This window comes from Nocardia sp. NPDC052254, from assembly GCF_040679495.1.
GTDB lineage: Bacteria > Actinomycetota > Actinomycetes > Mycobacteriales > Mycobacteriaceae > Nocardia.
Genome location: NZ_JBFAUW010000006.1, coordinates 113482 through 344167, shown reverse-complemented (window position 1 = coordinate 344167; position 230686 = coordinate 113482). Strand labels below are relative to the sequence as shown.

At 67.9% G+C, this 230686-nt stretch carries 209 protein-coding genes and 1 riboswitch (2 of these 210 running past the window's edge); of the genes, 136 read left to right on the top strand and 73 right to left on the bottom strand.

What is annotated here, in order from left to right; all coding sequences use genetic code 11:
• From AB0L57_RS18375 to AB0L57_RS18365, 3 genes are all read right to left on the bottom strand, one after another.
• Positions 1-519: the 5' end (the start) of an ImmA/IrrE family metallo-endopeptidase gene (locus AB0L57_RS18375; protein WP_364963500.1), read on the bottom strand. 609 nt of this gene lie to the left of the window's left edge; 519 of the gene's 1128 nt are visible here — the first part of the coding sequence; its start codon is at positions 517-519; its stop codon lies beyond the left edge, outside the window.
• Between the two features lie 22 nt (positions 520-541).
• The gene (locus tag AB0L57_RS18370; protein ID WP_364963208.1) at positions 542-1129 is read right to left on the bottom strand and encodes a hypothetical protein; all 588 of its coding nucleotides are present in this window, start codon (positions 1127-1129) and stop codon (positions 542-544) included.
• Positions 1130-1649: 520 nt separating this feature from the next.
• Positions 1650-1946, bottom strand: a complete 297-nt coding sequence (locus AB0L57_RS18365) for a hypothetical protein (RefSeq protein ID WP_364963205.1) — start codon at positions 1944-1946, stop codon at positions 1650-1652.
• 133 nt (positions 1947-2079) lie between these two features.
• On the opposite strand from AB0L57_RS18365, the gene AB0L57_RS18360 reads away from it, so the two are divergent.
• The 3 genes from AB0L57_RS18360 (at position 2080) to AB0L57_RS18350 (ending at position 5436) form a co-directional block, all read left to right on the top strand.
• Entirely contained in the window at positions 2080-2526 is a 447-nt protein-coding gene (locus AB0L57_RS18360) for a hypothetical protein (RefSeq protein ID WP_364963203.1), read from the top strand.
• A 125-nt stretch (positions 2527-2651) separates the two neighbouring features.
• Complete coding sequence (locus AB0L57_RS18355; RefSeq protein ID WP_364963201.1) at positions 2652-3524, top strand: aminoglycoside phosphotransferase family protein; 873 nt, start codon at positions 2652-2654, stop codon at positions 3522-3524.
• Positions 3525-3990: 466 nt separating this feature from the next.
• Positions 3991-5436, top strand: a complete 1446-nt coding sequence (locus AB0L57_RS18350; RefSeq protein WP_364963200.1) for a hypothetical protein — start codon at positions 3991-3993, stop codon at positions 5434-5436.
• A gap of 93 nt (positions 5437-5529) precedes the next feature.
• On the opposite strand, the gene AB0L57_RS18345 is transcribed toward AB0L57_RS18350, so the two are convergent.
• Both AB0L57_RS18345 and AB0L57_RS18340 read right to left on the bottom strand, forming a co-directional pair.
• Complete coding sequence (locus AB0L57_RS18345) at positions 5530-5820, bottom strand: hypothetical protein (RefSeq protein WP_364963199.1); 291 nt, start codon at positions 5818-5820, stop codon at positions 5530-5532.
• A gap of 83 nt (positions 5821-5903) precedes the next feature.
• Positions 5904-6047: a hypothetical protein gene (locus AB0L57_RS18340; RefSeq protein ID WP_364963197.1), complete on the bottom strand. Its 144-nt coding sequence runs from the start codon at positions 6045-6047 to the stop codon at positions 5904-5906.
• 851 nt (positions 6048-6898) lie between these two features.
• Between AB0L57_RS18340 and AB0L57_RS18335 the strand changes: the two genes are divergently transcribed.
• Entirely contained in the window at positions 6899-8224 is a 1326-nt protein-coding gene (locus tag AB0L57_RS18335) for a helix-turn-helix transcriptional regulator (RefSeq protein ID WP_364963195.1), read from the top strand.
• Positions 8225-8227: 3 nt separating this feature from the next.
• Complete coding sequence (locus AB0L57_RS18330; protein WP_364963192.1) at positions 8228-9121, top strand: phosphotransferase; 894 nt, start codon at positions 8228-8230, stop codon at positions 9119-9121.
• A 106-nt stretch (positions 9122-9227) separates the two neighbouring features.
• Here AB0L57_RS18330 and AB0L57_RS18325 read toward each other — a convergent pair whose 3' ends face one another.
• The 6 genes from AB0L57_RS18325 to AB0L57_RS18300 form a co-directional block, all read right to left on the bottom strand.
• The gene (locus AB0L57_RS18325; protein ID WP_364963190.1) at positions 9228-15659 is read right to left on the bottom strand and encodes an AIPR family protein; all 6432 of its coding nucleotides are present in this window, start codon (positions 15657-15659) and stop codon (positions 9228-9230) included.
• Between the two features lie 2 nt (positions 15660-15661).
• The gene (locus AB0L57_RS18320; RefSeq protein WP_364963187.1) at positions 15662-18550 is read right to left on the bottom strand and encodes a helicase-related protein; all 2889 of its coding nucleotides are present in this window, start codon (positions 18548-18550) and stop codon (positions 15662-15664) included.
• 205 nt (positions 18551-18755) lie between these two features.
• Positions 18756-18962, bottom strand: a complete 207-nt coding sequence (locus tag AB0L57_RS18315) for a calcium-binding protein (protein WP_364963184.1) — start codon at positions 18960-18962, stop codon at positions 18756-18758.
• A 253-nt stretch (positions 18963-19215) separates the two neighbouring features.
• Positions 19216-19518, bottom strand: coding sequence for a hypothetical protein (locus AB0L57_RS18310; protein WP_364963181.1), 303 nt, complete (start codon positions 19516-19518; stop codon positions 19216-19218).
• A gap of 2 nt (positions 19519-19520) precedes the next feature.
• Entirely contained in the window at positions 19521-19883 is a 363-nt protein-coding gene (locus tag AB0L57_RS18305) for a DUF3761 domain-containing protein (RefSeq protein ID WP_364963178.1), read from the bottom strand.
• 257 nt (positions 19884-20140) lie between these two features.
• On the bottom strand, positions 20141-20512 hold the full coding sequence (locus tag AB0L57_RS18300) for a DUF732 domain-containing protein (RefSeq protein WP_364963175.1): 372 nt from the start codon (positions 20510-20512) through the stop codon (positions 20141-20143).
• Positions 20513-20742: 230 nt separating this feature from the next.
• Between AB0L57_RS18300 and AB0L57_RS18295 the strand changes: the two genes are divergently transcribed.
• From AB0L57_RS18295 to AB0L57_RS18285, 3 genes are read left to right on the top strand one after another with little or no spacing between them, the layout of a single operon-like run.
• Positions 20743-22716: an N-6 DNA methylase gene (locus tag AB0L57_RS18295; protein ID WP_364963172.1), complete on the top strand. Its 1974-nt coding sequence runs from the start codon at positions 20743-20745 to the stop codon at positions 22714-22716.
• On the top strand, positions 22713-23372 hold the full coding sequence (locus tag AB0L57_RS18290; RefSeq protein WP_364963169.1) for a hypothetical protein: 660 nt from the start codon (positions 22713-22715) through the stop codon (positions 23370-23372). Before AB0L57_RS18295 ends, AB0L57_RS18290 begins: the two co-directional genes overlap by 4 nt.
• Before the next feature lie 38 nt (positions 23373-23410).
• Entirely contained in the window at positions 23411-24844 is a 1434-nt protein-coding gene (locus tag AB0L57_RS18285; protein WP_364963166.1) for a protein kinase, read from the top strand.
• A 183-nt stretch (positions 24845-25027) separates the two neighbouring features.
• Here AB0L57_RS18285 and AB0L57_RS18280 read toward each other — a convergent pair whose 3' ends face one another.
• On the bottom strand, positions 25028-26074 hold the full coding sequence (locus AB0L57_RS18280) for an alpha/beta fold hydrolase (protein WP_364963164.1): 1047 nt from the start codon (positions 26072-26074) through the stop codon (positions 25028-25030).
• Between the two features lie 147 nt (positions 26075-26221).
• Between AB0L57_RS18280 and AB0L57_RS18275 the strand changes: the two genes are divergently transcribed.
• Positions 26222-26851, top strand: coding sequence for a methyltransferase domain-containing protein (locus tag AB0L57_RS18275; protein WP_364963162.1), 630 nt, complete (start codon positions 26222-26224; stop codon positions 26849-26851).
• A 76-nt stretch (positions 26852-26927) separates the two neighbouring features.
• Here the strand turns inward: AB0L57_RS18275 and AB0L57_RS18270 are convergent, their stop codons facing one another.
• Both AB0L57_RS18270 and AB0L57_RS18265 read right to left on the bottom strand, forming a co-directional pair.
• A complete protein-coding gene (locus tag AB0L57_RS18270; RefSeq protein ID WP_364963160.1) occupies positions 26928-27884 on the bottom strand; it encodes a DUF6585 family protein in 957 nt (318 codons plus the stop codon).
• 73 nt (positions 27885-27957) lie between these two features.
• Positions 27958-28353: a nitroreductase family deazaflavin-dependent oxidoreductase gene (locus tag AB0L57_RS18265; protein WP_364963157.1), complete on the bottom strand. Its 396-nt coding sequence runs from the start codon at positions 28351-28353 to the stop codon at positions 27958-27960.
• 293 nt (positions 28354-28646) lie between these two features.
• On the opposite strand from AB0L57_RS18265, the gene AB0L57_RS18260 reads away from it, so the two are divergent.
• The 3 genes from AB0L57_RS18260 (at position 28647) to AB0L57_RS18250 (ending at position 31261) form a co-directional block, all read left to right on the top strand.
• Positions 28647-29774 carry an acyl-CoA desaturase gene (locus AB0L57_RS18260; RefSeq protein ID WP_364963154.1) on the top strand — a complete coding sequence of 376 codons (1128 nt, stop codon included), beginning with the start codon at positions 28647-28649 and terminating at the stop codon, positions 29772-29774.
• 106 nt (positions 29775-29880) lie between these two features.
• Positions 29881-30321 (top strand): TIGR03618 family F420-dependent PPOX class oxidoreductase, encoded by a 441-nt coding sequence (locus AB0L57_RS18255; protein ID WP_364963151.1) that lies wholly within the window; start codon positions 29881-29883, stop codon positions 30319-30321.
• A gap of 25 nt (positions 30322-30346) precedes the next feature.
• Positions 30347-31261, top strand: a complete 915-nt coding sequence (locus AB0L57_RS18250; RefSeq protein ID WP_364963148.1) for a haloalkane dehalogenase — start codon at positions 30347-30349, stop codon at positions 31259-31261.
• A gap of 62 nt (positions 31262-31323) precedes the next feature.
• Here AB0L57_RS18250 and AB0L57_RS18245 read toward each other — a convergent pair whose 3' ends face one another.
• Positions 31324-32253 carry a zinc-binding dehydrogenase gene (locus AB0L57_RS18245; RefSeq protein ID WP_364963145.1) on the bottom strand — a complete coding sequence of 310 codons (930 nt, stop codon included), beginning with the start codon at positions 32251-32253 and terminating at the stop codon, positions 31324-31326.
• Positions 32254-32386: 133 nt separating this feature from the next.
• Here AB0L57_RS18245 and AB0L57_RS18240 point away from each other — a divergent pair, with 133 nt between their 5' ends.
• From AB0L57_RS18240 to AB0L57_RS18215, 6 genes are all read left to right on the top strand, one after another.
• Entirely contained in the window at positions 32387-33040 is a 654-nt protein-coding gene (locus AB0L57_RS18240; protein ID WP_364963143.1) for a TetR/AcrR family transcriptional regulator, read from the top strand.
• Positions 33041-33167: 127 nt separating this feature from the next.
• Positions 33168-33389 carry a helix-turn-helix transcriptional regulator gene (locus AB0L57_RS18235; RefSeq protein WP_364963140.1) on the top strand — a complete coding sequence of 74 codons (222 nt, stop codon included), beginning with the start codon at positions 33168-33170 and terminating at the stop codon, positions 33387-33389.
• A complete protein-coding gene (locus AB0L57_RS18230) occupies positions 33386-33886 on the top strand; it encodes a hypothetical protein (RefSeq protein ID WP_364963137.1) in 501 nt (166 codons plus the stop codon). Before AB0L57_RS18235 ends, AB0L57_RS18230 begins: the two co-directional genes overlap by 4 nt.
• Before the next feature lie 171 nt (positions 33887-34057).
• Positions 34058-34522: a hypothetical protein gene (locus tag AB0L57_RS18225; RefSeq protein WP_364963135.1), complete on the top strand. Its 465-nt coding sequence runs from the start codon at positions 34058-34060 to the stop codon at positions 34520-34522.
• 276 nt (positions 34523-34798) lie between these two features.
• The gene (locus AB0L57_RS18220; protein WP_364963133.1) at positions 34799-36058 is read left to right on the top strand and encodes an amidohydrolase; all 1260 of its coding nucleotides are present in this window, start codon (positions 34799-34801) and stop codon (positions 36056-36058) included.
• A 145-nt stretch (positions 36059-36203) separates the two neighbouring features.
• The gene (locus AB0L57_RS18215) at positions 36204-36581 is read left to right on the top strand and encodes a hypothetical protein (protein ID WP_364963130.1); all 378 of its coding nucleotides are present in this window, start codon (positions 36204-36206) and stop codon (positions 36579-36581) included.
• A gap of 3 nt (positions 36582-36584) precedes the next feature.
• On the opposite strand, the gene AB0L57_RS18210 is transcribed toward AB0L57_RS18215, so the two are convergent.
• Both AB0L57_RS18210 and AB0L57_RS18205 read right to left on the bottom strand, forming a co-directional pair.
• Positions 36585-38150, bottom strand: a complete 1566-nt coding sequence (locus AB0L57_RS18210) for a hypothetical protein (RefSeq protein ID WP_364963127.1) — start codon at positions 38148-38150, stop codon at positions 36585-36587.
• A gap of 308 nt (positions 38151-38458) precedes the next feature.
• Positions 38459-39424 carry a TauD/TfdA family dioxygenase gene (locus tag AB0L57_RS18205; protein WP_364963125.1) on the bottom strand — a complete coding sequence of 322 codons (966 nt, stop codon included), beginning with the start codon at positions 39422-39424 and terminating at the stop codon, positions 38459-38461.
• 208 nt (positions 39425-39632) lie between these two features.
• On the opposite strand from AB0L57_RS18205, the gene AB0L57_RS18200 reads away from it, so the two are divergent.
• Positions 39633-40289, top strand: coding sequence for a helix-turn-helix domain-containing protein (locus AB0L57_RS18200; protein WP_364963123.1), 657 nt, complete (start codon positions 39633-39635; stop codon positions 40287-40289).
• A 39-nt stretch (positions 40290-40328) separates the two neighbouring features.
• Here AB0L57_RS18200 and AB0L57_RS18195 read toward each other — a convergent pair whose 3' ends face one another.
• Positions 40329-40943, bottom strand: coding sequence for a DedA family protein (locus AB0L57_RS18195; RefSeq protein WP_364963497.1), 615 nt, complete (start codon positions 40941-40943; stop codon positions 40329-40331).
• A 222-nt stretch (positions 40944-41165) separates the two neighbouring features.
• On the opposite strand from AB0L57_RS18195, the gene AB0L57_RS18190 reads away from it, so the two are divergent.
• From AB0L57_RS18190 to AB0L57_RS18175, 4 genes are all read left to right on the top strand, one after another.
• A complete protein-coding gene (locus AB0L57_RS18190) occupies positions 41166-41834 on the top strand; it encodes a trimeric intracellular cation channel family protein (protein ID WP_364963121.1) in 669 nt (222 codons plus the stop codon).
• Positions 41835-41972: 138 nt separating this feature from the next.
• On the top strand, positions 41973-44663 hold the full coding sequence (locus AB0L57_RS18185) for an ATP-binding cassette domain-containing protein (protein WP_364963118.1): 2691 nt from the start codon (positions 41973-41975) through the stop codon (positions 44661-44663).
• Positions 44660-45484: an ABC transporter ATP-binding protein gene (locus tag AB0L57_RS18180; protein ID WP_364963115.1), complete on the top strand. Its 825-nt coding sequence runs from the start codon at positions 44660-44662 to the stop codon at positions 45482-45484. Before AB0L57_RS18185 ends, AB0L57_RS18180 begins: the two co-directional genes overlap by 4 nt.
• Positions 45471-46742 (top strand): ABC transporter substrate-binding protein, encoded by a 1272-nt coding sequence (locus AB0L57_RS18175; RefSeq protein WP_364963113.1) that lies wholly within the window; start codon positions 45471-45473, stop codon positions 46740-46742. The genes AB0L57_RS18180 and AB0L57_RS18175 overlap by 14 nt, the downstream gene beginning before the upstream one ends.
• Positions 46743-46948: 206 nt before the next feature.
• Here AB0L57_RS18175 and AB0L57_RS18170 read toward each other — a convergent pair whose 3' ends face one another.
• Together AB0L57_RS18170 and AB0L57_RS18165 are read right to left on the bottom strand one after the other, a co-directional pair.
• On the bottom strand, positions 46949-47374 hold the full coding sequence (locus AB0L57_RS18170) for a group 1 truncated hemoglobin (RefSeq protein WP_364963110.1): 426 nt from the start codon (positions 47372-47374) through the stop codon (positions 46949-46951).
• 145 nt (positions 47375-47519) lie between these two features.
• Positions 47520-48158 carry an NAD(P)-binding domain-containing protein gene (locus AB0L57_RS18165; RefSeq protein WP_364963108.1) on the bottom strand — a complete coding sequence of 213 codons (639 nt, stop codon included), beginning with the start codon at positions 48156-48158 and terminating at the stop codon, positions 47520-47522.
• Between the two features lie 238 nt (positions 48159-48396).
• Between AB0L57_RS18165 and AB0L57_RS18160 the strand changes: the two genes are divergently transcribed.
• From AB0L57_RS18160 to AB0L57_RS18145, 4 genes are all read left to right on the top strand, one after another.
• A complete protein-coding gene (locus AB0L57_RS18160; RefSeq protein ID WP_364963106.1) occupies positions 48397-48774 on the top strand; it encodes a helix-turn-helix domain-containing protein in 378 nt (125 codons plus the stop codon).
• A gap of 99 nt (positions 48775-48873) precedes the next feature.
• On the top strand, positions 48874-49974 hold the full coding sequence (gcvT, locus tag AB0L57_RS18155; protein ID WP_364963103.1) for a glycine cleavage system aminomethyltransferase GcvT: 1101 nt from the start codon (positions 48874-48876) through the stop codon (positions 49972-49974).
• Positions 49975-50204: 230 nt separating this feature from the next.
• Positions 50205-50744 (top strand): hypothetical protein, encoded by a 540-nt coding sequence (locus AB0L57_RS18150; protein WP_364963100.1) that lies wholly within the window; start codon positions 50205-50207, stop codon positions 50742-50744.
• 317 nt (positions 50745-51061) lie between these two features.
• On the top strand, positions 51062-52162 hold the full coding sequence (locus AB0L57_RS18145) for a branched-chain amino acid aminotransferase (protein WP_364963495.1): 1101 nt from the start codon (positions 51062-51064) through the stop codon (positions 52160-52162).
• Positions 52163-52225: 63 nt separating this feature from the next.
• Here the strand turns inward: AB0L57_RS18145 and AB0L57_RS18140 are convergent, their stop codons facing one another.
• On the bottom strand, positions 52226-54562 hold the full coding sequence (locus AB0L57_RS18140; RefSeq protein WP_364963098.1) for an arylsulfatase: 2337 nt from the start codon (positions 54560-54562) through the stop codon (positions 52226-52228).
• A 338-nt stretch (positions 54563-54900) separates the two neighbouring features.
• Here AB0L57_RS18140 and AB0L57_RS18135 point away from each other — a divergent pair, with 338 nt between their 5' ends.
• Both AB0L57_RS18135 and AB0L57_RS18130 read left to right on the top strand, forming a co-directional pair.
• Positions 54901-55746, top strand: a complete 846-nt coding sequence (locus tag AB0L57_RS18135) for a formylglycine-generating enzyme family protein (RefSeq protein ID WP_364963096.1) — start codon at positions 54901-54903, stop codon at positions 55744-55746.
• 97 nt (positions 55747-55843) lie between these two features.
• Entirely contained in the window at positions 55844-57517 is a 1674-nt protein-coding gene (locus AB0L57_RS18130) for a SulP family inorganic anion transporter (RefSeq protein WP_364963093.1), read from the top strand.
• A 24-nt stretch (positions 57518-57541) separates the two neighbouring features.
• Here the strand turns inward: AB0L57_RS18130 and AB0L57_RS18125 are convergent, their stop codons facing one another.
• The 6 genes from AB0L57_RS18125 to AB0L57_RS18100 all read right to left on the bottom strand — a co-directional run bounded on the left by AB0L57_RS18125 (position 57542) and on the right by AB0L57_RS18100 (position 63223).
• Positions 57542-58198: a GAP family protein gene (locus AB0L57_RS18125; RefSeq protein ID WP_364963091.1), complete on the bottom strand. Its 657-nt coding sequence runs from the start codon at positions 58196-58198 to the stop codon at positions 57542-57544.
• 116 nt (positions 58199-58314) lie between these two features.
• Entirely contained in the window at positions 58315-59943 is a 1629-nt protein-coding gene (locus AB0L57_RS18120; RefSeq protein WP_364963088.1) for a SulP family inorganic anion transporter, read from the bottom strand.
• Positions 59944-60009: 66 nt separating this feature from the next.
• A complete protein-coding gene (locus AB0L57_RS18115; protein WP_364963085.1) occupies positions 60010-60669 on the bottom strand; it encodes a GAP family protein in 660 nt (219 codons plus the stop codon).
• Between the two features lie 273 nt (positions 60670-60942).
• Positions 60943-61656, bottom strand: coding sequence for an MBL fold metallo-hydrolase (locus tag AB0L57_RS18110; RefSeq protein WP_364963082.1), 714 nt, complete (start codon positions 61654-61656; stop codon positions 60943-60945).
• A gap of 106 nt (positions 61657-61762) precedes the next feature.
• A complete protein-coding gene (locus AB0L57_RS18105; protein ID WP_364963080.1) occupies positions 61763-62734 on the bottom strand; it encodes a carbohydrate kinase family protein in 972 nt (323 codons plus the stop codon).
• Between the two features lie 138 nt (positions 62735-62872).
• Positions 62873-63223, bottom strand: coding sequence for an iron-sulfur cluster assembly accessory protein (locus tag AB0L57_RS18100; RefSeq protein WP_025348566.1), 351 nt, complete (start codon positions 63221-63223; stop codon positions 62873-62875).
• A gap of 291 nt (positions 63224-63514) precedes the next feature.
• Here AB0L57_RS18100 and AB0L57_RS18095 point away from each other — a divergent pair, with 291 nt between their 5' ends.
• The 6 genes from AB0L57_RS18095 (at position 63515) to AB0L57_RS18070 (ending at position 71382) form a co-directional block, all read left to right on the top strand.
• Positions 63515-64207 carry a DUF3043 domain-containing protein gene (locus tag AB0L57_RS18095; RefSeq protein ID WP_364963076.1) on the top strand — a complete coding sequence of 231 codons (693 nt, stop codon included), beginning with the start codon at positions 63515-63517 and terminating at the stop codon, positions 64205-64207.
• Between the two features lie 101 nt (positions 64208-64308).
• Positions 64309-66165, top strand: a complete 1857-nt coding sequence (gene cobT, locus AB0L57_RS18090; protein WP_364963074.1) for a nicotinate-nucleotide--dimethylbenzimidazole phosphoribosyltransferase — start codon at positions 64309-64311, stop codon at positions 66163-66165.
• A 43-nt stretch (positions 66166-66208) separates the two neighbouring features.
• On the top strand, positions 66209-66952 hold the full coding sequence (locus tag AB0L57_RS18085) for an adenosylcobinamide-GDP ribazoletransferase (RefSeq protein WP_364963072.1): 744 nt from the start codon (positions 66209-66211) through the stop codon (positions 66950-66952).
• 244 nt (positions 66953-67196) lie between these two features.
• Positions 67197-68444 carry a carboxylate--amine ligase gene (locus AB0L57_RS18080; RefSeq protein ID WP_364963070.1) on the top strand — a complete coding sequence of 416 codons (1248 nt, stop codon included), beginning with the start codon at positions 67197-67199 and terminating at the stop codon, positions 68442-68444.
• 35 nt (positions 68445-68479) lie between these two features.
• On the top strand, positions 68480-70486 hold the full coding sequence (locus tag AB0L57_RS18075; RefSeq protein ID WP_364963068.1) for a hypothetical protein: 2007 nt from the start codon (positions 68480-68482) through the stop codon (positions 70484-70486).
• A 158-nt stretch (positions 70487-70644) separates the two neighbouring features.
• Positions 70645-71382, top strand: a complete 738-nt coding sequence (locus AB0L57_RS18070; protein ID WP_364963065.1) for a maleylpyruvate isomerase family mycothiol-dependent enzyme — start codon at positions 70645-70647, stop codon at positions 71380-71382.
• 79 nt (positions 71383-71461) lie between these two features.
• Here AB0L57_RS18070 and AB0L57_RS18065 read toward each other — a convergent pair whose 3' ends face one another.
• From AB0L57_RS18065 to asnB, 4 genes are all read right to left on the bottom strand, one after another.
• A complete protein-coding gene (locus tag AB0L57_RS18065) occupies positions 71462-73234 on the bottom strand; it encodes a metallophosphoesterase family protein (protein WP_364963062.1) in 1773 nt (590 codons plus the stop codon).
• Positions 73235-73348: 114 nt separating this feature from the next.
• Positions 73349-73618, bottom strand: a complete 270-nt coding sequence (locus AB0L57_RS18060; RefSeq protein WP_364963060.1) for a DUF2277 domain-containing protein — start codon at positions 73616-73618, stop codon at positions 73349-73351.
• A 62-nt stretch (positions 73619-73680) separates the two neighbouring features.
• A complete protein-coding gene (locus tag AB0L57_RS18055) occupies positions 73681-74058 on the bottom strand; it encodes a hypothetical protein (protein WP_364963057.1) in 378 nt (125 codons plus the stop codon).
• Between the two features lie 174 nt (positions 74059-74232).
• The gene (gene asnB / locus AB0L57_RS18050; protein ID WP_364963054.1) at positions 74233-76158 is read right to left on the bottom strand and encodes an asparagine synthase (glutamine-hydrolyzing); all 1926 of its coding nucleotides are present in this window, start codon (positions 76156-76158) and stop codon (positions 74233-74235) included.
• Between the two features lie 462 nt (positions 76159-76620).
• Between asnB and AB0L57_RS18045 the strand changes: the two genes are divergently transcribed.
• Both AB0L57_RS18045 and AB0L57_RS18040 read left to right on the top strand, forming a co-directional pair.
• A complete protein-coding gene (locus AB0L57_RS18045; protein WP_364963051.1) occupies positions 76621-77619 on the top strand; it encodes a cytochrome c oxidase subunit II in 999 nt (332 codons plus the stop codon).
• Positions 77620-77637: 18 nt separating this feature from the next.
• Positions 77638-78054, top strand: coding sequence for a cytochrome c oxidase subunit 4 (locus tag AB0L57_RS18040; RefSeq protein ID WP_364963048.1), 417 nt, complete (start codon positions 77638-77640; stop codon positions 78052-78054).
• Positions 78055-78118: 64 nt separating this feature from the next.
• Here the strand turns inward: AB0L57_RS18040 and AB0L57_RS18035 are convergent, their stop codons facing one another.
• The gene (locus AB0L57_RS18035) at positions 78119-79393 is read right to left on the bottom strand and encodes an FAD-binding oxidoreductase (RefSeq protein WP_364963045.1); all 1275 of its coding nucleotides are present in this window, start codon (positions 79391-79393) and stop codon (positions 78119-78121) included.
• Positions 79394-79673: 280 nt separating this feature from the next.
• Here AB0L57_RS18035 and AB0L57_RS18030 point away from each other — a divergent pair, with 280 nt between their 5' ends.
• Positions 79674-80441: an NAD(P)H-binding protein gene (locus tag AB0L57_RS18030; protein ID WP_364963043.1), complete on the top strand. Its 768-nt coding sequence runs from the start codon at positions 79674-79676 to the stop codon at positions 80439-80441.
• Between the two features lie 13 nt (positions 80442-80454).
• Here AB0L57_RS18030 and AB0L57_RS18025 read toward each other — a convergent pair whose 3' ends face one another.
• Together AB0L57_RS18025 and AB0L57_RS18020 are read right to left on the bottom strand one after the other, a co-directional pair.
• Positions 80455-80859: a PASTA domain-containing protein gene (locus AB0L57_RS18025; protein ID WP_364963040.1), complete on the bottom strand. Its 405-nt coding sequence runs from the start codon at positions 80857-80859 to the stop codon at positions 80455-80457.
• A 62-nt stretch (positions 80860-80921) separates the two neighbouring features.
• Positions 80922-81818, bottom strand: a complete 897-nt coding sequence (locus AB0L57_RS18020; protein WP_364963037.1) for a helix-turn-helix domain-containing protein — start codon at positions 81816-81818, stop codon at positions 80922-80924.
• 211 nt (positions 81819-82029) lie between these two features.
• Here AB0L57_RS18020 and cysD point away from each other — a divergent pair, with 211 nt between their 5' ends.
• From cysD to AB0L57_RS17990, 6 genes are all read left to right on the top strand, one after another.
• Positions 82030-82935 carry a sulfate adenylyltransferase subunit CysD gene (gene cysD / locus AB0L57_RS18015; RefSeq protein WP_364963492.1) on the top strand — a complete coding sequence of 302 codons (906 nt, stop codon included), beginning with the start codon at positions 82030-82032 and terminating at the stop codon, positions 82933-82935.
• Complete coding sequence (cysC, locus tag AB0L57_RS18010) at positions 82935-84812, top strand: adenylyl-sulfate kinase (RefSeq protein ID WP_364963035.1); 1878 nt, start codon at positions 82935-82937, stop codon at positions 84810-84812. Before cysD ends, cysC begins: the two co-directional genes overlap by 1 nt.
• A gap of 55 nt (positions 84813-84867) precedes the next feature.
• A complete protein-coding gene (locus AB0L57_RS18005; protein ID WP_364963032.1) occupies positions 84868-86100 on the top strand; it encodes a hypothetical protein in 1233 nt (410 codons plus the stop codon).
• The gene (locus AB0L57_RS18000) at positions 86097-86888 is read left to right on the top strand and encodes an SDR family oxidoreductase (protein WP_364963029.1); all 792 of its coding nucleotides are present in this window, start codon (positions 86097-86099) and stop codon (positions 86886-86888) included. Before AB0L57_RS18005 ends, AB0L57_RS18000 begins: the two co-directional genes overlap by 4 nt.
• A 124-nt stretch (positions 86889-87012) precedes the next feature.
• A complete protein-coding gene (locus AB0L57_RS17995) occupies positions 87013-88149 on the top strand; it encodes a sulfotransferase (protein WP_364963026.1) in 1137 nt (378 codons plus the stop codon).
• Between the two features lie 132 nt (positions 88150-88281).
• A complete protein-coding gene (locus AB0L57_RS17990; protein ID WP_364963023.1) occupies positions 88282-88929 on the top strand; it encodes a hypothetical protein in 648 nt (215 codons plus the stop codon).
• 42 nt (positions 88930-88971) lie between these two features.
• Here the strand turns inward: AB0L57_RS17990 and AB0L57_RS17985 are convergent, their stop codons facing one another.
• Complete coding sequence (locus AB0L57_RS17985; RefSeq protein ID WP_364963020.1) at positions 88972-89637, bottom strand: TetR/AcrR family transcriptional regulator C-terminal domain-containing protein; 666 nt, start codon at positions 89635-89637, stop codon at positions 88972-88974.
• A 215-nt stretch (positions 89638-89852) separates the two neighbouring features.
• On the opposite strand from AB0L57_RS17985, the gene fabG reads away from it, so the two are divergent.
• The 3 genes from fabG to AB0L57_RS17970 are packed head-to-tail and all read left to right on the top strand — an operon-like array spanning position 89853 to position 92268.
• Complete coding sequence (gene fabG / locus AB0L57_RS17980) at positions 89853-90611, top strand: 3-oxoacyl-ACP reductase FabG (RefSeq protein ID WP_364963018.1); 759 nt, start codon at positions 89853-89855, stop codon at positions 90609-90611.
• Positions 90612-90635: 24 nt separating this feature from the next.
• Positions 90636-91793, top strand: coding sequence for an acyl-CoA dehydrogenase family protein (locus AB0L57_RS17975; RefSeq protein ID WP_364963015.1), 1158 nt, complete (start codon positions 90636-90638; stop codon positions 91791-91793).
• A 22-nt stretch (positions 91794-91815) separates the two neighbouring features.
• Positions 91816-92268, top strand: a complete 453-nt coding sequence (locus AB0L57_RS17970; RefSeq protein WP_364963013.1) for a MaoC family dehydratase — start codon at positions 91816-91818, stop codon at positions 92266-92268.
• A gap of 3 nt (positions 92269-92271) precedes the next feature.
• Here AB0L57_RS17970 and AB0L57_RS17965 read toward each other — a convergent pair whose 3' ends face one another.
• From AB0L57_RS17965 to AB0L57_RS17955, 3 genes are all read right to left on the bottom strand, one after another.
• Positions 92272-92739, bottom strand: coding sequence for a nitroreductase family deazaflavin-dependent oxidoreductase (locus AB0L57_RS17965; protein WP_364963010.1), 468 nt, complete (start codon positions 92737-92739; stop codon positions 92272-92274).
• Between the two features lie 117 nt (positions 92740-92856).
• Positions 92857-93909 (bottom strand): anthranilate phosphoribosyltransferase, encoded by a 1053-nt coding sequence (gene trpD, locus AB0L57_RS17960; protein WP_364963008.1) that lies wholly within the window; start codon positions 93907-93909, stop codon positions 92857-92859.
• 140 nt (positions 93910-94049) lie between these two features.
• Positions 94050-94511, bottom strand: a complete 462-nt coding sequence (locus tag AB0L57_RS17955; RefSeq protein ID WP_364963005.1) for a hypothetical protein — start codon at positions 94509-94511, stop codon at positions 94050-94052.
• Between the two features lie 209 nt (positions 94512-94720).
• Between AB0L57_RS17955 and AB0L57_RS17950 the strand changes: the two genes are divergently transcribed.
• The 5 genes from AB0L57_RS17950 to AB0L57_RS17930 all read left to right on the top strand — a co-directional run bounded on the left by AB0L57_RS17950 (position 94721) and on the right by AB0L57_RS17930 (position 99576).
• The gene (locus tag AB0L57_RS17950) at positions 94721-95332 is read left to right on the top strand and encodes a heme-copper oxidase subunit III (RefSeq protein ID WP_364963003.1); all 612 of its coding nucleotides are present in this window, start codon (positions 94721-94723) and stop codon (positions 95330-95332) included.
• 83 nt (positions 95333-95415) lie between these two features.
• The gene (locus AB0L57_RS17945; protein WP_364963000.1) at positions 95416-96297 is read left to right on the top strand and encodes a cytochrome c; all 882 of its coding nucleotides are present in this window, start codon (positions 95416-95418) and stop codon (positions 96295-96297) included.
• 103 nt (positions 96298-96400) lie between these two features.
• Positions 96401-97552, top strand: coding sequence for a ubiquinol-cytochrome c reductase iron-sulfur subunit (locus tag AB0L57_RS17940; protein ID WP_364963490.1), 1152 nt, complete (start codon positions 96401-96403; stop codon positions 97550-97552).
• Positions 97549-99177 (top strand): ubiquinol-cytochrome c reductase cytochrome b subunit, encoded by a 1629-nt coding sequence (locus AB0L57_RS17935; RefSeq protein ID WP_364962998.1) that lies wholly within the window; start codon positions 97549-97551, stop codon positions 99175-99177. Before AB0L57_RS17940 ends, AB0L57_RS17935 begins: the two co-directional genes overlap by 4 nt.
• Positions 99178-99300: 123 nt before the next feature.
• Positions 99301-99576 carry an Lrp/AsnC ligand binding domain-containing protein gene (locus tag AB0L57_RS17930; RefSeq protein ID WP_364962997.1) on the top strand — a complete coding sequence of 92 codons (276 nt, stop codon included), beginning with the start codon at positions 99301-99303 and terminating at the stop codon, positions 99574-99576.
• A gap of 12 nt (positions 99577-99588) precedes the next feature.
• Here the strand turns inward: AB0L57_RS17930 and AB0L57_RS17925 are convergent, their stop codons facing one another.
• Positions 99589-101385: a DEDD exonuclease domain-containing protein gene (locus AB0L57_RS17925; RefSeq protein ID WP_364963487.1), complete on the bottom strand. Its 1797-nt coding sequence runs from the start codon at positions 101383-101385 to the stop codon at positions 99589-99591.
• 578 nt (positions 101386-101963) lie between these two features.
• Here AB0L57_RS17925 and AB0L57_RS17920 point away from each other — a divergent pair.
• The 10 genes from AB0L57_RS17920 (at position 101964) to AB0L57_RS17875 (ending at position 110898) form a co-directional block, all read left to right on the top strand.
• Positions 101964-102509 carry a C40 family peptidase gene (locus tag AB0L57_RS17920; RefSeq protein ID WP_364962995.1) on the top strand — a complete coding sequence of 182 codons (546 nt, stop codon included), beginning with the start codon at positions 101964-101966 and terminating at the stop codon, positions 102507-102509.
• Between the two features lie 280 nt (positions 102510-102789).
• A complete protein-coding gene (locus tag AB0L57_RS17915) occupies positions 102790-103803 on the top strand; it encodes an NlpC/P60 family protein (RefSeq protein ID WP_364963485.1) in 1014 nt (337 codons plus the stop codon).
• 57 nt (positions 103804-103860) lie between these two features.
• Positions 103861-104865 carry a hypothetical protein gene (locus tag AB0L57_RS17910; RefSeq protein WP_364962993.1) on the top strand — a complete coding sequence of 335 codons (1005 nt, stop codon included), beginning with the start codon at positions 103861-103863 and terminating at the stop codon, positions 104863-104865.
• 38 nt (positions 104866-104903) lie between these two features.
• On the top strand, positions 104904-106085 hold the full coding sequence (locus AB0L57_RS17905) for a glycosyltransferase family 4 protein (protein WP_364962991.1): 1182 nt from the start codon (positions 104904-104906) through the stop codon (positions 106083-106085).
• A 145-nt stretch (positions 106086-106230) separates the two neighbouring features.
• On the top strand, positions 106231-106614 hold the full coding sequence (locus AB0L57_RS17900) for a polyketide cyclase / dehydrase and lipid transport (RefSeq protein ID WP_364962990.1): 384 nt from the start codon (positions 106231-106233) through the stop codon (positions 106612-106614).
• A 23-nt stretch (positions 106615-106637) separates the two neighbouring features.
• On the top strand, positions 106638-107075 hold the full coding sequence (locus AB0L57_RS17895; RefSeq protein WP_364962988.1) for an SRPBCC family protein: 438 nt from the start codon (positions 106638-106640) through the stop codon (positions 107073-107075).
• The gene (locus AB0L57_RS17890; protein ID WP_364963482.1) at positions 107072-108370 is read left to right on the top strand and encodes an ArsA family ATPase; all 1299 of its coding nucleotides are present in this window, start codon (positions 107072-107074) and stop codon (positions 108368-108370) included. Before AB0L57_RS17895 ends, AB0L57_RS17890 begins: the two co-directional genes overlap by 4 nt.
• On the top strand, positions 108367-108870 hold the full coding sequence (locus AB0L57_RS17885) for a hypothetical protein (protein ID WP_364962985.1): 504 nt from the start codon (positions 108367-108369) through the stop codon (positions 108868-108870). Before AB0L57_RS17890 ends, AB0L57_RS17885 begins: the two co-directional genes overlap by 4 nt.
• Positions 108867-109922 carry an ROK family protein gene (locus AB0L57_RS17880; protein ID WP_364962982.1) on the top strand — a complete coding sequence of 352 codons (1056 nt, stop codon included), beginning with the start codon at positions 108867-108869 and terminating at the stop codon, positions 109920-109922. The genes AB0L57_RS17885 and AB0L57_RS17880 overlap by 4 nt, the downstream gene beginning before the upstream one ends.
• Before the next feature lie 250 nt (positions 109923-110172).
• On the top strand, positions 110173-110898 hold the full coding sequence (locus AB0L57_RS17875) for a lysophospholipid acyltransferase family protein (RefSeq protein WP_364962979.1): 726 nt from the start codon (positions 110173-110175) through the stop codon (positions 110896-110898).
• A gap of 65 nt (positions 110899-110963) precedes the next feature.
• On the opposite strand, the gene AB0L57_RS17870 is transcribed toward AB0L57_RS17875, so the two are convergent.
• A complete protein-coding gene (locus AB0L57_RS17870) occupies positions 110964-111473 on the bottom strand; it encodes a polyadenylate-specific 3'-exoribonuclease AS (RefSeq protein WP_364962976.1) in 510 nt (169 codons plus the stop codon).
• A 166-nt stretch (positions 111474-111639) separates the two neighbouring features.
• Between AB0L57_RS17870 and AB0L57_RS17865 the strand changes: the two genes are divergently transcribed.
• The 3 genes from AB0L57_RS17865 to AB0L57_RS17855 all read left to right on the top strand — a co-directional run bounded on the left by AB0L57_RS17865 (position 111640) and on the right by AB0L57_RS17855 (position 113921).
• Positions 111640-113025: a class II 3-deoxy-7-phosphoheptulonate synthase gene (locus AB0L57_RS17865; protein ID WP_364962974.1), complete on the top strand. Its 1386-nt coding sequence runs from the start codon at positions 111640-111642 to the stop codon at positions 113023-113025.
• Positions 113026-113038: 13 nt separating this feature from the next.
• Positions 113039-113431, top strand: coding sequence for a hypothetical protein (locus AB0L57_RS17860; protein WP_364962971.1), 393 nt, complete (start codon positions 113039-113041; stop codon positions 113429-113431).
• 268 nt (positions 113432-113699) lie between these two features.
• Complete coding sequence (locus tag AB0L57_RS17855; protein ID WP_364962968.1) at positions 113700-113921, top strand: hypothetical protein; 222 nt, start codon at positions 113700-113702, stop codon at positions 113919-113921.
• A 13-nt stretch (positions 113922-113934) separates the two neighbouring features.
• On the opposite strand, the gene pknB is transcribed toward AB0L57_RS17855, so the two are convergent.
• The gene (gene pknB / locus AB0L57_RS17850; RefSeq protein ID WP_364962966.1) at positions 113935-115908 is read right to left on the bottom strand and encodes a Stk1 family PASTA domain-containing Ser/Thr kinase; all 1974 of its coding nucleotides are present in this window, start codon (positions 115906-115908) and stop codon (positions 113935-113937) included.
• A 136-nt stretch (positions 115909-116044) separates the two neighbouring features.
• Between pknB and AB0L57_RS17845 the strand changes: the two genes are divergently transcribed.
• Positions 116045-116413: an Rv2175c family DNA-binding protein gene (locus AB0L57_RS17845; protein WP_364962963.1), complete on the top strand. Its 369-nt coding sequence runs from the start codon at positions 116045-116047 to the stop codon at positions 116411-116413.
• 64 nt (positions 116414-116477) lie between these two features.
• Here AB0L57_RS17845 and AB0L57_RS17840 read toward each other — a convergent pair whose 3' ends face one another.
• From AB0L57_RS17840 to AB0L57_RS17825, 4 genes are all read right to left on the bottom strand, one after another.
• Positions 116478-117455: a phytoene/squalene synthase family protein gene (locus AB0L57_RS17840; protein WP_364962961.1), complete on the bottom strand. Its 978-nt coding sequence runs from the start codon at positions 117453-117455 to the stop codon at positions 116478-116480.
• Complete coding sequence (locus AB0L57_RS17835) at positions 117452-119077, bottom strand: alpha-(1->6)-mannopyranosyltransferase A (RefSeq protein ID WP_364963479.1); 1626 nt, start codon at positions 119075-119077, stop codon at positions 117452-117454. Before AB0L57_RS17835 ends, AB0L57_RS17840 begins: the two co-directional genes overlap by 4 nt.
• A gap of 82 nt (positions 119078-119159) precedes the next feature.
• Positions 119160-120737: a phytoene desaturase family protein gene (gene crtI, locus AB0L57_RS17830; RefSeq protein WP_364962958.1), complete on the bottom strand. Its 1578-nt coding sequence runs from the start codon at positions 120735-120737 to the stop codon at positions 119160-119162.
• Complete coding sequence (locus tag AB0L57_RS17825) at positions 120734-121846, bottom strand: polyprenyl synthetase family protein (protein ID WP_364962956.1); 1113 nt, start codon at positions 121844-121846, stop codon at positions 120734-120736. The genes crtI and AB0L57_RS17825 overlap by 4 nt, the downstream gene beginning before the upstream one ends.
• Positions 121847-122119: 273 nt before the next feature.
• Between AB0L57_RS17825 and AB0L57_RS17820 the strand changes: the two genes are divergently transcribed.
• Together AB0L57_RS17820 and AB0L57_RS17815 are read left to right on the top strand one after the other, a co-directional pair.
• Entirely contained in the window at positions 122120-123118 is a 999-nt protein-coding gene (locus AB0L57_RS17820) for a methylenetetrahydrofolate reductase (protein ID WP_364962953.1), read from the top strand.
• 216 nt (positions 123119-123334) lie between these two features.
• Positions 123335-124039, top strand: coding sequence for a hypothetical protein (locus tag AB0L57_RS17815; protein ID WP_364962951.1), 705 nt, complete (start codon positions 123335-123337; stop codon positions 124037-124039).
• Here the strand turns inward: AB0L57_RS17815 and AB0L57_RS17810 are convergent.
• The 5 genes from AB0L57_RS17810 to AB0L57_RS17790 form a co-directional block, all read right to left on the bottom strand.
• The gene (locus tag AB0L57_RS17810; protein WP_364963476.1) at positions 124023-125189 is read right to left on the bottom strand and encodes a glycosyltransferase family 2 protein; all 1167 of its coding nucleotides are present in this window, start codon (positions 125187-125189) and stop codon (positions 124023-124025) included. The two genes, AB0L57_RS17815 and AB0L57_RS17810, sit on opposite strands and share 17 nt — an antisense overlap.
• A gap of 32 nt (positions 125190-125221) precedes the next feature.
• Positions 125222-125926 carry a DUF3153 domain-containing protein gene (locus AB0L57_RS17805; protein WP_364962948.1) on the bottom strand — a complete coding sequence of 235 codons (705 nt, stop codon included), beginning with the start codon at positions 125924-125926 and terminating at the stop codon, positions 125222-125224.
• Between the two features lie 150 nt (positions 125927-126076).
• Positions 126077-126901, bottom strand: coding sequence for a carotenoid biosynthesis protein (locus tag AB0L57_RS17800; protein WP_364962945.1), 825 nt, complete (start codon positions 126899-126901; stop codon positions 126077-126079).
• 5 nt (positions 126902-126906) lie between these two features.
• A complete protein-coding gene (locus AB0L57_RS17795; RefSeq protein WP_364962942.1) occupies positions 126907-128469 on the bottom strand; it encodes an NAD(P)/FAD-dependent oxidoreductase in 1563 nt (520 codons plus the stop codon).
• The gene (locus AB0L57_RS17790) at positions 128466-129086 is read right to left on the bottom strand and encodes a GNAT family N-acetyltransferase (protein ID WP_364962939.1); all 621 of its coding nucleotides are present in this window, start codon (positions 129084-129086) and stop codon (positions 128466-128468) included. The genes AB0L57_RS17795 and AB0L57_RS17790 overlap by 4 nt, the downstream gene beginning before the upstream one ends.
• A 219-nt stretch (positions 129087-129305) precedes the next feature.
• Between AB0L57_RS17790 and AB0L57_RS17785 the strand changes: the two genes are divergently transcribed.
• The 24 genes from AB0L57_RS17785 to AB0L57_RS17670 all read left to right on the top strand — a co-directional run bounded on the left by AB0L57_RS17785 (position 129306) and on the right by AB0L57_RS17670 (position 157550).
• The gene (locus AB0L57_RS17785; protein ID WP_364962935.1) at positions 129306-129749 is read left to right on the top strand and encodes an SAV_6107 family HEPN domain-containing protein; all 444 of its coding nucleotides are present in this window, start codon (positions 129306-129308) and stop codon (positions 129747-129749) included.
• 124 nt (positions 129750-129873) lie between these two features.
• The gene (locus AB0L57_RS17780; RefSeq protein WP_364962932.1) at positions 129874-130302 is read left to right on the top strand and encodes a DUF3040 domain-containing protein; all 429 of its coding nucleotides are present in this window, start codon (positions 129874-129876) and stop codon (positions 130300-130302) included.
• Between the two features lie 484 nt (positions 130303-130786).
• Positions 130787-131218 carry a division/cell wall cluster transcriptional repressor MraZ gene (gene mraZ / locus AB0L57_RS17775; RefSeq protein ID WP_025348635.1) on the top strand — a complete coding sequence of 144 codons (432 nt, stop codon included), beginning with the start codon at positions 130787-130789 and terminating at the stop codon, positions 131216-131218.
• A 149-nt stretch (positions 131219-131367) separates the two neighbouring features.
• On the top strand, positions 131368-132339 hold the full coding sequence (gene rsmH / locus AB0L57_RS17770; protein ID WP_364962929.1) for a 16S rRNA (cytosine(1402)-N(4))-methyltransferase RsmH: 972 nt from the start codon (positions 131368-131370) through the stop codon (positions 132337-132339).
• Positions 132340-132400: 61 nt separating this feature from the next.
• Positions 132401-133273, top strand: a complete 873-nt coding sequence (locus AB0L57_RS17765; protein ID WP_364962926.1) for a hypothetical protein — start codon at positions 132401-132403, stop codon at positions 133271-133273.
• 125 nt (positions 133274-133398) lie between these two features.
• Positions 133399-135189: a penicillin-binding protein 2 gene (locus AB0L57_RS17760; RefSeq protein WP_364962923.1), complete on the top strand. Its 1791-nt coding sequence runs from the start codon at positions 133399-133401 to the stop codon at positions 135187-135189.
• 126 nt (positions 135190-135315) lie between these two features.
• Positions 135316-135597, top strand: coding sequence for a hypothetical protein (locus AB0L57_RS17755; protein WP_364962921.1), 282 nt, complete (start codon positions 135316-135318; stop codon positions 135595-135597).
• A 380-nt stretch (positions 135598-135977) separates the two neighbouring features.
• Positions 135978-137591 (top strand): UDP-N-acetylmuramoyl-L-alanyl-D-glutamate--2,6-diaminopimelate ligase, encoded by a 1614-nt coding sequence (locus tag AB0L57_RS17750; protein WP_364963473.1) that lies wholly within the window; start codon positions 135978-135980, stop codon positions 137589-137591.
• The gene (gene murF, locus AB0L57_RS17745) at positions 137588-139132 is read left to right on the top strand and encodes a UDP-N-acetylmuramoyl-tripeptide--D-alanyl-D-alanine ligase (RefSeq protein ID WP_364962919.1); all 1545 of its coding nucleotides are present in this window, start codon (positions 137588-137590) and stop codon (positions 139130-139132) included. The genes AB0L57_RS17750 and murF overlap by 4 nt, the downstream gene beginning before the upstream one ends.
• A complete protein-coding gene (gene mraY / locus AB0L57_RS17740; protein ID WP_364962916.1) occupies positions 139129-140205 on the top strand; it encodes a phospho-N-acetylmuramoyl-pentapeptide-transferase in 1077 nt (358 codons plus the stop codon). Before murF ends, mraY begins: the two co-directional genes overlap by 4 nt.
• A gap of 48 nt (positions 140206-140253) precedes the next feature.
• On the top strand, positions 140254-141717 hold the full coding sequence (murD, locus tag AB0L57_RS17735; protein WP_364962914.1) for a UDP-N-acetylmuramoyl-L-alanine--D-glutamate ligase: 1464 nt from the start codon (positions 140254-140256) through the stop codon (positions 141715-141717).
• On the top strand, positions 141714-143222 hold the full coding sequence (ftsW, locus tag AB0L57_RS17730) for a putative lipid II flippase FtsW (protein ID WP_364962912.1): 1509 nt from the start codon (positions 141714-141716) through the stop codon (positions 143220-143222). The genes murD and ftsW overlap by 4 nt, the downstream gene beginning before the upstream one ends.
• Positions 143219-144391 (top strand): undecaprenyldiphospho-muramoylpentapeptide beta-N-acetylglucosaminyltransferase, encoded by a 1173-nt coding sequence (gene murG / locus AB0L57_RS17725; protein WP_364962909.1) that lies wholly within the window; start codon positions 143219-143221, stop codon positions 144389-144391. The genes ftsW and murG overlap by 4 nt, the downstream gene beginning before the upstream one ends.
• A 95-nt stretch (positions 144392-144486) precedes the next feature.
• A complete protein-coding gene (murC, locus tag AB0L57_RS17720; protein ID WP_364963471.1) occupies positions 144487-145932 on the top strand; it encodes a UDP-N-acetylmuramate--L-alanine ligase in 1446 nt (481 codons plus the stop codon).
• Positions 145933-145987: 55 nt separating this feature from the next.
• Positions 145988-146773, top strand: coding sequence for an FtsQ-type POTRA domain-containing protein (locus AB0L57_RS17715; protein ID WP_364962906.1), 786 nt, complete (start codon positions 145988-145990; stop codon positions 146771-146773).
• Between the two features lie 421 nt (positions 146774-147194).
• A complete protein-coding gene (gene ftsZ / locus AB0L57_RS17710) occupies positions 147195-148421 on the top strand; it encodes a cell division protein FtsZ (RefSeq protein ID WP_364962902.1) in 1227 nt (408 codons plus the stop codon).
• 220 nt (positions 148422-148641) lie between these two features.
• Positions 148642-149367 carry a peptidoglycan editing factor PgeF gene (gene pgeF, locus AB0L57_RS17705; RefSeq protein ID WP_364962900.1) on the top strand — a complete coding sequence of 242 codons (726 nt, stop codon included), beginning with the start codon at positions 148642-148644 and terminating at the stop codon, positions 149365-149367.
• Between the two features lie 20 nt (positions 149368-149387).
• Positions 149388-150140: a YggS family pyridoxal phosphate-dependent enzyme gene (locus AB0L57_RS17700; RefSeq protein ID WP_364963469.1), complete on the top strand. Its 753-nt coding sequence runs from the start codon at positions 149388-149390 to the stop codon at positions 150138-150140.
• Positions 150141-150404: 264 nt separating this feature from the next.
• A complete protein-coding gene (sepF, locus tag AB0L57_RS17695; RefSeq protein ID WP_364962897.1) occupies positions 150405-151205 on the top strand; it encodes a cell division protein SepF in 801 nt (266 codons plus the stop codon).
• Positions 151206-151327: 122 nt separating this feature from the next.
• Positions 151328-151630, top strand: coding sequence for a YggT family protein (locus tag AB0L57_RS17690; protein ID WP_025348651.1), 303 nt, complete (start codon positions 151328-151330; stop codon positions 151628-151630).
• 75 nt (positions 151631-151705) lie between these two features.
• Complete coding sequence (locus AB0L57_RS17685) at positions 151706-152539, top strand: DivIVA domain-containing protein (protein ID WP_364962894.1); 834 nt, start codon at positions 151706-151708, stop codon at positions 152537-152539.
• A 134-nt stretch (positions 152540-152673) separates the two neighbouring features.
• Positions 152674-152874, top strand: a complete 201-nt coding sequence (locus AB0L57_RS17680) for a hypothetical protein (protein ID WP_364962891.1) — start codon at positions 152674-152676, stop codon at positions 152872-152874.
• A 285-nt stretch (positions 152875-153159) separates the two neighbouring features.
• Positions 153160-156483: an isoleucine--tRNA ligase gene (gene ileS, locus AB0L57_RS17675; protein WP_364962889.1), complete on the top strand. Its 3324-nt coding sequence runs from the start codon at positions 153160-153162 to the stop codon at positions 156481-156483.
• 578 nt (positions 156484-157061) lie between these two features.
• A complete protein-coding gene (locus AB0L57_RS17670; protein WP_364963466.1) occupies positions 157062-157550 on the top strand; it encodes an NlpC/P60 family protein in 489 nt (162 codons plus the stop codon).
• A 48-nt stretch (positions 157551-157598) separates the two neighbouring features.
• Here the strand turns inward: AB0L57_RS17670 and AB0L57_RS17665 are convergent, their stop codons facing one another.
• On the bottom strand, positions 157599-158477 hold the full coding sequence (locus AB0L57_RS17665) for a UTP--glucose-1-phosphate uridylyltransferase (protein WP_364962886.1): 879 nt from the start codon (positions 158475-158477) through the stop codon (positions 157599-157601).
• A gap of 259 nt (positions 158478-158736) precedes the next feature.
• Here AB0L57_RS17665 and AB0L57_RS17660 point away from each other — a divergent pair, with 259 nt between their 5' ends.
• The 3 genes from AB0L57_RS17660 to AB0L57_RS17650 all read left to right on the top strand — a co-directional run bounded on the left by AB0L57_RS17660 (position 158737) and on the right by AB0L57_RS17650 (position 164196).
• Positions 158737-160128: a DNA polymerase IV gene (locus AB0L57_RS17660; protein ID WP_364962883.1), complete on the top strand. Its 1392-nt coding sequence runs from the start codon at positions 158737-158739 to the stop codon at positions 160126-160128.
• 102 nt (positions 160129-160230) lie between these two features.
• Complete coding sequence (locus AB0L57_RS17655) at positions 160231-160743, top strand: hypothetical protein (protein ID WP_364962880.1); 513 nt, start codon at positions 160231-160233, stop codon at positions 160741-160743.
• A gap of 171 nt (positions 160744-160914) precedes the next feature.
• On the top strand, positions 160915-164196 hold the full coding sequence (locus tag AB0L57_RS17650) for an arabinosyltransferase domain-containing protein (RefSeq protein ID WP_364962877.1): 3282 nt from the start codon (positions 160915-160917) through the stop codon (positions 164194-164196).
• Positions 164197-164259: 63 nt separating this feature from the next.
• On the opposite strand, the gene AB0L57_RS17645 is transcribed toward AB0L57_RS17650, so the two are convergent.
• Positions 164260-164961, bottom strand: coding sequence for a hypothetical protein (locus AB0L57_RS17645; protein WP_364962874.1), 702 nt, complete (start codon positions 164959-164961; stop codon positions 164260-164262).
• Positions 164958-165875, bottom strand: a complete 918-nt coding sequence (locus AB0L57_RS17640; protein ID WP_364962871.1) for a hypothetical protein — start codon at positions 165873-165875, stop codon at positions 164958-164960. The genes AB0L57_RS17645 and AB0L57_RS17640 overlap by 4 nt, the downstream gene beginning before the upstream one ends.
• Positions 165876-166073: 198 nt before the next feature.
• Between AB0L57_RS17640 and lspA the strand changes: the two genes are divergently transcribed.
• The 7 genes from lspA (at position 166074) to rarD (ending at position 173952) form a co-directional block, all read left to right on the top strand.
• Positions 166074-166775, top strand: coding sequence for a signal peptidase II (lspA, locus tag AB0L57_RS17635; protein ID WP_364962869.1), 702 nt, complete (start codon positions 166074-166076; stop codon positions 166773-166775).
• Positions 166772-167698: an RluA family pseudouridine synthase gene (locus AB0L57_RS17630; protein ID WP_364962866.1), complete on the top strand. Its 927-nt coding sequence runs from the start codon at positions 166772-166774 to the stop codon at positions 167696-167698. Before lspA ends, AB0L57_RS17630 begins: the two co-directional genes overlap by 4 nt.
• A 19-nt stretch (positions 167699-167717) precedes the next feature.
• The gene (locus tag AB0L57_RS17625; RefSeq protein ID WP_364962864.1) at positions 167718-168377 is read left to right on the top strand and encodes a hypothetical protein; all 660 of its coding nucleotides are present in this window, start codon (positions 167718-167720) and stop codon (positions 168375-168377) included.
• A 70-nt stretch (positions 168378-168447) separates the two neighbouring features.
• Positions 168448-169359, top strand: a complete 912-nt coding sequence (locus AB0L57_RS17620) for an ADP-ribosylglycohydrolase family protein (protein ID WP_364962862.1) — start codon at positions 168448-168450, stop codon at positions 169357-169359.
• 96 nt (positions 169360-169455) lie between these two features.
• Positions 169456-171888: a cation-translocating P-type ATPase gene (locus AB0L57_RS17615; RefSeq protein WP_364962860.1), complete on the top strand. Its 2433-nt coding sequence runs from the start codon at positions 169456-169458 to the stop codon at positions 171886-171888.
• Positions 171889-171990: 102 nt separating this feature from the next.
• Complete coding sequence (locus AB0L57_RS17610; protein WP_364962858.1) at positions 171991-172830, top strand: PhzF family phenazine biosynthesis protein; 840 nt, start codon at positions 171991-171993, stop codon at positions 172828-172830.
• Between the two features lie 186 nt (positions 172831-173016).
• Positions 173017-173952, top strand: a complete 936-nt coding sequence (rarD, locus tag AB0L57_RS17605; RefSeq protein WP_364963464.1) for an EamA family transporter RarD — start codon at positions 173017-173019, stop codon at positions 173950-173952.
• Here rarD and AB0L57_RS17600 read toward each other — a convergent pair.
• The gene (locus AB0L57_RS17600) at positions 173889-174506 is read right to left on the bottom strand and encodes a class I SAM-dependent methyltransferase (protein WP_364962855.1); all 618 of its coding nucleotides are present in this window, start codon (positions 174504-174506) and stop codon (positions 173889-173891) included. The two genes, rarD and AB0L57_RS17600, sit on opposite strands and share 64 nt — an antisense overlap.
• Positions 174507-174556: 50 nt before the next feature.
• Positions 174557-176020, bottom strand: a complete 1464-nt coding sequence (locus AB0L57_RS17595) for an alpha/beta fold hydrolase (protein ID WP_364962852.1) — start codon at positions 176018-176020, stop codon at positions 174557-174559.
• A 190-nt stretch (positions 176021-176210) separates the two neighbouring features.
• Between AB0L57_RS17595 and AB0L57_RS17590 the strand changes: the two genes are divergently transcribed.
• The gene (locus tag AB0L57_RS17590; RefSeq protein WP_364962849.1) at positions 176211-177461 is read left to right on the top strand and encodes a serine hydrolase domain-containing protein; all 1251 of its coding nucleotides are present in this window, start codon (positions 176211-176213) and stop codon (positions 177459-177461) included.
• Positions 177462-177531: 70 nt separating this feature from the next.
• Here the strand turns inward: AB0L57_RS17590 and ilvA are convergent, their stop codons facing one another.
• Positions 177532-178887 (bottom strand): threonine ammonia-lyase IlvA, encoded by a 1356-nt coding sequence (gene ilvA / locus AB0L57_RS17585; protein ID WP_364962847.1) that lies wholly within the window; start codon positions 178885-178887, stop codon positions 177532-177534.
• 150 nt (positions 178888-179037) lie between these two features.
• Positions 179038-179481, bottom strand: a complete 444-nt coding sequence (locus AB0L57_RS17580; protein ID WP_364962845.1) for a nitroreductase family deazaflavin-dependent oxidoreductase — start codon at positions 179479-179481, stop codon at positions 179038-179040.
• Positions 179482-179578: 97 nt separating this feature from the next.
• On the opposite strand from AB0L57_RS17580, the gene AB0L57_RS17575 reads away from it, so the two are divergent.
• Complete coding sequence (locus AB0L57_RS17575; RefSeq protein WP_364962842.1) at positions 179579-179854, top strand: hypothetical protein; 276 nt, start codon at positions 179579-179581, stop codon at positions 179852-179854.
• 135 nt (positions 179855-179989) lie between these two features.
• Here the strand turns inward: AB0L57_RS17575 and dnaE are convergent, their stop codons facing one another.
• On the bottom strand, positions 179990-183535 hold the full coding sequence (gene dnaE, locus AB0L57_RS17570) for a DNA polymerase III subunit alpha (RefSeq protein ID WP_364962840.1): 3546 nt from the start codon (positions 183533-183535) through the stop codon (positions 179990-179992).
• 452 nt (positions 183536-183987) lie between these two features.
• Here dnaE and AB0L57_RS17565 point away from each other — a divergent pair, with 452 nt between their 5' ends.
• The 3 genes from AB0L57_RS17565 (at position 183988) to AB0L57_RS17555 (ending at position 186790) form a co-directional block, all read left to right on the top strand.
• Positions 183988-184437 carry a hypothetical protein gene (locus tag AB0L57_RS17565; RefSeq protein WP_364962837.1) on the top strand — a complete coding sequence of 150 codons (450 nt, stop codon included), beginning with the start codon at positions 183988-183990 and terminating at the stop codon, positions 184435-184437.
• A gap of 276 nt (positions 184438-184713) precedes the next feature.
• Positions 184714-185904, top strand: coding sequence for a DUF2235 domain-containing protein (locus AB0L57_RS17560; protein ID WP_364962834.1), 1191 nt, complete (start codon positions 184714-184716; stop codon positions 185902-185904).
• A gap of 328 nt (positions 185905-186232) precedes the next feature.
• Complete coding sequence (locus AB0L57_RS17555) at positions 186233-186790, top strand: transglycosylase SLT domain-containing protein (RefSeq protein ID WP_364962832.1); 558 nt, start codon at positions 186233-186235, stop codon at positions 186788-186790.
• Between the two features lie 5 nt (positions 186791-186795).
• Here AB0L57_RS17555 and treY read toward each other — a convergent pair whose 3' ends face one another.
• The 3 genes from treY to AB0L57_RS17540 all read right to left on the bottom strand — a co-directional run bounded on the left by treY (position 186796) and on the right by AB0L57_RS17540 (position 192365).
• The gene (gene treY / locus AB0L57_RS17550) at positions 186796-189222 is read right to left on the bottom strand and encodes a malto-oligosyltrehalose synthase (RefSeq protein ID WP_364962830.1); all 2427 of its coding nucleotides are present in this window, start codon (positions 189220-189222) and stop codon (positions 186796-186798) included.
• Positions 189219-191324: a glycogen debranching protein GlgX gene (glgX, locus tag AB0L57_RS17545; RefSeq protein WP_364963463.1), complete on the bottom strand. Its 2106-nt coding sequence runs from the start codon at positions 191322-191324 to the stop codon at positions 189219-189221. Before glgX ends, treY begins: the two co-directional genes overlap by 4 nt.
• A gap of 96 nt (positions 191325-191420) precedes the next feature.
• The gene (locus AB0L57_RS17540) at positions 191421-192365 is read right to left on the bottom strand and encodes a bifunctional helix-turn-helix transcriptional regulator/GNAT family N-acetyltransferase (protein ID WP_364962828.1); all 945 of its coding nucleotides are present in this window, start codon (positions 192363-192365) and stop codon (positions 191421-191423) included.
• Between the two features lie 122 nt (positions 192366-192487).
• On the opposite strand from AB0L57_RS17540, the gene AB0L57_RS17535 reads away from it, so the two are divergent.
• The 6 genes from AB0L57_RS17535 (at position 192488) to AB0L57_RS17510 (ending at position 198521) form a co-directional block, all read left to right on the top strand.
• On the top strand, positions 192488-193759 hold the full coding sequence (locus AB0L57_RS17535; RefSeq protein ID WP_364962826.1) for an adenosylmethionine--8-amino-7-oxononanoate transaminase: 1272 nt from the start codon (positions 192488-192490) through the stop codon (positions 193757-193759).
• Positions 193760-193814: 55 nt separating this feature from the next.
• Positions 193815-194954: an FAD-dependent monooxygenase gene (locus AB0L57_RS17530; protein ID WP_364962823.1), complete on the top strand. Its 1140-nt coding sequence runs from the start codon at positions 193815-193817 to the stop codon at positions 194952-194954.
• Between the two features lie 151 nt (positions 194955-195105).
• On the top strand, positions 195106-196239 hold the full coding sequence (locus AB0L57_RS17525; RefSeq protein ID WP_364963460.1) for an 8-amino-7-oxononanoate synthase: 1134 nt from the start codon (positions 195106-195108) through the stop codon (positions 196237-196239).
• Positions 196236-196916 (top strand): dethiobiotin synthase, encoded by a 681-nt coding sequence (gene bioD / locus AB0L57_RS17520; RefSeq protein WP_364962821.1) that lies wholly within the window; start codon positions 196236-196238, stop codon positions 196914-196916. The genes AB0L57_RS17525 and bioD overlap by 4 nt, the downstream gene beginning before the upstream one ends.
• 81 nt (positions 196917-196997) lie before the next feature.
• Positions 196998-197336, top strand: a complete 339-nt coding sequence (locus AB0L57_RS17515) for an MmcQ/YjbR family DNA-binding protein (protein ID WP_364962819.1) — start codon at positions 196998-197000, stop codon at positions 197334-197336.
• 36 nt (positions 197337-197372) lie between these two features.
• Positions 197373-198521 (top strand): alpha/beta fold hydrolase, encoded by a 1149-nt coding sequence (locus AB0L57_RS17510; protein WP_364962817.1) that lies wholly within the window; start codon positions 197373-197375, stop codon positions 198519-198521.
• Positions 198522-198527: 6 nt separating this feature from the next.
• On the opposite strand, the gene AB0L57_RS17505 is transcribed toward AB0L57_RS17510, so the two are convergent.
• The 4 genes from AB0L57_RS17505 to AB0L57_RS17490 all read right to left on the bottom strand — a co-directional run bounded on the left by AB0L57_RS17505 (position 198528) and on the right by AB0L57_RS17490 (position 202263).
• Positions 198528-199583: an ABC transporter substrate-binding protein gene (locus tag AB0L57_RS17505; protein ID WP_364962814.1), complete on the bottom strand. Its 1056-nt coding sequence runs from the start codon at positions 199581-199583 to the stop codon at positions 198528-198530.
• Positions 199580-200476, bottom strand: a complete 897-nt coding sequence (locus AB0L57_RS17500) for an ABC transporter ATP-binding protein (RefSeq protein WP_364962812.1) — start codon at positions 200474-200476, stop codon at positions 199580-199582. The genes AB0L57_RS17505 and AB0L57_RS17500 overlap by 4 nt, the downstream gene beginning before the upstream one ends.
• A complete protein-coding gene (locus AB0L57_RS17495) occupies positions 200473-201504 on the bottom strand; it encodes an iron ABC transporter permease (RefSeq protein WP_364962809.1) in 1032 nt (343 codons plus the stop codon). The genes AB0L57_RS17500 and AB0L57_RS17495 overlap by 4 nt, the downstream gene beginning before the upstream one ends.
• A 60-nt stretch (positions 201505-201564) precedes the next feature.
• A riboswitch (cobalamin riboswitch) is annotated at positions 201565-201630 on the bottom strand.
• A 48-nt stretch (positions 201631-201678) separates the two neighbouring features.
• A complete protein-coding gene (locus tag AB0L57_RS17490) occupies positions 201679-202263 on the bottom strand; it encodes a TetR/AcrR family transcriptional regulator C-terminal domain-containing protein (protein WP_364962806.1) in 585 nt (194 codons plus the stop codon).
• Between the two features lie 172 nt (positions 202264-202435).
• Between AB0L57_RS17490 and bioB the strand changes: the two genes are divergently transcribed.
• The 4 genes from bioB to AB0L57_RS17470 all read left to right on the top strand — a co-directional run bounded on the left by bioB (position 202436) and on the right by AB0L57_RS17470 (position 204722).
• Entirely contained in the window at positions 202436-203449 is a 1014-nt protein-coding gene (gene bioB / locus AB0L57_RS17485; protein ID WP_364962804.1) for a biotin synthase BioB, read from the top strand.
• 84 nt (positions 203450-203533) lie between these two features.
• Entirely contained in the window at positions 203534-203758 is a 225-nt protein-coding gene (locus tag AB0L57_RS17480) for a hypothetical protein (protein ID WP_364962801.1), read from the top strand.
• Positions 203758-204396: a DUF2567 domain-containing protein gene (locus AB0L57_RS17475; RefSeq protein ID WP_364962799.1), complete on the top strand. Its 639-nt coding sequence runs from the start codon at positions 203758-203760 to the stop codon at positions 204394-204396. The genes AB0L57_RS17480 and AB0L57_RS17475 overlap by 1 nt, the downstream gene beginning before the upstream one ends.
• Positions 204397-204554: 158 nt before the next feature.
• The gene (locus AB0L57_RS17470) at positions 204555-204722 is read left to right on the top strand and encodes a hypothetical protein (protein WP_364962796.1); all 168 of its coding nucleotides are present in this window, start codon (positions 204555-204557) and stop codon (positions 204720-204722) included.
• A gap of 19 nt (positions 204723-204741) precedes the next feature.
• On the opposite strand, the gene AB0L57_RS17465 is transcribed toward AB0L57_RS17470, so the two are convergent.
• Together AB0L57_RS17465 and AB0L57_RS17460 are read right to left on the bottom strand one after the other, a co-directional pair.
• Positions 204742-205404 (bottom strand): DedA family protein, encoded by a 663-nt coding sequence (locus AB0L57_RS17465; RefSeq protein ID WP_364962794.1) that lies wholly within the window; start codon positions 205402-205404, stop codon positions 204742-204744.
• A 55-nt stretch (positions 205405-205459) separates the two neighbouring features.
• The gene (locus AB0L57_RS17460) at positions 205460-206242 is read right to left on the bottom strand and encodes an NUDIX domain-containing protein (protein ID WP_364962791.1); all 783 of its coding nucleotides are present in this window, start codon (positions 206240-206242) and stop codon (positions 205460-205462) included.
• A gap of 95 nt (positions 206243-206337) precedes the next feature.
• Between AB0L57_RS17460 and nadA the strand changes: the two genes are divergently transcribed.
• From nadA to AB0L57_RS17440, 4 genes are all read left to right on the top strand, one after another.
• A complete protein-coding gene (nadA, locus tag AB0L57_RS17455) occupies positions 206338-207378 on the top strand; it encodes a quinolinate synthase NadA (RefSeq protein ID WP_364962789.1) in 1041 nt (346 codons plus the stop codon).
• Between the two features lie 44 nt (positions 207379-207422).
• Positions 207423-209141, top strand: coding sequence for an L-aspartate oxidase (locus tag AB0L57_RS17450; protein WP_364963457.1), 1719 nt, complete (start codon positions 207423-207425; stop codon positions 209139-209141).
• Positions 209142-209181: 40 nt separating this feature from the next.
• A complete protein-coding gene (nadC, locus tag AB0L57_RS17445) occupies positions 209182-210042 on the top strand; it encodes a carboxylating nicotinate-nucleotide diphosphorylase (protein ID WP_364962787.1) in 861 nt (286 codons plus the stop codon).
• A 78-nt stretch (positions 210043-210120) separates the two neighbouring features.
• Positions 210121-210999: a TIGR03854 family LLM class F420-dependent oxidoreductase gene (locus AB0L57_RS17440; RefSeq protein WP_364962784.1), complete on the top strand. Its 879-nt coding sequence runs from the start codon at positions 210121-210123 to the stop codon at positions 210997-210999.
• A gap of 30 nt (positions 211000-211029) precedes the next feature.
• On the opposite strand, the gene AB0L57_RS17435 is transcribed toward AB0L57_RS17440, so the two are convergent.
• Both AB0L57_RS17435 and AB0L57_RS17430 read right to left on the bottom strand, forming a co-directional pair.
• Positions 211030-212199, bottom strand: a complete 1170-nt coding sequence (locus AB0L57_RS17435; protein WP_364962783.1) for a winged helix DNA-binding domain-containing protein — start codon at positions 212197-212199, stop codon at positions 211030-211032.
• Positions 212200-212208: 9 nt separating this feature from the next.
• Positions 212209-213117 carry an alpha/beta hydrolase gene (locus tag AB0L57_RS17430; protein WP_364962781.1) on the bottom strand — a complete coding sequence of 303 codons (909 nt, stop codon included), beginning with the start codon at positions 213115-213117 and terminating at the stop codon, positions 212209-212211.
• Positions 213118-213158: 41 nt separating this feature from the next.
• Between AB0L57_RS17430 and AB0L57_RS17425 the strand changes: the two genes are divergently transcribed.
• The 9 genes from AB0L57_RS17425 to hisH all read left to right on the top strand — a co-directional run bounded on the left by AB0L57_RS17425 (position 213159) and on the right by hisH (position 223118).
• Complete coding sequence (locus AB0L57_RS17425) at positions 213159-213632, top strand: MarR family transcriptional regulator (RefSeq protein ID WP_364962778.1); 474 nt, start codon at positions 213159-213161, stop codon at positions 213630-213632.
• A 115-nt stretch (positions 213633-213747) separates the two neighbouring features.
• Positions 213748-214617 carry an arylamine N-acetyltransferase gene (locus AB0L57_RS17420; RefSeq protein WP_364962775.1) on the top strand — a complete coding sequence of 290 codons (870 nt, stop codon included), beginning with the start codon at positions 213748-213750 and terminating at the stop codon, positions 214615-214617.
• Positions 214618-214688: 71 nt separating this feature from the next.
• Entirely contained in the window at positions 214689-216455 is a 1767-nt protein-coding gene (locus AB0L57_RS17415) for a penicillin-binding transpeptidase domain-containing protein (RefSeq protein WP_364962772.1), read from the top strand.
• A 234-nt stretch (positions 216456-216689) separates the two neighbouring features.
• The gene (locus tag AB0L57_RS17410) at positions 216690-218240 is read left to right on the top strand and encodes a serine/threonine-protein kinase (protein WP_364962769.1); all 1551 of its coding nucleotides are present in this window, start codon (positions 216690-216692) and stop codon (positions 218238-218240) included.
• Between the two features lie 285 nt (positions 218241-218525).
• Positions 218526-219131: a maleylpyruvate isomerase family mycothiol-dependent enzyme gene (locus tag AB0L57_RS17405; RefSeq protein WP_364962767.1), complete on the top strand. Its 606-nt coding sequence runs from the start codon at positions 218526-218528 to the stop codon at positions 219129-219131.
• Positions 219132-219392: 261 nt separating this feature from the next.
• Positions 219393-220730: a histidinol dehydrogenase gene (hisD, locus tag AB0L57_RS17400; RefSeq protein ID WP_364962764.1), complete on the top strand. Its 1338-nt coding sequence runs from the start codon at positions 219393-219395 to the stop codon at positions 220728-220730.
• A complete protein-coding gene (locus AB0L57_RS17395) occupies positions 220730-221860 on the top strand; it encodes a histidinol-phosphate transaminase (RefSeq protein WP_364963455.1) in 1131 nt (376 codons plus the stop codon). The genes hisD and AB0L57_RS17395 overlap by 1 nt, the downstream gene beginning before the upstream one ends.
• 14 nt (positions 221861-221874) lie before the next feature.
• Positions 221875-222489: an imidazoleglycerol-phosphate dehydratase HisB gene (gene hisB / locus AB0L57_RS17390; protein ID WP_364962762.1), complete on the top strand. Its 615-nt coding sequence runs from the start codon at positions 221875-221877 to the stop codon at positions 222487-222489.
• The gene (gene hisH, locus AB0L57_RS17385) at positions 222486-223118 is read left to right on the top strand and encodes an imidazole glycerol phosphate synthase subunit HisH (protein ID WP_364962759.1); all 633 of its coding nucleotides are present in this window, start codon (positions 222486-222488) and stop codon (positions 223116-223118) included. The genes hisB and hisH overlap by 4 nt, the downstream gene beginning before the upstream one ends.
• Positions 223119-223128: 10 nt before the next feature.
• On the opposite strand, the gene AB0L57_RS17380 is transcribed toward hisH, so the two are convergent.
• Positions 223129-223602, bottom strand: a complete 474-nt coding sequence (locus tag AB0L57_RS17380; RefSeq protein WP_364962757.1) for a hypothetical protein — start codon at positions 223600-223602, stop codon at positions 223129-223131.
• Between the two features lie 230 nt (positions 223603-223832).
• On the opposite strand from AB0L57_RS17380, the gene priA reads away from it, so the two are divergent.
• The 4 genes from priA to hisI are packed head-to-tail and all read left to right on the top strand — an operon-like array spanning position 223833 to position 226570.
• A complete protein-coding gene (gene priA / locus AB0L57_RS17375) occupies positions 223833-224564 on the top strand; it encodes a bifunctional 1-(5-phosphoribosyl)-5-((5-phosphoribosylamino)methylideneamino)imidazole-4-carboxamide isomerase/phosphoribosylanthranilate isomerase PriA (protein ID WP_364962754.1) in 732 nt (243 codons plus the stop codon).
• Position 224565: 1 nt separating this feature from the next.
• Entirely contained in the window at positions 224566-225426 is an 861-nt protein-coding gene (locus tag AB0L57_RS17370) for an inositol monophosphatase family protein (protein ID WP_364962751.1), read from the top strand.
• The gene (hisF, locus tag AB0L57_RS17365; RefSeq protein ID WP_364962747.1) at positions 225423-226196 is read left to right on the top strand and encodes an imidazole glycerol phosphate synthase subunit HisF; all 774 of its coding nucleotides are present in this window, start codon (positions 225423-225425) and stop codon (positions 226194-226196) included. The genes AB0L57_RS17370 and hisF overlap by 4 nt, the downstream gene beginning before the upstream one ends.
• A 20-nt stretch (positions 226197-226216) precedes the next feature.
• Complete coding sequence (gene hisI / locus AB0L57_RS17360) at positions 226217-226570, top strand: phosphoribosyl-AMP cyclohydrolase (protein WP_364963453.1); 354 nt, start codon at positions 226217-226219, stop codon at positions 226568-226570.
• Positions 226571-226576: 6 nt separating this feature from the next.
• On the opposite strand, the gene AB0L57_RS17355 is transcribed toward hisI, so the two are convergent.
• From AB0L57_RS17355 to AB0L57_RS17345, 3 genes are all read right to left on the bottom strand, one after another.
• On the bottom strand, positions 226577-227101 hold the full coding sequence (locus AB0L57_RS17355) for a MarR family transcriptional regulator (protein ID WP_364962745.1): 525 nt from the start codon (positions 227099-227101) through the stop codon (positions 226577-226579).
• A 344-nt stretch (positions 227102-227445) separates the two neighbouring features.
• Complete coding sequence (locus AB0L57_RS17350) at positions 227446-227922, bottom strand: peroxiredoxin (RefSeq protein WP_364962742.1); 477 nt, start codon at positions 227920-227922, stop codon at positions 227446-227448.
• A 57-nt stretch (positions 227923-227979) separates the two neighbouring features.
• Positions 227980-228273 (bottom strand): hypothetical protein, encoded by a 294-nt coding sequence (locus AB0L57_RS17345; RefSeq protein ID WP_364962740.1) that lies wholly within the window; start codon positions 228271-228273, stop codon positions 227980-227982.
• A gap of 153 nt (positions 228274-228426) precedes the next feature.
• On the opposite strand from AB0L57_RS17345, the gene AB0L57_RS17340 reads away from it, so the two are divergent.
• Positions 228427-229992: an anthranilate synthase component I gene (locus tag AB0L57_RS17340; RefSeq protein ID WP_364963450.1), complete on the top strand. Its 1566-nt coding sequence runs from the start codon at positions 228427-228429 to the stop codon at positions 229990-229992.
• Positions 229989-230686 carry the 5' portion of a TIGR02234 family membrane protein gene (locus AB0L57_RS17335; protein ID WP_364962737.1) on the top strand. Its footprint extends 166 nt past the window's final position, so only the first 698 of its 864 coding nucleotides appear in the window; the start codon lies at positions 229989-229991; its stop codon lies off the right edge, out of view. Before AB0L57_RS17340 ends, AB0L57_RS17335 begins: the two co-directional genes overlap by 4 nt.

Sequence of the window (230686 nt, the reverse complement as noted above, 5' to 3'; positions counted from 1 at the left end):
TCGCCAGCGCATTGCGAACGCGTCGAGTTCGGCGTTCTCCCCGGTCAGGGAAAAGATCCGCACCCCATTTGCTTCCAGCAGGTGCACCATATTCTTGATGGGTGCCTGCCCGACCCCCCACTGCGCGCGAACCATCTCCGCTGCAGTTTCCGGATCGGTCCCGATCAAGCTCGGTACGTTGGCGACGGGAAGCGTGAACTCGGCTTCGATCCACTCGTTGATTTCGATGGCGATTCGGCCGGCCGCCAAGGCTCGATCGCGTTGACGTGCGGTCATCTTGCTCATCGCACGGAAACTGACGGCGCCGGGCGGAATCTCGTCGAGATCCGATGAGGACAGGAACTTCGGGGTCACGTCGAGCACGGTGGCGAGATGTGCGAGGGTCTGTGGGGTCGGTTGCTGCTGGCCGTTCTCGTAGGCAGACAAGCTGCGTCTGCTGAGTGCCGCTGCCCGGGCGAGATCGGTCAGGGTCAGGCCCTGTCGCTTGCGCGCGATCCTCAGCCGGGAAGGCGTCAGCATCACGAAGTTGTCCTCTCATCCGCTATTTGCGCTCGACCTGGACGGAGTAGGGGCTGCCGTCGTCAGGCGATGGGCCCACACTAGCGATGTAGTCGGGACCGAGATCGATTGCGGGCAGGATGATGCGCTCGAGGCAGTGGGTTATCCGATCGCCTTCGATCTCGTCAGGAAGCGACAGTTCCGCATTGACCACACCATCGGCAATCCGGTACAGCAGGAACCAGGTCCGCATCTTCCCGGCACCGAGGAGATCTTCCGCGGTGAACAACGCGAGCTGTTCGTTGTCGGTCACGGCAGCCTTCGTTGCGGCGCCGATGGGGTTCTTGTTCGCCGGCCACAGCTCAGGCAAATCGAGGCCGGTGACATCGTCTCCCGACTTCACCACGATCGCGAGCAACCTTCTCGGATGGATTGTGCGCGGCTGGTTGAGCGGGTTGTCGTAGGTCCACCCGTCGCTCACCAGTTCTTCCCGCAGGAACCGTACGATGCGAGCCCAGCGCGTGAAACCGGGCATGGTGGGCGGATCGTGCCTCGTGCACATCCGCACGTCGGCTTCCGCTCGCGTGAAGGCCTTCTCCAATGTTTCGACACTCAGGCCGAGCTCGGCCAATCGTGTTGTGGCATCGTGCCCTTCGTATGTCTGGGGCTGCGTCATGGGTGATCCTCCCCGGTCAGATCGACACAGTCTGCTTCTCGAAATATTACCTCAAATGAGGTGTGAGAACGGGAAGAGCGCGGACTTCGGGTGCAGCCTCTGTTCGGCGAGAATCCTTTGTGTGCAAGGGCTTACGTGCCGTTGCGGCGGAGTGTCGAATGGAACGGTCGTCGATTCCACCTTCCCTGGCGACGACCGACCGCCGTTCTCCCGTGCTGAGGTCCGCGTCAAACCGCCACGACAGCGGTGGCAATCCGATGGGACGTGGACCGCAGCCGCGAAGTCGCGATGACTGCGCAGTGTCACCGTCGTTCTGTCCGACAACGGTCGGCAACGCACAAACGCTGTGCCGCAACCGAATGTCGGCCACACCGCCCGCACGGCGCTTGGCGACCAGGACGGGAAGACGCGACAAACACAGAATATAGAGGTCGGGACTGCCCCGGTTCGCCAAGGCCGCCTTGCTTTCGGCGCGTCAGCGCACGGGATCGCAGTGCTTCAACTTGTGCCCCCGCGGCACCTTGGTGTTCGCATCGGCTTGAGCCTCGGCCTTGGTTCTGCCGGTTCCGTACACGACCTCGCCCGTAGCCTCATTGCGCAGGTTCATCAGATAGCACTTCACTGTCACCGAATTCTTGTTCTTCGGCTTCGCGAGCTCACTGGCGTTATCGAGCGTTCCGATGCTCACCGGAGCGGCGTAAGACTGGACCGCCGGAACCAGAAGCATCGCAGTGAGCATCGAACCGAACAGGACACGTGACACCACGGCCATTGTTGAACTCCCCCAATAGAATTGAACGCTCCGATCCTAACCGTAGCAGGCCCGGGTAAGCAACCAGCCGAGGCATCGACGGGGGCGTTGGGGGCGGTTGTCGAGCGGCGTGCACCGCATGTATATATCAACCATGGCCTTGTTTCGGGGAAGTGTGTACATCTACGCCACTGTTGACGACGCGGTCCGGCTTGTGGGGGCCTACGCCAAACATATGGCGCTCGCGGTCGGGGACGAGCCGACGCACTTCTCGATGAGAGAAGACTGGTTCGATTCCTTCAAGCTTGTCGATCAGTGGCTGCAGTACAACGAGGAGCTCACGAGCGACGATTTGCCTGTCGGCCGGAAGGTTCTGGAAATCAGTTGTGTATCAGGCGTTCCCGATGGGCCGGATGCGAGTCGGTTCATCGAGAACACCATCGATTCTGCGCTGTCGGAGTTCTACCGTGATGGTGGTCGTCCCGAACTCGGTGAGCCTGCTTCTATCCCGTGGGGAAGTTCATCGGGCGAACTCGACGATGAGGAATACGCCCAGTTTCTGACGCAGTTTCCGAGCATGGGGTCGGGACCCCGGGGTTGATGCCTGCCGGGAGTCCGATCACAACAATCCATCCGAGAATCAGTCACATGGCCGGGCGTCTCCGGTGTCGTTGTCGGTCATGAATTCGTGTTCCACGTCGATGAGCGGCGCGGGAGGGGACTCGGATGTCAGCGAAAGACGTACTGACCAGAGCGGCAGAGCTCAGCGGAATAGACGCTGCTGGCGCGGTCTGCATCCGCGAGGGATCGAACGCGATCTACGAGCTGACCGATGGAATCGTGGCCAGGGTTGGAAAGCCCGGCAGTGTTGCCGCCGCCGTGCGGGAGATTCGAATATCGGAGTGGCTCAACCAATCTGGAATTCCGACCGTTGAGGTTGTCACAGCGGCTACGCAGCCCATCGTCGTTGATGACCGTCCTGTGACCTGGTGGCGCCTCATTCCTGACCATCGGGCAGCGACACCCGAAGAGTTGGGCGCCACGCTGCGCGCATTGCATGCGTTGCCGCCTCCGAGCACTTTCGAACTGCCGACCTACGATCCTTTCGCCGGGATCGAGGAGCGCGTGACCGGCGCGACGACCATCAACCAGGACGACCGATCCTGGCTGGCCGGGCACTGTGCCGAACTCGAAAAGCGATACGGCGAGCTGCCGGTCACCGCGCCGATGGCCGTTATTCACGGGGACGCCTGGCAGGGAAACGTCGTGGTCCCTGCCTCGGGCATCCCTATCGTGCTCGATCTGGATATGGTGTCGATCGGTCTACGTGAGTGGGATCTGATCCAATTGGCAGTGGACTACGTCGATTTCGAACGGATCAGCGGAGATGAGTACCGTGCGTTCGTCGCAGCCTACGGTGGAATCGACGTCACGCGATGGCCTGGATTTCGGACCCTTGCTGACATCCAGGAGCTGCGCTGGACGGCGTTTTCACTCAGCGTGGCACAGACTCGGCAGACAGCCGCTGCCGAAGCGTGCCATCGGGTTGCTTGCCTCCGCGGCGCTGTTCCTAGGCCGTGGAGATGGAGTGCGCTCTGAGCTGCCGGCCCCGACCGAGTACGCAGCCCGCTGCAGGCCACTTCCGCCACCCCGTGGCCTGCAGCGCCAGCTGAAACTGGAACATATACAACCCGGACTCAAAAGACCGGGTTCCGGGGCCACGCACCGTAATAGCGCCGAGGGCCGTGGCGATCTCTCTCATGGACGTGGCCCGGGTTGCGTCCGCCAAAATAGGCAACAAGTTGGACGCAGCGTCGTCGTCCGGTACCGGTGCAGCGAACTGACCTAGCCAGATCTAACTGTGCTTGCTGCAGCTTGTTTCAGATGGGAGCCAGAGGTGCGGTTCGGTGTCGGCGGACGCGTTGCGGGCGTCCGGATGGGCGTTTCAAACCGGGGTTACGGATTCGGTCTGGGACCGTTATCTGCGGGTGGTTCTTGGCGACATGGACGTTCACGCGGGGGACGACGGGGAGGCTCGAGTGGCGGGGGCGCCGCACTGTTCGTGATGATGTTGGGTTTGGTTGCCGTCGCCTTGGCCGTCGCGTGGCCCTTCTTGCTGGGAACGTGGATAGCCGTCCAGTTCGGTGCAGCGAATCCCTCGACGGCACGGAGTGTCGTTGGCTGGGTCTTGGAAGTCCCGTGGCTGGTCTTTCTCGCCCTCCTGCTTGTGGGCGTCTTGATGGGAGAACGATCGCCGAAAGCGGTCGCTCAGAAGGGGGATCGGCGGTCGGCGGCGTCGGCTGTATCGGCGCAGGCCGGTGGCCGTTATGTCCGATTGCCGTCGGACTACCAGAGGCCCTCGAGTCCGTTATGGCTGGACGGTTCGGCGGTTTGGACTACATCAACTGGATGGGACAACAACGAGGTGCTGCTGGCTGCGGCAGCTGGTCGCCCCGAGGTCGAAGTGGAGGCGGTTCCTGAGCCTGGGAACCCACACGACTCCACGGCTATTGCGTTGGATATCCATGGACAACGAGTGGGGTACCTGTATCGGGGTGTTTCCGGAGACCTGTGTCGGGTCATTCAGCAACTCAATGCCTCGGGGTACCGAGTCTTACTCCATGGTCGGGTCAGCCTTCGCCGTGCGCAGCCAACGCTCGAGGTCCGGGGCTCCTGGCCGGGCGACATTATGGCGTGGTTGAAACTTCCTGTAACAGAACGTGACTCATACTTCGAGTTGGATTGGCAGAAGGCCGATTACACAAGTTTCTATCAGAGCAAGTTGGCCATCGCGATGGGATCCGCAACGGATCTCATCGCCGATTGCCAGTTCCGGGCAGGCAACAGAGCGGTAGACCCGTACTCCGGAGTTCGTGTCGGTCCGGCGGGGCCGCCTGCTATGCCGAAGGAGGGCACCTACGTCGACGTCTATCTCGGCGAAGCGCATGTGGGAGAAGTCCGCGCCGAGAGAATTCTCGAGAGCACGGACTTCGGCATGCGCGTCGGTTCAGGCCAGCTTGACGGCTTCGCGAAGCTCAGGAGATGGAACGACGATATAGAACTTCAAGTCGTGGCTCGTGATCTCCACGGGACCTTTCCGCGTAAAACTGCCCCGTTCTTGTGGTCGGACGAGCGGGAGGCCGAGCTGCGACAACGTCTGGATCGTGCCTCCAAGGCACGCGAGGCCGAAATGGTTGACGGCGTTCGGTTGTCAGCATGTCGACAGAAACTGGCAGAGTTGAAACGAGCCGGTGACCTGGAGAGTGCTCGGGTTTTGGCCACCAAAATGGTCGACGCCGCGCGAGCGTCAGCGGCGATTGCGACCCGACGGCCACAGTCCTGGGTCACAATCGAAGCGGCGATCGTTTTGCGCAAGATGGGCGAAGTGCAAGCGGAAATAGACATTTTGGACGATTACGTTCGGAGTTGTTCGCCATACGGTCCGCCAGAGGAAAAGGTGCTGCACCGTCTGAGTAAGGCAAACCACCTCCTCGGTGTGACAAAGAAATAGTGCAGGCGGAACATGGCGACACGCTCTGAGCGCTGAGGTCCGGCGTCCTCGTGGTGGGCGGCGTGACCCGGTGGAACTGGTTGGCGTGGAACGCTATTCGCTCAAGTGCCGTTCGACTTCGGCCAGGGAAGCGGATTCGAATAGGCGCTCGCCGTCGTCGATGTCGAGCAGCACCCATCGGTGGTTCTGTTTCGGTTCGGCGATGAGTTGATAGCCGGCGCGGCGGGCGCGTGCCATCAGGAAGTGCAGGCGCGCGGTCTCCGGGGTGGTGTGGCGGTGGTCGATCATCGCGACTGCCGGGCTATCGGTGTGGGGCCGCCACTCGCGCAGGGCGTCGGCGAATCGTGTCAATGCGGTGATGTCCGGGGTGAGTGACTGAAGCAATCGGCAACGGGGGCATGGGATCTGAGTGCGATCGGGTTCACGCCGTGGCAGTTCATCGAGCACGTATTCCTCCGCGGTTTCGGTCAGTAGCCCATGTGCGGCCGGTCGGCCGGGACCATGCGCTGTGCGGTGACGAGGTGGGCTTTGGCTTGCTGCTTGATCGGGCAGACGTTGATGGGGCAGTCGATGTGGCGCTGCATCACCGCATGCGCGAGCGTGATGGTCATGGCCGGTACGCGGTGGTGATCGGTGACGGATAACCCGAATGGTTCCGGTGCCGTCAACGGACCGGCGTGGGAGTCGGGGGTTCGTGTCGGCTTGTCCGTGTTCGTCAAAGCGCTTGTCCCTTCATGATTTGGATCGAGCGGTGGTCACTGTGAGGCCTCGATGTGCTGTGCTGCGAGCCGGAATCGGAGGCAGTCGTGCTTGGCGTGATCGGCCATGACGTGGATGGCGTGTGCTCGCCCGCGGATGGGTTCGGTGCTTTTGCAGCTTGCCGGTGAATCGAGTTGGCGGAGGCCGGCGGCGACGCGTTCGAGGAGTTCTCGGTTTCGGGTGTGCCAGAGTCGCAGGGTGGCCGCCATCGACCGGTTGTGCGTGCGCCTGGGGAGTTTCGGTAGGTCGTGGCAATGCTGCTCGACCATTGATGATTCGTTCGTGGCTGGGTTGTTGTCGTAGTGCAGCAAAGCAACGACCCGCTGCGACCTCATCTCTTCCGACACTGTGCGGCCCTTCCGAAGGCGATTGTTCCTGGGCGGAAGTCCCGCCCTCGGATGTCGCATTCAGCCTCGCGATGCTCGCCCTTTGCACCAACCCCCGTGCGGGATATCCCCAGTGGGGATTGCTCGTTCACGACCGCGCACAGTGGCTTCGGCTCCACTGGCCCGCACCAGCAGTTACGGTGAAGTGAAAGAGCTTCCGGCCCAACGGAAAGTGCCGATTCATGGGAGAACGACAGCAGTGCCGCACCTGCGGAAATGGAGCCCCGATCCAGACTGCCGCCGGCTTGTGCGCGGGGTGCGCCCGGGCGTCGGGCTTCCGTCGACCATTGCCGGTTGGTTTCTTCACGAGCCCGGCGATGCGAACAGCTTTGTCGGAATACAACTTCGGAGTCGTCTTCGCTGCGATTCGCGACCGCACCGGCATGTCCCAGACCCAGCTCGCGGCGCTGGTCGGGCTGAGTCAGGCTCGGGTGTCGGAGGTGGAAGCTGGAGCCCGGCGGTTGACCAGTGCCAAACTGGCCGCGCGTATCTCGACCGTCTTCACTGTTCCAGCGCAACTGCTCGGGTTTCATGTGGACACTGCCGACACAGTGCCCGGTAGCCTGGCCTGCGAGGAGGTGGACTGGGTGAACCGCAGAGATTTCGTCACCCTGGCAACCGCTGCCGCACTCGGCTCGTGTCTGCATCCAGAGCTCGAGCGACTGGCCCATGTTCTGCCCGGTCGGCTGGAACACGTGACTCGACCTCGAATCGGCGCCGCCGACATCGACGCAATCGAGGCCATCAGCAACGGATTTCGCCGTTGGGATCTTGCACACGGCGGTGGGTTGTGCCGCAGTGGCGCGCTCAGCCAGCTACACCAGGTAGCCGCGCTCGACGATGCAGTATGCACCCCGAGTGTCCGGGCTCGGCTGCAGGTTGCCACTGCCGAGCTGGCGAGTATGGCAGGTTGGCTGGCCTACGACATCGAGGATCACGATGCCGCGCGGCGCCTGTGGACCTACGCCCTCCGCACCGCCCAGCGCGCCGACGACAGCCCCCGCTCCACCGACCTCATGGTCATCATCCTGCTCGATATGGCGCACCAGGCACTGCACCTGCATCGACCGAAGGATGCTCTCGCGTTCTGTCGGTTGGCCGCCGCAACCTCCACGAGTCGCTGGTATCCGGTCTCGTCCATCACCGCCGGATATATCCACACAGTGACCGCATGGTGCTGGGCGACACTCCGCGAACCAGAGCCGACTCGCAGAGCGCTGGCCGACTCTCGAGCCGTGTACGCGACCGTGGATATCGATTCGACCCCGCCCTGGGCGTGGGTCGTCACCGAGGCGGAAATCGCTGCGCAGCATGGGCATGCGCTGTATCTGCTGTCGTTGACACACCCGGAATTCGCCGAATCAGCTGTCGGTCGGCTGACCGATGCCGCACATGGACACCCGGCCGAGCATGAACGCAGCCGCGCCGTGCTGCTCCCGACCCTGGCCGTCGCAAATCTCCAAGCCGGTGACACTGATGCCGCCGTGCGGGTCGGGCGCGAGGCCGTCTCTGTCGTCACCGCATTGTCTTCGCAACGCTGTTACGCCCGGCTCCGGGACCTGGATGCCCATGCCGCCCGTTACGGGTCCGTACCCGATGTACTGGATCTGCGGGCCGGTATTGCTGTGGCACTGGCGGTGTGAGCGATGGCGGTTGACAGCGCGCTACCCGGCCGCCTCGCACTCGAACAGGCTTGCGCCGCATTCGGTTTGAATCCCAACGCAGTGCAACTTCTCCATAGGCGGTCGAACGCGGTATGGCGGGTAGGCGATGTCGTCGTTCGTCTTGCTCCGGACACACCGCTGCGTCGCACCCGCGCTGCCACGAGCATCACGGTCACCCGGTGGCTTGCGTCCACGGCAACCGAGCCGATAGCATTGCCGCCCTTGCCCGGAGAGCAACCGGTCGTGGTGGACGGGGCGGTGGCTACGTTCTGGCCGTATCGGTCCGTGGCCTCCGAGCCCTCCGCCCACGATGTCGGAAGGCTGGTTCGCAGGCTCCACCAGCAACCGGCGCCGCCGTTCCGAATTCCGCAGTATCACCCGTTGCGGCGGTTGCGTGACGCGCTCGACGTCGATGCCGCACGACCACAGCCGGTGCTGAGCGATTACGAACGCGACTGGCTTCGCGACCAAGCTGATGCCTTGGTCGCAGCATTCGAGATGACCAGGTTCCCGCTTGGATACGGACTGGTCCACGCCGATGCGCACGAGGAGAATCTGCTTCTGGCAGAGGACGGTTGGGTGCTCATCGACTGGGACAACGCCTGCTACGGTCCCCGCGAACTCGACCTCGTCGGCACACTGCCCGACCACTTCCACATCCCGGACACCCACCGCGCCGAGTTTGTTCGATCATACGGCTATGACCTGCTCGAATGGCCCGGCTGGATGTTGTTGCGTGATATCACCGAGTACCACTCGCTCGGCTCCTATATCCGAATCGCCCCCGACGAACCCCGAGCCGAACATGAACTCCGCCGACGCTTGGAATCGTTGCGCACAGGCGACCGTGACATCGTCTGGCGATCGGTTGGTTGATTGCTCGTGAGCCTGAGCAGGTGAGGGCAATACTCACAGGTCGGACAGAACTGCTGCATAGCCAGGACAAGTTGTCACCGGCTGTGCAGCAGTCCCGGACAATTAGCTAGACTTCTGTTGTATTACGGCGGATATGGCTCGCAGCTTCTGTGATGAATGCTATGGCGGACTCTTGAGTGCGGCAGAAATCTCTATTGAACTTTGTATCGTGGTGGTTAGTTGCGATCTTTGAACATTCGAGGATTGCTCCAACCAGTTCTTCCTCGTGCTGGATAATTTTCTGTAACTGAGTCAACGATTTTTCGGCGGCTGCGTCAGATAGTTCGAGCGTAATCCTGCCATCCATATACGCGCGGGTAATCGCAGCCATAATATGAAATTTTATCGGCTTGAGTTCGGGGTCGATCTTTCCGTTTCTGAAAAGGAATTCGATACGGCAGAACAATAGGGCTGCCGTCCAATGAAAAGCGGGTGGAATAGACTCACGGAACACACGTTCTTCCGCCTGGTCCCGTAGATTGTTGTAGTAGCGATTAGCCGTGTGTGGCTGCTGGAGGAACATGGATGCAAATGATCTGATCATTTGCCTGATCGTAATTACGCGCCACGCCCCAACAACGGTGTTATTTCCCGTCCATTGCTTCAGTCGGCGTTCGTAAAACAACTTCGAATCGCTGTGCTCCTCAACAGAATTGAAATACTCCTCAATCCGCTTCTGTTGGTCAGAATTCGCAAGTAGGCTTTCCGGGGAGACCTGGGTCTGCTGATTCGTCGCCTGGGCGATATTGCGGGCGACTTCTGTGCTTCGTGTAGCGATAACCTTGACGGGCACAAATACTTCGGATAGCTGGTGGGCGTCACCGGCTTCGATCGAGGCTTCGTGTAGTACGTGCACTGTCTGGCAGCCATTCACGATTTGATAGTCCGACAATTTGAAGGAATCGCCAGTCGGCGTGATTTCTTTTGCGATAATTGTCACGCCATTGTTCAGTACGGCGAACTTTCCGCTATCGGGGCCCTGAAGAGTCTCCAGGATCTTCACATTTACGTCTACGTGCCCCTGGTAATCGCGCACATTATCGTAGAAAATAGACTTCACGATCTTCGATGGAGCCCCCTCTGCGGTCACCAGGCTAAGCAGCTCCTTTGCGGGCAGCATCCCGATATATGCCTGCTCGACGCCGTCGATCCCGGGCATTGATGTTTTTCTTTCGAAGAGAAACGTTCGTGTAATGCCTTGATCGAGCTCGCGCCACCTCCTTTGGAGTTCGCTTGATCCCAGGCATTCGATTGTTACCGACGATGTTAAAGATAGGCTCTCGATCTCCGCTTTGGCGTCTGCGCGCTTCCGTTCAATTGGTTTCTCAATCTTTGCCCCACTGGTCGTAACGTAGAACAATGATAGTCGAGGGTTCTCCTTGAATGAATCCGCCGCCTCGTATATTGCTGAAATTAGATCAAGGGCGGGAAATTCGGATGAATCAATATCGGACGTATTTGACAAGATTGTTCTGCATACGTCGACAAAGTTTGAGAAGTCTCCGATCTTGAATGTCGAACTGGTTTTGAATTGCGCAAATATCAATTCGACGGTGATCTTGTTGCAGCGCTCCAGGATTAGCTCAAGATCGACACGGTCTGTGATGACTTCGCCATTAACGATTGCGGCAAAAAGATCGTATCCCTGGACGCCGGGGCCTGCTAGATGCTCCTGTATCGATGTCTCGGGATTATATCCCATTTCGCTGCGTAGTAACAATGATCCTGCAAAGTGTTCGAACTGATCCGAAGTGGAAAGATGGTCAAGTCCGGCGGACGTGACATACTTCTGGACCATTGATCCGGTTACGCGATCCAATTTTTCCCCTTTGGGATCATTTTTCGATTGCTTTGAGAAATGCAGTATTGGTGCTGCTCGCAGATGCTCGGCCTTAGATGTGAAATATGAGTGCGCAAGAATCATGTCGCGTTCGCGGTCTGCGGAGTTGAAGGGTGCCGTGTAGGTGATGCCGTCGGCAGTAACGTCGGATGGTTGCAGGGATCCTTTTTGGCGGTATTCGGCGGCTAGTTTGCTGGGGATTTGGCGGCCGTTCGCGTCGTAGAGAGCTTCTCGTTCGTATTTTTGAAGGACCGGGAACTGGGTACGGTAGATGGTGAGTAGTTCGTCGGCGGTAATGTCGAGCATTACCGCGACGATGGCATCAATTTCGATCAGGGCCTGGCGGCGGTCCGCATCGGTGCGCAGGGGGGTATGCCAGGTCCATTCGGGAGCGGTGTTGGCGAAGTCGGTAGTGCGGCGGTAGCCCGGGTTGATCCCTGGAGTCCAGGCATCTGATGTCCAGCCTGGGTTGTAGAGCTCGGCCCAAAGGGGGCGGTAGGCGGAGACTAACGCGTTGAGACGGAGGACGCGGTGGATAAGGTGCTGCTCCAGCACATGCACGCGGACATGTGGAATTTTGCCGAGTGAAGATATTTTCACGTGTCCAACGCCCATTACCTTTATGAGGAAGTCGCCGACAATAGAGCCGGTGAAGGCGGCCATGACAGCTAGATCTGCTGGGTCTGCGGTACTCAGAGAGAGAATTCCGCCGACGTGACTTGGGCCTGGCGGAAGGATCGCAGTGTGCAACGTCCGTACGGTGGCCGAGTCGCACATTTCGCGCCAAGCGAGGCGGGCGTAGTTCGAACTGGGCTCGCCGTCCCACTTCGGGTAGGCGGCCAGGTAGTCGGGGAGGGGCCGGGCGACCTGGTAGTTGGTTCTTGGGATGAATGTTTCCGGGATCGACTCGAGGTCGATGGCGGAGTAGTCGACGTTGCTGCGCATCGTCGGGTTGCCCTGTTGGTGGATCGGGGTGGCGACGGTTAGGTGTGGGCCCTGGAGGATGGTCTCCCCCCAGGTTGCGGGAATGGCCGAGCGGGATTCGAAATAACCGAGTTTGCGGTCAGCCGACTCGTGCCAACCGGCGGTCCACTCGAACTGAACGTCGCCGAGTCGCGGTGCGGCAGCTATTTTGTCGAGTACTGCGGCACTTGCGCGGTTGACCGGGTAAAGCATGCGCGCAGCCTCGGTGGGTGTGCCGGGCTCGTCGACTAGCGCTGCCCAGGCGGCGAGTTCGTTTTCGGTCACTTCGATGATTCGTTCAGGGTGAGGGCGAACGTCCCACTTGCCGTCGGGATCTTTGACGCCAGGTGCGATACCGGTGGGCTCATAACCCGATTCGCGCGCTTTTAGTGACCGAGTCGGGACATCCGGGTGGTAGAGGGCTGAGCCTTGGAGGAATCGGACGGGCGAGTCGGAGCCGTAGACGTGAACGCCGTACTGACGGGTGTGGTTGATCTCGGAAAAGATGCTGAGTTCATTCCTGAACTGCCAGTGGCGCTTCAGGCGCCGGTACGTTGCTCGACGGAGTACCTGCGCGCGAGCTTCGGTGAAGTGACTCTCCGGATGTATGAGAGAGACGATGCCTTCCGCACCCGCTGACCGCCACGTCCGCTCCATGAAGCACCGATACATGTCGGGCTGCAATCCCGTGAGTGCGGGGCGGTCGATGCTTGAGCCGAGGTGCGCGGCCTGCGCAGCCTGTGCGGCGCGCTCGTCGAGAAACAACTGACGGACTTCGGGAAGCGCCAGCGCCTCTTCAGCTCTCTGCCGCTTTTCTGCCTCCGACGGCTTGTGTGCCAACTGCCACCACGGGTCGTACTCGGCCAGCAGCCCGGCCTCATCCCAATCCGGCCGCACCCATGGCGGATTACCCACCTGCAAATCGAAACCACCCCGCGCGAACACCGACGCGAAGTCCAGTTCCCACTGGAAATACCCGTCCCGCTTGGCAATATCGCCAGCGACGGTTAGCCATGGGTAGCGATGGAGAGCGGTCTCGATCGGTCGTGCGCCTGCGAAGGAGAGGTCCCATTCTTCGGCCTCATCAAGCCCGTCCCAATCGAGGTCGCCGACGAAGTTCATCTGGTTCGTGGACGGTGCCTTGCTCTTGGGCACGTTCGGAGTCTTGCCGTGGGGGATCTGGCCGAGGATCGCTTCCAAGCCACCGAGCCACGAGTCCCAGGAGGGCGGGGCGATGTGCGAAGTGAGCGGCCAGGACCAGAGTGCGCACCAAGCATCCATGGCTCGGCGCAGCCGCTGGAAGACGCCGTCGGGGTTGTGGAGGACCTTCTCGACCTGTTCTCGGGTGACAGCCGGCGTGTGGGGTGACGGTTCGGAGCCCCACAGTTGGATGTCGCGTCGGATCTCGGATTCTGCGATGGTGAGGCGGCGGAGCGCGAAGTCCCACAGGGTCTCGACGCGCTGTGCGAGGCCCTGCAGTCGGGCTACCTGGTCCTTGGTGGGTGACTTGCGTATCTCGTTGCGCCACAGGCGAAGTTCTTCACGCTTTTCCGGTGCGTAGGTCTTGGCCTCGCTGGTGTCGACCACGGCGCCCCAGCCTTCGGCAGGGAGCAGGAAGTGGTGGATACCTGCGCCGACCTCGGTGCCGAGCGGCACGTCCTTGGGAACGGACTTGAGCCACGCCTTCTTGGCGAGTTCGTTCGGCATGTATACCGCGCGCCGTGCGCCGATGAGGGAGTTACCGCGCCGCAGGTGCAACCCGAACCAGGGCGCCTGCAGGCCGGCGACCATGGTGTCGAGCCAGAGCGAGATCTCCGCCAGTTCTACAGCGGTGGCGTTGAGGTCCACCCCGTACACCTGGTGCAGGGCGATGTGGGCTTTGACCTTCTGTAGTTCTACCGCGTACTGATCGGCCTCGATGCGTTCGTTGCGTTCGTTCTGCTTGCGCTTCAAGTATTCGGCGGCGAGTTGTCGGACCGCTTCGATGGCGAATGCGCCCGATCCCAGCGCGGGTTCGCAGATCGTGAGCTGGAGGATCTCCTCGGGGGTTGTTTCGGTGCCGTTCTGGTCTAGAAGTTCCTCCAGCGCCTGCGACACAACGAATTTCGTCAGCACCTCGGGTGTGTAGTACGACGCCGACTGCTGCCGCTCCCGGCCGGCGAGGCGGAAGACGAAGGTGCCCTCGCGGTGGATCACCGGCTTGAGTTCATGCGTGTCCAGGTCTTCGGCGCGGACGAAATCGGATTCGGAGAGATGGTCGGCGCGGTGCACCGGGACCACCCAGGAACCTTTTTCAGGGTTGCCGTCCTTGGCTACCTCGTACAGGTCTTCTTCGGCGAAGAACCCGGTATAGGACATCAGCCCCTCGTACACCGCTCCCAGCTGGTTGATGCCGAGTTCGGCGTAGCTGATGAAGCCGCGGTCGCCGCCCTTGCGGCCCTTGGATTCCTTGGTGAGCAGCAGGTGTTCGAGGACTTGCTGGGTGGCGGCGTTGCCGAGGCCCACCTCGTCGATCAGGGCGGTTGCCTTGGGGGAGAACAGGTCTGCGCGGAGCGGGTTGAATTCGAGGCCGGGGGCCGGATCGTCGAGGACGTGCTCGTGCACGGTCGGGGTGTGGCCACGGTCTACGAGGTCGAACAGCTTCTTCAGCGAGTCGTACAGATGCGTCCCGGTTCGGGCCCGGTGGGAGACCAGTTCGGTGAGCGTGAGTTCGCGCAGCCGATCGAGCCCGTATCCCTCCTCGTACTCGGCGGCTCCGGTGGGCAGTACCTGCATCTCCGGCGACGCTTCGGCGTACAGCAGGAACAGGATTCGATACAGGAACCGCAGCGAGTGTTTGGCGAGTTCGTTGCCGTCGATGCCGTCCATGGTGAGGCCGCGTTCGGCACGCCGCCGGACCACCTCGTTGGCGATGATTTCGATGGAGAGGCGAATGCCTTCGCGCAGGTCCTTGGAGACGCCGACCGTGTGTTTGACGGAGTCTTCGAGGACACCGGTCCACCAGATGTTGCCGTCGGCGTCGGCCTTCAACGACTGGTAGCCGAAGAGGGCTGCGGCGCGGTCGATTTCGCCGCCGCGGGCCTCGTGGCGGCGTTCGACCACGACCAGCAGGTCCATCGCCAGGTAGCGGCCTTCGGCCCAGCGTTCCGCCTCGGCGAGCAGCAGCCATTGGCCGGCCTGGACGACGACAAAGGCGGGCGGGGTGTCGGAGCGGAAGGCGGCGGAGACGGCTTTCGACGCCGATTCGATCGGTTTGCCGTCCTCGGTGGCGGGGGTGATGAGCCTGCCGGTTTCCGGGGCGAGGAGGTCTTCCAGGGTGTCGACCGGTTCGGCTTGCAGGAACAGCACATCGGGGAGGTCGGGGAGCTGGGCGTCCGGGATTTCCAGCTCGGAGCCGGCGCGTTCGGCGGTGAAGGGGGTGAGTTCGCCTTGGTAGCCGAAGGCGGCGCGCACCTGGGCGTGGGCCTTGGGGGCGGCGAGGGGATCCTCGGACAGGCCGGCCAGGGCGGTTTGCAGGTCGCGGGCGGCGGACAGCAGCGTGCTGCGGACCGTGGAGCGGCCCTCCTTGGCCTCGGCGTCCCAGGTCTTGCGCAATCCCAGGACCTTGCCGTGGAAGGACTCGTTCACCGAATCGGTGGTGAAGTAGTGCTCGCTGATCCAATCCTCGCCGACGACGATGGAATCGAAAGAGGGCATGGTCACTGATCCTTTTCGGGGACGATCACGAGCAGGGGACGAACCAACTGCTGTGTGGGAGCGAGGGATTCGGCGAGGCGCTGCTCTTCGAGGATGCGTTGCGACAGCTTCTCGACCTTCTTCTTCCGGCCGCTGAACAGGTCCAGCTGTTCGGCGCCGGTGTGCCAGCGATCGGCACGCTGTCGCCAGGCGTCGAGGCGTTCCTGGGCGGAGCTCTGCTGGGCGTCGAGGATCATCTTCATCGACTGTGCGGCCTCGCGGACGGCGACCGGAATCAGTGGTTGCAGCTGGTCCAGATCGTGCAGCGGGCCCGGGTTGGAGGTGCCGGCGCGCAGGCCGGTGGTGGTGGTCAGGAAGTTCAGATCCTCCATCGGTTCCACCAGACAGAACGACGGGTTGCCCGGGTTCGGGAATTCGGCCTTCGAGAAGACCCGTGAGACGAGCTGGCCGCGGCGGTTCATCAGGGTGCCCATCAGCAGGACCGTCACGTCGTCGACCTCGCCGCGGATGGCGAAGATCTGATTGCGGCCCAGCGCGCTGAGTGCGCGGTCGCTTGCCCAGTCCAGTACCGGATGCAGGGGGCCGAGGAAATGCGCCTCCGGCCACGTGGTGTCGTTGACGCCCTTACCTTCTCGCGCGGCGCGCAACTGGGCGTCGCCGACGGCGCTGGAGGTGGCCAGCTTCAGGCGTTCCAGGACGCGGCCGTCGCGCAGGTAGTTCTGCGGGAGTTGGCCGAGGCGCTGTTTGAGGTCCCGAGGTGGAATCAGTTCGGCGATACCGTGATTGGTGTGCCGCGTCCAGCCGACGCCGCCTGCGGCCGGATCGGCATGCGGAACGTCGTGGAAGGCTGCGCGCAGGGCCTCGTCGAGGAAACTGATGTCGTCGGGGTAGAGGCTGAGGCGGGGTTCTTCCGGCAGCTCGGCTCGGGTGTCGTCCTCGTCCAAGTCGAATTGGGCGAAGAAGGCGTCCAGGTCGTCGCCGTCGGCCACCTCCTCGATACTGCGAACAGCTTCGTCGAGTGTGGTCTTGCGGGCGAGGACATCGCGGATCGCCGATTCCTCCTCTCCCACACTGTGTTTGCCCATCAGAGAAGCGACGTCGCCGAGGGTGGTGTGGGCCTCGTTCTCGCGTTCGAGCAACCGCGACAGAACCCGCAGGTCGCCGGAGAATTCCGGGTCGGCCGGTTCCAGGATCAGCGACGAGATCACCGGTGGATGTTTCTGCCCGTAGCGGTCGATGCGGCCGTTGCGCTGTTCGATGCGGATCAGCGACCACGGGATGTCGTAGTGGATCAGATGGTGGCATTGGGCGTGCAGGTTCACGCCCTCGGAGGCCACGTCGCCGGTGACCAGCACGCGGATCGGGGAGGTCTCCAGTTTGAAGCTGTCCACGATCTGCTGCTGCTCCACGTCGGACAGGCCACCGTGCAGCATGACGACCGCATCGGGCTTCAGCCCCAGTGCGGTGGGGAGCAGGTCGGTGAGCCATTTCAAGGTGGCGACGCGCTCGGCGAAAACGACTGCGCGAGTGCCGGATTTCGGACCGACGCCGATTTCGCGGAGGCGGTCGATCAGAGCTGCCTGTTTACCGGCGGATTCGGTGAATGCCTTGTCGTTCAGGTCCGCGAGGCGGTTCAGGGCTTCCAGTTCGGTGCGCTGCTCGGCGCCGTGCGGGCCGCCCTTCTCGCGGAGCTTGTTGCGGCGCTGATTGATCGATTCACGGAGGGCGGCAGGGGAGGACAGGAACGCCTTCGCCAAGGTCCACGGGAAAAGGGCCTTGGTTTCACCCGAATACGGGGAGCGGCCCGACTCCGGATGCAACCACACCTGCGAAAGTTCCTGCGCCACCAGCTCTTCCGCAGGCGACGGGGAGACCAGGCGATGGACGGGTTCGGCCCGCTCGGCCCAGTCACTGCCGACCTCCGCGGCGACCTCGTCGTGGTGGCGGTGGCGGCGGATCAGCAGCGACTGCACATCGTCCTTGGTGAACGAGCCGTCGGCTGCCACCGCGGTCGGGTCCAGCAGGCGCAGCAGTTCGGCGAACGATTCCTCGCGACCATTGTGCGGAGTGGCCGAGGCGAGGATCAGGGCCTCGGTGTTCGGGGCGAGGATGCGGGCCAGCTCGTTGTTCAGCGTGCCGACATTGGTGAGGTTGTGCGACTCGTCGATCACCACCGCATCCCAGTGCTGACGCTCCAAATGCGCCTTGTAGCGGGGGCTTTTGAGGGTGTCGATCGAGATGATCGCGCGCTTGTAGTAGGTGAAGGGGTTGCGGGTCGCGGGGAGCTTCTGGCGAACCTTCTGGATGCCGGCCGAATCCAGGCGCACGAACGGGAGCGCGAAACGGCACCACAGTTCGTGCTGCATCTGCTCGAGGACGTGACGTGGGGTGACGATGAGGATGCGCTCACCGCGACCGCGCCGGACCAGTTCCGACAGGATCATGCCGATTTCGAGGGTCTTGCCCAAGCCCACCGCGTCCGCGAGCAGGATGCGGGGGCGAATGTTGTGCGGGTCGAGAGCTTTCGCGACAGCGGCGCGCTGATAGCCGAGTGAGTCGGCGAGCATGTGGGCCGAGACCGTCAGCGTCTGATCGCCATACGGGAACGGGGTTTTGCGAAGCAGCGATTCCAGCCACAAGCGCGAGTCCCGGTAGCCCGAGGAGCTGTCGGGAACGATACGTGCCTTCGCGGGATCGAGGACTTCGATGTCGTCGAGGCTGCGATAGAAGGTCGCGGTGGTGTCGGTGACGAGCTCTGACAATCCGCGGACCCGTAACAGCCAGCCGTCCGACCCCTGCTCGGCCGAGGTGACCAGCCACTCTTCGTCGCGGACCACCACGATCGAACCGGGGGCCACCTCGAAGGTGTCGGGCTGCTCGGCGACTGTCATCGACGCTGCTCCTGGGGTCGGGTGTGAGTGGGCCAATCCAGTATCGGTGGTGACGGGCGGGATGTGACACGGGAGTGGTGCATGTCGGTTGTTCGAATGACGCGGACGCGAATGTCGGCTGTGCACAACCGATCGCAGTGCACACCGCGCACCGGCCCGGAGTACCGGTGCGGTGGCATCGGCCAGTGTGTGCGGGCGGCTCCGATCAGGAACAATCTCCGGATTCGCCCTTCTTTACCACCGACAGGACGGCATCGCCCTCACCGATAGGCACGCCAGGAGCAGGGGTCTGCGCGACGACAACCCAGTTGCGGTCGAGTACCTGCCTTCGGCCCGCTCCGGTCGCATCCTTGCTTCGAGAGAAGAACACGCCGGCCTTTTGGATGAGGTCCTGTGCCGCCTGCAAATTCATGCACACCACGCTCGGCATTGGCACTGTCGCGGCTTGTGTGGCCGCCGGTGCGTTCGAGGGCACCTGTGCTCGGGGTTCTTCTGTTGGAGGTGTCGGTTGTGCCGTCGTCGGCACAGGGAGCGTTGTCTTCGCACTGGTCGTTTTCGGTTGCGTGGTGGGCGCTTCCGTTGCTCCGCATGCCGATGCTGTCACGATGGCGGCGATAGCGAGGAATGTCGCGGTCCTCTTCAAAGTAGGTTCCTTCTAATTGTGGTCATGGCCGGAATCTGTAGTCGACCGCCGGAGGGTATTGGCCATAGAGGCCCTGGGGGTTTCCCGCGAGGAACTGCTGATGCTCGTAGTCGGCTCGCTGGGATATTTGTGCCGCGTACCAGGCCCGTTTGCGGCGGGTCTCATTCCGCTCCTGGTCAGCGCGACGCAGTAGGTAAATGGCCAGTGCCAGGCCGGCGACGATCGCTATCACGTACCAGTAGGTGATGATGATGCCGAGGAGGAACAGGACGCCGAATATCGCCAGAACCGGGTGCGCAGTGCCCGGATTTCTGTGTCTTGTCATATTCAGAGCCAGCGGGCCACGCCGCCGTGTCCGGAACAGGTTCCCGACTCGTGCTGGCTGAATGAGTAACTGCCGTCCGAGCACTGCGCCGTGGCTCCGGCCGGTGCGGCACCTGGGTTCAGGACGCACTGGCCGTCGGCGTTGACATATGAATCGGGTCCGCAGCCGGTGATCTGGTGGACCGCGATCGGCTGGGTGGCCGGTAGGGCGGTGGCGGGGCCGGCCAGGATTACCGAGAGGGCCGCCACACCGAGCGCGGCGAGGACGCCGCGGCTTGCCGTCCGGGCCCGGCGAAGTTTGCCGTGCGTCGAGGCCGCACCGATGGTGAGGACTATGAAACCGATGATGATCATGAAACTGTTCATGGGATCGTGACACCTCTGTCTGTGCTTCTATCAGCCTCGATAGCTGGTAATCAGCAATCTTCAAGCCGCTGTTAACGCCGACCTGTGAGTTCGGAGAACGAGTGTCGAGCGGCGGTTGTCGGGCGATTGCGCGGGGAATGTGCTCGGCGCCGGGGCGGACGCGTGGGAGTACCACCCCGGCACCGATCACCCGGTCAGCGCAGCGAGACCGTCGCGCCGCCGGAGAACATGGAGTCGTGCAAGACGATGTGGTCGGGTCAGAGTTCGTACTGCGGGCAGTAGGCCTCGATGGCGGAGTCGAGGAAGATGTACGGATACTTCACGGCTCCTCGGGAGCGTTCGGCGAGCACGATCTGGTTGTGCGCCGAATTGCCGTATGCGCGAAGCCAATTGCAATCCGCTTGCGCGAGCCGAATGGACGCGTCCTGGCCGCCGCAGGTCTCGTCGTCCTCGGCGTAGCGATTCAGGAACAGCTGGTCCGCCGGGGTGCGCGGGCCGCAGGTGCTGCCGGCGGAGCCCGAGGTGGAACCGGTGTCGGGCGCCGCGAGCGCCATGGGTGTCGCGACGGTGAGTGCGGTGACGGCTGCGCCGGTGGCGAGCAGCGTCGACAGGGTGCGAACTGTGTTCATGGTGCTTCCTGAGGTTTGTCGGGTGCGACAGATCGGAGGGCGGCCCGTGCTGTGCGGTCGGGCGCTCTCGGGTCGTGTCGTCGAATCGGTGTGAGGAACGCGCGCCGGGCATCCGGCTCGTTCAGTGATGCAAACATTAGAATCGACTGAAAACATTGTCAACACAGTTTTGAAGATTGATTTTTGGTCAACAGTCGAGCAGGGTGTGGTGAGGACTGGAGAGGAGTGTCATGCCGAAACCTGTGTCGAAGGTCAGCGCCGCGGAGATCTCGCGGCTCGCCGGTGTCACTCGTGCCACCGTGAGCAACTGGCGGCGCAGACATGACGACTTCCCCAGGGCGATCGCCGGTACCGAGACCCGGCCCGTATTCGACCTGCACGCGGTGCAGGCATGGATGGCCGAGCACGGTATGGAACCTGCGGCCTCGCCCGCGATCGAGTTACGGACCCTCGTGCGCTCGCACGCGACTCCGGAGTCGGCCACCCGATTGATGGAGACGCTGCGGCGATCCGGCACCGGCTGGCAGGCCTCCGGCGCAGACAAGGCACTGGTGCGCGAGGTGTCCCGCGTGCTCGAGACCGCCGACGCCGAGGCGATCCGCGCCGCGGTGGACACCCTCGCAGAGCAGGCGATGGGCGATACCGCTGCCAGCGGGGTGTACGTGACACCGGCGAATGTCGCGGAACTGATGGTGCATCTGGCGAATCCGGGTGCTGGGCAACCGATTCGGAGTGTGCTGGATCCGGCGTGCGGTAGCGGGTCGCTGCTGTTGGCGGCCGCGCAGGCCGGAGCGGTCGACCTGTACGGCCAGGATGTGATGGCGGTGCAGGCACAGCGTGCACGCCTGCTCATCGAGGCGGGAACCGACCGTGAGCCGACCGTGGAGACAGGCGACAGCCTCACCGCGGATGCGTTCCCCGGCCTCGCGGTCGATGCCGTGCTGTGCAACCCGCCCTACGGCCTGCGCGACTGGGGCTCGGCGGAACTGGCCTTCGACACCCGGTGGGATTATGGTCTGCCGCCGCGAGGCGAATCCGAACTGGCTTGGGTACAGCACGCGATCGCTCATCTGCGGCCCGGTGGCACCGCGGTACTGCTGTTGCCGCCAGCGGTCGCGTCGCGCAACTCCGGACGTAAGATTCGCGCGAATCTGGTACGTACCGGGGCATTGCGGGCAGTTGTCGGGCTCGCTCCCGGCGTTGCCCAGCCGTGGCACGTCGGACTCCAGATCTGGGTGTTGCGCCGACCGGATCCCGCAGTGGCGGTGCCGGATTCACTCCTGTTCGTCGACGGGTCGGCTGCGCTGCCGAAACCCGAGACGGTGGCGGGCGATCCGTTCGTCCGCGTGTGGCGCAATTTCGACGGGGAGGCGCCGGAGAAAGCGGCCGAATCCGGATTCGCCGCGGTGGTCCGCTCGGTCGATCTGCTCGATGAGGACGTCGACTTCACGCCGGCCCGATACGTCCGATCGGCACTGGATTCGACCGAGGTTTCGGGTCAGGTCGACGAGGCACTCGGCCGGCTGGCCGCCGTCACCGCCGAACTGTCGGACGCTGCCGCGGATGTGCGGGGGTGGACCGAGGCCGCGGGCCGGGTGTGGCGGTTCGTCAGTATCGCCGATCTGGCCGCTCACGGTCAGCTGGAATGGATTCGGGCGTCTGCGCGCGATGCGGAACCTGCGGTGGCAGGGGACACGCGGCGCGTGTTGACCGCAACGGATGTGGCCGGTGGTGAGGCGGCATCGGAAGGGCTCGACACCGCCACTCCCGCCACGATCGTGGAGGTGGCGGCCGGTGACGTTCTGATGCCTGCCGTGCGCAGCGACCGTCACGGCGGTCGCAGCGCACGGGTCGCCATCGAACGGGACGCAGGCGCGATCCTGGGACCACACGTGCACGCCTTCCGAGTCGACAGCAGCCGCCTGGACCCGTGGTTCGTCGCAGGATTCCTGATCGGAGCCGACAATATCGCGGCGACAAGGACTTCCACCGTTCGATTCGATCCCAGCAAGCTCCGGATCCCGGTGCTGTCCCTTGCCGAGCAACAGCGATACGGCGATCTGTTCCGCAGGCTGTTCGTCCTTCGCGCCGCCGCTCGCCGGGCGATCGATGTCGCGGATCTCGCGACCGGCCTGATCGGGACCGGACTCACGGCGGGGGCGTTGGAACCCGTCGGTGACGAAGAGTCCACGGAGACACGATGATCGGCGGTTCCGATGCCGCGCCGCCGCTGAATTCCGACCGCTACATCGCACTGCGAGCCGAGGTAGTGGCGCGGCCGGTCCTCGAACCGCCCGTGCTCGAGGCGGATCTCTTTTCCTACGAGACGATTTCGATCGAGGACCTGATCGAGGCCGACGCCGTCGATGTGCTCGAGGCCGGGCCGATCGCCGCGCAGTCCGAGGGGGAGGTGTCCGTGCTGACCGCGAAGGACATCCGGTTGGGGCGCACTGCGTCCCGATACGGTGATCGCGCGGCCTCGGGGGCGGTGTGGGTTCGCCGCGGTGATATCGCGGTGGTGCCGGGGAGCGATCCGGCCGTGGCCGTCTGCGAACAGGATCAGGTTCTGCTCGGTCCCGGCGTGCGGTTGATCCGCATCCTGGTGGATGGCATCGATCTCCACTTTCTCGCCGGTGTCGTGCGCGCTGCCTTGAACGAGAACGGTCACGCCGATCTCTATCGGATCGCTGTTCCCCGGGTCGCACCCGCGCAGCAACGCCGACTCGGTCTGGCCTTCCGGCAGTTGGCCGAGATGCAGCTCGATCTACAGCGGCAGCGCCTCACCGTCGAGGAACTGGTCCGCGCCGGTACGCAGGGGCTGGCCACCGGCCGGCTGCGACCGGCTGCCGTCGACGAGTAGGTTGACGTGTCGACGTTTCAGTACGCACGGAGGTAGCGGTGACACAACCGCAGATCATCGGGAGCCGGTACGAACTCGTCCGCGAAATCGGTGCCGGTGGGATGGGGCAGGTCTTCGAGGGGTTCGATCGCCACCTCAAACGACGTATCGCGGTGAAGCTCACGCACGTGAATCTGGATCAGGACCCGAACTGGACCAAGCGATTTCTGCGCGAGGCCGAACTCATGGCCAGGCTCAGCCATCCGGGTATGCCCGCTCTCCATGATGCCGGGATCGCTCCAGGTAGTCCCGAACGGCCCTATCTGGTCATGGAATTCGTGGACGGGATCACCTTCGATGATCTGCTGAGCCGACGCGGACCGCTGCCCGTAGGTGTGGTCGCAGCGCTGGGCGCTCAGGTCGCCGCCGTGCTCGCCGCGACGCACCGCAACCGGATCTATCACCGTGACCTCAAACCGTCGAACCTGATGCTGTGCGCGGACGGCACCGTCAAGGTCCTCGACTTCGGACTGGCCGTCGCGCTCGGCTCCGATCTGACCCGCTATACCAATACCGGAAACACGCTCGGCACACCGGCTTTCATGGCGCCGGAACAGGTCGAGGGGCGGGCGGTTCAGGACCAGACCGATCTCTACGCACTCGGTCTCGTCCTGCACGAACTGCTCACCGGGGACCGGGTGATGACCGGTAGCTCGCCGTATCTGGTGTGGCAGAACCAGGTTCACCTCTCGCCGCCGGAGATCCGCCGTGAACGCTCGGAGGTGCCCGCCGATATGGCGCGGCTCATCATGAGCATGCTCGCGAAGAAGCCGGAACATCGGCCGGAGGACGCCGTCACCGTCCACTCGGTTCTGCTGCGCCACGCCGCCGGGCTGTCGGTCCTGCCCGAAGTGGATGACTTGCACGGGCCCGCACGCATGTATGCCGCCGCCGTTGCGACCACCATCTCCTCCCGCACGGCCCTCACCATGGTGGCGCGCAGCGTCCCCGAAGTCGACAGCGAAACAGTGTCTTCACCCAGGCCCGCAACGGATTTCAGCCGATCCGATCTGCAACGCGCCATCCAGCGAGCCCGCGACCTGGCCGCTGAATCCCGCTACACACCTGCCATCCAAGACCTGAAAGCAGTTGTGGAGTCGGCGATCACCCACCTCGGCCCCCGCGACGCCGACGTGGTGGAGGCCCGCCTGAATTTGGCCGACCTCCGCGTCGACAGCAACGACTTCACGGCTGCCGGCGAGGTCTACCGCGCCCTCATCGACGACCTCACCGCCGAACGCGGCCCCTATGACGAACAGGTCATGTACTGCCAGCGCCGCCTGGCGACCTGCGATGTGCAATCCGGTGAGATCGACGCGGCACTGGCTCGGCTGCGGAGATTGCACAGCCAGATGGCGGTGCGATACGGGGAGCAGGATAGGCGGGTGGTGGATCTGGTGAACCAGATCAAGCACGTGGAGAACAGTCGGTGAGCGCCCGCGGGCGGGAAAGTCTGCCGGTTCGGTAGAAGCGCGTCAGCGCCCGCGCGGCCGGTGGCTCCATAAAACCGTCGCCGACCAGCAGGAGTGGGGCGGTGGACCTAGTAGAAGGAGCGAGGTCGGCCGCCTCTGCGAACGGGCACGTTCACGCTTCCGCCAACGTCACGATTACCCGTATCACCCTGCCCCGTCCGGCCGATCCGCGCGTATCGCCGCCGCGGCGGCCGCACGCGAACGGACGCCGAGTTTGGTGCGGGCATTGGCGACGTGCCGGTGGACCGTATGTGGACTCAGTGACAGCCGTTCGCCGATCTGCGTGTCGGTCAGTCCCTCCGCGACCAGCCGCAGGATCTCCCGCTCACGCTCGGTCACCGCTTCGGGTCCGGGTGGGATGGGCCGTGGTCGTACCGGATGCCCGAGTCCACGCAGGATCGCGTCGACCACGGGGGCCGCGTCACCGCGCCACGGGAAATGGTCCTCGCCGTGCAGTTCGACGAAGGTGGCCCGGCGGATGCGGCGAGCCACGTCGGCGCCGAGTTCGAAGGGGACCGCGCGATCGTTTCTGCGGTGCAGCACTGTGGTCGGGACGGTCACGGCCGCAAGGTATTCCGTCGCATCGAGATCGTAGATGGCCGACAGTGATCGCGCGGCCTGGTCCGCGGTCGCCGAGAGACGCTGGAACTGGGCGAACCGTTCGCGTTCGGCATTGTCGGCGCCGGGCACGAAGATGTCGGCGAGCAGCCGCGAGCCCAACCCCCAATGGGCGGTGATGGTATTCACCAGCGCTTCCCGCACGCTGGCGGGCGCGATATCCGAACCGCGGGCGAACGCGCCGTAGAGCACGAGCCGATGTATCCGTGCGGGCATCCGAGCCGCGATGCCCGCCGCGACCGCCCCACCCGAAGACGCACCGAGCACAGCCACGCGCTCCAACCCGAGGCCATCGATGATGTCGGCCGTCACGGCGATCTCACCGTCCAGGTCGAGCGGTGATCCGGCGGCGCCGGACATGCCCCGGCCGGGCTGGTCGTATCGAATGACGGTGAACCGGTCGGCCAGCCGGGACAGAAAGGCCCGGAACCGCGGGTCCTCCCAGTTGAGGGTCAGATGGCTGCACCACCACCCGCCGATCAGCAGCGCGGGGCCGGCGCCCACCGCCGAATAGGCGACGTCGCCGCCCACCGTCTTCACATGGCGAACGACCTGGTCCTCGATGCGCAACATGCTGTCCCTCTCACGCCTCGTTTCGTCAGGTTCTCACGACAGGAGACAACCGCGCGAGGCGCCATCCGCGCATCACCCGATCCGGCCATCGACAATGGCCCGAAACGGCCATGACATGGCCCGTCACCTCGGACCAGACTCGTCCGTATGACCACCGCAACCTTCAGTCAACGCCAATTCGCCCGCTGGTATCCCGGGTTCATGGCCCGCGTGGACCGAGCGGGCCAAGCCGACCTGCGTCGCACCCAACTCGCCCGCGCTCATGGCCGCACCCTGGAAATCGGCGCCGGCGACGGCCTGTCCCTCCCCAACTACCCCGGCAATCTGGACGCGCTGATCCTCCTCGAACCGAACCCGGCGCTGCGCACTCGGCTGACTGCCCGCGCCCACACCCTCGACGCTCCGCACACGATCGTGGACGGTGACGCGCACAATCTGGAATTCCCCGACGCCAGTTTCGACACCGTCACCGCATCCCTGGTGTTCTGTTCGCTCCGTGACCCCGCTCGAGCCCTCGGTGAGGTGCATCGAGTACTGCGGCCGGGAGGCCGGTTCCTATTCCATGAGCACGTTCGCGGGACGGGGCTGCGTGGTGCGGTTCAGGATCTGGTGACGCCCGTGCAGCGACTGCTGGCCGACGGGTGTCATGCCAATCGGGATTTCGAATCACTGTTGAAGGCGGGCGATTTCGAGATTGTGGACATCGAATACACCCGCATGCCGACGATGATGCCGACCATCGTGCCCTTGGTCGTCGGGACCGCCCGCCGCTCGTGAGCGCGATGTCCGCTCGAAGGAGCGAACCGATCGGTGCGTTGTTCGCCGCAGTGCAATGGGCGTGCGCTCGAGGGAATCAGCCCACGCCTGCCTCGCGGCCGTGGATCTCGCACAACCGTTCGGCCAACAGGTGGAACAGAGCGAAGTTGTGGATTTGGCTGACCGGGATTCTCGGCTGCCGCACAACGTTCTTGTCGACGCCCACGAAAACCACCCCTTCGTGCACCGTCATTTTCCCGATTTCGTTCCAAGGCACGGGCTTTGCCGAACATCCCAGCTCGGACCGGGTCATCCACCAGTCGCCGAACTCCACGCGATGGCCGGCCTCGAGCGCGGTCCATGTCGGTGCCAGCTGCGCCTCGACCACGCCGTTCTGAATAGCGGGTCCCCAATCCTGCGGGTTGGCCAAGACGCCGTCCATCGAGAACTGCGAGCCGTCGAGATCGGTGATTTTGTAGCGGTATATGGTCCGGATCGTTCGTTTCTCACCGACGCGCCTGACGTTGGCGTTTGCCTGGAGTACCGAAGTGCGGTCGTAGCGAACGACGCGCAGTCCGCTGGCCTGGGCAAAGATCAGACCGCGAGCGTAGAGGTCGAGTCGGATTCCGCGATCCGTGTCGATGTACTTGCGGCCGGTGATCAGGTTTCCCACCAGACCCAAGGCAAACCCGACCGTGATGAACCCCGTGAGAAACCACCAGTTGCCGTCCATCAGAATGCCGAGCCCGGTTACCGCCGCGAGCACGGGCGTTGCGATCCCGAGGAACCTCAGATTCCGTTGGTGCTCCGAGCGTCGAGCCGGATGGGCGGAACGATGCGCGCCCAAATCCGCTTGCTCCGCCGCTCGCCCGATCTGTGTCAGCAGCTCCGGAGCATCGTGAGCTTCAATGGCAACCTTTTCGGACACTGCGCCCCCCAATCCTGTATTACCCTCGGCCGCAAGGCTATCCGACAGGCCTGATGTGTCAGCCATCGGCTGCGTGTCCGAGCCCGCGCAGGCCGATCTCGTGCTCAACTGTTGCTGCTCGCGCACGCCCGCACTGTGGGGTTCCGTCGATCAGGAAATGAATCGGGCAGCACACATGTCGAGTTCCACCCGACGCCGATCACTCGGCGTCGAACACGATGATCCCGGCGATCCGATTCCCGACCCGCGCGATGCGCGGCACGTCGCTCCCCGCTTCCCGCGGCGCGAAGATCCGCGGATTGCGCACCGTGACAGTTCCTCCTCGATAGCGGAGTCCGGCTTGTCCGGCTGCGATCACATTTCTCGCCCAGTGCGTCTCGCCGTGCAGCAGGACCACTGCCAGTACTGTGCCGCGGCGAAAGATGCTGACGGGTGTCTCGTATGCCGTGCCGGATTTTCGGCCGACGTGCTCGACCACGGCGAAGCCCGGTAATGCCGGCCCGATCCGCCGCATCCAGGGGTTCAGATATCGCGCCCCCACACGGTCGCTCCACTTGGGGAAGTAGTAGGGAAGTGAGCTGTCGGCACTCGTCATTTCGAACAGAGTAGAGGCCGGGCACCCACCGAACATCCTTCTGTAGCAGGAGATTCGCGGTCGTGCTCAGCGCGACAGCATGCGGAGAGATGCGTAGCGACCCCCGAAATCACTCCGCAGTCCGATTCACCCCGTACCACGGTATGACGCCGAACGAGGATTCGCTCGATAGCTTCGGGGTATCGAAATTGTCACCTCGCCCAGTGGTGCTCGCCGAATCTCCGCAGGTATCGACCGGTCGGCGTCGAGGACGGGCAGGGTGGCGTCCGCGCTCGAGCTCTCAGGAAGAACCTATGACCACAACGGCTTTGGTCCAAGAGTCAACTCCGCGGTCATCCCGGCGCCGCGGTGCCGAGGGTGACTACGCTCGTCTGCTGCGCAGGATCTCCGATGCGGGGCTGATGGATCGGCGTCCCCTCTACTACGCCGTCCGCCTGAGCGTCGTCGGGCTGGCGTTCGTGGCCGGATGGGTGGCGTTCGTGCTCGTCGGCGATTCGTGGTGGACGCTCGGCGTCGCGGCGGTCATGGCCGTGACTTGTGCCCAGGTCGCCCTGGTCATGCACGATGTCGCCCACCGCCAGGTCTTTCGGCTCCGCCGCCCGACCGAGGTCGTGGGCCGGATCGCCGGCAATGCGGGTATCGGGCTCGCGTATGGGTGGTGGCAGGACAAGCACACGCGTCATCACGCCAATCCGAACCATGAGGAGCTCGACCCCGATGTCGTGCCCGACGTCCTGGTCTGGTCCCAACGCCAGGCGCGGGCCAGTCGCGGTCTGCCGCGGCTGATCGGCCGGGCCCAGGCGTTCCTGTTCTTTCCCCTGCTGATGCTGGAGGGGCTGAATCTGCATGTGGCCGGCGTGCGTGCGCTCCGAAACCGGGCGGTCAAGCATCGTGTACTCGAGGGCACGCTGCTGTTCGTTCACTTCGCCGTCTATCTGGCCGCACTGTTCGCAATCCTGCCCGCCGACAAGGCTTGTGCGTTTCTCGTCGTGCACCAAGCGCTGTTCGGTCTCTACATGGGCTCCATCTTCGCCCCGAACCACAAGGGCATGCCGACCTTCACCGGTGACGACCGCCCCGACTATCTGCGCCGACAGGTGCTGACCTCTCGCAATGTGCGAGGTGGCGCGGTGACCGACCTCGCGCTCGGCGGGCTCAACTATCAGATCGAGCATCACTTGTTTCCGAGCATGCCGACCCCGAATCTTCGTCATGCGCGGGTGATCGTTCGCGATTACTGCGCCGAGATCGGCGTGCCGTATCACGAGACCGGGCTGATGCGCTCATACCGCGAGGCGCTGCGGCATCTGCACCAGGCCGGGGCGCCGTTGCGCACCGGCGACCACGGCGAGGTGCGGGTTCCGGACAACAGCGACGGAGCGGCCGAGCCGATCTCGACGCCCGGCCCACATCACCCCTGAACGACCTCGCTCCTCATCGCCACGACCCGACCGCCCCCGCGTCATTTCCGCGAGCGCACAATGGCACGTGCGACTATCTTGCGTGCAGCCAACCACGGGAGATGTGATGACGACATTGCAGCAGGCGGTGGAACTCGGTCGTGCCGAGAAGGGGCTCGCCATCGTGTCGACCCTGCGTTCCGACCAGACCATCCAGTCCACACTGGTCAATGCCGGTTTGTTGGCTCATCCGCTGTCGGGTCAGCCGGTGCTGGGCTTCGTCACCTACGGCAAGGTGAAGCTCGCCAATCTCCGGGCGCGGCCCCAGGTGAGTACCACCTTCCGGCAGGGCTGGGCGTGGGCGACGGTGGAGGGCCGCGCTCAGATCGTCGGCCCCGACGACGCTCAGCCGTGGATCGACGCCGAGGGGCTGCGCCGGCTGTTGCGTGATGTGTTCTCGGCCGCCGGCGGCGAGCACGATGACTGGGACGAATACGACCGGGTGATGGCCGCTGAGCGTCGCGCTGCGGTGCTGGTCGAACCGACCCGGGTCTACAGCAACGGCTAGCTGTTCCGACGAAAAGGAGTGGGCCATGCGGATATTGAGGACGCCCGACGAACGATTCGCGGGACTGGCCGGCTTCCCGTTCGACCCGCACTACGTCGAGGTGGATGCCGGAGACGGGACCATGCTGCGCGTCCACTACCTGGACGAAGGCCCACCCGACGGTGAGGTCGTGCTGTTGCTGCACGGTGAACCGTCCTGGTCATATCTGTATCGGCGGATGATTCCGGTTCTGGTGGACGCGGGACTGCGGGCGGTCGCGATCGATCTGGTCGGGTTCGGGCGCAGTGACAAGCCCGCGGAGCGCGACGACTACACCTACCAGGCGCACGTCGACTGGACCTGGGCTGCGATCGAGGCGATCGGCCTGGACCGGATCACCCTCGTCTGCCAGGACTGGGGCGGGTTGATCGGGCTGCGCCTGGTCGGTGAACATCCCGAACGTTTCGCGCGGGTGGTCGCCGCGAACACGTTCCTGCCGACCGGTGACACCCATCCCGGCAACGCGTTCCTCGCCTGGCAGCGCTACAGCCAGCAGGTCTCCGACTTTCAGGCCGGCAAGATCGTCAACGGCGCCTGCCTGACCGACCTCACTCCCGAGGTGATCGCGGGCTATGACGCACCCTTCCCCGACGACACCTACAAGCAGGGCGCCCGCCAGTTCCCGCTACTGGTGCCGACCGGTCCGCTGGACCCCGCCATACCCGCCAACCAGGCCGCGTGGACCGTCCTGGAAACCTTCGAGCGGCCCTTCCTGTGCGCCTTCTCGGACTCCGATCCGATCACACGCGGCGGTGACACCGTGCTGTCATCGAAAATCCCTGGCGCCGTGGGGCATCCGCCGGTGACCATCGCCTCGGCAGGTCACTTCCTCCAGGAGGACCGAGGCGAAGAACTCGCCGCCGTGGTTGTCGACTTCGTGCGCGCGACACCCGTCGCCTGACGGCCGCCACGAGGGCATCGGGTGTACCCGGCCGCTGGTGCGCGGTGCTCGCAGGCGGGTGATCAACCCAGTTCCAGCACCGCCTTGCCGTGCAGGCGGCGCGACAGCAGTGCCTCCGCCGCTTCGCCGACGCGGGTCCAATCTCCTTGCCAGGCAATGCTCGTCCGCAGGTTCCCGATCGCCACCTGCTGGGCCAGCCAGCTCAGATCGGGCCCCAGATCGCGGCATCCCAGCAGGAAGAAAGAGGTGACGGACCGGTCGTGCCGTCCCTGATCGCCGAAGAATGCCCCGAACGGGAAGGTCTCGTCCGTTCCGGCCGAATGCCCGACCGCGACCACGGTGCCCCCTTCCGCCAGGCGTTGGTAGGCGGCGACGAGGTGGCTGCCGCCGATCAGGTCGATCGCGCCGTCGACCGGTGCGTCCAGCGCGTCGGCGCCGGTGACGACTTCGGCCGCACCCAACTCGCGCAGGGCCCCGGTGTGGGTGGCCGGATCGCCGGTCGCCGCGATGACGTGCGCGCCCCCGAGTCGCGCGAGCTGCACCGCGAAGCGCCCGGTGCCGCCGGTGGCGCCCGTGACGAGTATCCGGCGACCCAATATCGGCCCGAGCCGGTGCAGGGCGCGCAGCGCCGTCGTGGCGGCGACCGGGAGGGTGCTCAGGTCCGCCGGGTCGGTATCGCGCGGTGCCGTGCCGATCAGATCGGTGTCGACGGCGCGGTATTCGGCCCAGGCCCCGTCCCAGCCGAGGGTGACGACCGGTGTCCCCGCCGGTGGACCGGAACCGTCGGCGGCGGCGCGTTCCACGATTCCGGCCGCGTCCCAGCCCAGTACCGAACCCTGCGGGGCCTCGGCGCGCGCGAACTGGATTTCTCCATGATTGAGCGATGTCGCGGTCACTCGGATCAGCGCCTGGTGCGGGGCGGGTTCCGGTTCGGCGACCTCGCCGATTCGCAATCCAACTGGAACAGAACGGTCGATGACCAGTGCACGCATATCGCTGTGCCTTTCGCGTCGGGGAGTCCGGTGCCGCCGGGCCTGTGGCGGCGTACGAACAAAATGCCACTGAGTGGCAAATGGCGTCAAGGGGCGATAGGAATCGAGTGGCGCCGGGCGGTAGTCTGGGGCGATGTCCGATGTCGCGATCGACCGGTTGCCACTGCGGGAGCGCAAGAAGCTGCGCATCCGGCAGGCGCTGGTCGACACCGCCCTGGAGCTCTTCGCGGAACGCGGATTCGACCACACCACGCTGGATGAACTCTGCGATGCGGTCGACGTGTCCAAGCGAACCTTCTTCCGCAACTTCGCGAGTAAGGAAGATGTCGCCATGGCGCCGCTGCGTGATCTGTGGGCCGCCTTTCTCGAAGATCTGGCCTCTCGCGAATCCGGCACAGGCTCGCTGTTCCGGACGTTGCGGGACAGTTTGCTGACGGCGGTGGATCGAATGCCCGCCGACGGCTGGCCCGCCCGCGCCGCGCGCAGTCATCGCCTCGCGCAGTCCACTCCGTCCATGGCGGCGAACAATCTGCAATTCTGCGACCGGACCGTCCGGGAGGCATTGGTGATCCTGCGGGACCGTTTCGGCACCGACTCGTCCACCGATCAACGGCCCCGGCTGGCGCTCGACATCGCGGTCGCGGCGTTCCATCGCGCGCTGGATACCTGGAGCACCGGCCGCCCCGGCGAACTCGACACCGCGACACTCGCGGCGCGGATCCGTGACTCGTTCGCCGCGGTCCCGGATGCGCTCACGCTGGCTGCGGTGCCGCCGGTGGACCGATGACCGATCCGCGACCGGCCTGATCCGAGGCCGCCGGGACAACCCGGGATCGTCCTGCTGCTGGGTGTCCTGGAATGGCAAAAGACAAGTTTCCTTGACATTCGATGTCAAAGATCCTTAACATTTTGGCGTGGTCAGCGATCAACGGGAGCATCCGGTACGTACGCGGCGGCGCGAGTGCCGGATCACCCAGGCGAACTTGGCGACAACTGTCGGTGTCAGCCGGCAGACCGTGATCTCCATCGAACAGGGCGACTACGCGCCGAGCGTTCTTCTCGCATTGCGTATCGCTCGTGCGCTGGGAACGACGGTGGAAGACATTTTCTGGACCGAGGATCTGGAGGGGACATGACCAAAACCACTGCATTCGAAGACATCTTCCTGGCGGCCGAGGAGCCGGCCTGGGGTGACGAGCGTGCCCGCGAGGAGTTCTACCGGGGCTCGACGATCGCGCTGTGCGCGACGATCTACGGCTGCTATCTGATTGCCATCCTCGCCGCGGCACTGAATGCCACGCTGGTATCGCTGCTGATCTTCCTGCTTCCCAGCCTCGCGTCGCTGTTGCTGCTGCGCTACTGCGCGCGGCGCGGTATCGATATGCGCACCCTGCTGAAGGGGTTCCCGGCGCGGCGCAAGCGGATCGCGAATGCCACGACCTATCCGCTGGTCGTCGCGTGGCTGGCCGTTTTCCTGTGGCGCACACTGCCTTCGGACTCGGTTCCGCAGAGTCTGCTGGGCGCGGTCGTCGGGGGCGTGATCGGAGCCGCTGCCGCCCTGGCCGTCGGCAAGCTCGTGCGCAACCGCGCCAAGACACAGCTGCTGCCCGAGGACGACAACTTCGACTCGTAGCGGCTCGTCCGGAAACGACTGCGCTGCCATGGATTTCGGTACCGGGGCCGCTTCGATGGCGGCGGCCCCGATGTCGTGATGTGGTGCGCTCGGACGCTGTCGGAGCGTGTGACGCCGCAGTGCCCGAGCCCGGCTGTCCGCGCTCGCGCGCTGCGGCAATATCATCCATCGATGCAGTTGCAGATCGACCCCGAGCGCGACATCCAGAGCGGTACGTGCGGATGCTGTGGGGTCCCCTTCGAACGGGTCACCGGATTCATCAACAGTGAGGCGGGGGCCTTCGCCATCTATTACGCCTCCTGCTACCACCACGACGGCGTGCACGAGGTGTATATCGACGTGATCCTCGACAACGCCTGGGACGCTGATGATCCGGTGAGCCGGCCGGGGCCGGATCGGGTGACGATCGGGTGCCGTGTCGGCCCGGTCGAAGGCCGGCCCGGTAACGCCTGCTCCCTGGTCGACGGCGCGTCGGTTGCCCCGGATACCCCGTTGTATGGGCGGAAGCTCGATCCGGACCAGGCTCGACGGCATCCGTGGATCGCGCTGTACTGGGAGACGATCGATCACATCCTCGAGCACGACTCCACGGTCGGTACCCACCTGTACGGTGCCCCGGCCGGCGAGATCTCGTGAGGTGCGTGCCGATCGGCGACCTTGCCCGCACTCGTCACCGTCCTGGACGAATAGGGAACGGACAGGGGCGCCGAGACCGGTGACCTCGGCCGTCAGCGCCGGGACATGCCGGCCGGGGGGATTTCCGCCCGATAACTGTTGATTTGCCATCTGTGTGCCCGCGCCCGGTGTCACACTGGTGGACGGTCGGCGACCCGGTGCGCTCGTGCGCGGAGTCGTTCCTGGTCACGAGGTGCGTGACCGGATGCGGCCCGACGCCCGTCGGAAGGAGAAATGATGCTCTCGCCCGCGCGGAACGACGAGGTGCTCGGGGGTTTGGCGGGAATTCGAGCCTGGCAGGAGGAGTTCTGTCGCGATCTGCACCGCCATCCCGAGTTGTCGCATCAGGAGCATCGGACCGCCGGGCTGATCGCCGAACGGTTGCGCGGGGCCGGGCTCGAGGTGCACGAGGGGGTCGGCGGGACCGGGGTGGTCGGGATCTTGCGCAACGGGGACGGGGCCGGGGTGCTGTTGCGGGCCGACATCGATGCGCTGCCGGTGCGGGAGGCCACCGGATTGCCTTATGCCAGTGAGGTTTCCGGGAAGGATGCGGCCGGGAACGAGGTGCCGGTCATGCACGCGTGCGGGCATGATGTGCATGTCACCTGCCTGCTGGGGGCCGCGCAATTGCTCGCCGAGCACACCGATCAGTGGCACGGGACGCTGGTGACGCTGTTCCAGCCCGCCGAGGAGGTCGGTGACGGGGCTCGCACCATGGTCGGCGACGGGCTGGCGGGGCTGTTGCCGCGGCTGGATGTGGCGCTCGCGCAGCATGTGTTCCCGATTCCGGCAGGGATCGTCGGCACTCACAGCGGGCCGTTCCTGGCCGCGGCCGACAGCATGCGCATCACCGTGCACGGGCGTGGCGGGCACGGGTCGATGCCACAGGCCACCATCGATCCGGTGGTGCTGGCGGCGATGATCGTGATCCGGTTGCAGACGGTGGTATCACGGGAGGTGGCGCCCACCGAGACCGCGGTGCTCACCGTCGGCAGTGTCGACGCCGGGACCAAGAGCAATGTGATCGCCGATCACGCTGTGCTGCAACTGAACATCCGCACCTACAGCGAATCGACCCGCACCGCGATCCTGGACGCCATCAAGCGCATCGTCACCGCCGAATGCCAGGCATCGGGATCGCCTCGGGAGCCGGAATTCGAACTGTTCGACCGGTTCCCGGTGACCGACAACGATGCCGAGACCACGCACCGGGTGGTCGATGCCTTCACCGCCTACTTCGGCAAGCGGCGCGTGGACGTGCCGATGGGCAGCGCCAGTGAGGATTTCAGCGACATACCCGATGCGCTGGGCGTGCCCTACACCTATTGGGGCTTCGGCGGCATCGACCCGGACACCTATGCCGAGGCGCTGCGAGCAGGCAGGATCGCCCAGGACATCCCGGTCAACCACTCACCGGCCTTCGCGCCGGTCCTGCAGCCGACCCTCGACACCGGAACCGAGGCATTGATCGTGGGGGCCCTGGCCTGGCTGACCTGATCGGGGGGAGCGCGCCCGCTGGCTACGATGGGATCGATCCGGGGTGCGCCGGACCAGCGCGCCGGGAGAGCCGGGATGGGGGATTCATGTGGGCGGGTGCGGAGGGAGGGCGCGGGCTCGTCCCCGCCGTCGGGGGAGCGGCGTCGTGACGCGCGGAGCCTCGGCGTCGAGGTCGGCCGCGGCGGCGTTCGCGGGCCTGATCGTCGGTGTGATGGTGACGACCGTGGCCGCGGTCGTGCTGTTCATGGACCGGACCCATACGGTGCACACGTATCCGGGGCCGGCGCACGACATCTACGCCGCTTCGGTGAAAGAGGTACGTAGCCCGATGAATTCGGGCCACCACGAAGTCTGGCTGGGCCGGCTCGACGGTGGTGATGTGGGACGCGGTCACGTCGTGCCGATCCCGTTGGGCTGGGGTGTCGAGCCGCGCATCGATTGGGAACCGGACGTGGTCGTCCTGCACTTCGAGCCCGGTGGCGAAATCCGGGTCCCGATGACGATGGTGGTGGATCACCGGTAGGTCCTACAGGCGCGAATCCACCCATTGCCGGACCTCGCGGCGCGTGAGCAGAACCGTGGCACCGACCGGGAAACCCGACAGCAGCACAGTCAGCAGCAGCAGGGGAAGAGTTTCCGGCCAGCCACCCCGGACCGGCTTCGTGCTGTCGTCGGATGAATCCGTCACGAACGGATAGCCTTCGGGCGAGTCGCCTTCGAACGGGTCGTCGTGGGTCGAGTCATCGGAGAAGTCCCAATGCGTGATCGAGATGCTGGTATCCGATGTCGCCGGCTCGGGTGCCTTGTGCAGTGGTGACAGCAGGAATGCGGTCAGTGCCAGAGCGAACCACACACCCCAGATCCGGGCGAAGCCGATCGCCAGGGGGCCGCCGCGCCATACTCGCCACATCCAGGGAATCGTGATGACGCACACCGACGCCAGCGCAACCAGCACGATCGTGAAGACAGGTCCCGCCGCGCTCGTGAGCGAATCGGACGCGAACAACGCCGAACCGGCGACCTCGAAGAACCGGAGCAACACGGTCAGCAGGAGGACCGGCAGCGTCCAGACCGCCAGGATCAGGGCGATTCCCGTGGGCACCGCCGCCGGGCGCGGCAGCGTCGGTGTGACCCGTGGCGGCAGTCCCGCCCGCACGAACACCGTTGTCAGGGCGCGGCGCATCGTGCGCTGGGTGCGGCGCGCGAAGTCGAGGATGGGGACCCGGCCGGCCAGCATGGCCAGATGTGGAGTCCAGTCGTCGTCGAAGCGGATCACCGCGCGAACCGAATACGCCTTCAGGACGCGTTGTCGCAGGCTCGGTTTCGGATGATCCGGTAGACCGGCGGGGAAGCGGTCTCCCAATGTCCGGCGAAACCGCTCGTACTTCTCCTGGTCGTGGCCCACGGTGAGGACCAGACGGGACGGTACGCCGTGTTCGACGATCCGCTCGACCTCCCAAGCCAGATTCCGGCTCGCGCCCGCGGCCAGCACCACGAGCTCGGAACGCGCCAGTGCGTCGAGAACCTCGGCCTGCCAGTTCTCGTCGGCAGCATAGGTACGTGCCGCGCCGGGGGGCGGCAATGTGTCGGACGGATTTCCGAGGGCGACCATGCGGCCGAATGGCGCAACGGCCGTGGCGATCTGCTGCTCTTCGGTGTGCAGATCGGCCGCGGTCACCGGCTGGCCCACGAATATCGTTCGCAGCCAGAGCAATCGCGTCCCGATCGATCGGCGATTGACCGGATCGTCCTTGAATTCCCTGAGGAACAGCACGATTCGCTCGTCGTCGGGAAGATCGCGCAGAGTTGCCAGCACCGGCATCAGATGTCGTCTGCCACGCAGCACTGCCCACGCGCCGAGTACGGTCAGCACGATACTCGCGACCCAGACCCACGTCGTGGGAAAAGCGGATTCTCTGCCGGTGTCCCCCTGACCCGCGAAGCCGATTCCCGCGCCGCCGAGCGTGATCGCGACCCAGCCCAGCGTGTCGTACCATCGCCCGCGCTTCGGCGACGGCTCGATGGTGGCCGGAGGACGGGCTTTTCGTGCAGTGGCCTCGGAATCCGCCGTTGAATCGTGTGGTGAGCTCATGACCACACCCCCGTATTCTTCTGTTCCCCGCTGCTTTTCGCAGTGCGCGCATGGGGTTGCCGATGTCGGCCCGAGGGAAACATCCGCGCCCGGATCGGATCACGCTGGGCCGTGGTGAGCACGATGATCCGCATGACGTGGGCGGAGAGCGTCACGAGCTCGACCCCGAGGCGTTCGGTGCCGGTGAGCCCGAGATCCTCGCCCGCGCCATGCCACACGCCATCCCGGCCTTCGAGTTCACCCGGTGCCGGCCGCGCGCGGCGACGCGTCGGCGATTCGGTGCTCGAGGCCGGGCTGCCGCGGTGGAATCAGCCGAGGAAGCCGGGGAACCGGTCGGCGGGATCGACGATCGAGAAATGCGAGGCGTCGCCGGTGCGCACCCGGCTGCTCTCGCCCTCCGCCGACACCGGGATATCGCCGGCCAGGGTCACCCGGTGCACGCTGCGCTGGTGATCGCCGTAGTCGGAGATCCCGTAGTGCTGGGTCGCCCGGTTGTCCCAGATCGCCACATCGCCGGGAGCCCACGCCCAGCGCAGCGTATTGTCCAGACGGGTGATCCGCTCCTGCAGGAGTGTGAACAGCGCCGCCGATTCCGAGGACTTCAGGCCCACGAAGTTCTTCACGAAATGGCCCAGCAGCAGCGACCTCTCACCGGTTTCCGGATGTACCCGGACCACCGGATGTTCGGTCTCGAACACGATGCGGGTGAAGTTGCGCATGTGTTCCTGCCGCTCGGCCGTGCGCGATCGCTTGTCGGCGTGTACACCCGCGTAGTCGTATTCATTGGTGTGCACCGCCCACAGCTTGTCCACCAGCGCCTTCAGCGGTTCGGGCAGCTGATCGTAGGCGGCGGTGGTGGAGGCCCAGGTGGTGGCGCCACCGTAGGGCGGGACGTTCACGGCACGCAGGATCGAGGCCTTCGGGATGCGATCGATGAAGGTGACATCGGTGTGCCAGCTGTTGGCGGCCCCCTCGATGACCAGTGTCCGGTTGTCCTCGGAGGTCAGCGTCGGGTGGGTGGTGGTCGGCGTGCCGAGGGTGGCGGCGAACTGATACTGCACATCGTCGTCGACATGGTGCTGACCGCGGAACACGACCACCTTGTTCGCGGCCAGCGCGAAACGGATGGCGTAGGCGGTCTCGGCACCGATGTCGCCGGAGATCTCGACACCCTCGATCAGGGCGCCGATGTGCTCGCCCAATTTCGTGACGGTGATACCTCCGGCGGCATAGATATCGGATGCGCCGACGGGGCGGGTCTCGATGGTGGTCACGGTGGTCTCCTGGCGTCGATGAGCAGTGCGGGACAGGTGATTACGACGTCCCGGCGTGCGACTGGAATCCGGGAGGACGCTGGTGAGCGACTGGCTCGAAGGTAAAAGTAAGCGGCATGCATTAATTTGAGAATGGATCTGATCGCGCTGATTCTTTCGCGGGCCACGGGCGCGGTGCGGCGGGTGCCCGTGGGTAGGGTGAGGGCCCATGACCGCCAGACGCGGCCGCTACAGCGCGGGCGAGGAAACCCGGGTGCTGTTGATCACGGCAGCCGAGCGGCTGTTCGCCCGGCGCGGCTACGACGCGGTCACCCTCGCCGAGATCCGCAGCGCCGCAGGACAACACAACGCGTCGGTGATCAGCTACTACTTCGGTTCCAAGGAAAACCTGCTGCGCGCGATATTCGATCATCGGCTGCCCGCGGTCGGCGCCGACCGTGACGCCCTCGCCGCCCGGCTGACCACGCCGGGCCGCGCACTGAACTCGCGCGAGGCACTGTGGGTGATGGCGCAGCCGCTGGCCAACACGCTGCGCGCGGGAAACCACTACGCCGCCCTGCTCGACCGGATGATGGAAACCGAGATTCTGATGCGGGTGTTCACCTCCGCGAACCCCGATGGGACGGCCAGCGGGCTCGCGGTGGATCGCGCGCTGCACGCGGCCCTGGACGATCTGCCGGAGGCGGTCCGCCGGCAGCGAATCCGGATGACCTACGAGAGCGTGCTGCGGACACTGGCCCGCTACGACCGCTCCGGCACCGCGCCGGATCGCGCCGCGCTGTCGATGCTCATCGACGCCTGGGACGGCCTGCTGAACGCGCCGACGTCCGAGGAGACCCGGGAGATGGCAGACGAGCTCCGGTGAGAAGACCCGGGTGTGGTTGTCCAGGCGGCCGGAATCCGGTCACCGCCGCCGCAGCTGGCCTAGCAGAGGTAGGCACGACACCAGCACCACCACCGCGACGGTGGGCAGCAGGTACTTGTCCACGTTCGGCACGCGGGTGCCCAGCCAGTACCCCAGCAAAACCAGGCTCTGCGACCATGCCAGTCCGCCGACGATCTGCCACAGGGTGAATGTCCGTGCCGGGACGCCCAGTACACCGGCGACGGGGCTGATCACCGTGCGGACCAGGGGCACGAAACGCCCGATGACGATGGCCCGCCGCGCACCGTAGCGATCCAGCCAGCGCTCACCGCGCGACACCACCGCGTGCACCCGCGGCCGCGAGGTCCGGGCCAGGAACGCGTTGCCGCCGTGCCGCCCGAACAGATACCCGGCCTGCGCGCCGGCGATGGAACCGATTGCGGCACACAGCAGTACCTGCCACAGGACCAGATGGGGATCGGTGCGGGTGCCGGTGGCGCAGAGGATGCCCGCGGGAAAGATCAGGGTGTCACCGGGGAGGAAGAAACCGACGACCAGCAGACCCGATTCGGCGAAGGTGCCGAGCAGGACCGCCAGCGCACCGAACTCGCCCAGCAGCGACGACCCGCTCATCGGGTTGAGTGCGGTCGTCATGCCTGCCACGGGACAACGGTAGCCGGACAGCAGAGCTCCGGCAGCGATGAGCGAGCCCCACCGGTTCGGCAGAGCCGGTCGTCAGTGAGTACGTCAACCGCTGGACGTGGGGAAGGAGCCGGAAACGGAGTCGCGATCGCCGCCTCGTCGCCGGTTGCCCGGCAATCGCCCGGCCTGCGGGTACCGTGCCGATAGCGAGGTCGACGCGGAAGGACGATATCGATGGCGGCGGTGTCGGATACCGTTCCCGAATTGTTGCGCGCGCTGGATCTGACCGGTGTGTTCGCCAATGCCATGCTCGGCGGGGCGGTCGCGCGGTCCTATCGGTTCGATCCGGTCGGATTCGCGGTGCTGGCCACGGCGTCGGGACTGGGGGGCGGCATCATTCGCGACACTCTGCTGCAGCGCGGGACACCGGTGGCGCTGGTCGACTACACCTATCTGCTCACCGCGTTGTTCGGCGCGCTGATCGCGTTCGCCTTCCGCTTCGAGGGCCGATTGTGGGACCGGCTGTTTCCGTGGGTCGACTCGCTGGCCCTGGGCTGCTGGGCGGCGGTCGGCGCGCAGAAGACCCTCGAGGTCGGCCTGGGCTGGCTGCCGGCGGTGCTGCTGGGCACCGCGACCGCGGTCGGAGGCGGGGTGGTCCGCGATCTCGCGGTGGGGCGGGTGCCGACCATCTTCGGGGGCAACACGCTCTACGCCACCTGCGCGCTGCTGGCCAGCGCGACACTGGTGATCATCTGGTACTCGGGGCATGTGACCGCCGGTTCGATCGCCGCGACGGTGGTCGGCGGTGGCCTGTGCCTGCTGGCCCGGTGGCGGGGGTGGATGTTGCCGGAACAGATGAGCTGGCCGGAGCGACTGCGGCACGGGCGGCGCAAGCAGCGGTGACCGCCGCCGGTTGCGTTCTGGTGCAGCCGAATTCTGTTGCGGGGCAGAGACTCGACATTCGATGAGCGGATGTCACAGGGAAATCTCAGACTGACTGGCGCGTCCAAGGCCGTCACCGGCCCCAACTGGGAGTACGCCATGTCAGATCTGTTGCCGTTCGTGATCGCGGGAATCGTTACCGGGTCCGTATACGGCCTCGCCGCTGTCGGTTTGGTACTCACCTACAAGACTTCCGGGGTATTCAACTTCGCCCACGGTGCGGTGGCGACGGTGGCGGCGTATTCGTTCTACACACTGCACGTTCTGGACGCGATGGTGTGGCAGGCGGCCGCGGCGCTCTGTGTTTTCGTCATCGGGCCGGGACTGGGTCTGGTCCTGGAACTCCTCGCCCGCCGGGTGGACCGGGCGCCGCTGGAGCTGAGTATCGCTGCCTCCGTGGGGGTTCTGCTGATCATCGAGGCCTGGGTGACGCTGTACTACGGGCAGACCACCACCCGGATCGTGCCCGCATTCCTGCCGCCGGGCGGCTTCACGGTCTTCGATGTGCACGTGCAGTGGTCGGATGTGATCACTCTCGGGGGGGCCGTGGTGGCCACCGTGATCCTCTCGGCGGCAATGCGATTCACCCGGCGCGGGGTGGCGATGCGGGCGGTCGTCGGCAATGCCGCGCTCCTGGATCTGGCCGGAGAGGATCCGGTGCACACCCGGCGGTGGGCGTGGTGCATCGGTACCGGCCTGGCATCGCTGTCGGGAGTGCTGTTCGCGCCGTTGATCCCACTCGATCCGGTGCAGCTGACGCTGCTGGTGGTGCAGGCGTTCGGTGCCGCCGCCATCGGCCGATTCACCAGTCTGCCATGGAGTTTCGCGGGTGGGCTGGGCATCGGTGTGGCCGCGGCGCTGGCCACTCACTACTTCAGTACCGGCCTCGCCGCGGGCATTCCGGCCGCACTGCCGTTCCTGGCGCTGTTCGTGGTCCTGCTGGTGCTGCCGCGTCGATTGCTCCCGGACGGTCGCGGCGCGGTGCGGCACCGCCGGGCGGCGTGGACCGCGCCCGGTGGCCTCACCCTGGCCGGCTCCATCGCGGTTGTCGTTGCGCTGGTGTCGGTTCCGGCGTTCGCCGGAATCCACCTGACGGACTGGACGGTCATGGTGGCCATGACCCTGGTCTTCGGATCGCTGGGTCTGCTGGTGCGCACCTCGGGACAGATCTCGCTGTCCCACTTGGCTTTCACCGCGATCGGAGCCTGTGCCTTCTCCCACCTCGCGGTCGATCGGCACTGGCCCTGGCTGCTCGCGCTGCTGGGCTGCGGGCTGGTGGTGATCCCGATCGGTGCCGTGCTGGCGATTCCGGCGATCCGGCTGGGCGGCCTCTATCTGGCGTTGGCGACATTCGGATTCGGCGTCGTCCTGCAGATGATGTTCTACACCGAGCCCTACATGTTCGGCACCAGCGGTCTGGGCCTGCCGATGCCGCGGCCGCACATGTTCGGGCTCGATGCCGAGACCTCCTTCTACTACTTGGTGCTCGGCCTGGCCGTGCTCGCCACCCTGATCGTGGTCGTCCTCGACCGCGGCCGGCTCGGGCGGCTGTTGCGCGGGCTCGCCGAATCGCCGACGGCGTTGCGCACCAACGGTGTCGGTGTGGAGGTCACCCAGGTTCTGGTCTTCTGTCTGTCGGCCTTCCTCGCGGCCGTCGGGGGCGCGCTGGCGGGGATGGCGCAGACCACCGCCACGGCGGCCAATTACCTTCCGCTGCAATCGGTCACCTACTTCGCGCTGATCGTGATCGTGGTCGGCCGCGAGCCGTGGTACGGCCTGCTGGCCGCGGTGGCGCTGATCCTGGTGCCGTCCTACATCACCGTCCCCGACATCTCGATGTGGCTGCAGCTGGTGTTCGGCGTGCTGGTCCTGGTCCGGGCGACCGTCGCCGGGAAGCTCGAGGTGCCCGCGGCGGTGCGGTCCCGGATCGATCGCATGTTCCGGGCCGGTGGTGCCGCACCCGCTGACCCGGCGCCGGCGCCGGCGGCCGGGTGCCTGCCCGCGACACTCGAGGTCGACGACCTCACGGTCCGATTCGGCGGCGTGGTGGCGGTGGAGAAGTTCTCCTTCACCGCGGGTACCGGGCGTATCACCGGACTGATCGGGCCCAATGGCGCCGGCAAGACCACGACATTCGATGCCTGCTCCGGACTGGTCGCGGCGGATTCGGGGCGGCTGCGCCTGGCCGGGCACACCATGAGCCGGGCGACGACCGCGCGCCGGGCCCGGATGGGTCTGGGACGCACCTTCCAACGGACCGAGCTGTTCGAATCACGCACTGTCGCAGAGAATGTGGCGATCGGTGCCGAGGGGCCGCGGGCGGGAGCCAATCCGCTGACACAGCTCATCGCACCGCCCGGCAGTGCGCAGCGGGTGCGCGGGGCGGCGCGCGCGGCGATGGCGCTGTGCGATATCGAGTCGCTGGCCACGACCCCGGTCGGTGAGCTCTCGACCGGGCAGCGGCGGCTGGTGGAGCTGGCCCGATGTCTGGCCGGTCCGTACCGGATCCTGCTCCTGGACGAGCCGAGCTCGGGCCTCGACCGATCCGAGACCGTGCGGTTCGGGCAGATCCTGCGGCACGTGGTCGCCGAGCGCGGGATCGGCATCGTGCTGGTGGAGCACGACATGTCGCTGGTACTCGACATCTGCGACGAGATCGCGGTGCTCGATTTCGGCCGGCCCCTGTTCCGCGGCACACCGGAGCAGGTCCGGAACTCGGAGCTGGTGCAGCAGGCCTACCTCGGTGCGCCGTTGCCCTCGCCGTCCCGGATCGAGGAGACGGTCGCATGAGCGATATCGCGCTCGAATTGCGCTCGATCACAGCCGGATACGGGTCGACGATCGTGCTGCACGACATCGGACTGGAGTTCGCTCGCGGATCGGTCACCGCACTGCTGGGGCCCAACGGCGCTGGCAAGACGACACTGCTGCGGGTCGCCGCGGGACTGCTTCCCGCCCGGTCGGGCGGTGTCGTGGTACACGGCCGCCAGATGGGCCGGGCCCGGCCTGCGCGCCGGGCCCGGGCGGGTCTGTGCTTGATTCCCGAACAGCGCGGCGTGTTCGCGGATCTGACCGTCCGGGAAAACCTGCGCCTGATGACACCCCGGCGCCGCGCCGGGCGAAACAGCGACGCCGACACCGTATTGGACGTATTCCCGGCCCTGCGCTCCCGGCTCGAACAGCGGGCCGGTGCGCTCTCGGGCGGGCAGCAGCAGATGCTGGCGCTGGGCCGTGCCTGGCTGGCCGAACCGTCGATCGTGCTGCTCGATGAGGTATCGATGGGGCTCGCGCCGGTGATCGTCGACGAAATCTTCACGGCGCTGGGCGAATTGCGCCGCGGCGGAGCGGCGATCGTGCTGGTCGAGCAGTACATCCAGCACGCGCTGGCCATGGCCGATCGGGTCGTGATCCTGCAGCGCGGACGCGTCACGGCCACCGGATCCGCCACCGACTTCGATCGAGACGACGTGCTGGAGAACTACTTCGGTATCGAGGGCGGCTCCACAGACTTGCCGGCGACACCGGCAGGACACCCACCCGGTGCACGCGGCCGGGGCATGGGCGTAGCGAATCACGATTCCCTACAGGGAGCGGAAGATGAAGAAGAATAGGTTGCTGTGGTGGGCTGCTCCGGCTCTGGCCGCGGCGCTCGCACTGAGTTCGTGTTCGGCCGATTCCGGCGACAGCGGTCCCACCGCGGTCGGCCCGGCGAAGATATCCGACGGTGGACTGGCGGGCGACCCGATCGTCGTCGGCTCGATCTGCAGCTGCACCGGCCCCGCCGCGGGCTCGGTCGGGCATGCCTCCGACGTGATGCAGGCATGGGCCTCGTCGGTCAACGACCACGGCGGGATCAACGGTCATCCGGTGAAGGTCGTGACCTACGACGACCAGCAGAATCCGACGACCGCGCTGGCGGTGGCCAAGAAGCTGGTCGAACAGGACAAGGTGGTCGCGATCGTCGGCCAGTCCAGCCTGGCCAGCTCGAGCTGGCAGAGCTATGTGGACAGCAAGGGAATTCCGGTCGTCGGCGGGCAGCCGGTCGACGCCCCGTTCCTCACCGATCCCAACTTCTTCGCCTCCGGCACCACGCTGCCGGTGAACTATCTGGGCGTGGTGTCGCAGGCCAAGCAGGCGGGTGCGAAGAACTTCGGCACCCTCTACTGCGCCGAGATCCCCGCGTGCGCACAGCTTCCGCTGATGCTCGAGCCCATGGCCAAACAAGCCGGGATGGGTTTCGCGGCGGAGAAGGTCTCCCAGACCGCGCCGAACTTCATCGCACCGTGCATGGCGCTGAAGGACAAGAACGTCGACGCGGTGACCGTCGGCGGATCGGTCGAGGTGATTCCCCGGATCGCGGCCTCGTGCGCGCAGCAGGGCTACAAACCGACCGAGTTCCCGCTGGGCGTGAGCCTGCAGAAGTCGTGGCTGTCGGATCCGAACTTCGAAGGCAGCAAGTTCGCCGGTGCGAACGCGCTGTACACCGACGAGTCGATTCCCTCGGTCAAGGCATTCCACGACGCGCTCGACGCCTACGTCCCCGGACTGCGTGACAGCGCCGACTTCAGCGCGCCCCTGCTGTGGCCGTGGGCCGGCGGCCAGCTGTTCCTGGCCGCGGCCAAGGCCGGCAACATCTCACCGACCTCGACCGGCGCCGATATCGTCAAGGGGCTGCGGACCCTGCACGAGGAGACATTGGACGGTCTCGCGCCGCCGTTGACCTTCCCGGAAGGAAAGCCGGCATTTCCGCTGTGCTACTTCACCGGGCACACCGAGGCCGGGGCCTTCCACTCGGACAACGGCGGGAAGACGACCTGCATCGATCAGAACACCGCCGCCGCGCTCATGAAGGCGCTGGCGCCGGCCTGAGTGGTGACCCGTACCCGGTTTGGGGGTACGGGTCCCGAGCCGTACCCGCTGCCGAACTCTCGGCCCGGCAGCGGGCACGGCGACCCCGAGTCCGGCCGACCCCCGGACGCCACAGTGCCCGGCCGAGTGATCGGCCGGGCACTGTCGGGCAATCTCGTACGGGACACGCCACTCGGCGACGCCGGTTCGGCGTCACGGTACGAATGTCAGGAAACCGGTGCGTCGGAGGCGATTTCGGGAGCCAGCGGTGCGACGGCCCCGATGATCTCGCCGACCGTCTCCGCGGGCACGCCGGCACCTTTCAGGGAATCGGTCAGATGTCCCGCGACCAGGTTGAAGTGGTGCATGGTGATACCCCGGCCCTGGTGGACCTGCTTCATCGGCGCCCCGGAGTACGGTTCGGGGCCGCCCAGCGCGGCGGCGAAGAACTCGACCTGCTTGCCCTTGAGCCGGGACATGTTGGTGCCGGTGAAGAAGGCGGCGAGGTCCTTGTCGGCCAGCACCCGGACATAGAAGTCCTCGACGACGGTCTCGAGGGCTTCGTGGCCACCGATCTGCTCATAGATGGACGTGGGGACCGGCTCCGGGGCCGCCTTGGCGGACGACTTCGAGAACAACGACGAGATTTTCATGGCATCAGGAAAACAGCGCGACGTTGCGTGCCTGTTAGTGCCGTGTGGCTCGCGAGTTGCCTTGTGTAGAAAGCTGATTTCACCGATCTCACCGCGCGCCCGGTCGCGTGGCGAGGTTTGTCTCGGCCCCCCTCGACCCGTCTCGTCATCGCGCCGTAGCGGCTGCGGACATCGACGGTACCGCTGTCGCGGGGTCGATCCCGGTGAACGCGAGCGAGATCACGAAACCCGCGGCCTCCTCCAGCTGGCGGGCCCGTGACAGGTCCCCGAACACGACGGGTTCGGCGCCGAGATCGCGGACGAGATGTCCGGTGGTCCGCAGTGCCTCGGCGTCCACGCCACACAGCGGCACCGTGCCGGGTCCGGGTGCGGGCTCGGTCCACCGGGTGCTCGGGAAGAGATGAAACGCCTTGACCACGTGGGCGCCGGGAGCCGCGGCGGCCACCAGCTCGGCGTGTGAGCTCCCGTCCGGCAGCCGCAGCGGCCCACCACCGTGGTCGACGGCGTTGACCGGGTCGATGAGGGTGACACCGGCCAAGGCACCGGCTGTGGCCCCGACCGCGTGCAGGACGTCCGCCACACCCGTGTGCGCCACCGCGAGCAGCACGACATCCGCCCCCGCCACCGCCTCGCCGGGCGGGACCGCGCGGGCGCCGATCCCGGCCGCCAGTTCCTGCGCCCGTTCCGGCGTTCGGCCCGTCACCACCACCTCGTGCCCCGCCCGCGCCCATCCGCCGCCCAATGCCGCGGCCATCGCACCGGTGCCCAGGATCGCGATCCTCATATGCTTCTCCTTCGAATGTTCGATACGCGGCCACGATAGGAATTCCGATACGCACCGGACGGTGCGAAACGAATCGGGGATGATCCCAGCATGAGCGGTCAGGTGCGGAGGCGGCAGCGGAGCGTGACCACGCAGCGCCGAGCTCGTGCTGCCGAGGACACAGCATGAGCGGTCAGGCGCGGAGGCGGCAGCGGAGCGTGACCACGCAGCGCCGAGCTCGTGCTGCCGAGGGCACAGCATGAGCGGGTACGAGGCGCATGCGGGCGAACTGGTCGCCGACTGCCGATTGCGCGCGGCGACCGACCTTTTCGCGCACACCTGGGATCCGGTGATCCTGGTCGGCCTGCTCGGCGGAGCCCGGCGGCGTGGCGTGTTGCGCACCGAGATCGGCGGCATCAGCGACAAGGCGCTCACCGAGGCGTTGCGCCGGCTGCTCGGGCACGGCCTGGTCGAACGCCGGCGGTACGCGCAGGCACCACCCCGGGTGGAGTACGACCTCACCGCCCTGGGCCGCAGCCTCGTCGAGGGGCCGCTGCGCGCGCTCGGTGACTGGGTGGACGCCCACGGCGACGAACTACTGGAGGCGAGCGGCGCACCCGACGACGATGAGTGGTGAAGGCCTCATGGTGATCGCCGCGCATCCGCGACCGTGACCTGGCCGACACTCGGTGCACGGGGTCGGTCGCGGGTGAGCCGGGCTCGATAAGCTCGCCGGGTGACCGACGAGACGCTGCTGCAGGGCCCCATTCACGCCGTCCACACCGAGCTGGGCGCGACCTTCGCGCCGTTCGGCGGGTGGGAGATGCCCGTGCAGTACGCGGGCACCGTGGCCGAGCACACGGCCGTGCGGACCACCGTCGGCGTCTTCGATGTCAGCCATCTCGGCAAGGCCACCGTGCGCGGTGCCGGGGCGGCGCGGTTCGTGAACTCGGCGCTGACCAACGATCTGGGCCGGGTCGGTCCCGGCAAGGCCCAATACACGTTGTGCTGCACCGAACAGGGTGGGGTGATCGACGACCTGATCGCCTACTACGTCTCCGACGACGAGATCTTCCTGGTGCCGAATGCCGCCAACACCGCCGCCGTGGTCGCGGCCCTGCGCGCGGCCGCGCCGGCCGGGATCACCGTCACCGATCAGCATCGCGAATACGCGGTGCTGGCGGTACAGGGCCCGAAATCCGCGGAAGTACTTGCCGCACTGGGACTTCCGACCGATATGGAATATATGGCCTACGCCGACGCCGACTGGGAGGGCCGGCCGGTGCGGGTGTGCCGGACCGGATACACCGGCGAGCACGGCTACGAACTGGTGCCGCGCTGGGACGATGCCGAGGCGGTCTTCCGCGCACTGCTGGCACAGGTGGAGGCGGCCGGGGGACAGCCCGCCGGACTGGGTGCCCGCGATACCCTGCGCACCGAGATGGGCTATCCGCTGCACGGGCACGAGCTGTCCCTGGAGATCTCCCCGGTGCAGGCGCGCGCGGGCTGGGCGGTCGGCTGGAAGAAGCCCGAGTTCTGGGGCAAAGACGCACTGACACAGGAGAAGTCGGCCGGGCCGCGGCGAATTCTGCTGGGTCTGAAGGCAATCGACCGCGGTGTACTGCGCCAGGGCCAGCCGGTCCTGCGCGGGGCCGAGCAGGTCGGCGAGACCACGTCGGGAACCTTCTCCCCGAGCCTCAAGGCGGGTATCGCCCTCGCGTTGTTCGACACCGCTGCCGGAGTGGAACCGGGCGCCGAGGTGGAGGTCGACGTGCGCGGCCGCCGCCTGCGCGCCGAGGTGGTCCGGCCTCCGTTCGTCACCCCGCACACCTCCTGACGAGCCCGCGCCGGGCTCCGGAACCGATGGCGTCCGGCCGCCGGGGTCGGCCCTGACGCAGGGACGACCCCGCAGCATGGGCGGTGTGGCTTCGGGAACCGATCACTTCACACTCGACAACGGCGGTGTCACCCTCGCGCGTGCCGCGGCGGTGCCGGGCCGCCGTCGGTGCTGTGTCCCGGATCGACCTCGACCGGGGCGGAGCTGGCACCGCTGATCGAGCGGTTGCGGTGCGACTTCGAGGTGACGACCTTTCGATCTGCGCGGCCACGGGTGGACGGCGGCGCGGCGGTACCGGTTCGGGGACTTCCTCGGCGATCCCGGCGCTGTCATGGCCGACCTGGGCCCACCCGATCGTCGCGGCCCGCCGGTGGTCGGGCATTCGACGGTACGACGCGGATGCCCTGGTCGAGCTGATCAGGATACGAACCCTCGCCCAGGCCGGGGTCCCGCTGGCCCGGGTGGGTGAGCCGCTGCGCGCCGATCCGCGGGAGTTCGGCGTCGCGATCGCGGAGATCGACGAACGGCTGCGAGCGGAGATCGAGCAGCGACAGCGGCATCGAGACCGGATCGCCCGGCTCCGTGCCGGTGACGGGCCGGTGCTGCCGGTCCAGACGGTCGCCCTTCTCGAACAGCTGCGGGCGCTCGGCGTCGACGAGCGGATCGTCCGGATCGAACGCGGCGGCTGGATCCCACGGCGGCGTGGGAGCCCGCACGGGTCCGGGAATGGACCGCCCGCGAACGAGAGCAGTCCCGCGATCCACGGATGATCGGGCTCTACCGCGCACCGGGCCGGGCACCGGACTGGCCGGCGTCGGATCCGAGGCTGGCCGAGGTGACCGCCGATTACCTTGCTGAGCTGGCCGAATCGTATGGCGCGGACCATATCGGCAGCGATGTCGAACCGGCGCTCGCCGCCCTGCTGGACGCCCTGGCGTTCGATGCCGCGCCCGCGACCCGGCGGCTGATCGAACTGCCCGAGCACCGCGGCTGGACCGGCTGGAGCAGGCTGCGCCGGACCTCCGATCGGGGCCCCGACGCAGGTCCGCGCATCGTGGCTCGCGAGCACAGATCTACTATCGAGATCATGACAGTCGCCGCACAGTTCACCCGTACCCCGAATCCCGCCCCCGTTCCGGCGGACCGGCGCACGGAGATTCTGGCGGCACCCGCGTTCGGGCGGTACTTCACCGATCACATGGTGGCCATCGACTACGCCGACGGGCAGTGGAGCAATGCGCGGGTCGAGCCGTACGGACCGCTGAGCATGGATCCGGCCACGATGGTGTTCCATTACGGTCAGGCCATCTTCGAGGGACTCAAGGCGTACCGGCAGGCCGACGGCAGTATCGCCACCTTCCGTGTCGACGCCAACGCCGCGCGGTTCCAGCGTTCGGCGCGACGGCTGGCGATGGCGGAGTTGCCCGAGGAACTGTTCGTCGAATCGGTGCGTCAGCTGCTCGAGGTCGACGCCGACTGGGTGCCCGCGGCCGGTGGTGAGGAGTCGCTGTATCTGCGGCCGTTCATGTTCGCCACCGAGGCGGGGCTGGGCGTGAAGCCCGCGGCGGCCTACACCTATCTGCTGCTGGGATCGCCTGCGGGAGCCTACTTTCCGCGCGGTGTGAAGCCGGTGCGGGTGTGGCTGTCCACCGAGTATGTGCGCGCGGCGCCGGGCGGAACCGGTGAGGCCAAGGTCGCCGGCAACTACGCGTCCTCGCTGCTGGCGCAGCAGCAGGCCACCGAGAAGGGCTGCGATCAGGTGGTGTGGCTGGACGCCTGCGAACGCAAGTACGTCGAGGAGATGGGGACCAACAACCTGTTCTTCGTCTACGGCGCCGGATCCGAGGCCCGCCTGGTCACCCCGGAACTGTCCGGATCGCTGCTGCCGGGTATCACGCGCGACAGCCTGCTGACCCTGGCCGCCGATTCGGGATATCCCGTCGAAGAGCGCAAGGTCTCGGTCGAGGAATGGCGCAAGGGCGCCGAATCCGGCGAGATCACCGAGGTTTTCGCCTGCGGAACCGCCGCGGTCATCACCCCGGTCGGCTGGGTGGCCTCCGGCGACGGTGAATTCGAGATCGGTGGTGGGCAGCCCGGCGAGGTCACCATGGCGCTGCGCGATACGCTCACCGGAATTCAGCGTGGCACCTTCGCCGACACCCACGGTTGGATGCGTACCCTGGCCTGAGCGCCGGTCCCGAACGTGCCGGTGCCCCGGGGTCGGCCCGGGGCACCGTGGGTAGGGCGGTCCTCAGTCGCGGGACATGGCCGCCTCGTAGTGTTTCTCGATATCGACGTAGGCGTCGTCGGCCACATCGAAGATCACCCTGGCGATCTCACCGCCGGTGAATGCGAACTTGCCGCGGTAGTCGCTGCTCACCGCGTCGGCACTGTCGTAGCCGATGCACAGTCCTTCGCCGCAGAGCGTGAAATGTCCCGACTGCGTACGGATCTCGGCCTGGGTGACGGCGTTGTCGTCGATGTAGAGGGTCGCGGTACCCCAGTACTCGCCGTGGTCGCCGGGGCGTTCCTTCTGGAAATCGATCCCGATGATGTGCTTGCCCGGGGCGGGTGCGGGTGCCTCGAGATGCTGTTCGGGCGGTATTCCGAGGAAGTTGTAGGTGTAGTGCACCTTGCCGTCCTTGAAATACATTGCGTGGCCGCCGAATCGGGCGCCCTGGGCGAACACCACACCGTCGGTGTCCGCGGTGGTGGTGACCTCGGCGAGAACTTTGAACGACACCGCGTGGGTATTGGCCGCGGCTCGCTCGGGTACCTCGGTGGTGTTCGGATAGTAGACGTACTTGCCGCCCGGGGGCACCGGAACCTTGAATTCGAGGCCGAGGAAGGTCTGCAGATCCTTACCGGTCACACCGAGGTCGTTGAGCGGCAGTACCTTGTTGATCTCCGCCTCTGTGAACCACAGATCGATCAGCTCCCGCAGTTTGTCCGGATGCTGGTGCGCCAGATCGTGATTCTCGGAGCGGTCGGCATCGGTGTGGTACAGCTCCCACCGGTCCTTCTCGAAGTTGCTGAGCCCGCTGGTCGGGCCGTGTACGGTGACCGCCTTCCAGCCTTGGTGCCAGATCGCGCGGTGCCCGAGCATCTCGTAGTACTGGGTGTGCTTGTGCGTCGCCGCATCCGGGGAATCGAAGCTGTACTTCATCGACACACCCGACAGCGGATTCTGCGGCACACCGTCGACGGTCTCCGGCATCGGCACCCCGCAGCATTCGAGAATCGTCGGCACGATGTCGGTGCAGTGGTGGTACTGGTCGCGGATCTCACCGCGGGCCTGGAATCCATTGGGCCAGAAGACGACCAGCGGATCGGCCACCCCGCCCTGATATGAGTAGCGCTTGAACATCTTGAACGGTGTCGAGAAGGCCGCCGCCCAGCCGGTGGGGTAGTGGTTGTAGGTGTCCGGGGTCCCGAGCTTGTCGATCATCGCGAGGTTGTCTTCGATCTTGTCGGGGTAGCCGTTGAAGAACTTGCCCTCGTTGACCGAGCCGTTCGGCGACCCCTCACCGGAGGCGCCGTTGTCGGCGGCGTAGATGACCAGCGTGTTGTCCAGCTGTCCGGTCTCCTCGAGATAGTCGATGATCCGCCCCACCTGGTGGTCGGTGTACTCGGAGAATCCGGCGTACACCTCGGCCATCCGGCAGAACAGCTTGCGTTCCGGCTCGGTCAGTTCCGACCACGGGCGAACTTCGTCGGCCGCGGCGAAGGTGCCCGGCGGCATCGGATTGATGTCGGTGAGTTCGGTGCCCTCGGGCAGGATGCCACGCTCGATCATGCGTGGTAGCACCCAGGTGCGGTAGGCGTCGTAACCGTCGTCGAATGCGCCCTTGTACTTGTCGATCCATTCCTGCGGCGCGTGGTGCGGAGCATGATTGGCGCCGGGGCAGAACCAGAGGTAGAACGGTTTTTCAGGGTGGGTCTGGCGTTGGTCCTGCAGGAACGAAATCGCCTTGTCGGCAAGGTCTTTCGACAGGTGGTAGCCTTCGTCGGGCGAATAGGGCTGATCGATGAAATGGTTGTCCTCGGCCAGATCCGGATACCACTGATTCGTCTCACCGCCGACGAAGCCGTAGAAGCGGTCGAATCCCTGGCCCAGCGGCCAGCGTTCCCGCGAGGATCCGGCGGTCCATTCGTCGACCGGGATGTTGTGATTCTTGCCGACCCAATAGGTGCCCCAGCCCGCCTTGCGCAATACCGTGGCAATCGACGCGTTCTCGGGTGGGATGTGCGAGCTGTAACCAGGGAATCCGGACGATGTCTCCGAAATCGACGCGAAACCGTTGAGATGATGATTTCGCCCGGTCAGGAATGTGGAACGAGTCGGTGAGCACAGTGCGGTGGTATGCCACTGACTGTAGGTCAGGCCGTCGCGTGCCAGCCGGTCCATGGTGGGCATCTCGATCCGCCCGCCATAGGGTGACCAGGCCGCGCAACCGGTGTCGTCGTACAGGACGACCAGTACGTTCGGCGCGCCCTCGGGGGCCTTCGTGGCCAGGAAAGCGTCCCAGTCGGGGACCGAATCCCGGATGTCGAGATTGATGACGCCCTTGAACTGCCTATCGCTCATAGCTGCAACCCCTGTCGGAGACCGGTCTGCGTCATGGAGTAATTGCCGTAGCGATTGCAGCATTCCGTGGTCCCGGCCGCCCTCATCCGCCGCGGGTGATTTCCGTGCGGTCAGACGCGCTTTTCCGGATTGCACTCCCGCGCGCACACCGCGATGTAACGTCGGAACAGCGTACGCGTGGTTACTGGCGACGAGCGGGAGAGGACAGTATGCAGCACCGCACCGAATCCGGGAAACAGACCTGCCAGTGCGCCCCCTCCGCCGGCCGCGATGTCATATCGGAAAAGCGTGAATCATCCACCGCTGAGGGAATTTCCGAGCGAGTACCCACTGCCGATGTGAGCGGATCGCTGATCACACTGCACGGCGGCACATTCACGATGGGCGACGAGAGCCGCTGGGCCTATCCCGGGGATGGCGAGGGGCCGTGTCACACGGTCACCGTGGACGCATTCGCGATCGGCCGCTGCGCGGTCACCAACGCCGAATTCGCGGAATTCATCACCGCCACCGGATACCGCACCGATGCCGAGCAATACGGCTGGTCGTTCGTATTCGCCGGACTGCTGCCCGACGATATGCCGCCGACCCGGGCGGTGGCGAACGCACCGTGGTGGCGGCAGGTCACCGGCGCCGACTGGGCGCATCCGTCCGGGCCGGCCTCCGATGTCGCGGGCCTGGCCGATCATCCGGTGATCCATGTGTCCTGGGCGGACGCACGGGCCTACTGCGCGTGGTCGGGTACGCGGCTGCCCACCGAAGCGGAATGGGAGTACGCCGCGCGGGCCGGATCGACCGGTCCCTTCCCGTGGGGAGCGGACTTCGAACCCGGCGGCCGGCGGGCGATGAATGTCTTCACCGGCGAGTTTCCTCGCTCGGCGCCGGGCGCGCACCTGGGCACCATGCCGGTGAAGTCCTACGCCCCCAACGATTTCGGGCTCTACAACACCACCGGCAATGTGTGGGAGTGGTGCTCGGACTTCTTCTCCCCGGACTACTACCGGCACAGCCCGCCCAGCAACCCCACCGGTCCCGATCTGGGACGCGACCGGGTGATGCGCGGCGGATCGTATCTGTGTCACCTGTCCTACTGCCGTCGCTACCGGGTCTCGGCGCGCCAGGGCAGTGAACCGGCGTCCTCCACCGGGAATCTGGGCTTCCGGGTCGCCGCCGACGTGCGCTGAGGGCGGTTTCACCCGTCGAGCATGAGGTCCCGGTCGTACCGGGGCGGCCAGACTGTCGGATCGAACCGTCGATTCGTCCGCAGTCATGGGAGGCGCTGTGACCGACGTGCTGGCTCCGACCATGGCCGATTACCGGCGAACCTGGCTGCGACCGGACATCCTGGCCGGGCTGAGCGCCGGGGCGGTGGTGATTCCGCAGGCCATGGCCTATGCGACCATCGCCGATATGCCGGTGCAGGTCGGTCTCTACACCTGCATGGTTCCGATGGTGGTGTACGCGCTGCTCGGCGGCTCGCACACCACCAGCGTGAGTACCACCTCCACCATCGCCACGCTCACCGCCTCGACTCTGATCGGCGCGGGTATCGCGGCCGGTTCCGATGACGCGCAGACCTCGCTGATGACATTGACCCTGCTGGTCGGCGTCATTCTCCTGCTCGCCCGGGTCCTTCACTTCGGTTCGATCGTCGAAAACATCAGCGAGGCAACGCTGACGGGTATCAAGACCGGTGTCGGCCTGACGGTGGCGGCGGGGCAGTTGCCGAAGCTGCTCGGCGTGCCGGCCGATCCGGACGCGACCGGATTCTTCCGGGTGCTCCGGTCGGCGCTGCGCCAGATCGGTTCGGCCAGTCCGGTGACGATTCTGCTGGCCGCGGCCGCCATCGCCGCTCTGTACGCGATGTCGAAGTTTCTGCCGCGCGTTCCCGGCCCACTGGTGGTGGTGGCCGCCGGTATCGTGCTGGTGGCCCTCGCGCATCTGGACGATCACGGTGTCGCGCTGATCGCGCCGGTACCATCGGGGATCCCGTTGCCCGGTATCCCCGGACTGCACGATATCGGCGAGTTGCTACCGGGCGCGCTGGCGATCTCGATCATGGCGTTCCTGGAGACGGTGGCCGTGGGGCGCGGTGTGCGCCGATCCAGCGAGCCCCAGATCGACAGCGACCGTGAACTTCTCGCCAATGGCGTGGCCGCGGTGGCGGGTTCGTTCTGTCACACCCTGCCGCCGGCGGGCGGCTTCTCGCAGACCGCGGTGGCCCTGCGGGCGGGCGCGCGCACTCAGGCGGCGAGCATCGTGACCGCTCTGCTGGCGGTGGCGGTGGCGTTGTTCCTGGCACCGGTGCTCGACGATCTGCCCCAGGCCGTACTCGGGGCGATGGTGGTGGTGGCGACCCTGGGTCTGCTCGACTTCGCGGCGTTCGCCCTGTTCTGGCGGGTCAACCGGAGCGAATTCTGGGTCGCGACCGGCACCGCGGTGGTCGGCTTGACGCTGGGGCTGCTGCCCGCGGTCGCCGTCGGCGTCGTCGCGACGCTGTATCTCGTTCTGCACGAACTCGATCGGGCACACGTGGTGCAGCTGACCCGCACCGGTGCGGGCCGCTGGGTCAGTGGAACACCCACCGCCGCAACAGAACCCGCGAACCCGCTGGTGCTGCGGGTCGCCTCGGGCCTGTACACCGCCAATGTCCGCGCCAATACTCAGCGGATTCGCGGCCGTATCCAGGAATCGGCCGATGCCGGACATCGGGTCTCGGCGGTGGTGCTGGATTGCTCCTGGATTCCCGACGTGACAACCACCGTGATGCGCAGCTTCCTCGACCTGCTCGACGAGCTGACCGATATCGGTGTCACGGTCTGCTTCGCGGCGCTGCCGCCCAAGAATCTGGCTACCGTGCGCCGCACCGAGCGAGGGCGGGAACTGCAGGCTCAGGGCAGATTGTTCGAGACCGTGGACGATGCGATCGCCGCACTCACCTCGGCTCAGGAATAGTGGCATCGCCGGGGCGGCCGCCGATCACGCCAGATTGACGATGCCGCGGATCGTGAACAACGCGCCGAAGCCGAACATCACCCCGAGCGAGAGCGCGCGGGTGTGCCCGATCATCCACCTCTTCGTTGTGTCGAGACCGGTGCGGGCGCGCTCACCGAGCAACATATAGATGCCGATGGGGACGACGAAGTCCACGACCGCGGCGATCAGCAGCATGATGGTCGCGAGGACGGCCATCGCCGTCGAGACGCCCGAACTCGAGATCAGACTCATCCCGGAGATCATGATGAACACATTGGGGTTGATCACCGCGAGCCCCAGTCCCATGATGAAAGCCCCTCGAGGGCCGACGTTCTCGAGTTCGGTGACCCAGCGCGGCGATCCGGCGCGGGTCCCCGGTTTCCGTATCGCGATCCATCCACCGCAGATCAGGAACAGCAGGCCGACGGCCAGGCCCGCCCAGTGCGAGGTCTGTTTGCTGGTCGCCCCGGGATCCCCGGCCCCACTCAGCAGGGCGGCGATGCCGATCTGGGTGTAGACGAGCAGAAATGCGGCGCCGAATGCGGCGGCGTTGGGAATGGGGCGGCCCGACTGCAACAGCAGCACACAACCGACGATGGCCCCGGGGGTGATGATCAACCCGATGATCTCCGGTATCAGCGCGACGACCAGATCACCCATGCCGACTCCTCAGCATCGATTCGGTGGCGCCGCACCGGATACGCGGACGTGCCTGGAATACCGACGGTAGGTGGGGCCCCGGAGTCGCTCGTCATGCTTTGCGGGTGAGATCGGATTCAGTCGGCGGTGTCGAGTAGGCGGACCTTCGCCTGGGCGTAGGCGGTGAGCGTCGACTCGCCGATGGTGTCGGTGGCGGGGAAGAAGTCCAGCGACAACCCCTGGGCGGCGAGGCGTCCCGGAGTCCAGTGGTCGCGGATCTGCCGATCGACACCGCTGAGATACAGGTGCCCGTCGCGCTCGTCGAGCCGCTGCGCGTAATCGGCCAGTACCGCGAAGAAGGTGGCGCCCAGTGTGGTCCGGCCGCGAATGCGCAGGATGACGACAGGGTGGTGGGCGTGGGCGGGATCGGGTAATCGTGCCTGCAGGGTGCGCGACCCCGCGAAGAACATGCTGCCGTAGACGTCGATGATGGCGATCTCGTTGTCGTGCAGTTGTTTCGGAAGGTCGGCTTCGACGAGGCGGCCGTCGTCCACTCGTAGCCGCACGACCTTCAGGTCCATGGCTTCCTGATTCAGCTGCAGCAGCAACGACAATGCCACGCCGACCCCGACGGCTTCGGTGACCGGAAGCAGCAGGGTGCCGAGGAACGTGGTGAGCAGGGCGATACGCGAGGTCCGGCCACTGCTCCAGATCGCGACGATATCGCCCACCCGGAAGGACCCGACGGCGGCCACGATGAGTACCGCCGACAGTGTCGGCATCGGTACCCGGCCCACCGATCCCGCGAAGGCGGCCAGGATCGCCAGCATCCACAGCCCGGACCAGATCGCCGCCCATCGGGTCCGGGCTCCCGCCGCGGTGTTGATGGCGGTCTGGCCCACGGATCCACCGACCGGCATGCCGCGAAACAATCCGGCGGCGATATTACCGATGCCCTGGGCGGTGAAATCGCGATCGGACGACGATCGGGTCCGGTCCGGATTCGGTGCCGCCTCGGCCACTCCGGCACCCTGGACCAGCACGATCACCGCGACCGCGCAGGCACCGCTCACCAGCGATGGTGTCAGCACTCGCGGATCGGGCAGCTGCGGCAGCGGTATGCCCGCGGGAATGGCGCCGGCATCGGCGACCCGGGCCACCGAATCCCACCCGCACAACAGGACGAGTGCGGTCGGGACCGCGAGCGCGAGCAATGACGACACCATCGCCAGCCGCGTGCGTGCCAGTACAACCAGCAGCGCCACCGCGGTCAGCCCGACCAGCAGGGAATGCCAGTCGACGCGGCCGGGATGCACGATGACATCGAAGGCCTTGGCGATCGACACCGAACCGTGTGCCGGCGCGCCCGTGAAATCGGAGATCTGGCCGAAGACGATGTTGGCCGAGACGCCGGTGAGGAATCCGGTCATCACCGAATGGGAGACGAATCGGGTGTAGCGGCCCAGCTTCAGCACCGCGGCGATCAGCATCACCGCACCGGCGATCACGGTCAGCAGAATCAGTGCCGCCTCGCGATCGGCCGCGGGAACCGACGACAGCGCCGATCCAGCCGCCAGCGCCGAGGCGCTCGTCGTGGCGATCACCATCATCGTCGTACTGCTGGCGAAGCCGCCGAAGAACGGCCCGGCCATACTCGCGTACAGGCCGTGTACCGGACTCACTCCGGCGAGCACACCGGCGGCCATCCCATCCGGGACGCTGCTGATCGCGCCCGGTACCCCCGCGATCACATCGTCCCTGGTCATGCGGGTATCCGGCCACCACGACCGCAGCCGCCCAGTGATGTCGCGCATCCGCACCCGAAACCCCCGCTACAGTCCGGCGATTCCCTTTCCCACGACCACCGCGCCCATGACGAGCAGCACGACGGCCATCACCGCGTGATTGTTGGCCTGCAACCACGACTTCAGCTCGTCGAGCGCGCCGCGCAGCCGGTCGGCGGCCAGCGCGTATCCGATCACCGGAAGCAGGACGGTGCAGGCGCCGATGAGGGTGAAGACCACAACCGCGGCGACCTTTCCACCGGCGGCCAGGCCGCCGGTACCGATCGCGACACCGGCCGAGACACACAGCAGCAGATTCTTCGGATTCACCGCCGACAGGGCGATGCCCAGCCCGGTCGCCTTGACGAAGGTCATCCGGTCGATGGCCTGCATCCAGGCCGGAACGGACGTATCGGCCCGACCGCGCCACTGCTGTACGGCCAGCAGAACCAGCAGAACTCCCAGCACGATCTTCACCCAGGCCACCCCGGCGGAATGCGATGGACCGGCGTCGGTGTCGATCGAGCCCGACAGCGCGACCACGATGACGGTGACGACCAGGATGCCGATCACCCAGCCGGCCGCGAAGCCGGCACTCGTGCCACCGGCGCGGGGCGACAGCAGCATGAGAATGGCGGCGACGATCGGAATGGGCGAGATCGCCACACCGACCGCCAGGGGCAGCAATTCACCGAGCACGGTTCCCATTCGGTCACCGTAGGCAGGGTCGTGGCACACGATCGTCACACGATGCGGGTGAAACCGACCCGGGATCCGGATCGGGGCGGCCGGCCGAGATCTGGGCGAACGCGGCGTCTCGATCGAGCCGGATGTCGCGTCCATCGGCGCGTGTTCGCTCGCCACCGGTATCGGCCCCGCGATCGGTGTGCGGGTGCGGGTCGCTCGGAAGTTCGGGCAGCGTCAGGAAATGCGAAAAGCCCTCTCGCACAGGACGAAAGGGCTCGCGATGGGTGACGTGACTCAGCCGGGCATGAGCATGTGCCACTGTTCGAGAGTGGTCGGGCGCATCACGTAGTTGTTCTCCCGCACCGACGACAGGGTGGCGCTGGGTTGTTCGGAATACCAATGACCGGGGTAGATCACCGGATCGCCCTTCAGCTCCGACAGATTGCGCAGGCTGCGGAACATGGCGTCGGAGTCGCCGCCCGGGAAGTCGGTGCGGCCGCAACCATCGACGAACAGGGTATCGCCGGCCACCAGGCGACCGTCGAACAGGAAGCACTGACTGCCGGGGGTGTGGCCGGGGGTGTGCAGGAATTCGATCTCCACACCGCCGACGGCGAGCTTGTCACCGTGCTCGTGCCCGGTGAACTCGCTCTCGGCGATACCGGTGACATTGGCGACCCAGGACAGTTCCTCGGTGTTGACGTGCACCGGGACCTGTGTCCGCTCGAGCAGTTCGCGCACCCCGCGCAGGGTGAAGCCCATCATCGTGCCGCCGACGTGGTCGGGGTGGTGATGGGTGGCCAGCACCCCGGTGAGCCGCAGGCCGTCGGCCTCGGCGATATCGATCAGGTCTCCTGCCGCGTAGGCGGGATCCACCACCACGCATTCGCCGCTGTCGCGATCACCGATCAGATACGAGAAATTCCGCATCTGCGTCGCGATCGGATCACCGACGGCCCAGTCACGGCCCGCCAGTAGTTGACGAAAATATAAACGGTCGGATCCCATACGCACACCCTATTGTTCGCCCGCGAACTCCGCGCATCCGGACGCAATGTTGTGAATCGTCACGGTCGCGGAATTTCGCCGCGCCGGCACGGCCCCGGGGACTGCCTCAGCCCAGTACGGCGGCCAGTTCGGTGGCCGCCTCCCGACCGTAGGCGCCGCGCAGCCGCTCGAGGGCCGACTCGCGATCCAGCGACCATTCCTGGGTGCCGACGGTCTCCAGTACCAGCACCGCCGCCAGCGAACCCAGCTGCGCCGAACGCGACAGGCTCAGACCGGAGGTGTGCCCGGTGAGGAAGCCGGCCCGGAACGCGTCGCCGACGCCGGTCGGGTCGACCTTCGAAAGTTCGGGCACCACTTCGACGTTCACCTCGACCCCGTCACCATCGACGATCACGACACCCTTCGCGCCCAGGGTGGTGACCCGGATGCCGACACGGCGGCCGATCTCCTCGGGCGACAGGCCGGTCTTCTGCAGCAGCAGGCCCCACTCGTACTCGTTGGTGAAAAGGTATGTGGCGCCGTCGATCAGGGCCAGCGCCTGCTCGCCATCGAGCCGGGCCAGTTGCTGAGAGGGGTCGGCGGCGAACGGGATGCCGAGCTTGCGGCACTCCTCGGTGTGGCGCAGCATCGCGTCGGGATCGTTGGCGCCCACCAGAACCAGGTCCAGCGAACGGTTTTCGGCCACCTCGGCGATGGAGATCTCGCGGGCCTCGCTCATCGCGCCGGGATAGAAGGACGCGATCTGGGCCATGCTCTCATCGGTGGTGCAGACGAAGCGCGCGGTGTGCGCGGTCTCGGAGACGCGGACCGCCGAGCAGTCCACGCCGTGCCGCTCGAGCCATTCGCGGTATTCACCGAAATCGGCGCCGACGGCGCCCAGCAGCAGCGGATCGCCGCCCAGCAGGCCCATGGCGTACGCGATGTTGCCGGCCACACCGCCTCGGCGGATCACCAGATCGTCGACCAGGAAGCTCAGCGATACGTGCTGCAACTGGTCGGCGAGCAGCACATCGGAGAATTTCCCCGGAAAACGCATCAGATGGTCGGTCGCGATGGAAGCGGACACAGCGATGGTCACGAAGCCCGGTCCTTGTCTGTCGAAGGCGAATTCAGCCTTCACCGTACCGTGCGGAGTCCGGACGGGGTAAGGGCCGAAGGGATGTGGGTACGACTCGGCGCGGAACCTCCGGTGAGGTCCCGCGCCGGGAAGTGTTCGTCAGTTGAAGCTGTCGCCGCAGGCGCAGGAGCCCGTGGCGTTCGGGTTGTCGATGGTGAAACCCTGCTTCTCGATGGTGTCGACGAAGTCGATCGACGCACCCTGCACGTAGGGGGCGCTCATCCGGTCGACCGCGAGCTTGACGCCGCCGAACTCGACGGTCAGGTCGCCGTCGAGGCTGCGATCGTCGAAGAACAACTGGTACCGCAGGCCGGCGCAACCACCGGGCTGCACGGCGATGCGCAGCGCCAGATCGTCGCGGCCCTCCTGGTCCAGCAGCGCCTTGGCCTTGGCCGCCGCCGCGTCGGTGAGGATCACACCGTGGGTGGTGGTCTCGTTCTGCACAGTCATGAAGTCTCCTCGCAGGCCCTGGTTCGACCCGTGAACGTTGTTTCCGTGAACAGCGCACGGTTCCGGTAGCTGTCAACGCCACGTCGCGGGTGGCTATTCCAATCTTGCCACTGCTGCCGCCGTCGCGGGCCCGTCGGGCCCGGAATTACCGCGTCGGCGGCGGTCGGGGGTGCGAATCCCCACAGTTCCCGGAGCGTGTCGATGCAGCGTGCGCCCCGGTCGGAGGGCTGATTGATATGGGTGTTATGACTGATAACACAGCATCTGCGGATACCGTATTTCCTGGCGGGTATGCCATCCAATAGCCTGGTCGGCGTGAAGTTCCTGCGCCGTGGCGATGCCAGCACCACCGACGATCACGCCGACGACACCTCGACGGCGTCCGGCGACGACTCGGCAACCGTCGCGGGTGGGCCGACGCCGACGGCGGGCAAGGGGCGTCCCACGCCGAAGCGACGCGATGCCGAGGGCAGACGTCGCGGCCCGGTCGCGCCGGCGCCGCTGACCGCCAAGGAGGCCCGGGCCCGGCGCAAGGCCACCCGCGGCAACCGTGCCGACCGCAAGGCGGCCTCCGCCGACCGCCGCGCCGCCGCCGCGGACCGCCGCGCGCGCATGCTCGCCGGTGAGGACAAGTATCTGCTGCCGCGCGACCGTGGTCCGGTGCGTGCCTACGTCCGCGATCTGGTCGATGCCCGGCGCAATCTGGTCGGCCTGTTCATGCCGCTGGCGCTGGTGCTGATCCTGACCATGTTCCTCACCCCGCAGGTGCAGGCCTACGTCACCCTCGCGATGATCGTGATGATGTTGTTCATGGTCGCCGAGGGGTTCCTGATCGGGCGCATCATCAACAAGCGGGTGGCCGAGCGCTTCCCCGAAGACGCCACCTCGAGCTGGTCGCTGGGCTGGTACGCCTTCGTCCGGGCATCGCAGATCCGGCGGATGCGCGCACCCAAACCGCGGGTGTCGGCCGGCGCCGCGGTCTGAGGTTCCCCGGCGGGCGCTCGTGCGAGCCGGGGAGTCGGCTGCCGTGCGTGGTCGCGGGTAGGGCGGGATGGTGAAGCCCGCCGAATTGGTACCGTGCTGACGTGGTGAACGATGCTGCGGGCGGCCCAGGGCTGCGGACGCTGGTGCTCGGTGGGGCGCGCTCGGGTAAATCGGCCTACGCCGAGGCGGTGGCCGGTCGTGAGGGCCCCGTGCGGTACGTGGCGACCGCGATTCCGGACCCGGCGGATGCCGACTTCGCCGATCGTATTGCCGCACACCGGGTTCGCCGTCCGGGTACCTGGAATGTGGTGGAGGGTGACCCGATCACCGTGCTCGGCGATCCGGCGCCGGTGACCCTGGTCGACGATCTGGGGACATGGCTGACCGCCCGCATCGATGCGCGCGACGCCTGGGAGGCGCCGCGCGGCACCGTCCGGCCCGATATCGACGCCTTGATCGCCGCCGTGACCGGATACGCCGGCCGGTTGGTGATCGTCAGTCCCGAAGTGGGGCTCGGAGTCGTGCCCGCGACGCAGGCGGGGCGGTTGTTCTCCGACGAGATCGGGACGCTCAACCAGCGGCTGGCCGCGGTGTGCGACGAGGTGGTCCTGGTCGTCGCCGGGATACCCACCGTGCTCAAGGAAGCGGAGGCCGGGCCGGGGTCGCGCGCCACTGCGCCGGTCACCGAGAGCCAGGATGGCCCGGCTGTCGCGGCCGCCGCCGCGAAGACCGATACAACCACCTCGGCCGATGCCGTCGCGGTCGCTGCCGCCGCGGGCGCCGCGGCAACGGGGGGTGTGGCGGCGGATCTTTCGGGATCGCGGACCGCCTCCGACCGTCCCGCCGACGCGTCCGCTCCGCGGGGCCTGGCCGAATTCGACGGCACCACACCGTCGTTCGGCCCCGTGGCCGCCCCCGACGCCCGGGTGCGGGCCGAGGCCGCGCAGCGGCAGTTGCAGCTGACCAAACCCGCGGGGTCGCTGGGTCGGCTCGAGACGCTGGGCAACTGGATCGCGGCTTGTCAGGGTGTCTGTCCGCCACAGCAGTTCGAGCGGGCCCGGGTCGTGGTGTTCGCCGGTGATCACGGTGTTGCGCGGCACGGGGTTTCGGCCTATCCGAGCGAGGTGACCGCACAGATGGTCGCCAACTTCCGGGCCGGTGGTGCCGCGGTGAACGCGCTGGCGCGCCTGGCCGACGCGACGGTGCGCGTGGTCGACATCGCGGTCGACTCCGATACCGATCCGTCGGTGTCGGCGTACAAGATCCGCCGCTCGAGCGGGTCGATCGACCGCGAAGACGCGCTCACCGAGGCCGAATTGCATGCCGCGCTGGCCGCCGGGCGGTCGATCGCCGATGAGGAGATCGACGCCGGGGCCGATCTGCTGATCGCCGGCGATATGGGTATCGGAAACACCACGCCCGCAACGGTTCTGATCGCGACGCTGACCGACACCGAGCCGGTCGTCGCCATCGGCCGTGGAACGGGCGTCGACGATGCGGGATGGATGCGCAAGGCCACCGCCATCCGTGACGCGATGTGGCGCGCGCGCCCGCACCGGCTGGACCCGTTCGCGCTGCTGCGGGTGGCCGGTGGCGCCGACTTCGCGGCCACCGCGGGGTATTTGGCGCAGGCCGCCGCTCGTCGTACCCCGGTGATCCTCGACGGCGTCGTGGTGACCGCGGCCGCACTGGTGGCCGAGATGCTCGCACCCGGTGCGAAGCGCTGGTGGGTGGCCGGGCACCGGTCGACCGAACCCGCCCATCCGATCGCACTGCGGAGGCTGGAGCTGGAACCGCTGGTCGAGCTGGACATGCGGCTGGGAGAGGGGTCCGGAGCGGTGAGTGCGCTGCCGCTGCTGCGCGCCGCCATCGCCGCGCTGGCCGAGATGGCCACGTTCGGCGAGGCCGGGGTGAGCTCCGCCGATTCGGATTCCACGACAGCGGAAGCGGTCTCCTGAGCGCCGGCGTGCCGGTTGCCCGGCCCCGTCCGAGGTCGGGGCGATGATCGCCGCGACCCGGCTCGCGGTATCGTGGCTGACCGTCCTGCCGGTACGCGGGCCGCAGACGGTCGACCGCGCGACCGCCGCCGGTGCCATCGCCGCCGCCCCGGTGGTCGGGGCGCTGCTGGGCGCCGGTGCCGCCGGACTGCTGTGGGTATTGTGCTGGGCCGGAACGGGTTCGGTGCTCGCGGCGCTGGTGACGGTCGGCGCGCTGGCACTGGCCACCCGGGGAATGCACATCGACGGGCTGGCCGATACCGCCGACGGGCTGGGCAGTTACGGGCCCCCCGAACGTGCCCGCGAGATCATGAAAAGCGGTGGCGCGGGCCCGTTCGGCGTCGCGGCGCTGATCTTCGCGATCGGGGTACAGGCGCTTGCCTTCGCCGCACTGGCCGATGCGGGGCGCTGGTTCGCGGTGGCGGTGGCGGTCGCGGTGGGGCGGGTGGCCGTGGTCGCGGCCTGCCGGGGCCGCCGGGCCGCGCCCGGCGCGGGGTTCGGTGCGCTGGTGGCGGCGACCCAGACCTGGGTGACGGTGATCGTCTGGATCGCCATCGCCCTGGGCGCAGCCGTTTTCGCCGGCTCCCGGCCGTGGCTGGGACCGGTCGCCGTCGCGGTGGCGCTGGTCCTCGCGGCACTGCTGGTCCGGCATTGCGTGCGGCGCTTCGACGGACTCAATGGCGATGTGCTCGGTGCGGCGCTCGAGCTGACCGTCGCGACCGTCGCCGCGGTGATGTCGACGGCGTGACGATCGGCCGGTCGGAAGCCGAACTCGGCTGTGCCGGTTTGCAGGTGGCATATCCGGGTACCCGGGTTCGGTGACGGCATTTTCCCGGATTTGCCGTTGTTATCGCCGGTCGACAATACCGGTGTCAGAGCCCGGATTCGTCGACATCGCCGTCACGATATTCGATGCCGGCCGCCGATGCCCTGCGTAGTAGTGCGACCCAGCGATCGACGAACCGTGCGTAGAGGTCGAGAGGGGAGAAGGTTTGTCGATTTCAACGTCGGAATCGAAGAGTCGAAACCCGGACAAAGGCTATGTGGCCCTGCTCGGATGGAGTTTGAACGCGGTCGAGGCCGTGGACCGGTTCGACCGCCGCTATATCGTGGTCGCACCGGAGTGGGCCGAGGAGTACTGTATAGAACACGAAATACCCTATCTGCCCTGGGATTTCGAGCGTCTCAACGATCGTTCGATGGAGATCGCGGTGACGCTGCAGGACATGGGCGTCGACGTCGCCATCCCGATCTTCGAGGAGACCGTCGAGTGGGCGGGCGCGATCAACTCCGTGCTGCTCGGCAACCCACGGCTACTCGGCCAGGCCACGCTGTTGCGAGACAAGTCGCTGATGAAGCGGCGCGCACAGCTGGGCGGGATCCGGGTCGGCATCTTCGAGGAAGCGCACGAGCGCGACGACGTCATCCGATTTCTCAAACGTGTCAATCAGACCCTGCTCAAACTCGACGGGGATCCCAACGATCCGATCCACATCAAGGCTTTCGACAAGGCCGGGTGCCTCGGGCACCGGGTCATCCGGACGCCGGACGAGATCGATACGATTCCCGACGAAGAGTTTCCGGTGCTGATGGAATCTCATCTGGACGGCTGGGAATTCGCAGTGGAGGCATGGATCCACAACGGCAAGATCCGCTTTCTCAACATCTCCGAATACGTGCGACTCGGATACTCCGTATTCGTGCCCGCCACACCGGAACTCGAGAAGTACCGGCCGGAGATCACGCGGCAGGTGGAAAAGCTGATCAAGACGTTCGACATCGAATTCGGGTTCGTCCATCCGGAATACTTCGTCACCAGCGATGGTGAGATGTACTTCGGTGAGGTCGCGTATCGGCCGCCGGGATTCAAGGTGTTCGAATTGCTGGAACGCGCCTACGGCTTCAACGCCTACCACGCACTGGTGCTGGCCTTCGATCCGAAGACCACCGAGGAGGAGATCGTGGACTTCTTCCCGCGCGAGGTGGTCGACGCCACAGGACATGCCGGAACATTCGGGGTTTATCCACGCCGCCGGGTGGTCACCCATCTGTCCATACCCGGAGAAACCGAGGATCACGACTACTTCGAGGCCCACGAGCTCATGGCTCCCCTCGAGGAGAAAGTCACCAAACGCACCGCGTTCGGAAACCACTGGGGATTGCTGTACTTCTTCGGCGAAGATCCGTACGCTCTCCGGGACCTGCTGAAGCGACAAGAAGAACTCGACTTCTACATATGATCCGATCAGCAGGATGGATCACAGGAGGATCCTGAGTGAGGCCGCTCGGCAGCGACGAAGCAACCCTGGGCAGACGGCTCGTCACCTTGGACGAAGCCACGCAAACGCTTGCCCGCACCAGCGAATTCGGCAAGCAGGTCAAACTGTCCCGGGTGCTGAGCGCGCTGCGGCGCGTGCTGCAACTACCCGGTGGATGTGCCGCACTGCGGTCCAGGGCGGCCGCACTCGAGGACGCGGGACTGTTCCTCGGCACCGACTGGGCGCAGCCGCAGATCCTGATCCCCGCACTGAGTCCGGGTTCGTTGCGCAGCCCGAATCCGGACACGGTGGTGTTGGAGACGGTCAGCAACCTGCGTCTGCTGGCAGTGGCCAAGGGCGACTATCAGCATCCGCAGATATCGGCCGAACATGCCGCCAACCACCTGTCACAGGTGCTGGCGATCAATCTGTCCTTGCTGTTCACACCGCCCGGTGAGGCCGAGCGGCACCAGCAGGGCCGGATGGCGGATGTCTCGCGGGAACTCATGCACCATCTCGTCCAAGAGGTCGGCTACGAAAAGGTGCTCGAGCATCTGGTCGACGAGATCTGGCGCATCCTGCGCCAGCGGCCGATCCAGGTCGAGCAGGTCAAGCGGATGATCACCCAGATCGCGGTGGCCCGCGCCAACCCGGATATCGATCTGGGGTCCAGTGGACTGGGGGCGGACCGCCTGATCAGCAGCCTGTACGGCACCACCGACGCCTGCCGGGAGGACCCGGGCGTCGAGCTCTACGGCACCCGGCTGGAATCCATGGACGACAGCGCTCTGCAATACGAGGCAACGGGTTTCGCGCGCTCGATGCACGACACCGGCCTGGTGTCGCCGTATCACGCGGTGCTGCTGCGATTCCTGCTGAGCAAGGGCGACTACCTCGTCGGCGAGGCACTGGGACTGTCGAGCACCGGGCGCGACTGCCTGCTGTGCTATCACGAACTCGTACATCACCTGATCGAGCAGTCGGTGCAGGTGGAGACCGCGCAGAGCATCTATGGCCTGGCCCTGCTGCTGGAGCGCGGAATTCTGTATCAGCCGCCGGTGGCGCCGGCGCTGTGGCGACAGCTGGGACTGCAGTTGTCACCCGGGGCGAATCAGCGCCTGACCGAGGTCTTCGGCACTGGCGTGGATCCACGCGTGCGGTTGCTCTCGGGCGTGCTGTCGATACTGGGGCTACCGCTGGGAGTGGGGCAGGGCGACAACCCGACCTGCCAGTCGGCGCGCGCGCTGTCGCAGTGGTCCTACAACGACCCCGACTATCTGCTGCAGATCGTGGCCTGGGCGGCCCGCGACGACGAGGTCGTCATGCATTTCGAGGGGCAGGCGATCTCCTCACGAGAGGTCACCACCGGCGTCGCCACCACACCGCCGATGGATCTGGATCCGGTATCACTGCTGGTGGTGCCGCATCTGGACCGGATCTACGCCGAGATGGGACGCTGCTGCATCGGTCGGGAAGGAGATCCGCACCGCTGGGTCAATCCCGAGTTCCACGGCTGGTGGTCGGGCCGGGGATTCCGGATCAACGTCGATGTGGCCACCGGACGGCTGACCGATGTCGAGGAGTTCCTGCGCCACTTCTACGCCAGCCACCACCCCTTCTACAACGGCAATCAGCCGCTGATCCACCCGCAGCCGGCCGGCGTCGCCGTCACCGACAGCGCGGCCCGCTTCGTCGGCTGGCACGCCATCACGATTCTGCGCGTCAGCCTCGATCCGCAGGAGGCGATGCGCGTCTACTTCTACAACCCCAACAACGACAGCGGTCAGGACTGGGGTGACGGTGTGGTCGTCGGCACCGCTGGACACGGTGAGCGTTTCGGTGAGGCGTCGCTGCCGTTCGAACAGTTCGCCTCCCGGCTCTACATCTTCCACTTCGACCCGCTCGAGCGTGGTGAACTGGCGGCGGTCGAGCGTGACCAGCTGGATTCGGCGATCGGCTATCTGCATCGCAGCTGGGGTGCGGACCGCCTGCCGGAGATCGTGACCGCCACCGACCCGCAATGACGGCGCGGCCGTCGCGCTGTGCCGGGGAATCGGAGCCTGCCGGTGCGTACGATGCCGCTCCTCGACCGTGGCCCGCACCGGCGCCGCTGAATCCGTCGCGCGGCAAGGATCGATCGCCGGGCGCGGGACAGGTCGCGCACCGGGGATAAATTGGGGGCGTGGGCGATGCGATGTGGCGAGCGGCGCTGGTGACCGAAGGGGATCGGCTGGCGGCGGTTCCGGTGCCGGCTCTGGGTGCGGCCGTGACCGCCTGTCCAGGCTGGGACGTGGCGCGATTGATCTCGCACGTCGGCCGGGTGCATCGCTGGGCGGCCACGGTGCTGCGTGACGGTGCCGAGGCGGCGCGGCACCTGCCGCGAGAGCCACACCCGGAGAACGAGCGACTCGCGGACTGGTACCGCGACAGCCGCGATCTGTTGTTGCGGGAACTGGACGCGCGTGACCCCGATGCGGAGGCCGATGTCTTCACCGGCCGTGGCACCGTCCGGTTCTGGCTGCGCCGCCAGGCCCACGAGGTGGCCATGCACCGCTGGGACGCACAGGACGCGGTGTCGGCGGGCGGTGCGATTGCCTTCGAACCCGACCTCGCGGCCGACGGCATCGACGAATGGCTGCGGGTTTTCGTGCCGCGGCACCTGGCCCGCCAGGGGGGAGTTCCGCCCGAATTACACGGAGCCACACTGCGATTGCACCGCACCGACACGGCGGGACCGGATCCGGTCCTGCGCTTGACCGGAACCCAGCCGTCGATCGAGGTCGATACGGCCGCCGACACCACGGTGTCGGGTACGGCCGCTGATCTGCTGCTGACCGTCTGGCATCGGCCGCCGGCGGACAAGCCCGTGGCCACCGATCCCGAATTGTGCGCTCGCGTGCTGGACCTGATCCACATCTGACCGCGCTCCGGAAAGCGGACACCCGGCGCCGGGATTCACCTGTGCCGCAGATCTGCACAATTGCGGAATCGGACCGATGTCAGCGGTCCGATCGTGGCCGGGTGAGGGTGAACGAATCCACCGGCTTCCATTCGCCCGGACCGCTGTCCAGCGCGAAATACGTTGCCGTGATGGTGGTATCGCCGCCCGGTCTGCCGGGATCGACGTCGAAGGCGCAGAACCCGTACGGGTGATCGGGGTCCTTGAACGCCGACCAGGCCGCCGATTCCAGGACATAGGCCGGCGCCTTCTTCCCGGTCGCCGAGCCGATCGCGCCGACGGCGGTGAGTACCCGGCACTGCTCGCCGGGAAAGAACAACCGGTTCGAGGGAACGGAGGTACCGCCACCGCCGATCACCAGATGCACTGTGCCCTTGGAGGTGTCGACGACATCGGTCGCGGCGCCGGTGGGCCCGGCCCGGCCGGGCGTCACCGCGTCGGCGACCGGCTTCGGGGTGAGCGTGTCGGTCGCCAGCACGCCGCGTACGGGATGGGAACGCTCGTAATGGTGTTCGTGCCCGCACAACACCAGATCGACCTGATAGCGATCGAACAGCGGCAGCCACTGTTCCCGGATGCCCAGATCGGCGCCGTTGGCCTTGTCCGCCGACGAGATCGCGACCTGGTGCATGAACACCACGATCCAATCGATGCCTCGATCGGCCCGAGCGGCCGCCAATTCCTGTTCCAGCCAGCGTTTCTGGGTGCCACCGGAATACCCCCGGACGTAGCTGTCACCACCGTCCTGATAGCAGATGTCATCGTTGGCCAGGGCGATCACCCGCATCCCGCCGACGGTGAACGAGTACCACAGGCCGCGTGCGAGCTCCTCGGCACCGCTGTCCGGAACGGTGAAATACGTTTGGAACGCGCTGTATCCGATCGGCCCGTTACCGCGCTCGTTCTCGTGATTGCCCGGCGCCGGCATCCAGGGGCGATAACGGGCGGAGCGGGAGTTGTTGGCCCACCAGTCGTTCCAGGTACGAATCCGGTCGGTGGCGAGGTTGGCGTAGCACAGATCGCCATTGACGAGGTTGAACAGCGGGGCCAGGTGCTCGATACCGCCGGTCACGTCTCCGGCGAACGGTGAGCCCAGGTTGTCGTTGACGTAGCGGCCGTTGTCGAGTTTTCCGAGGGTGGGTGTGCCCTGATCGCCGAAACTGGTGAACCGGAAGGCCGCCCGCCCCGCCGGGGCCGTGCGCAGGGTGCCCAGCTCCGGTGGCGCGCCGTCGTGTCCGGCGGCGTAGACATACTCGGAATCGGGTGCCAGCCCGGTGAGTCGTGCATGGTGGACCCGCACCTCGGTTCCGGAGGCGGCGTCCCGATAGGTCCGGGTCTGCGCCGGTACCGTCGTCCCGAATCCCGCGGTGGGCGTACCGAATCGCACCACCGGATTGCGGACCGCGGCGGTGGTATGCCAGCTCACCACCACCTCGCGGGCAGCGTCGGTGCCGTACTGCAGATGGACCCCGGCGACCGGCGCGACCGCGACGGTGTCGACGGTGGCGGTGAAATCCGGTGTACGCGGCCAGACCTCGCGGTGGACATCGGATCCGGTGCCGGTGTCGCGCAGCGCGGCCGTCGAGCCCGTACCCACCGCGAGCCCCGCGAGGGCCGCGGCACCGGACGCGCCGAACAACCACCGCCTGCTCACACCGCGGCGGTCCGGGGAATCCGATCCACTCGCGGCGTGCGATGCCGCTGGGCCGGTCGAATCGATGGGATGCGCCGGATCCGCGTCGTCACCGCCCGGGTTACTCCGATCGGCCGGTTCGCCGGAGCTGCCTGCGCCGGAATCGCTGTGCTCGCCCATACCCTCCAGCCAACCCGTCGCGGGTTCAGCACATTCGACGGCTCGGCGAACATCGGGTGAATCCAGCGGGACACCGGCGGACGAGCATGGAACCGGGCCCGCGGCGGTGCCGGTTCAGCCCCGGGCGGCGATGCGGGCCTGTACCTCCGGGCGCCGCAGCGGCGGCACCGTCTTCGGCGGCACCTTGCGGTCCGGCAGCGCGGCCAGCAGGCGGGTGGTGACGGCGGCGATCTCGGCGACGGCGTCGTCCACCACCGGCCGGGTGGCCGCCGAGATACTGGTCAGGCCGCCGACCTTACGGACGTACTGCAGCGCGGCCGCCTCGATCTCCTCGCGGGTCGCCTCGGGGTCCAGACCGCGCAACGCGGTGATATTTCGGCACATACCCCGAGGCTAGGCCTCCCGTGACGCCCCGCCCAGTCCCAGCGTCCGTGCGGGCAACCGGATCAGAAGGCGCTTCCGCTCGACAGCGGCGAGTAGCCGTAGCCATATCCGTTGCCGTACCCGTTGCCGTACCCGTTGCCGTAGCCCGACCACGGGCTGTACCACCCGGGATAGATGCCCCCGTAACCCCGGCCGGGCAGGCCCCATCCGGGCATTCCCCAGCCGCCGTGATGGCCTCCCCAGCCGCCGTGATGGCCCCAGCCGTGGACGAATTGGGCATCCGCCGCGGAGGTCTGGACCTCCGCGGACGCGGCCGGGGCCGCCGGTTCGGCCAAGGCCGGAGCAGCGGCGGCGACGACCGGGGCCGCCGCGATGGCGAGTGTGATCACGGTGTGCGACATCCGGTTACGGACCTTCGAGAGCAGCTCTTGTCGAACCATCGGAATTCCTTACGTGCGTCGTGTCCGTCCAGGGCCGGATCTCGGCCGCTGCAACTATCTTGACGACGTTTAATGTACCGCTATATAGCGGTACGTTCAAGGATGTAGAGGTGAGGGGTATGTGCCTCGCCGGATTTCCGGGCCGATGGGGGTCGTTTCGGTTGATGCCGCCGGTTACAGCCGCACGGGGTAGCTGGGTTCCTGGATGGCCGGTTTGATCCGGTCCTCGACGAAGATGCCGTGCCAGATCATGAACACCAGCAGCGTCCACAACCGGCGGCTGTGATCGCCGTTTCCGGCCCGGTGCGCCTCGAGCATCGCCTTGATCGCGGACTTGTCCAGCAGATGGTCGGTCTGCGATTCGGCGATCTGGGTGGCGGCCCAGTCGTAGAGCTCGGGGCCACGCAGCCAATGCCGCAGCGGCACCGGGAAGCCGAGCTTCGGCCGATGCAGAACATGCGGCGGCACGATGGTCTCGAGTGCGCGGCGCAGCGCGTACTTGGTCGTCTCCTTGGTGATCTTCTGCTCGTACGGGATCTGCTCGGCGATCGCGAACACCTCGGGATCCAGGAACGGCACCCGCAGTTCCAGTGAGTTCGCCATCGTCATCTTGTCGGCCTTGACCAGGATGTCGCCGCGCAACCAGGTGAACAGATCCAGATGCTGCATCCGCGCCACCGGATCCCAGCCCCGCGAGCGCGCGTAGATCGGCGCCGTCACGTCCTGATGGGTCCACTCCGGCCGGAATTCGCGCAGTACCGCCCGCAACTGGGCGTCGTTGAAGCTGCGGGCATTGCCGTAGTAGCGCTCCTCGAGGGGCAGTGAGCCGCGGTGCAGCAGGCTCTTGCCGCGAGTACCGTCCGGAATCCGGTCCGAGAGTTTGCCGGCGAGCCGGCGCACACCCTTCGGCAGATATTCGAACGGCTTGAGCGACAGCGGCTCCCGGTAGATGGTGTACCCGCCGAACAGTTCGTCGGAACCTTCGCCGGACAGCACGACCTTGACGTGCTTGCGGGCCTCCTGGGCCACGAAGTACAGCGGCACCAGCGCGGGATCGGCCACCGGATCGTCGAGATACCAGACGATCTCGGGAATCGCGCCCGCGAACTCCTCCGGGCTGACCATGCGGATGAAGTGCTCGGCGCCGATGGCCTCGGCGGTCTCGGCGGCCACATCGGCCTCCGAATACCCCTCCCGCTCGAACGCGGAGGTGAAGGTCAGCAGATTCGGGTTGTGCTTGATCGCCAGTGCGGCGATCGCGGTGGAATCGATACCACCGGACAGGAATGCGCCGACGGTGACATCCGCGCGCATGTGCTTGGCGACCGAATCCTCGAGCACGGCCGCGATCTCGCGATACCGGGCCTGTTCGGAACCGGCCGCGAACGGGCGCACCCGGAAGTCGGGCCGGAAGTACCGGGTCACCTCCACGGCGGCGCCGGGGCGCAGGGTGGCGTAGCAGCCCGATTCCAGGCGGCGGATGTTCGTGTGCAGCGATTCCGGTTCCGGCACGTACTGCAGCACCGTGTAGTGCTCGAGCGCGCGCGCATCCAGTTCGTCGGACAGCTGCAACGCCGGCAGCAGCTCCAGCAGGCTCTTCTTCTCGCTGGCGTAGGCGGTGCCGCCCGGGCCGGTCGCCATGAACAGTGGCTTGATGCCGAACGGATCGCGGGCCAGCACCAGTTCCTGGGTTTCGGTGTCCCAGATGGCGAAGGCGAACATGCCGCGCAGCTTCGAGAACGCCTCGGTGCCCCAGTGGTGGTAAGCCGCGACGATGGCCTCACCATCGCCCTCGGTGTCGAATGTCGCGCCGTGCTCGGAGCTCAGCTCGGCGCGCAACTCCAGGTAGTTGTAGATCTCGCCGTTGAACGCCAGCGCGTAGCGCTGCGGATTGTCCTCCGGGCCCCAGCGCAGCGGCTGATGCGAATGTTCGATGTCGATGATCGACAACCGGTTGAAGCCCAGGATGATGTGCTCGTCATGCCAGGTGCCGCGCTCGTCCGGGCCGCGATGGCGCCCGCACTGCAAGGCGTCATATACCTGCTGCACGACGGAGTCGGTTGCCACATCGGCGGTCAGAAATCCCAGCAGTCCACACACTGCGTCGAGAACCTCGTTTCCGGATCGGGTACGCGGAGAACAAACAATCGAAATCAGTCCCCGAGTATGCCGCACGCCGGGCCGCCACGCCCCCTCGCGGCGTGGCATCCACATCGCCGGGCATCGTGGGCACCCGGGCCGGTCGCCCCCCGGATGCAGCCTGCCGGTGATCGCGGCCGGTGGCCGGTGTGTCGAAAGCGACCCGGGCACAACGCGGGTGCCGGTTTGGTCTACGCTGCGTAGTACTCGGGAACTCCCGTGGTCGGCCGTGCGTTCGGCACGGCTCGCGGAAATATCTCGAACGTGCTGAAAACGTGCTGTCCGGCCTCCGGTCAGCACCGTGTCGGATGGACGACCAGGAAGGCGTTGAGCGTGGCGCACAAGGCGAGCGAAGCGATAGGGGCACGACCCGCCCGGGTTCGGCGGGGCCGCATCCTTCGGCGGGCCGGGCTGGCGGTGTCCATGGGGATCACCGTGATGCTCGTCTCGGGCTGCTCGATCGACAATCCCGTGCTTCGGTTCGGCTGGCCGTCGGGTGTCACCCCGCAGGCGACCCGGATGCGGGAACTGTGGACGTGGTCGGTCGTCGCCGCTCTGGCGATGGGTGTTCTGGTCTGGGGTCTGACCTTCTGGACCGTGGCTTTCCACCGCAAGAAGAAGAACTCCCCGGAATTCCCGCGGCAGACCGGCTACAACGTGCCGCTGGAGCTGACCTACACCGCGATTCCGTTCGTGATCATCGCGGTGCTGTTCTACTTCACCGTCGTCGTGCAGAACTACGTGCACGAGAAGACCTCCAATCCGGATGTCGTCGTCGATGTGACGGCCTTCCAGTGGAACTGGAAGTTCGGTTATCAGAAGGTCGTCGGCGCGGACGGTCACGTCTACGACGGCGTCGACCAGACTCGTCAGGCTGTGAACGAGCAGATCAGGGACGAGTACAAGGAGCGCACCGAGGACGGGCACCCGCAGCCGGGTCCGGTCCACGGCCTGCCCGCCAACGACATCTCCTACCTGCACTACGACAAGGTCGAGACCACCGGCTCCTCGAACGAGATCCCGGTGCTCGTGCTGCCCACCAACAAGGTGGTCGAATTCCAGCTGGCCGCCGCCGACGTCATCCACTCCTTCTGGGTGCCGGAGTTCCTGTTCAAGCGCGACGTGATGCCGAACCCGAAGGAAAATCACTCCGACAACACCTTCCAGATCACCAAGATCGAGCACGAGGGTGCCTTCGTCGGCCGCTGCGCCGAGATGTGCGGTACCTACCACTCGATGATGAACTTCGAGGTCCGCGCGGTGTCGCCGGAGAAGTTCGACAAGTACATCGCCGCCCGCCAGGCCGGCAGTACCAATGCCGAGGCGCTGGCGAGCATCGGAGAGTCGCCCGTGGCCACCACCACGCATCCGTTCGATACCCGGCGCACCGCGCGTGGTAACACCCAGGCCGAGAGCAAGTGAGAAGGGTACTGAACTGACATGAAGGTCGAAGCACGCATCTTCGAGCTGCTCACGGTGTTCTTCATCATCGTGGCGGTCGTCTACGGATTCTTCACCGGCCAGTCCCGCACCGGCGTGGAATGGGCGGGTACCACCGCCATCGTTCTGACCGCAGGCCTGACCCTGATCGTCGGCACCTACTTCCGCTTCGTGGCGCGCCGCCTGGACCTGCGCCCCGAGGACTACGAAGAGGCCGAGATCGTGGACGGCTCCGGCGACCTCGGCTTCTTCTCGCCCGGTAGCTTCTGGCCCATCCTGCTGGCCGGCTCGGCCTCGGTCACCGCGCTGGGGTTCGCCTTCTTCCAGTACTGGTTGATCGCCCTCGGCGTGATCTGCGTGCTGACCTCGGTCGCCGGCCTGGTGTTCGAGTACCACATCGGCCCCGAGAAGCACTGAGCCGCAACGACAACGAGAGGCGCCCCGGACGAATCGTCCGGGGCGCCTCTCGTTGTCGTCGCGGTCACTCGGCGGTGCTGTACCGGCGGGCGCGTTCGGAGCGGCAGATGTCGTCGATACCGGCGGTGATGTCGCTCATCGGGTCCGGGCCGCCGGGGTAGGTGCCGGCCGGGCGCAGGCGGCAGGTGAAGGTGATGAAACCGTGGTCCTCACCGGCGAATTCGTGCAAATACGGTGAGCGCACCCCGTAGGTCATCGCGGAGATGACCGTGATGGCGCCGCTGCGCTCACGATGATCGGCGAACAGATCGTGCATCCGGTGGAAGACGGTGCTGTAGCTGGTGAGCGGCGCGAAGACCGCCACCCGATAGGCCGGGCCGCGCTCGGAGGAGTTGATCACCGTATCCGCGAGATATTCCGCGTCCCGCAGCGTGAGCACCTTCGGCGCGAACATCAGCGCACCGGCGGCGGCATTGCGGACCGGCATTCCGGCGCGGCCCCCGGCGGCCGAGGCGATGGCGCCCAGCGACTTGCGGGCCCGCGAACCCAGTTCGCGCCGGGCCCGCAAGGACGGGGTGGCTGTGGTGGGATGCAGGCTCGACCACTGCCCGAAGCGGACGGTGCCCAGCTGGACGTGACCCGTGCCGACCGGCCGGGACACCCGTAGGGGTGAGGTGTCGACCCAGCGGCCCACCTGCAGCAACGCATCGCCGGGCCGGGTGATCTCGGCATGCGAATGTTCGACGAAGGTGTCGAAGTCGAGGAACCGGTGGGCGTCGGAGGTCAGCCAGGTGTGGTCCTTGTCCACCTCGATGGCCTGCAACGTCAGCGCGGTGATGATGCCGGTGCGCCCGGCACCGCCGAGTACCCGGCGGAACCGGTCGGACTGATGGGTGCGCCCGCAGGTACCGAATCTGCCCTCGGGATCGACATATTCGAGGGAGACCACATTGTCGCTGAACATGCCGTAACGATGGGATGCCGCGCTGAGCCCGCCGACCGCGGCGAATCCGCCGGCGGTGATCTCGCGGTGGTCACCGACGATGGGCAGCCCCAGGCCGTGCCCGGCGAGAGTGCGGTCGATATCCGACAACCGCGCGCCGGCCTGGACGCGCACGAGCCGGGCGTCGGCGTCCACCGCCTGCACCCGGTTCATCCGCCGCAGCGACATCACGATGCGCCGGTCGGGAGGTGACAGATCTTCGTCGAGCTGATCGGCGTCGTGCTCGCCGCCTCGTACCGTCAGGGGTTGTGGTCGTGAATCTCGCACTGTGCGAACGACATCCGCAGTGTCGCGGGGCAGATATTCCTCCGGCCGAGCAGCCAGCGTCGTACTCATGGCCCCACAGCTAACCACAGTCGCGGCGTTACGTCTGCACCGAGATTTGCACCGCAGGTACCGGGGGTCGTGCGACGGGTGCGAGGGCGAACAACGCGGCGGCGAGCGGTGCCCACAGCCCGAACCTCCCCGAGCACCGGGGGCGTCGCCGGCGGGCCGCGGCTTCCCCGGCAGGACGACTTCTCGAGGTCGGTGCGATGGGACCGGACGGCGGCCCGGCGGATGTGACATTCGTGATGTGGTGCTTGTCCGGCCTCCGGCGAAGGAGTTGGCTGGACCCATGAGCACAGTCTTGGTGACCGGTGGGACGGGCGCGCTCGGACGGCACGTGGTGGATCGCCTCCGCGAGCGTGGCCACGATGTGCGGGTGCTGTCGCGGCGGGTGGGTGCGGGGACACATGTGGGCGATCTGGCCACCGGCGTGGGGGTCCGGGATGCGGCCGCGGGGGCGGACACGATCGTGCACGCGGCCTCGGACTTCCGCAGATTCGGCACACCCGATCTCGACCAGACTCGCAATCTACTGGCCGCGGCCGGGGGAGTGCGGCATCTGTTGTACGTCTCGATCGTGGGGATCGACGCCATCCCGTTCCGGTACTACCGCAACAAGCTGGCGTGTGAGCGGTTGATCGCCGGAAGCGGTGTCCCACACACGATTCTGCGCGCCACCCAGTTCCACGATCTGCTCGCGGCGATCCTGTCCGGTGTGCAACGACTGCCCCTGGCCCCGTTGCCTGCGGATTTCCGCTTCCAGCCGGTGGACACCGCCGATGTCGCCACCCGCATCGCCGACCTCACCGCTGGTGAGCCGCTGGGCCGCGCCGCCGATTTCGGTGGTCCGCAGGTCGCTACCCTGGCCGAGCTCGCGGATGTGTGGCGGCAGTACCGGGGCGGGCCGAAACACGTGCTGCCGATCCCGCTGCCCGGCCGGATCGCCCGCGCCTTCCGTGCCGGCGCCAACACCTGCCCGGAGCATGCCGACGGCGCCCGCACGTGGGCCGAGTACGTCGCGTCGGATCCGGGGCGGAGCTACCGCCTGCGGGGGTAGCCGGCCACCGGGCTCAGCAGGGGCTCGAGCCGCCCACCTCGCCGGTGCCGAGTTCGACCGTGGTGCCGGCCGCCACCGTGGCGCCGGCGTCGGGATGTTGTTCGGTGACGACACATTGGCCACCGCCGGGGCCGCGGCCGGTTCCGCCGGTGATGTGCGCGTGCAGCCCCGCGCCGGTGAGCAACTGATCGGCGGCGAGGGGACGCTCGCCGCCGACATCGGGGACGACCACGGTGGCGGGTGCGGCGGAGGTGGCCGCGGCGGGCGATGGCGTGCGGGTGGCGGCGCCGCCGGAGTCGTCGTCGGCACCGCACGCGGACAACGCCGGTGCCAGCACCAGCGCCAGGGTCGAGATCAGGACGGGCACACAGTGGTGTGCGCGCCGCATTCGGCTGTCACGTTCGGTTCTGGTCGGCACACCCTCGAACCTAGTTGCTCCCGGTCCGGTGCGCCGGTGGGCGCCCGAGCATGTCGCGATGGTCAATCCTCGACGGCGGCCGCGGAGATCCGCCGCGCGGTCGCGGTCACGGCGGTGCCGAGCTCGGTGAGCCGCTGCGCCGACAGCCGGGTGTCGGGGCAGGCGACGATCGAGGCGACGACCTCGTCGCCGGCGAAGATCGGCGCGGCGACGGTCACCACCGCGTTCTCGGCCCCCAACTCGTCGGGCAGATAGTCGATGGTGATCAGATCGGTGATCATGGTCGCCAGCCGGTTCCGCAGTGGATCGGTGACCGGCGAATGCCGCAGAGCGGCAAGTGCTTCCAGGACGGGTGCGGATTCGTCGGCGAGCCGCTCGACCGAGTAGCCGCGGTCGCGGACCGCGGCGAGGACCGACAGCAACCGGTCGCGATGGCCGGGGTCGGCGTGGTCGAGCCAGCGGTCGCGCTCGGCTGCCGGCGCCCAGGCGATGAATTCGCGAGCCACCGGTGGTGCGAGGGGTAGTCGCCTGCCCTGCCTGATCCAGGGAACCGTCGGGGTGCCGGCCGTCTCGGTGACGATGATCGATTCACCGTCGCGTTCGGCGAGGAAGACCGGAAAGCCCTGTTCGGCAAGGAATTCCCGGATCGGACCGGCCGCCAGCCGGCGTAGCGGGAATGCGGCCTCGGCGCGACGGGCGACGGCGAGCAGTCCCAGTCCGAGGCCGTAGTTGCCATCGATGTCGCGCACGGTCCAGTTCTCGGCGGTGAGCTGGGTGAGCACGGCGTGCGCGGTGGCTCGTGACAGTCCGGTCTCGCGCACGATCGCGGCGAGCGACAGGTGGGTCTCCGCCCGCCGCGACAGCAATTCGATCACCCGTACCACCCGATGGGTCGGCGGCGAGCCGGCGGAGGTCGCCTGCGCCCGGGGCGGCGGTGGGCCCGCATCGATGTCGGTCATGGTCGCGAGTCCTCCTGAAGCCACGGCGAGGGGCGGAATCGGCCAGGCGGGAGGCCGGCGGTGACTGCGCGACGGGACGCCGCTTGACCGGCGAGCAGCCTGCGGCCTATCGTCGGTGTCACAATATCGAACAATAGCGTCGAATATTCGACACTGCAACTCCGTGGAGGATGCCGGTGTGCGGGGATTCGGCGCGGACAAGGCGAATGTGATGCGGACGGGATACGAGCTGTCGCATCTGTCGGCCCTCGAGGCCGAATCGGTGCACATCTTCCGAGAGGTGGCGGCCACCTTCGAACGGCCGGTGCTGCTGTTCTCCGGTGGTAAGGACTCGGCGGTCATGCTGGAGCTGGCGCGCAAGGCGTTCTGGCCGGCGGCACTGCCGTTCGCGCTGCTGCACGTCGACACGGGCCACAACTTCGACGAGGTGATCGAGTTCCGCGACCGCACGGCGGCCCGGCTCGGGGCTCGGCTGCTGGTGGCGCGGGTGCAGGACGACATCGACGCCGGTCGTGTCGTCGAGCGGGCGGGGGAGAGCCGCAACCGGCTGCAGACCACGGCCCTGCTGCGCGGTATCGCCGAGCACCGCTTCGACGCCGTCTTCGGCGGTGCGCGCCGCGACGAGGAGAAGGCCCGCGCCAAGGAGCGCGTGTTCAGTTTCCGCGACGAGTTCGGCGCCTGGGAACCCCGTGCCCAGCGGCCCGAGGTGTGGAATCTCTACAACGGCAAACATCGTGCGGGCCAGCACATCCGGGTCTTCCCGCTGTCGAACTGGACCGAACTCGACATCTGGGAGTACATCGACCGGGAAGCGGTCGAACTGCCCCCGCTGTACTACGCGCACCGCCGCCCGGTGTTCCGGCGCGACGGGATGCTGCTGGCCGCCAACCCCTTCCTGACTCCGGGAGCCGACGAACCGGTCTTCGACGCGACGGTGCGTTTCCGGACCGTCGGCGATGCCACCTGCACCGGCTGCATCGAGAGCGAGGCCGACGATCCGGCGGCCGTGATCGCCGAGACCGCGGTCACCCGGCTCACCGAACGCGGTGCCACCCGTGCCGACGACCGCATCTCCGAATCCGGGATGGAAGACCGCAAGCGGGAGGGCTACTTCTGATGAGCCGCAATCTGTTACGCCTGGCCACCGCCGGTAGCGTCGACGACGGAAAATCCACCCTGATCGGCCGCCTGCTCTACGACTCGAAGAACCTGTTCTCCGATCAGCTGGCGGCCATCGAACGCGCCAGCGCGCAACGTGGTGACGCCGCAACCGATCTCGCGCTCGTCACCGACGGATTGCGGGCCGAACGCGAGCAGGGCATCACCATCGATGTCGCCTACCGCTACTTCACCACGCCGCGGCGCAAGTTCATCATCGCCGACACCCCGGGGCATGTGCAGTACACCCGCAACATGGTCACCGGTGCGTCCAATGCCGACCTCGCGCTGATCCTGGTCGATGCCCGCAAGGGTGTCGTGGAACAGACCCGCCGCCACGCCTTCCTGGCTTCGCTGCTGGGGGTGCCGCACCTGGTGGTGTGCGTCAACAAGATGGATCTGGTGGACTGGTCCGCCGAGCGTTTCGACGAGATCCGTTCGGAATTCGCCGATTTCGCTGCCAAGCTGAATGTCGGCGATCTGAGCTTCGTTCCGGTCTCGGCACTGCTCGGCGACAATGTGGTGACCGATTCCACGCACACCCCGTGGTATCCGGGCCCGCCGCTGCTCCGCCACCTCGAACAGGTGCACATCGCCTCCGACCGCAATCTGATCGACGCGCGGCTGCCCGTGCAGTACGTGATCCGCCCGCACACCGCCGATTCCGCGCATCGCAGCTATGCCGGAACCATCGCCGGGGGCATCTTCAAGCCCGGCGACGATGTGGTGGTGCTGCCGTCGGGCAAGTCGGCGCGGGTGGCCCGGATCTGGGGACCCGGCGGGGTCAAGGTGGACGAAGCCTTCACCGGAATGGCGGTCTCGGTCGAGCTCGACGACGAGGTGGACATCGGTCGCGGCGATATGCTCGCCCGCCCGGGCAACCGCCCGCACATCGCGACCGAGGTCGACGCGATGGTGTGCTGGTTCTCCGAGGACACCGCGCTGCGCCCGGATGCGCGCTACACGATCCGCACCGCCGCGCAGACCACCCGGGTACAGGTCCACGATCTCGGCTACCGGCTCGACGTGAACACCCTGCACCGCGTCACGGACGCGGACGGGCTGGCACTCAACGACATCGGCAGGCTCACCCTGCGCAGTCAGCGTCCGCTGATGGTGGACAGCTATCGCGACAACCGCCGCACCGGCAGTTTCATCCTGATCGACGAGGCCACCGACCAGACCGTGGCCGCCGGCATGATCCTGGCCCGCGACACCGGGCCCGAGGCCGCGACCGACACCCCGGCCGTCCCGGCGGTCGTGCGCGAGGATGTCGTCTGGCACAGCTCGTCGGTGGGCCGTGGCCAGCGTCCGCACGCCGGCGCGACGGTGTGGCTGACCGGGCTGTCCGGATCCGGAAAGTCCACCATCGCAGTGGAATTGGAACGGCAACTGGTGGCCGCGGGCCGCCCGGCCTACCGGCTCGACGGCGACAATCTGCGACACGGGCTCAATGCCGATCTCGGCTTCACCGACGACGACCGGCGCGAGAACATCCGCCGGGTGGCGCAGGTCGCCTCGCTGTTCGCCGATGCCGGGCTGATCGCGATCGTCTCGGTGATCAGCCCGTTCGCCGATCAGCGCGAACAGGCACGCGGGGTGCACGCCGCGAGCGGTCTGGGTTTCCACGAGATCTTCGTCGACACTCCGCTCGAGGTGTGCGAGAGCCGGGATCCGAAAGGGCTCTACGCGAAGGCGCGCGCCGGAGAATTGCCGGAGTTCACCGGTATCGATTCGCCCTACGAGCGACCCGAACACGCCGAGCTGGTGATCACACCCGCACACGGCACTCCCACCGAGATCGCGGCGCTGATCCGCCGCGAACTGAGAGTGTGAACCGCGGTACCGCCCGCACGACCCATCACGCCCGCACGACACACAGAGGACGTCAATGACATCACCAGCAGGGCCACCATCGGACACCGTCGCCGGCAACGGATCTCCGGGCGACACGTCGGTCACCGGACCGTTCCGGGAGGCGATCGAACAAGCCGAGAAGCTGGTCGCGACAGCCGATTTCATCCACGACGAGTCCGATCTCGCGGAGGGTTACGACTATCTGGCCGGTAGTGTCGCGGCCTGCTTGCAGCTGTCGGGCACCCACGGCACCAGCCACCCGTACTTCGTGAGTTCCACGGGCCCGCACGCGAAGATGGGCCTGGACAACCCCGATACGCTCTACTACCACGCCAACGTCGACCCCGGGGCGGAGTACCTGGTCACGGGTGTGCGCGGCAGTACCGTCGATCTCAGCTTCCAGGTGCTGCGCGGCGATTACACCGCCTCCAATGTGCCCGGTGGTGACGACGCCTTCGACGACCGTCGTCTCGAGATCGCCGCGGACGGCAGCTATCAGCTGCGTTTCGGCCCGCCGAAAGCCGATGCCGGGCCGAACTACTTCGTCCTCGACGAGGGCGCCTCCATGCTGGCGGTGCGCGAGGTGTACGGCGATTGGAACGCCGAGACCAAGGGCAGTGTCCGCATCGAACGCCTCGACACCGTCGGCACCGCACCCGTGCAACCGGGCGTCGAACAGCTGCGCAAACGGTACCGGGCCGCGGCGCGAATGCTGGTGCAGCGCATCCACACCTGGTTCAACTTCCCCAAGTGGTTCTATCTGGACCTGCCGGTGAACACCCTGACCGAGCCCCGGCTCACTCCGGGCGGATTGAGCACCCAGTACTCCTCGGTCGGCCACTTCGACCTCGACGAGGATCAGGCGCTGGTGATCACCGTGCCGAAATCCGATGCGCCGTATCAAGGTTTCCAGCTCGGCAGCCGCTGGTACATCTCGCTGGACTACGTCAACCATCAGACCAGCCTCAACAGCGCACAGGCGCAGGTCGATCCCGACGGCATGATCCGGATGGTCGTCTCCGCGCGAAATCCCGGTATCGCCAACTGGATCGAGACCACCGGCCGCCGCCGTGGCATCCTGCAGTTCCGGTGGCAGCGCGTGGCCCGCGAGATGACGCCGCAGGACGGGCCGCAGTTCGCGCTCGTGCCGTTCGACGAGGTGGCCGCGCACCTGCCGCACCACGACCTGAACCGGATCGATGAGCAGGGCTGGCGAGCGCGTATCGCCGACCGGCAGCGCGGCTTCGCCGGACGGATGCTCGGATGAGCGCCGGTGAGGGCCTGCTGGCGGGCAAGGTGGTCGTGGTCAGTGGTGTGGGTCCCGGACTCGGCCGGGCACTGTGTGTGCAGGCCGCCGCCGCGGGCGCCCAGGTGGTACTCGCCGCGCGCACGGAGTCACGGCTGCGGGAGGTAGCCGAGGAGATCGGTGCGGCGGGCGGGACGACGCTGACCGTGCCGACCGACATCACCGACGACGCCGCGGTGGCGAATCTCGTCGAGCGGACCCTGGCGAAGTTCGGCCGGGTCGACGCGCTGATCAACAACGCCTTCGCCGTGCCGTCCATGAAAGCCCTGGCACGCACCGACTTCCAGCAGATCAGCGACAGCCTCGAGCTCACCGTGCTGGGGACGCTGCGCGCCACCCAGGCCTTCGGCGACGAACTGGCCAAGACCCACGGCTCGGTCGTGATGATCAACTCGTCGGTCCTGCGGCACTCCGAACCCCGGTACGGCAGTTACAAGGTCGCCAAGTCGGCCTTGCTGGCCATGTCCCAGACCCTGGCAACCGAATTGGGCGCCAAGGGGATCCGGGTCAACAGCGTCGCGCCCGGATACATCTGGGCGGACCAGCTGAAGTGGTACTTCGGCGAGGTCGCCAAGAAGTACGGCATCACCGCCGAGCAGGTGTACGAGCAGACGGCCGCGCGCTCGGACCTCAAACGGCTGCCCGAACCGGACGAGATCGCCAGGGCCGTGGTCTTTCTCGCCTCGGACTGGGCCAGCGCCATCACCGGCCAGACGCTGGACGTCAACTGCGGCGAATACCACCGATGATTCGGCGTCGCGGGGGCGCGGCCCCCTCGGCCTCGATTTTTCACTCCTCCGGTCCGTCGCCGCGCTCCCTCCCTCCGTCGCTCCACAATCGAGGCGGGCCACGAACTTCGAGTAAGGACACATGATGACCGAACGCACCAATGTCGGGACCATCGAGGATCTGCACGCCTCCGCCACCAAGGCGTGCGGTCTCACCGACTTCGGCGCCGACGATTACCAGGAGGCGCTCGGGGTGCTGCTCGAGTCGTATCGGCGCGATGCCGATCTGACCGAGCTCGGCTCCAAGATGAACCGCTACTTCCTGCGCGGCGCACTGGTCGCGCGGGCGCTGAGCGAGGCGTCGTGGCGGGCGAATCCGGGCTACGCCGACACCGCGATCACCCGGCCGATCTTCGTGACCGGCCTGCCTCGCACCGGGACCACGGCCCTGCACCGGCTGCTGGCCGCGGATCCGCAGCATCAGGCCCTAGAAATGTGGCTGACCGAGCTGCCGCAGCCGCGCCCGCCGCGCGAGACCTGGGCCGACAATCCGGTCTATCGGCAGATCGACGCCGGATTCGCCCAGCACCACATCGACAATCCGGAATACATGGGCCTGCACTACATGAGCGCGGCCGAGGTCGAGGAATGCTGGCAACTGCTGCGCCAGACCGTGAAGTCCATCTCCTACGAGTCGCTGGCCTATCTGCCGACCTATTCGCAATGGTTGCAGACCCAGGAGTGGGCCGACGCCTATCAGCGTCATCGCAAGAATCTGCAGCTGATCGGGCTCGGCGACAGCCGGCGCTGGGTGCTGAAGAATCCCAGCCACCTGTTCGCGCTGGACGCGCTCATGTCGGTCTATCCGGACGCGCTGATCATTCAGACCCATCGGGACCCGGTGACCATCGTGGGCTCTTCCTGCAGCCTGTCCGAGGCGACCACCAAGGGCTGGTCGAACGTCTTCACCGGGGAGACGATCGGCCGCACCCAGCTCGAGCTGTGGTCGCGCGGACTGCGCGAATTCACCACGGCCCGCGCCCGGTACAACCCGGCACAGTTCCTCGACATCCAGTTCGAGGATCTGCGCGCGGACCCGTTCGGCACGGTGGAGAAGATCTACTCCGCCTTCGGCATCGACTACACCGAGAGTGCGCACGCGGCCATGCACGCACTGAACGAAGACAGCAAATCCGGCGACCGCAAACCGGCGCACAGGTACTCCCTGGCCGACTACGGCCTGACCGAGGATCGGGTGCGAGCCGAGTTCGCCGGCATCTGAGAGTGTTTCGGCCGGGTCCGGTGTCCGCATGCTGGCGCGGGCACCGGACCCGGGCTTCCCCCGGGTGGCGACTTTGCGCGGCGCTGTGAAATCCCATACGGTGCTGGAAATTTCGTGCGGGGAGGATGTGCTGTGGACGAGTCCGTGACGAGCGCGGTTCGAGGCGATGGTGTCGAAGATGTGTCCGGGCTTCCGCATGCCGGAGCCGTGGGCCACGATCCGCGAGAACCGGATCGGCCCGATCCGATCGCGATTCCGTTGCTGCGCACGACCTCCGAACCACCGTCGCCGCTGGCCTCGCATGTCCTGATTCCCGGTGGGCTGTATGTGGTTGTCGCCGCTGTCGGACCGACGCCGCGCGGAACGCTCGGGATGAACTGGGTGCTGGAACACCACCTGGAAGGCATGGATTTCACCTTCGGCGACATCCGTGCGGAGGCGGCGCAGAACCTGCGTAACGGTCTGCGGATGGCGATGGCCGGCAACGGTGCCGATATCCAGGTGCTCCATGTCGAGGGGGTCGATGCGACCCATATGCCCGCAGGCGCGGTGTCGCTGTCCGACTTTCCGGAGCGGGTGGCAGATGCCCTGGGCGGCGATCGTTTCGTCGCCGGAATCCCCTGTGAGGATCATCTGTACGTCGCCCGCGCCGACACACCGTCGGCGGCGCTCGTGTCCGAGATGGTGGCCGCCCCCCACGACTGCGGATCCGATCTGATACCGACGGTCCTGTTGCTGGAGCCGGCCGGAATGCGAATCCTCGAGCAGTATCCGCGCTGACGCGTTCGGCCGGTGGCATTTCCGGTGGCGGCCCGGCCGGCGTCAGCTCTCGGCGGATCTCTCCCGGCGGCGAGCCCGGCGCTCTTCGATGGCGGTGAAGCGGATCTCGAGACCGGACACGAACGATTCCAGCGCCAATTCGAAACTCTCGGCATCGATTTCGTCGGCCTTGGCGCGCAGTAGGTGCGCCTGCTCCAGATGCGGGTATCGATCGCGATAGACCTGGACGTCGTCGACGAAGCCGCGTGAGAACGAGCCGACGGTCGAGCCCATGACCACATAGCGGGTGGCCGCGCCGATCATGGTGGCCTGCCGGGGCGGCCAGCCCGCGCCGACGAGCCCGCCGTGCACGGCGTCGGCGGCGCGCAGCGCTTCCTCCGTCGTTCCGGGGCCCGCGGCGAGATGCGGCACGAAGTTGGGGTGGCGGACCAGAGCCGCGCGATAGGACCGCGCCCATGACATCAGTCCGGTGCGCCAGTCGCCGGTGCCGAAGGCCGAGGTGTCGACTCCGGCCATGATGCCGGCCGCGATATCGGCGAGCAGATCGTTCTTGGTGGGGTAGTGCCCGTACAGCGAGGCCGCCTGCACGCCCAGCTCGGCGGCGAGTTTGCGCATCGACAGCTCCGGTAGCCCGTCCCGGTCGATCAATTCCAGCGCCGCCTCGCGAATGCGTTCGCGACTCAGCAGCGGTACCCGTGGCCGGGGCATTCGCGTCACCTCCTCTGCTGCGAAATACCGATCTCCGCCAGCTGAACCTACACCGTGAGGCGTGCGGGCCTTGCGTAACCGAACGCTGTTAGTTTACCGTGGCGGAAGCTACCTAACAGTGTTCGGTTCAGGTTGGATTCCGGCGGACCCGGTGCCGGTGGAGCGCGCATCGCTCACCGAGCCGGTACGCGCGGGCACAACACCCAGGAGAAGAAATGACAGATCAGCGCAGGGTTGCCGTCGTGACCGGTGCGGCCCGGGGGATCGGTGCCGGCACCGCCGCGCGACTGGCCGCCGACGGCATCGCGGTCGCGGTCGCCGACCTCGACGAAGCCGCCTGTGAGGCCACCGCGGATGCCATCGTCGCCGCGGGCGGCGTCGCGATCCCGCTGGCCTGCGATGTGACCGACGAGGCGGCGGTGGATTCGGCTTTCGACCGCGTCGCGGCGGAACTCGGCTCGCTCGACATCCTGGTCAACAACGCGGGAGTGCTACGGGACAATCTGCTGTTCAAGATGTCGGCCGCCGACTGGGACACGGTCATGTCGGTCCATCTGCGCGGCGCATTCCTGTGTTGCCGTGCGGCGCAACGGCATATGGTGGCCCGCCGCTACGGCAAGATCGTCAGTACCTCGAGCACATCGGCGCTGGGCAAGCGCGGCCAGGCCAACTATTCGGCCGCCAAGATGGGGATCCAGGGCCTGACCCGCACCTTGGCGATCGAGCTCGGCCCATTCGGGATCAATGTCAACGCGGTCGCGCCCGGTTTCATCGTCACCGAGATGACCGCGGCCACCGCAGAGCGAGTCGGCGTGACACCCGAAGAGTTGCAGGTCAAGACGGCAGCGGTGACCCCGGTACGGCGGGTCGGGCAGCCGGCGGACATCGCGAACGCGGTGGCCTTCCTCAGCTCCGACGCATCTTCCTTCATCACCGGACAGACGATCTACGTCGACGGTGGCAGCAGGCTCTGAGACGACATCGGCAGGAGAACAATCATGCGCAGAACCAGCTACGGCGACGATCACGACGCCTTCCGGAAGACGTTGCGTACCTTCGTGGAAACCGAAGTGGTACCCGTCTACGAGCAGTGGTACCACGCCGGAATCGTGCCGCGCGAGTTCTATTACAAGCTGGCCGGACTCGGCGTCTTCGGTATCGAGGTGCCCGAGGAATACGGCGGTGCGGGGATCGACTCGTTCAAATTCCAGGCTGTCCTGATCGAGGAGATGAACCGTGCCGGAGTGACCTTCGGCGGATCGAGTGTGCACGTCGGACTGTGCCTGCCGTATCTGAAGAAGCTGGCCACCGCCGAGCAGAAGCGGCGCTGGCTGCCCGGTTTCGCCGCCGGTGAGATCATGTTCGCCATCGCCATGACCGAACCCGGCACCGGCTCCGACCTGGCCGGAATGCGGACCACCGCAAAGCTTTCCGACGACGGCACGCACTATGTGCTCAATGGGGCGAAAACCTTCATCACCGGCGGAGTCAATGCCGACCGGGTGATCGTGTGCGCGCGCACCGCGCCGCCGCGCGAGGACGACCGGCGGTTCGGGATCTCGCTGCTGGTCGTCGACACCACGTCCGCGGGCTACAGCATCGGCCGCAAACTCGACAAACTCGGCCTGCGGGCCTCCGACACCGCCGAACTGAACTTCACCGATGTCCGGGTCCCGGTCACCGATCTGCTCGGCGAGGAGAACAAGGGCTTCTCCTATCTCGGGCAGAACCTGCCGCAAGAGCGCCTGTCCATCGCCGTCGGCGCGTACGCGCAGGCCGCGGCCGCCATCCGGTTCGCACAGGAATACACCGGGCAGCGCAATGTCTTCGGCCAACCCGTCGCCGCGTTCCAGAACACGAAATTCGAACTGGCCGCGTGCCGCGCGGAGGTCGACGCCGCACAGGCGGTGGTCGACCGGGGGCTCGACGCGCTCGACGCCGGTGAGCTGAGTGCCGCCGACGCCGCCTCGGCGAAACTGTTCTGCACCGAGGTCGCCGCCCGCGTCATCGATCGCTGCCTGCAGTTGCACGGCGGCTACGGGTTCATCAACGAATATCCGATCGCCCGGCTCTACGCCGACAACCGCGTCAACCGGATCTACGGCGGCACCAACGAGGTGATGAAGATGATCATCGCCAAGGACATGGGTCTGTGACCGAAAGGTAGTGTGATTCACCATGACCGATTTCGCAGATCTGGACGCCTTCCGCGCGGCGGTGGGTACCGAACTGGGAGCCAGCGACTGGATGCGTATCGATCAGGAGCGCATCGACCTGTTCGCCGAGGCGACCGGGGACCACCAGTGGATCCACGTCGACCCGGAGAAGGCCGCGCAGGGGCCCTTCGGTGGGACGATCGCACACGGCTTCCTCACCCTGTCGCTGCTGGTTCCGCTGGCCAACGAGGCCACCTCGGTCGGTGGTATCCGGATGGGAATCAACTACGGGCTCAACAAGGTTCGCTTCATCACCCCGGTGCCCGCGGGCGGTCGCATCCGCGCACGTGTACATCTGGACTCGGTCGGCGACATCCCTGGCGGGGTGCAGGCGATACGGACCGTGACCATCGACCTCGAGGGCGCCGACAAACCCGCCTGTGTCGCGGAGAACATCGTGCGCTACCTCGCCTGACGCCTACGTTCCGGCGCTGGGGGTGAGCTTCAGGACGGGCATGACCCGATCGGTCTTCTGCTCGTACCCGACGAAGCGGGGTTGTTCGGAACAGATGCGGTGCCAGGCCGTATCGCGGGTCTCGCCCTCGAGCTGCTGCACCCGTACCGGGAATTCGCGCCCGCCCACCTCGGCCCACACCTGGTCGGGGTGGGCCGCGATGTTGTGGTACCACGCCGGATTGTCACGTGAGCCCGACATCGATGCCACGATCAGCCAGCCGTCGTCGGCCGGGAAGCGGGCCACGCTCACCCGGCGGCGCTGACCCGATTTCGCACCGATGGTGGTCAGGTACAGCAGATCCATCCCCTGGAACCGGTCGCCTCGCCAATGATGCAAGCGCGCCATACCCTTCATCACCGCCCGGCTCACCGGATTGGCGGACCACGCCGGCTTACCCCGCGACCCCGATGGCGTCTTCGAAAAGCTCATGGCACCGCTCCCTCGTTGCCGGCTTTCCTTCTGATTCTACGTATCCGGCACCGATCGTGAACCGGATACGGCGCCGGCGGTCGGCCACGGTCACCGGCCGATCGGGCAGGCCCGGACTCAGTCGCCGAGTTCGTTGCTCAGTTTCACCCAGCGATCCAGTAACGCGGTGGCCGCGCCGGAGTCGACGGCGGCGGCGACCCGCTCGAGCGCGGGCCGCAGCAGATCGTGGATATCGGCGTCGGCGTGGGTTTCGGTGAGCTCATAGGCCACGATCGCGGCGGCGGAGTTGAGCAGTACCGCATCGCGGACCGGGCCGGTGGCGCCGGCGAACATCTCACGCGCGATCGCGGCATTGACCGTGGCATCTCCGCCACGCAGCGCCTCCGGCGCCACCCGGCCGATCCCGAGCCGAACCGGATCGATCGTCGCCTCCCGGATCCGGGCGCCGGTGACCACCCAGACGTCGGTGGTGTCGGCCGTGGTGATCTCGTCCAGGCCGTCGTTACCACGCACCACCAGCGTGCGGGTGCCACGCTCGGCGAAGGCGCCCGCGATCACCGGCACCAGATCCGCGAAAGCACAGCCGATGAGGCCCGCGCCGGGCTGCGCCGGATTGGTCAGCGGACCGAGCACGTTGAAGACCGTCGGAATACCGATCTCCTTGCGGGCCGGGCCCGCGAACCGCAGCGCCGGATGGAACAGCGGGGCGAAACAGAAGCCGATCCCGACCTCGCGCACACACAGCGCGACCGCTTCGGGGTCCAGTGCGATCCGCACGCCCAGTGCCTCGAGCACGTCCGCGCCACCGCTCTTCGACGACGCCGCCCGATTACCGTGTTTGACGACCGGGACCCCCGCCGCCGAGACCACGACCGAGGACATGGTGGAGATGTTGACGGTGCCGGACCGGTCGCCGCCGGTGCCGACGATGTCGACCGCGTCGATGTCCAGCGACACCCGCCGGGCGTGGCCGAGCATGCCCGCCGCGAGGCCGGACAGTTCGGTCGCGGTGGGGCCCTTCATCTTGATCGCGACGCCGAAGGCGGCGATCTGGGCGGAGGTGGCGTTGTCGGAGAAGATCTCGTCGATCGCCCACGCGGCCTCCTCCGCGGTCAGATCGACCCCGTCGGTCAGGGCACCGAGAATCCCGGGCCAGCTGCGCGCGCTCATCACATCTCCTGTGTCGCGATCGTCGAACCCGCGTCGTGGTCGCCGCGGGGCCGGACCGGAGGCATCCGCCGCGGCCCGGCTAGCAGCCTAATCGGAGCGCGCAATTTCTTTCCCTCCGGCGTGCGGCGCCGCGGCCACCGCTACCGGCCGGGTTCGCCGGATCGGCTCGGCTGGAGCGCATCCCAGCCCAGTGCCGTGCCCTCGTGCCGCTGCGCGAGTCCGGCCATGCGGGAGCACTCCTGTGCGCAATGCAGGGCATCGAGGACCTGTACCCGCTGTAATACCAACTCGATATGGCCGGCCGCGCTCGAATCGGCGGCCGCCGCGGCCGGGCCGGCACCCGCGGACGGCTCGGCGGGGGAGTAGCCGTCCTGCGCCGCGATCGCGACCACGGCATCCCGCAGTGCGGCCGGAATCCGCAGATGATGGCGCAGTACCGCGGTCTCCGGCGCCCGCCAGTCCATCGCGCGCGCGAGCGCGGTGGAGCAGGCCTCGGCATCGTCGAAACTCGACGCGACCACCACCAGATCCGTTCGCGCCGGATCCAATTCCGCCGCCGCGTCGCGGCCCGAAAAACGCCGCCACACCGATCGAATTCCCATTCCACCTGCCTTCTTCCGTACCCGCCCGCAATATCGCACACCTGCGCGAACCCGGGTCGTCCACCTCGCCGCCGCCGCTCGACCTGCGAGTTCGCCGGACACGCCGAATCGGGTACCAGACCCGCACGCGCGCTGATGATTCCGGGCCCGACACCCCGAATTCGCACCCGGGTACGCCTGTCGTACTACGACGAGTCATACTTACCGGCGTGACGACCGCAGTAGGGACCCCAGGATCGGCCATTACTCAGCGTGTGCATTCGCTGAACCGGCCCAACATGGTCAGCGTCGGAACCATCATCTGGCTGTCGAGCGAGCTGATGTTCTTCGCCGGCCTCTTCGCCATGTACTTCGTCGCTCGTGCCCAGGCTCATGGCAACTGGCCGCCGGAACCGACCGAGCTGAACCTCAAGCTCGCCGTGCCGGTCACGGCCGTGCTGATCGCATCCTCGTTCACCTGCCAGATGGGCGTGTTCTCCGCCGAGCGTGGTGACGTCTTCGGGCTGCGGCGCTGGTACGTGCTGACCTTCTTCATGGGCCTGTTCTTCGTGCTCGGCCAGGGCACGGAATACCACGCGCTCTACTCCGAGGGCACCCGGATCGACAGCAGCATCTACGGCTCGGTGTTCTTCATCACCACCGGTTTCCACGGTCTGCACGTCATCGGCGGTCTCATCGCGTTCATCTTCCTGCTGATCCGCACCAAGGTCAGTAAGTTCACGCCGGCCCAGGCCACCGCCGCGATCGTCGTCTCCTACTACTGGCACTTCGTCGACATCGTCTGGATCGGGTTGTTCGCCACGATCTACTTCGTCCGCTAGGCGGGCGGCGGTCGTCCCCGCGGCGGCCGGTGACAACACAAAAACTTGCACAAGTCGGTTCCGTCTACTCCAAAGGGACACAGATGAGTTCATCTCCCCCGTCAGCGCCAGACCCCACCAGCCCCGGGGTCGGCGGCGCTGAGAACAACCAGGCCACCAAGACCCGCAAGCAGCGCCGGATGCGCCGCAAGCTCGCCGGCGGTCTGGTTCTTCTGATGGGCCTCGTCGGAGCCGGCTTCGCGGCCTCGGCGCTCACCCCGCACGCGCAGGTCGCCACCGCCGACGAGGATCAGTCGGCACTCATTCGCGAGGGTAAGCAGATCTACGAGACCTCGTGCATCACCTGCCACGGCGCCAACCTGCAGGGTGTGCAGGACCGCGGCCCGAGCCTGATCGGCGTCGGTGAGGCCGCGGTGTACTTCCAGGTGTCCACCGGCCGCATGCCGGCCGCGGGCAACGGCGCGCAGATTCAGCGCAAGCCCCCGAAGTTCGACGCCCGCCAGACCGATGCGCTGGGCGCGTTCGTCGCGGCCAACGGCGGTGGTCCCACCGTGGTCCGCGACCCGGACGGCAAGATCGCGCAGGAATCGCTCACCGCCGGCGGCGACCTCGGACGTGGTGGCGAGTTGTTCCGCCTCAACTGCGCGTCCTGCCACAACTTCACCGGTAAGGGCGGTGCGCTGTCCTCCGGTAAGTTCGCGCCGCCGCTGGGCGAGGCCACCGAACAGCAGATCTACACCGCGATGCTCACCGGCCCGCAGAACATGCCGAAATTCTCCGACCGGCAGCTGTCTCCGGAGGAGAAGCGTGACATCGTGGCTTATGTGAAGGACCGCACGGAGAGCCTGCCCGAGGCCGGTTACGGTCTGGGTGGCTTCGGTCCCGCGACCGAAGCGCTGGCCCTCTGGGTCATCGGCATCGTGGCCCTGGTCGGATCGGCGATGTGGATCGGTTCGCGGTCATGAGCGCGTGGGGCCCGCAGGCGGCAGCGCAGCGTAACCACGGAGGGCCGGCGGTCATGACCCAAAGGATGCCGTCATGAGTAACAGCGAACAGGAGCGAAACGAGATGAGCCGGCCCGAGGATGGCGGCGGTACCGCAGGGGTGAACCTCGATCCCACCGAGGAACAGCTCGACGCGATGTCGACCGAGGAACTGGTCGAACTCGGCACCGCGCGTGACGGCGTGCAGGTCGTCTACCGCGCTCCGCGCTGGCCGGTTCCGGGCACACGCGCGGAGAAGCGGGCCGAGCGCAACGTCACGCTGTGGTTCGTCATCTCGGCACTGGCGGGCGCCGCCCTGATCGGCGTCTTCCTGTTCTGGCCGTGGGAGTACAAGGGCCGCCACGAGGACGGCAACGGCCTGTACTCGCTGGCCACGCCGCTCTACGGCCTGCTGCTGGGTGTCGCCGTGCTGGCCATCGGTGTCGCCGCGGTGATCATCCGCAAGAAGTTCATCCCGAACGAGATCTCCATCCAGACCCGGCACGACGGTCCCTCCGACGAGGTGGAGCGGCGCACCCTGGGCGCGCAGCTGTCCGACGCGCTGGAGACCACCACGCTGGGTCGTCGCAAGATGATCACGCGTACCGCCGGACTGGGCGCGGGTGTGCTGGGTATCGGCGCACTGTTCGTCTTCGTCGGCGGCATGATCAAGAACCCGTGGGCCAAGGGCATGAAGTCCCCGCTGTGGGTCTCCGGCTGGACCCCGGATTTCCCGGGTCAGACCATTTTCCTGCGCAAGGACACCGGTCGCCCGGAGGACATCGTGCTGGTGCGTCCGGAGGATCTGGACGCCGGCGCCATGGAGACCGTGTTCCCGTGGAAGGAAGAGTGGCGCGGCAACGAGGAGGAGACCCTCCAGTCGCTGCGCGGCATCCGCAACGCGGTCATGTTGATTCGCCTGCGCACCGCCGACGCGGAGAAGGCGATCAAGCGCAAGGGCCAGGAGAGCTTCAACTTCGGCGACTACTTCGCCTACTCGAAGATCTGCACCCACCTCGGCTGCCCGACTTCGCTGTTCGAGCAGCAGACCAACCGCATCCTGTGCCCGTGCCATCAGTCGCAGTTCTCGGCGACCGAGTGGGGTAAGCCGGTCTTCGGTCCCGCCGCCCGTGCGCTGCCGCAGCTGCCCATCACCGTCAATTCCGAGGGATTCCTGGTCGCCAACGGCGACTTCATCGAGCCGCTCGGTCCGGCCTTCTGGGAGCGTCGTTCATGAGTCCGAGCAAGGTGGCCGCACAGGCCAACGAGATGGACGAGCGGTATCGCGCCGCTGCGTTCGTGAAGCGTTCGATCAACAAGGTCTTCCCGACCCACTGGTCGTTCCTGCTGGGTGAGATCGCGCTGTACGCGTTCATCATCCTGCTGCTGTCGGGCGTGTACCTGACGCTGTTCTTCGATCCGTCGATGGTCGAGGTCGTGTACCACGGCTCCTATCAGCCGCTGCGTGGCGTGACCATGTCGCGCGCCTACGAGTCGGCGCTGAACATCTCCTTCGAGGTGCGCGGTGGCCTGTTCGTGCGTCAGGTGCACCACTGGGCCGCGCTGATCTTCGCGGCGTCGATCATCATCCACCTGTTCCGCATCTTCTTCACCGGCGCGTTCCGCAAGCCGCGTGAGGCGAACTGGGTGATCGGCTCGCTGCTGCTGATCCTGGCGATGTTCGAGGGCTTCTTCGGTTACTCGCTGCCCGACGATCTGCTGTCCGGTACCGGTCTGCGGGCCGCCTTCGGTGGTATCACCATGGGTATTCCGCTGGTCGGCACCTGGATGCACTGGCTGATCTTCGGCGGTGACTTCCCGGGCACGATCATCATCCCGCGCCTGTACGTCGCGCACATCCTGCTGTTCCCGGGCATCATGCTGGCGCTGATCGCGGCGCACGTGGCGATCGTCTGGTACCAGAAGCACACGCAATTCCCCGGCCCCGGCCGTACCGAGAACAACGTCGTGGGCGCCCGCATCGTGCCGGTGTTCGCCGCCGACCAGGGTGCGTTCTTCATGTTCACCCTCGGCATCGTCGCCGTCATGGGCGGTGTTTTGCAGATCAACCCGATCTGGAACCTGGGGCCCTACAACCCGTCACAGGTTTCGGCCGGTTCCCAGCCCGACTTCTACATGATGTGGACCGACGGTCTAGCCCGTCTGATGCCGCCCTGGGAGCTGTACCTGGGCCGGTACACCGTCCCGGCGCCGTTCTGGGTGGCACTGTTGATGGGCCTGGTGTTCATGGTGCTGATCGCCTACCCGTGGATCGAGAAGCGGCTCACCGGTGACACGGTGCGGCACAACATCGTGCAGCGTCCGCGCGACGTGCCGGTGCGTACCGCGATCGGTGCCATGGCGATCGGGTTCTACGCGGTGGCGACGCTGGCCTGTGTCAACGACATCATCGCGCTGAAGTTCGATGTGTCGCTGAACGCCACCACCTGGTTCTTCCGGATCGCGCTGCTGGTCGCACCGCCGATCGCCTACTTCCTGGCGTACCGGTTGTGCCTGGGTCTGCAGCGTGCCGACCGCGCGGTGCTCGAGCACGGTATCGAGACCGGTGTCATCAAGCGCCTGCCGCACGGTGAGTACATCGAGGTGCACCAGCCGCTGGGCCCGGTCGACGACCACGGCCACCCGGTGCCGCTCGAGTACCAGGGCGCGCCGGTGCCCAAGAAGATGAACAAGCTGGGTTCGGCCGGTAAGCCGGGTTCGGGTTCGTTCCTGCGCGCCGATCCGCCCGCCGAGGCCGATGCGCTGCTCGACGCCGAACACGATGCCGAGCACAAGCAACTGGAGGTCCTGGCGTCCTACCAGGAGGAGATCACCAGCGGCGGTGGCAAGCACGACCACTGATCCGTGCACGGCCGAAGGCCCCGAGTCGAATACATCGGCTCGGGGCCTCGTCGTATCTCGTGGCATCCGGGATCACGGAGCGGCGGCTGCGGTGGTGCGACGGTCGCGCAATAGACTCGCGCCATGATTACCGCGATCGTGCTCATCCACGCCGAAGCCGCCCGCATTCCCGAAACCGCGCAGGCCCTGGCCGATCTCGAGGGTGTGGCCGAGGTGTACTCGTGTGCGGGTGACGTCGATCTGATCGCGGTGGTGCGGGTGCGCGACCACGAGAAGATCGCCGAAGTGGTGACCGGCCGGGTGAACAAGACTCCGGGAGTCCTGCGCACCACGACCCATATCGCGTTCAAGTCCTATTCGAGTGCGGATGTCGAGGCGGGCTTCTCCATCGGCGAGTAGTACGCGCGGGGGTTAAGCGCTGGTTCGTGACAGGTATTCAGTAGCGGCGGATTCGGAGCGGGTGGCGGACTCGGCGCGTTCGACCCAGGGCAGCCACGGCCCGGCGCCGCGCCGGGGCTCGCGATAGCCCTCGGTGGTCCGCACGATGCGGGTGCCCGGTTGCTCCAGCCAGCGGGCGATGACGGCAATCTCCTCGGGTGGGGCGCCGCGTAGCGGGGGATGATCCGGGGTGCCGAATTCGTCGGGCCCGGCGGGAAGCCGGGGCTCGTCGCCGGTGAGCCGGCTGGGGCGGACGGTTTCGGCGGCGGCAACCAGGCCGTCGACCACCGGCATGGGTGCGATACCGCGGGTGGCGGTGCCCGCGGCGGCCAGCCGGCCGTACCGGACGATCGCGAAGTCCCAGCCGCCGTTGCCATCCGGGCGCGCGGCGATCAGTTCCGCGATCCGGGCCAGCGCGGTGAGCCGCTGGGTGCGGTGCAGTGCCCGCACCACGACGCAGGTGCGGTCCCGCAACCGTGCGGCCGCCTCGAAATGCTGGGCGACGACATAACCGTCGATACGTGTGGCGATCGCACGCAACGGCGCGTCGTCGCGCCCGGTGAACAGATCTCGCACGGTTGCGGGTGCCGCCGCGTAGTCCGCCGCCGAGGCTCGCGCGCCGAATACCGTCGCGGGACATCCACCGACGGCCGCGGGCGGGCAATCCGTACCGTGTACCCCGCCGCGCGGGATCCGCGTCGTACAGGTGCGCACACCGCTGTATTCGGCGACGGTCGCCGCCACCTCGACGGCCGCCGCCCGGGAACCGAAGGGGCCCAGGGCGTATGCGGTGGGGGTGCGGCTGACCGCGAACCTGGGGAACGGCTCGTCGGTCATCGTCAGCCACCAGGCGCGCTGGGGAAATTTCGACCGCCGGTTGTAGGGCGGTGTGTGGGCCACCAGCAGCCGCAACTCGCGGACACCGGCTTCCAGCCCGTGCGCGCACCGGACGTGATCGACCCGGGTGGCGAGGGTGACCATTTCGCGCATCCGGGTGCGGGTCTCGGAACCGGTGAAGTAATTGCGTACCCGGCGGCGCAGATTCACCGCGGTGCCGATGTAGAGGACCTCGTCGGACGGTCCGCGGAACAGATACACCCCCGGCGCCGCCGGAAGGTCGGCGGCCAGTACACGTTTGGCCCGCCGGACCCGCGTGACCTCGGGGAGATAGTCGACGAGTTCGGGCACAGTCTGCACACCCAGATTGCCGACCCGCTCGAACAGCGCGTGCAGGACGTCGACGGTGGCGCGCGCGTCGTCGAGGGCGCGGTGGGTGGGCCGGGTGCCGGCACCGAGCAGCTGAGCCAGCGCCGACAGCCGCACCGTCGGGGCCTCGTCCCGGTCGAGGATCCGGCGCGCGAGTTGGACCGTGCACAACACCGTGAAGTCCGGCCATTCGGTACCGCACTGTTGTGCCGCCGCCTTCAGGAAGGACATGTCGAAGCGCGCGTTGTGCGCGACCAGAACGGCGCCGGAAGCGAATTCGAGGAATCCCGGCAGGATCGCCTCGATGCGGGGAGCCTGCACCACCATCGCGGTGGTGATGCCGGTGATCTGCACGATCTGCGGCGGGATCGACCGCCCGGGATCGACCAGGGTGGCGAATTCACCGAGGATCTCGCCGCCACGCACCTTGACCGCGCCGATCTCGGTGATCGCATCGGAATCGGGCTTGGTTCCGGTGGTTTCGAGATCGACGACCACGAAGGTGACGTCCCGCAGCTCCCGCTCCTCTTCGGCACCCCCGTGACCGGGTATTTCGAGGGCCAGCTGGGCCGGCCGCGGCGGGGGAGTGGGCACGGCGAGCAGCGTAGGCGCGGGGTACGACAACCTCGCTCGGGCGCGGTCCCGGTACCGCGCCGGCGCGAAGTTCGCGGTGTGCGAGGTTCGGATTGCACGAATATGCGGAAACGTGACGAGCGCCACAATCATTGCGAACGGCTATTGATTTGCGCTGCGGGCCGGTGGGTTTCGGTGTAGATGGGTGGCGGTTCGGGTGGATGGCGACAGGCCGGAAGCGTGCAGACTGTTCGGTTGGTTGTTGATCGCGCGGTCCGGTGGCCACGTGCGGTTTCACTTCTTCGCTCTCGGAGTTTGCGTGCCGCGGCGCGCCCGATCGCGCGTCCCGGCATTCGATCGCCTTCGCAACTGCAGGCATACATCGTTATCTTTTTGTGATTGTTGTGAGTTATCTCGCACGGCTCCGAGCGGGGGCTCTTACCCGATCTTGTTTCGCGCCGGAGGGGCTTTACAACGCACCGTTATGTTCTCGTAACCTTCTCGAGACCTCGCGGAGTCCGACGCACCACCGGGTGCGGCGTCGTGGGGCAGACGAGGAGAACCGCATCATGGCGATCAAGCAACTTGTTGCGGCCGGAGCCGTGGGCGCAGCGACCCTCAGCGTTCTGCTGCTCCCGGCGACCACCGCCGCGGCCGCGCCGGTCACCGTACCCGGCGTCGGCACCTTCGATGTGCCCGATCAGGTCATCGGCGCGATCCCGCCGGGTGTGCAGATCCCGGGGATCGAACTGCCCGTCGCGCCGCAGCAGCAGTCGGTCGGTCAGCGTGCCGCCGACGCCGCCATGTCCAAGGTCGGCGCGCCGTACTCCTACGGTGCGTCCGGTCCGAACTCGTTCGACTGCTCGGGCCTGGTGAAGTGGGCCTATCAGCAGGCCGGTCGCGAGCTGCCCCGCACCAGCTACGAACAGCTCGACGCGGGCGCTCCGGTCTCGATGGACGCGCTCCAGCCCGGTGATGTGGTGTCCTTCTACGGCGGCAGCCACTCCGGCCTGTACGTCGGTGACGGCAATGTCGTACATGCCTCGACCTATGGCCAGCCGGTGAAGGTCGCTCCGATCTCCTCGATGCCGGTCGCGGGCGCTCGTCGCTACTGAGGTCTTGCCCGAATCCGTGTGATTCCCGGCTGTTTCGGCGCATTCCGTACAGTTCGGACCACCGATTCGGGCATTTCCGATCGATGCGGTGTGATCGTTTCGTGGCCTGCTGGACACGGGCGGTCGCCGTTCCGTAACCTCATCGAGACCTTTGTGGTTTCCAGCTCGGGATGAAAAGAACGGGGCACGTCAGGCCGTGACAGCGCACAGAGGCAACGCGCAACGTAATACCAAGAAGGCCAGACGTCTGGTCGGTGGCTCCCTCGCGGTGGGCGCACTGGTGCTGGGATCCGGGGCGGTCGGCCCGGCGGTGGCCGATCCGGCGCCGGCGGAGCAGCCCACCAGCGCGGGTGAGGCCGTGCAGAAGCTGATCGATCTGTCGCATCAGTCCGAACAGCTCAACCAGCAGGCGCTGGCGGCCCAGGACGATCTGGACGCCAAACAGGCGGTGGCCCGCGACGCGGACACCACACTCACCGCCGCGACCCAGGCCGTCGACGCCGCCAAGGCCGAGGTACGCAAATACCAACCGGCCGTGGACCGTACCGCGATCGCGGCCTACCAGGGCGCGCGGACCAATCGGCTGTTCTCGGTACTGGTCTCCGACTCACCGCAGCAGCTGCTCGATCAGATGTCGACACTGGACGTCCTGTCCGCGCAGACCTCCGATCAGCTGTCGAAGTTCTCCAAAGCCAGCGATTCGGCGACCGCCGCCGAAACCGCCGCCAAGACCGCTTCGGACACCGCGCAGTCGGCCGCGAAGAAGGCCGATGAGGTACGCGCGGATCTCGAACGCAAACGCGCCGATCTGCAGGGCTCGATGGCCGGGGTGATCCAGGCCTGGGGTGCGCTGTCGGCCGGCGAGCGGTCCAGCCTCGCGGGGTCGTTGTTCCCGCCCGGCTTCGACCGTGACACCCTGCTGCGCGGTCTGGTCCCCGGCAGCGGAACCAGCGCGCTGGCCGCCGGACTCACCCGGGTGGGCGATCCGTACGTGTGGGGCGCCACGGGGCCCGATCAGTTCGACTGCTCGGGTCTGGTGCAGTGGGCTTTCCATCATGTCGGCATCGATCTGCCGCGCACCAGCCAGGCACAGGCCACCGTCGGCAGTCCGGTCTCGCGCGACGAACTGCAGCCGGGCGATGTCGTGTTCTTCTACTCCGATGCCTCCCATGTCGGCATCTATGCCGGTAATGGCATGCTGCTGCATGCCTCCACCTTCGGTGTGCCGGTTGCCGTGGCTCCGATGGGGAACACCCCGTTCCACTCGGCCAGGCGCTACTGGATGGGTATGTAACACGGCCACTGCGGGAATCCGGCGGCGAGCAATCACATCGATGTGAGGATCGTGTCCATGAGCGCACTGCCGCGAGCCCGGGAATGGCTCGCCCGTCGGGGACGATTCGAGTTCGTCGTCACCGTCGCCCTGGTGATCGCCCTGACCGCCGCGGTCGGTGCCCTGCTGCTGTTGCCGCGCAGCGGTCTGCGCGCGGTGCCCACCGTGACACCGGTCGACAGCGCGCCTCCGGCCCACGCCGACCCGCAGGTCCCCGACCTGCGCCGGGTGATGAGTTCGTACGGACCCGTTGTCGCACAGCAGGTTTCCGGTGACGACGGCAGATTGTCGCTGGTGTTCGGGCATCCGTATCAGCGCGGCGACGTCGACCAGCTCGCCCGTGAGGTGGGCCCCGCGGTCACGGCGGTCTCGCAGGTCTGGGGATCGGACTGGGCGCACGAGGCGGTGGTCGCCGTCGCCTCGAGCAGTTCCGAATTCGCGGCCCTGACCCATGCCACCGGGCCGGTGTCCACCGAGGTCGCGGCGGCCTCGGTGGCCGACCCCTTCGTGCGGGGCAGCGAGCCCACCGGCCAGCGCATCGTCTTCGCGGCCGACGCGGGGCACCGGCTCGGCGCCGACGGCATGCGGGAAACCCTGCGACACGAACTCACTCATATCGCCGCACGCGCGGTGACCGTGGACGGATCACCGCAGTGGGTATTGGAGGGGTTCGCCGAATACTGCGGCCACCGTGGTGATCACGACAGCTTCTCCCGGGTGGCGCCCACGGTGACCGCGCGCGCCCGGGCCGGTCAGCTGCCCGCGGGCCTGCCCGCCGACAGCGCCTTCGTCCCCGCGCCGGGCAACGATGCCGCCCTGGCCTACGAGCAGGCCTGGTCGGCGAATGCCTTCGTCGCCGACCGGTTCGGGGAGGCGGACCTCGTCGAGCTGTATCGGCGGCTGGCCACCGGGCCGCAGGACGACGCGGCACTGGACCGCGGCCTGCGCGACACCCTGGGGATCGGCCGGACCGACTTCGTCACCGCGTGGCAGGGGTGGGTCAAGGCCCGCGCGACGGCCTGAGCCCGCGGGGCACCACCGGCCCCCATAGACTCTGCGCCATGGCCCGCACGCTGTTGATCACCAACGATTTTCCGCCTCGGCCGGGTGGGATCCAGTCGTACCTTCATTCCCTCGCGTTGCGCATGCCACCGGAGGATCTGGTCGTCTACGCTCCGCGCTGGCGCGGCGACTCCCATCTGCGGTTCGATGCCCAGCAGCCGTTCCAGGTGGTGCGTCATCCCACGACCCTCATGCTGCCGACCCCCTTGGTTCTGCGCCGGGCCGCGAAACTGTTGCGCGATGAGCGATGCGACACCGTGTGGTTCGGCGCCGCCGCGCCGCTGGCACTGATGTCGCCGGCCCTGCGCCGGTTGGGTGCCCACCGGATCGTGGCCAGTACGCACGGGCACGAAGTGGGCTGGTCGATGCTGCCCGGTGCGCGCCAGGTCCTGCGCGTGATCGGTGACCACACCGATGTGGTCACCTACGTCAGCAAATACACCCGCCGCCGGTTCGCCTCGGCCTTCGGCCCGCAGGCGGCCCTGGAATATCTGACTCCGGGTGTGGACAGCACGGTGTTCCGTCCGGACCCGTCCGCGCGTGCGGAACTGCGTGCGCGATACGGCCTCGGTGACCGGCCCACGGTGCTGTGCCTGTCGCGGCTGGTTCCGCGCAAGGGGCAGGACGTCCTGATCACGGCGATGCGCGAGATCCGCCGGCGCATCGACGGTGCGGTACTGGTCATCGCCGGTGGCGGTCCCTACGAAGAGCGGTTGCGGGGGCTGGCGAGCGCACTGGACCTCGACGGGGACGTGGTGTTCACCGGCCGGGTTCCGTCGGCGGAGCTGGCCGCCCATCACACCATCGCCGATGTGTTCGCGATGCCCTCGCGCACGCGCGGCGCGGGCCTGGACGTCGAAGGGCTCGGCATCGTGTACCTGGAGGCATCGGCGACCGGCGTGCCCGTGGTCGCCGGAAATTCCGGGGGCGCACCGGAAACCGTGCTGGAGGGCCGCACGGGAACGGTGGTCGACGGGCGTCTCGACACCGCCGTGGCCGCGGCCATCGTCGACATCCTGGCCGATCGCGATGCCGCGGCACGGATGGGTGCGGCCGGCCGTGACTGGGTCGCCGGGCAGTGGGCGTGGGACTCCCGGGGGGCACGGCTGCGCACCCTGCTCGATCCGGGGGTGGCCACCGGTGCGGTCGGCGCGAGCGGTGGTCCGGTGAACCAGCTGTAACTCCGTTTCCGCCTCCGGGCTCCGACCCAGTAGGCAGTGTCCATGGAGCCTACTGGGGAGCCCTGCGTGGTGACACTCCGTTTCCGCCTCCGGGCTCTGACCCAGTAGGCTCGGCACCCATGAGCGAGCGCAGCGAGCCCCAGCCGTGAGCAGCATCCAGGTGGCCGATCAAACCTTCGTCGCCGCGTCCGGTGCCGCGGTCGCCGAGGTCCTGGCCGATCGGTCCAGGTGGCGGCAGTGGTGGCCCGACCTCACCCTCGAGGTGCGAGAGGATCGGGGCGACAAGGGGATTCGCTGGTCGGTCGCGGGCCCGCTGACCGGCACCATGGAGGTCTGGCTCGAGCCCTCGCTGGACGGGGTGATCCTGCACTACTTCATGCACGCCGAACCGCCTGTGGCGCAGACGCTGCCGGCGCGGACCCTGATGGCGGCCAATCGGTCCCGGCGGGTGGCCGGTAAGAAGATGTCGTTCGAGGTGAAAGCACGGCTGGAGGCCGGCCGCCCGGCCGGTGTGGCGCCGTCACGCTAGGTCGAAAGGAAACCCTGTCAGTCATGGCCGACCGGACGCAGAGGTCGATCATCGTCGATGCCCCCTCGGATCGCGTGATGGCCGTCATCGCCGATCTGCCGTCGTATCCCGAGTGGGTGTCGGCGGCACGATCGGTGGACGTACTGGAGACCTTCCCGGATGGGCGCGCGCGCACGGCACGATTCGTGCTCGACGCCGGCGTCGTCAAGGACACCTACGTGCTGTCCTACACCTGGCGCGCGGACGGCCGGGCGGTGAGCTGGAAACTCGAGAGCGGTGAGTTGCAGAAGGCGCAGGACGGCACCTACGAGCTCATCGACCAGCCCGACGGCACCACCCAGGTGGTGTACGAGCTGACCGTGGACCTCACCATCCCGATGATCGGGATGTTCAAGCGCAAAGCCGAGAAGGTGATCACCGATACGGCCCTCAAGGAACTCAAGAAACGGGTCGAAGGCTGACCCGGGCCGCGCACGGCCGGGCAGCCGTCACGACCCGGCTCGAACTGTTCATCGGCAAGGGCGGAGTCGGTAAGACGACGCTGGCCTGCGCGGCGGCCATCGCGGCGGTGCAGGCCGGGCAGCGGGTGCTGGTCGCCTCGATCGATCAGGCCCATTCTCTCGGTGACGCACTGGGTTTCCGTTTCGAGCACGATCCCGGCGCGGTGGCCGGGGTGGTCACCGTCGCGCCCGGATTCGACGTCATCGAGATCGATTCCCTTGCGCTGCTGGAGGATCGGTTCCGTGATGTGGTGCGGCTGCTGGCCACCGGCGACCACGATCACGGTGTCGATCTCGCCGCGCTGGACCCGGCCGAGCTGACCGGGCTACCGGGTGTGCAGGAATTGCTGGCGCTGACCGAGGTCGCCCAGTTCGCCGGTGAACAGGACTGGGATCTGATCATCGTCGACTGTCCGCCCTCGGCGGACATGCTGCGCATCGTCACCGCACCGGACACCCTGCTCGGTTATCTGGAACGAGTGTGGCCCGCGCACGCGCGGGTGCTCAGCGCGACCGGTACCGATGTGCGGCGTGCGGTCCTGGCGGCGACGGTGGAGCGAATCGTCCTCGCGGTCACCGCGATCCGGGATCTGCTGGCCGATCCGCATCGCACCGGAGCACGGCTGATCACCGGCGCCGAGCGGGTCGCACTGGCGGAGTCCACGCGGGTGCGCTCGGCGGCGGCGCTGCTCGGGATGCGCCTGGACGCGGTCGTCGTGAACAAGGTGCTGTCCCCGGTGCCCGCGCCGGAGGGGCCGCCGCATCCGGCGGTGGACTGGTATCTGCAACGCCGCGCCGAACAACTCGAGGTGATCGCCGATCTGCGCCGCCGCATTCCCGATGTCGCGGTGACCATCGCCCACCACAGCGGGCCGGAACCGGTCGGCCCGCGCGCGCTGGCGGCCCTCGCCCAAGCGCTGCCCGTCCGTGGCAACCCGGCGGCCGCGGCGGCAGACCCTATGCTGGGCGATGCGGCGCCGGAATCCGGCGAGGCGGCAGGGGAGCCGGAGGTGCGGTGGGAATCGGGCACCGGGCTGGAATCGGTTTTCACGCTGCGACTGCGCCTGCCCGTGGTCGACCCGGGCACGTTGCGACTGGGACGAGTGGAGGACGATGTGATCGTGGGAGCGGACGGGGTCCGGCGGCGCCTACGCCTGGCGCCGGTATTGCGGCGATGCACGGTCGAGGGTGCCGAACTCGACGGTGCACAGCTCGTCGTGCGGTTCCGGCCCGATCCGGAAGTCTGGCCGCAATGACCCACGCCCACCCCGACGAGGACACCTTCGGCGAATTCGCCACGGAGCTGCGCGCACTGGCCGAGGTGCTGCTCGAACGTATCGAGCCCACGCTGCGCCGCGCGGCCGCCGACAACCGTGAATGGGACAGCTGCAGCTGGTGCCCCGTCTGCGCGGCCGCGGCCCTGGTGCGCGGTGAACACCACGATGTGGTGGCGGCGGTGGCCGATCACGGCACCGCGATCGTGACGGTCCTGCGCGAGGCCCTGGCCGGAGTTCCGGTGGAGCCGCTGCTGCCCGACGACCTCGCCGAACCAGGATCCGATACCGCCACGAGCGATGGCGATCATGAGTCGCGTCCGGACGCGGATCGGTTGCGCGAGAAGAACTCTCGTGCCGGGGCCGATCCGGAGGCGACCGGACGGGTTCGCGGGGAGGCGGCCGGGCGTGCTGGGCGCGGGCGGCATTCGGCGACCGAGCGGCCGGGCTACATTCCCATCCCGGTGCGGATCAAGAAATGACCACCCGGACGGGACGGGAGATCCCACTGACGGTCGGCATCGATGTCGGCGGCACCAACATCCGCGCCTCGGTCGTCGACGGGAACGGTGAGGTACTCGATACCGTGCAGGCGCCCACGCCGCATTCGGCACCGGCGCTGGAGGACGGCCTCGATCGCGCGGTGCGCGAACTGTGCGCCCGCCACGAGATCGGTGCGGTCGGGCTGGCGGTCGCCGGATTCGTCGACGAATCCCGTACCACGGTGCGCTTCGCACCGCATCTGCCGTGGGAGGACACCGAGGTGGCCGGGCGGCTCACCCGGCGCCTGGGGTTACCGGTCATTCTCGAACACGACGCCAACGCCGCCATGTGGGCGGAGTACCGGTTCGGCGCGGCGGCCGGCGCCCACAACGGTGTGCTGGTCGCCATCGGCACCGGGATCGGCGCCGCGCTGCTGCTGGAGGGCCGGCTCTATCGCGGGAGTTACGGTGTCGCACCGGAACTCGGGCATCTGCAGGTGGTGCCGCACGGGCGGGTGTGCCCGTGCGGCAAACGTGGCTGCTGGGAACGTTATTGCAGTGGAACCGCGCTGGTCGACACCGCGATCGAGATGCTCGCCACCGATCCGATGCCCTCGACGATTCTCGCCCGCGAGGTGGTCGGCGACCCCGGGTCGCTCACCGGACGCCGGGTCGCGGGCGCCGCCCAGGACGGCGATCCGGTGGCACTGCACGTGATGGCCGATTTCGCCCGCTGGCTGGGGCTCGGGCTGGCCTTCGTCAGCGATATCTTCGACCCGGATCTGATCGTCATCGCCGGTGGGGTCGGTTCCTCGGCGCCACTGTTCCTCGACGACGCCCGCGAGCACTATGCCGCCGCGATCACCGGTGGCCGGCATCGCCCGCTCGCCCGCATCCGCACCACCCAGCTCGGCGAGGCCGCCGGAATGATCGGCGCGGCCGAGCTGGCACGTGCCGCGCTGGATGCCGACGGCGAGCGCCGGGCGAGCGCCGACCGCGGTACGAACACCTCCGCACGCGGTCGGGCACGCACCGCCGCGGGCCGCGAGTGAGGATCCGCCCGGGGTATCACCAGGGCCGGTTCGGGGACAACGCATCGCCCGAGCGCCGATCAATCGATGCCCGGTCGGTTTCCGCCCGGGGAAGCGGCTGTCGGGTACCCGAATTCACCACTGTGATTTCGGGCATGTGAAATACCTCGTGTGGGGTTGGTCGCAGCTGGTCGGCGACGGTAGAGTCGGGTCCGACGGAGGCGCCCGCGACGAGGCCGGTCCCGTTCCACAATTAAGGGGAAAGGACGCAATGTTCTACTGGCTGCTCAAATTCGTGCTGGTCGGGCCCTTCATGCACGTGTACAACCGTCCCAAGGTCGAGGGCGTGGAGAATATCCCCGCCGACGGAGCAGTCATCCTCGCCGGTAATCATCTGTCGTTCACCGACTGGTTGTTCACCCCATTGCTGAGCCCGCGCCGGATCACCTATCTCGCGAAGGCGGAATACTTCACCACCCCGGGATTCAAGGGCCGGTTGCAGAAATTCTTCTTCTCGGGCGCCGGCCAGTACCCGATCGACCGCAGCGGTGCCAGTGCCGCGGAATCCGCGCTCGAAGCCGCCCGCACACTTCTCGGCGAGGGCCGCATGGTGGGCCTGTACCCGGAGGGCACCCGCTCACCCGACGGTCGTCTGTACAAGGGCAAGACCGGTGTGGCACGCCTCGCCCTGGAGACCGGCGTCCCGGTGATCCCGGTGGCGCTGATCGGCACCGACGAGGTGTGCCCGCCCGGACCGTTCCGGTGGCGGCATCGTCGCGTCACCGTCAAATTCGGTGCGCCGATCGACTTCTCGCGTTACGAGGGGATGGGCGGTAACCGTTTCGTCGAGCGTGCGGTCACCGACGAGATCATGTACGAGCTGATGCGGATGTCGGGACAGGAATACGTCGACGTCTACGCCTCCAGCCTGAAGAAGAGCGTGCCCGCCGGCAGTCGCCCCGAGGCGGAGCGGATTCCGGAGACTCTCGCGAGCTGATCCGGCACCACACCGAACACCATGACCGCGCCCCGGCTGATCAGCCGGGGCGCGGTCATGTGCTGTCAGCGCTTGTCGATCGCCGCGCCACTGCGGCGGAAGGCTTCGATCGCCTCGTACTTGGCCAGATTGTGCCGGGCGTCGGCGAGTGCGTCGTGCGCGTCCGCCGGGACCGGCGGCAGCTCCGGGCGCCCGTACTGATCCCAGTGCTGCCGTAGTTCGTTGGTGTAGCGCGGCATCGCCGCGGGCAGATCCACCATCGAGCCCCACAGCTGGCACAACGCGACATGGTCGTAGGCGCCGACCCACGCCCACAACTCCGGGCGGACCGTGGGCCGCGGGACCAGGAAGTTGTAGAGATCGTCGCGGATCCGCTGCCGGCTGCGCCACAGCGGCGACGAGGGGGAGGGAAGTTTCGGCAGCACATTGCGCCGCACCCATTGCCCGGCCCGATCCGGATCGAATTCGGTCGACACCGCGTAATATTCCCGACCGTCCTCGCAGACCACGCCGATCGAGATCAGTTCGATCGTCGTGCCGTCCTCGATGAATTCCGAGTCGTAAAAATATTTCACCCGGTCGTGCCTTTCCCGGTTCGTCGTGTGCTGGCATGGCGATACGCCTGCCGGGCCGCCCGGCCCGGCTCGCGCTCGAGGGTACGGCCCCGCCGGTCCGCGCCCATTCATCGCCCCCTACCCTCCGGGTTACCCGGTGATTGCGCGAGGTCCGTATTCTGATGTCGTGAACTGGACCGTCGACGTACCGATCGATCGCTTGCCGGAACTGCCGCCGTTGCCCGACGAGCTCCGTCGGCGCCTCGACGCCGCACTCGCTCGCCCCGCCCTCCAGCAGCCGTCGTGGGACCCGGAGCAGGCCGAGACCATGCGCACCGTCCTCGAGAGCGTGCCGCCGCTGTGCGTGCCCGCGGAGGTCGAAGAACTGCGCCTGCGGTTGGCCGAGGTGGCTCGCGGCGAGGCCTTCCTCATGCAGGGCGGTGACTGCGCGGAGACCTTCGCCGACAACACCGAGCCGCATATCCGTGGCAATATCCGCACTCTGCTGCAGATGGCGGTGGTATTGACCTACGGTGCGAGCCTGCCGGTGGTGAAGCTGGCCCGGATCGCCGGCCAGTACGCGAAGCCACGCTCTTCCGATGTCGACGCGCTGGGCCTCAAGTCCTATCGCGGCGATATGGTCAACTCGCTGGTCGCCGACGCGGCCCTGCGTGAGCACGACCCCTCCCGGCTGGTGCGGGCCTACGCCAATGCCAGCGCCGCGATGAATCTGGTGCGCGCGCTGACCGGTGCCGGTATGGCAGATCTGCACAAGGTGCACGACTGGAACCGTGATTTCGTCGCCCAGTCGCCCGCGGGCGCCCGCTACGAGCAGATGGCCTCCGAGATCGATCGTGGCCTGGCCTTCATGAATGCCTGCCGGGTGCAGGACCCGAGCCTGCAGTCGGCCAAGATCTACTGCAGCCACGAGGCGCTGGTCCTCGACTACGAGCGCGCGATGTTGCGCCTGGCCCCCAATGCCGCCGGTGATCCGGTGCTCTACGACCTGTCGGCACACTTCCTGTGGATCGGGGAGCGGACCCGCCAGCTCGACGGTGCCCATGTGGCCTTCGCCGAACTGCTCGCCAATCCGATCGGGATCAAGATCGGTCCGAGCACCACGCCGGACCAGGCTGTCGAGTACGTCGAACGCCTCGATCCCAACAACGAGCCCGGCCGGCTGACGCTGGTGGCGCGGATGAGCAACAACAAGGTGCGCGACGTATTGCCGCCGATCATCGAGAAGGTGCGGGCCACCGGGCATCAGGTGATCTGGCAGTGTGATCCGATGCACGGCAACACCCACGAATCCTCCACCGGTTACAAGACCCGGCACTTCGACCGCATCGTCGACGAGGTCCAGGGATTCTTCGAGGTTCATCACGCGCTGGGTACCCACCCGGGCGGCCTGCACATCGAGCTGACCGGTGAGAATGTCACCGAATGCCTCGGAGGCGCCCAGGACATCTCCGACCTGGACCTCGAGAACCGGTACGAAACGGCTTGCGACCCACGCCTGAACACCCAGCAGTCGCTGGAGCTGGCATTCCTGGTCGCCGAGATGCTGCGGTGACGGATCGACCGTAGTGGATCTCGTATTTCGTAACGATGAGGGCCCGGCGCGTGGTGATGGCCGCGCGCGCGGGGACGTTCCGGCGAGCGCACAGAGCTCGATGCGTATCGGCAACGCCGATCGCACCATCCTGCGCCTGCTGCGCGATCGCGACCGCGACGGTATTCCGTCGGAGGTGGTGCTGCGCGACGGCAGCCGTCTGCTGATCTTCAACATCTCGTGGGGCTACGAGATCGCCTGGGACTTCGAGGTTTCGCGTGGTTATGCCCCGGTTGCCGCGGCCGCGCAGATCACCACCAACATCAGCCCGAGTATGGGCGGTGTCCCGGTGGAGGTGTTCACGACCGCCGCGGTGGTGGCGATCAACGACCCGGAAACAGGCGACCCCTTGCTGGCGGTCGGTTGACCAGCTGTGGCGTGGCGTGATCGTGACATGACATCGAAAAGTTAACTGTTCGGTTGCTGAACTGCCAAACCTGCGTTAGGTTTCCAAGGGTGGGACTGCAGCGGCACCAGGGCTGCGCGGCACATGTTCGGAGAGGATCGCCATGCAGGGCATTTCGGTAGCCAGGGGATTGCGTTCGGCCGCAGATCGTTCCATCACTGCTGGTCGAACTTCTAACAGGCAGATCACTCCGCTTGCGGAACATGTCCTCGAGATCGATGGGGCGCCCGTGACCATCGTGATCGAACGCCCCGAGGTCGACCGGGCCGGAATCGCTTGGCGATGCCGGTTGCGGGTGGTACGCGGTAACGGGCGGCTGGAACAGTCACAGGTCGTCGGAGGCAGCGCCAGCGCGGTGCTGCAGCAGGCACTCGATCTGGCCAGTGAACGACTCGGTATCAGCGAGGCCGAACTGCTCGGTGGCGCCGATGTGGGTGGCGTACTCGGGTGAGACCGAGCTCGGATCAGAACGGCAGTACGGTGAGGGTGACCGTGGCCCCGGGAGCGACATTCGACCCGGCGAACGGCGACTGCACCCGGACGGTGCCGCGGTCACCGGTGAACACCTGATTCAGCACGACCTTCAGGCCCAGGCCCTCGAGTTCGGTGCGGGCGACGGAGGCGTTCTTGCCCGTCACATCCGGAACCTGAACCGAATTGGAGACCAGCAGTGTCACCGAGGCGCCCGACAGCAGCTGGGTGCCCGCGGCGGGATCGCTGCCCGCGACCTGACCGGATGTCACCCGGCCGTCGAACTCCTCACGGGTTCCGGCGACCGAGATACCGGCGTTCTGCAGGACGGATCTGGCCTCTTCCACAGTCTTGCCGCGCACATCCGGCACTTTCACCGGCTGTGACCCCTTGCTCCGGTAGACCTTCACCTGCGCTCCGGTGGGCAGCACCGTGCCGGGGACCGGATCCAGTTGTGCCACCGACCCTTTGGGGGCGGTGCTGGGCTGCTCCCCGGCATCGACCGGTTGCAGCCCGGCGTCGCGGATGAGCTGATTCACCGTCTTCGTATCCTGGCCCGGCTGAAACTGCGGGACGTGCGGTTGCCCGCTCGAGACCAGGACCGCGACCGTCGACCCCTTCAGTACCTTGGCCCCGGCCGAGGGATCGGTGCCCACCACGCCGCCGACGGGAATGATGTCGGACGCCTTCTCACGCACCGTCGTGCCGAAACCGGCATTCTTCAATGATGTGGTGGCCTGTTCGGTACTCATTCCGGCGATCGGTGGTACCGACGAATATCGGCCCACACCCAGCCACCAGCCGCCGAGGCCGAGCAACAGCGCCAGCGCCACCACCACGGCCGCCCAGACCAGCACTCGGCGGCGCGATCCACCCCGATCGGGAACGAACTCCTGGCGGTGCGGGGGCTGCGGAGGCTGCGGGCGATCGTATTCGGATTCATGCATCGCGTGGGGCGCCGTCATGACCCGGGTATGGCTGGGCTCGGCCGCCATCCTGGTCGTCGCCTCGGTGACCGGTCCGCCGGTGTACTCGTCGGCCGCGGCCGGTGTCTGCGGGATCCGGTAGCGCGAGGACAGATGTTCGGCCGATTCCCGAGGCGCGGGCACCCGATAATCGGGCAGGTGCAGGACGGTGGCCAGCCGATGCAGTTCCGCCGCCATCTCGGTGGCGTCGGCGAAGCGGTGCGCGGGTTCACGCGCGGTGGCCCGCGCGACCAGCTCGTCGATCTCCGGCGGGACACCCTCGATGAATTCACTCGGGCTCGGGACATCCTTCTCGACCCGCTGATAGGCGATCGACAGCGAGGTGTCGCCGGTGAAAGGCGGACGGCCGGTGAGCATCTCGAAGATCAGGATGCCGAAGGAGTAGACATCGCTGCGGGCGTCGGCACTGCCGGAGGTGACCTGCTCCGGTGACAGATACGCCGCGGTGCCGAGGATGACGCTGGCGGAGGTCAGATTCGAACCAGCCACGGCGCGGACCAGCCCGAAATCGGCGATCTTCACCTCGCCGGCGTCGGAGATCAGCACATTCTCGGGTTTGACATCGCGATGTACCAGCCCGGCGGCATGGGCGACGCCGATGGCGCGCAGTACCGGTTCGGCCACCGCGCGCACCGCGTGCGGCGGCATCGGCCCGCGTTCGCGCAGCAGTTCGCGCAGGGTGCCGCCCTCCACCAGCTCCATGATCAGGAACGGATACTCCCCGTCGATGCCCTGGTCGTAGACCGCGACCAGAGAGGAGTGTTTGAGCTTGGCGACCGATCTGGCCTCGAATTCGAAGCGGGTCAGGAACTGCGGATCGCCGGAGAACTTCGGGTCCATCACCTTGATGGCCACGGGCCGGTCCAGCCGGGTGTCGACGCCCCGGAATACCATCGACATCCCACCGCGCGCGATCGGCGCATCGATGCGGTAGCGCCCGTCCAGCATCTGGCCGATCAACTGCAGTCCTCCGAATTTCACCTAGCGGATGCCGCCCCCACGACGGCATACCCGATCGTATAGGCGCACACCGTCAGGGTCCTCTGTGACGTGCATACGCGGTGGTGGAAACCGGGCGTACGCCGTATCCCGGCGGGGACGGACTACCGTTGTGCGGGTGAGTGCATTTCCCTGCAGCGACGATGTCGTTCCCGAATCGGTCACCCTGCTCCCGTTGCCGGATGTGGCCGAACAACTCGGTATCGCGGTGACCAGAGTGCATCAGATGCTGCGTGACCACCAGATGATCGCGATCCGCCGCGGCGGTATCGCGGGTATCCCGAAGGATTTCTTCGATTCGTCGGGCGAGGTCGTCAAATTCCTGCCCGGCCTCATCACGGTGATGCGCGACGCGAAGTACAGCAACGAGGAGATCCTGGAGTGGATCTACACCGCCGACGAATCGTTGCCCGGCCGTCCCATCGACGCCATGCACGGCCCGCTGGCACGTGAGGTCGTCCGCCGCGCCGCCGCCGAACCCTTCTGATCCGGGGCGCCGCCGGTCGCCGACTACCGGACCGGTGGTCTCGCGCCACCGGCCGCGCTGCGGGTCACAGCAGGCCGTCGTGGGTCCGGCGTGCGGTCGCCGAGCACAAGCCCGCGCCGAGCTGGGCGGCGGCGACCCGCAATCGCCGCCGGGCCGGAACGGTGGCGCGGCGATCGAACACGGCGTAGTCGCCGCGCTCGATCTCGTCGAGAATGTCGGCGTAGAGCACCGCGGCGGTGCGGATGGCGGGCCGGACCCGCGGCTGCAGCAGGTCCACCCCCGCCGCGGCGGTCCGGTAGAGCGCGCGATTGGTGGCGATGAGATGGGCCAGCGCCCGGCGCACCCGGGGGTCGGTCCGGCCGGTGTGCCGGCAGTGCGCGAGTAGGACCTCGTCCACCCCGAAGGCAGCGAGCTCGTCGGCCGGTAGGTAGATGCGCCCGCGATCGAGATCCTCGGCCACATCGCGCAGGAAGTTGGTGAGCTGGAACGCCTCACCCAGCGCCGCGGCCGCCGGCTCCGCCTCCGCGACCGGGACGACGGTACCGAGGACGGGCAGCAACTGCAGTCCGATCGCCGCCGCCGAACCGCGCATGTACTCCCGCAGCTCGGACATGTCGGCGTACCGGTCGCGGAACAGCGGGCTGCCCGGCACGTCCATCCGCATGGCGTCGAGGAAGACCCAGAAATGCTCGGGCGCAATGCGATACCGGTCGATGGTGTCGATCAGCGCCGTCTCCACCGGGGACGTGCCCCCGGAACCCGGGCCCGACGCGGATCGTGGTGAGCTGCTCGCGATGGTCAATGCCGCACGGAGCCGCCCTTCGATGTCGTCGAGCCGGGTGGCCGCCGGCCGCGCGGGCGCACCGGCGGGATGATCGACGACATCGTCGACGCCGCGGGCGAAGGCGTAGAGCGCGTGGATCGCGGCGCGCCGCGGTGCCGACAGCAGCCGGGTGGCCAGGAAATAGGTGCGTCCGTGTTCGGCGGCGATCGCCTTGCAGTGCCGGTACGCGGCAGCCAGCTCGGCATCGCGGGTGATCATTGCTTGGATCTGGCCGAATCCGCGCGCAGCCGCAACGGATCCACCTTTCGCAGCGACAGCGCCGCCACCACCGCGACGAAGGTGGCCGCGGCGACATGCCAGATGTTGTACAGGCCGATCGATCCGCCCGGCTGGAACACCAGCATCAACCAGGTGCACAGGCCGACCAGCACCATCAGCGTGGGGGTGGACATGGCGAAGCCGGCGGCCAGCGCGAGCGGCCACGAGTAGTACCAGGGCAGCGCCGCGGGGGACAGGATCACGATGGCGACGAAGGCGATGAGAATGCCCATCACCGCCTGTCGCTCGGTGTTGCGATAGCGCCACCATGTCCAGATCAGGATGCCCACCAGCGCGACCGCGCACAGCGCGCGTGTCACCACCAGCACCTCGCCGAGGCTGAACGGCGTCACCCAGGTGACCATGTGCGCCATGATGGTGGGCAGCGACAGCCAGTTGATGATCTTCTTCGAGCCCGACAGTGCGGTCAGCCAGCCGATTCCGACACCGGCCGCGGCCGAAGCGGCGACGAACACCACCGCGAACACCGACACCCCGAGCCCGGCGATCTTGGCGAATGTCCGGATCGGATGTGGCAGCGGCCCCTTGTTCTCCGCCGCCCGTCGCTCACGTTCGTGAATCATCCAGATCCACACCAGGAACGGCAGCGCCACGCCCGCGGTCGCCTTGATCGCAACGCCGATCGCGACCACCACCACACCGGCGACATGATGACGTTCGAGGACGAGGGCGATACCGGCGGCCATCAGGCCGACCATCAGCATCTCGTTGTGCACACCGCCGATGAGATGGATGAGCACCAGCGGATTGAGCACGGCGAGCCACAGCGCCACGGTGGGCTTGCCACCGAGATGTTTGGTCATGTGCGGAACGGCCCACATCATCAGCGCCAGACCGGGCAGCATGACCAGCCGCATGGCGATGGTCCCGGCCACCACGTTGTCACCGGTGATACTGGTGATGGCCTGTCCCATCAGCAGGAAGATCGGACCGTACGGCGCGGTGGTGGTGGTCCACACCGGGCTGACATTGTCCAGCAGCACACCGGGGCTCACCACCGGCCCGACCGTGTACGGGTCGTACCCGTCGCGCAGCAGCGCGCCCTGCGCCAGATAGGAATACACGTCCTGGCTGAACATCGGGACCGCGAACAGCAGCGGCAGGATCCAGATGCCCACGGTGATGCGCAACTCGTTGAGCGTCACGGTGCTGGCCGGACGCTCGGTCCCGCGGTAGGGGCCGGTGCCGATGGTGATGCGCCCCAACCGGACCCAGGCGATGATCATCGACAGCACGCCCAGCCACACCACGATGGTGGCCAGGGCGTAACCGTGCCCGAAACGAAGCCACGACAGATGGGCCGATTCCAGCAGCGGATCGTTGCGGCGGACCGCACCGGCGCCCAGACCACCGAAGGTGATCATGACCGCACCCCAGAAACCGAGCAGAGCGGCGTGGCCCTCCGGGCTGCGGAAGAAATCTCCGGCCCAGCGCACCCACCAGCGCACGGTGTGCGCGGCGGGTTCCGGTACCGGCAGTGTCGCTACCGGTGCCGTGGTGACCGTGCTGGTCACGGGTGTTGTCACAGGCGCGGTATCCATATCGGGGGTCGGCATGGTTCGTCTTCCCCCCGGGATGTCGGTGCGGTCGAGGACCGCGGCGAGTGGTTGGTCGCGGGCCAGTTTAATGGTTTGCCGGCAACACTAGCGCGCCGGTCGGCGCGTTGGCGCCGGCGACGTGCCGCGAGGAGCCGACAACACGTTCGGCGGCCAGTTTGCCCGACAGCAGGGCCGTCGGCACCCCGACACCCGGTGTGGTACCGCATCCGGCCAATACGACATTGCCCGGTGTGCGCGCGAGGTTGCGCGTGCGGAAGGGGCCGGTCTGGCGGAACAGGTGTGCGGCCGAGAACGGAGTCCCGGCGATCATGCCGCGATCGTGCCAGGTCTGCGGGGTGTCGAGGTGGTCGACGGTGAAGTGCTCTGCGATCCCGTGATATCCCCGCGCCTGCAGCACGTTCAGCAGTTCGCTCAGATACGCGGGCCCGATCCGTTCCCAATCCAGCGGGGCCGCACGCAGATTCGGGCACGGTGCCAGCAGCGACAGTGGCTCCCACGTTCCGGCGGCGCGTTCGACGAACTGGGTGGGATCCGACAGCGCCGGCCGGGTCAGCAGCAGCGACGGGTCGCTCATCAGCCGTCCGCGGCCGCGCCGGGCCGTGAGTTCGCGGAAGGTGCGATCCCACTCCTGCCCGAATTCGATGGTGTGATGAGCCTGGACCGGCCACCGGGCCGCGACCTCGGCCGGAACGGTGCCGTGTGCGACGACCGCCGACGGCGAGGCGCGCAGCGGGCGGCGGCGGTGGATGCCGAACCGGTCCAGCGATCCCAGATCGGCGGTCAGCACCACCGCATCGCAGTAGAATCCGCGGCCGTCCGCGGTGCGCACGCGTCGTGCCCGCCCGTCGCGGTAGTCGATCCCGGTGACCTCGCAGTTCAGTTCCAGCCGCCCGCCGGCGCCGGTGAACGCCGCGGCCAGGGCCGCGGTGACGGCGCGCATTCCGCCCACCGGGAAGTACACCCCCAGCGACGTGTCCATATGGGGGATGGCGCCGTAGACCGCCAGCGCCTGGGCCGGGGCCGTACCCGCGTACAGCGCCTGAAAGGTGAACAGCCGGGCCAGCTCCGGATCCCGCAGAATTCGATGCACCCGCGGCCCCAACCGGCCGAAGGCGCCGAGCCGTACCAGATCCCACAGGGCCGCCCGCTTGGCCGGGAGGCGCACCATATCCAGTGGCGAATCGAAATTGGTATCCATGAACTCGCCGTAGGACGCGGTGTAGATCCGCGCCAGCCAGCGGCGAAGTTCCAGGTAGCGGCCAGCCTCCTCGGGGCCGCGGGTGCGGCGTACCTCGGCGGCCATCGCCTCGGGGTCGGCGTGGACGCCGATGATCGTGCCGTCGGCGAAACGTGCCCGGTACGACGGATCCACGGGATGGATCCGCAGATCGTGCGCCGCGGCATCGGAGCCGACCGCCGCCAGCGCCTCCTCGACCAGCCCGGGCAGGGTGAGCACGGTGGCACCGGAATCGATCTCGTAGTCCGGGCCGCGATGAAACCCCACCCGGCCACCGGGATCCCCGGCGCGTTCGATCAGGGTGACCGCGCGTCCGGCACCGGTCAGGTGGAGTGCGGCGGCCAGACCGGAAAGCCCGGCGCCCACCACCACGATTCGATCGGTAGGTCCCGCAACGGTTCTCATGCCACGCGCCGGGTCGCCGCCAGCGCCATCGCGCGCAGCCGGGCGCCGGCTTCCGGGGTGACCGAGCTGGCGGCCAGGGCGCCCAGTCCCCGTTCGGTCAGCTCCGTGATGCGCCGTTCCACATCGTCGACGGCTCCCAGATCGGTGATCATGGCACGCAGCCGGGTGACCTGTTCGGGACTCAGATCGGTGCCGAGCGACTCGCGCAGCAGGCCCGCCGCGGCCGGATCGCCGGCGTCGGCGCGGCGCAGTGCCTCGGCCACGAGCACGGTGCGCTTGCCCTCGCGCAGATCGTCACCGGAGGGTTTGCCGGTGACGGCGGGGTCGCCGAAGACACCGAGCAGATCGTCGCGCAGCTGGAAGGCGATCCCGATATCGGTGCCGAACTCGCGATACGCCGTAATCAGGTCCGCGTCCGCACCGGCCAGTGCCGCCCCCAGGTGCAGGGGCCGCTCGACGGTGTAGGCGGCGGTCTTGTACCGATTGATCCGCAGCGCCGCGGCCACCGAATCGTCGGCACCGGCCTCGCCGTGCACATCGAGCAGCTGTCCGCCCATCACCTCGGTGCGCATCGCCGCCCACACCGGGGCGAACCGGCCACGGGCCGCGGCGTCGAGCCCGGCGGCGGCGATCATGTCGTCGGCCCACGACAGGGCCAGATCACCGAGCAGGACGGCGACGCTCACACCGAAGTGCGCGGAATCCCCGCCCCAGCCGCGTTCGCGGTGGCGGCGTTCGAAATCCACGTGCACGGTGGGAAATCCGCGCCGGGTGCGGGAGGAATCGATGATGTCGTCGTGGATCAGCGCGCACGCCTGCACCAGTTCGAGGGCCGAGCACGCGGTGAGAACCGCCTCGGCATGGGGTCCGTCGGGATCACCCCCGGCGCCCAGCCAGCCGGTCCACGCGAAGGCCGGGCGGGTGCGCTTACCACCGCGCAGGACGAAGTCCTCGAGGGCGGCGGTGGCGTCGACGAATACCGGTCCCAATTCCGAAACCAGTTCACCGCGACCGGCGAAGAAGCCGGTCAGTGCCTGTTCGACCGCTTGCACCAGTGCCGCGGAATCGTTCGGCGCCGGACGTGCCGGGCTGGCCGGACCAACGGACAACGCAACCTCCAGATAGTTTCCATCGGCGGGCCGTAACGGGCGGGCCGGAAGTCACTCCGGTGCGCCACGGGGAACGGCCGCGCTGGCCGTGACCCGCCGGACCACCAGAACCTTACTGCGTCGGTTCCACCGCCCGGCATGGCCTTAGGTGGGGGGTGAGCCCGGTCGCAGCGGGTCACGCGCGATGGGTGGGGCCGGGTTCCGGACGCGGGCGGGGGCGTCGTCGGCAGCGGGACGGGCCGCCGGTACCTGCGCTCCTACTAGACTGAACCGGTGAGTTTCGACAACGTACGGGGACGATCGACCCCTGGCCGACCTTCCCGGACGCCGCAGGTTTCCGGAACTCCGTCCGTCGTCGGGCAGCTGCGGCCCCGGGCCGACGGCACCATCCCGTTCTCGGTGGAATTCAATCCGCCGCGCGACGAGGCGGCCGAGGCCCGGCTGTGGCGCGCGGCCCGCGAGTTCGAGCGCATGCATCCGGCATTCGTGTCGATGACCTACGGCGCGGGCGGTTCCACCCGCGATCGCACCGCGCGGATCACCGGTCAGCTGGCCCGCGAGACCACGTTGCTCACCGTCGCACATCTCACCGCGGTCGGCCACAGCGTGAGTGAGCTGCGGTCCATCATCGGCAGCTACGCCGATGCCGGCATCCGCAACATGCTCGTCCTGCGTGGTGATCCGCCGGGCGAGCCGCTGGGGGAGTGGACCAAACATCCCGAGGGTGTCGAATACGCCGAAGAACTGGTCCGCATGGTGTGCGGTCTCGGGGACTTCCACGTCGGGGTGGCATCCTTCCCGCAAGGGCACCACCGGTCTCCCGATCTCGATCACGACACCCGCTATCTGGTGTCGAAACTGCGTGCGGGAGCGGAGTATTCGATCACCCAGATGTTCTTCGACGTGGATCACTATCTGCGCCTGCGGGATCGGGTGGCGGCCTGCGACGCCGAACAGGGTGCCAAGCCCATCATTCCCGAGCTCATGCCGATCACCTCGCTGCGCACCGTGCAGCGGGCCGAGGAGTTGTCCGGCCGGGCGCTGCCCGCCGGGGTGATGCAGCGGCTGGAACGTGCGGCCGGTGACGACCCGGAGGCCAACCGCAGCGCCGTGCGCGCCGCCGGTATCGAGATCGCCACCGAGATCGGACAGCGGCTGATCGACGAGGGTGCCCCCTGCCTGCACTTCATCACCTTGAACTTCGCCAAGGCGACCACCGAGGTGCTCACCAATCTCGGCTATACCGTGACCGCGACGGCCGTGAGCGCCTGATCCTCGCCACACCGGCGAGTCGCCGCCGATTCGCGACGACCGGCGGTACTTTCTCTGCACCGTGATGACGCGGAGGCCGGCGCGTCGTGTTCGTGCGGCCCGCCGACCGACCCTGGTGCGGATGTTCCGCTCGAATCAGCAGCACCGACGAGACATGATGCGAAGTCCCGTCGGTGCGACCGGGCGCGGGTGTTCCGCAGAGACACAGGAGATTCGATGGCCGTGGTGAACAGTGTCGTCCGTCTTTCCGCCGCGATCGCCGTGACCGGCGCGCTGACCTTCGCGGGTGCGGTGAGTGCCACCGCCGCACCGCCGGACCCGCGCGCAGCCGTCGCGGCCGCGGGGTCGCCGGCCGCGGCCACCGATCTGCTCGGTGCCTATCAGGCCGCGGTCGACAGTGTGAAACAGCTCGGAATCGAGCCCTTCCTCTATCCGTCGGCGGCGGCGTTCTGTCAGGACGGCAGCACGCTGGGGCTGGTGCCGGCGCTGGCCGGAGCGGTGCCCGGCCCGTGGCCGCGGCTCGCGGTGCCGATTCCCGGATTGGATCTGTCCGCGGTGAAGGCGGGGCAGACGATGTTCGCCTTCGTGCCCTACGGCCTGGGCCCCGACAGCGCCGACACCTCCGGTATGCAGGTCGCGTGGTTCAACGCCTCGACCGGCCGGGGCGGCTTCGCGGCCATGGGCCCGATATCGCAGATCGTGGACTCGATGATCCCGCCGACACTGCCGCCGGAGGTACGCCCGGCATTCGAAAAGGGAATTCGCGACTTCTTCCTGTCCGCGTTGCCGGTCGGGGGCGTGCGCGCGGTGCCGGTGGACACCGGGTCCGGCACCGTGCTGGCGGCGATGTTCGGCACCGTTCGCAACGGCGACCGCACCTGCCTGTTCCTGCCGACGGTCGGCATCACTTCGGTGCCCTGAGCACCGATCGTCCCTTCCAGGTCAGCGTGCCGCGCCGGCGCGATCGCCGCGATCGCGCCGACAGGCGCAGGTAGGCGCCGACCGAGACCGGATGCGCGAGCGCGGCGGCGATATCGGCGCCGCGCGGTCCGGTTCCGGACTCCAGCGACCGTGCGAGCAGCCGGCTCGTGACGCCCAGTGTGTAGCCGAGGGCCCCGGTACGGCGCAGCCGTCCGGTGCCGAGAACCGCGGCCAGCGCGGGTAGTACACCGCTCAGCGCGGCGACGGCATCCACGGTGAGGGCACCGGCGGTGGACCCGTAGGCCGACCACAGCCACCGGGAGTAGCCCTCGTCGAGTTCCGCTGCGCCCCGGTACATCCGGGTACTCGCCAGATCTCCGGCGGCCACCAGCGTGGTGCGATGCCCACTCCGGCGCAGAGCCCGGGCCAGTGCAAGATCCTCGGTGATCGCGCCGGCCACCGCGGTGTGTCCGCCGACCGCGCGGTACACCATCGCGTCGAAGACCAGGAACTGGCCGCACGATACGGCGGTCGAGGGCCGCAGAGTCCGATCCGCGATCCGCACCGGCAGCGTGGTGGCCCATGACCAGCACAGCAGCGGCTGGACCAGGGCCTCGGCGATCGAACCGGATCGCTGGCAGGGCCACGGGGTCACCAGGCCCGCGCCGCTGCGGCGCAATTCGCTGACCGCCGCGGCGATCGCCCGCGGCCGCAATCGGACATCGGCGTCGAGGAAGATCAGGGCCCCCGGCGGTGAGTCCACGGAATCGGTGGTGACGCCGGCGATTTCTGCCAGCCGCGCACATGCCGCGGTCTTACCGGTCCAGCCTGGCGCGGGAGCGAGATCGGTGGAGACCACGGAGAATCGGTCGTCCTCGCCGATCGCCTCGACCGCCGCCGGGAAGGTGCCGTCGATGGAACCGTCGTCGAGAATCCATACCTGGAGCCGTGAAACACCCTGCTGGGCACGCAGATCCGCGATGAGTCCCGGCAACCGCGACGCCTCGTCGCGGGCAGGGACGACGACCATCACCGGCTCGATCACCGGCGTGGTGTCGGACCGCAACCGCCTGACGGCGAACAGATTCGCCAGCGCCAGTACACATCCCAGACCCGCCACCGCGGTACCTCCGGTGACGAGTGGACCGATCACCGCCCGCGGTGTGGCCACCGAATATCGGATCAGGCGTCCTGTCGCTCGCGTTGCTGCCAGGGCGCGGGATTGCGGAAAAGGTAGGCCAGCACGGCGACCATCGCCGCCACCGCGAGGGTGATACCACCGACGATGCCGGCCCACCCCGCGAAGGAACGCGTGTTCGGATCGGCGTAGCTCACCTCGGCCTTGACCGTGCTCACGTCACCGGCGGGCAGTTTCCACGAGACCGTCGAATCACCTTGGCGGGTGCCGTTGGTGGTGGCCACGCGTGCCGGGAAGGCGACGGTGAACTGGATGTCGGAGCCCTGCGGCGGAACGGATTTCAGATCCACCCGGCCGCTGAGGCTGACCTTGTCCCCGGCCCGGCTGAACTGCAGATTGAACATGCCCTGGGTCTGATCGGAGAGACCACCGAGCTGCTGCACCTCGCCGAAGGTCAGATCGTCGAAGTAGACCTGGCTGCCGACGTAACCGTCCTGACTGTAGGGCTCGACGCGGATCTTCGCCGCCAGGGTTTCGGGAGCCTTCAGTTCCGGGCCCTTGTCCTTGTCGTTGGCCGGAATCACCGCCGCCACGAGATGTCCGGAGACCCGGTCGTTGGACGACACCCCCATCGACACCTGGGCCCGCAGGCACCCGGCCAGCAACGGCGCGAGCAGAACGGCCAGCAACGCCACCGGCCAGATGCGATGACGGCGGGGCCGGCGTGGCGGGTGGGGCGAGTCGGGCATCGAAGGTGTCGGACGCGGCTGCACGGCACATATCGTGCCATGCGCCGCCGTGATCGTCGGCACGCGACGGGGTTTGCCGGGCCGGCGAATGGTGTCCCGGCCGGAACGCTCCGAGGGTGCCGGCCGGGGAGGGCGTCGCGGCGGCCCGAATCAGGGCCGGGCATCCGCGGGATCCGGGAGTCCGCCGGGCCGCGCGCGTACTCGATCGGGCGCGCGCACCAGCGTCACCACGACCGGCACGGCGACGACGCCCAGCCCCACCAGCCCGTATCCGGCCGAGACCGGTAGGCCCAGAAAAACGGCGTGTGCGAGTCCCGATCCGAACCAGGTCCACAACAGCACGCCGATCGGCACCGCCGGGGCGGACATCCGCGCCGGACACCGACGTTCCAGCACGATGATCAGCGTCGCCATCACGGCGGCCACCGTGAACCAGCCGAGGTAGTTGCTGTACGGAATATCGGGTAGACCGGGCAGCCCCGGCAACGTCGAGCACCATCGCCACTGCTCGTCGGCGATCATCTGCGGATCCAGAGACAGATCCCACCCGACGGCCCCCGCCGCGGTGAGCGCGATCTGCGCTCCCGCGCCGCGGCACAGCAGTGCCGCGCCCGCCCGGATCGGATACAGCCCGCCGACCCAGGCCAGCGGGACCAGCAGCGGCACCCCGGCGAGTTCCGGCCCGAGCCGGTCGTGCGCGTAGTCGTAGCAGCCGAACGGGAATCCGGTTGTGGTGCCCGTCGTTTCGGCCAGCAGGCCGAGCCCCGCCACGATCACCAGAAATCCGGCCGCGTACCCGATGCCGCGGACCGCGCGGGCATGCAGCAGCGCGGTCGCCGCCGACAGGACCACGACGAGGATCGTCACCCGGTCGCGTGCGGTGCTCTCGGTGAGCGGGTAGGCGATCTGGGCGGCCACCCAGGCCGCCGCGGTGAGCGCAGGCCACAGCGTGGCGGTCGGTTCCGGCCACCGCACCGCGGTCACCGGCGGGTGAAGCGACGGCGCCGCAGCGCCCGCGACACCAGCTGTGCCGCCGTGCGCCCACTCGCGCCGGAGACGCCGCCACCGGGATGGGTCGAGGCGCCGGTGAGATACAGACCGGGCGCGCCGGGCACTCGCTGGTCCGACAGTTCCGGCAGCGGCCGCCAGAAGAACATCTGGTCCAGCGACATCTCCACATGCATCACATTGCCGCCGATCAACCCGAGTTCGCGTTCCAAGTCGACGGGGGTCTGCACGAACCGCTGCCGCACGGAACCGGCGAAACCCGGTGCGAGCGCGTCGACCTCGGCGATGATGCGATCGGCCTCGCGCTCACCGTGCGCGCTCCAATCGCTGCCGTCGGCGAGCCGGTGCGGATGCCACTGTGCCCACAGCGACAGCTGGTGTTCACCAGGCGGTGCGATGGTGGGATCCAGGGCGCTGAAACTCATCGCCAGCACGGCCGGGCGGGGCGGTAACTCGCCGGCGAGGGCCGCGGCGTGGCCGAGGCGAAGCTGCCGCCGATCGCTGACCAGCAATTGCAGGCCGCGGGCGGACTCGGCTTCGGTGGCACCGGCGTAGCCGGGGAGCCCGGTGGTCGCCGCGCGCACCACCATCCCGATACCGGGACCGACGCGGATGCGACGGCGCCAGTCGTCGAGCACGGAACCATCGAAGCCGCCACGCCGCAACAGATCCAGCGTGGTCAGCACATGGGCGCCGGAGATCACGGTCCGGGCCGACAGATCCCGGCCCGATGCGGTGCGCACCCGCCACCCGTCGCCCGCGCGGCGCAGTTCGGTCACCGCGTCGCCGGCCGAGACGACCCCGCCATCGGACCGCAGGCGAGCCACCAGTGCCGTGGTCAGCGCACCGCTGCCACCGACCGCGCGGCCGGGTGGCAGCGTGTGCATCAGGGCCGCGAAGCCGACCATCGGCGCGGTGCCCGGTTCCGACATCGGCGGGCCCGATTGCGCGCCGAACCAGGCCAGCGCGGCCTTGAGCCGCTCGTTGTCGAACCAGGTGTCCAGCAACGCGTCTCCGGACTGGAGGAATTCCCGGGACAGGCCGCTCGCGCCGCCGCGCGCGTCGAGGCCCCAGAACGAGCGCACGAAGCGGCCCGCGGTGGCCGCGCCACCGAACGATCGCATGACCCGTCGCGCCCGCGGTCCCCACACCGCGACGAATCGGCGGTAGGCCTCGGCGTCGCGGCCGCCGCAGGCGCGCTCGATGGCGGCGCAGGTCCGCGCGATATCACGGTGGAAGACGATCGGCGGGGCCGCGGATCCCGGTGGCGCCGGTGCGAAAGCCCAGGGATCACAGTCGATGTAGTGCAGACCGAACCGGGCCAGTTCGAGCTCCTCGATGATCCCGGTGTGCCGGATCATGATGTGCGCGGAGGAACCGCGGTCGACCAGATGGCCGGGGAACCGCTCCACGGTCGACACCGCGCCGCCGAGCACGTCGTCGCGCTCGAGTACCTCCACCGGATGCCCGGCGCGCGCCAGATAACACGCCGCGACCAGCGCATTGTGGCCCGATCCGATGATCAGCGTCGTCACTGCGGCGGTACCCGCATCGGCAACCGCCGGCCGAGGACGGCGAATCGCCTGGTGTCGCCGGAGAAGACGAAGTGGCGCACCACATCGGTGAAGCCCTGCCGCCGGTACAGCCGCCAGGCGCGGTTGTCCTCGCGGTCGACCTCCGGCGTCGAGAGCAGGACCGCCGACTCGTCGCGTTGTTCGAGCAGCCGCACCAGCAGCGTCTCGCCGATACCGCGGCCCTGCGCCGCGGGGTGTACGTGCAACTCGGTGAGCTCGAAATAGTCGGCCAGCAGATCGTGGGCGGCCTGCTCCGGCCAGCCGGATCGGCGCATACCGGTGTGCACCTGCTGATGCCACCACTGATGGGGTGCCCCGTGATATCCGTAGGCGATCGCCACGATCGGCGCGGTCCGCGCGTCGACATGGCCGTTGTCGTCGGGAACCAGCGCGGCGACGGCCTGCCACCCGGGACGGGTGGTGTGCTCGGCCCACATCGGGGCGCGGTGGTGTTCGGTGCCACGCGGATAGTCCATGGCCGCGACGTACACCGCGAGCGCGTCGTGCAGCCGATGGCGCAGGGTCGTGGCCGGGAGATCGACGACGACGGGAGCGGGAGTGTGCCTGACGGCGGTCATCTGCGGGAAGCCATATCTTCGGGGGCCGTCTCTGTCTCTGGGAGGGCCGTGCGGAGCGCGGCCGGGTGCGGGTGGGCCATATCCAGGGTGCGCGGATGTCGTTCGGGGCGAAAGTCTGTCGGTGGTCGTCTCTATATTCACATTCAATTGAAACGTTCGAATATCTGTTCGGTCCGATCGGTCGACCGGGGCGGGTATGCGGAATGTGGAGGTGCCGTGATGGCTGGTCGGATGGACGATCCACGACGTGCGGGCCGGGCCGGGGGACTGCTCGACCGCGCCGACACGATGGTTGTGCAGGCCTGGGCCGAGCCCGATCCCCGGGAGCGGCTGCGTACCGCGTACCTGGCAGCTCTGCGTGGCGCCGGTGCGGTACTGGCCGCGACGGGAGCCGATCGCGCCCCGCGGGCGCGCTCGCGCAATGCCTGGGTGCTCATGGAACAGGCGGCGCCGGAGTTCGTCATGTGGGCCGACTACTTCAGTTCCTTCTCCGAACTGCGCGCCGCGCTCGAGGCCGGCTTGGACCGCGCCATCAGCGATGTCCAGGCCGACGAGTTCGCCTCGCGGGTGGAGGCATTCCTGCGAGATGTGGAGGACGCGCTGTCGATTACCGCCGTCCGGTTGCGCCCCGCAGCGGGCCGTCCGGGTGACGGTACGGCGTGAACATCGGCGAGTAGGTGGTAGCACGCTGATCGAACTCGTATCATTGGTGGCAGTAGCCGCCAAGGTCGGCTACTTGTCGTCTACCCGGAGGCGACAACCAGGACCTAGTGCCGGGGGAGGTACCGTGCCACTCTCCGAGCACGAGCAGCGCATGCTCGAACAGATCGAGAGCGCGCTCTATGCTGAGGACCCTAAATTCGCCTCGACCGTTCGCGGTGGACGGCTTCGCTCTGCCACCGGAAGACGCAGACTTCAGGCGGCCGCGCTCTTCGTCCTCGGCCTCGTTCTTCTGGTCGCGGGAATCGCCCTGCCGGTGAAGCCGGGCGGATTCCCCATCATCAGCCTGCTCGGCTTCATCGTGATGTTCGGTGCGGGTGTTCTGTTGCTGCTCGGTGGCTCGGGCATGTCCAAGGGAGGCCGGGACAAGGGCGACGCGTCCCCCGGTCCCGGCGGCGCTCACGGGCATTCGGCAAAGAGCAAGCAACGCAAGACCGGTGGTTTCTCCGCCCGTATGGAGGACCGGTTCCGTCGCCGGTTCGAACAGGACAACTGAGCCCAGCTCGCGCCCGCTGAGCAGGTGCGAGTATCGGGAGTGGTTGCGTGACAGTTGCCATGGGTCTCCCCGGGTAGCCGAGAACTGAAGATCATCGAACGACACGCCGTGCATCGCGGCGTGTCGTTTCGGTTTTCGTGATGTGGTGCGGATCGCATTCGCCCGGTGTCGAATTCGCGCACCCCTCGGATCCCCACCCTTCCCCACCGGCATTCCCCACTCGCACCCACCGAGCGTGCGAGCCCTTCCCAGCTGCGGGTTTGCTGATCGTTGTCGGGCTGGGCGCCGGTGTGGCGACACGGGTCGGGGGAACTCGGCGAAAACTCCCCACCATAGTGATAGCTGAGTTGACCAGGACAATCCCGATTCCGGGGATCGAGATCACCGCATCTTTCGATTGAAAGTGGGGGAAAGTGGGGTAATGTGGAGCGCGCACTGATAGTGGTCGATCAGACGAGGTGATCGAGCGGGAGGTGTCGAGACTGTGTTTCTCGGTACCTACACGCCTCGGCTGGACGACAAAGGGCGACTGACGTTGCCGGCAAAGTTTCGCGATGAACTGGCGGGAGGGTTGATGGTCACGAAAGGTCAGGACCACAGCCTTGCCGTCTATCCCAAAGAAGAGTTCACCGCGCTCGCGCGGCGAGCCGCAGCGGCGTCCCGAAGCAACCCGCAGGCAAGGGCTTTCGTTCGTGCTCTGGCGGCGTCCACGGACGAGCAGCGTCCAGACGGACAGGGCCGGATCACATTGTCCGGCGAACATCGCCGCTACGCGAATCTCAGCAAGGACTGCGTCGTGATCGGCTCGGTCGATTTCCTCGAGATTTGGGACAAAGAGGCGTGGGATTCCTACCTCGCCGAGCACGAGGAGGACTACTCGCTGGCAGGAGACGAGTCGCTGGGCGGAATTTTCTGATCCGAGACAGGCGAGTGCCCCGCGGCCTCTGCCCGACACGGACCCTGACGTACTTCCCCAACGCCAGGTGCCGTGCTTCGGACAGAGACCTCGAGGCATTGGCCGCCGATTCGTCGCAAGTGCTGTGAGCCAGGATTCGGGAGGTCGAGGTGGATCATGACAGCGACCGCCCGCGCCATGTTCCGGTTCTGCTGCGGCGAGCCGACGAAATCCTCGGTCCGGCACTGGAATCCGGTGGCGTACTGGTGGATGCCACGCTCGGGCTGGCCGGGCATGCCGAGTACTTTCTCCGTACCTATCCCACGATCCGCCTGATCGGGCTGGACCGTGACACCGAAGCGCTACGGCTGGCCGGTGAACGGCTGGCGCCGTACGCGGACCGAATCACGTTGGTGCACACCCGATATGACGGCCTGCCCGACGCGCTGCGCCAGGCCGGCCTGTCCGACAGCGAATCCGTTCGGGCGGTGCTGATGGATCTGGGCGTGTCCTCGATGCAGCTCGACGAGGCCGATCGTGGGTTCGCCTATTCGGTGGACGCTCCGCTGGACATGCGCATGGATCCCACCGCGAGCCTCACGGCGGCGGAGGTGCTCAACACCTACAGTCACGGTGATCTCGCCCGGATCCTGAAAACCTATGGCGAGGAACGGTTTGCGAGCCGGATCGCGGGTGAGATCGTGCGGCGTCGCGCCGGCCGGCCGTTCACCACGAGCGCGCAACTGGTGGAGTTGCTCTACGACGCGATACCGGCGGCGACCCGGCGCACCGGTGGGCACCCCGCCAAGCGGACGTTCCAGGCGCTGCGGATCGAGGTCAATCGGGAACTGGAGTCGTTGCAGGCCGCGGTGCCTGCGGCGCTGCGGGCACTGGAGGTGGGCGGGCGGATCGTCGTCATGTCCTATCAGTCGCTCGAGGACAAGGTCGTCAAGCAGATCCTCGCCCAGGCCGCGGCGTCCCGGACGCCCCTGGACCTGCCCGTCGAATTGCCCGGGATGGGACCGGAATTCGCGATGCTGACCCGGGGCGCGGAGAAGGCGAGCGAGGTGGAGATCGAGGAGAATCCGCGCGCGGCACCGGTGCGTATGCGGGCCGCAGAGCGAATACAACAGGCCGGATGACCAGCATCCGGCATCGGGGGCACGGCCAGTCTCACAGGTACACGGTAGGGGAGGCAGGACTATGAGCGTGCGGACACGGGTGGACGCGCCACGAGGGGCCCAGCGGTCCGTCCCGCGGCGAGCGCAGAGCGCCGATCGCGTGAAATCCGGTGCGGCGCAGCGCGCCTACGCGCGCCGGCGCAATCGGGCGGGGGAGCGGATGCTGCCGCCGCTGCCGGGGCGTGCCGGATCGTTGATGGCCGGTCGGCTGCCGTTCGTGGCGGCCATTCTCGCGCTGCTCGGCTGCGGGCTGCTGGTGACTCTGGTCCTGACCACGCACGCCGCCGAGGACAGCTATCAGCTCAGTGACGCCCGCAAGATCAGCCGGCAGCTGCTCGACGAGCGTGCCGCACTGCAGCGGGAAGTGGAAGCCGCCGACTCCGCGCCCGAACTGGCCAATCGGGCACGCGAACTGGGGATGATCCCGGCAAAGGATCCGGCACGCCTGCTCGTGGCGCCCGACGGCACGGTCACGGTGGTCGGCAAGGAGACGCCCGCCGAAGGGCCGCCGCAACCGCCGCTGAACACCACGCCGGCCGCACCCGGTGCGCTGCCGCCGAAACTCGCTCAGGCACAGGGTGAACGACTGGTTCCCGTGACCACCACCCCCGCTCCGGCCCCGGCCCCCGCGCCGGCTGATCGGAGTGTGGCTGATCGGAACCCGGCTCCGGGCCTGCCCGCGCAGGCCGCGCCGGGCCAGTCGGAGCCAGGGCAGCCCGCGCCCGCCGAGCCGGCTCCGGTCGAGCAGACGCAGACGCCGCCGCAGGTACGAGCGGCTCCGGCGGCCCCCGGACCCGTCGAGGCTCCGGTGGCGCAGGCAGGCGCGCCCACGCCCGCACCTCCGGCCGGTGAGATGCCGGTCGCCCAGGCGGCCCCCGGCGAGGCGCATCGATGAGTGCGCGCGGCGGAGGCAGAGCCACCGGGGGCGCTACGGGTCGCGGCCGGGCGGGAGCGCGGTCGGCGCCCGGCCGGCCGCGGCGCGCGCGGCCCAAGGGGTCGCCGGAGGACACCGCCACACGCATGCGGTTCGGAGTCGGCCGCATTCTCATGCTGGTGGCGTTGCTGGTCGTGGCGATGCAATTGCTCTGGCTGCAAACGGTTTCCGCACCGGCGCTGTCCGCCGAGGCGGCCGCGCAGCGCGCGGTGCCGCAGGTCGACTGGGCGCAACGCGGGTCGATCCTCGATCGTGACGGGCGGGCGCTGGCGTTCATGGTCGCGACCAAGAAACTGAACTTCCGCCCGATCGCGGTGCGCAAGGAGCTGGCCGAGGCCCGGACCAAGAGCGACAAGGCTCCCGAGGTCGATCGGCGGTTACAGGCGATCGCGAAGGGCCTGCACGAGAAGCTCGGCAAGGACGCGCCCGGCGAAACCGATCTGCTCGCGAAGTTGCGCAGCGACGATCAGTTCGTCTACCTCGCCTACAACGTCGACGCGCGGGTGGCCGACGATATCGCCAAGGATTTCCCCGAGGTCGGGATGGAACGCCAGGACACACCTGTTTATCCGGGTGGTTCACTGGCGGCCAACATCGTCGGTGCCACCGGCTGGGACGGGCACGGCCAGATCGGGCTCGAGGCATCGATGGACTCGGTGCTGGCGGGCACCGACGGGTCGCACACCTACGACCGCGGATCCGACGGCGCGGTGATTCCCGGCAGTGAACGCGACAAGGTACCCGCGGTCAACGGGTCCGATGTCGAGCTGACGCTGGACTCGGATCTGCAGTTCTACGTCCAGCAGCAGGTGCAGGAGGCCAAGGACAAGTCGGGTGCCCACAACGCCTCGGCGGTGGTTCTGGACGCGCACACCGGTCAGGTGCTGGCGATGGCCAACGACAACACGTTCAATCCCGCACAGGACGCGCAGACGTGGGGACGCGCCGACATGGGTAATCCGGCGGTGACCAACGCCTTCGAGCCGGGGTCGGTGAACAAGATCATCGCGGCCAGCGCGGCGATCGAATACGGCCTCGCGAAGCCGGACGAGGTACTTCAGGTTCCGGGCAGTATCCACATGGGCGGCGTCGACGTCAGCGATGCCTGGGTGCACGGGGTCATGCCCTACACCGTGACGGGGATCTTCGGCCATTCGTCGAATGTGGGGACGCTGATGCTCGCCCAGCGTATCGGCGAACAGCGGTACGCGGAGATGGTCGATCGTTTCGGACTGGGCAGGCGCACCGATGTCGGACTCCCCGGCGAAACCAGCGGCTGGGTGCCGCCACGCAACCAGTGGTCGGGTTCGACCTTCTCGAATCTGCCCATCGGACAGGGCCTTTCGATGTCCCTGCTGCAGATGACGGGTATGTACCAGGCGGTTGCCAACGACGGTGTGCGTGTTCCGCCGAGGATCGTCAAGGCCGTCGTCGGTCCGGACGGCAAACGCAGCGAACAGTCGCAACCCGACGGTGTGCGGGTGATGAGCCCGCAGACATCGGCCACCCTGCGAACGATGTTCGAGTCTGTCGTGCAACGGGATCCGCGTGGCATCCAGCAGGGAACGGGCCCGTCGGCGTCGGTGGACGGTTACCAGATTGCCGGTAAGACCGGGACCGCGCAGAAGACCGATCCGGACTGCGGATGCTATTCCAACGACAAGTACTACATCACCTTCGCCGGAATCGCACCGGCCGACAATCCGCGCTACGTGGTGGGGATCATGCTGGACGAGCCGCAACGCGCGACCGACGGTAGCGGGGTGCCGACCGCCGCACCGCTGTTCCACAACATCGCGTCGTGGGCCTTGCAGCGCGATCGGGTACCGCCGTCCCCGCCCGCACCGCGCCTCCAGCTGCAGGCCGAAGTCGACTGAGCGGCCGGTCCCCGATACTCCGAATCCATTGCGGTCCAGATTGTTCGGCCTCCGCCGGGCCGTGCCGTGATATCTTAGGCCGAGTGTCCGCCGGTACCGGCGGCTGCGTCTCGGGAGGGGAAGTCCATGAAACGCCTTGTGGGTTCTGTGCTGTTCGCGGCAAGTGTTGTCGCGGGAATCTCCGGGACGGTGGGGGTCGGCTCGGCGTCCGCCGGGCCGGTTGCCGACGGGCAGTGCCGTCCCGGCGCGTACCCTCCTCAGGAGGGGTGCGAGACTCTGGAGGCCTGCCACCAGAAGTACGGGGTCGATTGCCGGCTGGCCGACGACGGGCTGTTCTATCCTCAGGGACGGCAGGGCGCTGCGCGCCGCCTGTCGCTCGCGGCGGTGGACGGCCGACTCCAGGGGTGAGTGTCCGCCCTGGGGAACAGGGGCGCGACACCAGCACCGCGACACCAGCACATCGGACGAATACGTCGACGGTTGAGATGCGGTTCCGGAGGGGTACCCGCGGTCACACCGCGGGTACCCCTCCGTCGTCCGTTACCCGCCATGTCGCCGTGGTGTCGAAGTCGTTGTTCCGCAATGGGTATGGTTCTTCTCGTGCGGCGCGTCCGGATGGTCGGCATCGGCGCGACAACGAGCTCGACAGCGGTGTCCCACAGGCGGCGACACTGCCGGTGCACACCGGACCGGTCGCAACGCCGAGCCGCGTTGTCCGGCTGTGACGAACCGTCGGTAGTGTGACTCGTCGATCCGAATCCGCTTCCATCGAGAGGAACCCTGTGCCCGTGCAGCCCAGCCCGCAGGTGTTGCGACCGGCCCAGTTGTCGCCGACGTCCGTGCACGCGGTCGCCGAGCTGACGGGGGCCCGCCGGATCGCTGCCGCCGGGGACGGCGATGCCGGTATCGAGATCACCGGAATCGAGCAGCGATCCGACGCCGTGCAACCGGGAGATCTGTTCGCCGGACTGTCCGGCGCCAAGGCACACGGCGCCCGCTTCGCCGCGGACGCCATCGCGCGCGGTGCCGTCGCGGTCTTCACCGACGCCGCCGGCGCGGAGCTGATCGGTGAGGTGGCCGTCCCGGTCCTGGTCCACGAGGATCCACGAGCCGTCCTGGGGGAACTGTCGGCCGCGCTCTACGGCCATCCGTCGCGGCGGCTGCAGGTCATCGGCATCACCGGAACCTCCGGTAAGACCACCACCTCCTACCTGGTCGAGGCGGGCCTGGTCGCATCGGGACTGTCGACGGCGCTGATCGGGACCATCGAGACCCGCATCGGCGGCCGCCGGGTGCCCAGCGCGCTCACCACCCCGGAGGCGCCGCAGTTGCACGCGATGTTCGCGCTGATGGTGGAACAGGGTGTGCAGGCCGTGGTCATGGAGGTGTCCAGTCACGCGCTGGCGCTGGGCCGGGTCGACGGCGTGCACTTCGAGGTGGGCGCGTTCACGAATCTGTCGCAGGACCATCTGGACTTCCACGCCGATTTCGAGGACTACTTCGCCGCCAAGCGCCGGCTGTTCGTTCCCGATCCGGGTGCACCGCAGCGGCAGGTCGCGGCCGATACCTGCGTCATCTGTGTCGACGACGCCTGGGGTCGGCGCCTGGCACGCGAGGCGAGTGGCCGCGCGACGGTCGTCACGGTCGCCACCGCCGAGTGCCCGACCGGCGAGACCGAACCGCAATGGACGGCCGCCGATGCCGCGACCCTGCCCGACGGCGGCCAGCAGTTCACCGCGGTGGGCCCGGAGGGGACGGTGCAGGCCCGGTTGCGGCTGCCCGGGCGCTACAACATCGCCAACGGACTGCTCGCGCTCGCCGTGTGCGCGGCCGCGAAGGCGGATGTCCGGGCGGCGGCCGCGGCACTCGGCGAGGTCGACGTACCGGGCCGGATGCAGCGTGTCGGCGCGGGCAACGAGGTGCTCGGCCTCGTCGACTACGCACACAAACCGGCCGCGATCGAGTCGGTGATCGCGACGCTGCGCCGCCATCTGCGTGATTCCGGCGGCCGGCTCGCGGTGGTGGTGGGCGCCGGCGGTGATCGCGACGCCGGTAAGCGGCCACTGATGGGCGCCACCGCGGCCCGGGGCGCCGATCTGCTGGTCGTCACCGACGACAACCCACGCTCCGAGGATCCGGCCGAGATCCGGGCCGCGGTCCGCGCGGGGGCGCTGGGGATCGCGGAATCCGAGCGTGGTGAGGTCCGCGAGATCGGTGATCGCACCGCGGCCATCGTCGCCGCGGTGGACTGGGCGCGGCCTGGTGACGTGGTGCTGGTGGCGGGTAAGGGACACGAAACCGGGCAGGAGATTGCGGGTGTGAAGTATCCGTTCGACGACCGTGAGGTGCTGGCACAGGCCCTGGCGCGAAAAGCCGACGACAAGGACCTGACGGTTTCATGATCGAGATGACTCTGCGGGAGATCGCCGAGATCGTGGGCGGCACGCTGCACGATGTGGGCGACCCCGCGGTGACGGTGACCGGCGCGGTCGAATTCGATTCGCGCCGAATCAATTCCGGTGACCTGTTTCTGGCACTACCCGGTGAGCGCGCCGACGGGCACGAATATGCCGCCAAGGCCGTCGCGTCCGGTGCCGTCGCCGTGCTCGCGGCACGCCCGGTCGGGGTGCCGGCGGTGGTGGTCGAGCCGGTCGGCCCGGCCGGTGACTCGAACCGGTCCTACGTCCTGGCCCACGATTCCGACGGATCGGGCGCCGCGGTATTGGCGGCGCTCGCGAAGCTGGCGCGTGCCAGCGTGGATCGGCTGGCGGCCGGTGGACTGACCGTGGTCGGTGTGACGGGCTCGGCGGGAAAGACCTCCACCAAGGACCTGCTGGCCCGGGTGCTCGCACCGCGGGGCACGGTGGTGGCGCCGCCGGGATCGTTCAACAACGAACTGGGACATCCCTGGACGGCGCTACGGGCGGGTGTCGATTCCCGGTTCCTGGTGCTCGAACTGTCCGCGCGCGGACCCGGCCATATCAAGGCACTGACCGAAATCGCGCCGCCGAGTATCGGCGTGGTCCTCAACGTCGGCACCGCGCATCTGGGTGAGTTCGGTGGCCGCGACGCCATCGCGCAGGCCAAAGGCGAACTGGTGGAAGCCCTTCCGGCATCCGGTATCGCGGTGCTGAACGCCGACGACCCGAGGGTGGCGGCCATGGCCACGCGTACTCGCGCCCGGGTGGTGACCTACGGACAGTCGGCCGACGCCGATGTGCGCGCCACCGATATCGTGCTCGATGCCGACGCGCGGGCCCGCTTCACCCTGCATGCGGGCGGAGTTTCCGAGCAGGTCCATCTCGCGGTGTACGGCGAACATCAGATCGCCAACGCCCTGGCAGCGGCCGCCGTCGCTCTCGAATGCGGTGCGGACCTGGCGAGTGTGGCCCGCTCGCTCGCCGGTGCGACCGTCGATTCGGCCCACCGGATGGATGTGCGCACCCGATCCGACGGTGTCACGGTGATCGACGATTCCTACAACGCCAATCCGGATTCCATGCGCGCCGCCCTCAAGGCGCTGGTGTCGATGTCGGGCAGCGGTGGTACACCAGCCGTCCCGCGCGGGCGGCGCAGCTGGGCGGTGCTGGGCGAAATGGCCGAACTGGGCGAGGAGTCGGTGGTCGAACACGATCAGATCGGACGGCTCGCGGTGCGCCTCGACGTCGACCGGCTGATCGTGGTCGGGACCGGGCGCCCGGCCCGCGCGCTGCACCAGGGCGCGGTCATGGAAGGCTCATGGGGCGAGGAATCGATCCTCGTACCCGACATCGAATCCGCGATCGCAGTGCTGGACAACGAGATCGCGGCCGGTGATGTCGTACTTGTCAAGGCGTCGAATTCCGCCGGTTTGTGGGCGGTGGCGCGGCATGTGCTCGCATCGGGTCCGCAGTCGGTAACACAGGGTTCGTCTCCCGAGGCGGGCACGGAGGCAGCTGGATGAGGCAGATTCTGTTCGCGGCGGGGATCGCGCTGGCGGTGTCGATCCTGCTGACGCCGCTGCTGATCCGCATGTTCGCCAGACGCGGATTCGGCCAGGAGATCCGCATCGACGGCCCCGAGAGTCATCAGGCCAAGCGCGGCACCCCGACCATGGGCGGTGTGGCGATCCTGATCGGTATGTGGGCGGGCTATCTCGGCTCGCATCTGATCGGCATCGGTTATCACGCCGACGGGCCCTCGGTCTCGGGCCTGCTGGTGCTGGGCCTGGCCACCGCGCTGGGTGTGGTCGGTTTCATCGACGACTTCATCAAGCTGCGCAAACAGCGCAATCTCGGTCTGACCGCGGCAGGCAAGTACCTCGGCCAGCTCGGATCCGCGGTGATCTTCGGGGTGCTGGCGCTGCAGTTCCGCGGCGCGGACGGGCGCACGCCGGCCAGCCGGCATCTGTCCTATGTCCGCGAGATCAACACCGTCTCGATGAGCGTGATCATCTTCCTGGCCTTCGTCTGCCTGGTCGTGGTCGCCTGGTCGAACGCGGTGAATCTGACCGACGGACTCGACGGCCTGGCCGCGGGCTCGATGAGCCTGGTGCTCGGCGCCTACGTGATCATCACGTTCTGGCAGTACTACCACGCATGCGAGTTCAAGGCCGAGGCCGGCTGCTACAACGTACGCGATCCGCTCGATCTGGCGCTGGTGTGTGCCGCGGGTGCGGCGGCCTGCGTCGGTTTCCTCTGGTGGAATGCCGCACCGGCGAAGATCTTCATGGGCGATACCGGATCGCTGGCGCTCGGTGGCCTGCTTGCCGGATTGTCCATCACCACCCGCACCGAACTGCTGATGGTCGTGATCGGCGCGCTGTTCGTCGCCGAGACGGTGTCGGTGGTGCTCCAGGTGGCGGTGTTCCGGACCACCCGGAACCGCTTGTTCAAGATGGCGCCGTTCCATCACCATTTCGAACTGAGCAAGTGGGCGGAAACGACTGTCATCATCCGGTTCTGGCTCCTCGCCGGAATCGCGGCGGCAGTCGGTCTGGGCTTGTTCTACAGCGAATACCTCTCTCAGGTCGGGTAAGCAGCAATGGTCGAACATAATCCGCGGACCCTGCGATCACCGGGTCCCATGCTCGAATTTCTGCGTGGCCGTGACGTTCTCGTCGCGGGATGGGGGGTGTCGGGCCGCTCGCTCATCGAGCCGCTGCGCGATATCGGCGCCCGGCCCGTGGTCACCGACGCCGGCGAGAAGGCGATGGCCGAGGCCGCCGAACTCGGACTCGATACCGCGACGGGCGCCGAACTGCTCGAACCCGATGCGCTGGCCCGGTTCGCGCTGGTCATCACCAGTCCGGGCTGGCGGCCCGATTCGCCGGTGCTGGTCTCGGCGGTCACCGAGGGCATTCCGGTCTGGGGCGATGTCGAATTCGCCTGGTGGGTCGATCAGGCACGGCTGTACGGGCCGGTGCGCAAGTGGCTGGTGATCACCGGGACGAACGGTAAGACGACCACCACCCAGATGACGCACGCGATTCTGCGCGCGGCCGGACTGGCCAGCGTCGCCTGCGGCAATATCGGCCTGCCCATTCTCGATGCGCTGCGGCGCACCCCGGGACCGCAGATCCTGGCGGTGGAACTGTCGTCGTTCCAGCTGCATTGGGCGCCCTCGGTCCGTCCCGAGGCCGGTGTGGTGCTCAATGTCGCCGAGGATCATCTGGACTGGCACGGTGGCCTGGACGCCTACGCCGCCGCGAAGGCGCGCGCGCTCACCGGCCGGGTGGGGGTGGTCGGCCTCGACGACGCGGTGGCCGCGGCCCTGGCACGAAAGTCCAAGGCGCGCCGCACCGTCGGTTTCCGGGTGGGTGTGCCCGCCGACGGTGAACTCGGCGTGGTCGACGGCAAATTGCTCGATCGTGCGTTCACCAAGGCCGCGATCCTGGCCGAGGTGGCCGACATCAGCCCGCAGGGACCGGCCGGTGTGGCCGATGCGCTGGCCGCCGCCGCGCTGACCCGCGCCATCGATGTGGCACCGCAGTTCGTCAAGGAGGGCCTGGCCGAACACAAGGTGGGCCCGCATCGCGCCTCGTTCGTGCGCGAGCTGTGCGGTGTGGGATTCGTCGACGATTCCAAGGCGACCAATCCGCATGCGGCGCGCTCGTCGATCATGGCCCATCCGCAGGTGGTCTGGATCGCCGGTGGTCTGCTCAAGGGCGCCCACATCGACGACCTGATCGAGGAGGTCGCCGATCGCCTCGTCGCCGCAGTGGTTTTCGGCAAGGACGCGGCCGTGATCGCGGCCGCAATGGCGCGACACGCGCCGGATGTCCCGGTCGTGGAGCTCGGTTCGGGTGACGATGCACAGATGAGCGGCGAACTCTCCACGGCATCGCTGGTCGCCGAGATCGACGGGGCGGATGCGGTGATGGCCCGAGCGGTACGCATCGCCGCGGGATATGCCGGTCGCGGCGACACCGTCCTGCTCGCCCCGGCGGCGGCGTCGCTGGACATGTTCGCCGATTACACCCATCGCGGCCGCAGTTTCGTGGCGGCGGTCCAGGCACTCGACGAGAGAGATATCGGGAGCCAGCAGTGACGAAGACGGCGCGCAAGCCCGCGGGTACCTGGTTCGGTGCCTGGCTGGCGCGCCCACTGGCCGACTTCCACCTGGTCGTCACGATCGCCACGCTGCTCACCGTGCTCGGACTGGTGATGGTGCTGTCGGCCTCGAGTGTGGAGGCCTATGCCGACGGCGGCTCGGCCTATTCGCTGTTCGTGCAGCAGGCGTTCTTCGCCGGACTCGGTGCGGTGCTGTTCTATCTGGCACTGCGGATTCCGCTGCGCGTGCTGCGCCAGCTGTCGTTCCCGTTGTTCGCGATCTCGGTGCTGTTGCTGGTCCTGGTCCTGATTCCCGGGATCGGCTCGCAGGTCCAGGGTTCGCGGCGCTGGTTCGACCTGGGGTTCGTCTCGCTGCAGCCGTCGGAGATCGTCAAGGTCACCCTGATCGTGTGGGGCGCGCATCTGCTGGCGACCCGGCGCGGCGGCCGGGCGGGCTACAAGGAGATCCTGGTGCCGCTGGTGCCAGCGGGTCTGCTCGTCTGCCTGCTGATCGTGCTGGAACCGAATCTGTCGACCACGATCGCGGTCGGCCTGGTACTGGTCGCGCTGCTGTGGTTCGGTGGTTTGCCCGTCCGGCTGTTCGTGACCATCGCGGTCTCGGGCGCGGTCGCCGCGGGAATCCTCGCGCTGTCGGCCGGATATCGCTCCGACCGCATGCGCGCGTTCTTCAGTCCCGGCGACGATCCGCAGGGCATCGGCTATCAGGCGCGCCAGGCACTGTTCTCCCTCGCCGACGGCGGTATCTGGGGCCGCGGCCTGGGACAGAGCCGGGCCAAGTGGAGCTATCTGCCCAACGCGCACAACGACTTCATCTTCGCCATCATCGGTGAGGAGCTCGGCTTTCTCGGATGTGCCCTGGTACTGGGGCTTTTCGCATTGTTCGTCTTCGTGGGGCTACGGATCGCGAGCCGGTCGGCCGATCCGTTCCTGCGGCTGCTGACGGCCGCGGCGACCACCTGGATCACCGGTCAGGCACTGATCAACATCGGTTACGTGGTGGGTCTGCTGCCGGTGACCGGTCTGCAGCTGCCACTGGTGTCGGCGGGCGGTTCGTCGCTGGCGATCACCTTGATGATGTTCGGTCTCATCGCGAGTGCGGCGCGGCAGGAACCCGAGGCGGTCGCCGCGCTGAAGGCAGGCCAGGACGGCCGGTTCAGCCGATTGCTGCGGCTGCCGGTTCCGGAAACCTATGCCCCCGCGCGCGCTCGCGCCCGCCGTGCCGCGGTCCCCGGTGCGCGGCGGCGGGAGTTGCCGCCCGCCCGCAAGAAGCCGGGCAAGTCCCGTGGCGGCGGTAAGAGCCGGGGTGGGGCACCGGTGCCGCCCCGGCGCTCGATAGATTCGGATTCGGCACGCCGGCGCGGCGCCGAGCCCGGCCGCCGGGAGGCGCGCGGGGCAGCTGGATCCGGGTCGTGGCGCACCACTCGGGCCTGGGAGCCCAGCTATCCGATGAAACATGCGAGAGAACGAGGTAATTCGAGGTGACAACCGGCGAGAGCGGGACGACGGTTTCCGGGCAGCGGACGCTCTCGGTGATCGTCGCCGGTGGGGGAACGGCCGGGCATATCGAACCCGCGATGGCGGTCGCCGATGCCCTGCGCCGGCTGGATCCCTCGATCCGGATCACGGCCCTGGGCACCAGTCGCGGACTGGAGACGACGCTGATTCCCGAACGGGGCTATCCGCTGGAACTGATTCCGCCGGTGCCGCTGCCGCGTAAGCCGACCGCCGATCTGCTGCGGCTGCCGGGCCGGGTCCGCGCGGCCGTCGCCCGCACCCGTGCCGTGATCGACCAGGTGCAGGCCGATGTGATCATCGGATTCGGCGGATACGTGTGTGTCCCCGCCTATCTGGCGGTCGGGCGCGGGGTGCTGGGCCGTTCGCTGCGGGTGCCGCTCGTGGTGCACGAGGCCAATGTGAAGGCCGGTATCGCGAACAAGGTGGGTGCCCGGCGGGCGGCGCGAGTGCTCGCCGCCGTACCGAATTCGGGTGTGCGCGCGCGGGGCCACGCCGATGCCGAGGTCGTCGGGATCCCCGTGCGCGAATCGATCGCCACCCTGGACCGCGTCGGTCTGCGGGCGCAGGCCCGCGAGCATTTCGGACTCCCCGAGCAGGGACCGATGTTGCTGGTCTTCGGTGGTTCCCAGGGCGCGCGCCGTCTGAACGAGGCGGTGTCCGGTGCGGCCGCGCAACTGCTGGCGGCCGGGATCTCGGTCCTGCACGCGCACGGCCCGAAGAACACCCTCGATCTGGGTGGTGTGGATCCGGAGTCGGGGCGGGACGGCGCGAAATACGTTGCGGTGCCCTATCTGTCGCGAATGGATCTGGCCTATGCGGCCGCCGATGCCACGGTGTGCCGATCGGGCGCGATGACTGTGGCCGAGGTGTCGGCGGTCGGACTGCCGGCGTTCTACGTGCCACTGCCGCACGGTAACGGGGAGCAGGAGTTCAACGCGCGCCCGATCGTGGCCCAGGGTGGTGGCCGAATCGTCGCCGATGCGGAGATGACGCCGAAATACGTGATGGACGAGGTGATCGCGCTGCTCACCGATCCGGCCGCGCTGACGAACATGTCGGTCGCCGCCGCCGGCGCCGGGCATCGTGACGCCGCGGACGCGGTGGCGCGGATCGTGGTGGAGGTGGCGGGCCGGTGACCGGGGACCACAAGACGGCCGCGGCGAATGCCGACGGCGCGGTGACGCCGGGCCAGGCGCCCGCCGAGCTCCCCGAACTGCTGCAGCGGGTACACATGGTCGGGATCGGCGGTGCCGGCATGTCGGGTATCGCGCGGATCCTGCTGGCCCGCGGCGGGCAGGTGTCGGGATCGGATGCCAAGGAGAGCCGGGGAGTGCTGGCGCTGCGAGCCCGCGGCGCGCATGTCCGGATCGGTCACGACGCGAGCGCCCTGGATCTACTGCCCGGTGGTCCCAGTGTCGTGGTGACCACCTACGCCGCCATTCCGAAGACCAATCCCGAACTGGTGGAGGCGAATCGACGCGGTGTCCCGGTGCTGTTGCGGCCCGCGGTGCTGGCCGAGCTGATGCGCGGACATCACACCCTGCTGGTCTCGGGCACCCACGGCAAGACCTCGACCACCTCGATGCTGGTGGTTGCCCTGCAGCATTGTGGATTGGATCCGTCGTTCGCGGTCGGCGGTGAGCTGAACGAGGCGGGTACCAACGCCCATCACGGCACCGGCGGATACTTCGTCGCCGAGGCCGACGAGTCGGACGGGTCACTGCTGCAATACGATCCGGATGTCGCGGTGGTCACCAACATCGAATCCGATCACCTGGACTTCTTCGGTTCCGACGAAGCCTACGTCCAGGTCTTCGACGATTTCGTGGCTCGGCTGGTGCCCGGTGGCCTGCTGGTGGTGTGCCTCGACGATCCGGGTTCGCTGGCATTGGCCCAGCGGGTCGCCGATCGCGTGGCCGCCGGGGAACTCGACGTCCGGGTGGCCGGTTACGGTTCGGCGGAGTTGCCGGATGTCCCGGTCCCGGTGCAGGCCCGGCTGCTGGCCTGGGAGCCGCGCGATGTGGGCGGGCTGGCCACCGTGCAGCTCGGCGACGAAACCACACCACGGACCTTGCGCCTGTCGGTTCCCGGTCGGCACATGGCCCTCAACGCACTGGCGGCGCTGCTGGCCGCGCGGGCGGCCGGAGCCGATCTCGACGAGATCCTGCAGGGGCTGGAGGGTTTCGGCGGTGTGCACCGCCGGTTCCAGTTCGTGGGTCGCGAGAACGGCGTGCGGGTCTTCGACGACTACGCGCACCATCCCACCGAGGTCCGCGCGGTACTGGGCGCGGCGGCGGAGCTGGTACGCCAGGAGGCCGCCGACGGTGCTCGATCCCGCCCCGGCCGGGTGATCGTGGTGTTCCAGCCGCATCTCTACAGCCGTACCGCCACGTTCGCGGAGGAATTCGGCAAGGCGTTGTCGCTGGCCGACGAGGTGGTCGTACTCGATGTCTACGGTGCGCGGGAGAAGCCGCTGCCGGGGGTCAACGGTGCGCTGGTTGCGCAGGCGGTCACCAAACCCGTGCACTATCAACCGGATATGTCGCGGGTGGGGCGCCAGGCCGCGGGCTTGGCCCGGGCCGGCGATGTGGTGATCACCATGGGTGCCGGCGATGTGACGATGCTGGGTAGCCAGATCCTGGACGGCCTGCGGGTCCGCCCGCCGTCGGGACGGTGATCGTGACGCCCCTGCCCGGCGGCTGCCGCGGTGCGGGCCGGAGAGGGAGGTGGACATGACACGTCGTGTGGCGACCGAGCCGCCCGAGGACGATACCGATCCCGATCCGGATTTCGATCCCGTGGACGCCGGCGAGCGCCCTCCGCGTGGCCCGTCGTGGCTGCGCCCGGCCCCGCCGACCCGGTTGGGGCGAATCCTGTTGTGGGCCGTCCCGGCGGTGGTCGTGGTGATCGTGCTGCTCGCGGTGGCTTACTTCACCCCGCTGCTGTCGGTACGGACGGTGCGAGTCGAGGGGGTGTCGGCGGTACCGGAACAGGATGTGCGCGCGGTGCTCCACATTCCGGACGGCCGATCGATGTTGCGCATCGACACCGATGCGATCGCGCGGCGGGTGGCGGCGCTGCCGAAGGTCCGTTCGGCCCGGGTGCAGCGGGAATACCCGTCCACCGTGCGGGTCACGGTGGACGAGCGGCGGGCTGTGCTGTTCTTCGACAGTCCGCAGGGCACCCATCTGGTCGACACCGAGGCGGTCGAATTCGCCATCGAACCGGCGCCGCCCGGTGTTCCGAAACTCACCACCGATCACCCGGGCGGTGCGGATCCGGCGACCCGGGCCGCGGTCGCGGTGCTCGACGCCGCGCCACCGGCACTGCGTGCGCAGGTGGGAGAGGTTGCGGCGCGGTCGGTTTCGGATATCGAGTTGCAGTTGCGCGACGGGCGTACGGTGGTGTGGGGCGGAGCCGACGACTCCGAACGCAAGGCGGCGGTGGTACTTCCGGTGCTGACGCGCGAGGGAACGGTATTCGACGTTTCCAGCCCCGATCTGGTAACGGTAAGATGATGACACTTGTTGTGCCGTCGCGGTTTTCGACCGGCGGCCGGGAGTCGATGGTCGTGTGTGATGGCCGTGGCGCCTCGGATCGTCCGAGCGCCGCGACCGCGTGCGCGGCCGGTGAATATACGGTCATGCAGATCTCGGGAGCCGATCCCGGTGTCTGCGGTGGCTGTTCGCGATACGATGCCCGACGGGCTCGGACGAGATGGATCACCCAAGATTCTGTCTCTCGTTTCGGCGCGCCTGCGCACGGATCGCGACAGGTGCGAATAGCGTTCCGCACCAGTCGGATACTTGACATAACGCCAACCCTATGGTTCAGGTTTAGGGTTTGTTCGAGTGTGAACCCGGGCGAACCGGAAAACTCGAATCGGCGCGCCGAGCATCCGGAAACGACAGGCTTTGGATCGAAGGAAGGCGAGAGCCCATGACGCCCCCGCACAACTACCTTGCAGTGATCAAGGTCGTCGGTATCGGCGGCGGCGGCGTGAACGCCGTCAACCGAATGATCGAACAGGGACTCAAGGGAGTCGAGTTCATCGCCGTCAACACCGACGCCCAGGCGCTGCTGATGAGTGATGCGGACGTCAAACTCGATGTCGGCCGCGAACTCACCCGTGGGCTCGGCGCCGGTGCCGACCCGGAAGTGGGCCGCAAGGCCGCCGAGGACCACAAGGACGAGATCGAAGAGGTGCTCAAGGGCGCCGACATGGTCTTCGTCACGGCGGGCGAGGGTGGTGGTACCGGAACGGGCGGTGCACCGGTCGTCGCCAGCATCGCCCGCAAGCTCGGGGCGCTGACCATCGGTGTGGTCACGCGGCCGTTCTCCTTCGAGGGCAAGCGGCGCAGCAACCAGGCCGAAACCGGTATCCAGGCGCTGCGCGAATCCTGCGACACCCTCATCGTGATCCCCAACGATCGGCTGCTGCAGCTCGGTGACGCCGCGGTCAGTCTGATGGATGCCTTCCGTTCCGCCGACGAGGTATTGCTCAACGGTGTTCAGGGCATCACCGATCTGATCACCACCCCCGGCCTGATCAACGTCGACTTCGCCGACGTCAAGAGCGTCATGTCCGGCGCGGGTTCGGCGTTGATGGGCATCGGATCCTCGCGCGGTGAGGGCCGGTCGGTCAAAGCCGCGGAGTCGGCGATCAATTCGCCGCTGCTGGAAGCGTCGATGGACGGCGCGCACGGCGTACTGCTGTCGATCGCGGGCGGTTCCGATCTGGGGCTGTTCGAGATCAACGAGGCCGCCTCGCTGGTACAGGAGGCGGCGCACATCGAGGCGAACATCATCTTCGGAACGGTGATCGACGATTCGCTCGGTGACGAGGTCCGGGTCACGGTCATCGCCGCGGGATTCGACGGCGGTACTCCCGCCCGGCGCATCGAACCCGCGAGCCGGGCCAATATCGGGGCCGGCCGGGCCGGGGATGTCGGCCAGACCACGACTCGGAGCCGGGACTTCGGTTCCGCCCGGCAGTCCGAGCCCGAGCGTCCGGCCGAGCCGGCGCCCGCCCGTGGCCCGGCGCCGTCCTACGAACCGCGCCCGGCCACCGAGCCGACCATCGCGCACAACAGCCGCAACCACATCCAGCCGCCCGACGAGGACACCGACGACGACGTGGACGTGCCCTCGTTCATGCGGCGCTGACGCGCACAGTTTTTCGAAGACGACCGAGCCCGCTCCCGCCACGGGGAGCGGGCTCGGCCGCGTCCGGGCGGGCGGAGCGGTTCCGGTCCTGCGGCGGGCTTCTCGTACACCGCCTCGTCGAACTCGGTGATCTCGCACGCCGCCTCGATGGCCCGGCCGATGTGCTGGTCGGTCATCCGGCGATCGCAGCGGGGTCCGCGCGGCTACTACTGTCGGTGACATGACGACTGCTTCGGTCCGGACCCGGCGGGTGACCACCACTCGGGCGGGCGGATTCTCCCGCGCGCCCTACGATTCGTTCAACCTCGGTGATCATGTCGGTGACGATCCGGACGCGGTGCGCCGGAACCGGATTCGCCTGGCGGAGGGGATCGGCCTGACGCCGGACCGGCTGGTGTGGATGGAGCAGGTGCACGGCCGCAATGTCGAAATCGTCGACGGCCCGCGCGCGGAGCCGGTGCCGGTGACCGATGCGCTGGTGACCAGGGTGCCCGGGTTGGCGCTGGTGGTGCTGACCGCCGACTGCGTACCGATCCTGCTCTCCGATGACGAGGCGGGAGTGATCGCGGCGGTGCACGCGGGGCGGGTCGGCGCGCGGATCGGGATCGTGCCCCGGGTACTCGAGGCGATGATTTCGGTTGGTGCGCAACCCGAACGCATCGGCGCCTTCCTCGGGCCCGCCGCCGGCGGTGATCGCTATGAGGTGCCCGCGGCCATGCGCGACGATGTCGAATCGCATCTGCCCGGTAGCGCCACCACCACCCGGCGGGGCACACCCGGACTGGATCTGCGCGCGGGAGTCCGCCGGCAGCTCGAGCAGGCGGGTGTGGGCGGGGTCGCGGTCGACCCGCGCTGCACGATCTCCGACGAGACCTTGTTCAGCCACCGCCGCGGTGCACCGACCGGCCGGATCGCGAGTGTGATCTGGATGGAGGCGGACCGGTGAGCGACGGCGGCGAATCCGGTATCGGCACAAGTGAATCGGACGGCGATGTCACCCGGCAGTCCCGCACGGCCGAACTCGGGGCCGCGCTCACGCAACTGGAGGAACGCATCGATGCGGCCTGCCGGGCGGCCGGGCGTGATCGCGCGAGCGTCCGGTTGCTGCCGGTGACCAAGTACTTCCCGGCCACAGATATCGAGATCCTGTACCACCTCGGCCGCCGGGAATTCGGCGAATCGCGAGAACAGGAGGCCTCCACCAAGGTGGCGTCATTGGGACATCTGGCGCAGATGCGCTGGCACATGATCGGACGTTTACAACGAAACAAAGCGAAATCGGTTGTGCGCTGGGCCGATACGGTGCATTCTGTGGACTCCGACCGATTGGTGAGGGCACTGGACACGGCGACCGCCGTCGCCCGCGACGAGGGCGCGCGCGACGACCGGCTTCGTGTGCTATTGCAGGTCAGTCTGGATCGCGACCCGACCCGGGGCGGTGTCGTGCCGGATGATCTCGCTGTCCTCGCCGATCAGGTCGAAGAAACGGAGAATCTGCAGCTAGGGGGACTGATGGCGATTCCGCCACTCGATGTGGACCCGGATACGGCATTCGCCGAACTGGCCGGTCTGCATCACGCGCTCTTGCGGGCGCATCCAGGCGCGAGCGAATTGTCGGCGGGAATGTCGGGCGACCTGGAGGTCGCCGTTCGACACGGGTCTACCTGCGTGCGTGTCGGTACCGCCCTCATGGGCGCGCGACCGATAACCTCGCAATAGCAAACAAACCTCATCAGTCACATTCGAAACATATGCTTGGGGCTGAGGGGCTGAGCAGGACTTCAACACCCAGGCCAGTCGGGGCCGTAGGAAGGTCGACCAGGATGAGCGAGCGTAGCGAGCGAGTTGTCAACGCAGCCACGAGCGTGCTCGTGCCGGCGGCCGGTGTGAGCGAGGTGGAAGCATGAGCGAGCGTAGCGAGCACACAATCGACGCAGCCACGAGCGTGCTCGTGCTGGAACCGAGCGCTAGCGAGGTGGACGCATGAGCACCCTGCACAGGTTCAAGGCGTACTTCGGAATGGTCCCGCTCGAGGAATACGAAGACGACTACATCGACGACCGCGGTGCCCGCGGCCTCGACGATCGTGGCCCGATGGGGCCGGACGATCGTGGCCGCCGGTCCCGTTTCGCCGACGACTCCTACGACACCGGGCGCTCGCATTTCGGTGATGAGCGCTTCGGCGACGACTCCGGCTATCCGGAACCCGGTTACAAGGCTCCGTATCAGTCCGGGTATTCGGTGCCGCGGCGTTCGGAGTTCGCCGACGAGTCCTACTCCGACGACCGCTACGAGCCGGTGCGCCGCCCGACGCGGATCGAATCCGCGCCGTCGGGCCGCTCCCGCGGACTCGGCGGCGGTACTCCGGTGGTGCGCGGTACCACCCATGGCGCGCTCGCGGTCGATCCCGAGGCCGAGCGGCGGATGGAAGAGCGGAGGCTGGAGGAGCGCGCCCGGTTCGAGCCGGCTCCGCGGCGGACCCCTGTCTTCGAGGACGGAGGTCCGTTGTCCAAGATCACGACGCTGCGTCCGCGCACCTATGCCGAGGCCGCGATCATCGGTGAGCGTTTCCGTGACGGCACTCCGGTGATCATGGACCTGGTCGAGATGAGCAACGCCGACGCCCGCCGCCTGGTGGATTTCGCCGCCGGCCTGGCGTTCGCGCTGCGTGGTTCCTTCGACAAGGTGGCCACCAAGGTGTTCCTGCTCTCACCGTCGGATGTCGACGTATCGGCCGAGGAACGCCGCCGGATCGCCGAAAACGGCTTCTACAACCAGAAATAACGGTCGGACCGGGAGCCGCGGCGCGGCCGCGGCCCTGGTCGATCGGCCGTGACGGGGGATTCGATGCCGCATGGTCGGCGCGGGGAGTTTGCAGGACACCGAATCTGAGGCAAAGTGGACAGGTGGCCTTGTTTCAGGTGCTGTATGTACTCCTCTTCCTCTTCTGGCTGTTGTTGATCAGCCGAGTGATCGTCGAGTTCATCCGTAGCTTTGCGCGTGACTGGCATCCGCGCGGGTTCGTCGCTGTCGTGCTGGAGGCGATCTTCACGATCACCGATCCGCCGGTGAAACTGCTGAGGCGCCTGATACCTCCGGTGAACTTGGGGGGAATTCGACTCGATCTTTCGATTATGGTCCTGCTTTTCATCGTGTTCATTCTGATGTCCATCGTCAGCAGGCTCGGACAGCCGATAGCTCCGGTGTGACAGAATGGGCCGGGAACAAGAGCTTGCTAGAAGATCTACGGTAGATCTCCGTACGAAGCGCGAAGGGATCCTTCCATGCCGCTGACTCCAGCCGATGTGCACAACGTCGCGTTCAGCAAACCGCCGATCGGGAAGCGCGGCTACAACGAGGACGAAGTCGACGCCTTCCTCGACCTGGTCGAACAGGAGCTCTCACGCCTCATCGAGGAGAACGCCGACCTGCGTCAGCGGGTTGCCGAACTGGATGCCGAGCTGGCCGATGCGAAGAAGGCGCGTCCGGCCCCGCAGGCGGTGAAATCCGCTCCGCCGCAACCGGAACCGCCGAAGCCCGTCCCTGTGGCGCCGCCGGTGCCGGTGCCCGCACCGGCGCCCGTCGCGGTCAAGGACAACTCCGCGGCGGATGCGAACCTGCAGGCCGCGAAGGTTCTCAGCCTGGCCCAGGAGATGGCCGACCGGCTCACCACCGATGCCAAGTCCGAGGCCGAACAGCTGCTGTCGAGTGCTCGGGCGAACTCCGAGCGAATGGTCAGCGAAGCGCAGACCCGTTCGGACGCGATGGTCGGCGAGGCTCGCCAGAAGGCCGATTCGATGCTGTCGGATGCTCAGACCCGCTCCGACAGCCAGCTGCGGCAGGCCAAGGAGAAGGCCGACGCACTCCAGGCCGATGCCGAGCGCAAGCACACCGAGATCATGGCCACCATCACCCAGCAGCGCAGTGTGCTGGAGAGCCGGATCGAGCAGCTGAAGACCTTCGAGCGCGAGTACCGCGTGCGGCTGAAGTCCTACCTGGAATCGCAGCTCGAGGAGCTGGAGAACCGTGGTTCGGCGGTTCCGGTCGACGGCGGCGAGGCCTTCGAGGCAGTATCGAACAACCACGCACCGGCGTCGTTCGCCAAGGGCGGTAAATAAGCTCGTTCCGGGTGCCCGCCTCCCCGTCGATCTGCCGGGGGCCGGCGTCGCACACCGCTGTGTGGTCGTAGTTCTGTCGTGCCGCTCGGCCCACCTGGGACGCGGCGGCCGCCCTGCCCGGCTAGGGGGTGACCATGCTCGTCCTGACACTCGTACTCGCCGCGATCGGCTTCGCCCTCCTGGTGACGGCGCTGACGACCGGATCGGTGATCTGGGCGTGGGGGTGCATCGTCGTATGCGTCCTCGGTGCCGTCGTGCTGCTGGTCAGCGCACTTGCCTTCCGGAACCCCGAGGACGACTCGCAGTCACGGCCGGGGCGTCACGCCAGGCGGTGAGCGGGGCACGAAAATAGCGTTGCCCGCACTGGCTACAATCAAACCTGTAGCACGGCAGTGATCCGGTCATCCCCGGGGAGCCTTCGGAAGAACCGCGCCGCCGGCGCTCAGTAGAACCGAACGGGTGAGCCCGTCACAGCTCATAACGAGAGGTCCGCGCGCCGGAGCAGTCCGGGCGGACAAGCGGGGTGGTACCGCGGCAGCGGCGCACAGGCGCCGAGGTCGTCCCCGTGCCCACCGAATGCGCCGATCGGGCGCACTGGCACGAGGGAGACCGCAGCCGCCATGGCGGACCAGACATCCACCCGCAACGCCTATCCCCGCGTCGAATTCAGCGATGCGGATGCCGGCTCGCGGTCGGGCGCGAGCGTGACGTTCCCGGAGCTCGAGCGCCGGGTACTGGAGTACTGGGCGGCCGACGACACCTTCCGCGCGAGCATCGACCAGCGCGGCGAAGCGGTGTCCGCGTCGGCGTCCGCGGGGCCCTCCGTGGGTTCGCAGGCTGCCGCCTCCGGGCCCGTCGCTCCCGCCGAAGAGTTCGTCTTCTACGACGGTCCGCCGTTCGCCAACGGTTTGCCGCATTACGGGCATCTGCTCACGGGATATGTGAAGGATTTGGTTCCGCGGTTCCAGACGATGCGCGGTAAGCGCGTCGAACGGCGCTTCGGTTGGGACACACACGGATTGCCCGCGGAAATCGAAGCGGAGAAGCAACTCGGTATCACGGACAAATCACAGATCGATGCCATGGGGCTCGCGGAATTCAATGCCGCGTGTAAATCCTCTGTGCTTCGTTACACCAATGAGTGGCGTGAGTATGTGACGCGCCAAGCACGGTGGGTCGACTTCGACAACGACTACAAAACCCTCGACCTCGACTTCATGGAGTCGGTCATGTGGGCGTTCAAGTCGCTGTACGACAAGGGGCTGATCTATCAGGGGTTCCGGGTACTGCCCTACAGCTGGTACGAGCAGACACCGCTGTCGAATCAGGAGGCGCGCCTCGACGACGCGTACCGGATGCGCCAGGACCCGGCCGTCACCGTCGACATGGCGCTCACGGTTCCCGCCGATCACCCGTTGCACGCACTCGACGGCGCCAACGCACTCATCTGGACCACGACGCCGTGGACATTGCCCTCGAACCTGGCGGTCGCGGTGCACCCGGACATCACCTATGCCCACGTGCGTGGCAAGGACGGGAAGCGGTATGTGCTTGCCGTCGAACGGGTCTCGCACTACGCCCGGGAGCTGGGGACCGCCGAGGACGGCCTCGAGGTGCTGTCGGAGCATTCGGGCGCGGCGCTCGAGGGCTTGAACTATCGCCCGCCGTTCGACTTCTTCCTCGGCCACCCGAACTCGCACCGGGTACTCAATGCCGACTACGTGACCACCGACTCCGGTACCGGCGTGGTGCATCTGGCACCCGCGTTCGGTGAGGAGGACATGGACGTCGCCTCGTCCTATGGCATCGAAGTGGTGCAGCCGCTGGACGCGGGCGGCAAGTTCACCTCCATGGTGCCGCCGTACGAGGGTCTGATGGTCTTCGATGCCAATCCGGTGATCATCTCCGACCTCAAGGCGGCCGGAAAGCTGTTGCGGCACGAGACGATCGAGCACTCCTATCCGCACAGCTGGCGTTCCGGTCAGCCGCTGATCTACATGGCGGTGCCGTCCTGGTTCGTGGCGGTGACGCAGTTCCGCGACCGCATGGTGGAGCTCAACAAGCAGATCACCTGGGTGCCGGATCACATCCGTGATGGCCAGTTCGGCAAGTGGCTGGAGAACGCGCGCGACTGGAACATCAGCCGCAACCGTTACTGGGGTGCGCCCATCCCGGTGTGGGTGTCCGACGATCCGGCGTATCCGCGCGTGGACGTGTACGGCTCCCTCGACGAGCTCGAGCGCGACTTCGGTGTGCGCCCGGCCGACCTGCACCGGCCGGGGATCGACGAACTGGTGCGGCCCAATCCCGATGACCCGACCGGGAAGTCGATGATGCGACGCACTCCCGAGGTGCTCGACTGCTGGTTCGAGTCGGGGTCGATGCCCTACGCCCAGGTGCACTATCCGTTCGAGAACAAGGAGTGGTTCGACGGCGGCGCCGGTACATCCGGTACCGACGGCGGCGCCGGTACATCGGAGACGGCGGGATCGTCGTTCGCTCGTCCGCACAGCCCGGGCGATTTCATCGTCGAGTACAACGGCCAGACCCGTGGCTGGTTCTACAACCTGCATGTGCTCTCGACCGCGCTGTTCGACCGCCCGGCGTTCAAGTCCGTTGTGGCACACGGCATCGTGCTCGGCGACGACGGGCTCAAGATGTCGAAGTCCAAGGGCAACTACCCCGACGTGAACGAGGTGTTCGACCGCGATGGCTCCGATGCCATGCGGTGGTTCCTCATGGCGTCACCGGTACTGCGCGGTGGCAACCTGATCGTCACCGAGCGAGGTATCCGTGAGGGCGTGAGCCATGCGCTGCGCCCGCTGTGGAACGCGTGGACCTTCCTGCAGCTCTACGCATCCCGGCCGGGGCAGTGGCGGACCGACTCGCAGCATGTCCTCGACCGCTACATCCTCGCCAAGCTGGCGCAGACCCGCGATGTCATGACCGAGGCGCTCGAGGCGTACGACATCGCCACGGCCTGCGACGAATTGCGCTCCTTCGCCGACGCGCTCACCAATTGGTATGTGCGCCGGTCGCGTTCGCGCTTCTGGGAAGAGGACCGCGACGGCATCGACACCCTGCACACGGTGCTCGAGGTGACCACCCGGCTGGCGGCGCCGCTGCTGCCGTTGGTCACCGAGGTGATCTGGCGGGGTCTGACCGGCGGCCGCTCGGTACACCTCACCGACTGGCCTGCCGCGGAGGAACTGCCGCACGACGCCGACCTGGTCACCGCCATGGACGAGGTGCGTACCGCGTGCTCGACGGTGCTGAGCCTGCGCAAGGCGCAGAATCTGCGGGTGCGGTTGCCGCTGTCGGAGGTCACCGTGGCCGCCGCCGACGCGGACCGGCTGCGGCCGTTCGCCGATCTGATCGCCGACGAGGTCAACGTCAAGCGGGTCGATCTGACCACCGATGTGGCCGCGCACGGTCGCTTCGAGCTCGTCGTCAACGCCCGCGCGGCGGGTCCGCGGCTGGGCAAGGACGTGCAGGGTGTGATCAAGGCGGTCAAGGCCGGTCAATGGCGTGAGGACGACGGGGTGGTGCGGGCCCTGGTACCCGGCCACGAGGACGGGATCGCGCTGCTGCCCGAGGAGTACACCCAGCGCCTGGTGGCCAGCGAACCCGAATCCACCGCCGCCCTGCCCGCTAACGCCGGTCTGGTGGTACTGAACTCGGAGGTCACCGAGGAGCTCGAGGCCGAGGGCTGGGCTCGGGATCTGATCCGGGATCTGCAGGAGACCCGCAAATCGCTGGGTCTGGACGTCTCCGATCGCATCACCGTGGTGCTCGAGGTGCCCGAGGAGCGGTCGCAGTGGGCGCGGACCCATCGCGACCTCATCGCCGGGGAGATCCTGGCGACCGAGCTCGGTTTCGGGCCCGCGGGTGCCGCCGCGGCCGAGCTGGTCGGCGGCGTCCGCGCCGCGATCACCAAGGCCTGATCACGACCCGCGCCCGATCCGGCAGCTACCGGATCGGGCGCGCCGGTCGATACCGCCTTCGATGGGCGGATTCGTGCATCGGGATGTGCGCGGACAACAGTGCCAGGTCGATTTGCGGGGCAGCGTGACTCGGCGTGTTCACCCCGCTTGACCCGCGGATACGCCGATTCCAGGGCGAGCCGGCGTGGCGTTGTGGCTGATCGTGCGCGCGACCGGGGGTGGGACCGGTGAGGCCGGACATGGTCACGGTTGCGGATTGCTACTTGTGGTGTGGGTGTTACTTGCGCTAAAACAGCTATGTCACAGCAACCGTCACTGTTTAGTTGAGCTTAGGTCTTTTCCGGATCGACCCCCGATGAAGAACTGCACTACCAGGTAGTTGACCGGCTGAGATGCCCGTGGGGAAGCGGCCATCCCGAGTCCATGTGTGTGCTGTGCGATCGCCGGTCGGCGTGCCCTGGTCGATGCATGTCATACCGAAGGGCGAGCACATGGCACTGTCATCCGTGCGCGGATCCGCGCACGCCAGATTCTCCCGGTATCTGCTGGCCGCGGTCGCGGCAGCCATATCGCTCACGATGTGGGCGGGCCCGGCGCTCGCGGTTCCGGCGGATACCGCAGGCTCCTCCGGGTCCGCGGACACCGGCAGCGATTCGGGCTCGGGTTCGGGGTCGGCATCCGGCAGTGCCAGCGGCTCGGCAGTACTGCCGGTGCCCAGCATGCGCGCGATGATCGCCCTGAATGTCGCCGGATCCCAGGCGGGCAAGCCCTACGAATGGGGCGGTACCGGCCCGAACGCGTACGACTGCTCGGGGCTGGTGCAGTGGGCCTTCCGGCAGGTCGGAATCGCGCTGCCGCGCACCACGTGGGAACAGGCACGTGCGGGCAGTGCGGTGCCGTTCGGGTCGATGATGCCCGGTGATGTGGTCATCGTGAACACCGACGGCTCCCACGAGGGGATCTACGCCGGTGGCGGGATGCTGCTCAATGCCTACGCACCCGGGGTGCCGATCGGGCTGACGCCACTGGGCGAATTCGACATCTACGCGATTCGCCGTTTCTTCTGACGGGAACGACCGGGCGGCGGGCGGCTGAGGGACCGCCCGCCGGGTGGCTCACTCGGCGCACAGACCGCGCAGCAGCGGGCCGTAGTCGGGATGGGACAGAGCCGAGGCGAACTGCGCGGTGAGGTAGTCTGCGGGGTTACCGGTGTCGTACCAGCGCCCGCGAATCACCTGTCCGTACACCGGATTCGAGGCGGCGAAGATGTTGATCGCGTCGGTGAGGTACACCTCGCCGGTGCGGTGGGTGTACCAGCGATCGACCTGTGCGCGCAGCTCGTCGATGATGCCGGGGGTGACCACGTAGCCGCCGATGGCCGCGAACGACGAGGGCGCATCCTCCGGCTTGGGCTTCTCGCGCAGCCCGCTGATCCGCATCAGGCCGGGTTCGAACGAATCCTCGACGACCGGCACGCCGTACCGCTGGGAGTCGGCCGGATCCATCGGCATCAGGGCCAGGACGGGCGCATCGGTCTTGTTGTAGGCATCGATGAGCTGCTGTGCGCGCGGTACGTCGGCGACGAACACATCGTCGGGCCACAGCACCAGCATCGGCTCGTCGCCCAGTGTGCGCGCCGCGTTGAGCACGGGCGTGCCGTTGCCGTACGGGCCATGCTGGTCGAGGTAGGTGATGTGGCCGACGCGGCCCAGCTCACCGACCTCTTCGACGGCATCGGCATAGGCGGCTTTGCCGTCGGCGCGCAACTGGGCCACCAGGGCCGGGTTGGGGCGGAAATGATCCTGGATGAGTGACTTCCCGCCGCTCACCACGATCGTGATGTCGGTTATCCCCGAGGCCACCAGCTCGCGCACGGTGTGCTCGATCACCGGTTTGTCGCCGACCGGCAGCATCTCCTTCGGGATGGCCTTGGTCAGCGGCAGCAGGCGGGAGCCGATACCGGCGGCAGGGATCACAGCCTTGCGGATGGTCATGAACCGATCATCACACACTCGGGCCGTCGGACATGTCGGTCCCCGGGCGTAGATTTCCGGATATGGCTTCTGTCCCCGGTCCGGCTACGCTACGGCTCGCACCTGGTCAAGGGGTATTTACCGGGGTCTGGGCGGATAGCCGTAGGGGTCGCGGGGTGCGCTCGGGCGCACAGGAACCCAGCAGCAATTCCGGCGCCGGCGCGGTGTCCGGTCCGGTGGGTGCCGCCGGTGCCGCGACGTCGGGCCCGCGGGGGCGGCGGTGAGCGCTGGGCCGGCGGCTGCCGCCGGGGCGGTGGCGCGGCGCTGGGTGCTGCACATCGATATGGACGCGTTCTTCGCCTCGGCCGAACAGCTCACCCGGCCGACCCTGCGTGGCCGTCCCGTCCTGGTCGGCGGGATGGGCGGGCGCGGCGTGGTGGCCGGTGCCAGCTATGAGGCCCGGGTATTCGGTGCGCGCTCGGCGATGCCCATGCATCAGGCCCGGCGGCTCGTCGGTGTCACCGCGGTGGTGATTCCGCCGCGCGGGGCCGTCTACGGCGAACTCAGCGGACAGGTCTTCGACACGCTGCGCGCGCGGGTGCCGGTTCTGGAGACGCTGTCGTTCGACGAGGCCTTCGCCGAGCCGGCCGAACTCGCGGGCGCGAGTGTGGCGGGGGTCGGCGACTTCTGCGAGCGGTTGCGTGCCGCGGTGCGGGAACGGACGGGGCTGGTGGCTTCGGTGGGGGCGGGCACCGGTAAGCAGCTGGCCAAGATCGCCTCGGGGATGGCCAAACCCGATGGTGTGCGGGTGGTTTCACCCGCCGAACAACAGGCGCTGCTGTCGGGATTGCCGGTGCGCAAACTGTGGGGGATCGGCCCGGTCGCCGAACACCGGTTGCGGTCGGTGGGGATCGAGACCGTGGGCGCTTTCGCGAATCTGCCCGAACCGGAGGCGGTTTCGCTGCTGGGCGGCAGTGTCGGCGCGGCACTGCACCGGCTCGCCCGCGGCATCGACGACCGGCCGGTCGCCGAACGGGCCGAGGCCAAGCAGATCAGCGCCGAGACCACTTACGAGAGCGATATCGTCACCATGGCGCAGCTGCGACCGGCGATCGAGGCGATGGCCGCGGCCGCCCATCGCCGGCTGCTGAGTGACGGCCGGGCGGCGCGCACCGTGGTCCTGAAACTCAGGAAGAGCGATATGGGGATCGTGACGCGGTCGCTCACCCTGCCCTATGCCACCGCCGACCTCGCGACCCTGACCGCCGCGGCGCGGCGATCGGCCATCGATCCGGCCGAATTGGGATCCATTCGGCTGGTGGGTGTGGGATTCGGCGGGCTGTCGGTGGTCCGGCAGGAGTCTTTGTTCCCAGAGCTGGACAGAGACGCCGGCACCGTTCGCGGCACGGTGTTCGAGGAACCCGTCGCCACCGCGGTGCCCGGCGTCGATCCGGTCGTACCACCGGCCACCCGCTCCTACACCTCCGAATTCTGGTATCCCGGGCGTGATGTCGCCCATCCCGAGCATGGACACGGCTGGGTGCAGGGCAGCGGGCACGGCCGCGTCACCGTCCGTTTCGAGACCCGCTCGACAGGGCCGGGCCCGGCGTATACCTTCGCTGCCGACGACGACGATCTCACCCCGGCCGATCCGCTCCTTAGTCTTCGTTGAAATTCGGCGGGTAGCGTGAGGCCACTCGTGCACTGCCGCCGATCGGGTGGGAGCTGTCACGTGAACGGAACCCGAGACCAACTCGAACGCAAAGGACGAGCATTGAAGCTTCAGATGACTGGACGCATCGCGGTCGCCACCCTGGCTGTCGTGGCTGCGCTGGGCATGTCTGCCTGCGGTAGCGGCGACAAGCACACGACGAGCCACAAGGCCGCGACGAGCAAGGCGGCGGCGACCTCGGCCGCCAACATGCCTCCGGTGCCGACGGCTGCCGATCTGAACGCGGAATTGACGCAGGCGCTGGACCCGAACGTGCCGGCCGAGCAGAAGGCGCAGTGGCTCGAGGACGGCCAGGAGGCGCTGGCCAAGGACCCCCAGATGATGGGGAACCTGACCAACGCGTATCAGCAGAACAACGCCACGATCAACGTCACCCAGGTGCAGTACCTGGGCGGCGACACACTGACCGCGAAGGCGGATTTCTCGGTCAACGGCGGCGCGCCGAACTCGGTGGACGTTCCGTTCGTCGCCCAGGACGGCCAGTGGAAGCTGCAGAAGAGCTGGGCCTGCGCCGGCCTGAAGAACCTGGGTCAGCAGTCGCCCGCGTGCGAGTAGGTCCCGTTCCGTCTCCGAGGCCGGTCACCCCCAGGGTGACCGGCCTCGGGGCGTTCGGTGGGCGATGACGTGGCACTATGCCGCGGCGCCTGCCGGGAGAAACTAAACAAAGACTGAGAAAGGTCGGACGACTTCGTTCGTTCCCAGGGCCCCGCGCTAGCATCTGCGTCCGTGACCGACACGATGGTGAGGGCGGACGATACGCCCGCTGCAGGACAGGGGCACCGGGTCGACCGGTCACGATTCGCTCGCTGGGCGCAGCCGATCGCGCTGATCGCCGGACTGCTGGGCGCCCTGTGTGCCATCGCGGTGCCGCTGCTGCCGGTCCAGGTCGACCGCACCACGCTGTCGTGGCCGCAGGAGGGATCCACCCGCGGTATCGACGCGCCGCTGGTGTCCTATGCGCCGCTGACCTTCGACGCCACCGTGCCCTGTGCCGCGATGTCGCAACTGCCCGCCACGGGCAGCACCCTGACCGCCACCATGCCCGCGGGCGCACCGAATCAGGAGCGGTACGGATTCGTCGCCCGGGTCCGGCCCGGAACCGACGGCGCGCCCGGGCAATTCGAGGCGGTGCTGCGCAATCAGTCGCTGGTGAGCGTGCCCGTCGATCGACTCGGCGCCGATTGCGTGCTCACCGTGCACTCCGAAATCTCGCACACCACCGCGACTTTCACCGGAACCGACGCGAAACCGGTGACACTGCAAGGCGATTGGCGCCCACAACTGGTGGGCGTGTACAGCGATTTGACCACGGCCGCGGGCACCAGCGTGACCGCCGAGGTGGACAGCCGGTTCTCGGTGGTACCCACCGTGATCAAACGAGCGGTGACCGTGCTGGCGGTGGTGTTCACCCTCATCGCACTGGCGGCGCTGTTCCGCCTGGACCGGCTCGACGGCCGTCGCATCCGGCGCTGGCTGCCGCAGCGGTGGTGGACCTTCGGACCGGTCGACGCGGTGGTGCTCGGCAGCCTGGTGCTGTGGCACTTCATCGGATCGACCACCTCCGACGACGGCTATCAGTTCGGCATGGCGCGGGCCTCGCTCGTGTCGGGCTACATGGCCAACTACTTCCGGTTCTTCGGTGTGCCCGAGAACCCGGTCGGCACACCGCCGTACGACATCATCGCGCACATGACCGAGATCAGCACCGCCAGTCCGTGGATGCGGCTGCCGACGCTGGCCGCGGCGCTGGTGACCTGGCTGGCGCTGAGCCGGGAGGTGATCCCGCGGCTCGGGGTGGCGGTGCGCCACGACCGGGTGGCGGTGTGGACCGGTGCGCTGATCTTCCTGGCGGTCTGGCTGCCGTACAACAACGGATTGCGGCCCGAGCCGGTCATCGCGGTCTGTGTCCTGCTCACCTGGTGTTTCGTCGAACGTTCGATCGCGACGCGACGGTTGCTGCCGTATGCGATCGCGATTCTGGTGGCGGCCTTCAGCTTCACCGCCGCGCCCTCGGGCGTGATCTGCGTGGCACCCCTGCTGGCGGGTATGCGGTCGGTCTTCCGATTCGGTGGTGCCCGGGCCCGGGAACTGGCCGCCGATCCCGACACCGGCCGGCGGCGCTCCCGCTGGGCGCTGGTGCACGGTTATGGCGCCCTGCTGGCGCCGCTGGCCGCCGCCGGTGCGCTGGTGCTGGCCTTCGCATTCGCGGTGCAGCCGCTGGCGGCGATGTTCGAGATGCGCCGCGTGCACACCGCGGTCGGGCCGTCGGATCCCTGGTACAACGACTATCTGAACTATCAGTGGCTGTTCATGCCGACCGCCGACGGCTCGATCGGCCGCCGCTTCGGCATGGTGGCGTTGTGGCTGGGCCTGCTGGTCTGTGTGTTCGTGCTGCTGCGTAAGGGGGGACGGATTCCGTTCACGGCGGGTGGCCCGGCGCGGCGCCTGCTCGGCATCACCTTCGCCTCGATCCTGCTGATGGCGACCACGCCCACCAAGTTCACCCACCACAACGGTGTCTACGCCGGGCTCGCGGGTGCGGTGGCGGTGCTGACCGCGGTCGCGGTCGGGCCACGGGTGATGCGCTCGCCGCGCAACCGGGCGTTGTTCGGCGCGGTGGTGGCGTTGGTGATGGCCCAGATCTTCACCAGTGTCAACGAATGGTGGTATGTGTCCAGCTACGGGATTCCGTGGTGGGACAAGCCGCCGTCGGTCCACGGGATCGGGATCAGCAAACTGTTCCTGCTGGTCGCGGTCGTGCTGCTCGCCCTGGCGGGGTGGTGGCATGTGCGGGCGCCGGAACCCGGTACGCCGCACCGGATCTCGCGCTCGGGCTGGCGCTGGGCCAAGATTCCGCCGCTGACCGTGGCCGCGGCGCTGCTGGTGGTGTTCGAGATCGCCTCGTTCGCCAAGGGCGCGGTCGCCCAGTATCCGGCGTACTCCCTGGCTCGCTCGAATGTCGACGCGGTGCTGGGCGACCCGTGTGGACTGGCCGACGACGTCCTGGTCGAAACCGATCCGAACGCCTCGATGCTGGCCCCGCTGACCGGCGACCCGCAGACGACGTTCACCGCCGGGGCCACCGGATTCGTGCCCAACGGTGTCGGCGATCTGACACCGGACGGCGAACCCACCAACAGCAGCAGTATCTCCAGCGCCTTCGACAGCGGGAAGAACAACGGCGAGGCCGGCACCCAGACCGCCGGTGCGCCACTGCCGTTCGGGCTGGATTCGGCCACCACGCCGGAACTGGGCACCGCCGGTGAACAGGATCCGGCGGACCTGACGACCGGGTGGTACAAGCTGCCCGATCCTGCCGAGCGTTCCGGCATCGTGTCGATCACCGCGGCCGGGCGGATCCGCTCGATCGACTCCGACGGTGTGATCACCCCCGGCCAACGGGTCGAGATCGAGTACGGCAGTACCGATTCGGCGACCGAGGCCCATCCGCTGGGTTCGGTGATACCGATGGACATCGGCCCGACGCCGTCGTGGCGCAATCTGCGGGTGCCGTTCGGCCAGATTCCCGCACAGGCGAATGTGATCCGGGTCGTCGCGCAGGACACCAATCGCGATCCGAACCAGTGGGTGGCGCTGACACCGCCGCGCATGCCACGCACCACGACCCTGCAGGACATGGTGGGCTCGCAGAGTCCGGTGCTGCTGGATTGGGCTGTCGGCCTGCAGTTCCCGTGCCAGCGGCCCTACGACCACAAGGACGGGATCGCGCAGGTACCCGGCTGGCGCATCCTGCCCGACCGGCCGGCGGCCCACGACACCACACTGTGGGAGAGCCACGAGGGCGGCGGCCCACTGGGCTGGAGCCAGGAACTGCTGGCCTCGCAGACCCTGGCCACCTATCTGAAGGACGACTGGCGCCGGGACTGGGGCGAGTTGCAGCGCCTCACACCGCGTGACACCGGCGCCGGCGCGGCGAATCCGTCGATCACCCGGCAGACGCGCGGCGGGATGTGGAATCCCGGGCACATCAATACCGCCTGGGGCTGAGCGGGGAAAACCCGCACCGGGCATTCGCCGGGCGCCGATCGGATCGGTGCCCGGCGACCCGGGCTACGGGCCGGTGGCGCCGGCCAGCCGGCGGATCTGCCGGTCGGTGAGATCGCGCAGCGCGGCCGGATCGATCGGCGCCGGTGAGGTTTCGGCGATCTGGACGACACTGCTGCCCACCACCGCGACGGTCGCCGCGGAATACAGCGACATCCCCTCGCTGGTGGTGCGGACCTGGAACGAGGTCGAGGCGGTGCCCGCCGCGGGCTGCGACAGTCCGCCGAGCTGATAGTCGACCGCGGTGCCGTCGGCGTCGGTGCCGGAGTAGGCGCGGCAGTCGTTCAGCAGCTTGTGCACCGCCGAGAATGCCTGGGCGGCAGCACCGTCGGCGTAACTGGCGATATCGATGTCGATACTGGCGTAGTTCGGTGAGGAGTAGTGCACATCGCCGCGAGCGGACGAGCCCGGGTACAGATCACCCACCGGCGCCAGCACTTTCGCGCATTCGACCGGATCGGTGCGGGACCGATCGGGCGGAGTGGGGCCGTTGCCGGGGGCGGCGTCGTCGAGCTGGGTGAAACTCGGCGGAACGTCGGCGGGGCCCAGCAACAGTGCCCGCAGCGCGGCGGAATCGGTGACCGGCGGGGCGGTGATCGGTGGCACCGATGTCGGTGCCGCGAGGGCGGGCAGCGAATCGTCGTGCTGGGAGCCACAGGCGCTCACACCGATCGCGATACCCGCGAGCAGCACGGCGGCCCGGTTCATGATTCCCACTGCAGCCGGGTGCCGATGTCCTGTCGCAGCAGCACCTCGCTGTGGGGTTCGCGGTAGGTGAGCCGGCCGCCGATGTCGAGCGCGCCGGCGGTCGGCATCGGCAGTCCGAGATCCACGGTGATGGTGCCCGTGCCGTGCACCGAGTAGTCGACGATGTCCAGCGAGCCGGCGTTGTTGGGCAGCCGCCACGCCGACGACTTGGGCGTCTGGACGATGTCGAGGGCGATGGTGAGCACATCGCCGGACCGGCCGATGAGCCTCGCGGTGGTCACCTGGTTCACCTCACTGGGCTGGATGTCGCCCGAAACCTGTTGATGCACCGTCCATACCGCTCCGACGCCGACCGGTTCGGCCGGGAACGCGAGTGAGTGGTACACGGCCTGGGTGAAGGCCCGTTCCAGGGCCGCGCGGGCGCCTTCGGGTGTGGCGGGTGTGGTCGTCAGCCGCAACCAGGTGATGGTGCCGTCGTCGCTGGTCTGGAACGCCGCGTGCGAACCGTCGGCACTGAGCAGTTGCTGCGTGAGCTCGGGGTCGGTGGAGGTGGCCGCGCCCAGCGTCAGATCGACACCGCTGCGGTCGGTGTGCGCGGTGAGCGGGATGGTGACGGCGGGCGGGGAGAAGTCGCCGGCGTTCTTGTCGTTGATCTGCTGTTCGATGTGGTGCTCGGTCCGCAGTGTCACCTGCTGTGAAGTGCCCAGGGCCACCTCCGGGTGCAGCGGGGCGCGCGGGTCCTCGCCGGGAGTGACCAGGGTGGCGCTCGCCGCGGCGATCGGCATGGTCACCTCTTTGCCGAATCCCGAGGGTTCGACCTCGGCATCGCTGGTGGTCTCGGTCCCGTCGCCACAGCCGACGCCGAGGGCGGACAGGGTGACCGCCAGCACCATCAACAGCACTCCCGATCGCACGGCGCGCAGGGTCGGGCCCCGTCCGGGCGCACCCGCGGGGCGCGTGCCGGACGCCGAGGCACACGAGTGAGAAGACAACACCGTCACGCCGAACAGGGTACGGCCGGTTCCTGAAAAACAGCTTTGACGACCCGGGCCCGAGCACTGGGCGACGGCACCGCGACGGGCCGCCGGTGCGATGAGGAATGATGGCTAGCTGTGAATACGGACCGGCCGCGTGCGCAACACCTCGACGACTCCGACGAACCGGGAGAGTCCGCGGCGAGTCCGGGCGCCGATCGCGACGACGGCAAGCCCGCCGAAGCCGACGCCGTGGGCGGTCCCGGCGGCGAATCCGGTTCCGATCTCGGCGCCGGTTCCGGTGGTACCGGCTCGGGATTCCCGCGGCGGTTGCCGTGGCTGCTGGTGATCGCGGCGGTCGTGCTCGCGGTGGATCTGGGCACCAAGGCACTGGTGGTCGCGAAGATGACACCGGGCGAACCGATTTCGATCATCGGTGATGTGGTGCGGCTGACGCTGATCCGCAATTCGGGCGCCGCCTTCTCGATGGCCACCGGAATGACCTGGCTGTTGACCCTGGTGGCGGTGGCGGTGGTCATCGGAGTGATCCGGATCGGGCGCACGCTGCGGTCGCTGGGCTGGGCGATCGGGCTGGGCCTGGTGCTCGGTGGCGCGGTGGGCAACCTGGTGGACCGGATGTTCCGCGCACCGGGGCCGCTGCAGGGCCACGTGATCGACTTCATCGCCGTCACCCGCTGGTGGCCGGTGTTCAATGTGGCCGATTCCGCGATCGTCTGCGGGGCGATCCTGCTGGTCGTGCTCACGGTGTTCGGTTTCGAACCCGACGGCACCCGCTCCGGTGACGACGACGGTGACGATGCGAAGGAGGCGGGCGAATGAGGGAGACCCGATCCATGCCGATCCCCGACGGCCTCGACGGGATGCGCGTCGACGCCGGGCTCTCCCGGCTGCTGGGGCTGTCCCGGACCGCGGTCGCGACCCTGGCCGAGGACGGTTCGGTGCAGATCGACGGCACGGCGGCCGGTAAGTCCGATCGGCTGGTGGCCGGCGCCTGGCTGGAGGTCGAGTTCCCCGAACCCAAGCGGGAGCTGACCGTGGAGGTCACCCCGGTGGAGGGGATGAGGATCCTCTACGCCGACGACGACATCGTCGCCGTGGACAAGCCGGTCGGCGTGGCCGCGCACACCGGTGTCGGATGGTCGGGGCCCACGGTGGTCGGCGGGCTGGCCGCGATGGGCTATCGCATCTCGACCTCGGGTGCGCACGAACGCCAGGGCATCGTGCACCGGCTGGACGTCGGCACCTCGGGTGTGATGGTGGTGGCGCAGTCCGAGCACGCCTACACGATGTTGAAGCGCGCCTTCAAACAGCGCACGGTGGACAAGCGGTATCACGCACTGGTGCAAGGGCATCCGGATCCCTCCAGCGGCACCATCGATGCGCCGATCGGCCGCGCTCGCGGCAACGACTGGAAATTCGCCGTCACCGCCGATGGCCGGCCCAGCGTCACCCACTACGACACCGTCGAGGCGTTCCAGGCCGCGAGTCTGCTCGACATCCATCTGGAAACCGGTCGTACACACCAGATCCGCGTGCATTTCTCAGCGATTCGCCACCCCTGCTGCGGTGATCTGACCTATGGCGCCGATCCCCGCCTGGCCGAGCGGCTGGGCCTGGAGCGGCAGTGGTTGCACGCCCGCAGCCTCGGATTCGCCCATCCCGCCGATGGTCGCTGGGTCGAGATAACCAGCGCCTATCCCGCCGATCTCGAGCATGCGCTGGATGTGCTGCGCGCGGCGTGAGCCGCGGCAGGAGGTGAGAATGCGCGAGGGCAGGTGGTTCGCAGCCGGTTTGGGTGCGCTGGTGATCGTCCTGGTCGTGGTGGTGGCACTCGGCTGGGCGCGCCCGCCGCGCCCGGGAGCGATCGGTACCGATCGGCTCGGTCCCGATTCCGGTGAGCGGGTGGCGGACTATCTGGAGCGCGCCGAGACGTCGCTGGCGGGAGGTGACACCGATCCGCGCTGGGCGCTGGTGACGCTGCGGGCCGGCACGACCAGCGATGCCGTCGTCGGCATCGTTGTGGGACTGCGGGTCTCGCAGGTGCTCTACCACGTATCACTGGATCGGGTGTACACGCCGGTGATCACGGTGCCGGTCCCGGCCGGCACCGCCGCGCTGCGGGCCGCCCAGCCGGCGGCGGCGGGTGCGATGGACCACGTCCGGGCCGACGACGATCGATCGCGGCGAATCGCGGCGGTGTCGGCCGCGCGTCTGCACGCCGACTGTGCCTGTGTGGTGAATCTGGTGGTCCGCGGCACCCTGGCCCAGTTGCGCGGATTGGCCTCCCACGAGGCGATTCGCAGTGTGCAAGCGCTGCCGCCCGATGCGTCCGCCGGGGGGTTCGCGGTGCTGCCGCTGCTGCCCGAACAGCTCGATGTGGTGGCGCCGGGCCCCGACGACGGCGTTGTTCCGGATCCCTGAGCCTGCCGGACTTGTCGGTACCGCACGCCATAATCGACGCGCGGGCAATCGAGGGGAGATGATCGTGTCGGTGAGCTGGGATGCGGAGCAACGGGATCGGGCCACGGGGGTTCTGCTGGGCACCGCCGCCGGTGACGCGCTCGGCGCCGGATACGAATTCACCCATCCGGCCCCGGACGCGGCGATCGAGATGCGCGGCGGGGGATCGTTGCGCTGGGAACCGGGCGAGTGGACCGACGACACCGCGATGGCGATCGGGGTCGCTCTCGCCGCCGCCGACCACGGCATCCTGCATCACGGCCCTGGCCTGGACGCGGTGGCGCGGCATTTCGTGCGGTGGTGGGATTCCCGGCCCAAGGATGTCGGCTACCAGACCAGTCGGGTACTGCAGTGGCGCAGCGAGGACGCGGCCGAGATGCGGCGGCGTTCGTTCGAACTCGACGGGCGCACGGCCGGGAACGGCTCGCTGATGCGCACGGCCCCGGTCGCGCTGTGTTATCTCGACGATCCGGGCAACTGCGCCGCGGCAGCCCGCGCGATCAGCGAACTGACCCACAGTGACATCCGGGCCGGTGAGGCCTGTGTGCTGTGGTCGTGGGCGATCCGGCACGCGGTGCTGAACGGTACCTACGACGGCCTGCGTGCCGCACTGGCCTTCGTCGACGCCGATTTCTGGACCGAGCTGCTGGACCAGGCCGAATCCGGTGATCCCGCGGAGTTCCCGAAGAACGGCTGGGTGGTGCACGCACTGCAGACCGCGTGGTGGGCGATCACCCACACCGAATCGCTGCCGGCCGCGCTGGAGGCCGCCGTGCGCGCGGGCGGCGACACCGATACCACCGCGGCGATCACCGGCGGACTGGCCGGCGCCCGCTGGGGCGCCTCGGCGATTCCGCCGCAGTGGGTGGCGCTGCTGCACGGTTATCCGCGGTTGCGCGGAGAGGATCTGATCGGTCTCACCCACCGCATCGTCGATCGCTGACCGGCGCCGACCGGGTGCGCTGCCGGAGATTCGCCGGGCTCCGGCACCGGGACCGGCTGCCGTCCGATTCGCCGGAAACGCTCTAGGCTGTCGAGCATGTCGATCACCGAGCAGGATGCGCGCGCACCGGGGCTGACCGCCACCGAGGTCGAACAGCGCGTTCGTGACGGGCAGACCAACGATGTGCCGGACCGGGCCAGCCGATCGGTTGCCGACATCGTCCGTGCCAATGTCTTCACCCGGATCAATGCCATCCTCGGTGTCCTGTTCGTCCTGGTCCTGGCCACCGGATCGATCATCGACGGCATGTTCGGCTTGCTGATCGTGGCCAACAGCGTCGTCGGCATCGTGCAGGAGCTGCGGGCCAAGCAGACCCTGGACAAACTCGCGATCGTCGGCCAGGCCAGGCCGATGGTGCGCCGCGACGGCGCCGCGACCGAGGTCGGCCCGAAAGAGGTGGTGCTCGACGATCTGATCGAGCTGGGTCCCGGCGATCAGATCGTGGTCGACGGCGAGGTCGTCGAATGCGAGTTGCTCGAGGTCGACGAATCACTGCTGACCGGTGAGGCCGATCCGATCGACAAGACCGTCGGTGCCAAGGTCATGTCGGGCAGTTATGTGGTCGCCGGATCGGGCGCCTATCGAGCCACCAAGGTCGGCAAGGATGCCTATGCCGCGCAGTTGGCCTCCGAGGCGTCGAAGTTCACGCTCGTCGACTCGGAACTGCGCAGCGGTATCGACACGATCCTCAAGGTCATCACCTATCTGCTGATCCCCGCCGGTCTGGTGACGATCTACAACCAGCTGTTCAATACCGATCAGTCCTGGCAGGAAGCCCTCAACGGAATGGTCGCCGCCCTGGTGCCGATGGTGCCCGAGGGGCTGGTGCTGATGACCTCGATCGCGTTCGCCGTCGGTGTGGTCCGCCTGGGGCAGCGCAAGTGCCTGGTCCAGGAGCTGCCCGCCATCGAGGGCCTGGCTCGCGTCGATGTGGTGTGCGCGGACAAGACCGGCACGCTCACCGAGAACGGGATGCGACTGTCGGAACTGCGGGTGGTGGGCGATGTGCCCGAACAGCGGCTGCGCGAGGTACTGGCCGCCCTGGCCCACGACGATCCGCGCCCCAATGCCAGTGTGCTGGCCATCGCCGAGGCCATGACCGACGATCCGGGCTGGAAGTCCACCGGTGCCGCGCCGTTCAGTTCGGCGAAGAAGTGGAGCGGTATCTCCTACGGCGAGTACGGCAACTGGCTGCTCGGCGCCCCGGATGTGCTGCTGGATCCGGATTCTCCGATCGCGGCGACCGCACAGGACATCGGTGCGCGGGGCCTGCGGGTGCTGCTGCTGGCTTCCTCGGACCGTCCGGTCGACGATCCGGCCGCCCCGGCCACGGTCACCGCGCAGGCACTGGTGGTGCTGGAGCAGAAGGTCCGTCCGGACGCTCGCGAGACCCTGGATTACTTTGCCGGTCAGGATGTTTCGATCAAGGTGATCTCCGGTGACAACGCCGTCTCGGTCGGTGCGGTGGCCGCCTCACTCGGGCTCACCGGCGGTGAGCACGCGGTCGATGCCCGGCAATTGCCCTCCGAACAGGGCGAATTGGCCGATGTGCTCGAACACGAGACCACCTTCGGCCGGGTGCGCCCGGATCAGAAGCGGGCGATGGTGGGCGCGCTGCAGTCGCGCGGGCACACCGTGGCCATGACCGGTGACGGTGTGAACGATGTGCTGGCCCTCAAGGACGCCGACATCGGCGTCGCGATGGGATCGGGCAGCCCGGCGACCCGCGCGGTCGCGCAGATCGTGCTGCTGGACAACCGCTTCGCCACCCTGCCGTATGTGGTCGGCGAGGGGCGCCGGGTGATCGGCAACATCGAGCGTGTCTCGAATCTGTTTCTCACCAAGACCGTGTACTCGGTGCTGCTGGCCTTCCTCGTGGGTGTGGGCGGAGTCGGTTCGAAGATCTTCCATTACGAGGCGCTGTCGTATCCGTTCCTGCCCCGGCACGTCACCATCGCGGCCTGGTTCACCATCGGCATCCCGGCCTTCATCCTGTCGCTGGCGCCCAACAACGAAAGGGCGCGAACGGGTTTCGTTCCGCGGGTGCTGCGGCTGGCGGTGCCTTCGGGCACGGTGATCGGCGTGATGACCTTCATCGCCTATCTGATCGCGCGCTGGCGGGCCGACCCGGCCCTGAGCGAGGCCGACCAGGCGGTGCAGACGGGCACGACGGCGTTGATCACGCTGCTGGTGATCGCGGTGTGGGTGCTGGCGATCGTGGCACGGCCGTGGAACTGGTGGAAGATCCTGCTGATCGCGGGTTCGGTCGTGGGATACCTGATCCTGTTCGGGGTGCCGTTCACCCGGCACTTCTTCAAACTGGATCCCGCCAATATCGAACTGACCGGGGTGGCGTTCGTCTGCGGTGCGATCGGTGTGGTGCTGGTCGAACTGGCCTGGTGGATCACCGCGATGGTGAGCGGTGAACAACGCCATCTGTTTCCGGAGTCACCGGGCCGAAAGCGCTGACCCGGGGGGAGATGACGGCGCGTCGAACTGGTCGGATGCTATGGCACGCCGTGAACATCGTTGTGCCGCGCTTCGATTCGCAACGCGAGTACCTTCGCCTGTATGGAGGTCCTGTTGCATCAGATCGACGCGTTCGCCGATGCACCCTTCACGGGTAACCCGGCGGCGGTCATGCCACTGCTGGCCTGGTTGCCCGACAAGCTCCTCCAGCGGCTGGCCGAGGAGAATCGGCTGTCCGAAACCGCCTTCTACACCTCGGTGTTGCCGCCCGAGGCCGGTCTGCCGCCCGGGGACGGCCCCGCCTTCGCACTGCGCTGGTTCACTCCCGCGACCGAGGTCGACATGTGCGGACATGCCACCCTCGCCGCCGCCGCGCAGATCTTCGACGATATGCACCCGATGGCCGACCGGGTGCACTTCCACACCCGCAGTGGCTGGCTCGGCGTCGGTCGCAACGGCGATGAGCTGGTACTGGATCTGCCCGTCGTCGCCTCCGCCGATACGGTCCCGGATCCGGAGCTGATCGACGCGCTCGGGGTGCGCCCGCTGCGAGTGCTGACCGGTCAGGACGAGGTGGTCGTGGTCGCGACCGAGGCCGATGTGCGTGGGGCGCGCCCGGATTTCTCGGCCTTCCCGCCGCTGCGGCGCGGGGTGATACTCACCGCGCCGGGCGACGCGACCGATTTCGTCTCCCGTTTCTTCGCACCCGGCGTCGGCGTCGACGAGGATCCGGTCACCGGTTCCGCCCATGCCCAGCTGGCGCCGCTGTGGGCCCGTGATCTGGGCCGGCGCGATCTGTCCGCGCGCCAGCTGTCCGCCCGGACCGGGCGGCTGCGCTGCACCGTCACCGACAACCGGGTCCTGCTGACCGGCCGTTGCCGGCGTTATCTCGACGGCGTCGTCCGGCTGCCCGACGACGACGCGCTCGCATCGCATCGGTGAGACCACCGCGCGGCGGGTGACGCAGACCTCCCGAAACCCGCTCGACAGGTCTTGCCGAACGGAAGTAGCGTGCGCGGGGTGTGGGCGCGTGGAACGGTGAACGGCACGACGGAGCAAGCGAAACCGGGTGTGCCCGCTCCGGCCGCCCGTACCGGGCAGCGGTCGCCCGCCGGCCGTGCGGTCGCGGTGGGAGCCGGCGCGTATCTGATCTGGGGAATGTTCCCGGCGTTCTTCGGACTCCTGGACTTCGCCGGTCCGGTGGAGATCCTGGCCGAGCGGGTGTTGTGGACCCTGGTCGTGGTGGTGATCGCGCTGTGTGCCGTCGGCCGGTTCCGCGAGTTGTTCACGATCGACGCGCGTACCTGGCGGCTGGCCGCGGTGGCCGCCGCGGCGATCGCGCTGAACTGGGGCACCTATGTCTACGGGGTGAACTCCGGGCACGTCGTGGAATGTGCGCTCGGATACTTCATCAATCCGCTGGTCACCGTGCTGTTCGGGGTGGTCCTGTTCCGGGAGCGGCTGCGCTGGTCGCAATGGGTGGCGCTGGGGCTGGGCGCCGGCGCGGTCGTGGTGATCACCGTCGACTACGGGCGGCCGCCGGTGATCGCGCTGGTACTGGCCTGTTCGTTCGCCACCTACGGGCTGGTCAAGAAGGTGATCCGGCTCGACCCGATGCGCAGTGTCGCCGCCGAGGGGGTGGTGTCGGCGCCGTTCGCGCTGGTCGTGATGATCGTGCTGGGGCTGCGCGGTGAGGCCCAATTCGGGCACGGTGGTGGCCACACCGCTCTGCTGATCGCCTCCGGCCCGGTGACCCTGATACCGCTGCTGCTGTTCGCCTTCGCCGCCGGGCGGGTGCCGTTGTCGACCATGGGGATACTCCAGTACCTCACGCCCGCACTGCAATTGGCGTGGGGCGTGCTGGTCGGTCACGAGCCGATGCCGGCCTCGCGCTGGATCGGTTTCGCGCTGATCTGGGCGGCGCTGGCGATCTTCACCACCGAGGCGTTGCGGCGGACCCGGCGACCTGCTCGCACGACCGTGCCGGACCCGCCCGATGATCAGGGCGACACGGCGACGCCGAGCGATTGTGCGGCAAGGAATCTCGGCGCAGGCACCCCATAGAACCGGTCCACCTCCGAAATCTCGAATCCGGCGTCCTCCAGCAGCGTACGGATATCGCGATCGAGATTGCAGCCGCCGGCGATGCGCTGCTGCAGTGGATTCAGGCGGCGCTGCCAGGTGACCACCTCGGCATCGGGAGCGAGGCCGTGTTCGAGGAAGTGGAAAGCCCCGCCCGGCACCAGCACTCGCCGCACCTCACGCAGCGCGGACGCGATATCGGGGATCGTGCACAGCGTCCAGGTCGACAGCGCGCTGTCGAAGGCGTTGTCCGCGAACGGCAGCGCCTGCCCGTCCAGCCCGGCCCGCTCGACCGGTACCGGGGAATCGGCGATTCGCCGGGCCGCCATCCGCCAGCCCAGATCCGCGGGTTCCACCGCGCTGACGCGGCTCACCGCGGCGGGGTAGAACGGCACATTGCGGCCCGAGCCGAAGCCGATCTCCAGCACCCGCCCCCGCAGGCCCTCGCAGACCCGTACGCGCAATCGGTCGTTGGCGGCCACACCGCAGGTTCGATCGACCAGTCTCGGGAGCACCCGCTCGCTGTAGATTCCCACCCCACCACTGTGTCAACTCACATGCCCCGCCGCCACCTCGGGAGTCGAGCTCAGCGTGCCGGTGTGACATGCGATTCCAGCCAGGAGGTGAGGTAGGTGAGCACCTCGGGCGCGATGGTGGTCTCGATCCTGCCGTACTCCTGCGGGCTGCCGGTGTCCGCGGGCTGCAGCATGTGGTTGATCCCGTCGAAGACGTGTACCTCGGCGCGCGGGTTGCCCGCGAGGGCCGCCCGTGCCGCGGGTGCGCTCTGTGCGGCCGGGACCTGCATATCCTTGGATCCGTAGGTGGCCAATACCGGGATGTGCAGGGCCTGCAGGGCCGGGGTCGGATCGTAGTCGACCAGGGCGTCGAAATACGGGGTGGTGAGGTCATCGATCGCCGACTGCGGCTGCCGCAGCTCGGGTGGTAGCGCATCGTTGTGGTCGGTGGCGAAGCGGATGACCTGCTCGCGGTCGCCGCTGCGGATCAGCGTGGTCAGGGTGGTGATGTAGCCGACCCGGTGGCGGACCGTCTCACGATCGGTGTCGGCACTGCGCAGGAATGCCTCGTTCTGCGCCAGCAGCACCTCCGATCCCGGCACGGCGGGCCCCGCCAGCATGATCACGAAGGCGAGCCGGCTGTCGGGACGGGTGGCGGCCAGCGGTGCCAGATAGCCGCCCTCGCTGTGGCCGATCAGTCCGATGCGGTCACCGTCGATATCGGGCCGCCCGCGCAGATAGCCGAGCCCGGCCATGATGTCGTCGGTCAGATCGGTGTAGTTGGAGGTGTCGAGGTGGCCGGTCGTCGCGCCGACCCCGCGATCGTCGGTGCGCAACACCGCGTATCCGGCGCGGGTGAGGGTGTCGGCGAGCAGCAGGAAGGGTTTGTGGCCCGCGATCCGTTCGTCGCGGTCCTGTGGTCCGCTGCCGCTGATCAGTACGACCGCCGGATACCGCCCGGGTGCGCGCGGCAGGGTGAGGGTGCCGGCGATGGAGACGTCGCCACTGCGGTATCGCACGTCTTCGGAACGGTAGGGCCACGGCGGTTGCGGTTCCTGTGGCCGTGGCGGTGCAACCACCTCGCCGCGATGCAGCGTCAGCGCCGTATCGCGCCCGGATCGGGTGATGGTCCCGGTGAGGTCGTCGCCGGCCGGATCGTAGCGGCCGTGGAAAACCGGATCACCGGACAGTCCCGGGATCGCGAAGGAGATGGCGTCGGGCAGCAGGCTCAGCTGTTCGAGCGGCCGATCGTAGATGCCCAGCACCGGAACCGACGCGCTGCCGCCGTCCGCGGTGAGGGTGATACCGATCGGCAGCTGCTCGTCCGGCGGGGGCAGCACACCGTTCCAGTCATCGGTCAGCGCCGCGGTGCGGGGGACCGAGTTCACCGGGCCCGTATGCGAGCAGCCGGCCACCACCGCCACCACGAACAGGACTGCGGTGAGCGCGGTGCCGCGTCGGCGCCGGTTCGACAGCGGGCACACCGAGCCCTCGGATTCCGGAGAATGAGAGGTCCTCGATCGTCGTGACCGCATGGGTCAACGATGACACACACGCCCGGGAGGCGGAGGTGTTTCGGCAGGTCATCGCGATATTTGGCGGATGGGGCCGGTGCCGTACCGGGCTCGGCGCGCGGCGGTGGCCGGCACGTCGAACGAGTCTCGGGGAAATTACCGCTCGGACAACAGCATTGCCCCCACAACGGTACGCCCGTACCGTAGATGGGTGAGCAACGACGCTTTCCCCGCTGGTTCGGCGGCTCTGCCCGCCGGTGTGCGCGGCCACGCCGCGGTCGAATTCGAACCTCTGGTGCGCAATTTCGCGCGCATCGTCGGGGGGCGTACCGGAGCCGGCGGTGGGCTGACCGTGCACCGCCACGGGGAGCCGGTGGTCGAGGTCTGGACCGGATATGCCGAAGAGGGCGTCGCCTGGACGCGCGACACCGGCAGCGTCGCATTTTCCGCGACCAAGGGCATCGCCTCGACGGTCGTGCATCGCCTGGCCGACCGCGGCCTCATCGACTACGCCGCTCCCGTCGCGGAGTACTGGCCGGAATTCGGCGCCGCGGGGAAATCTCGAATCACGGTGGCGCAGTTGCTCACTCATCGCGCCGGGTTGTCCTCGCTGCCGCGCGTCGCCGGGGGACTCGACGAGGTACTCGATCACGAACTCATGGAGCACCGCCTGGCCGCGGCGGCGCCGGACCGGTTGCTGGGCGTTCCGGCCTATCATGCCCTGACCTACGGATGGCTGCTGGCGGGATTGGCCCGCGCGGTCACCGGCACGAGTATGCGTGAGCTGTTCCGGGTCGAGGTCGCCGAACCGCTCGGCCTCGACGGCCTGCACCTGGGGCGCCCGGAACCGGGATCGGCCACCACCGTCGCCGCGCTCGCCGGCTCGCGGCTGGCGCTGGCCGGTACGGCGCTGGGTGGACTGATCCTCGGGCAGGCGGGCCGTTTCCCGGGGCCGGCGGGCGCCGCGACCCGTGCGCTGTTCCTGCCCGGCCTGCAGGCCCTCTTCGAGGGGGCCGATCCGTCCATCCTCGCGACCGAGATGCCGGCCGGCAACGGCGTATTCACCGCGAACGCACTGGCTTCGGTATACGGCGTCCTCGCCGACGACGGAATGGTCGCCGGTCGCCGGTATCTGTCGGCGCAGACCATGCGCCGGATCCGGCGCGTGCAGACACGCCAGCTCGATCACGCTCTGTTCTACTTCCCGATGCTGTGGCACCTGGGCTACCACACGTTCCCGATCCCCGGGGCCGCCACCGGATTCGGTCACATCGGCCTGGCCGGCTCGTTCGGCTGGGCCGAACCGCGACTGGGCCTGTCCGTCGGCTTCGTGCACAACCGGTTCACGCCGCAGTCGTTCGTCTGGGATCAGCTGGCCGCGGCCTGGGTGCTGCCGCTGGCCGTGCGTGGCGCCCGGGCCATGCGTGGCGGCCGCCGCCCGCAACAGCAACGCGCCGCGTGATCGCGTCATGACGACAGACTGCCCGGTGCCGTACGGGACTCGTACGGCACCGGGCAGTCCGTGACGGTGATCAGGTCAGGAAACGGTAGGTGGGCGAATCGGGATCCAGCTGCTGGCACTGAATGAGGGAGTCGTGCATACGGGCCAGCAGCGGATCCAGCCCGGCGGGCGAGCCCAGTTCGATACCGACGAGCGCGGCACCGGTCTCCCGATTGTTGCGCTTGGTGTATTCGAACAGGGTGATGTCGTCGTCGGGACCGAGCACCTCGTCGAGGAATCGGCGCAGCGCACCGGGTTCCTGCGGGAAGTTCACCAGGAAATAGTGTTTGAGCCCGCGATGCACCAGGGAACGCTCGATCACCTCGCCGTAGCGTGAGATGTCGTTGTTGCCGCCGGAGAGCAGGCACACCACAGTGGAGCCCGGCTCGACATCGATCTCGGCCAGGGCCGCCACCGCCAGCGCACCGGCGGGCTCGGCCACCACACCCTCGTTCTGGTACAGGTCGAGCATGGCGGTGCAGATCGCACCCTCGTCGACGCGCATCATGCGGAATGTGCCTGCGCCCCGGGGAGATTCGGTGCCGATGAGCAGTGGCAGGGACGCGTGCGTCACCACCCGCCCGCCGAATTTCGACACCGTGGCATAGGGCAGATCGCCGACCCGGCGCACCGCGGCGCCGTCGACGAACGGATCGATATCGGGGAGAGTGACCGGGCCGTCCGCGATCAGCGCCGCCGTCATCGACGCCGCGCCCGTGGGCTCGACGCCGAGAATGGCGGTGCCGGGCGCGCGCTCCCGCAGATAGGTCCCGATCCCGGCGAGGCAACCACCCCCACCCACCGGGATGATCACCAGATCAGGCGGGGTCGGCAGTTGCTCGAGCAGTTCCACCGCGACGGTGCCCTGCCCGGCGGCGGTACGCACGTCGTCGAACGGCGGGACCATCGTCGCACCGGTGCGTTGCACATCGGTGGCGGCCGCGGCGGCAGCGGCGTCGAAGGTGTCGCCGACAGCGATCAGTTCCACGTACTCGCCGCCGTGCGCGCGAATGCGGTCGCGCTTCTGTTTCGGCGTCGTGGTCGGTACATAGATGCGGCCCTGGATGCCCATGGCCCGGCAGGCGAACGCCACTCCCTGGGCGTGGTTGCCCGCACTGGCGGTGACCACGCCGGCCGCGCGTTCGGCGGCGTCGAGCTGCACGATCAGGTTGTAGGCGCCGCGCAGCTTGTAGGAGCGGACCGCGGTGAGGTCCTCACGCTTGAGGTAGACGTTCGCGCCGGTGGCCGCCGACAACCGCTCGATTCGCTGGAGCGGCGTCGGCTCGACGATATCGGAAATTCGCTTCGCGGCCGCGTCGATCTCGTCCGCGCTCAGTTCGGGCAGCGGAACGGACACTTTCTCTACGACATCCAGCGGATCAGGCACCCGAACATGCTATCGGGCCCGGCTGTGGCACCGACCGGCAGCAGGTGTTCCCGCACCGCGGGCCCGGGCCGGTGTGGGTCCGGCCGGGACATACGAGTGCGACGCCCCGGCCGGACCGGGAGCGTCGCAGCGCTGGATCAGGTGTGCGTCTCAGGACTTCGGCGTCAATACGAATACCGGGATCTGCCGGGTCGTCTTCGTCTGGTAGTCGGCGTAATCGGGATAGGCCGCGACGGCACGCTCCCACCACACGGCCTTCTCGTCGCCGGTGACCTCGCGTGCGGTGTAGTCCTTGACGATGTCACCGTCGCGCAGTTCGACCGTCGGGTTGGCCTTGAGGTTGTAGTACCAGACCGGATTCTTCGGCGCCCCGCCGAGCGAGGCCACGGCCGCGTATTCGCCGTTGTGCTCGACCCGCATGAGCGGGGTCTTGCGCAACTTGCCGGTCTTGGCGCCGATGCTGGTCACCATGATGATGGGAATCCCGCGATCGAGCAGCGTGTTGGCTAGAGCTCCGTTGGAGGCCTCGAACTTCTCGGCCTGCTCGCGGGCCCAGTTGGATGTACTCGGTTCGTATTCTCCGGTGAGTGGCATGACCGGCACAACAGCGCGGCGCGGCGATGTGTTCCCACCGCAAAACCCTCGCAAATGTTCGGTGGACCGAAATCATGACTACGTGTAGCCTGACAACATGACCGTGGTCAGCCCCATTTCCCGCAGCAGCCATCGTGCCACCCGCACGGTGACCGTCGCGGGCGTGCCCTGGCCCGCCTACAAGCTCGAGGCTCTCGCCCTCGGCCTGGTCGTCGCGGCGGCACTGCTCCTGATCACCGGATCGGCCCAGTTCGCCGTACTCAGCGCCGCCGCCGTCGCCGCCCTGCGCTGGATCGCGGGCGCCGCATCGGCCGCGGATCACCGCCACGCCTCTTCGCCACGCGAACGCCGGTCGCCCACGGCTTCCTGGTGAACACGACCCGATCGGCTCCCCGCCCGGTGTAGTCGGCGACCGTCCGGGCATCGACGTCGAGGCGGCGACGACAGGCGATCGAATCTCGGTTCGAATGTGCTGCGGCACAACGTGTGCCGCAGCCTCCGGTGTCGTTCAGCCGGCCAGGCAACCCGGGCCGAGCAGTGCCTTGAGGTCGCCCATTAGCGCCGAGGAGGGGGAAACGCGCAGATTGTCGGCGACCTTGAGCAGAGTGGTCTTCTCGCGCGATCCGATGTGGCGGATGTGGACGTCGGCCGTGCCGGGGTGGCTGGACAGCACGCGCTTGAGGGCGCCGACCTTGTCCGGGGTGCACAGCCGGGTCGGGATGGTGACCGACAGCGGCTTCTCCATGCCGATCGATGACAGGTCCGGGACCACCAGATCGTTGGCGATCAGGGAGATCCGGTCGTCGCGGACCGAGACGCGGGCCTTGACCAGCACCACCGCGTCCTCGGCGATATCCATGCCGTACACCGAATAGGACTGCGGGAAGAACAGGACCTCGATCCCACCGGTGAGGTCCTCGATCTGCGCCGAGGCCCAGGGCAGGCCGTTCTTGTTGACGCGGCGGTTCACCGAGGCGAGGATGCCGCCGATGGTGACCTGGGCGCCGTCCTTCACATCGCCCTGCAGAATCGCGGGAATATGGGTGTCCGCCTGTGCCGCGAGAACATGTTCGACACCGTTGAGCGGATGCCCGGAGACGTAGAGCCCCAGCATCTCTCGCTCGAGCGCGAGCTTGTGCTTGGACTCCCACTCCTCGTCGGGCACCTTCACATCGAAGACCGAGGCCATCGATTCGTCACCGTCGTCGAGCCCGCCGAACAGATCGAACTGGCCGATCGCCTCGGCCTTCTTGGTGGACATCACCGCGTCGATGGCATCGGAATGTACCAGCAGCAATCCCTTGCGGGGATGGTCGAGCGAGTCGAAAGCGCCTGCCTTGATGAGGGATTCGGTGACCTTCTTGGTACAGGCGACGGTGTCGATCTTGTTCAGATAGTCGGAGAAATCGGTGTACTTCGACTTCTCCTTGCGCGCGGCGATGATCGAGGACACCACATTGGCGCCGACATTGCGCACCGCGCCCAGCCCGAAGCGGATATCCGTGCCGACCGAGGCGAAGTTGTGCTCGGACTCGTTCACATCCGGTGGTAGCACGGTGATGCCCAGGCGCCGGCAGTCCGACAGGTAGACCGCGGCCTTGTCCTTGTCGTCGCCGACGCTCGTGAGCAGGGCGGCCATGTATTCGGCCGGATAGTTCGCCTTGAGATAGGCCGTCCAGTACGAGACCAGGCCGTAGGCGGCGGCGTGCGATTTGTTGAACGCGTAGCCGGCGAACGGGAGGATGGTGTCCCACAGGGCCTTGATCGAGGCCTTGGTGAACCCGTTGTCGAGCATGCCCTTCTCGAAGCCCTCGAACTCGGCCTCGAGGACCTCGGCCTTCTTCTTACCCATCGCGCGGCGCAGAATGTCGGCTCGGCCGAGCGAGTATCCGGCCACCTTCTGCGCGACGTGCATGATCTGCTCTTGGTAGACGATCAGGCCGAAGGTCTCGCCGAGGATGTCCTTGAGCGGTTCCTCGAGCTCCGGATGGATCGGCTTGACCTCTTGCCGGTTGTTCTTGCGATCGGCGTAGTCGTTGTGCGCGTTCATGCCCATCGGGCCGGGGCGATACAGCGCGCCGACGGCGACGATGTCCTCGAACGCGGTGGGTTGCATCCGGCGCAGCAGATCGCGCATGGGCCCGCCGTCGAGCTGGAACACGCCGAGAGTGTCACCGCGCGAGAGCAATTCGAAGGTGGCGGGATCGTCGAGCGGCAGCGTGTCCATATCGAGGTCGATACCGCGGTTGGCCTGGATGTTGTCCAGCGCGTCACCGATCACCGTCAGGTTGCGCAGGCCCAGGAAGTCCATCTTCAGCAGGCCGATGGCCTCACAGGAGGGATAGTCCCAGCCGGTGATGATGGCGCCGTCCTGGGCGCGCTTCCACACCGGGATCGCGTCGGTGAGCGGTTCGGACGACATGATGACCGCGCAGGCGTGCACACCCGCGTTGCGGATCAGGCCCTCGAGACCCTTGGCCGTCTCGTAGATCTTGGCGATCTCCGGATTGGTCTCGATCAGGGTGCGGACCTCGGCGGCTTCCTTGTACCGCTCGTGCTCGGGATCGGTGATACCCGAGACCGAGATGTCCTTGGCCATGATCGGCGGGGGCAGCGCCTTGGTGATCTGGTCGGCGATGGCGAAACCCGGCTGGCCGTGCAGGACGCGGGCCGAATCCTTCAGCGCGGCCTTGGTTTTGATGGTGCCGAAGGTGATGACCTGGGCGACCCGATCGGTGCCCCACTTCTCCGCGGCGTAGCGCACCATCTCACCGCGACGGCGATCGTCGAAGTCGATATCGATATCGGGCATCGACACGCGCTCGGGGTTCAGGAACCGCTCGAACAGCAGACCGTGCGGGAGCGGGTCGATATTGGTGATACCCAGCGCGAAGGCGACCAGCGAACCCGCCGCGGAACCACGGCCCGGGCCGACGCGGATGCCGACCTCGCGGGCGTGGTTGATCAGGTCGCCGACGACCAGGAAGTAGGCCGGGAAGCCCATCTCCAGGATGACGCCGATCTCGTAGTCGACCTGATCGATGTACTTCTGCGGCGGCCCGTCCGGGAACCGGCGGTCCAGACCGCGGCGCACCTCCTCGCGCAGCCAGCTGGCCTGATCGTGGCCCTCGGGCACCGGGAAGATCGGCATCCGGTCGCGGTGGGTCCACACGTCCTCGTAGGACTGCACGCGCTCACCGATCAGCACCGTGTTGTCGCACGCGCCCGGAACCTCGCCATCCCAGATGGCGCGCATCTCGGCGGCGGATTTGAGATAGTAGCCACTACCGTCGAATTTGAAGCGGGTCGGGTCCGACAGTGTCTTGCCGGTCTGAATGCACAGCAGCGCTTCGTGGTTGGTGGAGTCGGTCTCGTGGACGTAGTGGCAGTCGTTGGTGGCCAGCGCGGGAATGCCCAGCTTCTTGCCGACCTCGAGCAGGCCCTGGCGCACCCGGGTCTCGATGGACAGGCCGTGGTCCATCACCTCGAGGAAGAAGTTCTCCTTACCGAAGATCTCCTGCCACTTGGCCGCGGCCTCGAGCGCCTCGCGCTCGTGCCCCAGGCGCAGCCGGGTCTGCACCTCGCCCGAGGGACAGCCGGTGGTGGCGATGATGCCCTCGGCGTGCTCGGCGATGATCTCGGCGTCCATGCGCGACCACTTACCGAGCTGCCCTTCGATCGAGGCCAGCGAGGAGAGCTTGAACAGATTGCGCAGACCGGTCGCGTTCTCCGCGACCATCGTCATATGGGTGTAGGCGCCCGAACCCGAGACGTCGTCACCCTTCTGGCTCGGATCACCCCAGCGAACGCGTTTGGAGTTGAACCGGGACTCGGGCGCGATGTAGGCCTCGATGCCGACGATGGGCTTGATGCCCTGTTTCTTGGCCGAGTTGTAGAACTCGGAGGCGCCGAACATGTTGCCGTGGTCGGTCATGCCGACCGCGGTCATCCCGAGCCGCTCGGCCTCCTTGAACAGGGGCGTGATCTTGGCGGCGCCATCGAGCATCGAGTACTCGGTGTGGTTGTGAAGGTGAACGAATCCCGAGTCAGCCACGCGCCGATCCTAGTCGAAATTCTCCCGGGACCCGCCGGACTCGGGGCACCCGAATCACATCGTTGGCATTTCTGTGGCCGCGCGGCTCCATCGGTCCAGGAAATTCGCCGCAATCGCGCACGGCGGCGTGGTCGATCTCACCGCGCCGCCGCCGTCGCGCCGCTCGCCCGGCGGTCATAGCCGGCCGCCGGTCATGGTGACGCTGGTAACGTCCGGGCGGTTCGACAGCGATATCCCGATCGGCGAGAGACGAACGCCGTCCCCGTGTGGTGATCGGTGATATCGCAGCTGTCGGGTGGCAGCGTGCCGATCGCCCGTCTCGCCGATGACGGTCGGCCGTGACGAGGGCGGTCGGCCGTCATCGTCATCCGACGTCGAAACCACCGGCACGGTTGCGCGGTGGTGAATCCGATATACGAACGATGGGTGGTTTCATGCAGTCGTTTCGAACCATGAAGAGTCGTTCCGTCGCCGCGCTCGCGGCGGCCGGGCTGGCGGGCGCGGGGGCGGTGCTGGCCACCGCGGCGCCGGCGTCCGCCGACGACACCGGGGGCAAGTTCGCCACCGTCTACTCGATGACCAACGGTCCGTGCGTGGCGGTCATCGACTCCTCCGTCCACGGCGACGCGTATCCGGGAATGGCGGCGTTCACCGTCGGCGGCCCCTTGACCGGCGTGGGGCACTGCACCCTCGACATCACGCTGAACTGGCGCAATGTCGACACCGGGGAAACGGGTAGTTTCACCCAGACCGCCAACGGGCCCGGGTATTGGGGCAACAGCGGATACTCGGCGCTGTTCAGCCCCGGTTACGGCAATTTCGTCGGCACCGTCACCGTCGGCGCGGCGCATCTGCCCGAACCGGGTGAGGTCCACTTCTCCAACCATCCGTATCGGGGGTAGTTCGAATTTGTTGCCGTGCACGGGGTTTCGCTGATCGGGCGGAGCCTCGCGCACGGCCCCTTCATCTTCCGGGGGTAGCTCGAGTCGCGATCGGCCGGATGTCGGCTCCCGCCGGCGGCGCGCTGCGCGGACATCCCGGTGCGACCGGCCCGCGAAGTTTCCCGCCACCGTGCCACTCGCCGCGCGTGCGCATTGACGTAATCACACGCCGGGCACGATGATTCGAGTAGTCGACTACTCGGGATCGAGTAGGTCCGGGGCGGGAGGATTGCGGATATGAAGCGTCTGGTCGTGTGTTGCGACGGCACGTGGGGCTCGGAGAGCAATCCGACCGTCTCCAATGTCGTGAAGATCGCCGAGTCGGTGCGGTCGAGTGCCACCACCGACTCGGGTGAGCATGTGGGACAACGGGTTTTCTATGTGGACGGGCCCGGGTCTCGCGGCTATCTGGCCGACAGACTGCTCGGCGGCGCCTTCGGGCTGGGCCTGGACGCCAACCTGTCCACCATGTACTGGCAGCTCGCGCTGAACTGGGAACCCGGCGACGAGATCTACATCTTCGGATTCAGCCGCGGTGCCTACACCGCACGCAGTCTGGTGGGGATGATCAACCGGCTCGGATTGCTCACCGCCGACGCCATGGTCGACCGGGCGTACCCGCGGGCACAACGAATCTACCGCCAGCGCAAACTGGATCCGGACGGCCCCGATCGGCCGGAGTGGGTCGAGTTCCGCGAACAGCACTGCGTGTATCCGGTGCCGATCACCTTCGTCGGGGTCTTCGACACTGTCGGTGCGCTCGGGGTACCGCTGCTGACCTCCCGGCGTTACCGCTTCCATGATGTGCGGTTGTCGCCGAATGTCCGTTATGCCCGCCAGGCCCTGGCGATCGACGAGCGCCGCCGGATGTACGCGCCGTGCCTGTGGGAGATCACCGACGAACCCGAGGGCGGGCCGCAGGGTGCCGACCGGGTCCGGCAGGTGTGGTTCGAGGGCGTGCACACCGATATCGGCGGCGGTTACGGCGACAGTCGCCTGTCCGACATCACCTTGCGCTGGATGGTCGATCAGGCTCGCGTGGCCGGGCTGTCTTTCGACGGCGACCGTATCGAGCAGTTGCTGGCGGGATCGGACCGCGCGTCCGCCGCCGAGCCGGGGGAGCCCGTGCAACCGCATGACTCGCTGACGCTGTTCTATCGGGTTCTGAATTTCGCGGGGATGCTGCGTAATCCGGGCAATACGCGCTTCTATCGCGATTCCTGGCGGCGGCTGTCCGCGCCCGATGACCGCCGGGTCTATCTCGCCGATTGTGTGACACCGTGCGAGACCTACAACCCGCCCAATGTGGTGCGCTGGACCGAGGAACTCGGCGCCGCGCCGCCGACCCTCGCGGTCGGCGCCGACGGCGAGGCCGGGCCCGCGAGCGCCGTTGCGCACAGCCCGGCGACCGACGGCACCGCCGCCTGACGATCGGCGATCCGATGGCCGATGCCGGCGGTCGTTGCCGGACGAGGGGCTCGATGTGTGGGCCGCCCGTGTGGTGTGGACGTCACCGGCGGCCCGTTACCGCGCTGTGACTCTCCACACGTTCGTACTGGTGAGGCGAGTTTTTCTCAGCGTAATAACACCGCCTGTTCACCCTTCGTTATGTTTATGTTCATTTGGCGCAACCATTCTGTGACTCGCCAGGAAGCGGACCGATGGTCTGTTTTTGCCGCGGCGAGCAGTCTTTCGCTCTGTGAATCGTCGCGATGGTGCCTACCCACCGTTCGATGTATCCGGAGCTCATTTCGCCATGCACATCAGAAGACTGTTGCCCCTCGCTGCCCTCGCCGCCGTCGTGAGCGCGCCCGCCATCGCCCAAGCGCAGCCGATCACCGGTGTGCCGCCGGAGTTGCAGGCCGGTGCCGACCAGGTCCAGATCCAGGCGGGGCAGTGGCAGCAGCAGTTGCCGCCGCCGCAGCAGGACCAGGTACAGGGGTTCATGCGGACCCTGCCGCAACCGCTGCCGCAGCTGTTGCCGCCGGCCTTCGCCGACAACCTCGACGGCTGGATCAAGAACGCGCTGTTCGTGATGAATCAGCACGGCGTCCCCGGCAGCTACGACGGCATCTATCGCAACGCCATGCGGGAGTCCGGCGGTAATCCGCGTGCGATCAACCTCTACGACTCCAATGCCGCGGCCGGTATCCCGTCGAAGGGCCTGATGCAGGTCATCGACCCGACCTTCCAGGCCTACCACGTCGACGGCACCTCGTGGGACATCTACGACCCGGTCGCCAACATCGCCGCTGCCTGCAACTACGCGGCGCATCGATACGGGTCCATCGACAGCGTGTTCTCGGCCTACTGATCGCCTCAGCGCACCAGCAGCGCCACCGGCAGCCGCGCGAACAACTTCTCCAGCCGGGTGCGCCCGGTGAAGGTGTGGCCGGTGAAGCGGTCCGTCCAGGTGCCCGAGGGCAGATCCAGGACGGTATCGCTCCACCCGCCCTCGGCCAGGGCGAGGCTGTATCGGGTGGCCGCCACGATGACCTGCGGTGATTCGCCGACGCGACCGCGGCCGAAGCCGATCATGTGCTCGCTGCGGTCGCCGGTGGCGAACAGCGGAGTGTAGGAACCGCCGACGAAGCAGTCCGGCCGCTCGCGCCGCAACCACAGCGCATAGGCCACGATCCACATCTTCGCGGCGCCCGAACTCTCCAATTCCGGTGTGCCGGTGAGCGATTGCAGCATCGCGAGCCGGTGCCCGAAATCGACCGGCCGCCGGTTGTCCGGATCGACCAGGGCGTCCTCCCACAGCTCGCACCCCTGGTACACGTCCGGGATACCGGGTCCGCACAGCTGCAGCAACTTCTGGCCCAGCGAATCCGACCATGCGTGCGGCGCCAGCCGGCTGGCGAACTCGCCCAGCTCGGCGCCGACCGGCCCGTCGATCACCGTGTCGAGCCAGCGGTGCACCTCGGCCTCGAAATCGAGATCGGGCTCCTCCCACGACGACCGCAATCCGGCCTCGCGCACGGCCTTCTCGGCGAACAGATGCAGGCGCTCACGCAACCGCGGCACCGAGGCGGGGCGGCGGCCGTCGACCGGCCACACTCCGAACATGTTCTGCAGCAGGAAGACCGCGGTCGGCCCGTCCGGCGGCGGTGCCAGTTCCAGCCAGGCCCCGGCCGCATGCGCCCAGCTGTCGGCGATCTGCGACAGCACCGTGATGCGGGCGCGCACATCCTCGCCGCGTTTGGTGTCGTGTGTCGACAGTGTGGTCATGGCGGCCGGATGCCGCACCGCGCGTTCGGCGTTGGCGAGATGGAATTCCAGGACCGACCGGCCGAAACGGCCCGGATCACCACCCATCTCCTGCAGCGACACCAGCCGGGCGGCCTGATAGAACATCGTGTCGTCGACCGCCTTGGCCGCCACCGCACCACCGACCTGATGCAGCCGCCGGGCCGCCTCCCCGCCCGCGGCGACCGCGCGAACGAGGACCGACAGCGGTGCGGTGAGCTCCCGGTTGCGCTGCTGCACCCCGGCCACGACCGTGGTGAGGATGCCGGGCAGGGGTGCGTAGTCGGTGCGGTACACCGGTAGATGCGACAGCACCTCGATGGTGGCGTTGGTCAGCGCCATATCGCTGATCGCGGCCGAATCGAAGCCGTTGACCGCGGCGTCGCGCTTGACCGCGCCGACCAGCCGCCGGACCTCGGGCACCAGCAGTCGTTCGGCGACCGCCCGTTTGATGCGATGCTCGGTGTCGGCGATCCACGCCGCGTCACTGCCGTGCCCCAGGACCTCCTGCGACAGGTCGGTCAGCGCGGGCTCACCGGCCGGATCCACGAAGATCCCGCCGATTTCGGCCAGCGCTTCGTAACCGGTGGTGCCGTCCACCGGCAGGGTGGCGTCCAGCGGTTCGTTCGGGCCCAGCACCTTCTCCACCAGCAACAGCCGCTGCGGTCCGATCAGCCGCCGCAGTTTGGCCAGATAGGTGGCCGGATAGGACAGGCCGTCGGGATGGTCGACGCGAACCCCGTCGATCAGGTCGTGTTCGCACCACGCCGCCAGTTCGCGATGGGTCAGATCGAAGACCGCGGGATCTTCCTGCCGGATCGCGGCCAGTCCGGATACCGCCAGGAACCGCCGGTAGGTGCACAGGCCGGCCTTCCAGCTCACCAGCCGATAGTGCTGGCGGTCGTGGATGCGCAGCGCGTTCTCGCCGTCGGTGCCCGGCGCGATCGGGAAACGCAGATCGTGCAGCGCCAGCACGGGCTCGGGGCCGGAGCGGTCGACGGTCAGTGCCGCGGGATCGTTCTCGCTCTGCAGCACCGGCAGCGCCAGCCGGCCGCCGGCGCCGTTGGCCGTGCTCCAGTCGATGTCGAAGATGTGCGCGAAGGTGGAGTTCTTGCCGTTGCGCAGCACGTCCCACCACCACGGATTGCTCTTCGGATCACCGACGCCGACATGATTGGGCACGAGGTCGACGATCAGACCCATACCGCGGCTGCGCACCTCGTCGGCGAGCGCCTTCAGGCCGGCGGGCCCGCCCAGGGCGGCCGACACCGTGGTCGGATCCGTCACGTCGTAGCCGTGCGCCGAGCCCGGCATCGCGGTCATGATCGGCGACAGATACAGGTGCGAAATGCCCAGCTGCTGCAGATATTCGGCAATGGCGCGGGCATCGGCGAAGGTCAGCGCGTCGGGACGCAACTGCAGTCGGTAGGTGCTGCGCACGGAGGTCCGGCGGGAGATGGGGCCGGTGCGGTGTTCGGGGGAAGGCGTTTCTGTCATCTCGATATCGGTGTGGATTCGGTACGGCGGAGAACAAGCAGGCAGCGAGCGGGTACGGCGATCGTTGCCGCTGCGGGGTAGGTGGCATCTGCGCGCCCGGTGGGTGTCGAGCAATCCAGCGCCACCGACCAGTGCGCGCCGAATTCCGGTCCGGGTACGGCGAAATCGAGGGGTGCGTCATGGGCATTGAAACACAGCAGGAACGAATCATCTCGCACCCGTTCGCCACGTGGGCCCGGTTCGGCGATCGCGTCGCCGTTGAGCAATACCGCGAGCGAGCGGGCGAATCCGGTGTCCCAGTCGGCGGTGGTCATCTCGGTGCCGCCGGGAGTGAACCACGCGATGTCGCGATGCCTGCCACCGCCGGCGGGCCGCCCGTCGAAGAACCGCCGGCGGCGGAACACCGGGTGGGCGCGGCGCAGGGCGAAGGCGGTGCGGGTGAACGACAGCAGCTCGGTGTGCTTGGCGGCGGCCGCCCAGTCCAGCCACGACAGCGGTGCATCCTGGCAGTAGGCGTTGTTGTTTCCGTGCTGGGTGCGGCCGATCTCGTCGCCGTGCAGCAGCATCGGGGTGCCCTGTGACAGCGCCAGCGTGGCGATCATGTTGCGGCTCTGGCGATCTCGCAGCGCGCACACCTCCGGATCGTCGGTGGGACCTTCGATCCCGCAGTTCCAGGACCGGTTGTGGTCCTCGCCGTCGCGATTGTCCTCGCCGTTGGCGAGATTGTGCTTGTCGTTGTAGGACACCAGATCTCGCAGCGTGAAGCCGTCGTGCGCGGTGACGAAGTTGATGCTGGCGCCGGGCCGGCGACCGGTGGCCTCGTACAGATCCGAGCTACCGGTGAACCGGGACGCGAACTCGCCGAGGGTGGCCGGGCGTCCGCGCCAGTAGTCGCGCACGGTATCGCGATATCTGCCGTTCCACTCGGTCCACAGGCCGGGGAAGTTGCCGACCTGATAGCCGCCCTCACCGACATCCCACGGTTCGGCGATCAGTTTCACCTGGCTCACCACCGGATCCTGCTGCACCAGATCGAAGAAGGTGGACAGCCGGTCCACATCGTGGAGCTCGCGGGCCAGGGCGGCGGCCAGATCGAAACGGAAGCCGTCGACGTGCATCTCGAGCACCCAGTACCGCAGCGAATCCATGATGAGCTGCAAGGTGTGCGGATGACGTACGTTCAGGCTGTTGCCGGTGCCGGTGTAATCGACGTAGTGCGCGGGGTCGTCCTCGGCGAGGCGGTAATAAGCCGCGTTGTCGATACCGCGCAGGCCGATCGTGGGCCCGAGATGGTTACCCTCGGCCGTGTGGTTGTACACCACGTCCAGGATCACCTCGATGCCCGCGCCGTGCAGGGCGCGCACCATCGCCTTGAACTCCGTGATCGCTGCGCCGGGACGCGGATCGGCGGCGTATCCGTGGTGCGGTGCCAGATAGCCGAAGCTGTTGTAGCCCCAATAGTTCCGCAGGCCGCGGTCGAGCAGGATCCGGTCGTGCAGGAACTGGTGGACGGGCATCAGCTCGATCGCGGTGACGCCCAGCGACAGCAGATGTTCGATGATCGCCGGATGTGCGATACCGGCGTAGGTGCCGCGCAGCCGGGGCGGGATCGCCGGATGGGTCATCGTCAGGCCCTTCACATGTGCCTCGTAGATGACCGTCTCGTGATAGGGACGCCGCGGTGCGCGGTCGCCGGCCCAGTCGAAATACGGATTGACCACCACTCCGGTCATGGTGTGCCCCAGCGTATCCGCGCCGAAGGTGTGCAGGGCCGGATCGGGTGAGAAGTGTCCGGAGAACGCCTTGCCGTACGGGTCGAGCAGGAATTTGCTGCTGTCGCATCGCAATCCGCGTTCGGGATCGTACGGTCCGTGCACCCGGAATCCGTAGCGCTGCCCGGGTGCGACGGTGGGCAGGTAGGCATGGCGGACACAGCCGTCGACCTCGTCGAGCGGGATCCGGTGTTCGCCGCCGTCCCGGTCGATCAGGCACAGCTCGACCAGGTCGGCAACTTCGGAGAAGACCGAGAAGTTCGTGCCCGCGCCGTCGTAGCTGGCGCCCAGGGGATAGGTGGTGCCCGGCCAGACGCCCAGGGGCGTCATATCGTCGGAGGTGTCGGGCCGGACCATACATCGACAGTAACCGCCGCCCCGGAAGCGGTTACGCGGGTGGGCGGGGTCGGGCCGGTGATCCGGCGGCTATTGTGCCCGGAGTTCGCGTCGCCAGGTCTGCCCGACGAGGTCGACGCCGAAACTGCTGTGCGGGTGGGATTCGACGAGTTCGAAGCCCGCGCGGACGTAGATCCGCCGGGCCGCGGCCAGGACGTCGTTGGTCCACAGCACGATCTCGCGGTATCCGGCCGCGGCCGCGAAACCCAGGCACTGCTCGACCAGCGCGGTGCCGACGCCCAGGCCGCGGGCCGTCGGTTCCACCAGCAGCAGGCGCAACCGGGCCGTCTCGGCGTCCTCGCGGACACAGAACACGGCGCCCACCGCGACTCCGCCGGATTCGGCGATCCAGGCACGTTCCGCGTCCGGGTCGTGGCCGGCCAGATACCCGGCGACGATCCCGGCGACCAGTGCCTCGTATTCCACGTTCCAGCCGTATTCGGCGGCGTAGATCGCCGCGTTGCGCTGTACGACCCAGCCGTGGTCACCGGGTTCGGGTGCGCGGATGCGCAGTTCGCGGTCGGGGGCAGTGGGGTCGAGGAGGCGCTCGACCGTGTGCATCGCCGCCACGATGCGGGTGCGGTCTGCGGCGGTGTGCCCGGCCAGCAGATCGGCGATGCCCCGCGTGGAACGGTGGTCCAGATCGGCGGCCGCGGCCCGGCCGGCCGGGGTGAGCTCGACATGCAGGCACCGGCCGTCGGCGTCGGATCGCTGTCGTTCGACGAGGCCGGCGCTGTCGAATCGGGCCAGCATCCGGCTCAGATAGCCGGGGTCCAGGCCCAGTTCGGTGCGCAGTGCCCGCACCGCCATCGGACCGCCGCGGGCGAGTTCGAACAGGACGCGCGCCTCGGTGAGGGTGAAGTCGCTGTCGAGCAGATGTTCCTCGAGCACCCCGATCAGGCGGGTGTAGCGGCGGTTGAAGGCGCGCACGGCGGCGATCTGCCCGGAGTCGGGTGTGCCGGTCGCGGTGGTCATATGGCCCTCCGATCCCAATTTGTTGACTGAGTCAAATAATAGCCCGGGCCACCTCCACCGGCCGGATTTCGGCGCGATGCTAACTTGAACGACGTTCAAGACCGTCTCGTGAAGGGATCCGCGTGGCCCTGACTCCCGATCAGATCTCCGCTGTCGACGCCGCCCACGTGTGGCACCCCTACGGCGGATTCCCCGCGGGGACCGAACCACTGGTCGTCGCCTCCGCCGCCGGTACCCGGCTCACCCTCGCCGACGGCCGGGAACTGGTCGACGGGATGAGCTCGTGGTGGGCCGCGGTGCACGGCTATCGGCATCCGGTGCTCGACGCCGCGCTCCTCGCGCAATCGCAGCGGATGAGTCATGTCATGTTCGGCGGGCTCACCCACGAACCCGCGGCGCGGCTGGCCCAGCTGCTGGTGGAACTGACCCCCGACGGCCTGGACAAGGTGTTCCTCTGCGACTCCGGATCGGTCTCGGTCGAGGTCGCGGCCAAGATGTGCCTGCAGTACTGGCGCGCGCTCGGACAGCCGGGCAAGCGGCGGCTGTTCACCTGGCGCGGCGGATATCACGGTGACACCTTCACCCCGATGAGCGTGTGCGATCCCGAGGGCGGCATGCACGCGCTGTGGACCGATGTGCTGGCCGAGCAGATCTTCGCACCCGTGCCGCCGGCCGATTTCGATTCCGGTTACGTCGAGGAACTCGAGCGGCTGCTCGCCGCGCATGCGCACGAGACCGCCGCGGTGATCGTGGAACCCGTCGTCCAGGGCGCCGGTGGGATGCGGTTCCACCATCCCCGCTACCTCGACGAGCTGCGCCGGCTGTGCGACGAGCACGGTGTGTTGCTGGTCTTCGATGAGATCGCCACCGGATTCGGCCGCACCGGAACGCTGTTCGCTGCCGAGGCCGCCGGGGTCGCACCCGATGTGATGTGTGTGGGCAAGGCCATCACCGGCGGGTACATGACACTGGCCGCGACGCTGTGCACCACGCGCATCGCCGAGACCGTCAGCGCCGCGCACGGCGGGCTCATGCACGGGCCGACGTTCATGGGCAATCCACTGGCCTGTGCGGTCGCCGTCGCCTCGATCGAATTGCTGCTGTCGCGGAACTGGGCCGGTGAGGTCGCCGGGATCGAGGCGGGGCTGAAGTCCGGGCTGGCGGCCGCGCACGAGGTGCCGGGCGTGACCGATGTCCGGGTGCTGGGCGCCATCGGAGTGGTCGAGCTCGACCACTCGATCGACATGGTGGCCGCCACCCGGGCCGCCGTCGCGGCCGGAGTGTGGTTGCGGCCCTTCCGGAATCTGGTCTACACGATGCCGCCGTTCATCAGTACCGCCGACGACATCGCCCGGATCACTGCCGGGGTGGTGGCGACCGCCGCCGCCGGATGAGCGCCGCGGGTGTGCTTGGCTGAACTCCGGACGCCCACGAGCCCAGGGAGCGGTAATGCGAGTGATCGTCGTCGGCGGTGGTATCGGCGGCCTGGCCGCGGGCATCGCGCTGCGGCGCCGGGGACATGAGGTCCAGGTCTGGGAGCGCACCACCGAGATCGGTGCCGCCGGTTCGGGTCTGACGTTGTGGCCCAATGGATTGCGGGCACTCGACGCGATCGGCCTGGGTGATCCGGTGCGGGCGCGGGCGATGGTGGACACCGAGGGTGGCATCCGGGACCGGTCCGGCCGCTGGCTCTCGCGTACCGATACCGCCAAGATGGCCGCGCGGCACGGATCGGTCGTCGCCGTGCACCGCGCCGACCTGTTCGACATCCTGCGCGCGGCGCTCGGCCCCGATCGGCTGCGGCCGGGCGTCACGGTCACCGGGATCGAAGGCGATCGGGTGCGATACGACGGGGGAACCGAATCCGCCGACCTCGTCGTGGGCGCCGACGGGCTGCGCAGCACCGTGCGCGCGGCCGTCTGCCCGGGCGCCCGTCCACCTCGATACGCCGGATACACCGCCTGGCGGATGATCACCCGGCCGCTGCCGCCACTGCGCGAGGGCGGCGAAATCTGGGGCAGCGGTGAACGTTTCGGTGTCGTTCCGCTACCGGACGGACGGGTCTACCTGTTCGGTGTCGCCGACGCACCCGAGGGCGGGCACCGTCCCGGCGGTGAATTCGCGGAGGTACGAAGGCGTTTCGGCGCCTGGCCGGATCCGATCGGGCGGCTGCTCACGGAGGTGCCGCCGGAGGCGGTACTGCGCCACGACATCTACGAGCTCCCCGATCTGCCGTCGTTCGTGCGTGGCCGCGTCGCACTGCTCGGCGACGCCGCCCACGCGATGACGCCGAATCTGGGGCAGGGCGCCAATCAGGCGCTCGAGGACGCCATCACCCTCGCGGCCGTCCTGGACGGCCGCGATGTGGCAGCGGAACTGCGTCGCTACGACTCGCTGCGCCGCCCGCGCACCCGGGCGCTCGCGCACCGCTCCCGGCTCATCGGATCGGTGGCGCAGTGGTCGTGGCCGCCGGCGGTGCTGGCCCGCGACACCGGACTGCGGCTCATGCCCGGCTGGGCGATGTTGCGCGCGTTCGATTCCGCGGTCGGATGGACGGCGCCGGACTGCTCGCAGACCCCGGCGCAGTAGCCCTGAACGGCGTTCAAGTATGCTTCCGAGCTGTGACTCGAGTGCGACGCGCGGATGCCGGTCGGGCAGCACCCGATCACCCGAGCGGCAACCCGCGCCGCGACGGCCGGCAGCGGCCGTTCACGATCGGGAGGACGTCGAAGTGGATCCTTTGAGCTGGCTGGAAGAGCGTGCCGACGAACGAGCGCGCGCCGGACTGCGACGGCAGCTACGGGCCCGGCCGGCCCACAGCGACCTCATCGACCTCGCCTCCAACGACTATCTCGGCCTGTCGCGCCACCCGCTGGTGGTCGAGGGTGCGATCGAGGCCGTGCGGGCCTGGGGGACCGGTTCGACTGGATCCCGTCTGGTCACCGGCACCACCGTCGCCCACGAGGAGTTCGAGGCCGATCTCGCCGAGTTCACCGGCACGCAGGCCGGGCTGGTGTTCGCCTCCGGGTACGCCGCCAACCTCGGCGTGGTCACCGCGCTCGGCGGTCGCGGCACCCTGGTGGTCTCCGATGCCGGTAGCCACGCCTCACTGGTCGACGCCTGCCGGTTGTCGCGCGCGCGGGTGGAGGTCGCCCCGCACCGCGATGTCGCCGCCGTCGAGCGGCTGCTCGCCGAGCGTACCGAGGAACGTGCGCTGGTCCTGACCGATTCGGTGTTCAGCGCGGACGGGGATCTGGCGCCGCTGCGGGAACTGCACCGGGTGGTCCGCGCCCACGGCGCGGTGCTGATCGTGGACGAGGCACACGGTATCGGCGTCCGTGGCGCGGGCGGGCGAGGTCTGGTGCACGAAGTCGGCCTGGCCGGGCAACCCGATCTGATCGTGACCGCGACGCTGTCGAAAGCCCTTGCCGCCCAGGGAGGTGTGGTGCTCTGCGAGGAACGGGTGCGCGCACACCTGATCGACACCGCCCGCACCTTCATCTTCGACACCGGCCTGGCGCCGGCCGCGGTGGGTGCGGCACATGCGGCGCTGGGGCTGCTACGCGCGGAACCCGAACTCGGCGGCCGGGTCCTGGCCCGCGCCACCGAACTCGCGACGATCACCGATGTGGCGCAACCGGATTCGGCGGTCGTCTCGGTGGTCCTCGGACCGGCGCAGGTCGCCTTCGACGCGGCGCAGCAGTGCCGGGCCCGGGGCCTGAGCGTCGGTTGCTTCCGGCCGCCGTCGGTACCCGAAGGCACGTCCCGGCTGCGGCTGACCGCGCGCGCCGACCTCACCGACGCCGAGATGGACACCATCGCCGGCGTCCTGGACGAGGTACTGCTGCGGGCGCGGGAACGGAGTGCCGCATGACCAGGCTGATCGTCACCGGCACCTCGACCGACGTCGGGAAGACCATCGTCACGGCCGCGCTCGCCGCGGCCGCCCGGTCCGCCGGGCGCACGGTCGCGGTCTGCAAACCCGCCCAGACCGGGGTGGAGCCCGGTGAGCCCGGTGATCTCGCGGTGATCCAGCGACTCTCCGGCGTCACCCGCACCCTCGAACTGGCCCGCTATCCGGATCCGCTGGCACCCGATACCGCCGCTCGCCGCTGTGGGCAGCCGCTGCTCACACTCGACGAGACGGTGGCCGGTATCGACGGCCTCGCCGATGCCGACCTGACTCTCGTCGAGGGCGCGGGCGGCCTGCTGGTGCGGGTCGGGGAGTTCACGGTCGTCGAACTGGCACAGAAACTCGCCGCCCCGGTGCTGGTCGTGGCCGCCGCGGGCCTGGGCACCCTCAATCACACCGAACTCACCACCCGCGCGCTCGATGCCGCGGGAGTGCGCTGTGCCGGGGTGGTCATCGGATCCTGGCCGCGCACACCGGATCTCGCCGCCGAATGCAATCGCACCGATCTGCCGGCGGTCACCGGAGCCGATGTGGTCGGGGTGATCCCCGAAGGCGCGGGCAGCTGGGCGCCGGAGCGGTTCGCCGATACCGCGAGCAGCTGGTTCATGCCCGACTGGAGTCACCGCCACCTCGGATGAGTGCCCCGTGCGCATCACCGGAGGCGGTCACTCGCGCCGAGGCCGAATTCGGTGTCGGTGTCACCTGGCAGGATGCCGGCCATGAGTGCAACCGGGGAGGACGCCCGCGACTACGCGTTGTCGCTACCGGATACGGCGGAGCAATTCGCCTGGGGGATGCCGATTTTCCGGGTCGCGGGCAAATTGTTCCTGACCCTGCCCGAGGCGGAGACGTCGATGGCGGTGCGCTGCCCGATCATCGACCGCGACGAACTGGTCGTCGCCGAGCCCCGGAAATTCTGGATCGCCCCGCACGAGGCCGGTAACCCGTGGGTGCGGGCCCGGCTGGCCGCCCTCGACGACCGCGCCGAACTCGAGGCGATCATTCTGGACTCGTGGCGCCAGGCCGCACCTCGTCACCTGCTCGGCGACGACGGATGACCGTCGCCGGGCACAGCACCCCTACAGTGGGTGGGGATGCCTATGCAGTACCGGCACCCGTCCACGGTCGCGGATCATGACGATGCGCGGCGGCGGGCCCGGCTGTCCGGAACCCGTGCGGGACACCGGTGGCGGGCCCTCGGCCGCACCCGCAGAGTGCTGCTGCGCCTGACTCTCGTGCCGATCGTTCTCCTTGTCCTTTTCGCTCAGTACCTGCGCTACGACATAGCTCCCGAACAGGCCCGGCTGGCCCGCACCGATCCGGCGGTATTGCCGATCGCGAGCCCGGTGAACCAGGATGGCCGCGACACCGCGGTGTTCGATCTGGTCGGCCTGGGTGCGCTGGACGCCTCCGACACCGCCCGCGCGCTGCCGTCGCTGCGGAATCTGGGTTCGGTGTGGGCGGTGCGCTACGACAACACCGGCATCGACACGAAGGTGATCAGCGATCTGATCATCCGGGTGACCGAGGCCGCGAACATCCACAATGTGGTGCTGGTCGGACACAGTATGGGTGGGGTGCTCGCACTCGAGATCGCCAAACACATCCACACCCGCAGCACCCGCACACTCGCCGCGGTGATCCTGGACTGCACACCGGTGAACCTGGCCGCGGTCCGGCCGGAGAGCCGTGATCGCGGCGAGGACCTGCTGCGCTGGTTCGGCTGGTTCCCGGGTGTGCGCGAAAGCCGTGTCCTGCGGTTGCTGGCCGAAACCTATTCCCGCCACGACCAATTCATCGACACGCGGTCGAGCCCGCCCGGTGTGCGGGCCGCGCAGTTGCAGCGCACGATCGCCGATGTGCTGCGGCAGAAGATCTTCAACACCGACGCCGCCAGCAACGGTCTCATCGAGGATCAGTTCAAGGCCATCGTGGCCAGCGGCGCCGTCGACGATCTGCGAGCTCTGGCGAAACCCGCCGATCGCAAACCTCGCCCGGCGGTCGTGTTCATCCGCCCGCACGATCCGTATCGCGATCCGATCGTCGACGACGCATATACCCACCGGGTGCTGATCGACACCGTCGGCGGTGTGGGCGGCACCTTGATGGTCACGCTGACGCGCACCACCGGTCACGCCGATCCGCGGCAACGACCGCGCGAATACAACACGGTCATCGCCCAGCAGGTCGTGCCGTTCGTCGCCCTGGTGCGTTCGGAGCAGACCGGGGCCGCGCAGCCGTGAGCGGGATCATCGCGCGGTGTCGTCGAACGCCGGGCGAATTCCCGACGGCGGCAGCAGATTCCATTGTTCGAGCCGGGTCCGGACCTGCTCGGCGGCATCGATGTTGAGCGGGCTCGAGGTCCACAGCACATACGGGAGATTCAGGAATCGCTGCTCGGTGACCGCGCGCAACCGGCCGATCCCCGGTTTGGCACGCAGGGCGTCGACCTTCTGTGCGAAGGTCTGGCCCGGATAGTCGACGAAGACGATGGCATCCGGGTCGGCGGCGGCCAGCCGCTCCCACGACACCGCCGTCCAGGTGTCGGAGACGTCGTCCAGGGCGTTGCGGGCGCCCGCGGCCTCCAGCACCGCTTGCGGTCCACCGAATCTGCCGCTGGAGAAGATGGTGTCGCTCGCGGTGTCGAAGACGAAGACCGTGGGCGGGGTCGCGGGCCGTGGCGCCGCCCGTAGCCGCCCGAGGCGGGTATCGATATCGGCGGTGACGGCGGCCGCGCGATCCGTCCGGCCGGTGATCGCGCCCAGATTCGACAGATCCGTGCGCAGCGCCTCCCACGGTTCGACGGTGCCGCGCTGCCGCTGCCCGGCCCGCGGGCGGCAGCTCTCGGTCAGGACATAGGGTGCGATCCCGTTGCCGCGCAAGGTTTCCGGGGTGAGATCGGTGGCCTCGCTGTAGCCGTAGTTCCAGCCCGCGACCATCACATCGGGCCGCTGCGCGAGCACCGTTTCCCGCGACGGCGAGGTCGGTGCCACGTTGTGCAGCCGATCGACCGCATCGCCGTAGTGCCGGCGCAGGGTGTCGATGTCCTGCGGCAGTCCGGCCACCGCCGCCACCGCGTCCTGCGCACCCAGGGCCAGCGTCATCGCGATCATGTTCGTGTCGTTGACGAACATACGCTGGGCCGGTGCCGGAAAGCGGACCTGCTCACCGCAATTGGTGAGGGTGAGCGCCCCCTCGGCCGACGGGGCGGCGCCACATGCCGCGAGGGTGAGAACGGTGGCGATCGCGATGATGATCACTCGCAGACGACGCATGTCGGTGTGCCCCTCCTGGACGGTGCTCACGGCCGGGCCGTATTCGGTTCGAGCAGTAGGTGAATCGCCCCCGTTTCCGGATGGGGCACCCGGGCGGCGCGTACGCCGAACACCTCGGCGAGCACTGCTGTGCTCAAGGCCTCGGCCGGTGGCCGCAGCGCCCGCGCGCGGCCGTCGTCGAGGACCAGGACCCGATCGCAGTACCGGTCGGCAAGGGTCAGATCGTGCAGGGCGATGACGACGGTGCGCCCCAGTTCACGGACCAGATCCAACAGCGCCAGCCGATGGGTGATGTCGAGATGGTTGGTCGGTTCGTCGAGCAGCAGCAGCGGCCCGCCCTGTGCCACGGCCCGCGCCAGCAGCACCCGTTGCCGCTCACCGCCGGACATCCGCTGTACCGGGCGGTCGGCGAAACCGTCGAGGTCGACCGCTCGCAGCGCCTCGGCGACCGCCCGCCGCTCCGCCCGGCTGCCCGCGCCCCACGGTGGCAGATACGGGGTTCGGCCCAGCGCGACCACCTCGCCGGCTCGCAGATCCGCCGGTGGCTGCTCGTCCTGCCCGACCAGCGCGACGGTCCGGGCGCGCCGCCGCGGCGGCATCGTGTGCAGGTCCGCGCCGCCGAATCGCACCGCACCGCGGCGCGGCCGCAACAGACCCGCCAGCGTCCGCAACAGCGTGGTCTTCCCGGCACCGTTGGGGCCGACGACGCCGATCACCTCGGCGGGGGCCACGGTGAACTCGACCTCGGCCAGTACGGTCCGGCCGCGGGGGCCGCATGCCAGCTCGCGGACCTCGAGAACCGCGCCGCCGTCCGTGCGGGCGGGCGCGTCGCCGCTCCCGCCCGGATCGATATCGCCGGTCGCGGCGCGCGGGTCGCCGCCGGGAAGCTCCGGGCCCTGCGATGATCGTCGATTCCGGTTCATGCGGCACCGAACCGGTAGCGCCGCCGTCCCATCAGCACCAGGAATACCGGTGCGCCGATCAGACCGGTCAACACGCCCACCGGAATTTCGGTGGGCCGCACCAGGACCCGTGCCGCGGAATCGGCCAGCACCAGGAACACCGCACCGAACAGCGCGCCCACCGGAAGCAACCGCCGATGTGCCGAGCCCACGAGCATCCGTGCCGCGTGCGGCACCACCAGACCGACGAATCCGATCCCGCCCGACACCGCCACCAGGACACCGACCAGTACCGCCAGCCCGATGAACAGGCCGTGGCGCAACGCCCGCACCGGAACTCCCACCGACGCCGCGGTATCGGCGCCGACGCTCAGGGCGTCGAGCCAGCGGTGCAGCGACAACAGCGCCACCGCCGCGAGCCCGACCACGGTGGCGGGCAGCGCGATTCGTGTCCAGTCCGCCCCCGCGAGGCTGCCCAGCAGCCAGAACAGCACCGACTGTGCCGCTTTCGGATCGGCGCTGCGGAAGATGAGGTAGCTGCTCAGCGCCGAGAAGGCCGAACCCAGCACGGTGCCGGTGAGCACCAGCCGTAGTGGGGTGAGCCCGCCCTGGGCGATCGTGACGGCGAAAACCGTTGCGGCCGCGACCAGCGCCCCGATCAGCGCGCCGCCCGACAGCGCCCAGATCCCGGCCGCGGCGAAGAAGCCGGAGGTGATCACCGCCGCCGCGCCCACTCCCGCTCCCGAGGAGACTCCGAGAAGATACGGATCGGCCAGCGGATTGCGCACCAGGGTCTGCATCGCCGTACCCGCCAGTGCCAGTCCGGCGCCGACCACCGCGGCGAGAATCGTGCGTGGTACCCGCAGCTGCCAGACGATGGTGTCGACGGCGGAATCGAGCGCATCGGCGCCACCCAGATGGCCGCGCAACACCTCCAGCACCGCCGGGATGGGCAGCGGTTCGGCGCCGCAGGCGGTGGCCACGACCATGGCCGCGAGCAGAACCGTGACGGTGATCGGAACGACGATCGATAGCGGGGCGCGACTCATCGCCGGAACTTCACAGGCATGACGCGACCTCGTGTGAGCAGTGCGGTGCCCGGCGGCCGAGGTCCGACTTCCGCGGCGTACCGCGGTCACGGTGGCGCGACCGTTCCGGATTCACACCGGATTCCCGCACCGCCGGGGTTGACGGTCCGGAAGTCTACCGTCTGGTTTGTCTGGTTATCGCACCCGGCTGCCGAGCAGATGCCGTACCCCGCCCACGAACAACTGCAGGCCGAAATCGAAACGCTCGGTGGCGGAGGTGTTCTCGTACAGCGGGGAGTCCTCGTCGGCGAGCGCGCCGGCGGAGTCCATCTGCATCCGGGACTGCTCGTCCACGGTTTCGCCGAGCACGTAGTAGAGCAGCGTGTAGGCGGCCAGATCGGCCTCCTCGCGGGTCATGCCACCGCGAATCATGGCCCCGGCCAAGCGTTCCCGGCCCTTGCTGGTGGTGAGCCGGGAGGCGTAGGTGGCCGAGACCACCTCGGCGCCGTCGCGATAGGCCAGCAGGCACGAGCGCAGCCGATGTGCCAGCTCGTCGATCTGTCCCGGCCAGTCCTCGGCGGTCACCGGCTCGTCCATCGGTGTGAGGACGCGGTCGGCCACCGCGCCCAGCAGTGCCTGCTTGTTCGGGAAATGCCAGTAGAGCGCCCCGGGCTGCACGTGCAGGGCGGTGGCAAGCCGGCGCATGGTCAGATCGGCGAGGCCGTACTGGTCGAGGATGGCGATGGCGCCGTCGATCACATCGCCCCGATGCAGCTGCATAACCCACCCCTCGGTGTTTTGACTCACTGACCCCGTTACCCTAGCCTGAACACCGTTCAAGTTGCACGGCATGGGCGGTCGAGCCCGAAGGCGGCAGCCTGCGTAACCACGTAGAGCCGAGTCCATGTCGCAAATGGCACGGCCACATCGGCCGGAGGAAGGGATTCGTGCTGTGACGCAGGCACCCGTGAAGACCGACATTCTGGCCACCGCCCGCGAGCAGGTGCTCGAGCGGGGCGTCGGGCTGACGCAGGAGCAGACCCTCGAGGTGCTGCGCCTGGGCGACGATCAGCTCGAGGCACTGCTGGAGCTCGCGCACGAGGTCCGGATGAAGTGGTGTGGCCCGGAGGTCGAGGTCGAGGGCATCATCTCGCTCAAGACCGGTGGTTGCCCGGAGGACTGCCACTTCTGCTCGCAGTCGGGCCTGTTCCAGTCGCCCGTGCGCGCCGCCTGGCTCGATATCCCCAGCCTGGTCGAGGCCGCCAAGCAGACCGCCAAGACCGGCGCGACCGAATTCTGCATCGTCGCCGCCGTCCGCGGTCCCGACGAGCGCCTGATGGCACAGGTCGCCGCCGGTGTGGAAGCCATCCGCAACGAGGTCGACATCCAGGTCGCGTGCTCGCTGGGCATGCTCGACCAGGCACAGGTCGATCAGCTCGCCGCGATGGGCGTGCACCGCTACAACCACAACCTCGAGACCTCTCGTTCGCACTTCCCGAACGTCGTCACCACCCACAGCTGGGAGGAGCGCTGGGACACCCTGCGCATGGTGCGCGAGGCCGGTATGGAGGTGTGCTGTGGTGGCATCCTCGGCATGGGCGAGTCGCTGGAGCAGCGTGCCGAATTCGCCGCCAACCTGGCCGAACTCGAGCCCGACGAGGTGCCGCTGAACTTCCTCAACCCGCGTCCGGGCACCCCCTTCGGCGACCTCGAGGTCCTGCCCGCCGCCGATGCGCTGCGCGCCGTGGCCGCCTTCCGGCTGGCGCTGCCCCGCACCATCCTGCGTTTCGCGGGTGGCCGTGAGATCACCCTCGGTGACCTCGGTGCCAAGCAGGGCATCCTCGGTGGCATCAACGCGGTCATCGTCGGCAACTACCTGACCACGCTGGGCCGCCCGGCCGAGGCCGACCTGGATCTGCTGGTCGATCTGAAGATGCCGATCAAGGCACTCAACGAGACTCTCTGATCCGCGGCCCGCGCGATATTTTCGGGTATTGTCGAGCAGCTGGAGAGCTGCACTTCACTAGGGGTTTCGCGAATGGTGGTCCAGATGCCACAGCCTGATATGCAAGAGCGCTACAACCCGTACACGGGTAAGCGGATCGTCGTGGGCCTGGACGATCCGGTCCCCGCCGCGGCCGCGCTCGGGCTGGAACCGCCCCGTTTCTGCGAGGCGTGTGGACGCCGGATGATCGTGCAGGTGAGCCCGGACGGCTGGTGGGCGAAATGCTCCCGGCACGGCGTGATCGATTCGCACGGCCTGGACCATCGCTGATGGCGGTCGCCGTTCTCGAACCGGTGCGCCGCGATCTGCGGGCCGTGCTGTGGATCGTGCCGGCGGTACTGGTGGTGAGCCTGGTCGGAGGCGGTGTGTGGGGTCTGCTCGCACCCACCGAGAAATCGCTGGTCGTGAGCGGCGGCCGAGATCCGTTGCCGCTGACCGGTGAGAGCGTCCATCGGTTCGACGCGGTGGCGATCTTCGCCTGTGTCGGCGTGGTGGCCGGTCTGCTGAGTGCCGCCGCGGTCTGGCGTCGCCGGGCCGCTCGCGGACCGTCCATGCTGGCCGGACTGCTGCTCGGTTCGCTGGCCGGCGCCTGGTTGATGTCCTGGTTCGGTGAACAGGTCGCGGGCTGGATCCATCCGCAACCGCACAATCCGCCGGTGCGCAGCATCGTCGAGCTCGCTCCCGGTGTGGAGGGCTGGACGGTGCTGCTGTTGCAGCCGTTGCTGGCCGGACTGGTCGTGCTGGTGCTGTCGGCATTGAGCACCTCCGAGGATCTGGGCCGCGGTGATGGATCCGATCCGGCCGACGAGCCGCGCGCCACGATGTCGGATGTGTCCTACGGTCCGTACGCCTGGCCGTCCGGCCGCCCCACGAACGGCCCCTGTCAGGGATCCGATTCCGGCCGCTGACCGTTCACGGCCCGAATATCGTTGCGGCCCAGCAGTTGTGTGCCGCGTACCTCCAGACCTGCCCGGACCGGGCCACCCGTTAATTCGGTGGTGGTCGCGGGCCGCGGGACGTTACTGTCCGGCTCGGATGTTCATCGAGCGGGGAGAGGAGGTCCGAGATGACGAACGAGAAGTCCGGCGACTGCGCGGCGATCGAGGAGCGCGAGCGCGCCGACCTGATCGCGTGGCGGCGCAGGCACGCATTGCGCAGATCTTCTGCGGCGCAACCGATCGCGAACAAGCGCGTATACCGGCGCAACGCGAAGCATCGCGATCGGGGCTGGTGATCGCCGGAGGCCGCGCGGCTCAGTGGCCCTCGGTGGTGGTCTGCCCTTCGTGGGTGGCGTGATATTCGGATTCGATCGTCTTGTCGTGGCGGCGTTCCCGGACCTTCCACACGATCAGCCCCAGCACCACGATCACCACCACCGCGATCGCCATATCGCGGCCGACCGTCTTGGCCACCTTCTCGTAGGAGTTGCCGGCCACGAAACCCAGCACCACGAAGGTCGTGCCCCATACGACGCCGCCCACGGCGTTGTAGGCCAGGAACCGTGGATACGGCATCCGGGACGCGCCGACGAGGGCAGGCATCACCGCACGGAAGAAGGCGGTGAACCGCCCCAGAAAGACCGCCCAGCCACCGCGATGGGCCAGGAAGCTCTGTGCCCGGTCGAGCCGGCCGCGGTGCTTGTCCAGGAAATCGGCCTCGAGCAACCGGCTACCGAAATGCTTGCCGACCTCGTATCCCACACTGTCGCCGAGGATCGCCGCGGCCACCACCAGCACGATCATCACCCACAACTCGATGTGGCCCTGACTCGCCGCGACACCGCCCAGTACGGCGGCAGTCTCACCGGGAATGACGAATCCGACGAAGATGGCGTCCTCGGCGAATACCAGCAGCCCGACCGTCAGATAGATCCACACCGGCGCGATATCGAGAATCCGGTGCATCAGCGATTCCATTCCGCCGACGCTACCGTGCGTGTCGGGATCGTGCCGGAGCGTCCGGGGAGTGTGGTCAGGCCGGTGGGCGGAGCGCGGCGAATTCGTCGGTCACCCGGATCTCGTCGTCGGTGAAACGGTAGACCGCCGCGGGGCGCCCGCCCGAGCGGCCCGGTGCGGCGGTGTCACCGGTGGGCGTGATCACCTTGCGGCGGGACAGCACGCGCTGCAGATTTGTGGTGTCGACGTCGTATCCCAGTGCGGTGCAATAGATTTCCCGCAGCGTGGACATGGTGAACGTCGACGGTGCCAGGGCGAAGGCGAGATTGGTGTAGGACAGTTTCGCGGCCAGGCGGGTGCGGGCGTGATGGACGACGGTGCCGTGGTCGAAGGACATGTTCGGCAGGGCCGAGACCGGATGCCAGCGGGTGTCGGCGGGCAACTGCGGATCGGCGGTCAGCGGCACCAGGCCCAGATGGGCCGAGGCGATGCGGCGCACTCCCGGCACCCGATGCGGATCGCTGAACACCGACAGCTGCTCGATGTGCCACAACTCGCGCACATCCACCTTCTCGGCGAGCTGACGGCGGGCCGAGGTGTCGAGATCCTCGTCGTCGCGCAATCGGCCGCCGGGCAGCGACCAGGTCCCGGTCTGCGGTTCCATGGCGCGCTGCCACAGCAGTACGCCGAGTTCGGTGCGCGCCCCTCGGCTCGCGCGCGGCGCCTGGGGGTCGATCGGTTCGCTGGCAACCACCCCGTCACCTCCGACACCGCCTGGACCTGCGGTGATGATGTCCAAGAAGCGACGAACCTGGAACACCGCGGTGAGCGATTCGTGAATGGTGCTACTATGGGCCACGTTTTCGATTGTAAGTCGAAAACCGGGCTGAAGCGAATCGGCCCGGGGTGATGTGCTCGGTGAGGGTGCCGGGCGCATGAGGAAGGAGCCATGCCATGGCGTCAACGAGTCTGACGACGACGGCATTCGCAGCGCAGGTCATCGACGGTCCGGCCGGATTCGGCGGAGTCGAGGCCACACCGGAGTGGGCGGCGGAGATCAAGCGGCTCGCGCGCGAGCGCAACGCCACCATCCTGGCGCACAACTACGAACTACCCGAGATCCAGGACGTCGCCGATCACGTCGGTGACTCGCTCGCACTGTCGCGGATCGCCGCCGAAGCGCCCGAGGACACCATCGTGTTCTGCGGTGTGCACTTCATGGCCGAGACCGCCAAGATCCTGAGCCCGGACAAGACGGTGCTCATACCCGACCAGCGCGCGGGCTGCTCGCTGGCCGACTCCATCACCGCCGACGAATTGCGGGAGTGGAAGGCAGAACATCCCGGCGCCGTGGTGGTGTCCTACGTGAACACCACCGCCGCGGTGAAGGCACTCACCGACATCTGCTGCACCTCCTCCAACGCCGTCGACGTGGTCGCCGCCATCGACCCGGAGCGCGAGGTGCTCTTCCTGCCCGACCAGTTCCTGGGCGCGCACGTCAAGCGGGTCACCGGCCGCGAGAACATGCACATCTGGGCCGGTGAGTGCCATGTGCACGCCGGTATCAACGGTGATGAGCTCACCGAGCAGGCCCGCACCCACCCGGATGCCGAGCTGTTCGTCCACCCCGAATGCGGTTGCGCCACCTCGGCGCTGTACCTCGCGGGTGAAGGTGCGTTCCCGGCCGACCGGGTGCACATCCTGTCCACCGGCGGCATGATCGACGCCGCCAAGGCCGCGCGGTCGAGCCAGGTGCTGGTCGCGACCGAGGTCGGCATGCTGCACCAACTGCGCAAGGCCGCACCCGACATCGACTTCCAGGCGGTCAACGACCGCGCGGCGTGCAAGTACATGAAGATGATCACGCCGGCGGCGCTGCTGCGCTGCCTGACCGAGAATCTCGACGAGGTGCACGTCGATCCGGAAACCGCTGCGCTGGCCCGCAATTCGGTGCAGCGCATGATCTCCATCGGCAATCCCGGCGGCGGCGAATAGCCACCGGAACCCGCGCTCGGGCGAGCCGGAGAGGTTTCACGATGATGTCGACACCGTCGATCGGCTGGGAGGCCGATGCTGATCTGGTGGTGATCGGTGGCGGGGTCGCGGGTCTGACCGCGGCCCGCACCGCGTCGCTGCGGGGGTTGCGGGTCCTGACCCTGAGCAAGGGCGGCCCGACCGATACGTCCACCCAATACGCGCAGGGCGGGATCGCCGTGGTCGCGCCGGAGGGAGACACGGTCGACTCGCATGTCGAGGACACGGTCGATGCCGGTGCGGGACTGTGTGATCCGCAGGCGGTGCGCTCGGTCGTGACCGCCGGCGCCGATGCGGTCGCGGCGCTGACCGATCTGGGCGCGGTCTTCGATCTGGGTCGCGACGGCCGGGTCTCGCGCACCCGCGAGGGCGGGCACAGCACCCGCCGCATCATTCACGCCGGTGGTGACGCGACCGGGGCCGAGGTGCAGCGCGCGTTGAACGCGGCCGGACTTCCGGTGCTGTTCGGCACCGCGGCCCTCGATATCGTCACCGGTCCCGACGGGGTGCGCGGTGTGATCGTGGTGTCGGACAAGGGATTCGGCATCGTCCACACACCGGCGGTGCTGCTGGCCACCGGCGGGCTCGGCCAGCTCTATTCCTGCAGCACCAACCCGCCGGGCGCCACCGCGGACGGGATCGCCCTGGCCCTTCGGGCCGGTGCGTCGGTCGCGGATCTGGAGTTCGTGCAGTTCCACCCCACCGTCCTGTTCAGTCCCGACGGGCTGGGGCGCCGACCGCTGATCAGCGAGGCCGTGCGCGGCGAGGGGGCGATCCTGGTCGATGCGGCGGGCGAATCGGTCACCGCGGGGATCGATCCCCGTGGTGATCTGGCACCGCGTGACATCGTGTCCAGGGCCATCGCCGCGCGCATGCGCCGGCTCGGAACCGAGCACGTCTATCTCGACGCCCGCTCGATCGACGGCTTCTCGCAACGCTTTCCGACCATCACCACCTCGTGCCGCGCCGCGGGCCTGGATCCGCGCACCGATCTGATCCCGGTCGCCCCGGCCGCGCATTTCCAATGCGGCGGGATCGTGACCGACACCCACGGCCGGACCTCGGTGCCCGGGCTGTACGCGGCCGGCGAGGTGGCGCGGACCGGTCTGCACGGCGCCAACCGGCTGGCCTCCAACAGCCTGCTGGAAGGCCTCGTGGTCGGTGAGCGAGCCGGTGCCGCGGCCACCGAACGGCTGGGCGCGAGCGCTCGGGTCGCGGAGGTGACGCCGGCCCGGTTGCCCCGGATCGACCGAACCGCCCTGCAGCAGTTGATGTCCGCGCACGCATCGGTGGTTCGCGACGGTGATGGACTGCGCGGTGCCATGCTGCGGGTATTGGCGCTGATGAACGACGGTGACGCGGAGCCGGAAGAGATGACGGAAGAAGCGGCCGCGCAACAGGTATCCGAATCGGAGGGCGCCGGCGCGCAGTGCCCCGATCCCGCGGATTCCGTTGCCGTGCGGGCCGTATCGGCCGGTGATCGCCCGGCGGGCGTGCTGCGCGCGGTCGAGGACGCCGCACTCACCATGACCGCCCGCGCACTGCTGGTGGTGGCCACCGCCCGTGCGGAGAGCCGTGGGTGCCACACCCGGTCGGACTGCCCGGAGCCTCGCGAGGAGCTGCGGCGCAGCGTCGCGATCCGGCTCGGTTCCGACGGGCGCCCCCAGGTGGTGAGCGAGCCGATCGCGCTCGCCGACCCGCTGCCCGCGGTGGGCGTCCGATGACCGTGCCGCACAACCACACCGACCTGCCGAGGAGTAGATGATGGCACCGGCCCCCGAACTCGACCGCACGGAACTGCGTGCGCTGATCCGCACCGCACTCGACGAGGACCTGCGGTACGGACCCGATATCACCTCGGCCGCTACGGTTCCCGCCGATGCGACCGTCAAGGCGGCGATGGTGTCGCGGCAGCCCGGCACGATCGCCGGCATCGATGTGGGACTGCTGGTCCTCGACGAGGTGATCGGCGCCGGGAACTACGAGGTGACCGATCGGGTCGCCGACGGTACCCGGGTCGCGGCGGGCGACGCCGTACTCACCGTCGTCGCACCGACCCGGCAGCTGCTCACCGCCGAACGCACCATGCTCAACCTGGTCACGCACATGTCCGGTATCGCCACCGCCACCGCCGCGTGGGTCGACGCGGTCGAGGGTACCGGCTGCCGTATCCGCGACAGCCGCAAGACGCTGCCGGGTCTGCGTGCGCTGCAGAAGTATTCGGTGCGGGTGGGTGGTGGCGTCAACCATCGGATGGGGCTCGGTGACGCCGCCCTGATCAAGGACAACCACGTGGTCGCCGCCGGATCGGTGGTCGCGGCCCTGCGCGCGGTGCGGGAACTGGATCCCGATATCGAATGCGAGGTCGAGGTCGACAGCCTCGACCAGCTCGACGCCGTCCTGGCCGAAGACGTGGAACTGGTGCTGCTGGACAACTTCGCGCTGTGGGCCACCCAGTCGGCGGTACAGCGTCGCAACAGCCGCTCCCCGCGCACGAAACTCGAATCGTCCGGTGGGCTGTCGCTCGACGCCGCCGCCGACTACGCGCGCACCGGCGTCGACTATCTCGCCGTCGGCGCGCTCACCCACTCGGTGCGGGTGCTGGATCTGGGCCTGGACATGTAGTTCGGCCCGGGCCGAAATAATTGCTCGCGCCACCGGCGTTGTCATGCATCGAATGCGATGTCGGTGTGGAGGGTCGCGATGAAGATACGGTTCGGCGTGGGTACGGGTTCGCAGGCCGATCCCGCCGCTCTGCCCGCCCTCGTCGACCGGCTGGAATCCGAGGGTGTCGATTCCCTGTGGTTCTCCGAACTCGTCTTCGCGCCGGCCGTGGACCCGATGGTGGGGATGGCGTTCGCGTTGTCGCGTACCGAACGGCTCAAGGTCGGCACCTCGGTGGCGATCCTGCCCGGCCGCCATCCTGTTCTGGTCGCCAAACAGCTGGCATCGCTGGCATTGCTCGCGCCCCGGCGGGTGCTGCCGGTGTTCGGATTGCGCCCGGCCGGCCCCGGCGAACAGGACCTGTTCCCGGTGCCGGGCCGCCGCGGTGCCGTATTCGACGAGTCGTTGCGATTGCTGCGCAGCGTATTGCGGGCCGATGACGTCGATTTCGACGGCGAGTACTTCACCGTCCGCGGTGCCGGCGTGGGCACGCGCCCGACCCGGCCGCCCGACATCTGGCTCGGCGGCCGTGCACCGGCGGCATTGCGCCGCGTCGGCCGGTATGGCGACGGCTGGCTGGGCAGTTTCCTGACCCCGGCCGAGGCCGCCGCCGGGGTCATCGCGATCGATGCGGCGGCGCAAGCGGCGGGCCGGGAGATCGAAGCCGATCATTTCGGCATCACGCTGCTGCTGGCGCAGGACGGTATCCCCTCCGGACCGGCGGCCCGGATCGCGCAGCAGCGTCCCGATATCGACCCCGCCGACCTGGTGGCGGGCAGCTGGCCGCAGTTGCACCGCCTCGTCGACGCCCACCTCGCGGCTGGGCTCAGCAAATTCGTGGTGGTACCGGCCGCCGGTGACGTGTCGGGAGATTTCCTCGATCGATTCGTCGCCGAACTCCTGCCCCGCCAGAACTGAGCGCCGATTCCGCGCCGCGGGGGCCCGGCCTCAGGCGGTGAGCTCGCGTTCCAGCGGTGTGCGGAAACGAGGAATGGCCCGCACCGTACCGAACCAGGCGGCCGTGCGTTCCACCTCCCGGTCGACGAGCGCCTTCGCATCGGCGCCGATGTCTTCCAGTAGCCGCCAGGCGATCTCACCGTCGGCGCGCTGGGCCCAGCCGCCGACGATCCGGCCGTCGACCCAGATACTCGGCCCGGCATTGCCGTTGGTGTCGAACAGCGCGGGCGCGTGTGGGCCCAGGAACCAGTCGCGCGACTGCCAGCCCATCGTCGTCGGATCCAGGGCGGGCAGCAGCGCGGCCCACGGTTCGGGTTCGGGCTCGGGGCCGGTGTCGTCGGACAGCACGATGCCGGGGGAGCCGTCGAGATCGACCTCGGTCACCTCGAGGTTCGACAGTGTTGTGCGCACATCGGTTTTCGTCCATCCGGTCCACCAGGTCAGATCCGCCACCGGAGCCGGACCGAAGGCCCGCAGCCAGCGGCGGGCGAGCTCGGTGCGGGCCGGCTCGAGCGCGATCGGCTGGTGCTCGGGCAGCCAGGCCTCCCGCGGCGCCCAGGTGTACTGGCTGCTGGTCCAGCTGCCGCCCGGGCGGCCGCGCACGATGGCACCGTCACAACCGAGGATGAGCAGTACCCAGGTGGTGATGTTGGTGGGTTTCGAATACGACTTACCAGGCGCGGTGTCCACCTGCGTGCGCAACCGCGGAATCGCCGCCGACAGTTGGGCGCCCGTCGCACTGCCCCGGGCCAGCAGTTCCCGGTGGGTCTCGTCGGCGACCTCGGCCAGCCAGACATCGATATCGCCGTCGACCACCTGCTGCAGATATTTGCCGTAGGCACGGCGCTGCTTGACCGCGAGCGCGTCGGCGACCGCGGCCTGCAGTACCGGGACCAGATCGACCGGCACCACGAACATGGTGCGGCGCATGGCCAGCATGCGCAGCAGCGACCGGTCGTCGTAGAGCGCCCGCTCCACATCGGCGGGTGTCAGGCCCTCGCTGCGGGCGCAGATCGACAGATACACGGTCGCCGGATCGGTGGCGTGCAGGGCGACCATCGAATCGGCGATACCGGCCGGATCGGTACCGCGATCCGATCCGGTGAGCCGGTGCCGGCGGGCCAGTCGCGCGCGCCGCTCGGCGACGGTGATCGAACGCATGGTCGAATACTAGCGGGTGTCGCGCTCGCGCAGGCGTTGGCCGAGGAACTGTGCCGCCCGGTCCAGCGCCTCGTCCGCTTCGTCGAGAATTCCGGTGAAGCACTGGAACACATGCGGTACACCGGCGGTCACATCGAGAACGACGTCCACCTCCGCCGCGCGCGCCCGGGCGGCGAGACGGGTGGAGTCGTCCAGCAGCAATTCGTTGGTGCCCACCTGCAGGAGCATCGGCGGGAAACCGGTGAGGTCGGCGAGCACCGCCGGGCTGAGCAATGGCTGGCTGGGGTCCTGGCCCGCGAGATACATGGCACCGGTGTGGTCCAGGCTCGCGCGGGTGAACAGCGGATCGATCCCGGCCTTGCTCACCATGCTGGCGCCGGTGCGAGTCATATCGAGTCCGGGGGAGAACGCCACGATCGCGGCGGGCAGCGGCAGGCCCGCGTCGCGGGCCGCGAGACACGTGGTGACGGCCAGGCCGCCACCCGCGGAATCGCCGGCGAACGCCACGGCCGACGGTGGTTCGCCGCTGTCGAGCAGGGCGCGGTAGGCATCGAGGGTGTCCTCGACGGCGGCCGGGAACGGATGTTCGGGCGCCAGTCGGTAGTCGACCGACAATGCCCGGAAACCGGTCCGGCTCACCAGATTTCCGGTGAGCGACATCGCCGTCTCGGGTGAGCCGTAGACGAAACCACCACCGTGGAAATACAGGATCGTCGCGGCTCGCGCGGGACCCGGCGGTTCGACGAGTACCGCGGGCCGGGTCCCCAGTGGGATTGTCCGGGTACGTATTCCGGCCGGTACGGCCATCCCGGACATGAGTGCGCGAAATCCGTCCCGGATCTCGGCCACCGTTCGCGGTTCCGTCGGTCGTGGCTGCCGCAGCATCGCGTCGATCCGCGCGCGTTGTGCCTGGCTCATATGCACCTTCCCGATAATTGCATTCCTGTACAGTATATGCCATGGAATATAAATCGGAGCGAGGTGATGTCGATCTGCCGCAGCTGTTCGCCGATCTCGTCCGGAGCGAGACGCGGTTGTACAACGCCGTCAACGATCGTCTGCGGGAACGCCATGGAATCGTCACGTCACAATTCGAATCGCTGCGTTTCCTGCGTGCGCACCCCAGCGCCCGGGTGGCCGATCTCGCCACCGAATTCGCGGCGGGAATCGGGGCGATCAGCAAAGGTGTCGACCGCTTGGAGAAGCAGGGATGGGTTGCGCGGCAGCCGAACCCGTCGGATCGCCGGTCGTCGCTGCTGACCCTGACCACAGCCGGCGCCCAGCTGGTGGCCGCGGCCGAGGAGACCTTCGTCGAGCGGCTCGGCGAACTGTTCGCCGCGACCCCGGACGTGGCGTCGCCGGTCGTCGCGCAGGCGCTCGCGGTGCTGCGCGCCGCGCTCGAGCATGATCGGGTCGGCCTGCCCGCGGGCTGATCGACGCGGCGGTCACCCGTGCCGCGCCGGGGGTGGAACACCGGGCGGCCATCGGCGGTTGATCATGACAGTCATCGGAACGACATACGGCCGGGCGCCGTGCGGAGGAGGCGTCATGACGGGCTATCCGGCCCCGACCTCGAAGTGGGACGGCGCGGAACTGGACCTGCCGGCATATCTGGCCCGCATCGGATTCACCGCAGCGCGGGAACCCACGCTGGAAACGCTGCGCGCACTGCAGTACGCGCACACCACGACGATTCCGTTCGAGAACGTCGATGCCGTCCTGGGGCACGCGGTGCGGCTGGACCTTCCTGCGCTGCAGGACAAGCTCGTAGGAGCCCGTCGGGGTGGCTACTGCTACGAGAACATCGTCCTGTTCGCCGCCGCGCTGGAACGACTCGGATTCGGTGTGATCGGACTGCAGGGCCGGGTCAGCATGGGTGCGCCCCGCGGCACCATCCGACCGGCCACCCACGCACTGCTGCGGGTCGGCACCGCCGACGACGAGCGGATCTGGTTGTGCGACGTCGGATTCGGCGCCGGGCCGTCGGCGCCGCTGCCACTGGACCCGGACGCGGGCGAGACCCGGACCGGTGACTGGCGCTTCCGGCTCGAACGCGTGCGGGGTGAACTCGACTCCGAACTGTGGGTGCTGCACCAGTTCGCCCGCCAGGGCTGGATCGACCGTCACAGCTTCACGATGAACCCGCAGTACCGCATCGACTACGCTGTGGGCAATCACTTCGTGTCCACCTCACCACGGTCGCCGTTCGTGGCGCGGCCCTTCATCCAGCGATTCCGGCCCGACCGCCACGACATCATCGATGACACCACCTGGATCACCGAATATCCGGACGGCACCTCGCACAGCCGCGACCTGCCACCACATGACCTGCCGAAGATCCTTGCCGCCGAATTCGATATCGAACTCGATGACGCCGACGCGGCCCGGCTGGCGGCCGGTGAGTGGCGCACCCGCTGACCGCGCGGGATCTCTGGCACGCCGCCGCGAGGTGCCACGCACCGGCCGATCGCGGCGGTAGGGTCGGCCGCGTGCGCACCGGTTCGAAGCTGCTCGCTCTGATCGCCGCCCCGGTTCTCGCTGCCGCCGCCTGCTCCGGCGACAGTTCCGCCGACCGGCTCGATACCAGCGTGCACAGCTTCGCCGACGCGTTGACCCGCGGTGACGCCGCGGCGGCCGCGAATCTCACCAGCGATCCCGCACAGGCCACCAGCACGCTCGGCGCTCTGTTCGACAGCCTCGGTAGGAAGGTCCGAGTCGAGGTGCGCTCCGTCGACCGGTCCGATCGCCACGCCGGCTTCACCCTGGCCACCACCTGGAACTTCGGTACCGCCGGTAACACGTGGACCTACACCACGACCGGAACCGCCGACGAATCCGGCGACCGCTGGACGGTGCGGTGGAGCCCGGCCACGGTCGCTCCCGGCCTGGACGCCGGTCCGCTGACCTACGACACGGTGGCGCCGCGGCCCGCCGCGCGGGTGCTCGACCACGATGGTGCGGACCTGATGACCCAGCAGGTCGTCACCCTGGTCCAGCTCGCCCCCGGCGCCGATCCGAACGCCGTTGCGGGCGTGCTCGATTCGATCGATCCGACGATCACCGCCGCGAGTCTGCAACAGCAGATGAACCAGGCCCGGGGCACACCGGTCACCGCGATCACGCTGCGCGCCGATGATCTGGCGCGCGTGCAGGACCGGCTGAGCGCCCTGCCGAATGTCACACTGGCACCGCAGAACCGGCTGCTGACCGTCGATCAGGCATTGTCCTCACCGGCACTGGCCGGCCTGAGCGATCTCTGGCAGCACGACACCGACGCGGCCGCGGGGTGGGCCGTGCGCGCGCAGACGGCCGGTGGCCCGCAGACGGTCGGCGGACAGGATCCGAAGCCGGTCCCCGACATCCCGACGACCCTCGATACGGCCGCGCTCGATCGTGCCGAGGCGGCGTTGGCCCCGGTTGCGACTCCCGCGGCGATGGTGGTCCTGCAACCGTCCACCGGCAATCTGCTCGCGGTGGCACAGAACGCGCCCGCCGACGCTCAGGGGCCGATCGCGTTGACCGGCCTGTATCCACCGGGATCCACCTTCAAGACGGTGACCGTCACGGCGGCGCTGCAGGCCGGACAGGTCACCGCCGACACTATGGTCGCCTGCCCCGGCACCGAGAACATCGAAGGCCGGCAGATCCCCAACGACAACAACTTCGACCTCGGCACGGTGCCACTGCACACGGCCTTCGCCAAGTCCTGCAACACCTCGATGGGCCGGCTCGCGGTGAACCTGCCGCCGGACGGGCTCACCCGCGCCGCGGCGCAACTGGGTCTTGGCGTGGATTTCACCGCACCGGGAATGACCACGGTGACCGGCAAGGTCCCGACGGCCGATACTCCCGCGCTGCGGGTCGAGGAAGGGATCGGCCAGGGCCGGGTGACCGCGTCCCCGTTCGGCATGGCACTGGTCGCCGCGACCGTCGCGCACGGTTCGACACCGGCCCCCACGCTCGTCGCGGGCCGGCCGGCGACGGCGGATCAGGCTCCGCCGCCCATCCCCGCGCCGATCCTCGAGCAGGTGAAAACCATGATGCGTGAGACGATTACGAGCGGGACGGCGACCAGTCTCGCCGATATCCCGGATCTGCTCGGCAAGACCGGCACGGCGGAATACATCGACGACACCCACGCGCACGGCTGGTTCGTCGGCATCGACGGCGACCTCGCACTGGCGGTCTTCGTCTCCGATGCCGGGAGCTCGGTTCCGGCCGTCGAAGCCGCCGGACGTTTCCTGCGGAAACAGTAGTAGTGAGCAGTTCCTCGAAGTGAGCTTCATCACAGGGTGTCCCGGGGTAATAGCGGAGTGATCTCGCCCGCATCGCACGGTTGTCACACATATTCCCCACAGAAGTCGCTCCGGGGTCAAAGCGGCCCGTCAGGCCCGCTACACTCGTCTCCGAACACGCGCGGGACAGGACCCCGCGCGCGGTAAGTCACGAATCGCGGAGAAACTCGGAGTAGTGCCATCGAAACCGGCCAAGTGATCGCAGGGCATTACCGCCTGGTCGAGCGGATTGGTAGCGGCGGCACAGGCGTCGTCTGGCGCGCCGTCGACGAACGACTCGAACGGTCGGTCGCCATCAAGCAGATCCTCACCCAGCCCAGTCTGCCGCCGGGTGAGAAGGACATCGTCCGCCAGCGCGCCGCACGTGAGGCGCGCAATGCGGCGCGTTTCCAGCACCCCAACGCGATCGTGGTCTTCGACATCACCGATCACGAGGGTGATCCCTGCCTGATCATGGAATACCTGCAGTCGCAGAGTCTGGCGGTGGTGCTGTCCGCACAGACCACCCTGCCGCTGCCGCAGGTGTCGCGGATCGGTGAGCAGGTGGCCTCGGCTCTGGTCGCCGCCCATCGCGCGGGCATCGTGCACCGCGACATCAAACCGGGCAACGTCCTGCTCGGCGACAACGGCACGGTGAAGATCACCGACTTCGGCATCTCCAAGGCCAAGGGCGATGTGAATCTCACTGCGACCGGCCTGATCTCGGGCACCGCCGCGTATCTGGCCCCCGAGGTCGCCCGTGGCGCCGAGCCCAGCCCGGCCGCCGACGTCTTCGCCTTGGGCGCAACGCTTTTCCACTCGCTCGAGGGTGAGCCGCCTTACGGCACGAACCCGAATCCGCTCGCGCTGTTGTACGCCGCGGCCAACGGCCAGCTCAGCCAGCCGCGCAATGCCGGGCCGCTCACCGATCTGGTACTCGATCTGCTCAGCTTCGAGCCGGAGGACCGGCCGAGCATGACCGATGTGCGTGATCAGCTGGCCGACTTCGCCGATCAGGGTGCCGACGGCGAATCCACCCGGATGCTGGCCACCCACCGCAGCGCACCGCGCCGCCAGGCCACCCGCACACTGGATCGCCGTGAGGCACAAGCCGATATCTCCACCGCGGAGATGATGGCCGGTGCCGCCGTGCTGTCCGAACCGGAGATGCAGCCGGTCCGCCCGGCCAACGCTCACCCGACCCGGTCCCACGCCGTGGCCGACACCGCTCCCGCGCCCACCCGCAATCCCAAGCCCTGGGTGTTCGCCGGTGGGTTCGCGGCGGGTCTGATCATCGTCGCCGCCGCGCTGTACCTGATGTTCAGCGGCGGGGGCACGGATTCCTCGGGCGGGCAGTCGAATTCGGCGTCGGCGACGGCCTCGGCACAAGCGAGCCCGTCGGCACCGGCGGTCGCCCCGGTCGGACAGGCCAAGAGCGCCGGCAAGGTCGACTCCGCGCAGGCGGTTGCCGAAACCAAGCGTTTCTACGACACGCTGACCGAATCCGACCGCGGCAACGCCTGGAGCCAGTTGACGCCGGGCGCGCAGCAGGTCTACGGCAGCAAGGCTGCGTTCGAGTCCTACTGGAAACAGCATCAGGTCACCAATTTCAGTACGATCGAGGTCGCCGACTCCAACTCCGACGGCTCGGTGAACATCCGAGTGGACAGCGTGAGTTACGAGGATGGAGGGGACAAGTCGTCCGAACTCCGGTTCGTCACCGGAGCCGGCGGCCAGCTCCTCATCGACAGCGATACCCGCGCCTGAGAGTCGGCGGTGCCACTGGACGTCGTCCATGGACCCGCCGGGATGATGCACCCTCGTTCGGACCGCAAAGATGTTCGCGCCCAGCTGGTTTCGGAGGATCACTCCGGTCGGGTACGCACCGCGGTGGCCTTCCGCGACGCGTGATCGTTCCGGCGCGGCATCGTCGGCAGTCGCACCCGGTATGAAACGGGCACCGGCACAGCGGCTCTCACGCACATCGGCAGCGAACTGTGCGCGACGACAGCAGCCGGTCGGCTCGCCGCTGCCGAGGGTAGGGTTGCGGCTGTGAGTATTCGGCAGCTGCTGAACGATGAACGCGCCGATCTGATCGCCCTGCTGGGTGAGCTCAGCGATGCGGAGTGGGAGACGCCGTCGCTGTGTGCCGGGTGGCGGGTGCGTGATGTGGTGGGACATCTTCTCTACGACGAGATCTCGCCGATCGGCTACGCCAGGATCGCGGCTCGCTGCCGGATGGACACCGATCGGGTCAACGCTCATCTGGTGGACCGGGTCCAGGATCTGCCACCGGCGCAGTTGCTCGCCCGCTTCGAACGCTCCGGTCAGCGCATCACCCGGATGTGGCCGAGTCTGGGCCTGGCCGACATGACGGTCCATCACCAGGACATCCGTCGCCCGCTCGGGCGCCCGCGCACGATTCCCGCCGATCGGCTCGTGGCGGTGCTCGAACATCCCGATCCGTTCGCCCGGCCGGGCCGGTTCACTCGCGGGCTGCGCCTGGTCGCCACCGATGTCGAATGGGCGTCGGGGACCGGGCCCGAGGTGCGCGGGCCGGGGGAGGCGCTGGCCCTTGCCATGGTCGGCCGGCCGGTCGCCCTGGACGAGCTCACCGGCGACGGTGTCGCTGCCCTGCGCGAGCGACACGCCGTCTGACCGCATCCGCGCGGAGATTTCACGCGATCTCGGTGCCGGACCGGCGGCCGGATCACGCGCTGGTCACCGGGCGCCCTGGTCCGAGGGGGCAGACTCGGCCGTGCCGCCCGGGGACAAAGCCGCTCGCCGGGGGATCGCGGACGCCTCGGGCGGCGAATATCGGCTGGCGTGGACCCGATAGGCTGGTGGGTGGTCCGGAGCTTTCGCTTCGATGTGATGACCAGCACAGACCGAACGTAGAGACAAGGATTTCACACCGCTATGACAAGCCGCATCGAGCCGGCCCGCGTGGATCTGCGCGGCCGCACGCCCTCTGCTGCCGAACTGCGCGCGGCGCTGCCGCGCGGGGGAGTGGACGTGGACTCGGTGCTGCATCATGTCCGGCCGGTGGTGGAGGCCATCCGTGACCGCGGCGTCGAGGCCGCACAGGAATTCAGTGTGCAATTCGACGGCGTGGCACCCCCGAGCGTGCGCGTCCCGGCCGCTGAGCTGGACAAAGCTCTCGCCGAACTCGACCCGGCCGTGCGCACCGCGCTCGAGGTCGCGATCGAGCGCACCCGCAAGGTGCACGCCGATCAGCGCCGCACCGACACCACCACCGAGGTCGTGCCCGGCGGCACCGTCACCGAACGCTGGGTACCGGTCGAGCGGGTTGGTCTCTATGTGCCCGGCGGTAATGCCGTCTATCCCTCCAGCGTCGTCATGAACGTCGTCCCGGCTCAGGCCGCGGGGGTCGAGTCGCTGGTGGTGGCCTCGCCGCCACAGCAGCAGTTCGGCGGCCTGCCGCACCCCACCATCCTCGCCGCGGCGAAACTGCTCGGTGTCGCCGAAGTGTGGGCGGTCGGTGGTGCCCAGGCGGTGGCGCTGCTGTCCTACGGCGGCACCGATACCGACGGTGCGCAGTTGGCGCCGGTCGACATGATCACCGGGCCGGGCAACATCTATGTCACCGCGGCCAAGCGGTTGTGCCGCGGCCTGGTCGGCATCGACGCCGAGGCCGGCCCCACCGAGATCGCGATCCTGGCCGACGCCACCGCCGATCCGGTCCATGTGGCCGCCGACCTCATCTCGCAGGCCGAGCACGACGTGCTCGCCGCGAGCGTTCTGGTCACCGACAGCGTCGCACTCGCCGATGCGGTCGATGCCGCGATCAACACCCAGCTCACGGTGGTCAAGCACCGGCATCGGGTGTCGGAGGCGTTGTCCGGCAAGCAGTCCGGCATCGTCCTGGTCGAAGATGTCGAGCAGGGACTGCGGGTGGTCAACGCCTATGCCGCCGAACACCTCGAGATCCAGACCGCCGATGCCGCGGCGGTCGCCGCCCGGGTGCGCAGCGCGGGTGCGATCTTCGTCGGCGCGTGGTCACCGGTGAGCCTCGGTGACTACTGCGCGGGATCCAATCACGTCCTGCCCACGGCCGGCTGCGCCCGGCACTCGTCGGGCCTGAGCGTGCAGACCTTCCTGCGCGGTATCCACGTCGTCGAGTACACCGAGGCGGCACTGAAAGACGTTGCCGGGCACGTGGTCGCACTGTCGGCCGCGGAGGACCTGCCCGCGCACGGGCAGGCCGTGCAGGTGCGGTTCGAGGCGCTGTCGTGATCGATACCGCCGCGATTCCCGGCGCTCGGACCACCCTCGACGAGCTTCCGCTGCGCGAGAACCTGCGGGGTAAGAGTCCTTATGGCGCACCGCAATTGACCGTACCGGTGCAGCTGAACACCAACGAGAATCCGCATCCGCCCAGCCGCGCCCTGGTCGACGACGTCGCCGAGTCCATTCGTGCCGCCGCGGTCGATCTGCACCGCTATCCCGACCGGGACGCGGTGGCGCTGCGTGGCGATCTGGCCGCGTATCTGACCCGGCAGACCGGTGTGCGGGTCGACACCGCGAACGTCTGGGCGGCCAACGGGTCCAACGAGATCCTGCAGCAGCTGCTCCAGGCGTTCGGCGGGCCGGAACGCAGTGCGCTGGGCTTCGTTCCCTCGTATTCGATGCACCCGATCATCTCCGAGGGCATCGACACCGAATGGGTCGAGGCCGAGCGCAATGCCGACTTCTCCCTCGACATCGATTACGCGGTGGCGGTGATCGCCGATCGCCGTCCCGATGTGGTCTTCGTGACCAGCCCCAACAATCCGACCGGGCATTCGATCGCGCCGGCCGAGCTGGAGCGCGTCCTCGACGCCGCACCCGGCATCGTCGTCGTCGACGAGGCCTACGGGGAGTTCTCGTCCGCGCCGAGCGCGCTGGCGCTGATCGACCGGTATCCGGCGAAACTGGTGGTCAGTCGCACGATGAGCAAGGCATTCGCCTTCGCCGGCGGGCGGCTGGGCTATCTGGTCGCCGCACCCGCGGTGATCGAGGCGATGCTGCTGGTTCGGTTGCCCTACCACCTGTCGGTGGTCACTCAGGCCGCCGCGCGGGCGGCTCTGCGGCACGCGGACGAGACCCTGGGCAGCGTCGCCGAACTGGCCGCCCAGCGCGATCGGGTCGCCGCGGCGCTGCGGGAGCTGGGCTTCGAGGTCGTGCCCTCGGATGCCAATTTCCTGCTGTTCGGCTCGTTCGCCGACGCACCGCGCACCTGGCAGCGCTATCTGGACGAGGGCGTACTGATTCGCGATGTCGGCATCGCGGGCCACCTGCGAGTCACCATCGGACTGGCTGCCGAGAACGACGAATTCCTGCGCGTGAGCGCGGCTCTGGTGGCCACCGAGGTGATCTCCCGATGACTGGGGAAGCGAGTATGAACCGAACCGCGCGGGTGGAACGCACCACCCGGGAGTCGAGCATCGTCGTCGAGCTGAATCTGGACGGCACCGGCCGCACCGACATCAGCACCGGCGTCCCGTTCTACGATCACATGCTCACCGCCTTCGGCCAGCACGGCAGTTTCGATCTGACCGTGCGGGCGAAGGGGGACATCGAGATCGAGGCCCACCACACGGTGGAGGACACCGCCATCGTCCTCGGCCAGGCGCTGGGGCAGGCGCTCGGTGACAAGAAGGGCATCCGCCGCTTCGGCGATTGCTTCATCCCGATGGACGAGACCCTCGCCCACGCGGTGGTCGACGTGTCCGGGCGGCCGTATTGCGTCCACGACGGTGAACCGGAACGGCTGCTGCAGACCGTGATCCCCAGTGCGGGCCCGGGCGCGTCCTACTCGACCGTGCTCAATCGGCACGTCTTCGAATCCATCGCGCTCAACGCCCGGATCGCGCTGCACGTACGGGTGCTCTACGGCCGCGATCAGCACCACATCACCGAGGCCGAGTTCAAGGCCGTCGCACGGGCGCTGCGGGCCGCGGTGGAACCCGATCCGCGGGTCACCGGGGTGCCGTCCACGAAGGGAACGCTGTGAACGTTTCGGTCGCACTGCTGGACTACGGTTCCGGCAATCTGCACTCCGCCGCCCGCGCCCTGGCGCGGACCGGTGCCGAGGTGACGGTGACCGCCGATCCGGAGATCGCGCTCAATGCCGACGGCCTGGTCGTTCCGGGGGTCGGCGCCTTCGCCGCGTGTATGGCGGGGCTCACGAAGGTGCGCGGAGAGCGGATCATCGGAACCCGGCTCGCCGGTGGCCGCCCGGTGCTCGGCATCTGTGTCGGCATGCAGATCCTGTTCGAGCGCGGTGTCGAATTCGGCGTCGAGACCGAGGGGTGCGGTCAGTGGCCCGGCAGTGTGGAACGGCTACCGGCGCAGGTACTTCCGCACATGGGCTGGAACACCGTGACCGCACCCGCCGACAGTGTGCTGTTCGCGGGTATGGATCCGCAGACCCGCTTCTACTTCGTGCACTCCTACGCCGCGCAGAAATGGGAGTGGGAAGACGAGGGCATCCTCGCCCCGGCCAGATTGATCTGGGCCGAACACGGCGGGCCGTTCCTGGCGGCGGTCGAGAACGGGCCGCTGTGCGCCACCCAGTTCCATCCGGAGAAGTCCGGTGATGCGGGGGCGCAGCTGCTCGGGAACTGGGTCGCCTCGCTGTGATCCGGGTGGCTCAGGGCTGGGGCAGCATCTCGACCCGCCCGGCGAGCCAGCGTCCGTCGACGTGATCGAGGACCACCCGCATCGAGGTGCGCTGCGGCCGCGGCAGCCCGAGGGTGGCGTCACTGCAGGTCGACTGCTGCACCGTTACCACCAGCTGCGGATGTTCGGGATCGTCGACATCGGTGCGGCACTCCACCGTCATGGCCTCCGAGCGGGTGTGCCCGGCGGAAGCCTGTGCGCGCCGGTCCGGCGCCGAGGCGGTGAACTGGTCGCGGAACGCTCCCGTCGACAGGTCCAGGACGCGACGGTTGTAGTCGTCGTATCCCGCCCAGTCGTAGGTGGTGAACTGACGGCCGAAATCGCAGGCCGCCAACTGAATCGGGTCGGTGGGGGTGGCGGCCGCGGTCGGGGTCACGGCCAGTGCCGCCCCGATCGCAGCGCACGGTAGTGCGATCGCGATGGGCCGCAACGTGATCCGGGACATGGGGTAGATCCTCTTCGTCGACATCGTGGGCAGTACGTGCCCCCGCCCCAGGGTACGTACGCGGAGACCGTCGGCAAGGACCGCTCGCGTACGGTGACACGCGCATTGTCCGGAATTGCCCGGCGATATCCAGCCCAAACGTGTGAGGTTCGTCCTTGCGGTCGTGACCGGCGTCCCATATGCGACATCCCGGCACCGCGACGCCAACCGGTTGCCAGTAGGCTGCACACGTGAGTCTTGTGCTGCTACCCGCCGTCGATGTCGCCAATGGTGAGGCCGTGCGCCTGGTCCAGGGGGAGGCCGGTAGCGAAACCGGCTACGGCGCTCCCCGTGAGGCCGCGCTGGCCTGGCAGCAGGCGGGTGCCGAATGGGTGCATCTGGTGGATCTGGATGCGGCGTTCGGGCGCGGTTCCAATCGGGAACTGCTCGCCGAGGTGGTCGGTGAGCTCGATGTGAAGGTCGAGCTGTCCGGCGGCATCCGCGACGACGAGTCGCTGAAGGCCGCCATGGCCACCGGCTGTGCCCGGGTCAACCTCGGCACCGCGGCGCTCGAAGATCCGCAATGGTGCGCGCGGGCCATCGCCGAATACGGCGACCGGGTCGCGGTCGGCCTGGATGTGCGGATCATCGACGGCCAGTACCGGTTGCGGGGCCGTGGCTGGGTGAGCGACGGCGGCGATCTGTGGGAGGTGCTCGAACGCCTCGAACGTGACGGATGCAGCCGCTACGTGGTCACCGATGTCAGCAAGGACGGCACCCTGCAGGGGCCCAATCTGGATATCCTGCGGCAGGTGTGCGCGGCCACCGATGCGCCGGTGATCGCCTCGGGCGGCGTCTCGACCCTCGACGATCTGCGTGCCATCTCCGGGCTGGTACCCGACGGTGTCGAAGGCGCGATCGTCGGAAAAGCCTTGTACGCCGGGCGTTTCACCCTGCCCGAGGCGTTGGACGCGGTTCGCTGACGTGTGCGCCGCCGCCTTCGACCGGGCCGCACTGCTCGCCACGGCGAGCGAGATACTCGACAGTGCGACACCACGTTTCGTCGAAGGAGTCGGGGCGCCCAGCGCGGTGCAGAAGGGCCGCGGTGATTTCGCCACCGCACTCGACCTCGAGCTCGAACGCACGCTGTCGCGGCAATTGCTGGACCGCACCGGAATCCCGGTGCACGGTGAGGAATTCGGCGGTCCGGAGCTGAGCTCGGGCACCGCATGGGTACTCGATCCGATCGACGGCACCTTCAACTACTCGGCCGGTCATCCGCTGTCGGGAATGCTGCTGGCGCTGGTCGACGATGGTCAGCCGGTACTCGGGCTGACCTGGTTGCCGCTGCTGGAACACCGGTACGCCGCGGCCGTCGGCGGGCCGCTGCTGCTGAACGGAAAGCCGCTGCCGCCCTTGGAATCCGGTCGGCTGGCCGATGCCATGATCGGCTTCGGTACCTTCAACATCGATGCGCACGGCCGGATTCCGGGCCGGTTCCGCTTCGATCTGCTGGGCGCGCTCAGCCGCCTGTCCAGCCGGATGCGCATGCACGGTTCCACCGGAATCGACCTGGCCTACACCGCATCCGGTGTGCTGGGCGGCGCGGTGGTGTTCGGCCACCATCCTTGGGACAACGCCGCCGGGGTGGCGCTGGTCCGCGCGGCCGGTGGGGTGGTGACCGATCTGCGCGGTGAGCCGTGGTCGATCACCTCTCGGTCGGTCCTGGCCGCCGCTCCCGGCGTGCACGAAGAACTGCTGGAAATGATCGACAGCGCCGTCGATCGCGCCGCCGAGCGGGACGATCCCGCCGAGCGGGACGAGAATTCGGAAGGGACGCAATGACACTCGCGGTACGCGTGATTCCGTGCCTGGACGTCGACGCCGGCCGGGTGGTCAAGGGCGTGAACTTCGAGAACCTGCGTGACGCCGGTGACCCGGTCGAGCTGGCCGCGGCCTACGACGCGCAGGGGGCCGACGAGCTGACCTTCCTCGACGTCACCGCCTCGAGCGGCGACCGCGGCACCATGATCGACGTGGTCACCCGCACGGCCGAGCAGATCTTCATCCCGCTCACGGTCGGCGGCGGTGTGCGCACAGTCGAGGATGTGGACCGGCTGCTGCGCGCGGGAGCGGACAAGGTGTCGGTGAACACCGCCGCCATCGCGAACCCCGAGATCCTGCGCGAGATGGCGCAGCGTTTCGGTTCCCAGTGCATCGTGCTGTCGGTGGACGCGCGCCGCGTCCCCGACACCGGCACACCCACCCCGTCCGGCTGGGAGGTGACCACGCACGGCGGTAAGCGCGGTACCGGCATCGATGCGATCGAATGGGCGGTGCGCGGCGCGGAACTGGGTGTGGGCGAGATTCTGCTCAACTCGATGGACGCCGACGGCACCAAGGGCGGATTCGATCTGCCCTTGATCAGCTCGGTGCGCGCCGCGGTGTCGGTGCCGATCATCGCCAGTGGTGGCGCCGGACAGGTCGAGCATTTCGCGCCGGCCGTGGCGACCGGGGCGGACGCGGTGCTCGCGGCGAGCGTCTTCCACTTCGGTGATCTGACGATTCCGCAGGTCAAATCCGCGATGCGGGATCAGGGCATCACCGTCCGCTGACCGAGGAGACAGATATGACGATGGGTACGAGTTTGGATCCCGCCGTGGCCGCCCGGCTCAAGCGCAACGAGGCGGGCCTGGTCGCGGCGATCGCCCAGGAGCGCGGCACCGGAGATGTGTTGATGATGGCGTGGATGGACGACGAGGCGCTGGCTCGCACGCTGGCCACCCGCCGCGCCACCTACTACTCCCGTTCCCGGCAGCAGTACTGGGTCAAAGGGGAGACCTCCGGGCACACCCAGTACGTGCACGAGGTCCGGCTGGACTGCGACGGCGATGCCGTCCTGCTGATCGTGGATCAGCAGGGCGCGGCCTGCCACACCGGCAGCCACACCTGCTGGGACGGTGATCTGCTGCTCGCCGACGCGCGGTGACCGCGCTCAGTTCGAGCTGCTCGCCGCGGGCTCGGACGTGGGTGGATCGGGTAGCCCGTCCGCGCGGCCGATACCGTGTGCGAGACCGGTGTCGAGCTGGGTCACCAGCGTGGTGCACAGGCTGAGCAACTGATCGACCTGGCGATCGTCGATCCCGTCGAAAACCAGGCCCCGGACGGCCTCGAGATAGGCGGGTGTCGCCTGGTCCCACCGGTGGTAGCCGGCGTCGGTCAGCACCGCGCTGGCACCGCGGCGCCCGCGCACGGCTTCCCGTCGCGCCCAGCCGACTCGTTCCATCTTGGTGATCACGTGCGACAGCCGCGATAACGACGCGTTCGCGCTGGAAGCCAGTTCACTGAGTTGCAGCCGGTGCCCGGGCTGTTCGGACAGCAGCGTCATGAGGAAGTACTCGAAATGCGTCATCCCCGCATCGCGCTGCAGCTGGGTATCCATGGCCGCCGGTAGCCGCGTGGTCAATGCGACCAGGGCGCGCCATGCTCGCTGTTCGGTGGGATTGAGCCATTCCGTCACTTCGTGCCTTCCTTGCTGCCCCAGTGACGCAATCGTTCACAAAGCTAACGACCGTTGAAACTTCAATTCACCGTCACTCGCGACCAACAAGTTTGCCACGATTTCGCTCGACCGTCAGTACGGTTGTCCAGGACGTGACAGTCATCACCCTGTTGGGGTAGTGGTGCGGAGGCTGTCCGCACATTGATATTCCCTGGTTATAAACCATTCATCGGAGGGTCGGCCGGTGTCGATGCCGTATCGGTTTCGCGCCCGCCGGTGGGCGCAGTTGCCGTTTGCGTGGCGGTAGCGAATCGGTATGGAACGCGCATCGATGGTGACTTGCGAGAGGCATCTGCCGCGGTTCAGGCGCGATGTTCGCGCAATGCGGCCAGTGCCGAGTCGGCATGGACGTTCGCGCGCAGTTCCCCGGAGATCACCGCGAGCACGGTGCGATCGGTATCGATGACGAAGGTCTGCCGTTTGACCGGCATGACGCTGCCGAGCAGTCCGCCGATCAGCCCGGAGCGCTTGACGCCGAAACGTTCGGCGACGACGCCGTCGCTGTCGGACAACAGTGGATAGCCCAGGCTCTGCGCCTGATCGAAACCGGCCTGGGTGTCGACCGAATCGGTGCTGATTCCCACGCGGCTCGCGCCGAGGGCGGCGAATTCGCTTGTGAGATCGCGGAAATGGCACGCCTCCGCGGTACACACCGGGGTATTGGCGGCCGGGAAGAAGAACAGGACCAGGGGGCCGTCGGCCAGCAGGGAGTCGAGCGACCGGACGGTGCCGGACTGGTCGGGGAGTTCGAACCCGGGAGCGCGCTGGCCTTTTTTCACAGTCGCGAGGGTACCGGGCGGTGTGTACGCCCGATACCCCCGGCGACAGTGGGCGGGTCAGCCGCCGACGAGGGCGGCGACCTCCGGATTCTTGATCTGCATGACGTCGAGGATGCCGTGGGCTTTCAGGAGCGGCCGCAATTCCTTGATGCGATCGGAATGTTCGGCGTACTCATCGGGAAAATTGTTGCGGTCCAACGTTTCCAGCGCCTTGGCGTAGGTCACGAACGAGGCCAGCGCGCTGTTCACGCGGCTGCCGGGCAACGGCCGGGTCGCCGGTGGCCGGGAGTGGCCGGGCATCGGCGGACGTGGTGCGCCGACCTCGGGTGTGCCCGGGTGGGAGGGGTACATCGGTAGGGAATTCCTTTCGCCGAACGGCATGGGTTTCGGTTCCCGTTATTCGCCGCCGTCGCGGGCATGGCTGGCAGCGTTGCCGAATCGGTACCCGGCGGCCGGGACGGGGCCAGGGAATCCCGGTTGCGGCCGACTGGAATGATGTCCGGTATGCACGGCGCCGCATTCGACCGTCCGGAGACCGCGACCACCACCACTCGTGACCAGTTCCGCGTCCTCGCGGCCGCGCACCGGGTGGTTCCGGTGACTCGCAAGGTGCTGGCGGATTCGGAAACCCCGTTGTCCACCTATCGCAAACTGGCCGCCGACCGTCCGGGCACCTTTCTGCTCGAGTCGGCGGAGAACGGCCGGTCCTGGTCGCGCTGGTCGTTCATCGGCGCGGGCAGTCCCACCGCGCTGACGGTGGTCGACGGCCAGGCCACGTGGCTGGGCACCACGCCCGCCGACGCCCCCGCGGGGGGTGATCCGCTGCAGGCGCTGCACGACACGCTCGAGTTGCTGCGCACCGAACGGCTACCGGATCTCCCGCCGCTGACCGGCGGGCTGGTCGGTTACCTCGGTTACGACATCGTGCGCCGCATCGAGCGGCTGCCCGAGTTGACCACCGACGATCTGCGGGTACCGGAGATGGTCATGCTGCTGGCCACGGACCTGGCCGCCTTCGATCATCACGAGGGCGCGATCACCCTCATCGCCAATGCCGTGAACTGGAACGGCACCGATGAGCGCGTCGACGAGGCCTACGACGACGCCGTGGCGCGGCTGGATCGGATGACCGCGGCGCTGGCGGCTCCGGCCGATTCCACGGTCTCGGTCTTCGACCGCCCGGAACCCGACTACGTCCGCCGCCGCACCACCGAAGACTTCGGTGCCGGCGTGCGCCGGCTGGTCGGCGAGATCGAGGCCGGCGAGGCCTTCCAGGTGGTGTTGTCGCAGCGCTTCGAAATGGACTTCGACGGTGCCCCGCTCGACGTCTACCGGATGCTGCGCGCGTCCAACCCCAGTCCGTACATGTATCTGATGCACATCCCCGACGGTGCCGGGAACACGGCGTTCTCGATCGTCGGGTCGAGTCCGGAAGCCTTGGTCACCGTGAAAGACGGTGTGGCGACGACACATCCGATCGCCGGCACCCGCCATCGTGGCAGCACCGAGTCCGACGATCTGCTCCTCGAGAAAGATCTGCTGGCCGATGCCAAGGAGAACGCCGAACATCTGATGCTCGTCGACCTGGGCCGCAACGATCTGGGCCGGGTGTGTGAACCGGGTTCGGTCCGCGTGACCCAGTACCGGCACATCGAACGCTACAGCCACGTGATGCATCTGGTCTCGACCGTGATCGGCCGCCTGGCCGCCGGGCGCATCGCCCTCGACGCGGTGCGGGCCTGCTTCCCGGCAGGCACTCTGTCGGGCGCGCCGAAGGTGCGGGCGATGGAACTGATCGAGGAGAACGAGCCCACCCGCCGCGGTGTGTACGCCGGGGTGGTCGGCTACCTCGATTTCGCCGGTGACGCCGATACCGCCATCGCGATTCGCACCGCCCTGCTCAAGGACGGTGTCGCCTACGTCCAGGCCGGTGCCGGCATCGTGGCCGACTCCCAGCCCGACTACGAGGACGAGGAGTCGCGCAACAAGGCGATGGCGGTGCTCAAGGCCGTCGCCGCGGCGCGTACCGTGCGCACCTTCACCCCCGAACCCGACAACGCGGTGCTATGACCAATTCCGAGCCCACTCCCGAATCCGAATCGGCCCAGCAGAATTCGCCCACCGAATCGGAGCCGGCGGATTCCGGCGTGGCGGCGACCACCACCCCGGCGGCCGGCGGAATCGTCCGGCCGGACGACGAGGGCGACGGTGGTACACCGCCAGCGGCGCCCTCGGGCGGTCGGGCCCGGCCGGTCTTCCCGGTCGTGCTGCTGGCGCTGGGCGCGATCGCACTGTGGGGATCTTCGCGGATGACGTGGGTGACGCTGCGCTCCTCCGATGGTCTCACCGAACCGCGCACCCAGCACCTCGACGGCGGGCTGTGGTTCGGTGCGCTGACCCCGCTCGCGTTGGTGCTGGTGGCCTCGATCGCCGCGGTCTTCGCCACCAAGGGCTGGCTGCGCCGAGTGGTGGGCGTGGTGGTCGCGCTGGTCGGCGCGGTGACCGTGATTCCCGGGGCGGCCCTGCTGTCCCAGCACGCGAAGATCGCCGAACGCGCGGCGACGCTCGCCGAATTGCCTGCCCGCGCGCATGTCGACGTGGCCACCGCCTCGGCCTTCCCCGCGGTGCTCAGCGTCATCGGCGCCGTCGCGGCCTTCGTCGCCGGTGTGTTGCTGGCCCGGATGCCCGAGACCGCCGCCCGGATGTCGGGAAAATACGACAACCCGGTGTTCCGCCGCGCCGCGGCCGCCGAGGAGGTCGCCGG

Bases quoted from the DNA above. Each gene is read 5' to 3' on its own strand.
- AB0L57_RS17575 (WP_364962842.1), top strand. From the start codon at position 179,579: ATGACCGTGGTCAGCCCCATTTCCCGCAGCAGCCATCGTGCCACCCGC.
- AB0L57_RS17555 (WP_364962832.1), top strand. From the start codon at position 186,233: ATGCACATCAGAAGACTGTTGCCCCTCGCTGCCCTCGCCGCCGTCGTG.
- AB0L57_RS18190 (WP_364963121.1), top strand. From the start codon at position 41,166: ATGGCGGCGGTGTCGGATACCGTTCCCGAATTGTTGCGCGCGCTGGAT.
- AB0L57_RS17540 (WP_364962828.1), bottom strand. From the start codon at position 192,365: ATGACCACCGCGACCGGCACACCCGACTCCGGGCAGATCGCCGCCGTG.
- AB0L57_RS17425 (WP_364962778.1), top strand. From the start codon at position 213,159: ATGGAATATAAATCGGAGCGAGGTGATGTCGATCTGCCGCAGCTGTTC.
- AB0L57_RS18290 (WP_364963169.1), top strand. From the start codon at position 22,713: ATGATCGGCGGTTCCGATGCCGCGCCGCCGCTGAATTCCGACCGCTAC.
- AB0L57_RS18275 (WP_364963162.1), top strand. From the start codon at position 26,222: ATGACCACCGCAACCTTCAGTCAACGCCAATTCGCCCGCTGGTATCCC.
- AB0L57_RS17760 (WP_364962923.1), top strand. From the start codon at position 133,399: ATGCGGTTCGGAGTCGGCCGCATTCTCATGCTGGTGGCGTTGCTGGTC.
- murF (WP_364962919.1), top strand. From the start codon at position 137,588: ATGATCGAGATGACTCTGCGGGAGATCGCCGAGATCGTGGGCGGCACG.
- AB0L57_RS18100 (WP_025348566.1), bottom strand. From the start codon at position 63,223: ATGACTGTGCAGAACGAGACCACCACCCACGGTGTGATCCTCACCGAC.
- crtI (WP_364962958.1), bottom strand. From the start codon at position 120,737: ATGAGAACCGTTGCGGGACCTACCGATCGAATCGTGGTGGTGGGCGCC.
- AB0L57_RS17715 (WP_364962906.1), top strand. From the start codon at position 145,988: ATGACACGTCGTGTGGCGACCGAGCCGCCCGAGGACGATACCGATCCC.
- AB0L57_RS18240 (WP_364963143.1), top strand. From the start codon at position 32,387: ATGTCCGATGTCGCGATCGACCGGTTGCCACTGCGGGAGCGCAAGAAG.
- AB0L57_RS17910 (WP_364962993.1), top strand. From the start codon at position 103,861: ATGAGCGCACTGCCGCGAGCCCGGGAATGGCTCGCCCGTCGGGGACGA.
- AB0L57_RS18365 (WP_364963205.1), bottom strand. From the start codon at position 1,946: ATGGCCGTGGTGTCACGTGTCCTGTTCGGTTCGATGCTCACTGCGATG.
- AB0L57_RS18005 (WP_364963032.1), top strand. From the start codon at position 84,868: ATGACATCACCAGCAGGGCCACCATCGGACACCGTCGCCGGCAACGGA.
- hisD (WP_364962764.1), top strand. From the start codon at position 219,393: ATGACAAGCCGCATCGAGCCGGCCCGCGTGGATCTGCGCGGCCGCACG.
- AB0L57_RS17610 (WP_364962858.1), top strand. From the start codon at position 171,991: ATGGAGGTCCTGTTGCATCAGATCGACGCGTTCGCCGATGCACCCTTC.
- AB0L57_RS18300 (WP_364963175.1), bottom strand. From the start codon at position 20,512: ATGAACACAGTTCGCACCCTGTCGACGCTGCTCGCCACCGGCGCAGCC.
- AB0L57_RS18280 (WP_364963164.1), bottom strand. From the start codon at position 26,074: ATGTTGCGCATCGAGGACCAGGTCGTTCGCCATGTGAAGACGGTGGGC.
- AB0L57_RS17630 (WP_364962866.1), top strand. From the start codon at position 166,772: ATGAGGGAGACCCGATCCATGCCGATCCCCGACGGCCTCGACGGGATG.
- hisF (WP_364962747.1), top strand. From the start codon at position 225,423: ATGACACTCGCGGTACGCGTGATTCCGTGCCTGGACGTCGACGCCGGC.
- AB0L57_RS18350 (WP_364963200.1), top strand. From the start codon at position 3,991: ATGATGTTGGGTTTGGTTGCCGTCGCCTTGGCCGTCGCGTGGCCCTTC.
- AB0L57_RS18210 (WP_364963127.1), bottom strand. From the start codon at position 38,150: ATGAGCTCACCACACGATTCAACGGCGGATTCCGAGGCCACTGCACGA.
- hisI (WP_364963453.1), top strand. From the start codon at position 226,217: ATGGGTACGAGTTTGGATCCCGCCGTGGCCGCCCGGCTCAAGCGCAAC.
- AB0L57_RS17595 (WP_364962852.1), bottom strand. From the start codon at position 176,020: ATGCGGTCACGACGATCGAGGACCTCTCATTCTCCGGAATCCGAGGGC.
- glgX (WP_364963463.1), bottom strand. From the start codon at position 191,324: ATGACGCCCCTGGGCGTCTGGCCGGGCACCACCTATCCCCTGGGCGCC.
- AB0L57_RS18325 (WP_364963190.1), bottom strand. From the start codon at position 15,659: ATGCCCTCTTTCGATTCCATCGTCGTCGGCGAGGATTGGATCAGCGAG.
- AB0L57_RS18180 (WP_364963115.1), top strand. From the start codon at position 44,660: ATGAGCGATATCGCGCTCGAATTGCGCTCGATCACAGCCGGATACGGG.
- AB0L57_RS17565 (WP_364962837.1), top strand. From the start codon at position 183,988: ATGAAGAGTCGTTCCGTCGCCGCGCTCGCGGCGGCCGGGCTGGCGGGC.
- AB0L57_RS18315 (WP_364963184.1), bottom strand. From the start codon at position 18,962: ATGAATTTGCAGGCGGCACAGGACCTCATCCAAAAGGCCGGCGTGTTC.
- AB0L57_RS18265 (WP_364963157.1), bottom strand. From the start codon at position 28,353: ATGACGAGTGCCGACAGCTCACTTCCCTACTACTTCCCCAAGTGGAGC.
- AB0L57_RS17685 (WP_364962894.1), top strand. From the start codon at position 151,706: ATGCCGCTGACTCCAGCCGATGTGCACAACGTCGCGTTCAGCAAACCG.
- AB0L57_RS17625 (WP_364962864.1), top strand. From the start codon at position 167,718: ATGCGCGAGGGCAGGTGGTTCGCAGCCGGTTTGGGTGCGCTGGTGATC.
- AB0L57_RS17475 (WP_364962799.1), top strand. From the start codon at position 203,758: ATGGCGGTCGCCGTTCTCGAACCGGTGCGCCGCGATCTGCGGGCCGTG.
- AB0L57_RS18125 (WP_364963091.1), bottom strand. From the start codon at position 58,198: ATGGGTGATCTGGTCGTCGCGCTGATACCGGAGATCATCGGGTTGATC.
- fabG (WP_364963018.1), top strand. From the start codon at position 89,853: ATGACAGATCAGCGCAGGGTTGCCGTCGTGACCGGTGCGGCCCGGGGG.
- AB0L57_RS17940 (WP_364963490.1), top strand. From the start codon at position 96,401: ATGAGCCGGCCCGAGGATGGCGGCGGTACCGCAGGGGTGAACCTCGAT.
- AB0L57_RS18000 (WP_364963029.1), top strand. From the start codon at position 86,097: ATGAGCGCCGGTGAGGGCCTGCTGGCGGGCAAGGTGGTCGTGGTCAGT.
- AB0L57_RS18225 (WP_364963135.1), top strand. From the start codon at position 34,058: ATGCAGTTGCAGATCGACCCCGAGCGCGACATCCAGAGCGGTACGTGC.
- AB0L57_RS18110 (WP_364963082.1), bottom strand. From the start codon at position 61,656: ATGGGATCCGACCGTTTATATTTTCGTCAACTACTGGCGGGCCGTGAC.
- AB0L57_RS17805 (WP_364962948.1), bottom strand. From the start codon at position 125,926: ATGCCCGACTCGCCCCACCCGCCACGCCGGCCCCGCCGTCATCGCATC.
- AB0L57_RS18030 (WP_364963043.1), top strand. From the start codon at position 79,674: ATGAGCACAGTCTTGGTGACCGGTGGGACGGGCGCGCTCGGACGGCAC.
- ileS (WP_364962889.1), top strand. From the start codon at position 153,160: ATGGCGGACCAGACATCCACCCGCAACGCCTATCCCCGCGTCGAATTC.
- sepF (WP_364962897.1), top strand. From the start codon at position 150,405: ATGAGCACCCTGCACAGGTTCAAGGCGTACTTCGGAATGGTCCCGCTC.
- AB0L57_RS17835 (WP_364963479.1), bottom strand. From the start codon at position 119,077: ATGGATACCGCGCCTGTGACAACACCCGTGACCAGCACGGTCACCACG.
- AB0L57_RS17880 (WP_364962982.1), top strand. From the start codon at position 108,867: ATGACCACCCGGACGGGACGGGAGATCCCACTGACGGTCGGCATCGAT.
- AB0L57_RS18140 (WP_364963098.1), bottom strand. From the start codon at position 54,562: ATGAGCGATAGGCAGTTCAAGGGCGTCATCAATCTCGACATCCGGGAT.
- AB0L57_RS18230 (WP_364963137.1), top strand. From the start codon at position 33,386: ATGACCAAAACCACTGCATTCGAAGACATCTTCCTGGCGGCCGAGGAG.
- AB0L57_RS17420 (WP_364962775.1), top strand. From the start codon at position 213,748: ATGACGGGCTATCCGGCCCCGACCTCGAAGTGGGACGGCGCGGAACTG.
- AB0L57_RS18035 (WP_364963045.1), bottom strand. From the start codon at position 79,393: ATGAGTACGACGCTGGCTGCTCGGCCGGAGGAATATCTGCCCCGCGAC.
- AB0L57_RS17930 (WP_364962997.1), top strand. From the start codon at position 99,301: ATGATTACCGCGATCGTGCTCATCCACGCCGAAGCCGCCCGCATTCCC.
- AB0L57_RS17875 (WP_364962979.1), top strand. From the start codon at position 110,173: ATGTTCTACTGGCTGCTCAAATTCGTGCTGGTCGGGCCCTTCATGCAC.
- nadC (WP_364962787.1), top strand. From the start codon at position 209,182: ATGGCACCGGCCCCCGAACTCGACCGCACGGAACTGCGTGCGCTGATC.
- AB0L57_RS17450 (WP_364963457.1), top strand. From the start codon at position 207,423: ATGTCGACACCGTCGATCGGCTGGGAGGCCGATGCTGATCTGGTGGTG.
- AB0L57_RS17495 (WP_364962809.1), bottom strand. From the start codon at position 201,504: ATGAGTCGCGCCCCGCTATCGATCGTCGTTCCGATCACCGTCACGGTT.
- AB0L57_RS17560 (WP_364962834.1), top strand. From the start codon at position 184,714: ATGAAGCGTCTGGTCGTGTGTTGCGACGGCACGTGGGGCTCGGAGAGC.
- AB0L57_RS17435 (WP_364962783.1), bottom strand. From the start codon at position 212,199: ATGCGTTCGATCACCGTCGCCGAGCGGCGCGCGCGACTGGCCCGCCGG.
- AB0L57_RS17945 (WP_364963000.1), top strand. From the start codon at position 95,416: ATGAGTTCATCTCCCCCGTCAGCGCCAGACCCCACCAGCCCCGGGGTC.
- AB0L57_RS18085 (WP_364963072.1), top strand. From the start codon at position 66,209: ATGATCGCCGCGACCCGGCTCGCGGTATCGTGGCTGACCGTCCTGCCG.
- AB0L57_RS18065 (WP_364963062.1), bottom strand. From the start codon at position 73,234: ATGGGCGAGCACAGCGATTCCGGCGCAGGCAGCTCCGGCGAACCGGCC.
- AB0L57_RS18020 (WP_364963037.1), bottom strand. From the start codon at position 81,818: ATGACCGACATCGATGCGGGCCCACCGCCGCCCCGGGCGCAGGCGACC.
- AB0L57_RS17895 (WP_364962988.1), top strand. From the start codon at position 106,638: ATGGCCGACCGGACGCAGAGGTCGATCATCGTCGATGCCCCCTCGGAT.
- AB0L57_RS18095 (WP_364963076.1), top strand. From the start codon at position 63,515: ATGCCATCCAATAGCCTGGTCGGCGTGAAGTTCCTGCGCCGTGGCGAT.
- AB0L57_RS18295 (WP_364963172.1), top strand. From the start codon at position 20,743: ATGCCGAAACCTGTGTCGAAGGTCAGCGCCGCGGAGATCTCGCGGCTC.
- AB0L57_RS17680 (WP_364962891.1), top strand. From the start codon at position 152,674: ATGCTCGTCCTGACACTCGTACTCGCCGCGATCGGCTTCGCCCTCCTG.
- AB0L57_RS17790 (WP_364962939.1), bottom strand. From the start codon at position 129,086: ATGACCGCCGTCAGGCACACTCCCGCTCCCGTCGTCGTCGATCTCCCG.
- hisB (WP_364962762.1), top strand. From the start codon at position 221,875: ATGAACCGAACCGCGCGGGTGGAACGCACCACCCGGGAGTCGAGCATC.
- AB0L57_RS17440 (WP_364962784.1), top strand. From the start codon at position 210,121: ATGAAGATACGGTTCGGCGTGGGTACGGGTTCGCAGGCCGATCCCGCC.
- treY (WP_364962830.1), bottom strand. From the start codon at position 189,222: ATGACAGAAACGCCTTCCCCCGAACACCGCACCGGCCCCATCTCCCGC.
- AB0L57_RS17665 (WP_364962886.1), bottom strand. From the start codon at position 158,477: ATGACCATCCGCAAGGCTGTGATCCCTGCCGCCGGTATCGGCTCCCGC.
- AB0L57_RS18320 (WP_364963187.1), bottom strand. From the start codon at position 18,550: ATGACAGTCGCCGAGCAGCCCGACACCTTCGAGGTGGCCCCCGGTTCG.
- AB0L57_RS17480 (WP_364962801.1), top strand. From the start codon at position 203,534: ATGCCACAGCCTGATATGCAAGAGCGCTACAACCCGTACACGGGTAAG.
- AB0L57_RS18045 (WP_364963051.1), top strand. From the start codon at position 76,621: ATGGGGATCACCGTGATGCTCGTCTCGGGCTGCTCGATCGACAATCCC.
- AB0L57_RS17985 (WP_364963020.1), bottom strand. From the start codon at position 89,637: ATGCCCCGGCCACGGGTACCGCTGCTGAGTCGCGAACGCATTCGCGAG.
- AB0L57_RS17345 (WP_364962740.1), bottom strand. From the start codon at position 228,273: ATGTACCCCTCCCACCCGGGCACACCCGAGGTCGGCGCACCACGTCCG.
- AB0L57_RS18255 (WP_364963151.1), top strand. From the start codon at position 29,881: ATGACGACATTGCAGCAGGCGGTGGAACTCGGTCGTGCCGAGAAGGGG.
- AB0L57_RS17515 (WP_364962819.1), top strand. From the start codon at position 196,998: ATGAGTGCAACCGGGGAGGACGCCCGCGACTACGCGTTGTCGCTACCG.
- AB0L57_RS18185 (WP_364963118.1), top strand. From the start codon at position 41,973: ATGTCAGATCTGTTGCCGTTCGTGATCGCGGGAATCGTTACCGGGTCC.
- murD (WP_364962914.1), top strand. From the start codon at position 140,254: ATGCTCGAATTTCTGCGTGGCCGTGACGTTCTCGTCGCGGGATGGGGG.
- AB0L57_RS18200 (WP_364963123.1), top strand. From the start codon at position 39,633: ATGACCGCCAGACGCGGCCGCTACAGCGCGGGCGAGGAAACCCGGGTG.
- AB0L57_RS17430 (WP_364962781.1), bottom strand. From the start codon at position 213,117: ATGAGCCAGGCACAACGCGCGCGGATCGACGCGATGCTGCGGCAGCCA.
- AB0L57_RS18360 (WP_364963203.1), top strand. From the start codon at position 2,080: ATGGCCTTGTTTCGGGGAAGTGTGTACATCTACGCCACTGTTGACGAC.
- AB0L57_RS17615 (WP_364962860.1), top strand. From the start codon at position 169,456: ATGTCGATCACCGAGCAGGATGCGCGCGCACCGGGGCTGACCGCCACC.
- mraY (WP_364962916.1), top strand. From the start codon at position 139,129: ATGAGGCAGATTCTGTTCGCGGCGGGGATCGCGCTGGCGGTGTCGATC.
- AB0L57_RS17785 (WP_364962935.1), top strand. From the start codon at position 129,306: ATGGCTGGTCGGATGGACGATCCACGACGTGCGGGCCGGGCCGGGGGA.
- cysD (WP_364963492.1), top strand. From the start codon at position 82,030: ATGCGGACGGGATACGAGCTGTCGCATCTGTCGGCCCTCGAGGCCGAA.
- AB0L57_RS18115 (WP_364963085.1), bottom strand. From the start codon at position 60,669: ATGGGAACCGTGCTCGGTGAATTGCTGCCCCTGGCGGTCGGTGTGGCG.
- trpD (WP_364963008.1), bottom strand. From the start codon at position 93,909: ATGAGCGCGCGCAGCTGGCCCGGGATTCTCGGTGCCCTGACCGACGGG.
- AB0L57_RS18220 (WP_364963133.1), top strand. From the start codon at position 34,799: ATGCTCTCGCCCGCGCGGAACGACGAGGTGCTCGGGGGTTTGGCGGGA.
- AB0L57_RS17885 (WP_364962985.1), top strand. From the start codon at position 108,367: ATGACCCACGCCCACCCCGACGAGGACACCTTCGGCGAATTCGCCACG.
- AB0L57_RS18310 (WP_364963181.1), bottom strand. From the start codon at position 19,518: ATGACAAGACACAGAAATCCGGGCACTGCGCACCCGGTTCTGGCGATA.
- AB0L57_RS17970 (WP_364963013.1), top strand. From the start codon at position 91,816: ATGACCGATTTCGCAGATCTGGACGCCTTCCGCGCGGCGGTGGGTACC.
- AB0L57_RS18250 (WP_364963148.1), top strand. From the start codon at position 30,347: ATGCGGATATTGAGGACGCCCGACGAACGATTCGCGGGACTGGCCGGC.
- bioD (WP_364962821.1), top strand. From the start codon at position 196,236: ATGACCAGGCTGATCGTCACCGGCACCTCGACCGACGTCGGGAAGACC.
- AB0L57_RS18355 (WP_364963201.1), top strand. From the start codon at position 2,652: ATGTCAGCGAAAGACGTACTGACCAGAGCGGCAGAGCTCAGCGGAATA.
- AB0L57_RS17840 (WP_364962961.1), bottom strand. From the start codon at position 117,455: ATGATCACCCGCGATGCCGAGCTGGCTGCCGCGTACCGGCACTGCAAG.
- AB0L57_RS18055 (WP_364963057.1), bottom strand. From the start codon at position 74,058: ATGGTTCGACAAGAGCTGCTCTCGAAGGTCCGTAACCGGATGTCGCAC.
- AB0L57_RS17965 (WP_364963010.1), bottom strand. From the start codon at position 92,739: ATGAGCTTTTCGAAGACGCCATCGGGGTCGCGGGGTAAGCCGGCGTGG.
- AB0L57_RS17975 (WP_364963015.1), top strand. From the start codon at position 90,636: ATGCGCAGAACCAGCTACGGCGACGATCACGACGCCTTCCGGAAGACG.
- AB0L57_RS17905 (WP_364962991.1), top strand. From the start codon at position 104,904: ATGGCCCGCACGCTGTTGATCACCAACGATTTTCCGCCTCGGCCGGGT.
- AB0L57_RS17490 (WP_364962806.1), bottom strand. From the start codon at position 202,263: ATGCAGCTGCATCGGGGCGATGTGATCGACGGCGCCATCGCCATCCTC.
- AB0L57_RS17645 (WP_364962874.1), bottom strand. From the start codon at position 164,961: ATGAACCGGGCCGCCGTGCTGCTCGCGGGTATCGCGATCGGTGTGAGC.
- AB0L57_RS18245 (WP_364963145.1), bottom strand. From the start codon at position 32,253: ATGCGTGCACTGGTCATCGACCGTTCTGTTCCAGTTGGATTGCGAATC.
- murC (WP_364963471.1), top strand. From the start codon at position 144,487: ATGGTCGGGATCGGCGGTGCCGGCATGTCGGGTATCGCGCGGATCCTG.
- AB0L57_RS17765 (WP_364962926.1), top strand. From the start codon at position 132,401: ATGAGCGTGCGGACACGGGTGGACGCGCCACGAGGGGCCCAGCGGTCC.
- AB0L57_RS18170 (WP_364963110.1), bottom strand. From the start codon at position 47,374: ATGAAAATCTCGTCGTTGTTCTCGAAGTCGTCCGCCAAGGCGGCCCCG.
- AB0L57_RS17530 (WP_364962823.1), top strand. From the start codon at position 193,815: ATGCGAGTGATCGTCGTCGGCGGTGGTATCGGCGGCCTGGCCGCGGGC.
- AB0L57_RS17955 (WP_364963005.1), bottom strand. From the start codon at position 94,511: ATGGGAATTCGATCGGTGTGGCGGCGTTTTTCGGGCCGCGACGCGGCG.
- AB0L57_RS18040 (WP_364963048.1), top strand. From the start codon at position 77,638: ATGAAGGTCGAAGCACGCATCTTCGAGCTGCTCACGGTGTTCTTCATC.
- AB0L57_RS17380 (WP_364962757.1), bottom strand. From the start codon at position 223,602: ATGTCCCGGATCACGTTGCGGCCCATCGCGATCGCACTACCGTGCGCT.
- AB0L57_RS17670 (WP_364963466.1), top strand. From the start codon at position 157,062: ATGTGGGCGGGCCCGGCGCTCGCGGTTCCGGCGGATACCGCAGGCTCC.
- AB0L57_RS17995 (WP_364963026.1), top strand. From the start codon at position 87,013: ATGACCGAACGCACCAATGTCGGGACCATCGAGGATCTGCACGCCTCC.
- AB0L57_RS17920 (WP_364962995.1), top strand. From the start codon at position 101,964: ATGGCGATCAAGCAACTTGTTGCGGCCGGAGCCGTGGGCGCAGCGACC.
- AB0L57_RS18340 (WP_364963197.1), bottom strand. From the start codon at position 6,047: ATGACCATCACGCTCGCGCATGCGGTGATGCAGCGCCACATCGACTGC.
- AB0L57_RS18175 (WP_364963113.1), top strand. From the start codon at position 45,471: ATGAAGAAGAATAGGTTGCTGTGGTGGGCTGCTCCGGCTCTGGCCGCG.
- AB0L57_RS18260 (WP_364963154.1), top strand. From the start codon at position 28,647: ATGACCACAACGGCTTTGGTCCAAGAGTCAACTCCGCGGTCATCCCGG.
- AB0L57_RS17510 (WP_364962817.1), top strand. From the start codon at position 197,373: ATGCCTATGCAGTACCGGCACCCGTCCACGGTCGCGGATCATGACGAT.
- AB0L57_RS18330 (WP_364963192.1), top strand. From the start codon at position 8,228: ATGGCGGTTGACAGCGCGCTACCCGGCCGCCTCGCACTCGAACAGGCT.
- AB0L57_RS17500 (WP_364962812.1), bottom strand. From the start codon at position 200,476: ATGAACCGGAATCGACGATCATCGCAGGGCCCGGAGCTTCCCGGCGGC.
- AB0L57_RS17340 (WP_364963450.1), top strand. From the start codon at position 228,427: ATGCACGGCGCCGCATTCGACCGTCCGGAGACCGCGACCACCACCACT.
- AB0L57_RS18335 (WP_364963195.1), top strand. From the start codon at position 6,899: ATGCGAACAGCTTTGTCGGAATACAACTTCGGAGTCGTCTTCGCTGCG.
- AB0L57_RS18305 (WP_364963178.1), bottom strand. From the start codon at position 19,883: ATGAACAGTTTCATGATCATCATCGGTTTCATAGTCCTCACCATCGGT.
- AB0L57_RS17815 (WP_364962951.1), top strand. From the start codon at position 123,335: ATGGCCGTGGTGAACAGTGTCGTCCGTCTTTCCGCCGCGATCGCCGTG.
- AB0L57_RS17465 (WP_364962794.1), bottom strand. From the start codon at position 205,404: ATGGAATCGCTGATGCACCGGATTCTCGATATCGCGCCGGTGTGGATC.
- ftsZ (WP_364962902.1), top strand. From the start codon at position 147,195: ATGACGCCCCCGCACAACTACCTTGCAGTGATCAAGGTCGTCGGTATC.
- AB0L57_RS18120 (WP_364963088.1), bottom strand. From the start codon at position 59,943: ATGACCAGGGACGATGTGATCGCGGGGGTACCGGGCGCGATCAGCAGC.
- nadA (WP_364962789.1), top strand. From the start codon at position 206,338: ATGGCGTCAACGAGTCTGACGACGACGGCATTCGCAGCGCAGGTCATC.
- AB0L57_RS17935 (WP_364962998.1), top strand. From the start codon at position 97,549: ATGAGTCCGAGCAAGGTGGCCGCACAGGCCAACGAGATGGACGAGCGG.
- AB0L57_RS17580 (WP_364962845.1), bottom strand. From the start codon at position 179,481: ATGCCACTCACCGGAGAATACGAACCGAGTACATCCAACTGGGCCCGC.
- AB0L57_RS18060 (WP_364963060.1), bottom strand. From the start codon at position 73,618: ATGTGCCGAAATATCACCGCGTTGCGCGGTCTGGACCCCGAGGCGACC.
- AB0L57_RS18195 (WP_364963497.1), bottom strand. From the start codon at position 40,943: ATGACGACCGCACTCAACCCGATGAGCGGGTCGTCGCTGCTGGGCGAG.
- AB0L57_RS18145 (WP_364963495.1), top strand. From the start codon at position 51,062: ATGACAGTCGCCGCACAGTTCACCCGTACCCCGAATCCCGCCCCCGTT.
- pgeF (WP_364962900.1), top strand. From the start codon at position 148,642: ATGACGACTGCTTCGGTCCGGACCCGGCGGGTGACCACCACTCGGGCG.
- AB0L57_RS17755 (WP_364962921.1), top strand. From the start codon at position 135,316: ATGAAACGCCTTGTGGGTTCTGTGCTGTTCGCGGCAAGTGTTGTCGCG.
- AB0L57_RS18160 (WP_364963106.1), top strand. From the start codon at position 48,397: ATGAGCGGGTACGAGGCGCATGCGGGCGAACTGGTCGCCGACTGCCGA.
- AB0L57_RS17470 (WP_364962796.1), top strand. From the start codon at position 204,555: ATGACGAACGAGAAGTCCGGCGACTGCGCGGCGATCGAGGAGCGCGAG.
- cysC (WP_364963035.1), top strand. From the start codon at position 82,935: ATGAGCCGCAATCTGTTACGCCTGGCCACCGCCGGTAGCGTCGACGAC.
- AB0L57_RS18165 (WP_364963108.1), bottom strand. From the start codon at position 48,158: ATGAGGATCGCGATCCTGGGCACCGGTGCGATGGCCGCGGCATTGGGC.